Here is a 230,686-nt window from a genome sequence, read left to right on the forward strand (position 1 = left end):
ATCAGCTACCGCCTGCTGTGCGAGCTGCACGCCGCGCTGATGACTTCCGGCCGCGGCATCCAGCGCGGCCCCGGCGAGTTCCGCCGCACCCAGGTCTGGATCGGCGGCCACCGTGCCGACGAGGCGACCTTCGTGCCGCCGCCGCCCACCCACATCGCCGACTGTTTCGCCGCGCTGGAACGCTTCATCAACGATGCCGACACCACCACCGCGCCGGTCATCAAGGCAGCGCTCGCGCATGTGCAGTTCGAAACCATCCACCCGTATCTGGATGGCAACGGCCGCCTCGGCCGCCTGCTGATTCCGCTGATCCTGGTCGAAGCCGGCGTGCTGCAAGAGCCGCTGCTCTACCTCTCCGTCTTCTTCAAGCGCCACCGCCAGACCTACTACGAGCGCCTGCAACAGGTCCGCACCGTGGGCGACTGGGAAGCCTGGCTGCTGTTCTTCGTCGACGCCATCGCCGCCACCGCCAGCCAGGCCGTCAGCGCTGCGCAGCAACTCAGTGCGCTGCATGCGGCCGACAAGGCCCGCCTGCCGGCACTCGGGCGGCTCGCCGGCTCCGCCACGCAGGTGCTCGACGCCCTCGTCGCCCGCCCCATCGCCAACGTCAACGCCATCACCCAGGCCACCGGCCTCACGCCGGCCACCGTGGGCAAAGCGCTGGACGCACTCGAACACACCCTCGGCATCGTCCGCGAACTCACCGGCAACCGCCGCAACCGCGTCTTTGCCTACAGCGCCTACATCGCGCTGCTCAACCAAGAAACTGACTGAACCCTTGGTTCTCTGTCAGCAGAATCTCAGATAGCCAAACGATTCAGGCGCATTAGGGATTCTGCAAGCAGCTCAATGAGACAATTCGCACCGTGGCATCTACTCCCTACTGTCCGCCTGAGCACCAAGGCCTGTCCGTGCTTTATCTCTCGGATCAGCTGATCGTCGTCGACAAACCCAGTGGCTTGCTGAGCGTGCCGGGGCGCCAACCTGGCAAGGAAGACTGCCTGTCGCGTCGGGTACAGGCCGAGTTTCCCGACGCGATGATCGTTCATCGCCTGGACATGGGCACCTCCGGCATCGTCGTCATGGGGCGCGGCGCCAAGGCACAGCGGGAACTCAGTCGCCAGTTTCAGGAGCGCAGGGTGCGAAAGAACTATCAGGCCCTGGTCGATGGGCGCTGGGGTGGGGCCGCCACCGGTGAGATCGGATTGCCCATTGGCGTTGATCAGGAAAACGCTCCCAAGCAGAAAGTCGATCACGACGCGGGCCGGCCGTGCCTGACGCGCTATTGCGTACTTGATAGCGGTGCCGTGCCAGGGATTTCGCGCATCGCGCTGGCGCCCATCACAGGGCGCTTGCACCAACTGCGGGTTCACATGGAAGCAATGGGGCATCCCATCATTGGCGACGACTTCTACGGCACTCCGGCATCCTGTGCCAAGGCTGAGCGTCTGATGTTGCACGCCTGCCAGATCGAATTCGAGCATCCCGAAACTGGGACACTGCTGCGTATTGAATGCCCGCCGCCCTTCTGATCGTAGCGACTCGTGGCACCGTCGGCTTCCAGAACGTTGGCCTTCCTACGTAAAGAAGGACGGGACCCGACCCACAGTTGCCCGTCGACCTATTTGAGGGGCAGCGATGGGCATGTGTGCAGGAGCCGTCACTCGATGCCTGGTCGCGCTCGTCCGGGCGAGCTCCGGCAACACGCTGATCTCGACAAACCCCCACAGCGCTGACGATAGCCAAGAAGTCCGCTGGATGCTGCCAGCCCGGAGGAAAGGTGCCCGAGGAGGCATTCCCCGTTGGTTTCGGGCCGGCGAATTCTGCGGATTCAGCCGGCGCCCCCCAACCTCTGCGACGCATGTAAAGAAGAAGCGGGCACGCCGACCGACTCCGCCTTGTGGCCAGCGGGACTGTCTGCCCGTCGCCTACTTCTCCACAAACGCCCGTTCGATCACGTAGTCGCCCGGCGTGCCGATTTTCGGCGAGACCTTGAAGCCGCGCGCGATAGCTCCTTGACCATTCCCGGGCTGCCGCACAGCATCGGGCGATCGTGCGCCGGATCGATCGGCGGCAGGCCAAGGTCGACGCACAGCTTGCCGGACTCGATCAGCGTCGTCAGGCGGCCCAGGTTGCGGAAGGGCTCACCCGTCACCGTGGAGTAGTACAGCAGCTGGTCGCGAATGTAGTCGCCGAGGAACTCATGCTCCGGCAACTCGCGCTGGATCTGTTCGGCATAGGCAAGTTCGCTGACGCTGCGCACGCCGTGCGTAACCACCACCTTGTCGAAGCGCTCGTAGGTTTCCGGGTCCTTGATGATGCTGAGGAAGGGCGCGAGTCCGGTGCCGGTGCTGAGCAGGAAGAGGTTACGGCCGGACAGCAGATCGTCGATGATCAGCGTACCGGTTGGCTTGGAGGATCTCGTCGCCCGGCTTCAGGTGTTGCAGCCGCGAGGTGAGCGGGCCGTTCGGCACCTTGATGCTGAAGAACTCCAGATGCTCTTCGTGGTTGGCGCTGGCGATGCTGTAGGCGCGCAGCAGCGGGCGATTCTCGTCCTGCAGACCAATCATCACAAACTGGCCGTTGGCAAAGCGCAGGCCGGGGTCGCGCGTGGTCTTGAAGCTGAACAGCGTATCGTTCCAGTGGTGGACGTCGATCACGGTTTCGGTGGCGAGCTTGCTCAACGCGGTGGCGCGCTCCAACCAGTCTTCAGATTGACCCGCGTCGAAACGCGTTGGATCTTGATCGCAATCTGATCCTGACGGTGCAACAGGTTGGAGACGCAGGCTATGAAGGGGCTTGGCAGAAGAACCGAACCGCCTCAGCGAGATCCCTACCACTCGCAATATTGATGGGGCAATTGATGGAGCAAACAAAAAAGCGCCCCGTAAGGCGCTTGATTGTTTGTATCTTGGCGGAGGCGGTGAGATTCGAACTCACGAACGGTTGCCCGTTGCCGGTTTTCAAGACCGGTGCAATCGACCACTCTGCCACACCTCCGATGTCATCCTGCGGCACCGACAATCAGCGATCGTGCGGATTGCCCAAGCTGGCATGACCTTCACCGGGCGTTGCCCATCCGGCGAGGGACGCGAGTTTATCACGTCCAGCGATGCCGTCGATCCGAGAACCTTTAGAATGCGGCCATGTCCAACTCGCCGAGTTCAACTGAAGGAGCCAATCGATGAGCTTGAATTCTGTCCCGATGAATGGCGAAGTCATTTCGCTCACACGAAACCGGGTCCTCCGCAACACCTACCTGCTGCTCGCGATCTCGATGCTGCCGACGATCGCCGGGGCCGCGCTTGGGGTGCGCCTGGGCTTTTCTTTCTTCGCAGGTAGCCCGCTGATCGGTTTCCTGCTCTTCATGGGCATCGCATTCGGATTTTTCTTCGCGATCGAGAAGTTCAAGAACAGTTCCGTGGGTGTCGCCCTGCTGCTTGGCTTCACCTTCTTCATGGGCTTGATGCTCTCGCGCATCCTGCAGGTGATGCTGGGCTTCTCAAACGGCGCTTCCTTGATCGCCCTGGCAGCAGGGGGCACCGGAGTGATCTTCTTCGCAATGGCGAGCATCGCCACAGTCACCAAGCGCGATCTTTCGGGTATGGGTAAATTCCTGTTTGTAGGAATGATCCTCGCGCTCATCGCGGGCGTGGCGAACATCTTCCTGCAATTGCCTGTACTCTCGATCGTAATGTCGGTGGTGTTTCTAGGCATCTTCTCGGCCTATATCCTGTACGACGTGAATCGCGTCGTCAGTGGCGGAGAAACGAACTACATCAGCGCAACGCTGGCAATTTACCTCGACATCTACAACGTGTTCGTCAGCCTTCTGCAGTTGCTGGGCATCTTCGGCGGCGAGCGCGACTGACCTGCACATGTGAGTACCGAGCTTTGAATCGATTCCTGTCGATCACTCGGCGCTGATTCTGACGGATACCCTGCAGACGCCACGTCTCGGGGTACCCGTCACTCTGCATGGAGCCTGCTGGAAGAAATCGCCGCCATGAAGGTCACGGAGCGCGCCCTGCATCCGGACCGGCGAGCAGACAAAGGCCTATCTCTCGAACAGCGCGATCGACTCCACATGCGACGTGTGCGGGAACATGTTCGCGACGCCGGCACCGCGCAGTCGATAGCCCTTTTCATGCACTAGGACGGCAGCATCGCGAGCCAAGGTTCCTGGATTGCAGGAAACATAGACGATGCGCCCCGGTGCGTTGTCGCCAAGCGCCTTGACCACGGCGATGGCCCCCTCTCTCGGCGGGTCTATCAACATCTTGTCGATGCGACCCAGCCCGGCGATGCTCTTTGGCGTCGCCTCGAAAAGGTTGGCAACAAGAAACTCGCTCAATGACGACAAGCCATTGGCCGCCGCATTTGCAGCGGCGCGCGCGACCAACGCGGCGCTCCCCTCGACGCCCACTACCTGAGCGCCGCGCCTGGCTATCGGCAGACTGAAGTTCCCAAGCCCGCAGAACAAGTCCGCGATCCGTTCGCCAGGACGAGGTTCGAGCAATTGCATCGAGCGGCGGATGAGTAAGCGATTGATGTGAACATTGACCTGCGTGAAGTCCGTCGGACGAAACGCGAGGCGAAGATCGAATTCGGGAAGGGTGTAGGTCAACGCTTGGGCATCGTTCGCATCGATCGGATGCGCAGTATCCGGACCGCCCGGCTGTATCCACATGCTGAAACCATGCTTCGCACCGAAATCGCGGAGTCGCGCGAGATCCGTCGGAGAGGGTGCGAGCAGCGTCCTCAGCACCACGACGGTTCTGTCCTCACCGACGGCTATCTCAATTTGCGGCACACGATCCGGAATCGAAAGGCTGCCGACGAGCGCGCGCAAAGCGAGCAGTTGATGACCAATGCTTGAAGGCAGGATCTCGCACGAACGCATATCGGCGATATAGCTGCTTTTCTTTTCGTGAAAGCCGACCAACACCCCGCCTTTGGTCGGCACCTGCCGAACGGTCAGCCGCGCACGGTAGCGGTAACCCCAGGTCGGGCCGTAGATCGCCGGGTAGATCAGCTCCGGTTTAAGGCGCGCGATATGCCACAAGCTGTCTTCCAGCACGCGTTGCTTGGCGGCAACCTGGGCGCCTGCATCGAGGTGCTGCATGCTGCAGCCGCCACAGGTACCGAAGAACTCGCAGCGGGGCGCAACCCGTTGCGGACTCTCCGAGATCAAGCGCGTGGCAGTGGCCTGCTCGAATTTGGCCTTCTTCCGGTAGCTTGAGTACTCGACACGCTCGCCCGGCAATGCTCCTTCGATGAAGATCGCCTTGCCGTCAACACGAGCGATACCTCGCCCCTCATGATCCAGCGATTCGATGGTTGCGATCGACATTCGCGGTTGTCCTTGCTGCCATGGCCAAAAACGGGGCCGAATTGTACCAGCGGCCTTGCAATTGCTCGTCGCTATAATCGCCAGATGAAATCAACACTGCTGGGCGGCCTGAGTGCCGACGAATTCCTCGCCAAGTACTGGCAACGCAAGCCGTTGCTGGTGCGCGGCGCGATCCCGGGCTTCCAGGGCATCTTCGACCGGACACAGTTGCTCGATCTGGCAACGCGGGACGACATGGAATCCCGCAAAGTCTGGAACGAAAACGGCACTTGGCGCCTGGCACACGGGCCGTTCACAAGCCGCGACTGGCGACAGAAAGGGCCCTGGACGAGCCTGGTCTCGGGAACGAACCTTGTATCGGACGAGGCCGACGCCTTGCTCAGGGCGTTCAACTTCATCCCGTATGCGCGCCTGGATGACCTGATGGTCAGCTATGCGACCGACGGCGGCGGAGTTGGTCCGCACTTCGACAACTACGACGTTTTCCTGATCCAGGGTCTTGGACGCCGCAAGTGGCGGATAAGCGCGCAACGCGACCTCACCGTCATCGAGAACGCGCCGCTCCGGCTGCTGAAGAACTTCAAACCCTCGCGCGAGTGGATCGTCGACCCCGGCGACCTGCTCTATCTGCCGCCCCAGTACGCCCATGACGGCGTTGCCATTGGCGAATGCATGACCTATTCCGTCGGCTTTCGTACCGCAACCACGCAAGAATTGGCGGACGCCTTCCTGACCTATCTGCAAGAGCAACTCGACCTCAGCGGTCGGTATGCTGATCCGGATCTCAAGCGCCCACGAAATCCGGCCGAAATCAGCGACGAAATGGTGGACAAGGTGGCGCAAATGCTTTCGCGGATCGACTGGAACCGCAACACGGTCGCGAACTTCCTCGGCAGCTATCTGAGCGAACCCAAGGCTCATGTGTTCTTCGATCCGCCTGAAAAACCAATGAGCAAACTTCGCTTTGCCGAGACAGTTCGCAAGCGTGGCTTCCGCCTCGACCTCAGAACGCAGTTGCTGTTCCGTGGAAATCGCTTCTTTCTCAACGGGGAACCCATCGCGGCGACGTCCGAACAGCGTGCGCCGCTCAGATCGCTCGCAAAAGATCGCCGCTTGAGCGCAAATGCTGTCAACCCAGCGGTTCTTGATGCGTTTTATGATTGGTATTGCAGTGGGTTCGGGTCGCCAGCGTAGTTGCAGTGCACTATGCCGAACACTTGAGCTTTTGAAAAACATGCTAGAATCTGTGATCGGTTAGGCTCTTAGCCGAGCCGACCAAAGAATTTGGCGTTTGTCTTTATCGATAAGGGAAACCAACAATGAAGCATTCTCTCCTCGTCGCCGCCCTGCTGGCGCTGGCTGTTACCGCTTGTGGCAAGAAAGAAGAAGCACCGGTCGAGCAATCGGCTCCGGCTGCTGTTGAACAATCGGCTCCGGCCGCTGAAGCTTCGGCTCCGGCTGCTGACGCTTCGGCTCCGGCTGCTGACGCTTCGGCTCCGGCTGCGGAAGCCCCGGCTGCTGAACAGTCCGCCGCGAAGTAATTCGCGTCGTCTGTCAGAAAAGGCCGACCTTCGGGTCGGCTTTTTTTCGTCCTTCGTTTTCAGCGCTGGACCGAAAGGCGAAAAAACTAGGGCGCCTGCAATTGAAAGGCGCCCTGGCATTTCGCTAGCTAGAACTGGATTACTTCAACTGCTCAAACAGCATCTGAAGCACCTTGTTCGCTTCTTCACCCTTGTCGATCGTACCGTCCTTGTCGAGCACCCGCACCAGAGAACGCTTATCGTCGCCCTTCACGAAGACGCGATACGACGCACCGGGCTGCAACTGAACGATAGGCCCGGCTGTCGGATCGCTCTTGCGCCAGAACGCAAGCTTATCCAGCCAGCCTTCCTCCTTCTTGTCGATCTTCGCACCAGAAACGCGAACATCGAAGAGGCCAACCGTTCTGTCTCGGTCTTCAACGAGGAAGCCGCTGCGATCCAGGGCGAGGCCCACTTGCCGCCAAGCGTCGTCTATCGATCCGGCGAGAATCAACGCCGCACCGCCGTCCGCAGCCCGCTCCAGACGCGCGCGATCAGTCGGTGTCGAGGACGCAAGAAGTGCGCGCGCACTGTCTTCACTTGCCCCCAGTGACAGCATCAACTTGCGCAGCATTTCGGACTCCATGCCAGGATCCGGCTTGCGCCAGACCCAGGAAGTCGACTCCTTCTGCGTTGCAAGCACCTCTTCGATGCCGCGGTGGCTGATGAACACATCCACAGTGCCCGGCTGCGAACCCGGCTCGATTCGCGTCCGGTAGCGATCGCGCTCCGGCGAGCTATAGGCACCTTCAAAGTACTTGCCGATCGAATCGCGAATAATGTCCTGCTTGATCTTGGCGCGATTCTCAAGCCAATCCGTTTCGAGAATCCCGAGTTCCGGATTGTCGACCACCAAGGTGAAGCCGTTGTCTGCCCAGAACTTCTTGATCTTGGGATAAACCTGCGCAGGTGTCAGCGGCACGACCAGCCAGCGCTCTGAACCGGCCCTGCCGATTGACATCTTGGCGACATCAGGCAGGACTTCGGGGCCGCTCGAAGCAGGCGCTCCGATTCCGGGCTTCCGACCAGCTTGATATTCCGACAAGGTCGCCGCTGCCGCCTCACCTTCCAGCGCATACCGGTCGTCGCGACCAGGCCGCGTCAGATCGGGCGGCACATCCAGCGGCCCCGAGCGCTGTTGCGCACCCGCCTTGTAGTCCACCTTGCCAACATCCTTCGATGACCAGGTACATGCGGAAAGTGCAACCACCAGGCACACCGACGCAACGCTTTCCAGCTTCATCATGCAACGCACTCCTCAGGCCTCAATGCCGGCCTGACGCAGGGCGTCCAGCAGCTTGGATTCATTCGCGGCAGCAAGCCGCGTCAGTGGAAGACGGATTCCGGAACCGATACGGCCCATGCGCTCGAGCGCCCATTTCGCCGGAATCGGATTCGGTTCGCAGAACAAGTGCTTGTGCAGTCCGACCAAGGCAGCGTTGATTTCACGCGCACGACCGAGATCGCCCTTTGCAGCGGCGTCACACATTTCGCGCATCGCGCGCGGAGCGATGTTGGACGTCACCGAGATCACCCCATGCCCGCCCAGCAGCAGAAACGCCAGCGACGTCATGTCATCACCGCTGTACAGCGCAAAATCTGCCGGCGCTCGCAGAATCAGGTCCAGGGCACGATCAATCGCGCCCGTGGCGTCCTTGATGCCCACGATATTCGGGATTTCGGCCAGTCGAAGCGCAGTGTCATTGCTCATGTCCGCGCCGGTACGGCCCGGCACGTTGTACAGGATGACGGGGATATCTACTGCTTCGGCGATGGTTCGGAAGTGCAGGTAAAGACCTTCCTGCGTCGGCTTGTTGTAATACGGCACAACCGACAGTACGGCATCTGCGCCCGCCGACTTGGCGTAGCGCGTGAGTTCGATTCCCTCTGCGGTGGAATTCGCACCCGTACCCGCGATGACCGGGATACGACCAGCGGCGTGACCCACCGCCGTCCGGATGAGTTCACAGTGCTCTTCTACATTAACCGTCGGCGATTCGCCGGTCGTGCCGACTACCACGATACCGTCGGTGCCTTCGCTCACATGCCAGTCAATGAGGCTCTTGAGACGAGTCAGGTCTAGGCTGCCATCCTCACGCATCGGCGTGACGATGGCGACAATCGAACCCTTAATCATGCGTGTGCCGCCAACTAGACAAAACGCTGATTCTAGCGCATACGCAGACGTTCGGCTTCACAGGTCCGCAAGTACCTTTACGTGGGCCACGGCACTGCGAGCAAGCGCCGACAACGCATAGCCCCCTTCGAGCATCGACACGATTCGACCGCCGCAATGCTGCTCGGCAAACTGGCGAAGCTGCAGGGTAATCCAACTGTAATCCGCTTCGACCAGCCCGAGCGAGGCCATGTCATCTTCGTAGTGCGCGTCGAAGCCAGCGGAAATGAACAACGCCTCTGGCGCAAAATTCCGCAAGGCCGGCAGCCAAACGTCAGCAACCAGATCCTTGATCGTGTCGCCGCGCGTTCCGGCAGGGACAGGCACATTGACCATGTTGTGCGCGACCCCTTCCGCTCCGGTGTATGGATAGAACGGATGCTGGAAGAATCCGGCCATCAATACGCGTTCGTCGCCGGCGAAAATGTTCTCGGTCCCGTTGCCATGGTGGACGTCGAAGTCGATGATCGCGACCCGCTTGAGGCCATGCGCCTCCAATGCATGCGCTACCGCGACCGCAATGTTGTTGAAGAAGCAGAATCCCATTGCACGATCACGCTCGGCGTGATGCCCGGGAGGGCGGACAGCGCAGAATGCGTTATTGACTTCGCCCCGCATGACAAGATCAACCGCTAGCACGCCGGCACCAGCCGCACGCAACGCAGCGCGTATCGTATGCGGACACATCGCGGTGTCCGGATCGATATGCTTGATGCCACGCTCTGGCGCGCTACCGATCAGATCTTCCACATGGCGTACTGGATGAACTCGCGCCAGTTGTTCAATACTTGCCTGCGGCGCATCGTGGAAAGCGAGGAACGAATCGATGCCAGAAGCGATCAATCGATCCTGAATCGCCGACAAACGATCCGGGCACTCCGGGTGCATCGCACCCATGTTGTGCATCCAGCAATCAGGATGCGTGATGAACGCAGTCGCCATGTGGCCCCTTGAAGCCTTGCGCACCTAGAACAAACGGGCCGAAATAGCTGCAACGACCCTCCCCCTGCCGAATATTATCCGACCGACACCATGAGCCCACAACAAAAACTGCCAATCGCCAGCGCACGCGCCCTCGCCCAGACCATTGCCGATGCGGTAGCTGAGGCAGTGCTCGGCAAGTCAGATCAGATCCGGCTTGCCGTCGCCTGCCTTCTGGCCCGTGGCCATTTGCTCATCGAAGACGTGCCCGGTGTCGGCAAGACCACCCTCGCCCATGCACTCGCTGACGCATGCGGCCTCGCATGGCGCCGGATGCAGTTCACCAGCGATCTACTCCCTGCGGATCTGCTCGGCGTTTCCGTCTGGGAATCCGCCAACAGCCGTTTCGCGTTCCGTGCGGGCCCCATCTTTACCGAAGTGTTGCTGGCCGATGAGATCAACCGTGCGTCACCGAAGACCCAGAGCGCGTTGCTTGAAGCCATGGAAGAACGCCGGGTCTCGATCGAAGGCGAAACGCATCCGCTACCCGACCCGTTCTTCGTGATCGCGACGCAGAACCCCGCTCATCATGCCGGCACCTTCGATCTGCCTGAATCGCAATTGGACCGCTTCCTGATGCGCCTGACGCTCGGCTACCCACCTGCAGAGGCCGAACTCGCGCTGCTTTCCGGTCGTGATCGACGCACTCGCAGCACGATCAAGTGCGTGGCCGATCGCGCCACCCTCACCGCGTTGCAGGCAAGTTGCAGCGAGGTGTACGTGAGCGACGCAATCGCTCGGTATGTATTGCGCCTGCTATCGGCGACGCGCAGTCATGCCCACATCCAGCTCGGCCTGAGCCCGCGCGCAGGCTTGGCACTGCTGGCGGCTGCACGGGCCTATTCGCTGACCGAAGGACGCGACTTTGTCGCGCCGGAAGACGTACAGGCAGTATGGTCGCCAGTGGCTGCACACCGGCTGCATTCGGCGGATGGGCGAGGTGCCGCAGCAACACTCGTGGACGAAATCCTGCTGGCGACGCCGGTCGCGTGAACACATCGCTACGCCCCCGACTACGCGAGCGCATGCAGCGCTGGATGCTGCGCGGGCGCACCCCCGAGCGCCTGCCCGTCGTTCTCGGCCAGCGCCGGATCTACGTCTTGCCGACCGGACCGGGAATGAGCTTCGGCGCGCTGCTGCTGGCAATGCTTGTGGCGAGTCTCAACTACAACCTGGCCCTCGGATTCGCGCTCACATTCACCTTGGCAGGCATCGGCCATCTCTCGATGGTGCGCGCGCACCGCAACCTGCTTGGCCTGACGCTGGAAGCGGCGCGAATCGAACCCACATTTGCCGGAGAGACGCGCCGTGCGGTGCTGATCTTCGGTGAGCGCGCCAACCGCATGCGCCCGGCACTTTCCATTCAATCGATCGACGGGCCTGCTGAAGCGTTTTCCATTCCACCACGCACATCCTCAAACAGCACAATCGATCTGCCCGCCAAGCCTCGCGGCTGGCACGGTATAGGGCGTCTGCGCCTTGAAACCCGATACCCGCTCGGGTTTGTCGTGGCATGGAGTTATTTCGAGCCAGACCTCGGCGGATTCGTTTATCCGGCGCCGGAAGCAGGCCCGCCCCCGCTGCCATCGTCCGGCAGCAACGGCGAAGGGCGTCCTGCTCCGGGCCCGGACGGCAGCGTCTTCGACAGCCTGCGCCCTTACCGCGAGGGCGATGCGCCCCGACGCATTGCGTGGCGCCAACTGGCACGCGGAGGCCCTTTGGCCACCAAACACTTCGAGTCCGAAGCAGGCGGTGAGCGCTGGCTGCGATGGTCGGATTGTCCAACTTCGCTGACCACGGAAGCACGCCTCGCCCGCCTTTGCGCCTGGGCGCTGATGGCCGACAGGTCAGGCGAAACCTGGGGCGTCGAGTTACCTGGGCATCGCATCGAGCCTGGCCGGGGCGCTACGCACCTGCGCGAGACGCTCGAAGCACTTGCGCTGTTCCAACACCCACGATGAACCCGCCACGTCCGCTTGACCGACGCACCGGCATCTGGGTTTTGGCCACCGTCGCCCTGACGCAGATTCCGTTGCTGTTCCGGCTCGCTCCAGAAGTCGGACTGGTCGCCGCAATTCCCATGCTGTGGCAAGCATGGCGCCTGCGTTCAGCCGCGTTGGGGCGCCCCCCGCACTTCATCATCCTGATCTTGTTGGCTGCAATGAGCGTTGCAACCACGACTGCGCACTACGGCACGATATTCGGGCGCACTCCCGGCCTGGCGTTGATCGCAATGTTGCTTGGCCTGAAAGTGCTCGAGTCACGCAACAGGCGCGACGCTCACGTCAGCGTGCAACTGTGTTTTTTCCTGCAATTGGGCTACTTCCTCATCGAACAGAGTGCCCTTACCGCGGCGAGTGCCAGTGTGGCTTGCGCCATTGCGGTGACAACCTTGCTTCGCATCGAACAGCCGGAACTCGGAACGAAGGCGTCGGCAGCCGCCAGCCTGAAGCTCATCGGTATCGCGATACCGCTGGCGGTCGTGTTGTTCGTCCTGTTTCCACGCCTCGATTCACCGCTCTGGGGTCTTCCAACCGACGGCAGAGAGAGCACCACTGGCATGTCCGATCACATGCGCGCCGGGTCTATTGCCAATCTATCGCTGTCCGGTGAAATCGCGTTCAGGGTGGAATTCTCCGGGGCTGTGCCCGAGCCAGCCGCGCGCTACTTCCGCGGCCCCGTCATGAGTGCATTCGATGGTCAGGAATGGCGTGTCGGCCCCTCCGGACCGCCGTCTGAACCGCCACAGGGAGGCAAGCCGACCGACTACGTGATCACGATGGAGCCCAACGAAAATCGTTGGCTGTTCGCACTCGAACATGCCCTGCCCGCCGCCGGCCAAACCCTATCTAGCGCAAACGTATTGCTCGCGGCGGCGCCGATCAGGAGCCGCCTTAGGGTCAGCTTATCGAGCCGCATTGGATCCCGCATCGGACAAGACACCAGCGATGCGCTTGCGGCGTTCAATCTCACATTGCCAAAGGGCACCAACCCCCGCATGGCTGCCTTGGGCGCCGACCTGCGCAATCGTCTCCCTGACCCGGCTGCCCGAGTCGAAGAAGGCTTGCGCCTGCTGCGCGTGGGCCAGTTCGTATACACCCTGGAACCGCCGACGCTGGGCGCCGATTCCGCGGACGAGTTCTTCTTTGACTCGAAGCGCGGTTTCTGCGAGCACTTTGCCAATGCTTTCGCAGTGCTGATGCGCGCTGCGGGTGTGCCCACACGGGTCGTGGGCGGCTACCAGGGTGGCGAAATCAACCCGGTCGACGGGACTCTGATCGTCCGACAGTCCGACGCCCACGCCTGGACCGAGGTCTGGCTCGCCAATCGCGGCTGGGTTCGGGTGGACCCGACCGCAGCCGCGGCGCCGCGCCGAATCGACGGCGGCGTGACCGCATCCTTGCCCGCCAGCGAGCCAATTCCCCGCCTCGTCCGTGTCGACGCAGCCTGGTTGCGCGCACTGCGCGACCGCGCCGAAGCGCTCTCCCACGCATGGAACACCTGGTTCCTTGGCTACAACGCGCAACGCCAACGTGACTTCATCACCCAACTCGGGTTTGACCCGGACTGGCGCACGCTCACTCTGTTGCTAGCCGCGAGTGCGGCTGCATGGCAGGCGGTGGTCTGGGCTGCGATGTTCCGGCGCCGCAGCGCATTGACACCTGCCGAGCGCGAATGGACAAGACTGCTGCGAACGCTCGCGCGCAAGGGGCTTTCCCCTGCGCCGAGCGAAGGTCCGATTGCCTTCGCGGCACGAGCAGGTACCATTCATCCGGAATGGCGCGACGCGCTCGACGCCTTCGCCAAAAGTTACGCCCGCATCACCTACGGACCACCGCACGCATCGCCCGCTGTCGAGGCCCTGAGAAACGAAATCTCCGCATGGATCGCTCAAAATTCCTGAAGTCGCTCGCCCTCTTCGCCACAGCCCTTGCATGCCCAGGTTCGAATTGCCAAGCGGCCGCATCGACAACACCCGCCTATGCTGATCGGGCCGAAGGAAAGGCCTTCGCCCAAGAACTGGCGGCGCGCGAAGCACTTGACGAAGCCGAAATCCTCGCGGCGCTCAGAGACGCGAAATACCTGCCGGCAGTGATACAGGCAATACTTCCGCCCGCGACACCAGCCGCCAAATCGTGGGTTCGCTACCGTGCGCGATACCTCGACAAGACCCGCATCGCGGGCGGCGTAGCTTTCTGGCGGGCGAATGAAGCGACCTTGAAACGCGCCGAAGCGGAGTTCGGCGTTCCGGCCGATATCATCGTCGGCATCCTCGGGGTCGAAACCATCTATGGCCGCAACCTCGGCCATTTTCAGACGCTGTCAGCCCTCGCCACGCTGGCCTTTGACTACCCGCCACGCGCCGCATTGTTCCAGCGCGAACTGGGCGAACTCTTCTTGCTCGCGCGGGACCGCCGTGTTCCCGTGGGCAGCTTTCGCGGCTCCTATGCCGGTGCGATTGGCCTTCCGCAGTTCCTTCCCAGCAGTATCCGGCGCTATGCGGTCGATTACGATGGTGACGGAGTCATCTCCCTTGACACCAGTCCGGCCGACGCGATCGGCAGCGTTGCGAGCTTTCTGAGTCAGCACGGATGGGAAGCCGGGAAGCAGATTGCAATTCCGGCGCGCGTAGCGGACCCGCAACGCGCCGCCGCTCTCATCGAATCGGGCATCTCACCCAGTTTCCGGCTGGCTGATTTTGAGCGCCTCGGCGTGAGCCCGGATACCCCGGCGGCCGAAGACAACCGCGCAGCGCTGATCGATCTCGCCTCACCCGAGGCGCCAACCGAGTACTGGCTTGGGTATCAGAACTTCTACGTGATTACCCGCTATAACCGCAGCAGCTTCTATGCAATGGCCGTGTTCCATCTGGCCACTGCGATCCGCTTGGAGCGCGACCGGGCAAACAACGGCTGAGGATTGGCCTGAAGGCCTAAAGCAGAACGTCGCGCGACACGCCGCGACGTTTGAGGATACGTCGTAGCTGGGCGAGCGCTTCGAGCTGAATCTGGCGGACGCGCTCACGGGTGAGCCCCAACTGCAACGCGAGTTCTTCCAGGGTCTGGACATCGCAATCGTCCAGCCCGTAACGGCGCTGAATCACCATGCGCTGCTTCTCTGAAAGTTGACCGATCCACTGGCGCACCAAGCTCTCTATCTCGGCGTTCTGCAGCGTCGACTCGGGACCATCCGAAGCCTCATCTGCGAGCGATTCACCGATCGACAGATTGGGATCGATATCCAGAGGCGCATCCAGCGACGCCGTGTGTTCGTTCAACGCAAGAATCGCGCGGATGTCTTCAACCGGGCGATCAAGCCGCTGAGCCACATCCTCAGCGGTTGCACCGCCATGGCTCGATTCGATCGAACGCTGGGCGCGCAAGACCTGGTTAAGTTCCTTTACGACATGGACAGGCAGACGGATCGTGCGCGATTGATTCATGATCGCGCGCTCGATGTTTTGCCGGATCCACCAAGTGGCGTATGTGGAAAACCGGAATCCCCGTTCCGGATCGAATTTCTCGAGGGCATGGATCAAGCCGAGGTTGCCCTCTTCCACCAGATCCAGAAGTGGAATGCCGCGATTCAGATAGTGCTTGGCGATGTTCACAACCAGTCGAAGGTTGTGTTCGATCATCTTCTGCCGCGCGGAAAAATCACCAAGACGCACACGGCGCGCAAGGCTCACCTCTTCGTCCGCAGTCAGCAGCGGATTCGCGCCAATTTCATTGAGGTAAATCTGGGTGACGTCGTTGAGAAACTCGTTCTCGGGCGGAGCCTGAACCGGCTCAGCGCCAAACGCCTCGATCTCCGGTGGAAGATCCGGTTCCTTTTCGTCTTCGTCGTCGAAAAAGGCTGCCGGATCGTACATATCCCACCCTTAGCGTTTCGGAAGGTACTTCAGAGGATCAACAGGCTTACCCTGACGCCGGATCTCGAAATGGAGCTTCGCGCGATCCGCATCACTATCACCCAGCGCCGCGATCTCCTGCCCCTTCTTCACCGACTGCCCCTCTTTCACCAGAATTTTCTGGTTGTGGGCGTAAGCGCTCAGGAAAGTCGCGTTGTGCTTGATGATGACGAGATTTCCATAGCCGCGCAAGCCGGATCCGACATAGACGATTTTTCCCGTTGCTGCTGCCACGACTGGCTCACCGATCTGACCACCGATGTCCACGCCCTTGTTCGTGGCATCGTTGAATCCGCTGAGAATCTTGCCCGAGGCAGGCCAAGTCCAGTCGAAATCGTCGTCGCCTTTAGGCTCCGTGCTCGCGGATCTTGCGTCAGCGACGGCATCCTTCTTGGCGGTATCGGCTGGCTTTGTTTCTACAGGGGCGGCTACCGCTGCGGCGCCCACGCCCTTCGCAGCTCTCGCGGCTTCATCTGCCTTCACGGCGGCAGCCAGGGCCTGATCGGAATACGCAACCTTGCCGCCCTTGGGGTCGCGACGCAGGGTTTCGTCAGCCTTCACGGCGGAAGCGGTCGTACCCACGCCATTCTTCGCATCGATCGGTTTGACCTCAACAGCCGGGGCAGTAACACCCTTGGGGGTCAAGCCATCGACGGGCTTGACGCGAAGCTCTTGACCGACAAGGATCAGATTCGGATTCTCAATGCTGTTCCAGTTGGCAATGTCGCGCCAATCCTGGCCATGCTCGAGCGCGATGCTGATCAGCGTGTCACCACGCTTGACGATGTAATACCCTGGCTTTGCAACCGCCGGAGCAGACTCGGCTGACGGTGTTTGCGTCTGTGCGGAAGAACGCGTTGAGGGAACACGGTCTTCGACCGGCGCACGACCGGTGCTTGAGCATGCGGCGAGAAATGCAACTAGGGTCAGACTGAAAAGGGCCCCAAACCGGGGGAAATTCGGTTTCATTCGGTTCCTGGTAACAACGGCACAAAACGGACCGCATCGTATCGCGTTTCTTTGAGTCGACCATCGCTCTGACGCTCGACCATCAGCAGTACCTGATCGATGCCACCGAGGGGCAATATCAATCGCCCCAAAGGTGCAAGTTGGTCGAGTAGTGGGCGCGGCACTGCGGACGTTCCGGCTGCGACAATGATGGTGTCAAAAGGGGCCGCCTCTGGAAGGCCAATACTGCCATCGCCGTATTTCAACCGTAGATTGGGGACTCGCAGCGGCCTCAGGTTTTCTTTTGCGCGGTCGAGCAAAGTCTTGATACGTTCAATGGCGTACACGTCCTTGGCCATGCAAGCGAGCACTGCAGCCTGATACCCACAGCCAGCGCCGACTTCAAGCGTCTTGCCAAGGTCGCGCCCCTGTGCCAGCAATTCGATCATGCGGGCAACAACGTAGGGTTGGGAAATCGTTTGCTGGCAACCGAGTGGCAGCGCCGTGTCCTCATACGCCCGACTCGCCAGAGCCTCTTGCACGAAATGGTGACGCGGCACCTGATTCATCGCCGCGAGCACGCGGCTATCAGAGATCCCCTGCTCTCGCAGGCGCTCGATCATGCGCGCGCGCGCGCGCACAGCCGAAAACGACGAAGCGTGCGCTCTCTGGGTCATGAGGTGAGACGTGCCTGCCAAGCGCTCAACGACGAATACTGTGTCAGATCCACCTGAAGCGGAGTCACGGAAACGAAACCGCCCGCCACTGCGTGGAAGTCCGTGCCCTCGCCCGCGTCTTGCGCAGCACCTGCTGCGCCAACCCAGTAGATTGTTTCGCCGCGGGGATTGGACGACTGCACCACCGGCTCGGCCATATGCCGCTTCCCCAGGCGCGTGACCTTGGTGCCGCGTAGCTCGCTGGCCGGCAGATCCGGAACGTTCACATTCAGCAGAACAGGCGCCAATTCGGTTTGTTTTGCCGCGACGCGCACAATGTTCAGTGCAACGGCTGCAGCCGTCGCGAAATGGCTTGGTTGTCTGCCGGCGAGCGATACAGCAATCGACGGGATGCCCAACAAGAACCCTTCCATCGCGGCCGCCACGGTGCCCGAGTAGATCGTGTCGTCACCCATGTTGGCACCGTGATTGACTCCAGAGACCACCATGTCGGGCCTGAAACCGAGAAACCCGGTCACGGCAAGGTGTACGCAATCTGTGGGGGTACCGTTGACGAAGTGAAAACCAGACGGCGCACGACGAACCGACAGCGGACGATCAAGCGTCAACGAGTGGCTCGCACCGCTTCGATCACGTTCGGGAGCAACCACGTAGATTTCGGCGAATTCCTTAAGGGCCTCAGCCAACGCGGCGATGCCCGGGGCAAAATAGCCGTCGTCGTTACTAAGTAGAATTCGCATGGCCGAGCGCTCTTCGGAATATCAAAATACCAAGGACGCCGGGAGGGGAAGGATTTGGTCGGGGCGGCGGGATTCGAACTCGCGACCCCTTGCACCCCATGCAAGTGCGCTACCAGGCTGCGCTACGCCCCGACACGGCAAACATTGTAGCAGAGTTTTGGAGGATTGCTGCGGACCTTAGCTCCGCAACAAAGAAAGTACGTCCTGCAACTCGCCGCGAATTGCCCCGAACAGCGCTTCCTCACGATCGATGCGTTCAGACGTTTCACGATCGCGTCCAGCCTGATCATCCAAGCGGTTTCTTGCACCGCTGATCGTAAACCCGTCGCTATAGAGCAAATCCCGAATACGCCGAACGAGCAGCACTTCGTGATGCTGGTAATAACGCCGATTGCCTCGGCGTTTAACCGGCTTGAGCTGCGTGAACTCCTGCTCCCAATACCGCAGCACATGTGGTTTGACGCCACACAACTCGCTGACCTCACCGATCGTGAAGTAGCGTTTTGCTGGAATTGGCGGGAGTTCGACCGTATCAGGCGGCGCGCTGGCTTGCGACATGGGCTTCGGATTCACTCAGCAGGTCTACGGCGGCCTTGAGCTTCTGGCTGGCGTGAAATGTCACGACGCGGCGAGCGGTGATCGGGATCTCTTCTCCGGTCTTCGGATTTCTACCCGGCCGTTGCGGCTTATCACGCAATTGAAAATTGCCAAATCCCGACAACTTCACCATTTCACCGCGTTCAAGCGCATTACGGATTTCGTCAAAGAAACCGTCCACCATGTCTTTAGCTTCGCGCTTGTTAAGACCAACCTTCTCGAACAGAAGATCCGCCAACTCGGCTTTTGTTAGCGTCATCGACACCTTCAACTCCTTAATTGGGCGCCCAACCGCTCACTGGCACGACCAACCAATACCTCGATTGCGGCGTCGACTTCAGCGTCTTCAAGCGTGCGGTCAGTATGTTGGAAGCGTATCCGGAAGGCAACACTCTTGCGGTCCGGTTCTATACCTTTTCCGTGGTAAACATCAAACAGTTCAATGGCCTGCACGATCGGGAGTGCTGCCATCCGAAGCTCGTCAAGCAGCGCCCCACTCGCCACCGATGCCGGGACAACCAACGCCAGATCACGCACCATCGGGGGGAACTTCGAGGGCGCCTCAAACACGGGAACTGGACGCGAGACCGCTTCGTCGAGATCAATCTCGAAGACAACCGGAGCCGACACAAGGTCGTAGCGTTGAACCCAGTTCGGATGAATCTCCCCGATGTAGCCAATCACGCGATCATCGCATCGAACTTCGGCAGCGCGCCCAGGATGGAGCGCGGGATGTGAGATACGGGCAAACGCCAGAGCCCGCCCGTCGAACAGGGCCTCAAGATCAGCTTTGAGGTCAAAGAAATCGACTTTGCGGCTCGCCTGACCCCACTGCTCCGCGTCTGCAGGCCCCCACGCGAGCGCCGCAATGCGATGTGGCTGACGATAACCCACTACCGGTTGCGCCTCAGGGTCCTTGATGAAACAACGTCCGATCTCGAATATACGGACGCGACTGGATCGTCGGCGCTGATTCGCCGTCAGCGTACCGACCAGTCCTCCAAGCAGGCTGGAGCGCATCACCGAAAGGTGGCTGGCGATCGGGTTGGCGAGCCTTATCGGATCGGCGTTGGCGGAGAAATCGCGTTCCCAGGCTTCTTCTACGAAGGCGTAATTGATCACCTCCTGGAAATCCCGGGCGGCTAGCAAGCGCCTTAGTGCGGCCGCGCTGCGACGGGACTCCGGTAAGGGCAACATGCCAAGCATCCCTACCGGCGACTTTTCCGGTATCGCCTCGTAACCGTGCAGGCGAGCGATCTCTTCGATCAGATCCTCTTCAATTTGAAGGTCAAACCGATAGGACGGCGGCACGATTTCGACGCTCGACCCTACTGCAGTCACATCCGACGTTAGACGCCCGAGGATTTCGGCAATTTGGGCAGCGCTGAAATCGACGCCGATCACCTGCGATGCGCGTGCCACGCGCACCGAAACTGGCAGCCGTGAGGGCAGCGCATCGTCAGCGACTTGCTCAATCGTCGGCCCAGCCTCACCACCGCAGATTCCCAGGATCAACTCGGTGGCGCGTTCGATTGCTTGCCGTTGCAACGTAAAATCGACACCGCGTTCAAATCGGTGCGACGCATCGGATGTGAAGCCGTATGCGCGTGCGCGCCCCACGATGGCGTCAGGCTGGAAGAACGCGCTCTCAAGAAACACATGAGAGGTGGCATCCGTTACGCCACTGGCTTCGCCGCCCATTACACCTGCGAGCGCGAGGGGACCGTTTTCGTCAGCAATCAGGAGCGTCTTGGGATTCGGCGTAAGTTCTTGCCCATTCAGCAAAACGATTCTGTCTCCGGAATGGCTCCATCTGACATGAATATCCCCCGACAGCCTCTCGTTGTCGAAGGCGTGCAGCGGTTGGCCGAGTTCGAGCATTACATAGTTGGTGACGTCGACTACGGCGCCGATCGAACGGATCCCACAACGCTCAAGTCGCTGCTTCATCCAGTCAGGCGCCTGCTTCGTAGGATCGACGTTTCGCAACACCCGCCCGAGGTAACGAGGGCAACCGTCCGGCGCATCCAGTAAGACTTCGCGCTTTTCTGTATGGGTTGCGGAGACATCGCGCACGGCTGGCGCACTGAACGGGACACCCGTCAACGCAGCCACTTCGCGCGCGACACCCAGAAGGCTCAGACAATCGGGACGATTCGGCGTCAGTTTGATAGTGAAAACGGTGTCGTCAAGCGACAGCGCAGTACGAATATCTTGGCCCACCACGAAATCGTCAGGCAGCGCCAGCAATCCGGCGTTTTCATCTGAGATCCCAAGTTCCCGCGCGGAACAGAGCATCCCGAAAGACTCGACGCCACGCAGTTTTGCGGCCTTGATTTCGAAATCGCCGGGAAGCGTCGCCCCCACAAGGGCGCACGGCACTTTCATGCCAGCCGCGGCATTGGGCGCCCCACACACAATCTGCAAAGGCTCAGCCAAACCGGCATCGACCTTGCACACCCGGAGTCGATCCGCATTGGGATGGGGTTGCGCATCGACGATCTTGCCAACTACGACCCCGCTAAAAGCGGGCGCTACGCCTTTGGCATCTTCGACTTCCAAGCCGGCCATCGTCAGCAGATGACCCAACGCACTCGAATCGAGGGCAGGATTGACGAAGGTACGTAACCAGTGCTCTGAGAACTGCATGACTTACCTGAATTGGCTAAGGAAGCGAAGATCGTTTTCGAAGAACAGGCGCAAATCGTCAATGCCGTAGCGCAGCATGGTGAGCCGGTCGAGCCCCATGCCGAAAGCAAAGCCGGTGTATCGCTCGGGATCGACTCCACCGTTCTTCAGTACGCTCGGGTGGACGACGCCGCAGCCCGCAATCTCGAGCCACTTGCCCTTGTTCGGCCCACTCATGAACGCAAAGTCGATCTCGGCGGACGGTTCCGTAAACGGAAAGAACGACGGGCGGAAGCGGACCTGCAGCGCATCGGTCTCAAAGAAGCGTCGCAGAAACTCCGCGATGACGCCCTTCAGATCGGCGAAGCTCACCCGCTCGCCGACCCACAATCCTTCGATCTGATGGAACATCGGCGAGTGCGTCGCGTCGTAATCCACGCGATACACCCTTCCGGGTGCGATGATGCGAATCTCGGGCATCACTTCGTCATCGGCATGCCGCGCAACATGGTCCTGCATGTAGCGGACCTGTACCGGGCTGGTATGGGTTCTCAGGAGAACGCCCGGCGCATCCGCGAGATAGAAGGTATCGTGCATCGAGCGCGCCGGATGGTTCTCCGGCGTGTTCAACGCCGTGAAGTTGAACCAGTCCTCTTCGATTTCAGGCCCATCCGCCACGGCAAAACCGATGCCCGCGAAGAGTTGCTCGATGCGATCCAAGGTTCGAGTCACCGGATGCAAGCCGCCATTGCCGCGGCCACGCCCGGGCAGCGTAATGTCGAGCGCCTCTGAAGCTAGCTGTTGCGACAACGCCGCTTGGCGCAGGGCTTCCCGGCGAGCTTCCAGCGCCTGCTCGACGGTTGACTTGGCGCGATTGATTGCCGCACCCGCCTCACGCCGCGCATCCGGCTCCATCTTACCAAGCGCCTTCAGCAGCTCAGTCAGCGATCCGGTCTTGCCAAGATACTTTGCCTTTGCCGTCTCGACCGCGTTGGCGTCCGCCGCGGCCTCAAAATCGGCAAGAGCTTGAGTTACAAGGAGTTCCAGTTGATCCACGAATCCAGTTCCGGGATGTATGGGACAAAAAAAAGGAGGCCAGGCCTCCTTTTCTTCCGCTACAACAACTTACGCAGCGAGTTGGGCCTTGGCCTGGTTCGCAATCGCCGCAAAAGCCGGCTTGTCGAACACCGCCAGATCGGCCAGCACCTTGCGATCGATCTCGATCGACGCCTTCTTGAGGCCGTTCATGAACTTGGAATAGTTCAGACCAACTTCGCGCGCAGCGGCGTTGATACGAGCAATCCAGAGCGCACGAAACTGGCGCTTGCGCTGACGACGGTCACGATAGGCGTACTGACCCGCCTTCATTACCGCCTGCTTGGCGATGCGATATACGTTCTTGCGACGGCCACGGTACCCCTTGGCTTGGTCGAGAACTTTCTTATGACGGGCGCGGGCGGTTACACCACGTTTTACGCGAGGCATGACGTTTCTCCTGAATTATGCGTAGGGAAGCATCGACTTGACCTGGGCGACGTCGGAGGCGTGCACGCCTTCCATGCCGCGCAGCTGGCGCTTGGTCTTGGTCGTCTTCTTGGTCAGGATGTGGCGCTTGAACGCCTGCGAACGCTTGATGCTACCGCTCGAGCGCACCTTGAAGCGCTTTTTGGCGCCGCTCTTGGTCTTCATCTTGGGCATGAAACTTACTCCAAACTGTTAGTCGATGAAGCCGGGTGGCCTTCCGCAGAAGACACTTCAGGAACCTGACTCCACTTGTTAGCAACCCTTTCAAGGGCTGTTTCCTGAGGCTGCTCTCGCAGCCCCGGAATTCTATGTCCCGGCTGTCAGGCCGGCTGTTTCTTCTTGCTCGGCGCCAGCACCATGATCATCTGGCGCCCTTCAAGCTTCGGAAACTGCTCTACCGTACCCACCGCTTCAAGATCCGCCTTGATCCGTTCAAGCTGCCGCACACCGAATTCCTGATGCGCCATTTCACGGCCACGGAATCGGAGTGTCACTTTGACCTTATCGCCCTCCTGAAGGAAGCGGGTCATGTTGCGCAGCTTGATCTGGTAATCGTTCTCGTCCGTACCTGGACGCAGCTTTACCTCTTTGACCTGGATCTGCTTCTGCTTGAGCTTGGCCTCGTGCGCCTTCTTGGACTCTTGGTACTTGAACTTGCCAAAGTCCATCAACTTACAGACTGGCGGCTTTGCGAGCGGGGCGATTTCAACCAAGTCCAGCCCGGCCTCTTCGGCCATTTCAAGGGCTTGCCTCGTCGGAACGATGCCGAGCTGCTCACCGTCCTCACCCACCAAGCGCACTTCAGATACGTTGATTTCTCCGTTTAGGCGCTGCGGCTTTTCCTGAGCGATGGTCTAGGTCTCCAAAAATTAGAAAATCAAACCGCACTACCACGGGTTTCCACCTCGTGGCGCCAGCGATCGAGCAATTGATCGAGAGGCATCTGGCCAAGATCTTGGCCACCTCGGGCACGTACGGCCACCACGCCAGCCGCCTTTTCTTTCTCACCGACGACCAGCTGATAGGGTAGCTTTTGCAAGCTATGTTCTCGAATTTTATAGGAAATCTTCTCGTTGCGCAAATCCGTCTCCACCCTAAACCCGGCGGCAACCAACTCGCGCGCGATCCCCTCGGCATAGTCAGCCTGGTGCTCCGTGATGCTCATGACCACTGCCTGCTTTGGCGCCAGCCAGAGCGGGAAGTTGCCTGCAAAGTTCTCAATCAGGATTCCGATGAACCGCTCGAGCGACCCCAGGATCGCACGATGCAGCATGACCGGGCGTTTGCGCGTGTTGTCTTCCGCGACGTACTCCGCATCCAAGCGCTCAGGCAAGACAAAATCGAGTTGCATAGTGCCGCATTGCCAGGAGCGCCCCAGCGCGTCCTTGATGTGATACTCGATCTTCGGTCCGTAGAACGCCCCTTCGCCCGGAAGCTCGACCCAAGCGACGCCCGATGCCGTGAGCGCATCGCGCAACCCCTGCTCCGCTCTATCCCACACCTCGTCGGCACCAGCGCGCTTTTCCGGCCGAAGCGATAGCTTGACCACAACATCATTGAACCCGAAGTCGCGATAAACCGAGACGAGCAGATCGTTAAAGGCCCGGACCTCAGAAACTATCTGATCTTCGGTACAGAATATGTGGGCATCATCTTGCACAAACCCACGTACTCGCATCAAACCGTGCAGAGCGCCCGATGGTTCGTTGCGGTGACAGGAGCCAAACTCGGCAAGCCGCAAAGGCAGTTCTCGGTACGAGCGCAGCCCGTGATTGAATATCTGAACGTGACCCGGACAGTTCATCGGTTTAACTGCGTAGTCACGCTTTTCCGATTCCGTCACGAACATGTTTTCGCGGTAGTTCTCCCAATGGCCTGAGCGCTCCCACAAAACGCGATCCATGACGAGCGGTGTCTTGACCTCGCTGTAGCCGGCAGCATCCAGGCGACGACGCATGTACTGCTCGATCTGTTGCCATAAGGTCCAGCCCTTCGGGTGCCAAAACACCATTCCGGGCGCCTCATCCTGAAGGTGGAATAGATCAAGCACCTTTGCCAGTTTGCGGTGATCGCGCTTTTCGGCCTCCTCGATCATGTGGAGGTAAGCGTCCAGATCTTCCTTGCTCGCCCAAGCGGTGCCGTAAATCCGCTGCAGTTGTTCATTGCGCGAATCGCCGCGCCAGTAGGCGCCAGCAACCGACATCAGCTTGAAATACTTGAGCTTTCCCGTCGACGGAACGTGCGGACCGCGACACAGGTCAATGAAGTCACCCTCACGGTATAGCGAGATCGTTTGGTCCTGCGGAATGCTTGCGATGATTTCAGCCTTGTAGGCCTCTCCAATGGATTTGAAGAACGCAACCGCGTCGTCACGCTTCCACTCTTCGCGCACCACGGGGATGTCACGCTTTGACAGTTCAGACATCCTCGTCTCGATCCGCACCAGATCTTCAGGCGTAAATCCGCGAGGAAACGAGAAATCGTAGTAAAAGCCCTTGTCGATGACCGGGCCAATTGTGACCTGAGCCTCCGGGAAGAGTTCTTTCACTGCATACGCAAGCAGATGGGCCGTTGAGTGGCGGATCACATCCACCCCGTCCGCATCCTTGCCGGTCAGAATCGCCAACTCACAATCGTTTTCGATCCGGAAACTCGTATCGACGAGTTGCCCATCGACGCGCGCCGCCAGCGCCGCCTTTGCAAGGCCAGCGCCAATACTGGCAGCAACGTCCGCGACGCTTACCGCTTGCTCGAAGGACCGGACGGAACCGTCCGGCAGACGCACACTAGGCATGCTTTCTCCCGACAAGGCAAAAAAAAAGTGCGACCACAGGGCCGCACTTTTTCGTTCAATCGAAGCGTATGAACCGAGCGAACCCGCTTACTACGGACAAACCGTGGTGCAAGTTCGCAGAATCATCGCCGCTCCGCATGGGTGTTGGTAGGCGCGATTGGACTCGAACCAACGACCCCCACCATGTCAAGGTGGTGCTCTAACCAGCTGAGCTACGCGCCTGAAAGAAGCGAAACTATAGCTGATAAATCGCGAAAGTCAAAGCACTTCTTGTCATGGCGGAATTTGGCCTAGCTTTGACTACGTGCGTAGCAGTTGTCGTCAGGGAAGATGGTACGAACCAGATCTTCACCCGACGCAAGTGCACTTTCGGACATCAACCCACGCGCATGCTGCAAACGCAAGAACAGTGCAAACGCGCCAACGGCCCGACGTTCGTTTGTCACGCGGATCTTCGCCAAATCACCGCCAGCCCAGGCAAGCTGCAGCGCCAGATCCGGGACGACCGCGCTATCCGACGAGACCGTCAGTTTGAGCAGATGATCCAAGGTCGACCTGGAAGCGTCGTTCCCACCCGCCATCATCTGTCCGAGATCGACACATGGCAAGAGCGCCCCGGATGCGAGTTCACGCTCGGCAAAACCTACGCGCCGGGCAATCGAAGCCAGGTCATGAAACACTGGGAATCGCGCGCGCGCCAGCAACGCTCTGTAGCGCAGTACCGGCAATGCCCCCGCAAGAGCATCCCAAGCGACCAGCAACGGCTGACGCGCGTTCACCAGGTCGAAGAAACGCTGGACGAGACGCCCTTCGCTGCCATCTGCTTCCGCCAGAGAGATCAACTCGGCCGTTCCGTCGCCGAGCCATACGCATGAGATTTCTACGATCCGCCGCAGATGGGACGGCAACGTATCGTCACCAGATACCGCGCGCTGCTTCTGCTGCGCGTACTCAGCGACTTCATGATCTGTGAGCGCTGGGTCGAGTTCGTAGACATGACGAAGACCAGCAATATCCGGGACAGCAACCAGATCAAAAACCAGAATTCCAGTCATGGGGCAGCCAGGCGAATCAGCCCGGAAACACACCGGTTGTCAGGTAACGATCGCCACGGTCGCAAACGATAGCGACGATCACTGAGTCCGACAGTGACTCTGCAAGGCGCAGTGCAACTGCCATCGCGCCGCCGGACGAGATCCCAGCAAAAATACCCTCTTCACGAGCGAGCCGACGGGTCATTCCCTCAGCATCGGCTTGCGCCACGTATTCAAGCTGGTCGACGCGGCTCGCCTCATAAATGCCAGGCAGGTAGGCTTCGGGCCACTTCCGGATGCCCGGAATCTGCGCACCATCGGTCGGCTGACAACCGATGATGCGGATTTTCGGGTTCTTTTCCTTCAGATAACGGGACGTGCCCATGATCGTTCCCGTCGTGCCCATGCTGCTGACGAAATGCGTGATCTGGCCAGAGGTTTGCTCCCAGATTTCCGGACCGGTACCTTCGTAATGCGCCAGCGGGTTATCAGGGTTGCCAAACTGGTCGAGAATAATTCCCCGCCCCTCGTCACGCAGTCGCTCGGCCACATCGCGAGCCATTTCCATGCCGCCTTCGCGCGGCGTCAGGATCAGTTCAGCACCGAAGGCTCGCATGGTCTGGCGACGCTCAAGACTTTGATTCTCTGGCATGACGAGAATCATCTTGTATCCGCGCATGGCCGCCGCCATCGCTAGCGCGATGCCCGTATTTCCGCTGGTCGCTTCGACAAGCGTATCGCCGGGCTTGATGTCGCCCCGCGCTTCGGCATGCCGGATCATGGAGAGTGCCGGACGGTCCTTTACTGAACCCGCTGGATTATTGCCTTCCAGCTTGGCCAGTAAGACGTTGTTGTTGCCGGCAGAGATCCGCTTCAAGCGCACCAACGGCGTGCGGCCGACGTAGTCCTCGAGGGTCGGGAACTCAATGCGAAGCCCGGTCATGTGGCTGCGCGCCTCTGCAGTTCGGCGACGTACTTGCCGACGCCCTGAGTAACGTCGTTGAACGGCGCGGCGTAGCCCGCTTCACGCAAAAGCGAGACATTCGCTTCAGTAAAGCTCTGATACTTGCCTCGCAAAGCGTCCGGGAACGGAATGTACTCAATCAGCCCCTGCGATTGGAGTTCCGCCAGCGAAAGTGCGGCCTCGCCCTTCGCGGAACGACAGGCATTGATCGTCGCCACGGCGACGTCGTTGAAACTCTGTGCGCGCCCGGTCCCAAGGTTGTAAATGCCTGAAAGCATCGGGCTGTCCAGGAAGTAAAGGTTCACATTAACGACGTCTTCAACGAAGACGAAGTCACGCCGCTGCTCGCCGTTGGCGTAACCGTCCTGCCCTTCGAACAGCCGCACCTTGCCATTCTCCCGATATTGATTGAAGAAATGGAAGGCAACGGAAGCCATGCGGCCTTTGTGCTGCTCGTTCGGGCCATACACATTGAAATAGCGGAACCCGGCGATCTGCGAGCCGCTTTCCGCCAGTGCGCGGCGCACGATCTGGTCAAACAGATACTTCGAGTATGCGTATACGTTCAACGGGGCTTCGCACGACTTGTCTTCCTTGAAGACAGCCCCGCCCCCGTACACCGAAGCCGATGACGCATAGAGGAACTGGGCCTCCTGCTCCAGACAGAAGCGCAACAACTCCAGCGAATAGCGGTAGTTGTTCTCCATCATGTAGTGGCCGTCCTGCTCCATGGTGTCGGAGCAAGCCCCCTGATGGAGGACTGCCTCGACCGCGCCATCGAGCTCGCCGCCCTCGATCATTTCGAGGAAAACCTTCTTGTCTAGATAGTCAGCGATCTCGCAACCGACAAGATTCTTGAACTTGTCGCCGCGCGAGAGGTTGTCGACCGCGATGATGTTGTCAATCCCTTTGGCATTGAGACCGGCAACGATATTGGACCCAATGAATCCGGCAGCACCGGTGACTACGTAATAGCTCGACATGAGCCTCCCCCTCAATCTGGAATCTTGATTTCGTCGAGCGTGACGGTCGCTGTACCGAGTTTGCCGACGACAATGCCCGCTGCGTGGTTCGCCCAACGCATGGCATCTGTGATCGAAGCGCCGGCCGCAAACATGACTGCCAGCGTGGCGATGACGGTATCCCCCGCGCCTGAGACGTCATAGACCTCGCGCGCGCGAGTGCGTTCATGAACGACGCCGTCGGCCCTGAACAGGGTCATCCCCTCTTCCGAACGCGTGACGAGCAGCGCATCAAGCGCGAGTTCTTCGCGCAGCGTATGCGCTCGCCGCGCCAGATCCGCCTCATCGGACCATTTTCCAACCACTTGGCGCAGCTCGGCGCGATTGGGCGTCAATAATGTCGCGCCGCGATAACGAGAATAATCGTCACCCTTCGGGTCGACAAAGACCGGCTTTCCGGCCTCGCGCGCCAGCGAAATCATCTCGGCGACGTGCGTCAGTCCGCCCTTGCCATAATCCGACAAAACAACAACGTCACATTCGGGCAAACGCTCACGGAATTCTGCAAGGGTCGCCTGCAGCGACTCGTGGTTGGGCACGGTCTCGAAGTCAATCCGCAGCAGTTGCTGCTGACGGCCAACGACTCTCAGTTTTACCGTAGTCGCCAAAGCCGCATCGGTGTGCAAGGAAGCAAGCACGCCCTCTTGCTCCAGCATGCGCGTCAAGGCAAGGGCGGGCTCGTCCGCCCCGACCACCGACAGCAGCACCGTTTGCGCGCCAAGGGCAGCTGAATTGCGCGCAACGTTCGCTGCACCGCCGGGGCGTTCTTCCGTTCGCTCAACCTTGACGACAGGTACGGGTGCCTCAGGAGAAATCCTGCTCACATCGCCAAACCAGTAGCGATCGAGCATGACGTCGCCCACGACCATGACGCGAGCGCTCGATGTATCGGGAAGCGGCGGCAGCGCGTGCATTACGGGCGGCCGATGGGCAAATACTCGAGCCCGAAGCTGCGAGGTAGTTTCGGATCGTAAAGATTGCGACCGTCGAAAATAACCGGACTCTTGAGTACCCGCTGGATGCGCTCAAAGTCCGGACTACGGAATTCCTTCCACTCGGTCACGATCACCAGTGCATCCGCGCCTTCTATGGCGTGCATCGGATTCGTCGCGTAGGAGAGGCGCACCTCATCACCGAAGATGCGCTTCGCCTCGTCCATCGCAACAGGGTCGTATGCCGCAACGACAGCGCCGCGCTTGAACAATTCGGCGACCACCACCCGACTTGTCGCTTCACGCATGTCATCCGTGTTGGGCTTGAACGCGAGCCCCCACAGTGCGAACTTCATGCCGCTGAGGTCTTCCCCGAATCGTTTGACGATCTTGTCGACCAACACGAGTTTTTGCGTGTCGTTTGCGTCCTCGACCGCCTGCAACACTTTCAAGCCTTGGCCGGCATCTGCAGCCGTCTTGATCAGAGCCTTTACATCCTTAGGGAAGCACGAACCGCCATAGCCACAACCGGCGTAAAGAAAGTGGTAACCGATCCGCGGATCGGAACCGATGCCCTGGCGGACGAGTTCGATATCAGCGCCCAAGCGCTCGGCGAGCAGCGCGAGTTCGTTCATGAACGAAATCCGCGTCGCCAGCATTGCGTTGGCCGCGTATTTGGTCAGTTCCGCCGAGCGCACATCCATCACCACCAGCTTGTCGTGATTGCGCTGGAACGGCGCATAAAGTGCTCGCATCAGGTAGATCGCCTGGTCATCGTCAGCACCGACGACGATGCGATCAGGCTTCATGAAATCTTCGACTGCGGCACCTTCCTTGAGAAACTCGGGATTGGATACCACCGAGAAATTCACATCGACACCGCGCGCCTGCAGTTCTTCTGCAATCGCAGCGCGAACCTTGTCGGCAGTACCCACCGGCACCGTGCTCTTGTCGACGACTACCTTGTAGTCCGTCATCAAGCGGCCGATATTGCGCGCTGCCGCCAGCACGTATTTCAAATCAGCGGAACCATCCTCGTCCGGCGGCGTGCCGACCGCGATGAACTGGATCGTTCCGAAGCGCACAGCCTCTTCCACGTCGGTCGTGAAATGCAGTCGCCCCGCGGCTACGTTGCGCTCGACTACCTTGTCGAGCCCCGGCTCGTGGATCGGAATGCCTCCGTCCTTGAGGATGCGGATCTTCTGCGGATCGACATCCAGACACAGCACATCGTTGCCCATTTCGGCGAGACAAGCGCCTGACACCAAACCGACATAGCCGGTCCCAACAACGGTAACTTTCACGTCCAGAACTCCAGTCGACAACGCCCCTCAGGGCGTCAGATCAAATTCTTCGGTGCGGCGCGGCGGGTAAGTCTCCCAACCGCCGCAGGCCGGGCAACGCCAGTAGAACTGCCGCGCCTTGAAGCCGCAGGCGTCGCAGCAAAATCGCGCCACGCGGCGGGTATGGCCGTGGATCAAGCCTTTGACCAGTTCGATGTCCTGTCGCTGCTCGGGCTGGGCTGTCAGCAGTGCGGCTTCGAGCAACTTGTCGAGACCCAGCACGGTAGGGTTGCGCCGCAATTCTTCGCGCACAAGCCTGTAAGCGGCATCCGGCCCTTCTCGATCCAGTTCCCACTGAAACACGGCATCCAGCAGGTCGAGCGATGGATACCGCTCCAGATACGAGTGCAGCAACTGCATTCCGTCGCCCTGGCGCCTGAGTCTGCGATACCCATCCATGATGCGTTCAGCCACCAACGCTAGATAAACCGGGTTCTGCTGCTCTACTCGCTGCCAGGCTTCGATGGCACCGGCAACATCATCCCGCGCCAGCCTCAAGTCTCCGAGGAGCATATTGGCGCGAACGCACTGCCGATTCACTTCCAGCGCACGCTGGAGTTCTACGGCTGCAGCATCGAGTTGACCACGCGCCAGTTCATTGGCACCCAGTTCACAGTGGAAGTTGGCAATTTCTTTCAACATCAACGCTGTGTCTGCATTCGGCAATGCACGCGCAACCTCGATCGCCTTGGCCCAATCCTTCTCCTGCTGGTAGATCTCAAGCAGTTGTTTGAGCGCGAACTCACGCATCCCGGTATCGCGCAGTTTGACGAACACTGCTTCGGCGCGATCCAGCAACCCCGCTTTCAGGAAGTCTTGCCCAAGTTCAGAGAGTGCTGAGGTGCGCTGCTCTGCGCTGAGGTCATCGCGATCGACCAGCGTCTGATGCATGCGGATTGCGCGGTCCAGTTCGCCACGCCGGCGAAACAGGCTGCCCAGAGCGAAATGCAGCTCTACTGTTTGCGGATCAATCTTTACCGCTTCGAGAAACGAATCGATCGCCTTGTCCGGCTGTTCATTGAGCAGGAAATTGAGGCCACTCAGGTAGGAACGCGGCAGCGACCGGGACTCCTTGACGAGATGCTTGATGTCTATGCGCGCAGCCGACCATCCGAGAATGAAGAAGATGGGAAAGGCGAGCAGCCACCAGAGTTCGAATTCCATTGATTCAGAGAGAGCGAAGGTAATCAGGTGGAGGCGCTTCCCGCACCGAAATGGACGACACAGACGCAGATGCGCCCGAGACGTTTTCGCGCAGCCGACGGATTTCGCGACGCTGGCTCTGCAGCGTGACAACGGCCGCAGTCACCCCTAGCGCCACCCCGCCAACGAAGACAAACAGGATTACCGCGATCAGTGGCAAGCGCCACGCGGTGTCGAAGAAGAACCGCAGCGTGACAATCGCGTCATTCTTCAGCGCAAAGCCTAGAAGAATGAAGAACACCAGTCCACGCAGGAGCCAGAGCAGAAGTCGCATGGGCGGATTATCCCGCAATCCGACCCATGTCGCCAAAAAAGCAGAAGGCGGCTCGCGCCGCCTATCTACTCGTCAACTGCCAGTCGAAAACTACACCACATCGACTCGCTCACGCAGCTCCTTGCCAGCCTTGAAATGCGGCACGTACTTCTGTGGCACCTGCACCTTCTCGCCTGACTTCGGATTGCGCCCCATGCGCGGGGGACGGTAATTCAATGCAAAACTGCCGAAACCCCTGATCTCGATGCGATCGGCTCGCGACAACGCAAGCGTCATCGCATCGAGAATCACTTTCACGGCGTAGTCGGCATCCTTCGCACCAAGCTGCGGAAAACGCTCCGCCAGCCTGGCTATCAACTCCGACTTCGTCATGACGTTCAAGGCTTACTGCTGCGGATTGTTGAGCTTTGCCTTCAGCAGCGCGCCGAGGTTGGTCGTACCGCTGGCAGCGGCCGACGTATCGCCGGAGAACTTCTGCATGGCTTCGGTTTGCTCAGCCTGATCCTTGGCCTTGACCGACAGATTGATCGAACGGGTCTTGCGATCCACGTTCACGATCATCGCTTCGACCGCGTCACCCACCTTCAGCAGGTGCGACAGATCTTCAACGCGATCACGCGAGAACTCGGACGCACGGAGGTAGCCCTCGACATCGTCGTTCATTGCGATCACGGCGCCGCGCGCATCAACCGACTTCACCACACCATTCACGACGCTGTTCTTGTCATGGGTGGCGATGAAGTTGGTGAACGGATCGCCATCAAGCTGCTTGATGCCGAGCGAAATACGCTCCTTCTCGACGTCGATCGAGAGCACCACGGCTTCGACTTCGTCGCCCTTCTTGAAGTTGCGGATCGCCTCTTCACCCGGCAGCGACCACGACAGGTCGGACAGGTGCACCAGACCGTCGATTGCGCCAGTCAGACCGATGAAGACACCGAAGTCGGTGATCGACTTGATGGCGCCCTTGACGCGATCACCCTTCTTGAAGCTCTGCGCGAAGTCATCCCACGGGTTGGCCTTGCACTGCTTCATGCCCAGCGAGATACGACGACGGTCTTCGTCGATTTCGAGGATCATCACTTCGACTTCGTCGCCCAGTTGGACAACCTTGGTCGGGTGAATGTTCTTGTTGGTCCAGTCCATCTCGGACACGTGGACCAAGCCCTCGATACCCTGCTCGACTTCGACAAACGCGCCGTAGTCGGTGATGTTGGTGACCTTGCCGAACAGGCGGGTACCCGACGGATAACGGCGAGCGATGCCCACCCACGGATCTTCGCCCAGTTGCTTGAGGCCCAGCGAGACGCGGTTCTTCTCGGCGTCAAACTTGAGGACCTTCGCGGTGACTTCGTCGCCAACCTGCACAACTTCCGTCGGGTGGCGGACACGGCGCCAGGCCAGATCGGTGATGTGCAGCAGGCCGTCGATACCGCCGAGGTCAACGAACGCACCGTAGTCGGTGATGTTCTTGACGATACCCTTGACGATCGTGCCTTCCTGGAGCGACGACAGCAGCTTTTCGCGCTCTTCGCCCATGGAAGCCTCGAGCACGGCGCGGCGCGACACAACAACGTTGTTGCGCTTGCGATCGAGCTTGATGACCTTGAATTCGAATTCCTTGCCTTCAAACGGGGTCGTGTCCTTGACCGGACGCATATCGACCAGCGAACCCGGCAGGAATGCACGGATGCCATTGGTCATGACGGTCAGACCGCCCTTGACCTTGCCGGTCACGACGCCCTTGACCAGATCGCCGTCGTTCAGTGCGGCCTCAAGGTGGTTCCACGCGGCGATGCGCTTGGCCTTGTCACGCGACAGACGGGATTCACCGAAACCATCTTCAAGGGCTTCGATGGCGACCTGGACGTAGTCGCCCGCGGCCACTTCGAGCTCACCACGGTCATTGCGGAACTCGTCGAGCGGAATGTAGCTCTCGGACTTGAGGTTGGCGTTCACAACGACAAAATTGTGATCAACACGCACGACCTCAGCGGTGATGACTTCACCGGCGCGCATTTCCTGGCGATTCAGGCTCTCTTCAAAGAGGGCCTCGAAGCTTTCCGGGGCGGGAATGGAGTTAGACATGGAGAAATTGACCTGTTGCCGTCTTGCGACAGCGGAAAAAAGAAAAACAACCCGGTCCGCAGCAAAAAGCAGCGGCCGGAGCCTCAACCATCGGACTCAGTGCTTCAGCAGAGCTTGTGCGTCTGGGCTTGCTGCAGGACGAATGCGACCGCCTCGTCAATCGTAAGCGGCGTGGTGTCCAGCAGGATGGCGTCTTCACAGGGCTTCAGCGGCGCAACCGGGCGACTGGCGTCGCGTGCGTCACGCTCGCGCAACTCCTGCACAAGACTATCTAGGTTAGCAGCCAATCCCTTTTCAATCAACTGCTTATAGCGCCGTTCCGCGCGCGCCTCAGCGCTGGCGGTGAGGAAAATCTTCAGCGGCGCGTCCGGGAAAACCACTGACCCCATGTCGCGACCATCGCCGACGAGGCCGGGCGCCTGACGAAAGGCGCGCAAACGGGCCATCAGGGCGGTCCGCACACCCGGCAGCACGGCAATCTTCGACGCGGCATTGCCGGTGGTTTCGCGCCGTACATCGAGACTGGCTTCAACACCGTCAATGTAGATGGCTTCGCCGTCAAAACGCACTTCGAGCTTGGGCGCCAGCGCAGCCAGGCTTGCCTCGTCGTCGAGTGCGATACCGCGTTGCAGCCCGGCGAGGGCCAGAACGCGGTAAATCGCGCCAGAATCGAGGTAATGCCAGCCCAGGGCACTGGCCACGCGCGCGGCCACCGAGCCCTTGCCCGACGCGGTCGGGCCGTCGATTGCGATGACGGGGGTGTTCATGTTCGGTCCTTCCAGTTCCACCACTTGAGCAGTTCAGGGTCGTGTGCCGTGTGCCGCGAGAAATACACGGCACAACGGAAGGTGTAGAGCACGCAGGGGTCTTGCCGCGCACCCGAGAGACGGCACAGGCGCTCATAGAGCACCTGTGGATCCGCCTCGACGAGATCCGCTACCCGCCGGATGCCGAGCGCGTGCAGATCGCCCGCCATCGCCCGCCCGATGCCCGGGATGCGCAGCAACTCGGCCGCAACATCCCGTGGCAGCGCGGCCGGCGCGCGGGGCACTTACATGACCTCGAGTGTGGCGATGCCGAGCAAGCCGAGGCCAGTCTTGATCGTGTCGGCCGTCAGGCGGCACAGCTGCAGGCGGCTGGCCCGCTGTGCGCCTTCGCTCTTGAGCACTGGGCAGTTCTCGTAGAAACGGCTGAACACCACGGCAAGCTCGAATAGGTAGGCGCACAGTTGGTGCGGTGCCGTGTCCTTCGCAACCGCATTCAGCGCGTCAGCGAAACGTGCAAGTTGTAGCGCCAGCACTTGCTCGGCACGTTCTTCCAGAATCACCGGCGCATCCGCCACGGCCGAATCCGCCGCGTCGCGCAAAACCTTGGCGCTACGGGTGTAGGCGTACTGCAGGTAGGGCGCAGTGTTACCGTCGAAGGCCAGCATCGACGACCAGGAGAATACGTAGTCGCTCGCGCGGTTCTTTGACAGATCGGCGTACTTCACGGCGCCGACGCCCACGGCACGGGCGATCTCCCAGCGGGCCTCTTCTGCCAGATCGGGATTCTTTTCCGAGACCAGCACGAAGGCACGCTCGACAGCCTCTTCTAGCAGCTCTGCCAGCTTGACTGTACCTCCCGAGCGCGTCTTGAACGGCTTGTTGTCCTCGCCAAGCATCACGCCGAAGCCAACGTGCTCCAGCGAAACCGCCTCGCCCACATAACCCGCCTTGCGCGCCAGCGTGAAGAGTTGCTGGAAATGCAGCCCTTGGCGCTGATCGACCACGTACAGCACGCGGTTCGCCTTGAGCTCATCGACGCGATAGCGCACAGCAGCCAGGTCGGTCGTCGAGTACAGGAATCCGCCGTCCTGCTTGCGCACGATGTACGCCTGCGGCTCGCCTTCCTTGTTCTTGAACTCGTCGAGAAACACAACCTGGGCGCCCTGGCTTTCGACCGCCAAGCCCTTCGCCTGCAGGTCGGCAACGATGCCCGGCAGCGCGTCGTTGTAGGCGCTCTCCCCCCGCAAGTCGTCCCGAACAAGACCCACCCCGAGCGTCTTGTAGACCGCCTCGCAATGATGCATGGACACTTCCAGGAAGCGCCGCCACAGCATGTTGATGTGCGGATCGCCACCTTGCAGCTTGACCACGTACTCGCGCGCGGTGTCGGCAAAAGCCGGGTCTTCGTCCATCCGCTGCTTGGCGCGGCGGTAGAAGTCTTCCAGATCGGATAGCGCCATCTCGGTGTCCGTGCTGGTGCCTGAGCCCTGCTCCAACTCGACCAGGAAGGCGGTCAGCATGCCGAACTGGGTACCCCAATCGCCGATGTGGTTCTGCGCGATGACCTCATGGCCGAGGAAGCGCAGCACGCGGGCGAGTGCATCGCCGATGATGGTCGAGCGCAGGTGTCCGACGTGCATTTCCTTCGCCAGGTTGGGCGAGGAATAGTCGACCACGACGCGCTGCGGCGCCGGACGCGGCACGGCCAGATCCTCACGTCCCATCGCTGCCGAAATACGCGCTGCGAGAAAGGCCGGATCAAGCGAGATGTTGATGAAGCCCGGCCCCGCGATCTCGATCTTGCTCGCGATGCCGGCGAGATCGAGCTTCTCGACAACCTGCTGCGCAAGCTCACGCGGATTCTGTTTGCGCGCCTTGGCAGCGCCCATCACGCCGTTGGCCTGATAGTCGCCAAATTCCGGGCGGGCGGCGGGCGTGATCACGGCAGGCGCGCCTTCACAGCCTGCGGCGGCCAGCGCTGCCGAAACACGTTCGTCGAGGAGTTGATGCAGGGTCTTGTCAGTCATGGGGTCTTTACGAGCAGAACCGCGGATAACGCGGAATAACGCAAATCAGCGCGAACGACGCAGAGCGCCATGTCCGCGTGCAGCCGGGGCAGGCGTTCCTATCGCCGGCAGACCGACGCAAACGCGTCGAAATAGCCGGGGAAGGTCTTCGCGGTGCACTTCGGATCGTTGATGCGTACTGGTACGCCACCAAGGCTCACCAGCGAGAAACACATCGCCATCCTGTGATCATCATAGGTGTCGATGGCCGCGTTCGGAATCAGCGTCGTCGGGGCGGTGACTCGCAACCAGTCCGGCCCCTCCTCGACCAAGGCACCGACCTTGCGCAGCTCGGTCGCCATGGCCGCAATGCGGTCGGTCTCCTTGACACGCCAACTCGCGATGTTGGTCAGGCGGCACGGCCCATCGGCGAACAGCGCCGCCACAGCCAGCGTCATTGCAGCGTCCGGGATATGGTTGAAGTCGCGATCGAAGGCGCGCAACTTGCCGCTGGCGGGCGCGGCCGCTTCGATCCAGTTCTCGCCCATCGTGATTCGGGCGCCGATTGCCTCAAGCGCCTCGGCGAACGCCACATCCCCTTGGATGCTGGCCCGCCCGACGCCTTCGACCCGCACCGGGCCTCCACCAATTGCCCCGGCGGCAAGGAAATACGAAGCCGACGAAGCATCGCCTTCAACATGGATCACGCCCGGCGAGCGATAGGCCTGCGCCGGCACGACGAAACGCTGCCAGCCCTCGCGCTCCACGGCAACGCCAAAGCGCGCCATCAGGTTGAGCGTGATTTCGATGTAGGGCTTGGAGATCAATTCGCCGACCACTTCGATCGTGGTGGCCTGACCGGCACGCACGCAGGCGAGCGGCAGGGCCATCAAAAGTGCGGTGAGGAACTGGCTCGACACATCGCCGCGAACCTTCACAACACCACCGGTTGCGATCTGCGCCGGCAGAATCTCAAGCGGCGGATAACCCTCGTTACCAAGGTAACGAATGTCGGCGCCCAGTTGCCGCAGACCATCGACCAGATCGCCGATCGGGCGCTCATGCATGCGAGGCACACCCGACAGCTTGTAGTGGCCGCCAGCCAGCGCAAGGGCGGCCGTCAACGGGCGAAAGGCCGTTCCGGCATTACCAAGGAACAGGTCTGCCGTATCGTTCGGAAACCGGCCAGCTGCGCCGTTAACCGCCCAGTGCAACTCGCCCAGCGACTGCGGCGGCAGGCCAAGCGCGGCCAGGGCTTCGAGCATGCGTTCGGTGTCATCGGATGCGAGCAGATCACGGATCTCGGTACGACCGTCCGCGAGTGCTGCCAATAGCAGCGTGCGATTCGAAATGCTCTTCGAACCGGGCAGTCTGATGGTGCCGGCGGCACCGGCAGCGGGTGCCAGATCAAGATATTCCATAAGGGGTCTCAGCTATCGAACTTGCCGGCGAGCCACGCGTCGCGCGCATCGCGCGCCTCGCAGAACAGCTTTTCCAGCGAATCGCCGTCGCCTTGCGACAGGAGCGCGCGAATCCAAGCCAGTTCGGTCAGGTAGGTATCGAGTTCGGCCAGCAGCGCGTGGCGGTTGGCTACGCAGATATCGCGCCACATTTCCGGGTGGCTACTCGCAATCCGGGTGAAATCGCGAAAGCCGCTGGCGGCAAATCCGAACAATTGTTCGGCGTTGGCCCGCTCGGCGATCTCATGGACCAGCGCAAAAGCGAGCAGATGAGGCAAATGGCTGACCGCGCCGAAAACGCGATCATGCTCCTGCGGCGACATGTCATGCAGCTGGCCGCCGGTCGCTGCCCAGGCTTCGCGAACGCGCGCCACAGACTCGGGTCGGTTCTCGGGCAGCGGTGTCAGCACAATCTTGCGGCTGACATACAAATCGGCGCGCGCCGCTTCCGGGCCGCTCTTTTCGGCTCCGGCAATCGGATGCGCCGGCACGATCTGTTCAAGGTGTGACTTGAAGTGCGTGTAGATCGCCTCGATCACGTCGCGCTTGGTGCTGCCGGCATCTGTGACCAAAGTGTCCGGACCCAGATGCGGCGCCATGGCTTGCATGACGGCGGCCATTTGACCGACCGGCATCGCAAGCAGCACCAGTTCCGCGCCGTCCAGGGCCGTAGCCCAGTCAGTTGCGATCACGTCGATGATGCCAAGCGCCTGCGCGCGTTCGAGCGAGCTATGCGTGCGCCCGATACCGACCACTTCGCGCACCAAGCCTTTGGCCTTGAGTGCCAGTGAAAAGGAGCCGCCAATCAGGCCCGCACCGCAGATGACAATGCGTCCGAAGGGCGTCATTCGGCGCCCTTGAGCAGCGCCTTGGCGAGCGCTTCGAGGAAGCGCGCGTTCTCGTGCGGCAGTCCGATCGTGACGCGCAGCCATTCAGGCATCTGGTAGCTGGCAATCGGACGCACGATCACGCCTTGCTCCAGCAACCTCCGATTCACGTTGGCCGCATCGCCCACGCGGAACGTCATGAAGTTTCCGCTGGACGGGATGTATTCAAGGCCAAGCGCATCGAACCCGGCCATCAGTTGCGCCATTCCGTCACGATTGACGGCGTAACTGCGCGCGACGAATTCCTCATCGCCCAGCGCCGCAGCCGCGGCCGCGAGGGCCACGTTATTGACATTGAAGGGCTCACGCACCCGGTTCAGCAGATCAGCGACTTCGCGCCCGGCCAAACCGTATCCGACGCGCAGACCGCCTAGCCCGTAGATCTTCGAGAAGGTCCGCGTAATGACCAGATTCGGGTACTTCGCCAGCCATGCAACGCTGTCATAGCGCTGCTCTGGCGCGAGGTATTCGTTGTAGGCCTCGTCGAGCACAATCAGCACGTCGTCCGGCGCACCGTCGAGGAAATCCACGATCTCTTCGTCTGGCAGGAAGTTGCCGGTCGGGTTGTTAGGGTTGGCGATGAAGACGATGCGGGTGTCGGAACGGATCGCCGCCAGCATTGCCGCCAGGTCGTGTCCGTAAGCCTTAGCGGGCACCTCAATACCCTGCGCCCCGGCGCTCTTGACCGCCAGCGGATAGACCGCAAACGCATGCTGCGAATATACCGCCGAGGTCTCGCTGTTCAGGTAGGCGGCAGCGCACAGGTTCAGCAGGTCGTTCGACCCGTTGCCGAGCACGATCTGCTCCGGCGCGACACCGAACCTGGCCACCAGTGCCGCGCGCAATTCGAAGCCATTGCCGTCCGGGTAACGATGGATGTCTGCGATTGCCTTTTGTGCGGCCGCCGTGGCCTTCGGCGAGGCGCCCAACGGGTTCTCATTCGAGGCCAGCTTCACGATATCCGCCTCGTTGAGCCCCATCTCGCGCGCCAATTCGCCGATCGGTTTGCCCGGGATATAGGGGGAGATCGAGCGGATGTAGTCCGGCGCTCGCTGCACAATCTTGCTCATATCAGATCCTCAGAGCGCCGCGGCAGGATAAGAGCCGAGCACCTTCACGAAAGCGGCACGATCCTGCAGATCGACCAGTGCGTTTGCCACGCCGTCGTCGGCGCGATTGCCTTCGACATCGATGTAGAACACGTACTCCCACAAGCCCGTGCGCGACGGACGCGATTCGAGCTTGCTCATGCTGACGCCATGCTTCGCGAAGGCTTCAAGTAGATAGAAGACCGCGCCCGGACGATTCGGTGCCGAACAGACCAGCGAGGTCTTGTCACGCCCGGATGGCCCGGCGTCATGACTGCCGATTACAAGGAAACGCGTCGTGTTGTTCGGATCGTCTTCGATGTCCGAAGCCAGGAATCTCAGGTCGTATAGCTGGCCCGCCGCTTCGCCCGCGATTGCGGCCGATTCAGGATCGGTCGAAGCCATGCGCGCAGCTTCTGCGTTGCTCGCGACCGGCACACGGTCGACGCCCGCAGCGTGACGCGCAAGCCAGTCCTGGCATTGGGCCAGCGACTGCGAATGCGAGTAGATGCGCTTAACCTTGTCGATGGCGTCGGCCTGCGAGAGGAAGTGCTGGCGGATACGCAGCTTCACTTCGCCACAGATGCTGGCCGAACTGGCAAGCAGCAGATCAAGCGTGCGACCCACCGCGCCTTCGGTGGAGTTCTCGACCGGAACGATGCCGTAGGCCACGCCACCCGATTCGACCGCGTGGAACACTTCATCGATCGTGCCCTGCGGCTGGAAGTCCGGCGCACCGCCGAAATGCTTGCGCGCCGCAGACTCCGAAAATGTGCCGGCGGGGCCGAGGAAGGCCACCTTCAACGGCTGCTCCAGCGCCAGGCACCAGGACATGATCTCGCGGAACACGCGCTGCACCGCTTCACCCGACAGCGGCCCCGGATTCAGGTCGGCGATCTTGCGCAGCACTTGCGCCTCGCGTTCCGGACGATACAGGGGGCCGCGCTTGACTTCGCCGATGCGCTTGGCGCAGCTGGCACGCTGACTAAGCCGTTCAAGGATTTCGCGGTCGAGCCGATCGATGTCGGCCCGCAATCTGGACAGTTCTTCTTCGCTCACGTGCAGCTCTCTTGCAAGCCGTGACGGATCAGGCTCGGGTTCGTTCAAATTCGCGGAGGTAGTCGACGAGCGCCTGCACGCCCTCGATCGGCATCGCGTTGTAGATCGACGCCCGCATGCCGCCCACGGACTTGTGGCCCTTGAGCTGCAGAAGCCCTCGCGCCTTGGCGCCGGCGAGGAAAGCGTCGTTGAGGGCCTCGTCGGCAAGGAAGAATGGAACGTTCATCCTCGACCGTACATTGCGCTCGACGTGGTTTACGTAAAAGCTACTGGCATCCAGCGCGTCATACAACAGCGCCGCCTTGGCGATGTTGCGACGTTCGATTTCGGCCACACCGCCCTGCTGTTTCAGCCACTGGAACACCAGGCCCGCGATGTAGATCGGGTAAGTAGGCGGCGTGTTGAACATCGAACCGTTCTCGGCCACCGTTTTGTACTGGAATGCCGACGGGCACGCCGCCTGTGCCTGATCCAGCAGATCGTCGCGCACGATCACGATCGTCAGCCCCGACGGGCCGATGTTCTTCTGCGCACCGCCGAACAACAGCCCGAACTTCGACACATCCATCGGGCGCGACAGGATGTCGGACGATACATCAGCGACAATCGGCACATCTGGCGCGCCAAGCGCAGCCATGTCCGGCCAGTCGAAGTACTCGACGCCATCGATCGTCTCGTTGCTGCACAGGTGCAGATAAGCCGCGTCACTGCGCAAACGCCATTCATCGAACGACGGGATACCGGTGTATTTGCCCTGTGCGGCGTGCTCATCGAGACTGGACGCGGCAACGTTTATATCGCCGTAGCGCCGCGCCTCTTTCAGCGACTTGGTCGTCCAGGAGCCGGTCTCGACGAAATCGATCTTCGGATTCTTGCCCGCAAGGTTCAGCGGGATGATCGCGTTCTCCGCGATCGCCCCACCCTGCATGAACAGCACCTTGTAGTTTGAAGGCACAGCCATCAGTTCGCGCAGATCGGCTTCCGCCCGCTCGATGATGGTCATGAACTCCTTGCCGCGGTGGCTCATCTCCATCACCGACATACCCGACCCATGCCAGTCGAGCATTTCATCGGCGGCAGTGCGCAACACCGCTTCGGGCAGCGTCGCGGGACCCGGCCCGAAATTCCACGGTCGCGTCATTCGGGCGCTCCGTTTTCGGTGGCCTCTCCGTCGTCGCCCTCAACACCGTCCACCCCATCGACCGCGGCATCGCTCTCGATGATCTTTTCGATGCTCGCCAGCTTGGCACCGTCGTCCAGGTTGATCAGCGTCACCCCTTGCGCTGAACGCGAGGTCTCGCGAATGGTGTCGACGTGGGTGCGGATCAGTACGCCGTTGTCAGCGATCAGCATCACTTGGTCCGTCGGATCAACCAGCACCGCGCCAACCAACTTGCCGTTACGCTCAGACCCCTGGATCGCGATCATGCCCTTCGTGCCACGGCCGTGCAGCGTGTAATCGCCGATCGGCGTGCGCTTGCCATAACCGTTTTCGGTAGCGGTCAGCACATGCTGGGTTTCGCCGTTGGCGACCAGCATGCAGATCACGGACTGTCCGTCTTCCAGCATCATGCCGCGCACACCGCGCGCGGTGCGGCCCATCGGGCGCACATCGGTTTCGTCGAAACGCACCGCCTTGCCGGCATCCGAGAACAGCATGACCTGCGAGTTGCCATCGGTGATCGCAACGCCGATCAGGTAGTCACCTTCGTCAAGGCCGACTGCGATGATCCCGGCCTTGCGCGGGTTGGCGAAATCGGTCAGCGGCGTCTTCTTCACGGTACCCTGCGAGGTTGCCATGAAGATGAAGTGACCTTCGTCGAATTCCTTGACCGGCAACACAGCAGTGATCTTCTCGCCTTCGACCAGCGGGAACAGATTCACGATCGGCTTGCCGCGCGAATTGCGGTTGCCTTCCGGCACTTCGTAGACCTTCAACCAGTACAGGCGACCGCGGCTCGAGAAGCACAGGATGTGGTCGTGCGTGTTGGCCACGAATAGCTGATCGACCCAATCGTCTTCCTTCACCGACGCAGCCTGCTTGCCGCGCCCGCCACGCTTCTGCGCGCGGTAGTCAGCAAGCGGCTGACGCTTGAAGTAACCGGTGTGGGACAGGGTCACGACCATGTCCTGCGGCGCGATCAGATCCTCGATGTTGATGTCGGCTGCGTGCAGCACGATCTCCGAGCGACGCGGATCGCTGAACTGCGTGCGGATCGCAGTGAGTTCGTCGCCGATGATCTGCGTCACGCGAGCCGGCTTGGCAAGGATGTCGAGCAGATCGGCGATCAGCTCCATGACCTCGCGATACTCATTGACGATCTTGTCCTGTTCCAGCCCGGTCAGGCGCTGCAGGCGCATCTCAAGGATTGCCTGAGCCTGGGTATCCGACAGGCGATAGCCTTGCGACGAGAGGCCGAATTCCGGCAGCAGACCTTCAGGTCGATAGTTGTCGGCCGCTGCACGCGACAGCATGTCCTCGACCAACTGCGACCGCCAGGTGCGCGCCATGATCTCGACCTTCGCCACCGGCGGGGTCGGCGCAGCCTTGATCAACGCGATGATTTCGTCGACGTTCGACAGTGCGACAGCGAGACCTTCGAGGATATGGCCGCGCTCACGTGCCTTGCGCAGTTCGAAAATCGTGCGGCGGGTCACCACTTCGCGGCGATGCGACAGGAAGCAGTCGAGCATCTGCTTGAGGTTCAGCAGACGCGGCCGGCCGTCGACCAGCGCCACCATGTTCATGCCGAAGCTGTCCTGCAGCTGGGTCTGCTTGAACAGGTTGTTCAGCACGACCTCCGGCATCTCATTGCGCTTGAGTTCGATCACGATCCGCATGCCGTCCTTGTCGGACTCGTCGCGGATCTCGCTGATGCCTTCGATCTTCTTGTCGTTGACCAGCTCGGCAATCTTTTCGAGCAGCGTGCGCTTGTTAACCTGGTACGGGATTTCGTCGACGATGATCGCCTGACGATTGCCCTTTTCCATGTCTTCGAAGTGCGTGCGCGCACGCATCACGACACGGCCACGGCCGGTGCGGTAGCCCTCGTGTACGCCGTGCAGGCCATAAATCAGTGCGGCGGTCGGGAAGTCCGGCGCTGGCACCAGCTTGATCAGATCCTCGATGTCAATATCGGGGTTGGCCAGCAGCGCGTGGCAAGCCTCGATCACTTCGCCCAGGTTGTGCGGCGGAATGTTGGTCGCCATGCCCACCGCGATACCGCTGCTGCCGTTGATCAGCAGGTTCGGAATGCGGGCCGGCAGCAACAGCGGCTCTTTTTCGGAGTTGTCGTAGTTCGGCCCGAAGTCGACGGTTTCCTTGTCGATATCAGCCAGCATTTCGTGCGCGATACGCGAAAGGCGGACTTCGGTGTATCGCATCGCCGCGGCGCCGTCGCCGTCGATCGAACCAAAGTTGCCCTGACCATCCACCAGCATGTAGCGCAGCGAAAACTCCTGCGCCATGCGGACGATGGTGTCGTAGACCGACTGGTCGCCGTGCGGGTGATACTTACCGATCACGTCGCCAACGATACGGGCCGACTTCTTGTAGGCCTTGTTCCAGTCGTTGCCCAACTCGTGCATCGCATACAGCACGCGGCGATGGACCGGCTTGAGGCCATCCCGGGCATCCGGCAGGGCACGCCCCACGATCACGCTCATCGCGTAATCAAGGTAGGAGTGCCGCATCTCGTCTTCGAGGCTGATCGGTAACGTTTCTTTGGCGAAGGAATCCATGTGTCGCGCGATGAAGTGTCCGGCTTTGGGCCGAAGAGACGGCAAATTGCCAAAAGCTTACGATCTTAACACGCGCGCCTACCCGCCGATCCGTACTGCGCAGTGCCGGCCACAGGGTGAGGTCGTCTTCGCACAGGCTGCCCTGCCATCTTCCTGCTCGCCAGCTATCTGCAGCATGGCTACCATCAGGCCAAGACAAATGGAGCGTTTCGATGAACGAGACCGAAACAGTTGATCTACTCATCTCGCCGCGATGGGTGATTCCGGTGGAGCCCGCCGGGGTGACGCTGACGGACCACTCCGTCGCCGTGCGCGGCGGCCGGATCGTCGCCGTCTGCCCGACTGAAGTAGCAGAACGTCGCTTTTCGGCGCACGAACGCGTTGCACTACCCGAACACGTGCTCATTCCGGGGCTCGTGAATCTCCACACCCATGCGGCAATGACCCTGTTCAGGGGAATTGCGGACGACTTGCCCCTGATGCGCTGGTTGCAGGAAGCCATCTGGCCAGCCGAAGCCAAACACGTCGCAGCGTCATTTGTGCGCGACGGCACCCTGCTGGCCGCAGTCGAAATGCTGCGCGGTGGCATCACCTGCGCCAACGAGATGTACTTCTTCCCATCTGCCGCCGCCGAAGCATTCGCAGAAATAGGGATGCGCGCGATGATCGGCATGACGACCATCGACTTTCCCACGAACTACGCCGCCGATGCCGACGACTACCTCCGCAAGGGCCTAGAGGCTCGTGACCGCTGGATCGGAAACCCCCTGCTGAAATTCGCATTTGCGCCGCACGCGCCATACACCGTCTCAGACGCAACGCTCGAACGCATAGTGCAACTGGCCCACGAACTGGCAGCACCGGTCCACATGCATATCCACGAGACCAGCGAAGAAATCAACAACAGCGTCGCCACTTACGGCTGCCGGCCGCTCGCAAGGCTTGAAAAGCTGGGTCTCTTGGACACCGATTTGATCGCAGTCCACGCCGTGCATCTGGACATCCACGAAATTGACACACTCGCAGCCCATAATTGCAGCGTCGCTCACTGCCCCACGTCGAACATGAAACTCGCCAGCGGCATTGCCCCGGTGAAACGCATGGCAGATCGCGGTCTTCGTGTCGGACTAGGGACCGATGGCGCAGCGAGCAATAACCGGCTTGATCTGTTTCAGGAGATGCGACATGCAGCACTGCTGGCCAAGGTCGGCAGTGGCGATGCTTCTGCGTTCGATGCGCACGCCGCACTGCGTGCAGCCACACTCAGTGGCGCCGAGGCGCTGCGGATGGATCAGGAAATCGGTTCCATCACTGCGGGCAAAGCAGCTGATCTGGTCGCTGTTTCGCTCGCACCGACGGAATGCTCCCCCTGCTTCGATCCAGCGAGTCATCTCGTCTACGTTGCCGGAAGGGAGTACGTGTCCCACGTATGGATAAACGGCCAAGCCCGGATGTGGGAAAACGCGGTGTTGTGGGATGACAACAAAGAATTGCTGCCGCGAGTGCGCGTGTGGCAAACTTTCTTGAAAGAATCGGCCTTGAGCCGATGATGCTGGGCGTAGCGTTCACACAACACGCCGCGCCCGGAAGCATCGGATAACGAATCACTTGCCTTGCAACGAGGAGAATATGAAACAAGGTTCCAAGAAATTCGTGGTGGCTTTTGCTGCCGCACTGGGGATGGTTACTGCTGCAATGGCACAACAGCAGGAAATCAAGATCAACCCGGCGGTGAAGGTCGTTCCGTACGCGGTCGACGCCCGCAGCGTCGTGGTGCGCAGCGCCAACGGCCTGTGCTGGCGCACGGGTTACTGGACCAAGGAACTGGCTGCCAGCACCTTGGTCGAGGGCAACGAATTCCCGGTGGGCTGCTTCTGCGACAAGGATCTGATGCCGAAGGAAGTCTGCGAACCGCCGAAGGTTGAGCCGAAGAAGGAAGAACCGAAACCGGTCGTTCCGGCCACCAAGCCGGCCGCTGAAAAGGTCACCATCGCCGCCGACGCCCTGTTCGACTACGACAAGGCCGTTCTGCGTGACGAAGGCAAGGCCACGCTGACCGAATTCGCCGCGAAGGCCAAGGCACTGTCGATCGAAGTGATCATCGCCGTCGGCCACACAGACCGTCTCGGCAGCGACAAGTACAACCAGGCCCTGTCCGAGCGCCGTGCTGCTGCGGTCAAGGAATTCCTGGTCAGCCAGCAGATCGATCCGAACCGTGTCTACACCGAAGGCAAGGGCAAGACCCAACCGGTCACCCAGTGCAAGAACCTCGGCGCAGAAAACGGCAAGAACAAGAAACTGGTGGAGTGCCTCCAGCCGGATCGCCGCGTCGAAATCGAAGTCATCGGCACCAAGCAGCAATAAGCCGCGTCTTCCCGAAAAAGCCCTGCTCTTGCGAGCAGGGCTTTTTTTTCGTCCCCACAAACCGGACAATTGCCGGCGATATCTCTTCCGGTTTAGCCATCGATGACCACTGCAACGACCTCTACCAACGCCGACCCAGCGGAACTGCACAAATTCAGCGAGTTAGCCCATCGCTGGTGGGACCCCGAGTCCGAATTCAAGCCGCTGCATCAGATCAACCCACTTCGCCTCGAATGGATCGATAGACACGCGGCGGTCCGCGGCAAACGCACCATCGATATCGGCTGCGGTGGCGGCATCCTGTCCGAGAGCATGGCGGCAAAAGGCGCCGACGTAACGGGCATCGATCTCTCCGACAAGGCACTCGGCGTCGCACGCCTCCACCTCTACGAGAGCGGCCAGAAAGTCGACTATCGCAAGATAGCCGCGGAAGACATGGCTGCCGCAGAGCCAGAAACGTTCGACGTCGTCACATGCATGGAAATGCTCGAACACGTTCCCGACCCGGCAAGCACGGTCAAGGCGGCAGCACGACTTGCAAAACCAGGGGGCCATGTATTCTTTTCGACACTGAATCGAAACCCCAAGTCCTACCTGTTTGCGGTCATTGGCGCCGAATACATCCTCGGCCTATTGCCGCGTGGCACGCACGAATACGCCCGCTTCATCAAGCCATCCGAGCTTGCACGGTTCGCGCGAGATGCTGGCCTGATGGTCGAAGAAGTGATCGGCATGACTTACAACCCGATCACGCAGGTCTATGCCCTGGGTCGCGACACTGACGTCAACTATCTCGTCCGCTGTCGGAAGCCCGCATGACGCCGCGGGACGACCTTCGCTGCGTCCTTTTCGATCTTGACGGAACGCTTGCCGATACCGCCCCAGACCTTGGCGGGGCACTCAATCGCCTGCTTGAGGAAGAAGGGCTATCCCCGCTCCCACTTGAAGTCACTCGGCCCGTCACATCGCAGGGCGTCCGCGGCCTACTCAGGGTCGGGCTGGGACTCGAACCGACCGACGCGACGTATCACGAACGCGCGCAAAGGGTTCTCGCGCATTACGCCGCGGCCATCTGCGAAAACACACGACTGTTCGACGGCATTGACGCCGTGCTTGAGGCCTTGGAGGCAGCCGGCATCAAATGGGGCATCGTCACCAACAAACACGCACGCTTCACCGACCCACTGGTAGCCGCGCTCGGCCTCGATGTGCGGGCGGCATGCGTCGTCAGTGGTGACAGCGCACCCCACCCCAAGCCGCACCCCGCTCCACTGCTGCTCGCCTGTGACAAGGCCGGCGTGCCGGCCGAGGCTTCGGTCTACATCGGCGACGATCTGCGCGACATCCAGGCGGGACGAGCCGCCGGCATGCGCACCATCGCCGCAGCATGGGGTTACCTTGGCCACGGCAGTCCGGTCGAAGAATGGGGCGCGGACCTGATTGCCGAAAACCCGGCCGCAATATTGGGCGCGCTTTCCTGCAAACACGTACAATGATCGCTCTGCCGAGCTTGAATCCGAGTCCGGCACCCAAATATCAAGAACATGGGGGCGACCTGGTTTCGACGGGGGTCGCGAAGCAGCTTGGTGCATACCGAGGACCAGTCACCTCGTAAATCCATCTGGAAAACCACAAACGCCAACGACGAGCGTTTCGCTCTAGCCGCTTAAGGCTGGACCACTGCACTGATTGGTCTCTGGGTCAGGCGGGGCAACCCGCAGCAGTGTCATTTACAGAGAATCGTGATGCGTCGGGTTACTTGGCGCAGAACTAAATCCAAGGTGACTCGCTTCGTACCGGCCTGTCGTCCGGCTAAGTACGGGGTTAAATCAAAATAGGCCGACTAAGTATGTAGATCCAGTTGTAGAGGGCTTTCGGACGCGGGTTCGATTCCCGCCGCCTCCACCAAGTACAAAGGGCTCGGAATATTCCGAGCCCTTTTTTTATCAAACCCTCAACCGGTCGTTACGCCTTCAGTGCGTCGCTGACGATCTGCTGCGCTTCTTTCACGATCAGTTGCAGGTGTTCGGCGCTGACGAAGCTCTCGGCATAGACCTTGTAGATGTCTTCGGTGCCCGAAGGGCGCGCGGCGAACCAGCCGTTGGCGGTGGTGACCTTCAGGCCGCCGATCGACGCACCATTGCCCGGCGCCTTGGTCAGCTTCGCGGTGATTGCATCGCCCGCCAGCGTCGCAGCGGTCACGCGCTCGCCGGTGAGGCCCTTGAAGGCCGCCTTCTGGGCCGGCGTCGCGGCGGCATCAATGCGGGTGTAGAACGGCGCGCCGTACTTGGCGGCCATCTCCTGATAATGCACGCCCGGGTCCTTGCCGGTGACGGCGGTGATTTCCGCGGCGAGCAGGCCGAGGATGATGCCGTCCTTGTCGGTGGTCCACACGCTACCGTCGCGGCGCAGGAACGATGCGCCAGCGCTCTCCTCTCCACCGAAGCAGAAGCTGCCCTCGAGCAGGCCGCCCGAGAACCACTTGAAGCCGACCGGCACTTCGAGGAACTTGCGACCGAGCCCATCCATCACGCGATCGATCAGCGCACTGGAAACGAGCGTCTTGCCGACTGCCGCACTAGCCGGCCACTGCGGGCGGTGCGTCAGCAGGTAGTTGATCGCCACCGCCAGGTAGTGGTTCGGATTCATCAGGCCGACGGATGGCGTGACGATGCCGTGGCGGTCGACGTCGGCGTCGTTGCCCCAGGCGATGTCGAACTTGTCCTTCAACGCGACGAGGCTCGCCATTGCGTAGGGGCTGGAGCAGTCCATGCGGATCTTGCCGTCATGGTCCAGGGTCATGAACGAGAAGGCCGGGTCGACCGCCGGGTTCACGATCTCGATGTTCAGCCCGTAGGTGTCAGCGATCGGCTTCCAGTACGCGACGGCTGCGCCACCGAGCGGGTGCACACCAATCTTGAGGTTCGCCTTGCGGATCGCGTCGAAGTCAATGACCGCGCCCAGATCCTTCACGTAAGGCATGACGAAGTCTTCGGCCTTCGTGGTCGCGGCGGCCAGTGCCTCGGTGTAAGGCACGCGCTTCACGCCCTTGTTGCCCTCCGCCATCAGCGCATTCGCGCGCGCCTCGACCCAGCCGGTGATGTCGGTATCAGCCGGGCCGCCGTGCGGCGGGTTGTACTTGATGCCGCCGTCGACCGGCGGGTTGTGCGACGGCGTGATGACGATGCCGTCGGCACGCGGGCCGGCGTTGTCGCGGTTGTACACGAGGATCGCGCGCGAGATCACCGGCGTCGGCGTGAAGCCATCGTCGGCCTGGATGCGGGTTTCGACCCCGTTGGCGGCCAGCACTTCGAGCGCGCTGATCTGCGCGGGGCCCGACAGCGCATGCGTGTCCTTGCCCAGATAAAGCGGGCCGGTGATGCCGGCCTGCGCGCGGTATTCGCACACGGCCTGCGTAATCGCCAGGATGTGCGCTTCGTTGAAGCTGCCGGCAAACGCATTGCCGCGATGGCCGCTGGTACCGAAGGCGACGCGCTGGGTCGGGTTGTTCACGTCCGGCGTGATCGCGGTGTAGGCGGCGAGCAGCGCGGGGATGTCGGTCAGAACGTGTTGGGGCGCCGGCTGGCCGGCCAAGGGGTGAGCCATGTTCTTATCCTCGGGGAATACGGGTGAAAACCTGTGAAGTGTGCCGCAACTCGGGTGACGTCGTCTTGACCTGCGCGAACAGCAAGGGGGGCGATTCGCAAGTCTGATCAAGCATGCCCGCCTGCGGGCAACGAAGTGCTTCCTGTCAGCCTGTGGCGACGCCCTGGCCGAATGCCTCGGCCGCATGGTCAATGAAGGCACGCACCTTCGGGGTAAGGTACCGCGCACTTGGAAACAGCGCGCTCACCGGCACCGGCGAGCGTGCCCAGTCGGGCAACACCCTCAGCAAGGCGCCTTCCGCCAGTGCGTCTTGCACCACCATCAGCGGCAACTGTGCGATACCCAAGCCGGCCTTTGCCGCATCCGCCACAGAGAAGCTGTTGTCGACCCGCAAACGCGGCTCCGCGTCGATGCTCACCGCCTCGCCGCCCCGCTCCAGTCGCCAGGTCTGGCGTTGATTACCGCCGGCAAAGGCCAGCAGCGCATGGCTGGCAAGTTCCTGCGGGGTCTCCGGCATCGTGGCACGAGCGAGATAGTCCGGGCTCGCGAACAGGCCGTAGCGCAGTTCCCCCAGTCGCCGTGCCGCCAGCCGTGAATCCGGCAACTCGCCGACGCGGATGGCGAGGTCAAAACCCTCGTGCACCAGATCGACCAGCCTCCCTGTGTAATCGGCCTCGACCCGCACGTCGGGAAAGCGCTGCAGGTAGCCAATCACCCAACGGCTCACCGCGAGCATGCCGAACTCGACACCGCAGGTCAGGCGCAGGACCCCGCGCGGCTCGCCGAGCATCTGCTGCGCAACGCGTTCGGTGTCCTCGACCGCCCCCAGAATCCCGATCGCACGCTCGAAGATTTCGCGCCCCACCTCGGTCAGCGACAAGGATCGGGTCGTGCGCTCAATCAGCCGGACACCCAGCTTGCGTTCGAGCCCGGTCACCACGCGCGACAGATGCGCTTTCTGCGTACCAAGCAGCTCCGCCGCGCGGGTAAAGCTGCCAGCCTGCACCACCTTGACGAAGGCAGTCAGCTCGTTGAGTTCCATGGCGCCCCTTTGTTGCCAGATTGCGCAACAGTATTTCTCATTGCGCTGGATTTTTCACCTGCGACTTCCGGCGAATACTTCGCAGCACGCAAGATGACTGGAGCCCGATCATGAGCCTGATGAACACCAATCCGCTGAATCCCCAAACCCGCAAACGCGTCGCAATCGTCATCGCCAACCCGGCCGTCTCCACAACCACCGGCTGGCCGGTCGGCTTCTGGTGGAGCGAACTGACCCACCCCTACCTCACCTTCGTCGAGGCCGGCTATGAGGTCGAGATCTTCAGCCCGGCGGGCGGTGCCTGTGTCGCCGACGGCATGAGCGACCCGAACGACGCCAGCGGCTATTCGAAGACGGACCTGATCACGCAGGGCTTCCTGCATACACCGGAACTGCTCGCCCTGGTAGCGAACACCAAGCCGGTCAGCGAAATCGGCTTGGCGGCGTTCGATGCGATCGTCGTCGCCGGCGGCCAGGCGCCGATGTTCAACTTCGAATCCGCGAGCGCGCTGCAGGAAAAGTTCGTCGCCTTCTACACGGCAGGCAAAGTCGCGGCGGCACTGTGCCACGGCACCGCGATCCTGAAATACGCCCGACTGCCCGACGGCACCCCGCTCGTGCGCGGCAAGACCGTCACCGGCTTTGCCAATGTCGAAGAGGACTTCGCGGACAACGCGGTGTGGCAGTACGGCCTTCTGTCCCGCGGCACCCATGTGATGCCCTGGCGGATCGAGGACGCGTTGCGAGACCTCGGTGCGAACTTTGTGCAGGCGGGCCTGTGGCGCAGCTTTGCGGTGCGCGACGGCAACCTCATCACCGGCCAGCAGAACTTCTCCGGGGCCGAGACGGCGCGCCTCGTCATCGAAGCGCTCGGTCGCTAAGAGCCAGAAAGGAAATCGCCATGAAAATCGCATTCATCGGTTACGGCAATGTCGGCGCGCCGCTCGCCGACCACCTGCAGCGCCTCGGCCACGACGTCACGCTGGCCGCCAAGGACCCCGCTTCGGACAACGTGCGCAAGGCGCTCGAACGCAACCCGGCGCTGAAGGTCGCCGAGCCGGTCGCCGCGGTATCGGCAGCGGAGGTGGTGTTCCTCGCCGCGCCGTTCCAGGCAAACGAAGCCGCCCTTGCCGCCGTGGCGCCGGCGCTTGCCGGCAAGGTGCTGGTCGACTGCACCAACCCGGTCGGCCCCGGGTTGCGCCATGGCCTGGGCAGCGAGCGGTCTGGCAGCGAGATGATCCAGGCACAGGTGCCGGGCGCCCATGTCGTCAAAGCCTTCACGATCTACGGCTTCGAGAACTTCGAGAACAACGCCTACCCCGCCTACAACGTCAAACCGATGATGATGTACTGCGGGGCCGACGCGGGCGCGAAGCGCATCGTCGGCGACCTGATCGCTGCGCTGGGCTGGGATCCGCTGGACGTCGGCGGCCTGGAGCAAGCGCTGCATCTGGAGCACATGACGCTGCTGTGGGTGCGCATGGTCCGCGTTGAAGGGCATTCGCCCAACATGGTCTGGGCGCACCTCAAACGCTGACACGCTGGACATCGGCAGAGCCGGCAGCAACACTGCCGGCCTGTTCGCAAACCTCGCAACGGGCACAACGATGGGCAAGAACCGACTCGAAGCCTTCAGCGATGGCGTACTCGCCATCATCCTCACGATCATGGTGCTGGAGCTCAAGGTGCCGCATGGCGATCGGCTCGATGCCCTGCTCCCGCTGCTGCCGGCCTTCCTCAGCTATGTGCTGAGCTTCATCTACATCGGCATCTACTGGAACAACCATCACCACATGCTGCATGCGGTGAAGCGGGTTTCCGGCGGCGCCTTGTGGGCGAACCTGCACCTGCTGTTCTGGCTCTCGCTGTTGCCCTTTGTCACCGGCTGGATGGGCGAGAACCACTTCGCGCCGCTGCCGACTGCACTGTATGGCGGCGTGCTACTGATGGCTGGTACCGCCTACTGGATCCTCGCGCACTGTCTGGTTGCCGGAGACGGCCCGGATTCCTTGCTCGCGCGGGCGATCGGCAAGGATCGCAAGGGCGCACTCTCGGTCGTCATCTACGCGGTCGCCATGCCGCTGGCCTTCGTCGAGGAATGGCTCGCACAAACCTTGTATGTCGTCGTCGCCCTGATCTGGCTGGTGCCGGACTCCCGCATCGAACGACACATGACGGCTGAAGAATGACCGTCGCGATCAGCGACCGGGCAGCTTCAGCACCCCGGTGGCAAGCGCAGTACCGAGCACCACGACAGCACCGGCGCCAAGCATCGCGGCGCTGAGCTTTTCGCCAAGGAACGCACAGCCCCACAACACGCCGAAGAGCGGGATCAGGAAGGTGACCGTCACCGCCCGCGACGCGCCCACATGCGCGATGAGCCGGAAGAACAGCAGATAGGCCAGTGCGGTGCAGCCGACCCCGAGCGCAATCACCGCGACCCACGGCATCAGACCGGGCGTCTGCGCCGGCCACAACCACACCGCGAACGGCAACAGCACGATTGCGGAAATGAACTGCGACCCCGCTGCGTTGACCAGGGCCGGAACGCCAGCAAGCTGTCGCTTCGTCAGGTTGGCCGCGAACCCATAGGAAAAGGTCGCCACCAGCATCGCAACAACCGCCCAGCCCGAGCCGCCGGGTTTGAAATCCGCCTTGTCTGCTGCCAGCAACAAGACTCCGACGAAGCCCACCGCCAAACCGAGCAGACGCGACGCACCGAGCCGTTCGCCAAGCCACAGCGCGCCGATCAGCGCCGCAAAGATTGGCACCGTTGCGTTGAGGATGGATGCAAGCCCGGCGGTGATCGATAGCGTCGCCCAAGCAATCAACACAAACGGAAAGGCGGAGTTGAAGACCCCCATCACCGCAATCTGCGCCGCATGCGCCCTCAGCACCCCAAACTGGCCCCGCATTGCCAGCAGCGGCAACAGGCACAACGACGCGATCGCCACCCGCAGCCAGATCAGCGCGACGGCACCAAAGGCCGGCGCGGCAAAGCGCATGAAGAGGAACGAGCCCCCCCACAGGGCGGCGAGCAGGAAGAGATCAGTCAGGTCACGGGTCTTCATCAATGAAACGCTTTCGCGGCCACCTTGTGGGCGGCCGTTTTGGGAAAGGGGAATGGCTGAAGCGTTCAACCGGCGAACTGGAACGGCACCCTGCCCGCCTCGAAGGCGAGGAGCGCCCGTTTGCGGTTCAGGCCGCCGGCGTATCCGGTCAGCGCGCCATCTCGTGCCACCAGACGGTGACACGGGACGATGATGGTAAAGGGATTACGCCCGGTCGCAGCGCCCACCGCCCGCGCGCTGCCCGGCTTGCCCAGCGCGGCAGCCACGCCGCCGTAGTCACGGGTTTCGCCGAAACCAACCCGCGCAATCTGCTCCCACACCGCACGCTGGAAAGGCGTGCCGACTTGCGCGCGCGGCAGATCAAAGGCCTGCCGACGGCCGGCAAACCACTCATCGAGTTGGCGCACGGCTTCGCCCAGCAAGGCGTCGGCGGGATCCTCGCGCCAGTCGGCCTGCACGCCATCGAAGTGCGCCTGGCCAACGATCCAGGCGCCAATCAGCCCATCCGCGCGACGCGCCAGAATCATCGGGCCAATCGGGCTCTCGTACTGCGTCCAGCAAGTCGTCATCGGGCTTCTCCAGTCTGCGCATCCGGTTCGTTCAGGCGTCGCCACAGGTGCAGCGTCGCGTAGGCGCGCCAGGGCCGCCAGGCTTCGGCGGCCGCATCGGCCTCGCGTGCGCTGGCCACGCCAAGCGATTTGATCAGCGCCACGTCGCCGCTGGGCCAGGCGTCAGGCCAGCCGAGCGCGCGCAGCGCGATGTACTGCGCCGTCCAGCGGCCGATTCCGGGCAGCGCTTCGAGCTGGGCCACGGTGGCGTCCACATCGGCTGCCGGGCCAAGGTCGAGGCGCCCTTCAGCGACTTCCCGCGCCAGCGCCAGGATCGCGACGGTGCGCTGGCGCACGATGCCGAGCGACGCGATGTCGTCGATGCTTGCCGCAGCGACTCGTTCGGCAGACGGAAACAGACGCTCGATGTGCGGATACGGCGTTTCGATCCGCTCGCCCAAGGCTGCGGCGAAGCGCCCGGCCAGCGTGTGGGCGGCCTTGACCGTGACCTGTTGGCCGAGCACAGCCCGCACCGACATTTCGAAACCGTCAAAGGCCCCCGGTACCCGCAGACCCGGGGCGGCCGCCGCCAGCGGCCCGAGCACGGCAGCGACGGCGTCCGGTTCGCAAGCAAGGTCACACAACCGCCGTACCGCGGCCAGCACAGCCGGCAGTACCCGCACCAGACTTGGCGATACCGTCACCGCAACCGCGTCGCGCCCGCTTGCGAGCCCGAGCGCGAGCCAGCCAAGGTGTGTCACGCCACCCTGCGTGAAACGCACACTGCGGTGATAGGTATCGCCGACCACAGCCTCAACGCCAGCAATGCACCGCCCGGACAGGAAGCCAAGCAAACGGGGCCAATCGAAGGGCGGGCGGAAGCCAAGTTCGAAACGCATCCCCTGCCCCTCGCCCGACGGCGCGCTGGCCCGGCGTAGTTCAGTCGGCGTCAGACCGTAGCGGGTCTGGAACAGGGCGTTGAAACGCCTCAGGCTACCGAAGCCGGCGGCTAGCGCCACGTCGGTCACCGGCAAACCGGTATCGGCAAGCAGGCGCTTGGCCAGCAGCAAACGCTGCGTCTGGGCATATGCAACCGGTGTCACCCCGAAGGTGTCGGCAAATAACCGGCGCAGGTGCCGGTCGGTGATACCCAGCCGCGCGGCAAGCCCTTCCAGCCCAGCTTCGTCGACTTGCCCCGCTTCAATGCGTTGCGCTGCCGCCCACGCGAGCCTGCTTGCCGAGTCGATCGCCGCGAGACCAGGCGCAAGCTCGGGCCGACACCGCAGGCAGGGGCGAAAACCGGCGGCCTCTGCGGCCGCGGCGTTTTCGAAGAAATGGCAGTTTTCGGCTTTGGGCGTGCGGACCCGGCAGACCGGCCGGCAATACACCCCGGTGGACGAGACGCCAACATAGAAGCGGCCGTCGAAGCGGCTGTCGCGTGCGACAAGCGCGGCGTAACGCGCGGCGTGTTCGGTTGAATGCGGGTGTTCCATGCGGCGGATTATCCGCCCCCAGCCACCCCCTGCTCGCCGTTTTCGGACCTGATGTTTCGTCAGTCCGACATCGGCCAGCGGTTGGCCGGGTCGCGATGCATACGACGCCGCGGAGCCGCCGATCGCGTCGCGTAGGCAAGGCCGCACGGATTACTTCGTCAGATAGCGTTCGACGATGCGTTCGATTTCGCCGCTCGACCGCAGGGTCTTGATGGCTGCATTGATGCGGTTAAGTACGGCCTTGCGTTTCGCGGGTGTACCCGCCGGGCCAAGTGCGATGAAGGCATCCTCACTTGAGATTTCCACCGTATCGACCAGTTCGAGCTGTCGAGCCGCGGCGGTCGCGTCCGGGGCATTGCGCAATTCCTTGAACGCGAACTGGGTCGAAGCGCGATCGTTGATGAAGCAGTCGATGCGGTTCATCGCGATCTTGCGCAGGTTCGTCATCGTGCCGTTGGCCTCTTCGACCTGCAGCAGTTCGTCGCGGCGCGCTTTCACCACGACGTCGGCCAGCGCGTAACCGGCGTTGATGCCGATCTGGACATCGCGAAAATCGTCCGGGAACTTCTTTCGCGGGTGCTGAGCCGCAGCAGCGGTGCAGGTAACCACGACCCGCTCGCGGAAGAGCGGTTCGGAATACGCGGTGATAAAGGCCCGCTCGGCCCGCCTGTAAGGTGGAAACAGGGCGAACGCCTCACCGGCCTGAAGCATCGCCAGCCCCCGCTTCCACGGAACAGGCTGAATGTCGAGTTTGTATTCGTCGCCGATCGCACGAGCAACGGCTGCGACGATGTCGACATAGATCCCCTTGAAGGACCCGTTCTCGACCCAGCTGTATGGAGGGTTGCTGTCGTCGCCCGCAACGATGAGTCGCTCCGCAGCGGACGCCGGCTTCATCAGCAACACAAGAACCAAGGCGGTGATCAGGAATTTCATGAAGCGTGCCCCTCAAACTTCGATGCGGCTTCAGGCATGGCCCACGAGGGCATACGGCTTAACGGCCACACAGGGCAAGCACTTCGCCCAATGCAGCACGCACCAGATTCGCAGCTTGAGCCGCGCCGTCGAGTTCGCCCTGCCGCAGCGCCTTTTCCAGGCGGGCCGCTTCAGCCGCCAGCGCCATCGCGCCAACGGTACCGGCGATCCCCTTCAGGGTATGCGCGTGGCGGGTTGCAAGGGGTATGTCGCCCGCATCGATGGCGACGGTGTAGCGTTCAGAGAAATCAGCTTCGGACGAACAAAACAGCGCGAGCATCTCTTCGAACAGGGCTTCGTCGTTGCCCATCATCGCGATCGCGCGAGCACGGTCGAGCACGACCGGGGCCGGCTCGGCACCCGAAGCGGAAGCGTCGTCGGCATCGGGAGTTCTTCCCGCGGTTTCCGGCGCGATCCAGTGCACCAGCATCCGGTACAGCTCCCGGATGTCGATCGGCTTGGTCAGGTGATCGTTCATGCCCGCGTCGAGGCTGCGCTCGCGATCGCCGATCAAGGCGTTGGCGGTCATCGCGATGACCGGCACATCGAGCAACCCCAGCTCGCTGCGCAGGCGCCGCGTCGCTTCGTAGCCATCCATCACCGGCATCTGGCAGTCCATCAGCACCGCGTCGAACGATTCGGCCTGAAGCATTTCAAGCGCTTCGGCCCCGTGTTGGGCAATCTGCACGGTAATGCCGGCAGCTTCGAGGAACCGGCGTGCAACTTCCTGGTTGACCGGGTTGTCTTCGACCACAAGGATGCGGCGGCCGGCCAGTGCCGCCGGCACCACCGGCGCAACGATGTCGTGCACCATGCGCGGCACCTGCGCCGTGGCCTCTGCGTTGAGCGCCGCAGTCACCGACTGCCAAACCTCCCTCGGTACGAACGGTTTCTCCAGGTAGGCATGGAAGCCGCGCCGCATAGGGTCGGAAGCCAGTGCGCGCAACTGGGTTTGCGATGCCATCAATACCATGCGGACATGCTCGAACCCCGGCGTTGCACGCACCGCCGCCGCGACCGTTTCGCCGGATTCGTCGCCGAGGTTGGCGTCGATCAGCAACACGTCAGGCGGGGCGGCGCGGCAGTCGTGCAGCAAGCGTTCGCGACAGGTTGGCAGATCGACCGCCGCAAGCAGCGTCGCCCCTGTGTCCCCAAACGCTTCGTCGAGTGCGGCGAGCACGTCGTCGTTGTCATCCACCGCCATCAACACACGCCCTTGGAAGGGCGGCCAAGCATCTGGCGCCTGAACAGGTGCCGTGCCAAATCGGACCGAGAACCAGAATTCGCTGCCCACGCCAGGCTGACTATCCGCCCCCATGTCGCCGCCCATCAGTTGGCAAAGCCGCTTGCTTATCGCGAGGCCGAGTCCAGTTCCGCCGTATTTGCGGGTGATGCTCATGTCCGCCTGGCTGAAGGACTGAAACAGACGTGGCAACTGGTCTTCCGATATCCCGATTCCGGAATCGCGCACCACGAAGCGGCAATCGAGCTGACCGGCGTCTTCACGCGTCACACTGACACTCACCAGCACCTGCCCCGACTCGGTGAATTTCACTGCATTGCTGATCAAGTTCTGCAAGATCTGGCGCACCCGCAGCGGGTCGCCCACGACGAGCCGCGGCAGGCGCGGACTGACACGGAAGACGAGTTCGAGCCCCTTGTCGGCAAAGCTTGCGCTGAACAGATCGCGCTGCCCGGCGAGGATGTCGTCCAGTTGCATCTCGACCTGCTCGACCTGCAGCTTGCCGGCTTCGATCTTCGAGAAGTCGAGAATGTCGTTGATGATGCCGAGCAGCGATTCGGCCGAGCGCTTCGCCTTGAACACGAACTGGCGTGCATCCTCGAGGCGGGGGGTATCGAGCGCCAATTGGGTGAAGCCGATCACCGCATTCATCGGCGTGCGGATCTCGTGGCTCATGTTGGCAAGGAATTCGGTCTTGATCTGGTTCGCGCGATCGGCCTGCTCCTTCGCGTCGAGCAATTGCGCCTCGGCTTCCTTGCGCGCCGCCATGGTGTCGAGGAAGGCATTGAACCATTTGACGAGGTCCGTCATCTCGTCCAGCGATTTGGGCATCTCCAGGCGCGCGCCCGGCTCGAGCCGGTTCGCCTGGAAGTCCCTGAAACCGTCGGAGATCCGCCGGATCGGCTCAACCACCTGACGCCTGTACAAGCGGATGAAGAAGGCGATCATGATCAGGCTGACCAGCAAGGCGATGCCGCCGGTCTGGACAACACGGGTCATCGGCGCGTTTAGCGTGGTCTGCGGTATCACGCTGATGACGTACCAGTCCTTGTCCGGCACCTGCACGTAGTTCACCAGCACATCATGGCCATCAAGGTTGAGCGGCACCGAACCACGCAAGCCCTTGAGAAGATCGCTGAAGCCCGGCAGCAAGGGCTGGCCGATCAGGGACTGGTCCGGGTGAAAGAGCAAGCGCCGGCGCCCGTCGACCACCAGCAGGTAGGCACCGGCACCGAGGTTGATCCTGCTGAAGTGCTGGTGCAGGTACTCGGTTGAATAGTTGACCAGCAAGAGCCCGACCGGCGCGAGATCCAGCTTCACCGGGTCTGCACGTTTGATCACCTTGCCGGCGACGACCACGCGCCGGTGTGTCGACATGCCGTTGACGTTGTCTTCGACCCCGAACCAGACAATCGACTTGTCAGCGGCCAGCGCAGCGTTGAACATCTGCTCTCGCTGCGCGTTGCGCGCACCGGAAACATCCAGCGTGTCCCCCACATGGAATTGCACGCCTTTGCGGGTGAACAGGTCGATCGAGACGAGGCCTTTGAGACTCGCGTACCCGCTGAGGATGTAGCCGATCCGCGCCTGCGTGGCGAGGTAATCGAAAGTCTGGTCGCGATTGGCAATGTCGTCGGCAGCCGCCAGCGCCTGGTTGATTTCTTCGACGCTGCCAATATTCGAGGCGAGGTTTTCCACCTGATCCATCTGCAGATTCAGGTAGTCCGTCTGATTGGCCAGCAGTTCCATGCTGTAACGACTGGCCATCTGTTCGATGGCGCTGAGCGCGACGTTGTTTGTCGTGAACTCGAAGAAGATCAAGGGCACGACGCTGACGAGCAACAGAAAGCCCGTCAGCTTGAGCGAGATGTTGACCCGCAGCTTCATCGTGCCGGCGCCCGACAATCGTTCAGTCGGCGCTGTCCTTCGTGATGAGCCGCGCGTCGACCTTGATCTCGGTCGGAACCGCTTCGCCGCGCAGCGCCTTCAGCGCAGCCTGGACGCCCTGATAGCCTTGCTCGGCAGCCTGCTGGTCCACGGTCACCTGCATCTTGCCGTCCTTGACCGCCGCCTTCGCTTCATTCAGGGCATCAAAACCCGCCAGCAGCACATCCTTGCGACCGCTTTCCTGGATGAACTTCATGACGCCGATCGCCATCATGTCGTTGGCGCAGAACACAAGTCGAATGTCTGGATGGGCCTTGAAGATCGATTTGGATACTTCATACGCCTCGTCGATCTTCCAGTTGGCCGTCTCCTGCGCAACGAGTTTGATCTTCGCGTTCTCCTTGAAGGCGCGCTCGGCCCCGGCCCGGCGTTTCTGCGCGTTATCGGCAGTGCGAATACCCTCGAGTATCGCTGCCGACGTCGGTTTGGTGGCCTGCTCGGCAATGAAACGCGCCGACTGGTAGGCGGCGGCTTCGTTATCCACGCTGATGAACGGCACCTCGCTCATACCGCTCTTCTTCATGGCGTCCGCATCAAGCCGGTTGTCGATATTGACCACCTTGATTCCGGCATCCTGCGCCTTCTTCAAGGCTGGCACGACACGCTGCGAATCGCCCGGTGCGATCACGATCGCATCCACCTTGGCCTGAACCATTTCCTCGATGATCTGGATCTGTTGCTCGATCGAGGTTTCCTGTGTTGCGGTCTTGACCAGCAAGGTCACGCCGCCCTCCTTTTCCGCCCGGCGCGCGCCCTTCTCCATTTCCACAAAGAAGGGATTCGTCAGCGTCTTCATGACAAGCGCAACCTTGAAATCGCGTTTCGCCGGCCCGGCAGGGGTCGATTGCACCTGCGCCGATTGCGCAGTCACCCCTGATACCGACTGACTCTTGTCTCCACACGCAAGCAGCGTCAAGGCCGCAGCTGCCACCAGCAATCCACCCATGAACCGCATAGATCCCCCCTCAGGTCAGCGCAAAATCCCGCGTGCCTCCCCGCGACACGGCACGTGAGAGAGCTTACGGTCAGAGGGCGGCGAACTTGAGCAGCACATTGCAGTGCGCCGACTTGCCCGGAACATCGGGCTCGATGGGCATCGCGTTCAGCGGCAACTCGCAAGCCCGATGGCGGACGCTAAACGTGCGTTCAGCCAGCAAACGCATTGACGGAAATGGCGGGCCAGATAAGGCCGCACGATTCAAAGAGCCAGCGCAGCGAAGCGGCCGGTCAGATCAGAATGATGGTGTCGCTGTAGCGTGCCACCGTGCTGTCGTGGGTCAGCAGGCGCAATGGCTCCGTCAACGCCTGTGCGACAAGCAAGCAGTCGAAAGGGTCGGCGTAGTGGGCAGGCAGGCCTTCCACGGCGGCGGCGTGTTCTGGCTCGATGCTCAGTAACCGATAGCCAGCCTGCTGGAAGAACGCCAGTGCGTCGGCACCCGAGATCGGCATGTCGCCGCGCCGAAGACCGTGTTTGATCGCGATTACCCAGACACTGACGGCGCTGACCCAGACGGTGTTGCGCGGCGCTTCAATGTGCGCACGCGCTTCATGGGATAGCCTCGGGCTGTCCGCGATCGCCCACAGCGCAACATGGGTGTCCAGCAGGAGGTCACGAGGCTCCAACACCCAGGAACAGCGCCGCGACGGCGTCATTGTGGGTGTCGATATCATCCGGCACGACAAAACGCCCCTTGGCGACACCAATACGGGCACCCGCCGTTGGCGTATCGATCGGTCACAGCCTCGCCGCCGGCCGTCCATTCCGGGCAATCACTATCTCCCACTCCTGACCAGTTTCGAGCGATTCCACCAACCGCGACAGCGTCGTCTTGGCTTGCAACATGCTCACTGTGCTCATCACTGCACCTGCTTAGTCTTGTCTAGCTAAGTGCAATCTAGCGATCGCGGTGACAAGATGCAACGCGCGGCGATCAGCTGCCGTGTGGCGCATCGCGTTCGCGCGATCTTGAAGATGCCCAACGGCCGCTTTGGGTCGGGCTGGGCTTCGGCCAATAGCGGTCGTTGGCACCGGCACGCGCACCTGGCGATCACTCAATGGAAGCCGCCGCTCACGTCTCGCGCAGGGTCAGATGGATTGATAGGTTTAGCGTCCTGATCTTGGCACTTTGGATAGTGGCGTTTGACGAAAGACGAACTTGGCAGTCTTTCGTGCGCCAGACACGAATAAGATTTGGGGGTCGCCCCAAATTCCGCCCTTGGGCCAAGGCCACCCTCCCTTTGCCTCACGCAAACATCACCTGCAACGCATTCCCAACGATTGCGAAAGTGGGCGTCATGCCATCGACGCTGTTGCCATTGAACTGGTCCGCCGAGAAATCGGTGAGGTTCGGCGCGGTCAGCACCGTGTAAGGCCTGCCAGCGCTGACGCCGCTACTCTGGAACGATAAGGTCGTTGGGTACGGCAGTGCCAGCGCGCCGGTTAGGGTCAGGCTGGTCGGGGTGCTGCCGAGCGTCACTCGGATGATGCCGCCGCGGAGTTCGAGGTTGGCCAGCGTGACGCCGCCGGCGTGGTAGCTGAGATCGAGTTCGCCATTGTCGACGAGCGAGATGCTGGACGTACCGCCGGAGGAATTGTCGTAAAACGCGATCTTGCCTCCATAGCCGCCGTTCGTGCCGCCGTACGCAAACAGCACCGCGTTGCCCGCGGTCGAGGTGCCGGAAAACGTCGTGTAACCACCCGAGGCACCCGAAATATAGGCGCCGAGGTTGTAGAACGTTCCCTCGCCGGCGGTGGGAACGTTGCAGCTATCGCCGGCGCTGCCCGTGGAGTCGCTATTGGTATAGACCGAGAACGCAGTGAAACCTGCTGCGCCACCCGGTGCGGCGGCGGGGTGGTTGTAGAAGGTGGCACTGCCCGCCGTCGGAAAATAGCTGCTCGGCTGGTTGATCGAAAAAATCGTATGTCCGGCGGTGGCGTTGCCGGAGATCGTGCTGCCGTAGTTGTTGAAGATGCCGTTGGCCGCAGTCGGCGAACCGTGTCGGGCACTGAACTCAACATGGCCACCGCCGCCCTGTTCGCTATTGCGCGCACCGAAGTTGAAGTAGGCGCCGTTCCCCGCTGATGCGCCCCCCAGGGTTACCTCTGGCGGATTGTTGTTGAAACTCGTGACGCCGCCGTAGGCCCCGGCCGCCGGTGCGGCGTAATTGTAGAAGTGCCCGTAGCTGCCGCTGGCGGTGCCGTCGAAAGCCACGTCGCCGCCATTCGCTTTGCTGAAAGTCCCGCCCTTGTTGCAGAAGTGCGCGTCGCCTGCTGTCGAATTGTCGTAGAACTGCGTGTTGCCGCCATCGCCACCGGAAACCGTGCCGCCGATGTTGGTGAAAGTGGCGTTGGCAGCTGTCGAACTATCGTGGAACACGGCGTTGCCGAAGGTGTCGCCATCGCTGCCGAGCGAGCCGTAGATGGTGAAGCTGGCCGACGCCGCGGTCGAAGAATCGCCGAAGCTGATCTCGCCGCCCACCGTGCTGCCATACCGCGGTGGCGTGCCGGCGCCGGTCCACGCCATAAAGTTGGCCGCACCGGCGGATGAGGTGTCGGCAAAGCGAATCACGCCGCCGCCGGAATCTTGTGCCGTTGCCGGGCCGGCGCAGTAGTAATTGTTGGCGCCGCCCGCCGAAGCGGAATGGGTGAACTTGAGCTGTGGATTCTGATACCCGCTGCTGGCAGCGGCGACGATGAAACTCTGCTGACTCATCGAGTTGTTGGTCACGCCGTTGCCGGCAATGACCAGCGTTGGCGTGGTGGGCGACGGCGCGCTGAAGGTGAAGGTATAGGCCGACGCCCCTGCCGCGAATTCGATGCTGTTCACCACACTTCCCGATGCCTGCGAAAAGCTGATGCCCGTCTGCGTCGAACTGGCGAATGCCGCGGCATCGCTGGGCACCCCGGCGGGGTTCCAGTTGCTAGCCGTGTTCCAGTCGCCGCTGCCTGCTTCAAGGTTCCAGGTGGATGTGGGCATGTTTGTCTCTGTTGTTGGGTGGGATCGATTCAATACCAAAGCTAACGTTGCACGTAACGGGCACCGAAGCGCCAGCAGAGGGAGGCCAAGCTGTGTAGCAGTTTGGGGGTCCGTATGACAGACCTGTTAGGGCTTGCCGGCATAGCTCGTTGCGAGTGATTCGCCTGTAGGGGTTATCAAATCACCGAGTCTCCAGCACTGGGGAGGCGGCGCCGACTTCAGGTGCAGCACAACTTCACGGTCAGTGGTTGGAACGCCGGGCTCGATCAAGAACTGATAGTGCATGGCTACCCGTGTGACGGAATGGCTTCGTTCCTTGATCGAGTACCTTACGGGCGCGCTCACCTCGCCGTCCTGTGCGCCCAGCCACGGTTCGTAGTCAAGGTGGCACACGTACCCGTCGCCTTCGCAGCGATAGTGCGCCCGAAGGAGTTTGTAGAGTTCCGGCGTGACCATATTCTTGAGCCCCGGTGTTGGCGCGGCATAGAACAGCCGATGGGCGCGAAAGAAGCCGCGCGCAAACTCTGTGGCGCTACGCGGCCCGCACTGGGGGTGCGCATGTGCAAGCGATGCAGCGCAGAGAAGGCCAAACGCCAGAAGGCGACGCAATGGGTGAGCGCTAACGTTCGTAAGGGGATGCCCGCGGGCCAGTCCCCTTGACGGAAGGGTCAGGCCGCCGGCCGCGGAATGAGATAGACATTGCGGTGCTCACCGTCGGGAAATACTTGCCGGGCGACTTGGACTCCGCCCAGGCGGAGAATAAGGGCCTTTGCGGCTTCGTTGGCATCGGCACAGTATGTGTGAACAGCCTCCCAACCGAACTTGACGTAGGCGTGTTTGACTACAGCAAGCGACGCTTCAACTGCGTAGCCCCGACCGCGCGCTTCGGGAAGCAGCCACCAGGTGAGTTCTCTTGGCCACCCACGCCCCTGCCAGAACCCGCAAACACCGAGGACTGCCGCGTCTTCGTGGCGACGAAGAGCCCAGACACCGAACCCTTGCAGGTACCAAGCCCCGATGTCGTATGCCAAGCGAGACCATGCTGCAGCGGGCGACAGAGGACCACCGTAGGCCGCCGACGCTTCGGCGTCGGTGTAGAAGTGCTGATACGCCGAATCACAGGTGGAGTCTGGCGGAATGAGTTCAAGGCGCTCAGTTCTGAGAGTTGGAATCAGCATGGCACTCGATTGTGCGGCTAAACGTCAAGCTTCAGCCGCAGCGGCATATGCGTCGGCTGCATGTGCTTGTTGGGCGCCGCGGTTTCTCGTAGCCACCCGTTTCTATGTGTCAGCAGATTCGAACAGAACAAAGCCTGCATACCGTTTCATCTCTCGGCGACGCTCTGCCGAGGCGGCAAATGCCAGGATGCGCATCACGAGTCGTGTGATGAGAGGAAACGGCGCGGGACGTCGCAGTCGTTCCCCTTCGATTGCAAAATACCGGGTCTCCTTCGGCTTCCAGCCGATCCTCAAAAAGAAACCGAGATAATCCTTCGGCTCGAACAGGAACGGCGCGTTTTCCATCGACTTGCTCATGCCACTTCGCCGTCGGTATTCATACGACGCTGGGGAAAAATAGTCCACGACCCAATACCAGATTGACTCACGCGCCCCAAGGTCCTCCCCGAGGGAAGCAACCGCTTCTTCGGACAGATAGGGAGTAACTGCCTCTGTCAATACGAGGACTTTTCCCGATCGGGTTGCCACTTCATCGAGTAATGTCTGTCTGGCATCAACGTCGGCAAGGTCCAGTCTCACCCGCTCCAGTCGGCACCGCGGCGTCTCGCCGGCAAGACGGGATTCCTTCAGTTCGATGACGTGTGGGTAATCCACTTCGATCCAACGGAGCGAATCTGGGAGCTCCATTCGGTATGGCCTGGTGTCCAGCCCGGCGCCAAGGTTCAGAACGGTGTCAACACCCTCTGCGATCGCACCTTGAATGAAATCATCGATGATGCGAGTACGAATTACAACTGACCAGCCGCCGACGAAAGCCTGCTTCGGAAGGTTGTCGATGATCATCTTTCCATGGTCACCGGCAAGTTTCGCTGCCAGCGGATCATGAAATATCGCGTTTGGGTGATTCGTCTCCCTGGCACGGTAAGCGGCTGCCATGAAAGCCGTGTCGGAGACTTGATTGATCTGTGCTTTCATTTCTTATCCGCTCAATTCCAAAGAGTTTGATTTGTCCCGGCCCGTGAAAGCCACAGAGACACGTCTCCTGGTGCCAAACATTGAAGGTAAAGGGCGTCCCGCAAGCGAGACATCCAGCGGAGGCCGAAGGCCCTCGCCGCCTTGACCGAAATGCTAGCCCCCATGTTTAACGATATGGGTGGGTGCTCCATCAATGCTGAATTGGTTCTTTTGCGCCCAATATTCCTTGATGCCGTCATCACCTTTTTTGGCAGCCCAGTCCCTTAACAGCTCTCGATCACCCTCGTAACTGAAGTAGGGCACTGCCATGCCGCAGGAAGACTGCACCAACTCGACCTCCAGATCGAAAATTTGGCGAGCTCCGGGAAGCGAAGGCAATAGGGCTTGCAACTGCTGCCACTCGGGGCTGGTTTTGTGAATGACTTTTGCAGTGCCGTAGAGACGAAGGATGATAGGCGCCCCGTCAAACGCACAAAACATGATTGTCATGCGCGGGCTGGACTGAACATGTGCAGCCGTTTCATTGCCGCTGCCTGTGACGTTAAGCCACACGACACGTTTGCTGTTGATGACGCGTAAAGAGTCCATGCCTTTGGGGGAGATGTTGACTCGGCTATCTGCGGTCGCCGTGCCAACGAAGAACAGCTTTTGCTGAGCGATGAACTCAATATGTCGTTCAGATAATTCAGGATACTTCTGGCCCATGCTAGTGCTCCAGTGAAATTGGGCTAACTAGAAAGTCACCAGCACTGCGCGGCTTTGTCGTGCAGTGCCCGTGTGGATTGCCAAGCTAGCCCTCGGCTCAATGCTGACGTTTAAAGCGCTCAAGTTCAGCAATTTCCGTTTTGTCATGAATGACGCCAGTGTCATTGTGGATGAAATTGCTAAAGGTGATGCTAGTTTCCAGGACCAGGAAGAAGTTCATTTTCTGATTAGCGGTAGTTGCTATGTTGAATCGCCCCTGCATCCCTAAACCGTTTTCTGCCTGTTGAAATGCTGCTGTTCGAACTCGACCGGAAACATTTTCTCGGCGTGACTATGTCGACGTTTCGGGTTGATTTGAAGCCGTATTGGGCATAGAGGCCATGTGCATCTCGTGTCGCGAAAGCGAAACGGCGCAACCCTTGCAGTTGAGGATGTCCGACAATGTGTCGTAACAGAACGTTCGACAATTCCTTCCCTCTGTATGGCCCGAGGATATAGACATCTGCCAATTATCCAGAGGTGGCTCCATCTGTGACGACTCTTGCAAAACCAGATTGATTTCCATTGCAGATGACGCTCTTGGTCTTCTGACAATTCACAAGTCTGTGGAAGATTCATGACTGCCCCAAATAGGCAACGAGTGGATTTGCGCAAACCAAGTTCCAACACTGCAAGTAACCGACTCCGAAGCGCAGCGCTGGGCTGTCAGATTGATTGCACCGTCAGGCCGCCGCACTAGGGGGCCTTTAGCAAAGTGACGTCATACCCGGAACCGTCTTTGCGCTTGAACGCCAAGTGCTTTGGCTCACCGGGGCTGAAGTGCATAAGGGGCTTGAGCTTCACGCCGTCGCCACCGGGAACGCGCATGCCTTCGACGCGCACGAGTTCATCGCCAATCGCAATCCCGGCCGCTTCTGCTTGGCTTCCTGGCTCGACCTTGGCAACTTCGACCTTTTCGACTTTGGTGCTGAAAATGCCCTCCGTCGATACCCGAACTGCAAACCCAATCGGTTTGCCGCCACCCTCTGCAGCCTGCGCGTATATGGGCAATAAGATTAGGCCGCCAGCAAGCAAGATGCCGACGACGTTTCTGACGAAGCAAAGGATGCGATTTTCCATCTGCGTAATGAATAGGTAACTCAGCCGAAGAAGTGACCGACATGTCGAATGGAAAAGGGGGCAACCAAGCCAGACCCTACCCAGCAATTCAAACTTGGCCCCGTGTCGAAGGCACCAGAGAGACAAGTTCAGTCATCGAAAGGTGACGCAGCGACCAGATCAAGAAAGCCAAGTCGACGAACGAAGAGCCCAGCCCGAGAATTGGGCGCCGCTCTTGCCTCGTGGCTCATGCAGCGGCAGATGTGCCCTTTGAACCCGAGCCGCGGGTATTTCTCCAAGACCGCATCTCGGAGCGTTGGCGGCACCTCATTGAAGCGCAGACCGACAACGTCTAGGCCAGCACCCGCCTGTAACAGGTGCGCCTCTACGCCCTGCTCGATGCTCACATCAAGATTCATGTGAAGGATGATTGCTTCTTCAACGCGGCTGATTTCGTCCGCACTCGCGCATGCTTGCTTGAGAATGGATCGAGCAAGCCTTGCGCTGCGCAGCGTAAAGCACTCGGTAACAGGATGCGCGTCGTGCGATGTCAGGCCGAGATCGTGCAATTGGCAAGCAGCAAACAGCAGCCCGCGGTCGTACTGGAGGTCAGCGTTGAGGGCGAGCAGCGCGCCCCAGGCATAGGTGCGCCATCCGTGGTTGGTCAACCACTGAGGCTGAAGCCTCGCAGCCGCGCCTGACGATATCTGGGCCAGCGCGTCCCATGGCGGTGCGATGCTGTCGAGCGCTTGCGCGTCAAGCTGGTCGAGCACGCATCGTTGCTTCCTGTGGCGCGATGCGCGCAGGGTTAGCTGCTTGCGAACACCGCCCAAGGTAATCGCCCATTTTTCGCCAAGCGTTAGCGAGCCACCACGTTCGATCCATGCTTTCGATCCGATTGCCATGAATTTCCCAATCAAAGCGGGCGTCGCAAGACGACAACCCTTGGTTCAAGCGTTATGCGCCATCCGTACAGGTCCGATGGCATCGCTCACAGACTCCCGGCCCAAGCCGTCGCCTGTTGTGAAATACCCATGCCACGTAATCCGGTGGACATGACGGACTCGCACAACGCGCCAGACCTCATCGCGTGCAGGGCGGATTCGCTTTGTGTTTCGCGAATCAAGGCTCGATCCATCTTCCCGTGGGGTGAATCGACAATCTGGCGCTGCCGGTGAGCACAGTTTTGCGGCGACGTGTCGCTCACCACGGAAGATCTCTGGATGACGGCCTTGATGACGACTCTGCGTGCCATAGGCTCACCCCTGCCCTCGCGATCGCGCTTGCCGGGCGCGAGCCAGCATGACCCAGGTCACGATCAACGCTGCGGTCACGTCGAAGGTCATGCAGAACCCTGGCCAGACTCGTGGCACACCGTTGTTATGCACGAGATGGTGGTGGAAGGCGTCCATCACGCCGTGCCCGCCCAGCGCGACCACGGCGAACCACGGACTACGTTTGAAGCCAGCCACTGCCGCGACAATGAAGAGAGACGCGATGAGTACTTCGGACAACATGACTTCGTTGCGGCCATCGACGACGGCAAACGCCAGGTAGTACGACGCGACGGCGATCGTGACGGCGGGGTAGAACACGCGCTCCCGGTCCATGCACAAGCCTGCTGCGGCAGCGCAGAGAAACAGCGCAAGGGTGATTCCGACCATGTATTCCATGAGTTTCTCACCGTGCCTTACACGACGACGTGCCGGTGGCTCGTGGGTGTCGGCATCGACTTGAATGCGCTGAAACGCAAGTTCGAGCTGTTGCTGCGCGGCACCCGCAGCCACCAGATCAGAACCGACACCACGATCTGCGCCATTTGGCTAACGACGGACCTCGCGTCGCCGCGGCCACTGTCGGCCCGCTCCGCTATCCGTTTGCATGTTTCGTCCATGTTGCCCCTCCTGGTTGGCACGAACGCGAGGTGCATTCGATGAGGCGAACTATCAGTGACACCGGCTGGGCGGTGAGAGTGGAATGCGCCCAGCCGTCGAAATCAGTCCGGCAAGGGTCCGACGAGGCGCCTGAGCGGTGAAAGGATGGTGACGAACGGTGAGACGCGGGCGCCCGGCAACCCGGCTCAAGGCGATGACATGACCACTCAGTCGATCGCAGAGACAGCTCCCGCACCTGAGACGACTCTTCGTCTCATGAGGCTGGCTGCGCGCTGCCGCAGCACCGAAAGTTCAGCCATCGATGACATCCCGTCGTCGATGCAACCCAGAGGAACACCACCATGAACGCCAATCAGCAACTTCCCTGCAACTGCACCCCGTGTCCGGGCGCCGCATGCACCTGCGGCTGCCAGCAAGCCGCCGCACAAACCGGCTGCGCCTGTGGCCCGCAATGCCAATGCGGCGCGCTGTGCCAATGCGGCACCAGCGCGCAATCCTGAGCCGGATTCCAGCCGGCATGTCGCCGACGGTCGCCACACAGCCTCCGTCGGCGACCTGAAATCGCGGGTCCATCCCGCCTAGCGTCCACATAAAGGAACCTGTCTGTGAACGACTTCGTCCTGGCCTATATCGGCGGCATCGTAGGCGCCGCCCTGATGGACATTACCGAGACGCTCGCCGCCCGGGCGGGCCTGACAAGTGGCGTCAGCGTCGCCTTGGTCGGCCGCTGGGCGCTGGGCCTGCTGCGTGGGCAATGGACTCATGCCGATATCTCCCGCGCCCCGGCAGCGTCTGGCGAGGTGCCGGCAGGCTGGGCGTTTCACTTTCTTGTCGGCGGCGGCGGAGTAGCGCTGCTGTATGCGGCGATCGTCCGTACCATGGGGTTGAACGGGCCGATCCACCACCTTCTGGGTGGTGTGTGCTTCGGTGTGGCCACCTCGTTGCTGCCCTGGCTACTGCTACTGCCAGCCTTCGGTTGGGGCTGGTTCGGGCGGCGCGGGCCGCAAGGAACCAACGCCTTGTTGGCCAGCACGGTCTCGCACCTTCCCTATGGGCTCGGTGTCGGCGTTGTGATGGCGCTGGGCTCCAGTATCTAGCTTCTTGGCGCCGCCCCAGGGCGGCTCTACAGTTGCACCGGCTGGTTCATACTCGTGTAGGACTGCCACCCACCATGTACCTTGCTCCGACCCCCACCGCCGAATTGTGGCCCGATACGCTGAAAGGCGTGTTGCGGGCCGCTGCCGCCGCAGCTGTCTTCTGGGCGCTCGCTGCGACACTGCTGTACTTGCTGTCTCCAGGGCTCGATACGTGGCCCAGGCTGATGGTCTTCCACGAGTGCGTAGGCATGACGATGGTGGCCTGCGTACTGCTGCTCAGGCGTGCGCGCGCCTTCTCGCGATTCCAGCCGATGGCGCGCTGGCTGCTGACGGGCTTGGTTGCGGTACCGACCGGATTCATCGTGGGCCACCAGTTTGCCTTCCTGCTGCTGGGCGAGCCCCTGCGCATGGTTGGTTTCATGAGTGTCAGCCTGATACCAGTCCTCTTCACCCTCCTTGTAAGTGGCGTGGGGTTCCACTACTACGCCACACGCGAGCAGTTAGCGAAGGAAGCAGCCGCGCGCTCAGAGGCGCAGCGTCTGGCGCTTGACGCGCAGTTGCGCCTGCTGCGGGCGCAACTCGAGCCGCACATGCTGTTCAACACGCTGGCCAATCTGCGTTCCTTGGTGCGCGAGGATGTCGATCGGGCCGAGTCGATGATCGACCAGTTGAATGTCTACCTGCGCAGCGCACTCGCCGCGTCGCAGACCGAATCGGTCTCCCTCAGCAGCGAGTTCGCCCAGTTGCGCGCCTACCTGGACATCATGGCGCTGCGCATGGGGCCGCGGCTGAGCTATCGGCTCGAGTTGCCTGCAGCCCTGGAGCGGACCGAGGTTCCGCCAATGCTTTTGCAGCCGCTGGTGGAAAACGCAATCAAGCATGGGCTTGAGCCCAAGGTCGGCTCAGGCAGCATCGAGGTGATCGCATGTGCCACGCCTGCGGGTATCGAGATCCGCATCAACGACAGCGGACTCGGGCTGCCTGCGGACGAGCACCATGAACCGGCCCCGCGCTCGCCTGGAGCAAGCTATGGCCTGCAGCACGTGCGCGATCGGCTGCAGGTGATCTATGGCCCTGCCGCGGAGCTCAGCCTGGAGCGGCGCCAGCCCACGGGCGTCAGCGCCCGGGTGTTCATACCCAGCCGATCCGGCCTGCACGGCGCGCACCAATCACCTGAACCATCGACTCATCGAGAGGGATCAGAATGACTTCGATCACCGCCCCGACCGCTGTCATCGCCGAGGACGAACCAGTTCTCGCGCGCACGCTGACTCGCTTGCTGGAACAGGTATGGCCCGAACTGCGCATCGTCGGCGTCGCCGACGACGGTTTGCGAGCGACCGAACTCGCGCTCGAACTCGTGCCCGACGTGATGTTTCTCGACATCAAGATGCCGGGGCGCACCGGCATCGAGGTGGCCGAGGTGGTTGCAGACGACTGGCCCGCCGACAGGGCCGCGCCGCTCGTTGTATTCGTTACGGCTTACGATCACTTCGCGGTCCCGGCTTTCGAGCGCGCTGCGGTCGATTACCTGCTCAAGCCCGTCACTGCCGATCGCTTGCAGCAGAGCGTCGCAAGGCTCAAAACACGGTTGGCCGAACGTGCCGCATCACCCCAGGCAGGCGACATGGCGGCGTTGATGCAGCGCATGCAGTCGCTGGCCGCGCCGGAAGACACCCGGTCCGATGCTGCCGATCGTATCAAGGTGATCCGCGCCGGAGTGGGCAACACCGTGCGCATGATCCCGGTTGCCGACGTGATTTGCTTCGAGGCCACCGAGAAGTATGTGAACGTCGTGACCCAATCGGGCGAGGCGCTGGTGCGCATGAGCATGCGCGAACTGATTGCGCGCATCGACTCGACCGACTTCATACAGGTACATCGCAGCCTGATGGTCAACGCGACCGCCATCCTGAGCGCCACGCGCGATGAGAACGGACACTACGGCCTGGTCATGCGTGGGCTGGAGCGCCAGTTGAAGGTCAGCCGCGCCTTCAGCCACCTGTTCCGGCCGATGTAGGCGCTCCGCGCGCGATGCTCGGCGTGTGCGGCTGGAGCGTTGGCCGTCGCGGTCAGGTTCTAGCCCGCTCAAGAGAGTGCTGACGCGCCTGCAGGTCGTGTGCATCCACCGCTTGCGCGAGGTACTGCTCCTCTCTGCTGAGGGTACGCCGCCTGACGAGCAGGGCGGAAATCATGCGTAGCAAGTGTTTCATGGATGAGTTCCGTCAGGTTTTAGGGTGAGGTCCGGGAATCCGCGACGACGCGCAGTCGTCGATGACCTTCACTCTCGTCGCGCGCCTCTCCAGCGCAAAACCGTCTGAGACGAATCGTCGTGTGCCATCCGGGAACGGTCTGTGGCGCCGACCGAGCGGTAGCTGGCATCAGCGCATCTGGCTATCGCGTCGGCGCGGCCAAGCACAAGTAACGGACCTGTGAAGCGCCAGTCAGCGCTTTGGTGCGCCCCATTCGGTCGATCAGATCGACCGATTGCGGACGCCGGCGCACCACCGATCGCACGGTGCTGTCGCCCGTGGTCGCAGAGAACGAAAGTACCTTCGCCTCATCGCCAGATCGGACGGTGAGTCAGAACGCCCAACCCCCATCAGCATTGCGAGACCACACCATGAAGCGCTTCATTGCCATCGCCCTTGCGTTTGCAGCCGCCGCCTCGGCAGGCTGCGCGTCGACGCCGTCCGACCTCGACCTTTCGCTCACCCGCCCGACGGTTGACGGCAAGTTCGTCGTCACGCTGCAGCCACCGGCAACGCCCCCCGCCATCAATCAGCTGCATACATGGCAGGTCAGGCTCGCTTCGCAAGACGGAGCCCCAGTCACCCATGCGCAGATCAAAGTCGACGGTGGCATGCCACAGCATGGGCATGGTCTGCCAACGCGACCCCAGGTGACGCAAGCGTTTTCCGACGGTACCTATTTGATCGAAGGCATGAAGTTCAGCATGACCGGCTGGTGGGAGATCAAGCTGAGCATCGACAGCCCCCAAGGCAGCGACAAGGTGACCTTCAATACTGTTGTGTCCGAACGCGGCGTCGATCGCTGATGCGCCCAAAGAGCCTTCTGCTCCTGTCATTCACTCGCCCGCCGGCCGACAGCAAGTTCGTTGTCACGCTGCACCCGCCGGCGACGCCGATAGCCATCGACCAGGCGCACACCTGGCAGGTCAGGCTCGCTTCGCAAGATGGCGCACCGATCAAGCATGCACGCATCAATGTGGACGGCGGCATGCCGCAGCACGGGTATGGCCTGCTGACGCGACCCCGGGTGACACAAGGAGTGACCGACGGCACCTACGTGATCGAGGGCATGACGTTCAGCACGACGGGCTGGTTGGAGATCCAGCTGACCATCGAAAGCCCTCAGGGCAGAGAACGAGTGTTCTTCGACGTCGCGGTGTCCGAGTACGGCGCCAGTCACTGACGCACCCAAGGCCCCAATTTTCGGAGACGACCATGCGCAACGTTGTTTCGCTCGTTTGGATGCTCAGCTGCTTTGCGACCGCCTGCTCGGCGCTCGTGGTGAGCTTCGCCCATGCCGCTCCCCGATCTTCTGGCTCGGGCGCGGACGGGTGGAGCAAGGACGAGATGGCCGCCTTGGCCTCGCTCAGCCTGAAGCGTTTGCCGCCGGTACCGGTGGATCCTTCCAACGCGTTCGAGCGCCTGCCTGCAGCAGTCGATCTCGGCAGGCGCATCTTCAGCGACGCACGCTTCAGCCGCAACGGCGCCGTATCGTGCGCGAGCTGCCATGACCCACAGAAGCAGTTCCAGGACGGATTGCCGGTGGGGCGCGGTGTCGGGACAGGTTCGCGCCGCTCGATGCCGATTGTGGGCGCGGGCTACAGCACCTGGCTGTTCTGGGATGGCCGCAAGGACAGCCTTTGGTCGCAGGCGCTCGGTCCGCTCGAAGATGCTGCAGAGCACGGGGGAAACCGCACGCGACTCGCTCGGCGCTTGGCGTCGAACTACCGCAAGGAGTACGAGGCTGTCTTCGGCAAAATGCCGTCGCTGGATGGTCTGCCGGAAGACGCAGGGCCCAAAGGGGGCGCGGCAGAGAACGCCGCCTGGGCGAGGATGAGCACCCGCCAACGAGAAGACGTGTCGCGGATCTTCGCGAATGTGGGCAAGGCCATCGCGGCGTATGAGAAATCACTGAAGTACGAACCAACCCGGTTGGATCGCTACATTGATACCGTGTTGAGCGGCCAAACTGCGACGCAGGAATCGCTCCGGACCGACGAAGTGAGGGGCCTCCGCCTGTTCATCGGCAAGGCGCAGTGCGTGACCTGCCACAACGGCCCCTTGCTCACCGACCAGCAGTTCCACAATACCGGGGTGCCGCAGCGCGACGTTGCGCGGCCCGATCGCGGCCGTGCCGATGCAACCGGCAAGGTGCGGGACGACGAGTTCAATTGCCTCGGGCCGTTCAGCGATGCGCAGCCGAGCCAGTGCCAGGAGCTGCGATTCATGGTGAGTGACGACCCAGCACTGGAAGGTGCGTTCAAGACTCCAGGCCTTCGCGGCATAGCGCAGCGTGCGCCGTACATGCATGCGGGACAGTTTGCGACACTGGAGCAGGTTGTGCGTCACTACATCGCGGCCCCCCATGCCGCGGTGGGCCGCTCTGAACTGACGCACCGGCACGGCGGCAAGATTGACAGTGCCAAGCATGTCGAGCGTGCGCCGATCGAGCTCACAGACACCGAAGTGGCCGACCTCGTCGCGTTCCTCGGCACGCTGAACACCGACAGACCGCCAACGCTTCCCGCCGTGCAGTGAGTACGGGTAGTTGTCAGCGGATCCTGCTCACCTCCATGGAAGCTGATGCATCGGGAGTTAGCTGCCAGTCGCACATGCTGCGCATCGGCCTGCCGGCCGCATTGCAGATGCTAGCGATGGCGCTTGCTGAGATCGTGCTGCTAGGTCTGGTGAACCGTTACGGGTTGGCCGCTACCGCCGCCTATGGCGCGGCGACGCAGGTCCTGGGCTGGGTGCATTTCCCGGCGATGAGCCTGGGCATTGCCGCGGCGATCTTCAGCGCGCACGCAGTCGGCTCGGGACGGCGCGAGAGGCTGCCGGTGATCGTGAGTACCGGGCTGCGCTTGAACGCCCTGTTCACCGCGCTGTTCGTTGTCGCTGTGCTCTTGCTCGCGCAGTTTGCGCTGCGCGTGTTCCTGGAACCCGGATCCTTGCTGAAGCAGGCGGTCACCATCGTGCGCACCGTCGCCTGGAGCGTGGTGCTACTCGGATGGAGCAACGTGCCGGCGGGCGCGATCCGCGCGAGCGGCGCGGCGCTGGTGCCGGCGCTCCTCAGCATGGCTGCGATCGTTGGCGTCTGCCGTAGCGCTGGAAGCGCGCTTCGGCCTGGCAGGCGTGTTCTGGGCTTGTCCTGCCGTGTTCCTGGCCATGCTTGTGCTGCATGGACTCTACTACCTTCACAAGGAGAAAAATGATGGACTCTTCCGCCAACCAGATCGTGCGCTCGACGCGGCGGGTGGCCGCGCGCCAGGCGCGTGACACCTTCCCGCCCATGGGCATCTACGCCATCCGCGACCTCGCGAGCGGCCACCTGCTGCTCGGCGCGAGCAGCAACGTGCACGCGGCGCTAAATCGCGCTCGGTTTGAACTACGCATGGGCAAGCATGCAGACCGCGTGCTGCAAGCGGAGTGGAACCGCAGCAGCGTGGACGGACTCGCATTCGGAGTGCTGGAACTCGTTACGGAACGCGAGAATGCCGAGTACGACTACGCGAGCGAACTGAAAGCGCTGGAGCAGATCCACCGCGAACTGCAAGGGCTGGCGCCATGAGCGAAGAAGCCTTGCAGGCCTGCGTGGACCGGCACCTGGAGCACGCAGCCTTGGTGTTCATGCTCGACGACGAACTCGGCACCCATCACGGCCCCTCGTGGGGCGATTTCGTGCTGCTGACGGTGCTTGATGCCGCCGGCGGCGCTGCACCCGCGACGGAGCTCGCGCGCACCTTGCGCACACCGGCCTCGCACTTGCTGCTGCGGCTGCTGCCGCTGGAGAAGACCGGGCTAGTGGAGCGCGCGGCGGATGGCGAGGGCAAGCGTCGCGTCACTCTGCGCCCGCTAGGCCGGCGACTGCTGCACGAGGCGAGGGACACGGCGGCGCACGCTTGCGTGCGCTGATTTTGCCTCGGCGCCTATGTATCGTGGAGCGAGCCCGACCTGGGACATGCGGGCATATGTGCCAATGACCTTCCAACAGTTGTCAGCTTTGGGTCGATCCATGGCCACCATGGGATTTCAAAGCCGACGTTCGCGTGCCCACCGTGCGCGACTATCTGAATGTCGGTTAAGGCTGAGGACCTGTCGACGAGCGGTCGCCTGCACTGACCACTGCGCTCAGTTTCCTGACTTTGACAAAACAAAGAAGCGCTCGCCCGAATTGGATCGCGATGCGACGGTCAAGACCAGCGCCGGATGTCAGCCACGACCGGCACAGCGGTCAACCGGTACCAGCGCCAGCAGTAGCAACTTTCGGAGCAGACAGGACTGATCCCGAATTGAAGCTTTAGGGAGAAACCAACGGGGCCACGTAACGCCGAGGGCGCGACAAGTCCGCGGGCAACTTGGAGCACGCACGCAGCCAGTCAAGAGGCACGAAGTATTGCAGGGCATCAACGACGCGCTACGGCCACGGAAGCGGAAGCCGGAACTTGCGCCCTGCCCCCGGCGAAACCGCAAGCAAGCGGCAAACAGGCACAGTACAGGCACAAAACGCGCGTTCGACCACCAGAAAGCAAAAAGCCCAGTCCGAAGACTGGGCTAAGTGCTTGATTTAGGTGGCGCATCCGGCAGGATTCGAACCCACTACCCCCTGGTTCGTAGATAGGTTCAACCCAGTCTGCTGCAGTCTATCAACGTCTTCAATCTCCGCCCCATCCATTGCAAACACTGGGATTTAGCAATCCAACTGTCTGCACAAGTCCTGTAGAATCCTTCAAAAACCACGCTCAAACGGGCACCAAACGGGCACCAGGGAAAATATGGGCAAGATCACAGTTCGCGAACTCACTCAGCGTATAACCGGCTCGGACATCTGGCTGTCCGACGACGCACCCAAGGGCGCAGGGCGATTTTGCGCACGCATCACCCGGAGCGGCGAACAAATCTTCTACTTCCGATACACCAGCGAATCCGGAGAGCGCGTCCGCCTCCCGCTCGGCAGATTCGACGCTACAGGAAAGAACGGTCTGACCCTGGACGCGGCGCGCACCAAAGCCGGCGAGTTGTCAAAGCTCTACCAGTCCGGCGTCAAGAACGTCCGCGAGCATCTGGAACAGTCCGCACGATTGGAACAAGCGCGACTGGAAGCGGAGGAGGCCCGCCATGAGGCTGAGAAGGCCGCAGCGGAAGCCGAACAGCAGCGCATATCCAAACGTCGTACCGTTGAGCAGGCTGCGCGGCAGTGGTTCGCAGCACCAGGCAAACGCAGCGGCCAGCCCAAGAGCACCGAACTCATCCGCCGTTTCGAGCGTGACGTATTCCCGAAGATTGGCGCATTGGCCTTGGAAGACGTGAAGAAAGGCGATCTCCGCACGCTGCTTGAAGCGATCGAAACACGCGGCGCGCGCGTCCTAGCCCGGCACATGATTGCCGATCTGCGGCAGTTCTTCGACTATTGCGTCTCCTTCGACTGGATAGATGCATCCCCGGCAGCGTCAATCAAGCGGACGGACATCGGCGCCAAGGCCGAGGAGCGGGCACGGGTGCTTTCTGAGGCTGAAGTCCGGGCGCTTCCCCAAGCACTAAAGAGCGCCCACATGGCGAGAAGCACCGAACTGGCAATTTGGGTCATGCTTTCAACGAGCTGCCGCGTCGGCGAGTTGTCCAAGGCCAGATGGGAGGACGTCGACTTGAACGCCCGGACTTGGAAGATTCCCGAAGACATAGCAAAGAACGGCCACGAACATACCGTCTTCCTATCGCCGTTCGCTGTCCGCTGTTTCGAGGAACTGCGCCCCCTCTCCGGGATGACCGAAGACGATGCAGGGAATCTACTCCCCTGCCCGTGGGTACTGCCCGCGAAGCACCACAAGGAACACGTCTGCGAGAAGTCGATCGCGAAACAAATCGGCGACCGGCAGCGCGGCGATCGTGGCGCAATGAGCAACAGAACGGCCCACACCTCGGCGCTGATGATGCCGGGCGGAAAATGGACGCCCCACGATTTGCGGCGAACGGCAGCAACCATGATGACCGCGCTTGGCGTGCTCCCGGAGGTGGTGGAGCGCTGCTTGAATCATCTGGAACAGAATCGCATGAAGCGCATTTACCAGCGTCACGACTACGCCCCGGAGATGCGCGAGGCATGGCGACTGCTGGGCGACCGCCTGGAACTGCTGACTAGCGCCGCAGAGAACGTAGTCACCTTGAAGCCACGCACCGCAGCTTGAGCTGATGAGGTGAGACAGGCCGCCGGGGCGCCGTTTCCGTTTAAATTCCGTTCAAGCTTTGTTCAAGTTCGTCCGGAGGTGAGACACGTGTTTGGCGGCGCTTGAGAGAGAGACCGCGATAGATCAAAGGAGCTTGCGATTTTCTAGGACTTCGCGTTGGCGCCTCAAGTTTCGCCTGACTCCTCTTGTAACATCCTCGTCCGGCACAGTGCCCAAGCAACCAGATTCAAATTAGGAACGCTCATGAGAGAAATACTGCTGATGGCGCTAGCTGCTTGCTACGCCGTGAGCATTTCGGCTGCGGAACCGAAACCCAAGAAGGCATTGTCCGCTACCAAGGTCGAGCAACCAAAGGCCGTCGCTCGAACACCCACGGGACCAGTCGGCTTTGGCGCACTGAAAATCGGCATGACCAAGGATGCGGTCGAAGCGCTTAATGAAGCGGACGGCATCTACCTTGCAGGCCCGCTAGTGCCGGACGTCTCGAAGGAAGGGCTTCCCGAGAACAAGGCCAAATTTAAGACGTCCGTCGCCTCACCGTTGAACGCCAAGCCGATGGAAGCGTCGCTCACCTTTGAGAACGGCAAGCTCAGCAGACTTTCTCTTACGGTTGACGACAGGAAGGAGCGCGTCAAAGCGCTAATTAGCGAGAAATACGGGGCCGGCAAGGTGCAAGACACTCGGGAGGAAAAACAGTGCGCCTATCGAAACGGAGCTGTTCTCAAGGCAACCTCGGGTTACATCAAGACAACGTGGGTCGAACCAATTTCGGAGACGGAACAAGTTGAGGCAGGGCTAAGCGAACTAACGATGGAGACGTGCCCGGGAAGCTTGAAATATGAAATGTTCCGATTCGCCACGGCATCACTCACCATCGAACGTGTACCGATGAATGACAAGAACAATGCAGCCAACCTGTTCTAGGTCCAGATTCGCTTGAGTGCTGCGCCCCCAGTCGATGAATTCAGCAGCAAGGAGTGACGGTGGTCAGCCCTTGCTTCCGTTCTCCGTCAGCCAATGTTGTCAGCCCCTAACCCGTTGCAGAGCGCGGGCTTAAGGGGCTGACGAGTTGGGCGGTCGGCTCTGCTTAGTATCTCTCCTCCCGGAGGGATACAGCTGCCCCCCTCAGACGATCAGCGACTTGGGAAGATCGCGGCGCAGTTTCTCGATGGCGTTGTGTGCCTGCTGCCGGGTCATCGGCGCGACCATCCCGGAGTAGAAGTGCGCAGCAAGTTGGGGGCTCCAATCCGCCACGACGCAACACTTCCAGAACCGCAGGCGATCTATGCAGCTCCGAGCCCTGTTCGTCGCGTCACCTCTCGCCTGAACGACCGTCAGCGCCGCAGCAACCTTGGGCTCAAGAGCGGGGAACGACAGGCCCGCACGTGCATCAAGGTGCAGGAAGACAAGCTCGCGCCCCAGTGCAGCAGTGTTCCGCCACTCGCCTTTGCGCTGATGCGGCGTTTGCTTGGCAAAGCGGTACCACTCAGCTGCAAGCTCAGACAAGAGCTTGTTGCAGTTCGCAGCGAAGAACGGGCGGCGCCCCTGCGTTGCTGGCAACCTGAAGCGCTGGCGCTGTTGCAGCGCGCAGCGCCGCAGCCAGAGCAGATCAAGCATAAACAGCAACATTCGATCGAACATCGCACGCTTGATGGGATAAAACTTGGGTAAGCCGTAGAGCGCAGGCGGAACTCCGCGATCGACAAGCTGAGCGCCAAACAGGACAAACAGCACTCCTGCCTTGATGCGCCGATCGGCTGTCTCCTCGTCATCACAAACGAGGGCGTAAAGCTTGCCCATCGCAGACAGCGCCTGTGCGCTGGCCGGAAGGCGTCCAGACTGCTCGAATGCACGCAGCGCCTTGATGATCTCTTGCCAGAGGCTGTCACGACCTTCCGAATCGTCATTGTCGGCAGCCCCGTCGCCACCATTCATCTCATCGTCGCTTGGAGGCTCCGGGATGAACGAAAAACCCCGCTCATCGAGCGGGGCTGGCAGTTGATCGTACGAGGGCGCGTTCATGCTTCGACGAACGCCGCTGGGCGCTCATACAGCGACAGCACAAGCGTAGCGAGTTGGTTGCTCAAGTCCTGGTTGAGACCAGCGAGAATCGCATAGCGATCAACGGAATCGGCCTCTTCCCTTGCCTGCTCGACACGGACAAGAAAGAAGTCGTCCGCGACCATGCCTCCGAGTGTTTCAAGCTCGCGCATCTGCTCGCGAATGCGGGCCTCCAATGTGTCACAAGCGCCGCCGATCGCGGCGATCTTCACCGCAGGTCGGGTGCCAGAATGGTTCTCGCCTCCGGTCATTTGAAGCCATCCGTGAGTTTGTCCAGCTCAGCCCCCGTAGGGAATTCCATCAATTTGAACGCTTCCATGTCAAAACCGGACATCGGGTCAAACATTCGGCCCGCCGCCTGCAGCGCCGATTCGACCGCCGACAGGTTAGTGAAGGTGGCAGCGCCGTCTTGCAGACGTGCGCAGATCAGCCAGCGCCCCGGAAGCACCGCCGACTCGATGATGGTTATCGGGAACGGAAGCTCGACGTCGCCCGGGTTGGAGCCGAGCACGCGTGATGCCAGGACGATTTCATGCGAAACGTCGATCGGGAGTTCCAAAACCGTCGGCAGCGTCGCCGGAAGGTAAGGCTTGATCGCGGCACACACGGTTATGAAGTGCCGGAGCCCTTCGGCGGGACTGAGATGCGGCGCCGTAGTCTTTGCTACCGCCTTCCGCCCTTCGTCCTTGTAGTGGCCTGTTTGGTTGAAGCCGAGATGGGGCGCGGCGCCGTCGATCGCCGCCAACTCCTCTTCGTCGAGGCGGATGCGCTCGTCGCCAATGCGAATCTGTATCGAACTCATTGAACGCCCCCTTTCGTCGCACGGGGCAAAGCGTCGATGAAGGCAGCAATCTCGTCGGCATAGAAGCGGGTCGAGGCGCCGACCTTAACGGGCGCGGGCAGTTCGCCCTTCGCCAGCATGTCATAGACCTTCGCGCGTGAGACACCGAGGACCGCTTGAGTCCGCTTCAGGTCGATGAGATAGCGCAGCTGCGGCACGTAGCCGCCTTGCGGGAACTGCTTTGGATTGTCTTGCATGGAAACCCCTTTCTGTCTGGGCGTCTTCGGGCGTCGGTTGACACCCGTGTAACGCGGCAGAAGGAGTATCCGGCGCCCCATTCATCAAAAAAGGACAGTTGCGCACAAAAACCGCCCAGGAACCTTCCGAGGCCTCGCCTAGGGAAGCGCAGGGAGTCCGGTAAGGAAGGCTTCGAATTCCTCATCGCTCATCGTAACGAGCATGTCTTCTAGGCTCAGCCCCTCATCCGCGACAGAGACCTTGGTTGGGATGCCGGGCTTCTGGACGACTTCGCCCGTCGGTTTCAGCACGCGTCGCAACCCTGAGTGCTCGATCGCCTTGCGGACGGCATCGAGGGAGAGGGTTTCGTCGTCACGATGGCGCTGATGCCGCTGAGCGCTGACCAGGGCTTTCGGATGCCTCAGCGCCTTTAGAGCGAGCCGTTGTGCCTTGGCGCGCGCCACCGTGCGTGCGTGCGCCTCATTCAATGCTGCGTAGCCAAAGGCTGGAAACGCCAGCACCTCGTCAGTTGCGGCAATCCAGTCATAGACAAGCCGAACCGTGGAGTCACGGCGCTGCTCTTGCCAGTCCTTCGCGTTACCTGGCAGGTCGCACCAGTCCCGGAACAGGCCTACCAGGCACTGAAGATCGGACGCATCAAGGTTTGGCCTAGCCTCGTAGCAAAGCAACCACCGTTTCCGCTCGTCACTACCTCGCCAACGGCCCCACCAGTCTTCCGAGCCTGCCCGGACTGAGGCTAACAAGCTCATGCGCAGCCCTCTGGCTAAGCGCTCCGCAGCCTCAATCTGTTCGTTACGCTCGAAGTCCGACAGCTGCTGTTTGCCCATACCCCCCCAAGTACGGCCTACAGGTTTCGACAAACGGGCACCAAACGGGCACCAGAACGCCATCCAGGCCTAGAAAAGCAAAAAGCCCAGTCCGAAGACTGGGCTAAGTGCTTGATTTAGGTGGCGCATCCGGCAGGATTCGAACCCACGACCCCCTGGTTCGTAGCCAGGTACTCTATCCAACTGAGCTACGGATGCGCTGAGAAGCGGAACTATAGACTACTATTCACGTCTTCGCAAGTTTTATTACACAACCACCAACTAGTGGCGGAGAGTGAGGGATTCGAACCCTCGATACGAGTTTTAGCCCGTATGCTCCCTTAGCAGGGGAGTGCCTTCGACCTCTCGGCCAACTCTCCACTCAAGACTTGGGACTATAACTAGTTTGCCTAGACTTCGTCAATGAGCAGCGCCTTACGCGCCCTCTTGATCGAGTTCAAAGGCCTTGTGCAAGACCCTCACGGCGAGTTCAAGATACTTCTCGTCGATCACGACGGATATCTTGATCTCCGAGGTCGAGATCATCTGAATGTTGATGCCTTCCTCTGCGAGCGTGCGGAACATCTTGCTTGCGACGCCAGGATGGGAGCGCATGCCGACCCCGACCGCCGAAACCTTGCAGATACCCTTATCGCCCACAACCTCGCGCGCACCGATGTGCGCCTTCACTTCTTCGAGGACGGCACGTGCCTTTTCGAACTCGGAGCGATTGACCGTGAACGAGAAATCCGTTGTTCCATCACGACCAACGTTTTGGATGATCATATCCACGTCAAGGTTGGCATCAGCGATAGGACCAAGAATTTGGTAGGCGATGCCGGGCCTGTCAGGCACACCAAGCACGGTGAGCTTCGCCTCGTCACGGTTGAAGGCAATCCCGGAGATGATCGGCTGTTCCATGCTGCTATCTTCCTCAACAGTTATCAACGTGCCCTCGCCTTCCTCCTGGAAGCTCGACAACACGCGCAGTTTCACTTTGTACTTGCCGGCAAATTCGACCGAACGGATCTGCAACACCTTGGAGCCGAGACTCGCCATTTCGAGCATTTCCTCGAAGGTAATGCGATCGAGCTTTCTCGCCTCGGGGACAATACGCGGGTCAGTCGTGTACACCCCGTCGACATCGGTGTAGATCTGACACTCATCGGCGTGCAACGCCGCCGCCAGTGCGACCCCGGTGGTATCCGACCCCCCCCGTCCAAGCGTTGTGATGTTGCCAGCCTCGTCAACACCCTGGAAGCCGGCGACTACAACAACACGCCCCTCTTCGAGATCCGCCCGAATCGGATCTTCGTCGATCTTGAGGATGCGGGCCTTTGTGTGTGAGTTGTCGGTCAAGATACGGACCTGATGCCCGGTATAGCTTCTCGCACTCACGCCAAGATCCATAAGCGCCATCGACAACAAGCCGATAGTCACCTGCTCGCCCGTCGAAACAACCACATCCAGCTCACGCGGATCGGGCGCGGCTTGCATTTCCTTGGCCAAGGCAATCAGCCGATTGGTCTCGCCCGTCATCGCAGAAACCACAACCACGACTTGGTGGCCGTCCTTCTGGAAGCGTGCGATCCGCTTGGCCACGTTCTTGATTCGGTCCGTTGAACCAACGGAAGTGCCGCCATACTTTTGAACTATCAGTGCCATCGTCGTATCTGCATCACGTGGGATGGAAGATTTTACACGAACTCCCGGCGTCACCTCAGACCACGCGTGACAGTCTTTTACAGATCAATCCAAGCCAGACATCAGCGTTCGGGTATGGCAATCGAGTATTGATCTATAATATGGGAACTGTCGGCCGGTACGCCGGTCTGTGTAGGGGAGCGCCATCGCGCAGATGGCCGGGGTCACAGACAAGAAATCGAAACGAGGTTGCCACCATGAAAAGTAACGACAAAGTTGATGTTCGTGAGATCCGCCGGAAACTCGGCCTCAATCAGTCTCAGTTCTGGTCGAAGATCGGTGTCACGCAAAGCGGCGGGTCGCGCTACGAGAGCGGCCGCAACATCCCGCGCCCTGTTCAGGCACTTCTGCGCCTTGTACACGTTGAACAGGTGGATATTGGCAAGATCCGCAAAGACGATCTCGAAGTGATCGAGTATCTGAAGAATGCCGACCCCGATCTTCTTAAGAATCTTAAGAAAGAAGCAAAGGCAAAGAAGAAGACCGGCTGATACTGCTCTTCCAGCCGAGAACGTCCAAGCAACGGCATCCTCTGGGTGCCGTTGTTATTTTATGCAGCCCCCATCTCTTGTCCGAGAACCGTATGGCAGCAACGATGAAAATAACGCGTCGCCTCGAATTCGACGCAGGCCACCGAATCCCGAATCATGGAAGCCAGTGCCGCAACTTGCACGGCCACCGTTATGTACTCGAGGTCACCTTGGCGGGACGTCGGGTAACGATGCACCACGCAGAGGATGAAGGGATGGTCCTCGATTTCTCGGCGCTGAAAGCAATCGCAAACCGGGAACTTGTCGATCACTGGGACCATGCCTTCTTGGTCCACGCCGAGGACACCGCAGTAAGGGACTTTCTCGCCTCGCTACCAAATCACAAGACCGTTGTACTGCCCTTGGTCCCGACAGTGGAAAACCTCGCCCAACTCGCGTTTGAAACACTCGAACCACATTTTGCGCAGGCATATGGGAAGCGGCTCAGCCTACACAAGGTGCGCCTGTACGAAACGCCGAATTGCTGGGCTGACTTCGCTACTCCGCAGCGTGCAAGCCCGCTCGATGAAAGCGCTTGATCCGGGGCGCCTGATTTCGGGACCTGCAAAGAAATGGAATCGCCTTCACCAAAGCTCTTTCAGTTTCCGATCGAGGCGAGGGTTCGACCAAAACACGGCGCTCACACCCAACACACAGAGGCGAACCTGCATTGGCGAGCACTGCGAACATTTCAAACCAACGAGCACTTGCCTCGCACAACATTCAGCAGCAAGGATTTGAGCGTTGGCGAATACAAAGACGTTCGACCCCGCGTCTTTAACAGTGCTGGATCGTTTTCCGTACCCAGACCGAAGTTCGTTCAGCCAGCAAGATGAGGTTGCGCAGAACGACTCACCGCCCGAGCAAGTACCTCTAGATGCGAGATCGCCAAGCCCCGCGTTTTGAGCCTGGCGATTAGAGCAATATACCCGCGCGGCTTCGCTTTAATGAAGCAGAGTAAATGCGCAGATCTGCATAAGCGAGTTCGGAAGCAGACCTATCACAGCCAGCAAGAGCGCATTGGCCGAAAGGACCGAACGGGTTCCGATAGAAGCTTCAATCGGCGAATTATCCAGCGCATCATCAAAATACATGACTTTGACGACACGAAGATAGTAGAACGCGCCTATCGCCGACATAACAACCGCGACTCCGGCCAGCCAATAATAGATCGAGAGCCCAGAAACGTTACCTGCAGCGACGACGGCTTGGAGAACGGATAGTTTCGCAAAGAAGCCAACGAAAAACGGTATGCCTGCCATCGAGAACATCACGATCAGCATCATCCCGGCAAACCAAGGGCTGCGTTGATTCAAACCCTTGAAATCATCAACGTTCTCTGCCTCAAAGCCAGCCCTGGAAAGGAGAATCACCATTCCAAACGAGGCAAGCGTCATCAAGACGTATGCAACCGTGTAGAACATTGCGGAGCTATATGCGTTTATCGCATACGTACCGCCCTCGCCCTTTACAACACCGGCAAGCAAACCGAGCAGCATGAAACCCATATGTGAGATGCCCGAATAAGCAAGCATCCGTTTGATGTTTGTCTGGGCGACCGCCGCCAAATTACCCAAAACAATCGACGCGACCGCCAAAAGCATCAGCATCTGTTGCCATTGTTCCGCAAGATCAAACAACCCGAGAACCAAAATGCGGAAGGCCATCGCAAACGCGGCGATCTTTGGTGCGGACGAGACCAACAGCGTGACTGCAGTCGGCGCACCGTGATACACATCGGGCACCCACATGTGAAACGGAACCACCCCAAGCTTGAAGGCAACCCCTACCATCACAAAGACAAGACCAAATGCCACAACCACGTCGTTGGCTGACCGATCATAGATGCGCTGCGCGATCTCATGAAGCTCAAGCGAACCCGTAGCGCCATACAGCATCGACATCCCGTACAGCAAAAGCCCACTTGCCAATGCCCCAAGGACAAAATACTTCATCCCCGCTTCCGTCGAGCGTGGATTGTCGCGATCACTTGCCACCAACCCATAGAGCGACAAGGACATGAGCTCCAGACCCATATAGATACTGACAAAATGGCTAGCTGAAATAAGCACGAACATACCCAACGTGGCGAACAACACCATAAGGTAATACTCGGGCGTATCAATCTTCCGCGCGGCCATGTATGCACGTCCGTACTGGAGCACTATCGCAACCGCCAAGCAGACCACAAGCTTCAAAAAACTTCCAAACAGGTCAGCGATGTACATTCCACCAAAGGTCAGCGAACGTTGCACATCACCTGAACCTAAGATGAGCACGAACGCACCAAGCAAGGTGATCTCGCACAACCAAAAAGCCGCCGTCCGGGCTCCTTGTTTCTTAAAGGAAGTGACCATCAAGACAAACAGCGCCGCGCAGGCAATGAATATCTCTGGCGTTGCAAGCCGGAAGTCCGGCAACACGAATTCCATCATCAGACCCTAGGTGCTTGCTGGTTAACAATCAGAGTTTGCTGATTGCGACATGCTTGAGCAGTCCATTGACACTAGCGTGCATTACTTCGGTTATCGGTTTCGGATACAAACCCATACCCAACACGCAAACAGCCAAGACCGCTAGAAACAAGAATTCACGACGGCCAATATCGGACAACGTACGAACAGCGTCGTTTGCTGCCTCACCAAACACAACACGTTTGTACATCCACAACGTGTACGCTGCGCCAAGAATCAGCGTGGTCGCTGCCAGAAATGCGATCCAGAAGTTGAACTTGACCGCGCCAAGAACCACCATGAATTCACCGACAAAACCTGACGTAGCCGGCAACCCAGCATTGGCCATTGCAAAGAGCATGAAGAACGCAGCGAACTTCGGCATCGAGTTCACGACGCCACCGTAATCAGCAATCTGACGACTATGCATCCGGTCATAAAGCACACCGATGCAAAGGAACATGGCGCCCGAGACAAACCCGTGCGAGATCATTTGAACTAGCGCACCCTCGACGCCAACCGCGTTGAACATGAAGAAGCCCAACGTTACGAACCCCATGTGCGAGATTGACGAATAAGCGACGAGCTTCTTCATGTCCGTCTGAACAAGCGCGACAAAACCGATATAAACAACTGCAATCAAGGAAAGCGTGAGTATGAGCGGAGCAAAGTGCTGAGCTGCATCAGGGGCGATGGGGAGCGAAAACCGAAGGAATCCGTACGCACCTAGCTTTAGAGCAATCGCCGCAAGAACAACCGAGCCCCCAGTCGGAGCCTCCACGTGGGCGTCGGGCAACCAAGTGTGTACCGGCCACATCGGCACCTTTACTGCAAACGATGCCAAGAACGCGAAGAAGATCAAGGTTTGGGCCTGCATACCGATCTTGAGACCATGCCACGCCAAGACGTCGAAGCTACCCCCGGCTTCCATAAACAGCCAAAGTATTGCGACAAGCATCAATAACGAACCCAGCAGCGTGTAAAGAAAAAACTTGATCGCTGCATACACCCGGTTTGCACCACCCCATATCCCGATTATGAGATAGAGCGGTATCAGACTGGACTCGAAGAAGACGTAGAACAGAATGCCATCAAGTGACGAAAAAATACCGTTCAAAAGACCGGACATAATTAGAAAGGCCGCATTGTATTGCGCCACCTTTCGATCAATTACCTCCCAGCCTGCTACCACCACGATGACGGTAATGAAGCTGTTCAGAATCACGAACGGCATCGAAATGCCATCAACACCAAGATAGTACTCAATCGAGAACCGGGTGATCCATGGCACCCGCTGAACAAACTGCATCGCATCGGATCCAGCGTCGAAGCCAGTGTAAAGCGGTAGCGTAACGAAGAACCCGGCAAGCGACGTCACCAACGCGATGAGTCGAGCAACGGACGCATTGCGCTCAGATCCTGTAGCCAGAGCCAGCAGACCGCCGACGATGGGAATCCAGATTGCAAGGCTAAGAAGAGGCACACCCGTCATCACTAGTTATCCGATTTATACATCAATGGACGCAAAACATTGAACACAATCAATACGCTGCCGGAGGCTTTAGAAGTGCCTGCCCCACCCCATCAAAAGTATGACAACGCCAATAATGACCACGAATGCATATTGGTATAAGTGCCCCGTCTGAACCAGTCTCACCAAACGCGCGATCCCGCCCACCGTGTTCGCTGTTCCGTTGACCAAAACACCATCAATCACTGCCTGGTCGCCAACCTTCCAAAAACCAGAGCCAAGAAGTCGCGCGCCTCTTGCAAACACCAATTCATTGATTCGATCGAAGTAGTACTTCTCTTCAAGCAAACGATAGATGGGTGCAAAGGTGCGAGCAAACCAAGCGGGAATTTCCGGTTTAAACAAATAGAACACGGCAGCGACCGCAACCCCAGCCATCGCAAGTCCAAACGGCAGTGCGGTAAAACCATGGAAGGCCATCGCCGAGGCGCCATGAAACTCCTCGCCAACGCGTGCAAGTACATCATTTGCCTCGGTGACTACCACCGCGGACTCAAACCAGTTACCAAACAACATTGGCTCTATGGTAAAAAAACCGATCGCCAGCGAAGGCAGCGCCAATAGCACAAGCGGTAGCCACACCACCCAAGGCGACTCGTGCGGTACATGTAAATCATGCGCATCGCCGTGATGTTCGTGGTCGTGCGCGTCGCCATGTCCTTGGGCGCTCTGAAAACGTTCTTTTCCGTGAAAAACGAGGAAATACATCCTGAACGAATAAAACGCGGTTACGAACACGCCAAGCAGTACACAGAAATACGCATAGCTCGATCCCGCAATATGGCTCTCTGCCACGGCTTCAATGATTGCGTCCTTCGAGTAGAAGCCAGACAAGAATGGAAACCCGATAAGCGCGAGCGAGCCGACAAGCGAGGTCAGCCACGTAATCGGCATCCGCCTCCACAATCCACCCATATTGCGAATATCCTGGTCGTGGTGCATACCGATAATCACGGAACCAGCTGCGAGGAAGAGAAGCGCCTTAAAGAAAGCATGCGTCATGAGATGGAACACCGCGGCAGAATAGGCGGACACCCCAAGCGCAACCGTCATATATCCAAGCTGAGACAACGTTGAATACGCCACCACCCTTTTGATGTCGTTCTGAATAATGCCGAGAAAGCCCATAAACAGGGCAGTCGTTGCACCGACTACGAGAACAAAAGTCCGTGCGGTCTCCGACACTTCGAAGAGCGGCGACATACGCGTAACCATGAAGATCCCTGCGGTAACCATTGTTGCCGCGTGAATCAATGCCGAGATCGGGGTGGGGCCTTCCATGGAATCAGGCAGCCAGACATGTAAGGGCACCTGTGCTGACTTACCCATCGCGCCAACAAACAGACAAACACAGATCACCGTCATCAACTGCCAGGAATGCCCTTGGAACAACTCTATAGTTGCGCCAGCCAATCCCGGAATCTTTGCGAACACCTCGGCGTAGTTCAGCGATCCAGTCGCCGCTGCAATAAGGCCGATCCCAAGCAAGAAACCGAAGTCGCCTACGCGGTTTACAAGAAAAGCTTTGAGATTTGCATAAATTGCAGTCGGACGCGTATACCAGAATCCAATCAACAGATAGGAGACAAGTCCGACCGCCTCCCAGCCGAAGAACAATTGCACGAAGTTGTTGCTCATCACGAGCATCAACATTGAGAACGTGAAGAGCGAAATGTAACTAAAGAATCGCTGATAGCCTGGATCATCGTGCATGTAACCAATGGTATAGACATGCACCATCAGGGAGACGAAAGTCACGACCAACATCATCATGACTGTCAACTTATCGATCAAAAAGCCAACATTGAACGTCAGATCGCCCGCAACGGCCCACGTGTAGAGAGATCCATCAAATGTGTTGCCTGCCAGTACATCACGAAAGACGAGGCACGACGCCAAGAATGCAATGGCCACTCCCAAAATCGTTACGCAATGGGAAGCCGTTCTTCCGATGGTCCGCCCAAACAAACCCGCCAGCGCCGATCCAATCAATGGAGCCAAGGGTACAACCAAATATAGTTTCTGCATGTCCGTCATTGTCGGAGGCCTCAACCCTTCAGACTGTCTAGATCGTCGACATGGATTGTGCGCATGTTTCGGAACATTGCCACAAGAATTGCAAGACCGATCGCCGCCTCAGCAGCAGCGACTGTCAAAATAAAGAAAACGAAGAGTTGCCCAGACCGGTCACCAAGATAGGTTGAATACGCAATGAAGTTCATATTCACTGCGAGAAGCATCAACTCAATCGACATCAACAAGACAATCAGGTTCTTCCGATTAAGGAAAATCCCAACAACGCCAATTGCAAAGAGAACGGCACTTAGAATGAGAACATGTGAAAGAGGTAGCATCATTCGCTCCCGTCCGACTCAACCGGCCGACTCATCTCTGCTTTTTCAGACTGCATTCGTACAATGCGCAACCGGTCTGCTGCCTTGACGATGATTTGTCGGGCCGGATCAATTGCCTTATTGCCCGGACGGGTACGCAAAGTCAGTGAGATCGCCGCTACCATTGCAACCAGAAGGACAAACGAAGCTAGTTCGAACGGGTACGCAAAATCGGTGAACATCAGCCACGCCAGCGACTTCGTGTTGCTATACAGAGCAGTCTCGGCCGGCATCGGCATAGCCTCCAAACCAGACCACTTTCCCCATACGACCACGACCATCTCTCCAACCAGGACCGCTGCAATCAACAAACCCAAAGGCAAGTAACTCCAGAATCCCTGACGGATGCGCTCGAGGTTGATATCCAGCATCATCACCACGAATAGGAACAGCACCATCACCGCACCTACATACACGAGCACCAAGGCGATCGCCAGAAATTCGGCTCGCAGCAGCATCCAGATTCCAGCGGCATTGAAGAACGCAAGCACAAGGTAAAGCGCTGCGTTAACTGGATTGCGAGACGTAATTACGCGCAACCCTGCCACGGTCGTGATGGCAGCAAAAACATAAAAAAGGACAGTCGTAAATTCCATAGTAGCCAGCCACCGCACCCCGAGGGAGTTAACGGTATCGCGCCTCCTCCGCTCTGTCTTTTGCAATTTGCTCTTCGTTGCGGTCGCCGACTGCCAGTAGCATTTGCTTTGTGTAATAGAGATCGCCACGCTGTTCGCCGTGGTAATCAAACACTCGTGTCTCAACAATGGCATCTACCGGACATGCTTCTTCGCAAAACCCACAGAAGATGCATTTCGTCAAATCAATGTCGTAGCGAGTAGTTCTGCGACTGCCATCTTCACGTTGCTCGGATTCTATGGTGATTGCCATCGCAGGGCATACCGCTTCGCAGAGCTTGCAGGCAATACAGCGCTCCTCACCGTTCGGGTAACGCCTAAGTGCGTGCAACCCTCTAAAGCGAGAACTTTGCGGGGTACGCTCCTCCGGATACTGGACGGTAATTTTCCTTTGAAAGAAGTGCCGTCCCGTGACAGACAACCCCTTCACCAATTCCTTGAGGAAAAGACTTACAAACAACTCCCTTACAGCGCCCATCGCCAATTACCTCCAGATCGACAACGGCGACATGATCCACATTCCCAACACAATGATCCATGCCAAGGTAAGCGGGACAAATACCTTCCAGCCAAGTCGCATGATCTGGTCATAACGAAAACGCGGAAAGGTCGCACGAAACCAAAGGAAGAGAAACAGGACGAAGCCAATCTTCAGCACCAGCCATGGAAAACCGTCCGGCAGGAAACCGACGGGGGAGAGCCAGCCGCCAAGGAAGAACACAGAAGTCAGCGCTGACACGAGAATCATGTTTGCGTATTCGGCCAGGAAAAACAGCGCAAACGCCATTCCTGAGTATTCAACCATATGGCCGGCAACAATTTCAGATTCACCCTCGACGACGTCGAATGGCGCGCGATTGGTCTCCGCCACTCCTGAGATCAGATAGACAACAAAGAGAGGCATCAATGGAAGCCAATTCCAACCAAGGAAACCAAGACCGTAGGATTTGAAGAGCCCCTGCCCTTGCGCCGTCACAATGTCGGAAAGGTTCAGTGAGCCAGAGACCATCAATACGCCCACCAGTGAGAAACCCATCGCGAGTTCGTAGGAAACCATCTGAGCCGTCGCGCGGATTCCACCGAGAAACGCGTACTTGGAGTTTGAGGCCCAGCCCGCAATGATTACGCCGTACACCCCAACCGATGTCACCGACATCAGATAGAGCAGCCCAGCATCGACATTTGCCAATACAAGGCTCGCTGAAAAAGGTACGACTGCCCACGCAGCCAATGCAGGGGCCATTACCATCATCGGTCCGATAATGAAAAGGGCCTTACTCGCACTAGAAGGAACAATGATTTCCTTGAAAATAAGCTTCAGTGCGTCGGCGATCGGTTGCAGCCAGCCTTTGGGACCTACTCGATTGGGGCCAATCCGAACCTGCATGTACCCAATAACTTTGCGTTCGGCAAAAGTGAGATAGGCAACACTAAGGATCAGAGGCAGTACGATCGCAACGATCTTGACAAGAGTCCACACGAGCGGCCAGAAAGGGCCAAACAACGCAGCTACGGGTTGCAGAAGCGCTTCCATTAGGCACGCTCCACAGTCAATTCGCCAAACATCGGGCCCAAGTCGAACGTTTCCGGTCGGGACGCGGCGATACGCACACAGTCATCTGCCAATCCGGAATCCAGTTCGACGGTCAAAAGCACCGCTCCCGTTGAAGTGGAAACTTTGACGCGCTCGCCGGACCGAAGCCCAACGCGGGTCAGGGTCTTTTCGGACATCTTTGCTGTTGGCGGCGCAGCATCGCGGGTTCGCTGCAAAGACCTAGCACGGCGTACGATGGGGTCAGCGGAATAGATCGGAATGTCCGAAACCCTCTGCAGTCCGTTGCCACTCAGCCTCACAGGATCTGGAGTGCCGTCGAGTGAGTTGGAGTACGTGACAGCAGTGATTTCCTTTTGAAGCACTGCGTCTCGCACCTGCTCGCAAGTGTCCATGTCGAAACCGTCCAAACCCAAAGCCGCACCGAGCACGCGTAGTATCTTCCATCCCGGACGGATTTCATCGCGTGGCTTGATTGCGGCGTTGAAGCTTTGAGCCCTGCCCTCGCAATTGACGTAAGTGCCAGCGGTTTCAGCAAATGTCGAGAGCGGCAACATAAGATCAGCGACGTCTTCGACAGCACTCCTGAAAGCGGTCAGCGCAATAACCGATTTGGCACTCCGCATTGCCTCGATCGCTCGGGCACCATTGGCAAAATCCAGGGCGGGTTCAACGCCAACCAAGAGCAATGCCTTGAGCGAAGACGACAGCATAGTGCTCGTGTTACTGGTGCGACTCATGGCATTCGCGACGTATCCACCAACACTGTTGGCGGCCTCACCGACGAAACCGAACTTCACGCCACCGAGCCGTTCGATTTCGGAGAGGACAGCCCAGATCGCTCCAAGCTGCGGATGTTGGGTAACGGAACTACCCAAGATAATCGCGGAATTACTCCCCGATAGGAGGCTCTTTGCCAAAGGAGCAACTTCCTCGCGCACGCCAGCGCCCGCCAATGCGTTCGCGTAGGCGCTTGGGTCGACGCCCTTTTCGTGAGCAATTGACACAGCTAGCTTGGCAACCGCAGTCAGAAGGGCGTCTGGCCCAACGCGTACGGTATGCAACAGGGGCACAAGAGGCGCGTCAATAGACGAAGCCAAGATGCTTACTTGCGCACCTCGCTTGGTCACTTGGCGGATTCGCTGTGCCAGCAACGGACTTTCCTTCCTCAGAGAACCGCCGACCAAAAGAATCTGATCGAGATTCGCAATATCTCCAAGGTTCATTCCGAGCCATGGTACGCCGCGCATCATGGAATCGGCGGTGAAGTCCGATTGACGAAGGCGGAAGTCAACGTTATCCGAACCGAGGCGCCGAATGATTCGTTGTGCGAGGAACATTTCCTCAAGCGTCGAGTGCGGCGAGAGGAATGCACCTACGGATTCCGCGCCATGCTCCTTTACTACCCCGCCAAAAGCCCGCACCGCGTAGTCAATAGCGTCTTGCCATGCGATAGGGAGCCACTTCCCTCCCTGTTTGACCATTGGCTGAGTTAGTCGGTCTGGAGACGTAAGAGCCTCGTAAGAGAACCGATCCTTATCTGAGATCCAGCACTCATTGACAGCGTCATTTTCGAGAGGGAGAACTCGCTTTACCTCATCATGCTTGATTTGCACGACGAGATTTGCACCGAGGGAATCATGCGGACTGATCGACCGACGGCGAGAGAGTTCCCACGTGCGTGCCGAGAAGCGAAACGGTTTGGAGGTCAGGGCTCCAACCGGGCAAAGATCGATCACATTGCCAGAGAGTTCCGAGTCAACTGTCTGATTGACAAACGCCATGATCTCGGAACGCTCGCCGCGATTCGCGACCCCCAACTCCATGATTCCAGCAACCTCCTGACCAAAGCGGACACAACGCGTGCAATGAATGCACCGTGTCATGTCTGTTGAAATCAGAGGTCCCAAGTCCTTGTTAACGACAACACGCTTCTCTTCCTGATAGCGGGATGCGCTTTCACCGTAGCCAACCGCCAAATCCTGCAACTGGCACTCACCGCCTTGGTCACAAATCGGGCAGTCCAGTGGATGATTGATCAACAAGAACTCCATTACTGCTTTTTGGGCTTTGACGGCCTTTGTGGAGTTTGTCGTCACTTTCATACCATTTGTGACAGGAGTCGCGCATGCGGGCAACGGCTTCGGCGCCTTCTCTACTTCGACCAGACACATCCGGCAGTTCGCCGCAATCGAGAGCTTCTTGTGATAACAGAAGTGCGGAATATAGGTACCAACGCGATTCGCAGCATCCATTACGGTGCTGCCATCGGGCACTTCGACCTTCTTTCCGTCGATTTCGATCTCTAGCATATTCAGCCTACGTAGATCTTGCTGCCTTCACGCTGTTGCTCAAGCGGAACCAAGCATCGCTTGTTATCAACGTGATATTGGAATTCGCTACGGAAATGCTTGATGAAACTCTTCACAGGCATCGCTGCAGCATCACCAAGCGCGCAAATCGTCCGCCCCATGATGTTGTCCGAAACACTATCAAGAAGATCAAGGTCTTCCGGTCGGCCTAGCCCGTGCTCGATTCGGTGAATGACTCGATACAGCCACCCAGTACCCTCACGGCAAGGGGTGCATTGACCGCACGACTCTTCGTGGTAGAAATACGAGAGACGCTCAAGCGCTTTGACCATGCAGGTGCTTTCGTCCATCACAATCACCGCACCCGAACCTAACATCGAACCCGCCTTGGAAATCGAGTCGTAATCCAAGGTGCAATCCATGATCACCGCTTCAGGAAGCACTGGAGCCGAGGACCCGCCGGGAATCACCGCTTTGAGGCGGCGACCACCACGCATGCCCCCTGCCAATCCGAGCAATTCGGGAAACGGTGTCCCGAGGGCTACTTCGTAGTTACCGGGGCGGTTGACGTGACCAGAGACCGAGAACAACTTAGTTCCGCCATTGTTCGGCTTCCCCAGATTCAAGAATGCATCACCGCCGTTGTTGATGATGTACGGTATCGACGCAAACGTCTCGGTGTTATTGATCGTCGTCGGCTTGCCGTACAAGCCATAACTGGCGGGAAAGGGAGGCTTGAATCGGGGCTGCCCCTTCTTTCCTTCTATTGATTCCAGAAGTGCGGTTTCCTCACCACAGATATACGCACCGTAGCCATGATGCGCAAAGAGATCAAAGGAAAACGCAGAGCCAAGAATGTTGGCGCCAAGGTAACCGGCGGCTCTGGCCTCGGCCAAAGCCTCTTCGAAGCGTTCATAGACCTCGAAAATCTCGCCGTGAATATAGTTGTAGCCCCGCTCACACCCCATCGCATATCCGGCAATGATCATGCCCTCAATGACCAAATGGGGGTTGAAGCGCAAGAGATCGCGATCCTTGAAGGTACCGGGCTCGCCTTCGTCGGAATTACAGCAAACATACTTCGCACCAGGGAACTGGCGCGGCATGAAACTCCATTTCAACCCCGTAGGGAAGCCCGCACCGCCGCGCCCGCGCAGCGCCGACTTCTTGACTTCGGCGATGATCACCTCAGGCGCCATTTCTTCGCCGATGATCTTCCGAAGCGCCGCGTAGCCCCCACGCTTGACGTAATCGGCAAGACGCCAAGAGCGATCACCGTCAAGCCCTGAAAGCATAAAGGCTTTATCACTCATTTGCTCAGCTCGTCGATGAGTTGATCCATTTGGGACTCGGTCATTCGGCAGCACATCCGATGGTTATTGACCAGCAACACCGGTGCATCCCCGCAAGCCCCCATGCACTCACCCTCTTTAAGAGTGAACTTGCCATCAGGAGTCGTCTGATTGAACTCAATACCGAGTTTCTTTTTCAGATATTCGCCCGCGTCAGCGCCACCCGAAAGCGCGCAGGGAAGATTCGTGCACACCGTGAGCTTGTAGTCACCGACCGCATGCAAATCGTACATGTTGTAGAAGCTAGCAACCTCGTAGGCTGCCATGGCCGGCATATCCAGATACGCAGCGACAAACTCAATTACTGCCGAATCAAGCCATCGCTTTTCCTGCTGAGCAATACGGAGTGCAGCCATCACCGCCGACTGTTTCTGATCGGCAGGATACTTCTGAACTTCACGATCTATTTTTACTAATGATTCGGAGCTCAGCATGACTCGTCCATCTCTCTCACGAACACGTATTTTCGATTAGCGGTCAATTTCGCCAAAGACGATATCCATCGTTCCGATGATCGCAACAACGTCGGCGAGCATATGGCCGCGCGCAATCGCATCCATCGCAGCGAGGTGCGCAAATCCGGGTGCCCGCAGCTTGACGCGATAAGGCTTGTTAGCCCCATCCGATATCGCGTAAACCCCAAATTCGCCCTTCGGATGCTCGACTGCGGCGTAAGCTTCGCCTTCAGGAACGTGCATTCCTTCGGTAAAAAGCTTGAAGTGATGAATCAACTCCTCCATGTTCTCCTTCATCGAGACACGAGAGGGTGGAGCCACCTTGTAGTTATCACAAATCACCGGACCTGGATTCTTTCGCAACCAATCAATGCATTGCTTGATGATCCGGTTGGATTGCCGCATCTCTTCCATCCGGACAAGATAGCGATCATAGCAATCGCCATTCACACCGACAGGGATGTCGAAGTCGACACGATCGTAGACCTCGTATGGCTGCTTCTTTCGAAGATCCCACTCAACTCCAGATCCGCGAAGCATGGCCCCTGTGAAACCGTGAGCAAGCGCCTCTTCTGGCGAGACAACACCGATACCAACTGTACGCTGCTTCCAGATCCGGTTATCAGTGAGCAACGTCTCGTACTCATCTACATAGCCCGGAAAGCGGCTGACGAAATCGTCCAGAAAGTCAAGCAACGAACCCTCGCGGGCCGCATTCTGTTTCGCGACGGTCGATGCATTGCGGAACTTCGAGACTTCGTATTTCGGCATGCGATCAGGCAAATCCCGATACACGCCGCCGGGTCGGTAGTAGGCGGCATGCATACGAGCGCCGGATACCGCCTCGTACGCATCCATCAAATCCTCACGCTCCCTGAAGGTATAGAGAACCATCGTCATCGCACCAATGTCCAGTGCATGAGTTCCGATGTTGAGGAGGTGGTTCAGGATTCGAGTAATTTCGTCAAACATTACCCGGATGTATTGAGCGCGAAGCGGAACTTCTTGCCCAAGCAGGCGCTCGATGGCCATGCAGTAGGCATGCTCATTGCACATCATAGAGACGTAGTCAAGACGGTCCATGTATGGCACCGACTGAATCCAAGTGCGCGTCTCCGCCAATTTTTCGGTACCGCGATGGAGAAGACCGATGTGCGGATCAGCCCGCTCGACAACCTCCCCATCAAGCTCTAGAACAAGCCTCAAAACACCGTGGGCGGACGGATGCTGAGGACCGAAATTGATCGTGTAGTTACGAATTTCAGACATTGCCTGCCTGCCCATAGTTGCCTTCACGAACGATCCGGGGCGTCACCTCTCTCGGCTCAATCGAGACCGGTTGGTAAATAACGCGCCCCTGCTCAGAGTCGTAACGCATCTCAACGTAGCCGGAAACCGGAAAATCCTTACGGAACGGATGCCCAACAAATCCATAGTCCGTGAGAATACGTCGCAAATCCGGATGACCTTCAAACATCAGGCCATAGAGATCGAAAGCCTCGCGCTCAAACCAATTGGCGCTAGGCCAGACCGTCGACACCGAATCGACAACAGGAAAGCTATCCGATTGAGCAAACGTTCTCAGGCGCAAACGCCAGTTATGACTAACAGAAAGCAGATGGGCAACAGCAGCAAAACGAGGGACAGACCCACTGCGCGTAGCATGGGAACTGTAATCCACGCCACACAAGTCGATCAATTGTTCAAATCCGAGTTCGGCGCTATCCCTCAGTATCAGGGCGGCCGCCAAATAATCCTTGGACGCCACCTCAAGCGTTACTTCACCTCGATCGCAAACAAGCGAGTAAGTCTTATCGGCAAGGCGCGCACGCAGACTTTCCTGCAATCGTTCCAGTTTTGCACTCATGCGATTTCTCTGCGCTATCGGGCAATGGTATTGGTACGCTTGATCTTGTTTTGCAGCTGAATGATCCCGTACACCAAGGCTTCTGCTGTAGGCGGACATCCCGGCACATAAACATCGACCGGCACTATGCGATCACACCCTCGGACAACCGAGTAGGAGTAATGATAATAACCGCCGCCATTGGCGCAGGACCCCATGGAAATGACCCACCGAGGCTCAGCCATCTGATCATAGACGCGACGCAAGGCAGGCCCCATCTTATTGCAGAGAGTGCCCGCCACAATCATGAGATCTGACTGTCTCGGGCTTGGCCGGAACACCACGCCAAAGCGATCAAGGTCATAACGCGAACAGCCAGCATGAATCATCTCGACCGCACAGCACGCCAAGCCAAACGTCATAGGCCAAAGCGATCCCGTTCGAGTCCAGTTGATAACGCCATCGAGCGTTGTCGTCACGAACCCCTCGCGGAAGACACCCTCTACACTCATCACTCCCCCTCAAACCCCGACAAACCGTTGACTGACGTGCTACTCCCAGTCAAGTGCGCCGCGTTTGCGAATATAGACATACCCCACGACGAGAATGCCAAGAAAAACAAGCATCTCAAAGAAACCGAATAGCCTCAGTGACTCATTGGCAGCAATTTCTCGCAAAATTGAAGCCCAAGGAATCAGGAAGGCGACTTCTATGTCGAAAAGGATAAACAGGATTGCAATCAGGTAGTAGCGAACATCGAATTTGATGCGCGCATCTTCGAACGCCTCAAATCCGCATTCGTACGGCGACAACTTCTCCGGCTCGGGATTGTTGCGCCCAAGCACTCGCCCCGCGAGAAGCATTACGCCGCCTACCGCAATACCGACAAGAATGAAAATCAATACCGGAAAATAGTTCGCGAGCATGATCGTAAAGTCGGGAATTGCATCAGATGGAAAAACGCCCGCATACGCGGGCGTTTCGAAATTATGGTGCCGACGGTGAGACTCGAACTCACACGGCTTGCGCCACCACCCCCTCAAGATGGCGTGTCTACCAATTTCACCACGTCGGCACGCTTACAACAGGAAAGAATTATAAACAAAGTCACTCAATTTGCCAAGAGCGACTTATTTCGGAATCTCTTGGGCTGGGCCTGCCGGCTTCGCCGGCTGAGACGATGCCGGCGCCGACTGCTCAACAGTGGCAGCATCCATCACACTGCGGGAAACACCGCCACGATGGCTCGCCAGATAAGTCAGAGCGAGGCTGGTCACAAAGAATGCTGTCGCCAGCGCAGCAGTCGTGCGACTCAGGAAATTCGCCGACCCCGACGCTCCAAACAGGCTGCCTGAGGCGCCACCACCAAACGAGGCACCAAGATCCGCACCCTTACCATGCTGAACCAGCACCAAACCAATCACTGCCACACCAACCAGCACATGCACGGTCAGCACTAGGCCAAAAAATATTCCGCTCACAGGAAGCCCCGAATTTTGCCGCAAAACGTAGCAGTCTAGCGGATCTCTACTTTAACGACAAGCCAAGCAAGATCTCGACATGATGAAGGCGTAGCGCCTCAACGGCTCGCGCTGCTCAACTCATGGAACGGGACGAAATCGGGCGTTTTCACCAACACCTGCTGCTTGGCTGCATGCGCAAGGGTCAGTCACTCAAGGGCAGAGCGGACCACCGTCGCCAAACGTTGCGCGATGTTCCCGACTTTTGCTTCGTCTTGGCCCTCCACCATGACGCGCAAGAGTGGTTCGGTCCCAGAAGCCCGCAGCAATACGCGTCCTTTGTCCGCCAACTCACTTTCCGCCGAAGCGACAGCTTCTGAGATTGCACGATCGGACTGCCAGTCAAAACCTTCTTTGATTCTCACGTTTATAAGCTTTTGAGGATAGAAGGAGAGATCCTGGCACGCTTGGGCAAGCGTTTCGTTTCGAATACGGAGAGCCGCCAATACCTGCAATGCCGAGACAATTCCATCGCCCGTCGTGTGCCGGTCGAGGCAGAGTATGTGGCCTGAGTTTTCGCCCCCAAGCTTCCAGCCCCGCTCTTCCAAACGCTCGAGCACATAGCGGTCACCCACCTTGGCGCGAATGAATGGAACCCCGAGCGCCTCAATGGCTCTCTGAAAGCCGAGATTGCTCATAAGCGTTCCCACCACACCCGGAAGCCGGCTTTGTTCATTCTGCATGCGGGCGATGACGTAAATCAGCATATCGCCGTCGTAGATCGCGCCATGACGATCAACCATTACGAGACGATCACCGTCGCCATCAAGGGAAATCCCGATATCGGCGCCCTGTGCAAGCGTGAATGTCCGAATCGACTCCGGAACGGTTGCGCCGACCTGGTCATTGATATTCAGGCCATTGGGTTCCTTCCCTATTGCAACAACCTCCGCGCCAAGCTCATGAAACACGCGAGGCGCAATGTGGTATGCAGCGCCATGAGCACAATCGACAGCGATCTTCAGTCCGCGCAGATCCAGATCCGTCGGAAATGTGCTCTTGCAGAACTCAATGTAGCGCCCCGCGGCGTCATCAATTCGCCTCGCACGACCAATTGCCGCCGAATCTGCGCATCCGATTGGCTCATCAATGCGCGCCTCTATGGCCGCCTCGACCGCGTCGGGAAGCTTTGCACCGCGAGCCGAAAAGAACTTGATTCCGTTATCAAAGTAGGGATTGTGGGAAGCCGAGATGACGACCCCAGCATCAAGACGGAGCGCTCGCGTCAAGTAAGCCACACCTGGCGTAGGAATCGGCCCCGCCAGCACAACATCGACACCAGCAGCGGCAAAGCCCGCCTCAAGTGCCGCTTCAAGCATGTAACCAGACACGCGAGTGTCTTTTCCGATCAATACAGTTGGACGTTCATGTCCACGCGTTCCATGTTGCTCTGCGCACAAGGTACGCCCCGCCGCGTATCCAAGTCGCATGACGAATTCGGGAGTGATCGGCGCATCACCAACCCGACCCCGAACACCATCTGTACCAAAATACTTTCGACTCATTGTCTTCCAATACCTTTTCTCGTTTGGCGCGTGGCGCCATTGGCAGGTCAGCAGCCGCTGCGTGCGTTGATGGATCCGCCGAGTTTCTGCCAGACTTTTAGCCCCGCGACAGTCTGCGCAACATCGTGAACACGGAGGATGGTGGCACCACGCGATGCGGCCGCGACTGCAGCAACGACACTCGGAACAACTCGCTGATCGACGGGGAGCTCGGTAATCTCGCCAAGCATTGATTTCCTCGAGACCCCAACCAGCACAGGTGCAAGTTCGCCAAAGCGCTCCAGCGCACCAAATAGCGCAAGATTGTGCGCCAGAGTCTTGCCAAATCCAAAACCGGGGTCGATCAGGATGCATTCAGACTCGATACCTGCATCGAGTGCGGCCAGCTTTCGCGCGTGAAGAAATGACCAGACTTCGTCTACAGCATCGTCATAGCGCGGCGCATTTTGCATGTCACCCGGCTCACCCTTCTTGTGCATCAGGCACACGGCACAGTCGCTCGCTGCGACGGCCTCCATGGCGCCCGGCGCTTGCAATGCGTTGATGTCGTTAATGAGCGAGGCGCCGACGGCAATTGAAGCTGCCATGACTTCAGGTTTTGTCGTATCGACCGAAACCGGGACGCCAAGGCGGGCGATGGCCTCCACGACCGGCACCACCCGACGCATTTCCTCGTCTAGCGAAACGCTTGCTGCACCGGGCCGGGACGATTCACCACCCACGTCGATGATGTCCGCCCCTGCCGCGATGGCCATTTGCGCACTATTGACGGCAGCATCGATTCGATTGCCGAACCCATCCCCCGAAAACGAGTCGGGGGTGACGTTGATGATGGCCATCACGAGCGGACGGGCAACAGGCAGATCGAATCTGCCGATTTTCAAGTGCTGTGGCATCTAAAGAAGTTGGGCCGGCGAGCCGGCCCAAGTGGGTGAGTACGCGCCCCAGGTTCAGGCAGGGGCAGTTGCGCTTGGCGCGGGTCCGGCCGGCCCATCGGAGGCCGAAGGCTTCGCTTGCGACGAAGCGTGCGGTGCGCGCACCGGGCGACCGGCCATGATGTCGCCAATCTGTTCCGCGTCGATCGTTTCCCATTCGAGAAGCGCAGCGGTCATGGCTTCAACCTTGTCGCGATTCTCTTCGAGGATCTTTCTGGCCAACGCATACTGGCTATCGACGATTCTCCGGATCTCGATATCAACCTGCTGAAGGGTTGCTTCGGAAAGGTTCTTGTGAGTCGTAATCGAACGCCCAAGGAACACTTCACCGTCGTTTTCGGCATAAACCATTGGCCCCAATGCGTCCGACATCCCATAGCGAGTAACCATGTCTCGCGCGATGCTTGTCGCACGCTCGAAATCGTTTGAAGCGCCAGTGGAAACCTTGCCGACAAAGATTTCCTCGGCCACACGACCACCAAATGCCATACAAATCTGCGCCAGCATTTGATCCCGATAGAGACTGAAGCGATCCATCTCAGGCAGGGACCACGTCACCCCAAGCGCCCGCCCACGCGGAATCACGGTCACTTTGTGGACCGGATCACAACCGGGCAGCACCGAACCGATGATCGCGTGCCCCGACTCATGGTACGCAGTGGCGCGCTTTTCCTCGGGCTGGATCACCATCGACTTGCGCTCGGCGCCCATGAAGATCTTGTCCTTGGCGCGCTCAAAATCGTCCATATCAACAAGACGTTTATTCGAACGCGCTGCGAACAGCGCAGCCTCATTGACCAAGTTCGCAAGGTCGGCACCGGACATTCCAGGTGTTCCGCGAGCCAAGACATTGGCATCGACGTCGGGGCCTACCGGCACCTTGCGCATATGAACCTTGATGATCTGTTCACGTCCGCGGATATCCGGCAACGGCACCACGACCTGGCGGTCGAAACGACCAGGACGCAGCAGGGCAGGATCCAGAACATCAGGGCGGTTCGTCGCAGCGATCACGATAACGCCGGTTTGACCCTCAAAACCGTCCATCTCCACGAGCAACTGGTTCAGCGTTTGTTCGCGCTCGTCGTTGCCGCCGCCCAGTCCAGCGCCGCGCTGGCGACCAACCGCGTCGATTTCGTCAATGAACACAATGCAGGGCGCCTGCTTCTTCGCGTTCTCGAACATGTCGCGAACCCGGGCCGCTCCGACGCCAACAAACATCTCGACGAAGTCGGAACCGGAGATTGAGAAGAACGGTACCTTGGCCTCGCCTGCAATCGCTTTGGCAAGCAAGGTCTTGCCGGTGCCGGGGGATCCAACCATCAGCACGCCTTTGGGGATACGGCCGCCGAGTTTCTGGAACTTCGAAGGGTCGCGCAGAAAATCGACAAGCTCGGCAACCTCTTCCTTGGCTTCGTCGCAACCAGCAACGTCAGCGAAGGTAATGCTGTTTGTCGATTCATCGAGCATCCGCGCACGGCTCTTGCCGAACGAGAACGCGCCGCCACGGCCACCGCCCTGCATCTGTCGCATGAAGAAGACCCACACGCCGATCAGCAACAGCATCGGGAACCAAGACACGAAGATGCTCATCAACAACGACTGCTCTTCTTCAGGCTTCGCGGTGATCTTGACCCCGTAGCGCATAAGGTCGCTCACCATCCACAGATCCTGGGTACCAGGCGTGAAAACCGTGATCTGCTTGTTGTCCTGGGTCGTCGCTCGCACGGTGCGGCCTTCGATCGTCACCTTCGCGATCCGCCCCTGCTTCGCCTCCTCCATGAACTGGGAGTATTCCATCTGGCTTTGCGCCGTCTGGCGATTGTTGAACTGGTTGAAAACCGTCATCAGCACGATGCCGATCACCAGCCAGATCGCTAAATTCTTGAAAAGATTGTTCAAGTCGCTTCCTTCTCAGGCCCGGACGGGGCCGCTGCCTACCGTAGACCAAGCCATTCTATGACCGTTCAATGCGTCGAGCCAATGGCACGCGCCACCGCCGCACAAAATCACTGTCGCTTGCCAAGCCCCAGCAAATAGACCTCTGAACTCCGATCGCGCGATGCCGCCGGTTTGCGAACATGCACTTGGGAGAACACCCGCCCCATTGCCTTGCGGAATTCATCAAAGCCCGAGCCCTGGAAGACCTTGACCAGCATGTTGCCTCCCGACATCAGGTGACGCTCTGCAAAATCAAGTGCCAATTCGCACAGGTAGATCGAGCGGCCTTGATCGATCGTTGCAATACCAGAGATATTGGGGGCGATGTCCGAAAGAACAAGGTCCACCGCTCGACCGCCCAAACGTTCTTCAAGGGCAGCCAAGACCGACTCCTCTGTGAAGTCGCCCTGGATGAACTCCACCCCTTCTATCGGCGCAAACTCCAGCAGGTCGAGCGCAAAGACACGCCCCCCCGGCATGACTTTCTTGACCACCACCTGGGTCCAACTCCCCGGAGCTGCGCCCAGTTCAACGACAACTTGCCCTTTGGCCAGCAAACGGTCCTTCTGGTCGATTTCAGTCAGCTTGAACGCCGCGCGAGAACGATAGCCTTCGGCCTTGGCGCGGTGCACCCAAGGGTCGTTCACATGCTCCTGCATCCACTGTTTGCTGGTCTTGGTCCGCTTCATCGCACTAGAATGTTGGTTTGCACAGCAGATTTTCCATGAAAACACTCACTTCAACCGAGCGTCGCGAACTACGCGCACGCGCACACGCCCTTGATCCGGTCGTCAGTATTGCTGAGAAAGGGCTCGCGCCGTCGGTTCTGAAAGAAATCGACCGCTCGCTGACCGCGCACGAACTGATCAAGATCCGCGTCTTCGGCGACGACCGCGAGGCGCGTCACGCCTACATGACGACGATCTGCGACGAACTGGGGTGCGCACCGGTGCAGATCATCGGGAAGCTACTGGTGGTCTTTCGTCCGGCTCCGGAAGCCGACGCCAAGCCAGAACCCAAGCTACCTGCCCGTCCAAGAACGGCGAGCCCACGTTCCAGCGCGAAAAGCGCCGGTTCGCGCGCCGGCAGTGCCCCACGCCCGGCCACCAAACTAAGGGGAAGCGCCCTCACCGGCGGAACCGCACGTCCGCGCACAACGGCGGTGCGTTCGGGCACCCCCCGCAAACCCAAGAGCCGCTGACGGTTGCAGCGCTCTCTACAAGCCCGCGTCGTCAGCGACGCGGGCTTGTAGCTTCAAGGACCACGAGCGCTCCGCCGAGGCCGCTCTGGATTAGGTAGAGCACGCTCGAGATCCCGTGCCACGCAGCAAAACGGTCGCGCACCAGGCTCTCCATCACTTCTCGCGGAAACGCTTCGGCCTTCAATTGGGCGAGGATCGGCTGAATGCCGAACTGCGAGGCTAGCGTGAGCAGGAACATTAGCAACACGATCCAGACGGATGCGCCCCTGAAGGACTGGGAGCCGCGCTCAATGACAATGAACAGGATGAGATAGAGCGCAGCACCAACGCCGATCCACCCGACAGCCGAAAACAGGCGACCTGCAATCTGGCCAGCAAGGCTTCGGTCCGCCAGGCTCGAAAACAGCACCGGGGCGACGATGCCGCCGATGGTCCACAAGGCGCCTACCCACAACGTAAGCGCAAGCGCAAAAACGGGGCGTCCGATCTGCCGCATCGTCAGATGTACTTGACGTCCAGCACTTCGTATTCGCGCACGCCGCCAGGCGCCTGAACCGCTGCGATGTCGCCGGCGTACTTGCCGATCAGCGCACGCGAGATTGGCGAGGCCACCGAAATCTTGCCAACACGCAGATCGGCTTCGTCCTCGCCCACGATCTGGTAGGTCACCGTATCGCCGGTGCTCAGGTCTTCGAGTTCAACCGTGGCACCGAACACGCAACGACCATCGGCATCCAGCAACTTCGGATCGATGATCTGTGCGGACGAGAGCTTGGCCTCGACCTCCTTGATGCGCCCTTCGATGAAGCCCTGCCGCTCCTTCGCGGCATCGTATTCGGCGTTTTCGGACAGATCGCCGTGCGAACGCGCCTCGGCGATCGCCTCGATGACCGCCGGACGATCGACAGTCTTGAGCCGCTGCAATTCAGCGCGCAGTTTCTCGGCGCCGTTGAGGGTCAGTGGAACCTTGTTCATGTATTGCCTAGCCCGCCATCAAGCAAGTTCCGCGTGCAGAGCCTGCAGCGCATACGGTGTCATTTCGGAAAGGTGCCGGATGCCTATGCAGGCAGCACGGGCGCCTTCGATCGTCGTCTGGATTGTCACCTTCGCGGCCAGCGCACTCGTGCGGATCGAGCGCGAATCGGCAATCGCCTGTCGCTTTTCTTCGACGGTGTTGATGATCAGACTGATCTCGTTGTTCTTGATCATGTCCACGATGTGCGGACGACCTTCGGTCACTTTGTTTACCGGTGTCACCACGATGCCCGCGGCAGACAACGCGGCCGCAGTGCCGCGCGTTGCAACCAGCTTGAAGCCGAGTTCAGCCAATTCACGTGCCACTTCCACTGCTTTCGGACGATCGGCCATCTTGACGCTGATGAAGGCCGTGCCGCCGGTCGGAAGGGTTGCGCCCGCCGCCAGCTGGCTCTTGATGAACGCTTCGGCGAAGGTGCGACCGACCCCCATCACCTCTCCGGTCGACTTCATTTCCGGGCCGAGGATCGTGTCCACGCCCGGGAACTTCGCGAACGGGAAGACGGCTTCTTTCACCGAATAATACGGCGGGACCACCTCGCCCTTGACGCCCTGGTCGGCCAGCGTGATGCCCGCCATGCAGCGCGCAGCGATCTTTGCCAGCGGCAGAGAGCAGGCCTTGGAGACGAACGGCACCGTGCGCGATGCACGAGGATTGACCTCCAGTACGTAGACGACCGCATCGTCGCCCTTGCCCTGGATCGCGAACTGGACGTTCATGAGGCCGCACACATTGAGCGCGCGCGCCATCAACTCGGTCTGCCGGCGCAACTCGTCCTGGAGCGTCCTGGAGAGCGTATAGGGCGGCAGCGAACAGGCCGAGTCACCCGAATGCACGCCCGCCTGCTCAATGTGTTCCATGATGCCGCCGATGATGACCTGCTTGCCATCGGACAACGCATCGACATCCACTTCGGTCGCATCATTGAGGAAGCGATCCAGCAGCACCGGCGAGTCGTTCGACACCTTGACCGCCTCGCGCATGTAGCGCTCCAGATCCTTCTGCTCATGCACGATTTCCATCGCGCGACCGCCAAGCACATATGACGGGCGTACGACCAGCGGATAGCCGATTTCTGCAGCCAGTCGCACCGCTTCTTCCGGCGCGCGTGCGGTGCGATTGGGGGGCTGCTTCAGACCAAGGTCGTTGAGCAGCTTCTGGAAGCGTTCGCGGTCCTCTGCGGCATCGATCATGTCGGGCGACGTGCCGATGATCGGCACGCCATTGGCCTCGAGTTCACGCGCCCGCTTCAGCGGCGTCTGGCCACCGAACTGCACGATCACGCCAACCGGCTTCTCAACGGCAACGATCTCGAGAATATCTTCGAGCGTCAGCGGCTCGAAGTACAGCCGGTCGGAAGTGTCATAGTCCGTCGACACGGTTTCCGGGTTGCAGTTGACCATGATGGTCTCGAACCCGTCCTCGCGCAGCGCCAATGCAGCATGCACGCAGCAGTAGTCGAACTCGATGCCCTGGCCGATCCGGTTCGGGCCGCCGCCCAAGACCATGATCTTCTTGCGATTGGTCGGTTGCGCCTCGCACTCATCCTCGTAAGCCGAGTACAAGTAGGCCGTTTCGGTCGCAAATTCAGCCGCGCAGGTATCCACACGCTTGAATACCGGACGCACGCCGAGCGTATGCCGTTGCAGGCGGACGCTGGTTTCGTCAGTGCCCAGCAGCTTGGAGAGCCGGCGATCGGAGAAACCCTTGCGCTTCAGATCGCGCAATTCCGGCGCGAGCAAGGACTTGAGCGAACGGCCGACGAGCGACTTCTCGGTCAGCACGATGTCCTCGATTTGCGCGAGGAACCAAGGATCGATCTTCGTCAGGGCGTGAACCTGCTCCTGCGTCATCCCTTCGCGGAAGGCCTGGCCGACGTACCAGATGCGTTCAGCACCCGGATTGGCCAGTTCGCTTTCGAGTTCTTCGCGATCGCACTCGACTTCGTCCAGGCCGTAGGCGCCGGTCTCCAGACCGCGCAAGGCCTTCTGGAACGATTCCTGGAAGGTGCGGCCCATGGCCATCACCTCGCCCACCGACTTCATCTGAGTGGTCAGGCGGTCGTTCGCAGCCGGAAACTTCTCGAACGCGAAGCGCGGAATCTTGGTGACGATGTAGTCGATCGACGGTTCGAACGATGCCGGCGTGGCGCCGCCGGTGATGTCGTTCTTCAATTCATCCAGCGTGAAACCTACCGCCAGTTTCGCGGCGATCTTGGCGATCGGGAACCCGGTCGCCTTGGAGGCCAGTGCGGACGAACGCGAGACGCGCGGGTTCATCTCGATCACGATCAGGCGGCCGTCTTTCGGATTGACCGAGAACTGCACGTTCGAACCGCCGGTATCCACGCCGATTTCGCGCAGTACCGCGATCGACGCGTTCCGCATGATCTGGTACTCGCGGTCGGTCAGCGTCTGCGCAGGTGCAATGGTGATCGAATCACCCGTATGCACACCCATCGGGTCAAGGTTTTCGATCGAGCACACGATGATGCAGTTGTCGTGCTTGTCGCGCACGACCTCCATCTCGTATTCCTTCCATCCGAGCAGCGACTCTTCGATCAACAACTCGCGGGTTGGCGAAAGATCGAGCCCACGGGTGCAGATTTCGACGAATTCCTCGATGTTGTAGGCAATGCCGCCGCCCGTGCCGCCCATCGTGAAAGACGGGCGGATGATGGCCGGGAAGCCCACGGTCGCCTGAACGGCCATCGCCTCTTCCATCGAATGGGCAACGCCGGATCGGGCCGATTCCAGACCGATCTTGGTCATCGCCTGCTTGAACTTCTGACGGTCCTCGGCCTTGTCGATAGCATCGGGTTTGGCGCCGATCATCTCGACCTTGTACTTTTCGAGTACGCCGTTATGCCAGAGATCTAGCGCGCAGTTCAGCGCTGTCTGGCCGCCCATCGTCGGCAGAATCGCGTCCGGGCGTTCCTTCTCGATGATGCGTTCGAGCACCTGCCAGGTGATCGGCTCGATGTAGGTCACATCGGCCATGCCCGGGTCGGTCATGATCGTTGCCGGATTGGAGTTCACCAGGATGACGCGGTAACCCTCGTCACGCAGGGCCTTGCAGGCCTGTGCGCCGGAATAGTCGAACTCGCACGCCTGACCGATGACGATCGGGCCTGCGCCGATGATCAGGATGCTCTGGATGTCTGTACGCTTGGGCATGTCTTTTCACCACCGGGGCGAGGCGCACCACCCGAAGGTCGCGCGCCGGAGGAAATCACTTCTTGGCTTGCTCGAGGAAGCCGACGAAACGGTCAAACAGGTAGGCCACGTCGTGCGGGCCCGGGCTGGCTTCCGGGTGACCCTGGAAGCACAGTGCCGGACGATCCGTCCAGGCCAAGCCCTGCAGACTGCCGTCGAAGAGCGACACATGCGTCACCTTCACGTTGGCCGGCAGCGTGGCCGGGTCAGCGGCAAAGCCATGGTTCTGGCTGGTGATCAGCACCCGGCCCGAATCAAGATCCTTGACCGGATGGTTCGCGCCGTGGTGGCCGAACTTCATCTTCATGGTCTTTGCACCAGCCGCCAGCGCCATCAACTGATGCCCGAGGCAGATGCCGAAGGTCGGAATCTTGCGGTCGAGGAATTCGCGGATTGCGGCGATCGCGTAGTCGCAAGGCTCCGGGTCGCCCGGGCCGTTCGAGAGGAACACGCCATCGGGGTTGAGCGCCAGCACGTCGGCCGCAGGCGTCTTCGCCGGCACCACGGTGAGCTTGCATCCGCGCTCTGCCAGCATGTGCAGTATGTTGCGCTTGACGCCAAAGTCGTAGGCGACGACGTGGAAGCGGGCCGATGCCTGTTCGCGAAATCCCTCACCGAGGCGCCATTCGCCGCGCGTCCACTCGTAGCGCTCAGCGGTCGTCACGACCTGCGCAAGGTCCATTCCAGCAAGCCCGGGGAAACCGCGCGCCTCAGCGACGGCCGCGTCGGCATCAATCGACTCACCGACGTCAGCAGTGACGATACAACCGGCCTGCGCACCTTTTTCGCGCAGGATTCTCGTCAGTTTCCGCGTATCGATGCCGGCAATCGCCACAACGCCCTCGGCCTGCAGGTACGCATCGAGAGATTGTTCGGCACGGAAGCTTGACACCCGCAACGGCAGGTTCCGCACGATCAGGCCCGCGGCATAGGTGCGCGAGGCTTCGCAGTCCTCACGGTTGACGCCGGTATTCCCGATGTGGGGGTGTGTCAGCGTGACAATCTGGCGACTGTAAGAGGGGTCGGTCAGGATTTCCTGATACCCGGTAATGGCGGTATTGAAAACCACTTCACCGACGGACTTTCCGACGGCGCCGATCCCCTTGCCGTGGAACACCGTACCATCGGCGAGCGCGAGCAAGGCTGGGGGAAATGCTGTCACAGCGGACTCCCTGAAACTATCGCAATATTCCGGAATTCTGAGCGAGCGCCGGAACCGGCGCCGGACATGAAAAACGGGATTCGCCGCATGGCGCATCCCGCTCTCAATTGATCATCAAATTGTAGCAATTTCCCACGCCCCGGGCAAACACCTTCGTCGATTACGGACGGGATCAGGCGCCGTGTTCACGTCGCAAATAACTCGCCAAACGATCCAGCTCGGGGATCAGGTCGGCCAGGCGCGCCAGTGATTCCGGCCCTTTTTGCGCCCTTGCCGCAATCTCGAGTTTGAGCGCAGCATCGGCCACCGTAGCGGCACCGAAGATGCCGGCCGAGGATTTGAGCGAGTGCGCACCGCGAGAAAGCACTTCCCAGTTGGAAACTTCTGCCGCACGCAGCAGTTCCGCCCTGGAACGCCCGTAGTCCTGAAGGAACACGCCAATCAGCATCTGCACTGCGGCCTCGTCGCCTTCAAGGGTGTCCCGCGTCTGGTCAAGATCCGCCACGTCTCCGCTGCTCACGAATGGATCTCCCTCGATCTCGGTTCTGGAGCCGTCGTAATACTCTTCCGTCACGGTTTCCTTGCGCACCACCCGTTTCAAGGCCGCGAAAAGTTCGGCGGGCTTGAGTGGTTTCACCACGTAATCGTCCATGCCCGCTTCAAGGCAGCGATTGCGATCGGCAGGCATGGCGTGCGCCGTCATCGCAATGATCGGAATCGACTCAAGCAGCCCGGTGCCCGCCCAGCTTCGTCGCGCCTCGCGGGCGCGAATTGCACGGGTCGCCTCGATGCCACCCATGACCGGCATCTGCACATCCATCAGGATCACGTCGAAATTCTCGCGATCGAAGTACTCCACCGCTTCGGCGCCATTGTTGGCCAACTGCACCCGGTGCCCGGCGCGCTCCAGCACCTTCTGCGCCACTGCCTGGTTTACCGGGTTGTCTTCGACCAGCAGGATCTCAAGTGGCTCGGCGCGCGCTTCGGTAGCGGCGCTGGCGGCAGCGAGATCGAATTCCGCCAGCGAGAAACCGCTGCTGCCATCAACACCGAAGGCCAGCAGCGCGGCATCGACCAGATCGCGTCTCGAAAACGGTTTCACCAAGTGGGCACGAGACCCGAGTCGCCTGCAACGGTCAGCGTCCTCACGCTGATTGACCGTATTGAGGAGCATGACAAATCGTTCGCACGACGCCCCAAAATCGAAGAATCGGGAGGGCAGCGAGAAGCCGCCGGGGTCCGGCAAAGCCGCATCAACCAGCATCAGGTCGTAGTAGGCATTTGCGTCGACGGCAGCTTTGAGCGCCGCTTGGGCCGACTCCACCGACGAAACCCAGGTGACTGGCAATCCCGCAGCACCAAGCCAACCGTGGATGCAGCGGGCCAGGGTGCGGTTCTCGATCACAAGAAGGGCGCGGCGACCAAGGAACTCGGGGCGGGGCGCTTGCGCGGCAGGCTCCTCGACGATTTCGGCGCGCAAGGTAAAGCGGAAGCAGCTGCCCTGCCCTGGCGTGCTTTCGACCGACAAACGCCCATCCATCAGTTCGACCAGGCGGCGCGAAATGGCCAAGCCGAGACCGGTACCGCCGAACCGTCGCGTCGTGGAGGTATCGGCCTGCGAGAATTCATCGAAGATCGTCTTGTGCTTCTCCGGCGGAATCCCGATCCCGGTATCTCGCACGAGGAACTCGATGCGGGCGAATCCGCCTTCACGCTCGAGCACCCGTACGCCGACTTCGATCTCCCCCTTTTCCGTAAATTTGATCGCGTTACCCACGAGATTCAACACGACTTGCCGCAAGCGCCCCGGGTCGCCCTTGAGCCGCACCGGCACATCGTCCGCGATGTTGGCGATCAGTTCGAGCCCCTTCTGGTGGGCACGCAAGGCAAGCGCCTTGATCGAATCCGCCACTGCATTGAACAGCGCGTACTCGATTACCTCCAGATCCATCCGCCCCGCCTCGATTTTCGAGAAGTCGAGGATGTCGTTGATGATCGTGAGCAGCGCCTCGCTCGATGATTTCACGGTCTCCAGATAGCCGCGCTGCTCATCATCCAGCTCGGTATCCAGCGCGAGCTCGGTCATGCCGATGATGCCGTTCATCGGCGTTCGGATCTCGTGGCTCATGTTCGCCAGGAAATCGCTTTTCGCGCGGTTGGCGGCCTCGGCCGCCTCCTTGGCGTTGAGCAGTTCCAGCTCGAAACGCTTGCGCTCGGTGATGTCGCGGTGGGTCCCCACGACGCGCACCGCCCCACCCGCCTCATCACGCTTGACCACCTTGCCGCGGGCGAGAATCCATTTCCACTCGCCCGCTTTGGTACGCATCCGGAATTCGGACTCATACTCGGAAGCACCTTGCAGCAGGTGGGCGACCAGGCGTGCCTGCGCAGCCGGCAGATCGTCCGGGTGCACCATTGCCTTCCACGCTTCGAAGGTCGGTTCGATTTCCTCCAGGGCATATCCGAGCATCGCCGCCCAGCGCGAGCTGAAATGCGCCGCACCTGAAGCAATATCCCAATCCCAGATTCCGTCTTCCGAGCTATCGAGTGCCAGCTTCAGGCGTTCTTCGGTGACGCCCAGCAACAAGGACGCACGACGACGCTCGTTAACCAGCGCGCTGAGCGAACTCGCCAGTTCGGTGACATCAAGCCGCGCGACGGCATCTTCACCGCGGGTATCGCCGAGTCCGCTCAGAGCGTCACGCAACGCGTCGAGCACCTTCTGCTGCGCCGTGCTTTCCTCTCGCAAGCGATCGTTCGCATCGAGCAATTCGCGAGACGAGAGTTCCAGACTGCGCGTCCGCAAAACCAGATCGCGTTCGTACTGCTGGTAGGTGCTCTCGACCATCGCCATCAGATGGCCAAGCCCGCTCGCCAATTCGCCCGCGGTACGCTGCTCCTGGGCGATCACGCCCAACAGCGCCTGCGGCGAATCAACGCCAAAGGCCCGACGCAGTTGCCTTGCCAGCAAAGGGCTGGTCAGGGTCGTGCGTACAGGGTTGCGATGGTCATCGTCTGGTTGTGCAGCTTGCATTCGGTGGTATCGAGAAATGGGCTGATTTCGCCGTTGGAATAGAAGCCGCACAGGGTGCCGGCTGCGCCGAGGACATCTCCGACCGCTTCGACCTCTTCGTCGACACGGTCACCCATCACCAGTTTGCGGCCAACGCAACTGACCAGAATCGACAAGCAGGTGCGATCGGAAGCGTCGGCGCGAGACGCGGCCTCGGCCGCCGCGGCCGCGCCCTCAACCAGCGCATCGGTGCGGGCATGCATCATCTGCATGAAGCCGTGCTCGTCCACGTCGCCGGCGAGAATGAGCGCGCCCTCCCCTTCATGAACACCAAGGATCGTGCGTATCAGCCCGACCTGTGCGCGCTCGGAATTGACCATCGAAAACGGGAAAAGCAGACCCGAACCGGGGAGCTCATCGGCATAGGTGCCGAGATAGCGTTTGTAGATCGCCAGCGCCGACTCGCCGTCGAGTTCATAGAGCACGTTGCCCTCGGCGCGCGTCACCCGGCGCATCGGGCCGAAGGGTTGCCAGCCGCCAAAACTGCCGTGCCCGACTTCGAAAACCGCCCGGCTCAACCCCACCGCAACGACTTCGCGGTCGCCCTCTGCTTCGTTGCTGAGCACGAAGGTGCGGGTGAATGTGCCACGATCGCCTGCGAGGCCACCGCAAACCGGCACTTCCGGGCTCAATGCGTTCCGCACACCTCGGATAAGCGCACTGCCGTTGACGTCGACGCCGGGCGCAAACAGCAGCACAGCCGCGAACGGCTCTGCACCCAACAGTTTTCCAATGCGAGTGCCTGCCGGCTCCGAATCCTCCATGCCTTGGAGGCGGGTACGCACTGCGGTGACAGCGCCGGCACCCGTTTTGACCGCTGTGACGACGATGCTGCCATCGGAAACGCCACGCAAGGATATTTCGCCGGCGGTGGAACACCCGCACAACACGGCCGAGGGAAAAACCGACCTGAGGCGAGTGTGGAGATGGCCGTCAAAGGCATCGACGTCGGCGAACACCAGCACCCAATCGGGAGCCAGGGCTTGCAGCCCCGCCAGTGAGGTTTCGTTCCAATCGCGCGCGGACAGCACCGCTTGGGAAATCTGCATGCCTTACCCCGAGAAATTCGGAATGCGCTAACGCTTCCGGCAAGCTGGGTTAACGGCCCTCAGGCAGAAAACTTCAGGAATGCGGCTCAACGCAGCCCGAGCACGTCCTGCATGTCGTACAAGCCTGCCTTGCGGCCTTTGAGGAACTGCGCTGCACGCAAGGCGCCAAGGGCGTAGGGCATGCGACTCGATGCCTTGTGCGTGATCTCCACCCGTTCGCCGAGGCCAGCAAACAAGACGGTATGGTCACCGACTATGTCACCGCCACGCACGGTCGCAAATCCGATCTGCTGCGCCGGGCGCTCACCGGTAACACCCTCACGACCATAGACGGCACAGGTCTCGAGATCGCGATCAAGCGCGCGCGCGACCACCTCGCCCATGCGCAAGGCTGTGCCCGACGGCGCATCGACCTTGTGCCGATGATGCGCTTCGATGATTTCGATGTCGTAGCCACTGGCGAGAATGCGCGCGGCAACATCGAGCAGGCGGAACACCGCATTGACGCCGACCGCCATGTTCGGCGCGAAAACGACGGGAATCGTCTCGGCAGCGCGAGCGATTGCGTCCTTGCCAGCTGCGTCGACGCCGGTGGTACCGATAATCATCGCTTTCCCGGCGCGCTGCGCTGCGGCAAGGTGATGAAGGGTCCCTTCCGGCCGCGTGAAGTCGATGAGGCAGTCCGCCACCGCAAACGCTGCATCCACATCGCTGCTGATTGCGACGGCACTAGCCATGCCGACCAACTCGCCAGCGTCGCGCCCGATAAACGGACTTCCGGGGATGTCCACCGCCGCGGCAAGCGTGCAGGCCGGGTCCCGCAGGGTGGCTTCGAGCAGCATCCGGCCCATACGGCCCGATGCGCCAGCAATCGCAACTTTGACGGTCATGCGGAATCCTTGCAGTGGGATGCGCCGGCGGCCAGCAGCTACTTCTTCGCCGGCTCGATCTCGACCAGCCGATTGAGCCCCGCCTCGTTCACGGGCGCTGGCTGGATGTCACCTTCCCAGCGCGCGAGCGTGCCATCCTTAAAATACACGGAGAAGACCTTGCGCTCGATCTTGGAGCTGCGGCCGGCGCGAAACTCGTACGGGTAGTCCCAGCGATCGCCATGGAAGGGGTCGCTGAGGAGCGGTGTACCGAGGATAAAACGCACCTGCTCCGGTGTCATGCCAGCCTTGAGCCGGCCAACCATTTCCCCATCGATCGCCATGCCTTGACGCACATCGATGCGATAGGGGCGCAGCCAGTCGCAACCGCCCGCAAAGGGCAACAGGCACAGCGCGCACAGCAGTACGGCAGGTCGAAAACTCAAGCGCAGCATGGGTTGGGCGGAGCGGGTCGCGTTTCCAAATAGGGCTTCAGACTATATCATATGCGGCTAATCCGACCCCGCGGCCGCCATCCATGACCAACTCCCAAAGCCTCAAGAGCATGGGCCTCAAGGCCACTCTTCCCCGGCTTAAGATCCTCGAACTGTTCCAGCGCACCGACCAGCGCCACCTTACGGCCGAGGACGTCTACCGGATGTTGATGGCGGAAGACATGGACATCGGCCTGGCCACGGTGTATCGCGTGCTGACCCAGTTCGAACAAGCCGGCTTGCTTGAACGCCATCACTTCGAATCGGCCAAGGCGGTGTTCGAGCTGAACCACGGCCAGCACCACGATCACTTGGTCTGCATGCAATGCGGGCGGGTGGAAGAGTTCTACGACGCCGAAATCGAAGAGAAACAGAACCGCATCGCTCAGGAGCGCGGCTTCAAAGTGCGCGAACACGCGCTCCACCTGTATGTGGACTGCCTCAAGGAAGATTGCCCCAACAAGCGCAACGCCCCGCCGGCGTTCGGGCAGACCTGACCGCACACGGCGCGGCACGATCTTCGCGAACGAAGTAATCGGTGGATTACTCCCGCAATCCCGTCCGAGGGCGCTGACCAACATAGATCCGGTCTGGTGTGAGCAGACTGCCGCGCTGCACTCTTCTGCCCTGCACGGCTAACAAACGCTTGCCCCTGAGACCTCTAGCCCAGCATGCGCATCCTCTTCGTTCACCAGAACTTCCCCGGTCAGTTCGTGCACCTCGCGCCAGCGCTCGCCGCCGCAGGGCATGAAGTGGTCGCACTCGGCATGCGGGGCAAGCCGGTTCAGTTGCCGGGCGTGCGCGTGATCAGCCATCGCGTACCGGCCCCGCCAGAGGCGCTGTGGAAGTTGCTGTCGCGCACGGAACGGGACTGGCAAGCCAAGGTCATCCGCGGCAAGGCAACCGCCGACGTGGTCCGCCAGCTCGCGGCGCAAGGCTTCGTGCCCGACCTAGTCTTCGGCCATTCCGGCTGGGGCGAGACCCTGTTCATCAAGGACGTCCTGCCGGCGTGCAAGCTCGCGGTGTATGGCGAGTACTACTACTCAGCCTTCGGCCGCGACGCCCGCTTCGACCCGGAATTCGCCAGCAAGGACCCCGACGCCGCGCTGCGCATCCGCCTGAAGAACACCCACCTGCTGCATGCACTCGAGGCGGCCGACGCGGTGGTCTCGCCCACCGCGTTCCAGCGCGACAGCCACCCGGAGGTCTTCCGGCCGAAGATCGACGTGATCCACGACGGCATCGATACGCCCCGCTTCAGACCCGACCCGAAGGCGGTCGTACATCTGCGCGGCGCGGGCGTCAGCCTGAAGGCGGGCGACGAAGTCGTCACCTTCGTCGCGCGAAGCCTGGAGCCCTATCGTGGCTACCACGTCTTCATGCGCGCGCTGCCCCGGCTGTTGCGCGAACGTCCGCAGGCGCGCGTGGTGATCGTTGGCGCCGAAGGGGTCAGCTATGGCGCCCCCGGGCCGGACAACGGCAGCTGGAAGAACACCTTTCTCGACGAAGTGCGCAACCAGATCGATCCGTCCCGCGTCCATTTCGTCGGCCGCCTGCCGCACGAGCTGTTGACGCAGTTGATGCAGGTCTCGGCGGCACACGTGTACCTGACCTACCCGTTCGTGCTGTCGTGGTCCCTGCTCGAAGCAATGAGCGTGGGCTGCACCATCGTCGGCTCACGCACGGCCCCGGTGGAAGAGGTGATCCGGCACGGCGAGAACGGCCTGCTGGTGGACTTCTTCGACGCCGAAGCGCTGGCCGCCACCGTTGCCGATGTGCTCGCAAACCGCGCGGCCTACCGCGGCCTTGGCGCAGCCGCCCGCCAGTCGGTGGTCGAACGCTACGATCTGCGCTCGGTCTGCCTGCCTGCCCAGCTCGATTTCATCCGGCGACTGGCTGCGTGACGCGGCGGCGCAGCGGCTTCCACGTACGGAGCCGCCGCTGCGAAACCCCGATCAGGCTTAGCGCTCCCGAAGGCTCTCGCTGGTGTGCACGATCAGCGGATCGAGGAAGTACTCCATCACCGTCCGCACGCCGGTCTTGATCTCGACGCTCACCGCCATGCCGGGCGTCAGCGCGATGTCCTTGTTGCCGACGCGCATGCGGCTCTGGTCAAGTTCCACCAGCGCCTGATAGGTCAGGCCGCGCTTCTGGTCGGGAATCGCGTCGGTCGACACATGGCGCACGACGCCCTTCAAGGTGCCGTACTTGGTGTAGGGAAAGGTCTCGACCTTGACCGTCGCGGGCTGGTTGCGCTCGACGAAGCCGATGTCCTTGTTCTCGAGCGTCGCCTCGACCAGCAGGTGATCCTGGCGCGGGACGACGATCATCATCGGCTCCGCCTCCTTCAGCACGCCCCCCACCGTATGCACCGCCAGCTGCTGCACGACGCCGTCGACCGGCGCCACCACCCGCAACAGCCCGCTGCGCCGGTCGTTCTTGATGTGCTCCTGCTCCAGCTCGGCCGCGCGCTCGAGGGCCGCGGCACGATCGCTGAGCTGCGTCTTGCGGAATTCGGCCACGATCGATTCGCGCTGGCGCCCCAGCAACACCAGGCCGGCATCCAGCTCGCGCACCTTGTTCTTCTGTGCGGCGAGGTCGCGCTCCATCTCGATACGCAACTGCTCGCGGTCCAGATAGCCGTGGTAGGACATGAAGTTTTCCTCCACCAGCTTCTTGTAGTCCGAGGCGCGCTGTGCCACCAGCGGCAGGGTCTGCGAGAGCTTGACCACCAGCTCCTTCGCGGTGTCGCGCTCGGCCTCCTTCTGCGAGCGCTCGGCGTCGGCCGAGGCAAGCCGCGCCTGCAGCTCGCGCCAGAGGCCATCGGCCACCGCCTGTTCGCGCTGCACCTCGGGCTGCCAGCGCGCCGGCAGGGGCGCACCTTCCAGGCCCTTGGTCACATTCTGTGCCGCGCCACGCCGCAGCGCCTCCACCAGCGTCGCGGCCCTCGCCGCGGCAAGCCGGGCGGCCACCCAGGCCTGCATCGCACGATCGCGGTCCGATTCCGCCCCGGTGGCGTCGAGCTCCACCAGCGTCTCGCCCGCCTTCACGAACTGACCGTTCTCGACATGGATTCGCCGCACCACGGCAAGTTCGGGCGACTGGATCGTCTTGCTGTAGCCGCTCGGCACGATCTTGCCGCTCGCCACCGCAACGATGTCGACCCGGCCGAAGAATGCCCAGGCCAGCGTGAAGCCGATCAGCGCGATCAGGGTCCACATCATCCGGCGCGGCAGCGGTGACGGAGGTGTCTCCATCAGTTCCAGCGACGCGGGCAGGAACTCGCGTTCATCGCGACTGCGCTGCGGCGGGCTCAACTCCTCACGCAGGGTCCAGCTCGTCTGCAGCACAGACCGGTAGCGGTTGAGGATGTCGCACCAGGCCAGCAGCTTGAGTTTCCAGATCATGGCGCGGCCCCTCAGTTCGTCTGCAGCGCATGCAGATGCGCGTAGTAGCCGGGTCGCGCCAGCAACTCGTCATGCGTGCCGATCTCGACGATCTGGCCGCGGTCCATCGCCACGATCCGGTCCGCCCTGCGCACGGCCGACAGCCGGTGCGCGATGATCAGCACCGTGCGGCCCTGGCAGATGCGTTGCATGTTGCCGTGGATGATCCGCTCGGACTCATAGTCGAGCGCACTGGTTGCCTCGTCGAAGATCAGGATCCGCGGGTTGGTGATCAGCGCGCGGGCGATCGCGATCCGCTGGCGCTGCCCGCCCGACAGGCCCACGCCGTGCTCGCCGATCATCGTGTCGTAGCCTTCCGGCAGCTCCATGATGAATTCGTGCGCGCCAGCCAGCGTGGCGGCCGCAATCACCGCCTCCATCGGCCGGCCCGGGTCGGCCAGTGCGATGTTGTCACGCACGGTGCGGTTGAACAGCAGGTTCTCCTGCAGCACCACCCCGACCTGCCGCCGCAGCCACACCGGGTCGGCCAGTTGCAGGTCAACGCCATCGACCAGCACCCGGCCCCGTTCAGGCACGAACAGCCGCTGCAGCAGCTTGGTCAGCGTCGATTTACCGGAACCCGAACGGCCGACGATGCCGATCACCTCGCCGGGGCGGATCTGCAGCCGGATGTCGCGCAGCACCTCCTGCCCGTCGGGGCGGTAGCGGAAGCCCACGCGGTCGAACTCGATCGCACCCTGGATCGCAGGCAGCTGCGCGCGGCTCGACGCGATCTCGGTGCGGGTGTTCAAGATGTCACCCAGCCGGCTGACCGAGATGCCGGTCTGCTGGAAGTCCTGCCACAGCTGCGCGAGACGCATCACCGGCATCGCCACCCGGCCGGCGAGCATGTTGAAGGCGATCAGCTGGCCCACAGTCATCTGCCCTTCGATCACCAGCCTCGCCCCCAGCCAAAGCGTGCCGAGCGTGACCAGCTTCTGCACGAACTGCACGCCCTGGCTGCCGACGTTCGCCAGCTGCACCACGCGGAAGCCCGCCGCCACATAGGCCGCAAGCTGGTTGTCCCAGCGCCGGGTGAGCTGGGGCTCCACCGACAGCGACTTGATCGTCTCGATACCGCTGACCGCCTCCACCAGAAAGGCCTGGTTCTCCGCCCCGCGCGCGAACTTCTCGTTGAGCCGGGCGCGCAGCGAAGGTGTGATCAGCACTGAGAGCAGCACGTAGCACGGCAGCGAGGCCAGCACGATCAGCGTCAGCCAGCCGCTGTAGAACAGCATCACCGCGATGAAGACCACCGAGAAGAGCAGATCCAGCACCGAGGTCAGCGCCTGACCGGTCAGGAAGTTGCGGATGTTCTCCAGCTCGCGCACCCGCGCCACCGAGTCGCCGACGCGCCGGGCGTGGAAGTAGGCCAGCGGCAGGGCCAGCAGGTGGCGGAACAGTCGCGCACCAAGCTCGACGTCGATGCGGCTGGTCGTGTGGGCGAACAGGTAGGTGCGCAGGCCGCCGAGGAGCACTTCGAAGACGATGGCACCGAACAACCCGACGCAGATCACGTCCAGCGTCGTCAGGCCGTGGTGCACCAGCACCTTGTCCATCACCACCTGGAAGAACAGCGGTGTCGCCAGTCCGATCACCTGCAGCACCAGCGAGGCCAGCAGCACCTCGCCGAGCAGGCCGCGGTAGCGCACCAGCGCCGGCACGAACCAGGAAAAGTCGAAACGCGCGAGCTCGCCGACCAGCGAGGCCCGCGACACGAAGAGCAGCAGGCGGCCCGACCAGCGCGCCTCCCAGGCCTCGCGGCTAAGCACCTCCGGCCTGCCGACCTCGGGGTCCTGAATCAGCACCCCCTCCGGCCCCAGCTTGGCGAGCACCACATAGCGGCCGTCACGCGTCCTGGCCAGCGCCGGCAGCGGCGTGCGCTCCAGCCGTGCCCAGTTGGTATCGACCGCGCGGGCCTTCAGTTCCAGCTTGCGGGCGGCGCGCAGCAGCGCCGCCTCGTCGAAGGGCTTGCCGTGTTCGCCGAACTCGTGGATCAGCGGCGCCGGGTCGGCATTCAGGCCGTGGAAGCGCGCCAGCATCACCAGCCCGGCAAGCCCGGTGTCGATGCCCGCCGCCGCAGCGTTCGGCGCCTCGCGTGCGGGCTGGCCTTCGGCGGTCTGCGGGTCAGCGCCGGGCGCCGGGTCCTGGCCTTCGGGGGTAAGCGTCATGTCTTTTGGCAGAGCGGATCAACAGGGGGCGATTGTAGAAGCGAAACCGCCCGCTCGCCCTTCCGGACCAGCGGGCGGTGGCGGGCGGCCCTGCGGCCGCCGCCATCATTTCGCGGCACTCAGCTGTGCCAGAAGGTATTGATCGCGGCGTAGGCGTCGGCGTAGGAACCGTCGTTCGGCACACTGCTGCCGCCCGGCACCCCGTAACCCGCCATCGCGTCGACCAGTGCCTGGACGTCAGACTCGTTCAACGCCAGGCCCGCTCCGTCGAAGAAGCGATCGAGATGCGTATCGCCACCGCCGAACCAGCCTGAAACCTTCAGGGTGTCGCTCCGGTCCGCAAGGTTCGTAACGACCAGATCGTAGCCACTTCGCGCAAACCATAGCTCCGTGGCATCGACGCTCGCATCGAAATGAACGGTTGTCTGGGCGAAGGGCGTGGCGCCATATACCGTCACCGTATCGCTCGCGCCATCCGCAGCAAGGTAGATGCCAGTCTCCGAGGTCCCGTTCTCGGAGACTGTGATCACGTCAGAGCCGGCGCCATCGTAGATCAGCGTGGCTGCGCCGGCGGCGCTGACAGAGAACCGGTCGTCTCCGTCACCGCCATCGAGAGTATCCGAACCGGTGCCCGCCCAGAGGGTGTCTGCCCCAGCACCACCGACGAGCAGATCATTCCCCGAATCACCCGAAAGCTGATCATCTCCGCCATTGCCATACAGCCGATCGTCCCCGTCGTCGCCGAAAAGTTGGTCACCGTTTTTGCCCCCGCTGATCGTGTCATTGCCGCCACGTCCATGCAGTGCGCCACCGTTGTCGAGGCTAGTCAGGCTATCGGCACCATCGGTAGCCCCGGCAAGCGACAGGGTTGCATCGGCAAAGCGGATCGTTTCGACGGTTTGAGGGTAAGGCCCGGACCCCTGCATCAACTCAAATGCGCCGTAGTAAACAAAAATCTGGTCGCTCGGATCGGCAATACGCGTCAGAATCAGATCTCCCTCGCCAGTGACCAGCCAGTCGGCCCGATTCTCCGTACTCAGATCCAGCGTGTCGTTGCCAGACGCCTCAAAAATCAAATCAGTGCCATCACCCGCTTTATAGCGATAGGTGTCATCGCCGTCGCCACCGAAGAGGCGATCCCGCCCGAGTCCACCAACCAGCGTGTCATTTCCGCCCCCCCCCTGAAGTTCGTCATTCCCGGCCAACCCCTCGATCAGCTCAGCGGAGTCTAGGCCGTAAAGCCCATCGGCGTTTTGGGTGCCGAGCCAGCGCTCCGGTGCGGCGAGGACGGGTGTCTGCACGACGCCATTGAGCGCGATGGTTTCGATCTTTCCGCTGCCGAAGGCGTCCTGAATCACGATGGCGTCCTGCCCATTGATCGTGATCATCATCCCCGTGCCATTCAGGCGCTGGTAGCCGAGAGCCGCGCCCGGAGCGGTGATATCAAGCCGATCGGTGCCGCCACTGTCCTGGATCGTGTCGTACCCATCGCCGAGCGAATACCGGTACGTATCCGTGCCGGTGGATCCCCAACTCGTCAGCAGGTCATTGCCCAGTCCGCCGATCAGCGTGTTGAAGCCGTCACCCCCGTTCAGCGTGTCAGAGCCGACACCACCGATCAGCGAGTCATTGCCCAACCCTCCGATCAGCGAGTCGTCGCCTTCACCACCGTCGAGCGTGTCATTGCCTTGGCGGCCATCCAGCGTGTCATTGCCGCCCTGACCAAGGATGCGATCTCCCCCGAGGTAGCCCACCAGGCTGTCATTCCCCGACGTCGGGAACAGCACCTTGGTTCGCACGGTAGTCGCCGTCCAGATAGTGCCGTCGGCGAACTGGATGCGCTCGATCGGTGCCACCGAGCCGCTGAAGAAATTCTTCACGACCAGAACATCGTCCGCAGATCCGTTGATGGATACGCGCAGATCATCGACCGCGCGGGTAACCACAACCTGGTCGGGCCGCACCCCTGCACCGATGCTGACGGTGTCAATATCCGCACTGCGCGGCACGTCGCCGGTCGTCACGTAGTAATCAAGCGGCGTAGTGCGACCGTCCGCATCGGCGAAATAGTCCTCGCTGATGGTGTCCTGCCCCTGGCCACGGCCCCAGACATAGGTGTCGGAGCCGGCGCCGCCGGTCATCTGGTCGTTGCCAGCGCCGCCGATCAGGGTGTCCGCGCCGTCACCGGCCGCGATGTAATCGTTGCCTGCGCCGCCCAGCAGCGAATCGTTGCCGGTGCCGCCATACAGCGCATCGTTGCCGTCGCCGGCATTGAGCGTGTCGTTGCCGCCCGAGCCCATCATCCAGTCGTCGCCGCCGGCGCCGGTGAGGCTGTCGTTGGTACTGGCGTAGCCGAGCAGGAAGTCGTCGTCGGCGCCGCCAGTGAGCGCCATGGTGGCGAGCTGGGCACGGGTCCACAGCACATCGTTGGTGCTCAGCGTGTCGCCGAGCGTAAAGCGGATCTGGTCGATCGCGCCGGCGTTGTTGATGGCGTCGTTCAGGAAGAAGCCGCTGACGACGACCTGATCGATCTGACCGCCCTTGTTCACACGTACGACGAGGTCGTCAAAGGTCTGCGCACCGCGGCTGATGGTGACATCGGCCGGCGCGATCGCGTCGGCGAACTGCAACTCGTCGATGTTCGCGGCCACGGTGTCGTTCTGGTCGATGACGTCGTCGCCATCGCCCTGACGGAAGACGTACACATCGGAGCCGTCGCCGCCGTCGAGCAGGTCCATCCCGGCGCCGCCGACCAGCGTGTCGTTGCCGGCGCCGCCGGCGAGCTCATCTTCGCCGCCGAAGCCCTGCACGAGGTCATTGCCGGCACCGCCATTGAGCGAGTCGCGCCCGGCCCCACCGCTGAGCGTGTCGCTGCCGGGCGAGCCAAGGGCGTTGATCAGGTCGCCCATGAGGGTCGCACCGACCTGATCGGCGAACTTCACCGCTTCGATGTTCGAGACGGTGATGTCTTCGCCGGTGGCGAGGTTCTGGAAACGCGCGCTGCTGGCACCGGTGCGGGTGATCGTGTAGTCGGCCTGGTTGCCGAGCACGAACAACGTGTCGACCGAGGTGTCCGCCGCGCCGACCACGGTGGAGTCGTTGCCGCCGTCGATCGTGTCCAGGCCGACACCCGAGTAGAGCGAATCGCTGCCGGCGCCGCCGGCGAGGCTGTCATTGCCGTTGCCGGCATACAGCGCGTCGGCGCCAGCACCACCGATCAGCGTGTCGTTGCCGTCGCCACCGTCGAGCAGGTCATTGCCATCGCCACCGTCCAGGCTGTCGCCGCCGGCGTTGCCGCGCAGCGTGTCCGAGCCGGCGAGGCCGCTGAGCTTGTCGGCGCCGTCGGCACCGACCATGCTGTTGTCGACCAGGTTGCCGGTGCCGGTGGCCGCGGTGCTGCCGGTCGCAAAGACGAGGTTCTCGAAATTGGTCAGCAGCGTGTAGCTGGCGAGGCTGGTGATGACCGTGTCCTTGCCCGCGCCGCCGTCCTCGACGACGCTGTCGGTCGCGCTGTCGAGCACGTACACGTCGTCGCCCAAGCCACCGGTCATGGTGTCCGCGCCGGCGCGGCCGTTGAGCAGGTCATTGCCCGCGCCGCCGATCAGCACATTGCCGCCGCCAGTAACAGTGTCGTCGTTGCCGGTGAGCGACGCGGTCATGCCGCTGAAGTTGAAGGACTTGCCGCCAAAGCTGAGCGCGAAGGACGAGGTGTTGTCCACCGGGCCGACGTACACAAGGCGCTCGGCATTGGACGACAGCGCATAGCTGCGCTGCGTGCCGCCGAGGTTCACCGTGTCGGTGCCGGCTGCAGCCGCTTCGGTGACCGTCACGCCCGAATGGTTGACGTTATAGGTGTCGTTGCCCGCGAGGCCGGCAAAGGCCTGGCCATTCGCCGTGCTGGTGAAGACGTCGTCGAACGCGCTGGCCTGGTTCGTGAGCAGGTCGGCGAGCAGGAAGGTCTGCTGGTTGCCGGGGGCCGTGTTCCAGGCGTTGTTGTCGAGCGCGAAGGTGATCGACTCGACGTTCGTGAAGCTAATCGTCTTGCCGTCGGCGATATTGGTCAGCACGGTCTGCGTCGCCGACGGGCGGGCTACCGTGTAGTCGGACCTGCGGCCCGCGACGAACAGCCTGTCGCTGCCGGTACCGCCGTCAACGCTGTCATTGCCCTCGGCACCCGTATCGAGGGTGTCCTGTTTGCGGGCGATCAGCCAGTCATCGCCAGCGCCACCGAGCAGCGTATCCGCGCCGGAGCCGCCACCGATGGTGTCATTGCCGTCGCCGCCGTCGAGGCTGTCATTGCCACCGTTGCCCCAGAGCATGTCATTGCCACCAAGGCCGGTGAGCGTGTCATTGCCCGACCAGGAGCCGATCGTCTCATTGCCGCCCGCACCCTTGCCGGTGAAGGCCGCCGTGCCGTGGTAGTAGAGAGCCTCGATGCCGGCACCTGCGACAGCAAGGTCGAAACTTGCGAGGTTGGTACGTACGACGTCGGTGCCGCCGGTGTCGACGATCTTGTCGCCGATGTTGTCGATCAGGTAGGTGTCGTCGCCAAGGCCGCCGGCAAGCGTGTCCGCGCCAGCGCCACCGTCGAGCACGTCATTGCCGTTGCCACCAACGATGCTGTTGGCCAGCGCGTTGCCGGTGCCGTAGAACACGGCATTCGGCACCCAGGGGTGGTCGCCGCCATCCTGAGGGAAGGGGGTGTACCAGCCGTCTTCCAGCGAGAACGGCGCCATCAGCGTGCCGGTGCCGGCGTACTTCGCCACCATGTTCTCGACGTTGTCGCCAAGGCGGTAGCGGTTGATGTAGACCTCGGCGGTGTCAGCGCCGACGACCGTCGTGGCCCCTTCAAGGATTTTGGTGCCAGCGTGGTAGATGCGGTAGGTATCCGCCCCACCCTCACCCACTAGCACGTCGTTGAGTTGCAGGCTGGTCAGCGTGTCGTTGCCGCTAGTCCCCAGGTTGCTGACCGAGCCGTTGAGTGCGGTCGTCGCGAACCACACATCGTCATTCAGCGCACCGGTCGTGGTGTCGGCCGTGTTGAAGCCGTCGTTGTTGCCGTCGGTATAGAAGTACAGCTGCTCGACTTTGACGAGGCGGGCCTCGCCCTTGCCCGCCTTGTCGACGATGCGGATGGTGGTGGCATCGGGGCGGCTGAAAGCGTAGTCGGACACCTTGCCGTAGAGCGCGAAGGTGTCGGTGGAGGTGTCGGCGGCACCTACGACGGTGGAATCCGTACCACCGTCGATGCTGACGCTGTCGTAGGCGTTGCCCGGAATCGGATTGCCGGCGTTGTCCTGCAGGTTCGGCGCGAAGCCGACTTCCATCCAGTCGTTGCCGGCGCCGCCGAGCATCGTGTCATTGCCGTCGAGGTCGAAGATGTAGTCGTCGCCGGCGCCGCCATCGAGCTTGTCGGACCCAAGATTGCCGAAGAGCTGATCCGCCCCGTTGCCGCCGCTCAGTGTGTCGCTTCCGGCGTCGCCGCGCAGGCGATTGTTCAGGTCGTTGCCGGTGCCGGTGAAATTGCCGTTGCCGTAGTACGAGAGCTGCTCGACGTTGGCGAGCGCGGTGGTCGCAAGGCTGTAAGTCGTCAGGGAGGCATCGAGCCAGATGCGGTCGATGCCTTCGCCAGCGTTCTCGACGATGACGTCCGATGCGCTGTCGACGAAGTACCAGTCGTTGCCGGTACCGCCGACAAGCGTGTCTGCGCCGGCGCCGCCCACCAGGATGTCCCGGCCAGCGGTGCCGGTAATGCTGTTCGCGCCAGCATTGCCCGTCGCGTAGAACGAGACGGTGAGCGGATCGGTCAACTTGATCGCGTTGGTGACCGGCGGCGTCCAGTTCGTCAGGGTGACAGTCGAAGCCGGGTCGCCGATGAAACTGAGCTTTTCGACGTTGGTCGGCAGCACATACTGGTTCAGGGTGGTCCGCACTTCGTCGGCGGTGCCCTCCGTTGCACCCTCGGTAACGGTAACGTTCTGATGCCGGATCACATACGTGTCGTTGCCGCCGAGGCCCGCGAGCGTATCGTTGTCGCGCGCGCTAACGAGGAAATCCGCGCCCGAGGTGCCCACACTGGACGCCTGATAAAGGCTCGCAAGTGTCTGCGAAGCCGAAGTATTCGACCCCACCCACGGCTGCCCGTCCGGATCGAACTGGACATACTCGATGCCGGTGAGCTGCACATAGGCATAGCCACCGCCCGGGTTGTACATCAGCGTCAGGTTGGTGCCGCTCTGCGACGCAACGGAGTAGTCGCTCAACTGGCCGTACAGCACTGCGGTATCGGTACCGTTGCCGCCATCGAGCGAGTCGGTGGTATGCACCATGAAATCGCTGACCAGATAGCCACCCGGGATCAGCGTGTCATTGCCATCGCCGCCCTTGATCGAATCGGCGCCACTGCCGCCAAAGATCTGGTCGTCGCCGGCAGCACCGTCGAGCGTGTCATTGCCGCTCCGGCCGGAGAGGAAGTTGTTCGACGCGTTGCCGGTGCCTGTGAAGTTGGCCGTTCCGGCGAAGGAGAACTGGAGTTCCTCGACGTTGGGCTTGTCGGCGAGCGTGTACGTCGTCAACGTCGTGAAGATCGCGTCGTAGCCTTCGTTGGCGTTCTCGGTGACCACATCGCCGGCGTTGTCGACGAAGTAGGTGTCATCGCCCTTGCCACCAACCAGCGTGTCCGCGCCAGCGGCGCCATCGAGCACATCCGCGCCGTCGCCGCCCTTGATCTGGTTGCCCAGGGCGTTGCCCTGCCCGAAGAAGATGGCGTTGTGGCCTTGCACCCCGACGTCGTAGCCGCCCCAAAGGGTGGAATCGACCATCGTCCCGCTCGCCACCGGCGTCGCGCCGTCGCCCTTGTAGCTGAGGTTCTCGATGTTCGGCTGCAGGCGATAGACGTTGACGTAGCTCTGCACCTCGTCGGTACCCGCCCCGAGGTTCTCATTGACCTGCACGTTCTTGTGGCGGACCACATAGGTGTCGTTACCGGCCAGGCCGTTCAGCACATCATTGTCCGCGACGCTGCTGAGCGTGTCGTTGCCGGTGGTTCCAACGATGCCGCTGAGGAAACTGGCGACCGAGATCGTGGTCTGGTCGCCCGTCGTGCTCCAGATGTTGCCGTCGCCGTCGAAGGTGAGCGTTTCGACGTTGCGGAAGGTCACCTTGGTCGCGACATCCGTCGGGATCGTGTAGGCGGCGCCATCCCAGGCGAGAACGTGGAGCGTTCCGTTGAGCGTGTACGAGCCGTCGCCGTTGTCCGTGAGGCCGCTGTAGGTGCCGTCCGCCTTGCGCGTGACGCCATAGTCGGCCAGCGTGCCGGTCACGACGACCCTGTCCTGCCCTGCCCCACCGTCGACACTCTCGTTGCCGTCGTTGGTCACCATCCAGTCCGAGTTGGTGTCGCTGCGGTGCACCAGGATGAGGTCGTCGCCCGCGCCGCCGAGCAGCGTATCCGCGCCGCTACCGCCGGCCAGCAGATCGTTACCGTCGCCACCATCGAGCAGATCGTTGCCGCTGTTGCCCCAGAGCGAGTCATTGCCGAGCCCGCCATAGAGCGAGTCCGACCCGTTGGTGGAGCCGATCTCGTTGTCCAGCGCGTTACCAACTCCTACGCGACTTTCGAAATCATGGGCGTGGAAGTAGAGCACCTCGACATTTGGTGCGCTGACTGACAGGTCGTAGTTCAGCGTCTTGGTCCGTACGATGTCCCGGCCAGCATTGGCGCCTTCGAGGATGACGTCCGGCGTGGCCTCGTCGTTGATCAGGTAGGTGTCGTCGCCGGCGCCGCCAACCAGCGTGTCCAGGCCAGTGCCGCCGTTGAGCACGTCACCACCGGCGCCGCCGGTGATCACGTTGTCGAGGGCGTTGCCGGTGAGGTAAGACTCCGACGTCGGCGCCCACGGGTGCGATGACCCGTCCTGCGGGAACTGGACGTACCACCTGTCGGCGTTGTTCGTGACGCCGGCGTCGAGGTTGAAGCCAGCGCCCGTCGTCGAGTCCCAGCCAGTCAGGCCGTTGGGCAGATAAGGCGAGTTCGGACCGACGTAGGTCAGGTTCCGCATGCCGTCCTGCATGATGACGCGCTGCTGCGTGGTTTCGAGATCGGGCGCGACGAGGGATTCCGCTACGCCGTTCAGATCAACGACCTGGCGATAGATGTTGTCGCCATACCAGACGACCGAGATTGCCCCGGAACCCAGTTCAGTCAGCGCCGGGCTGTAGCTGCCTTGCGCGGTGAAACCGCGACTGAGATTGACCAGCGTCAGCGCGTTTCCGGCTGCAGTGAATCGCTCCAGCGTCAGGTCCCCAGTCGTGCTGTCGGTCCAGGCAATTGCGTAGCCACCACCTGACAGGCCCAGCACCACGGGCTTGCTGCTGTTCGAAACGTGCGTCGCCAGCGTCAGTTCGGTGTCGACGGCAGAACCATCGCTGTTGAAACGCTGGACCTTGAGTTCGACGTCGGTGGGGTTGTCGTCGCTGCCAACGTTGCTGAGCCAGGAGACGACATAGCCGGTGACGACCATGTTGCCCGACCCGTCGTCTTCCCGAAGCGCCGCCACCGACGCCTGCGACTGCAGCAGCGCGCTGGTGGTATTGACCTGGGTCTCGCTACCCTGCGGCAGGCCGGCGGCATTGAAGCGCTGCATGAAGATGCCGTAGCCGTCGCTGCCCGGCGCCGAGCCCATGCCTTCCCAGACCACGACGAAACCATCCGGAATCGCCACCAACGATGGCATGGTCTGCCCGCCCGGCGCCCTCGGCTGACCACTGCCGGCCGGTGCGTTCACATGGAATTCATTGACGATCCGGTTACCCGAAGCGTCGAGAACGGTTCCGTAGATATCGGGGTTGAAACCGCCTGCGCCAACCGGATTCGCGTTCGAGCGCCACACCACCACAACAGAGCCGTCGTCGAGCAGCGTGGCGGCGTTGAGCTTCTGCGAGTTCGCGGTGACCTGATTGACCAGCACCGGCGAACCGATTGCATTGCCGTTGCTGTCGTAGCGACGCAGGTAGACGTCGCGCGAATCGTCCGCGGTGGAAGGGTCCGCGACCGTCGCGAGTTGATCGTAGGTGACAACAAAACCACCATCGGACAGGCCGACAACCTGTGGCCAGCGCAGCGAGGAGAACTGGCCGCCACCGTCCGTGTTGGTCGCCCCGCTCGCAAGGACAACCTCGTCACTGCGCGCGGTTCCATCCGTGTTGTAGAGCTTGAAGATCAGGCGCGCCGTTCCGCTTGTGCCACCATCGTCTCGCCATACGACGACATAGCCGCGATCCGGATCACTCGCGTAGCTGTCCACAAGCGCGGTCGTGGCAGGGAAACTTTCAGACCCGGTGACCGAGGTATTGATCAAGGTCGGCATGGCGATCATCGAAATGTCGCCGTCTGCAAAGCGCAGCGTATTGATCCCGCTGAGCTGATCAACCCCATCGTAGCCTGCGACGGTGGCAGCCCGCAGATCGGTGACAGTCGTTACGCCATTGGCGCCGGTGAGTACGCGATAGTCCGACTTGTTGCCCGAGAAAACGGCGACGTCGCTCCCGACTCCGCCCAACAGCGTGTCGTTTCCACCGCCACCGATCAGCGTGTCGGCACCGCCCAGCCCGCTCAGGACGTTGTCGCCGGCATCACCTTCCAGTACATCGTTGTACTGGCTACCTTCGAGGTTCTCGAAGTTAAACAATACGTCGGAGGTGCCTGTCCCGTCATCCGCTGCGGTGCCGGTCTTGAGGCTGGCCGTCGCGCCGCTGGTCGCAAAGCCGAAGCTCGCGGTATCGCGGCCCGCGCCGCCGTCGAGCGTGTCGCTTCCGCCATTGCCGCTGATCACGTTGTCGTTGGCGTCACCGGTAATGCTGTCGCCCGCGCCTGCGAAGTTGGAACCGGTGACATTCTCGATACCGTCCAGTGTATCGGTGCCGCCAAGGCCATCGGTCGCGATGCCGGTAGCCAGATTCACCACGATCGCAGCAGGGGCGCTGAAATACGAAACGCGGTCGATGCCGGCGCCGCCGATCAGCAGGTCATTCCCAGCCCCTCCGCGCAGGTAATCGTTCCCGTCGCCACCGTCGAGCTGGTTGTCCTGGGCGTTGCCAACGATCCAGTCGTTGCGTTGTGAGCCGGTGACATCCTCGATGCCGCTGACCGTGTCCTTGTCGCCCCAGCCGTCGACGACCCAGCCCCAGGTCAGGTTCGCGTTGATGCCATGGGTAATCGCGCCGCGCGCGTCGAACGTGTCGTCGAAATAGCTGACGTTGTCCCGGCCCGCGCCGCCGATGATGCTGTCCGCACCGCTGCCGGCAAAGAAGGTCATGCCATTCGCGCCGCCGATCAGCGTGTCATTGCCCGCTCGAGCAAAGACGTAGCCGGAGTTGTCGGCGAAGGTGAGCTGGTCGGCGAAATTCGTGCCGTGCAGGTTCTCGACGTTCAGTATCGTTTCGGCGTTGCCAAAGCCGTCGTTGCTGACGACCCCCGTCGCAAGATTGATGACCGCACCCTGGTTGCCGTCCTCAAACGAAGCCGCATCATTTCCGGCGCCACCATCGATGACGTCAGATCCTTGCCCCCCAATCAGCCAGTCCGTGCCATCACCGCCGGACAAGCTGTCATTGCCTGCGCCCCCGTACAGCGAATCGTCGCCGGCGAGGCCGCTGATCGTGTCGTTGCCGTCGAGACCACTGATCTCGTCAGGGCCGGCAGTTCCGTTGATCAAGTCGGCATCATTGGTTCCAAGGATTGCCATGTGGGGCTCCATTAGGTCGTTGTTAGTTGTTCTCGACTCGCCCGTTGAGGAGGCAAATTCCGTTGTGCCGAATCCCTTCGGCGCGCAGGCAAAATCGGTCAAGAGTCTATACGGCGGCGTACTGGCAGCATTGTCACAGACTGTAAATTTCCAGTCTTGTCAGAGAGTTACCTACAACCCGCTTCGGCTCTCTTACTTGAGCGACGCGTTGGCCACGAACACCGCCGACCTCTTCCCCCGCAATGGCCACCCAACCGAATGCAGCAAAGGGCCGCAGTCCACCTCCGACGCGTATTCGACGGCGGGGCGTGGCCCAGGCAATGTGAGATCGGCAGGAGCGCGCGCTGCACCCGCCCCCCGTGATCGCACACTCCAGTCGCATTTGTGCGCAGACGCGGGGCATCCATTGCCGCCACGGTGTCAAACCCCGCCGGATCGCACCGGATCCCATCCCCATCAAGCCGCTCCACGAACGTGAGGACTCGGCAACCGGCACGGCGAGGTGCGAGCCGAAGGCATTTCAAACAGACTCGACACACGGAGTAGCGTCGGAACCCTTGACGCCGATCGACGCCAAATCCGGTAACACACCCCCCAAGCGCCACCGCAGGTCCATATGCTGAACCCGTCAGACGATTGTGGTCTCGCCAGGCTGCTGCGCTTGCGGGCGGCATGCTTGCTGAAGGACTATGGATGGGTATCCGGCGCGCAACGCGTCATCTGCGCCATGCGCGAACACCTCACCGATCAAGGGAGACGAGCCGTTATCCCGCCGCGCAGTCATCGCATCGTCCTGCGCGCTCTTGATCGCCGGCAGAACAAGACGCTATCTCGTCGAGCGCGTCCTGTGCCGCATCGAACAAATCCGGCGCGTAGCCGCGCACTGCGACAAGCTCGCCGAACGATTCTCCGCTTTCGTCACTTTGAGCCCGTCCGCCTTTCCGCTGGCTTGATTGTCGACAGACTCCGGGCGTCTGCGTCAGCTTCCGACTTGCTCGACGCCGAGCATTTCCGCAGCGTGGCTGCGGGTTGTATCGGTGATGCGTTCGCCGCCAAGCATGCGCGCGATCTCCTCGATTCGCGCGGCCGGGTCGAGTACTGCGACCCGCGACAAGGTCGCGCCGCCAACGGTTTCCTTCGATATCTGCCACTGCCAGTCTGCGCGGGCCGCCACCTGCGGCAGATGGGTCACGCACAGCACCTGACAGCGCCGCCCGAGTTCCCGTAAGCGCCGCCCGACCACTTCGGCGACACGCCCGCCGATGCCCACATCGACTTCGTCAAACACCAGGGTCGGCACCGCCTGCGCTTCACTTGCGATCACCTGGATGGCGAGCCCGATGCGCGACAGCTCACCACCGGAAGCAACCTTGGCGAGCGGTCGCGGTTCCTGGTGCGGGTTCGCCGCGACAAGGAAATCGACAACCTCCAAACCATGAATTGTCCCTGGATCTGCCGCAGACAGCCCGATCTCGAAGCGCCCGCCGGCCATCGCCAGTTCCTGCATGGCGTCCGTCACCTGCGCACCGAGGGTCCGCGCCGCGCGGCGACGCTGTTCCGAGAGGCGCGACGCCAATTCGCGGTAACGCGCGGCGACCTCGGCCTCGGCCAGTTCAAGCAATTGCAGATCAGACGCACGCTCAATGGCAGCGAGTCGCGTACGCCACGCATCCACCAACCCCAGAATCTCGTCGGGCGACACCCGGTATTTGCGCGAAAACTGGGTCACCGCTCCGATCCGGCGTTCGCACTCGGCAAGCGCTTCCGGATCCAGTTCAAGTCGGTCGCGGTAGCGACGCAGTTCCGCCACTGCCTCACCGAGCTGAATGCCCGCGCCTGCGATCAGTTCGGCAATGGGCGACAGTTGCGCATCGAATCGCGCCAATTCAGCGAGCCGCCCAGCGAGGCGCTCGACCTCGGTCGCAATGGCGGGTTCGTCCTCGTCCAGCGAGGCCAGCGCGGCGCCTGCACCGTCGATCAGCCCGGCGGCGTGCGCAAGGCGTTGATGGCTTTCGTTGGTCTGCTGCCAACCCGCCGGGTCGAATGCCAGCGCCTCCGCCTCGTTCAGTTGCCACACCAGCATTTCGCGCTCGCGTGCCGATGCTTCGCCCTGCGTGACCGCCTCTTCCCGCTCGCGTTTGGCTTGCTGCCAGGCTCGCCAGGCCTGAGCCACATCGCGCGCCAGCAGCGTTGAGCCGGCATGCGTATCGAGCAGTTCGCGCTGCGCGTCGCTGCGCAGCAGGGCCTGATGTGCGTGCTGACCGTGGATATCGGCCACCAGTTCGCCCAGTGCCTTCAATTGCGCCGCCGTGACCGGCGATCCGTTCACGTAGGCGCGCGAACGTCCGCCCGATTCCACGATGCGGCGCACCAGCAGGATTTCGTCGGGCGCGATGTCGTTGTCGGCCAACCAGGCATGAACACCGCCGCCGTCGACAAATTCAAAGGTTCCAGCAATTTCCGCCCGCTCGCAGCCGGCGCGCACCATTGCGCTGTCAGCCCGATCGCCCAACAGCAAGGACAACGCATCGAGCAGGATTGACTTGCCCGCACCGGTCTCGCCGGTGAGCGCACCGAAGCCCTCGGAGAATTCCAGGTCAAGGCGGTCCACCAGGACGAAGTCGCGGATCGTCAGACGACGCAGCACAATATTTCCTTCAGGGCAGGCGCGGCGCGGCACTCCAGTGGAGTTTCTCGCGCAGGATCGAGTAGTAGCTGTAGCCCGGCGGGTGCAGCAGGGTGACCACATGGTCGGAGCGCCAGATGCGTATGCGGTCTCCGGAGCGGGCATCAAAGCGCGACTGGCCGTCGAAGTGCACACGGGCGTCATGCGGTGGCAGCACCACGATTTCGATGCGGCAATCGTCGGATACCGTGATCGGGCGATGCGTCAGCGCATGCGGGCAAAGCGGCACAAGCGCGATCCCGGTGACGCCTGGATGCAGGATCGGCCCGTTGGCAGACATCGCATAGGCAGTCGAGCCCGTCGGCGTGCACACGATGATGCCGTCGGAACGCTGGCGATAAACGAACTCACCGTCCAGATGGAGTTCAAATTCCATCAAACGGCCGATTTCACCCTTGCTGACCACCGCGTCGTTGAGCGCCATCGTGTGGAAGACCCGCTCGCCGGCACGCACCACTTCCGCTTCGAGCAGCATCCGGGTGTCTCGCCGCGCCCGTCCATCGAGGATTGCGCCGACATGCTCAAGCATCTCCTCGCGCGGGATGTCAGTCAGGAATCCCAGTCGCCCCTGGTTCACGCCGGCCAGCGGGACACCGTGACTGGCGAGACGCCGCGCAGCGGTAAGCAAGGTGCCATCACCGCCCAGAACGATCGCGAGGTCGGCACGTGCGCCGATCTCGTCGAAGGCAGCGACCCGGAATTGGCCGCCGATGCCGGTGGCGCTGGCAGTACCCTGCTCGATCAGGACTTCGCAGCCACGCTCGCGCAAGAAGAGCGCGAGTCGCAGCACCGCATCCGAAACCTCCGGACTCAGGTACTTGCCGATCAGGGCGATGGTCTTGAAACCGTCGTTCATGGAGCCAATTTAACCACAAGGCAGGTGCCGGCAGCGTTGCAGCGCCCTGCGCTCGATTTGCCCAGCTGCGTTGCGATCGAATGAATTTTCCCTAGAATGGCCGACATGGAATCCAGCCCGGTGAATCAGTCACTCGACCAACGTGCCCAGATCCTCCTCAAGGCACTGGTGGAACGTTACATTGCAGATGGCCAGCCGGTCGGCTCGCGGGCCTTGTCCAAGTCCTCGGGACTCGAACTCTCGCCGGCGACCATACGTAATGTGATGGCCGACCTCGAAGAGTTCGGCCTGGTCGCCAGCCCGCACACTTCGGCCGGACGCGTCCCGACCGCGAAGGGGTACCGGCTGTTCGTCGATAGCCTGCTCACCGTGCAGCCCCTGCAGCACGACCAACTGCGGGAACTGGAACACCAGTTGCAGCCAGACCAGCCCCAGCGTGTCATTACGGCGGCCTCGCACCTGTTGTCGGAGCTCACCCGTTTTGCCGGCGTCGTGGTGACGGCACGCAAGACCGCCACCCGGATCCGCCAGCTTGAATTCGTAGGGCTGTCGGATCGCAGGATCCTGCTGATCATCGTGACCCAGTCGGGCGACGTGCAGAACCGCATCCTGCTGACCCAGCGCCCCTACTCCACTGACGAACTGACCCGCGCAACCAACTTCCTGAACCAGCATTTCGCCGGCCTTGAGTTCGACGAGATCCGCGACCGTATCCGTGAAGAACTGGTGCAGTTGCGCGAGGACATGTCAGACCTGATGTCCGCCGCGATATCGGCCGGGCAGGAAGCCTTCACCGAAAGCAGTGGCTCGTCGTACGTGCTAAGCGGCGAGCGCAACCTGCTCGAGGTCGAGGAACTGTCGTCAAACATGGGCCGTCTGCGCGATCTGTTCCGCCTCTTCGAACAGAAGACCGGCCTGCTCCAGTTGCTGGATGTTTCGCGTAACGCGCAGGGCATGCAGATCTTCATCGGCGGCGAATCGGGCATCGCACCGCTCGACGACTGCACGGTGGTGACCGCCCCGTTCAAGGTCGACGGTCAGGTCGTCGGTTCGCTTGGCGTGATCGGCCCGACCCGGATGGCCTACGAACGCGTCATTCCCATCGTGGATATCACCGCCCGCCTGCTTTCCAGCGCGCTGACTCCGCCCAACTGAGGCCTTCGTTCACATGTCCCGTTTTCGCCCTGAACCGGCGTTCCGCCACGGCGTAGCACCGAGAATCGGTGTGCTGCTCGTCAACCTCGGGACGCCCGACGCGCCAACGCCCAGTGCGCTGCGCCGCTACCTCAAGCAGTTTCTTTCGGACGATCGGGTGGTGGAGATCCCGAAACCACTGTGGTGGCTGATCCTCAACGGGATCATCCTGAATACTCGCCCGAAGAAATCCGCGCACAAATACGAGAGCGTGTGGGATCGCGAGGGTTCGCCACTGGCAGTGCACACAAAACGCCAGGCCAAACTGGTCCGGGGCTATCTCGGCCAGGCCGGCCACCCTGGCGTCGAGGTGTTGCATGCGATGCGTTACGGCAACCCCTCGGTAGGCACCCAACTCGATGCGCTGCGCGCTGCAGGCTGTGACCGCATCCTGATCGTGCCGCTCTATCCGCAATACGCCGGCAGTACCACCGGTTCGGTCGCCGACGCACTGGCGGACTGGATGCGCAGGTGTCGCAACTTGCCCGAGCTGCGGATGCTGCGCGCCTTTGCCGGTGACGCCGGCTACATCGATGCGATCGCAGCGAGCGTGCGTGAGCACTGGCAGCGCAATGGCCGCGCCGATCGACTGGTGATCAGCTTTCACGGGGTGCCCCGTTACACCCTCGACCGTGGCGACCCCTACCACTGCGAGTGCCACAAGACCGCGCGGCTGATCGCCGAGCGCCTCGCGCTGACGCCGGAACAATACTTCGTTACCTTTCAGTCACGTTTCGGTCGAGCCGAGTGGCTTCAGCCCTATACCGAACCGACCTTGCAGGCGCTCGCCCGCGAAGGCGTGAAGAAGGTGGACGTGATTTGCCCCGGCTTTGTCGCGGACTGCCTGGAAACACTGGAAGAAATCGCGATCGAATGCCACCAGGCTTTCATCGCTGCCGGCGGAAAGGACTTCAGCTACATCCCCTGCCTCAACGAGCGCGACGACTGGATACGCGCCCTCGTGAATCTGGTCGAACGCCAGGCGAGCGACTGGCTGGCATCGCCCGCGCCCGACGCCGCAACACTCGAACGCAGTGCCAAGCGGGCGAACGCACTCGGAGCGAAAACATGATCGTGAATCGGCTTGCCCAGTGGGCACTCAACACCGTGGCGCTGATGCTTGTGCCCGAAATCGTGAGCAGCATTTCGGTAAAGAGCTGGACTGCGGCCTTGCTGTTCGCACTGCTGCTAGGGCTGGTGAACGCATCGATCAAGCCGCTGTTGCTGCTGATCACACTGCCGATCAGCGTGCTGACGCTCGGCATCTTTGCACTCGTCATCAATGCGCTGGCGTTCTGGGCCGTGGCAGGCCTGATCGGCGGCATCGTCGTGCCGACTTTTTGGGCCGCCTTCTGGGGCGCGCTCCTCTACAGCGTGTTGTGCACGCTGGTCAGCGCGGCTTTGTCCGAGCCGCGCCGATGACAAGGGACTTTCACAAGGCGCCGGCAACGCACGGCGCCTTGTGTCGGTCGATCAGGCGGATCTACGTGCGCCTTCTGCGCTCGCAGCGCGACGACGCGCCGGCTTGCGCCTGACGGCACCAGGATCGAACTCGCCTTCAAGCTTCTTCAGCGCGTCCTTGCGTGCCTTCAAGGCCATCTTGAATGCACCGTCCTCGCCGTATTTCTTGACTGAAAACTTCACGCGCTTGCGACGGCCATCCGGCAGCGGCCACGAGGCCACCCAGAACCACCGTTGCTTTTCTTCCGGCATGTCCCGCGTTTCCGATGCGCAGTAGCGGCAGACGCCGACCACGCCCGAGCGGTTGTTCTTTTTCACGATGTTCGAGTATTCGCGCATCGAGAACGGCGGATGCTCGGCGATCACTTCGTCCCGATACGCCTTTGCGGCGTTGAAGGACTTCGTTTTCCCACCGTGCACCCCGTCACTGAAGTGCTTGCGGTAAATAACTCCCCGCCGCTGGATGGTCACCAGCCAGCCATGGGTGCGGCTGACCTCGTTGTCCACCCGGCTGATCCCATAAACGCTGCTTCGGGCCACGACATTCCTCCATTGGGTTGCTTCTACTACGGCGGCGATAAGGGGGTTTTCGGCCGCGTTTCACAAAACTTTAGCGTGTCAAGCAGATCTGCTTCTTTCCGCTCCTGACCGGGCGTCGTCCCCCCGTCTGGCCCTCAAGGCGATCCTCGATCAAGCCGCTACAACACCCAGGCGATACAGCCTGGCCGGCCTGCCCGGACCTCACGCAAGGAGCGACATATGAAGATCACTGCATCGGACGTGGCCTTGGCCTCGTCCCACGACGCTTGGCGCGCACTTGAAACGGATACGCATCTGCGGGCTTGGGTCGACGCACGCCGCAACGGCGCCACCGGCACCAGCGGTTTCAACGCCGACTTGCACGAACACGCGCGGGTAGTGCTCTCCGATTCGGCCCGCACCCAACTGCGGCTCAGCCAGCAAGACCGCGGCCAACGGCCGCCAGCGCAATTGCCGGCCGACACGACGGCCCACGGCCAGACTGACACGGCGAGCGTCAAGCCTGCCGATGACAAGTCAGACCCCGGATTGCCAAAGGAGTTGCAGATCCTCAAGGACATCATCGAGGCGATGACCGGACGGAAGGTCCAGTTCTTCACCAGTGCGGACCTCACGGGCGCGGCACCGGGCGACGCGACTTCATCCTCCGATGCCTCCACGCCCCCGGCTGCGGCGGGCAGTCAGGCTCAGGGTGCGGCGCCGCAGCGCGCTGGCTGGGGCATCGAATTCACATCAAAGCAGGTCAGCGAGGAGTACGAACGCACCAGCTTCTCGGCAAAGGGCAGCGTGTCGCTTGCAGACGGCCGCTCCGTCACGTTCGACCTGTCGCTTTCGATGGAACGGTATCAACGGCAGGAAACGAGCGTATCGATCTCGGCCGGCGACCCACCAGTGAAGGACCCGATCGTGCTACAGCTCGACCGATCGACGATTTCGGCAACTGGCGAGAGCATCCGGTTCGATCTATCCGGCACGGGCAGCACGGACAAGCTGCCGTTGCTGACCGGGGCGGCCTATCTGGCGCTGGACCGGAACGGCAACGGCAAAATCGACAACGGCACCGAACTGTTCGGCCCGCAGACCAGTGACGGTTTCGGCGAGTTGGCCAACCTCGATACGGATGGCAACGGCTGGATCGATGAAGCCGACGCTGCCTATTCAGCCCTCAGGCTGTGGCAGCCTGCATCGCAAGGACAAGGCACCCTCGAGACACTGCAGCAGGCGGGCGTGGGCGCGCTCTACCTCGGCAGTACCGCAACGCCGTTCACGTTGAAGGACGGCGCCAACAATACCCTCGGGGCCGTACGCGCCAGCGGGGTGTATCTGAAGGAAAGTGGAGAGGTGGCGGCCATCCAGCAGATCGACGTCGCGGCCTGAGGCGCGGCCTGAGTCTCAGCCTCAGGCTGCGCCCGCGATCAGTTGCCGACCAGCTGCAGTTCGAAACCTGCGGGCGCCCCGCCCGCCCCGCGGGTTGCGGCCTCACCGCTCTTGGACTGTTGCCGCATCGCAGCGGCGAGCCGCCGCATCGCGAGCGTGGTCAGCCGCGAGCGGAAGTGATCGGTACACTCTTCCGACGCCAGCACCAGCGCAGCAGGGTTGATTTCCAGGTAGGTCACCGGCGTCAGCGTTACGACGGTGGCGATCTGCTTCTTGTCGAGTTCATCGAGGAAGGCGCTTTCGCCGAACACCTCACCCGGCCCATACTCTGCAACCCTGCGGCCCTCGATCGACAGTTCGACTCGCCCCTCGATCAGCACACAGAAACGCGCATCGCCACTGCCCTCGGTGATCAAGGTGGTGAGTTGCTCGCACTGGCGCCACTTGCCGATTCGCAACGCCTCCCACACCTCGACGTCGTCGAATTCGGTAAAGAAATTCAGGCGCCGCAACTGGCCAAAGTGGGAGTTGTCTTCGACGTGCTCGTTCTCGTCGTAAATCTTGTAGCGGACGGCAGACAGATCCTTCGCCATTTCCGCGCCATTCTTGTAGCGGGAGTAAAGATCCTTCTCCAGCGCCTTGCGAATCACCGGCTCCATCGTTTCCGGCACGGCCGGATTGAGCAGCACCACCGAGGGCGGATCAGCGTTGATGATGCGGTAGACCAGTTGCGCCGGGTTCTTGGCGCGGAACGGCAAGCGCCCGGTGAGCATGTGGAATAGCACCACGCCCAGCGAGTACAGATCGGTCTTCTGGTTGAGCGGGTAGGACTTCACCTGTTCGGGCGACATGTAGGCGGGCGAGCCCACGCCCATGATGAAAGTCGAATCCTCTTCGCTCTGCTTCTTGATGTTCAGGGCCAGACCGAAGTCGGTGATCTTCACGTTGTCCTGGTCGTCCACCAGGATGTTGGCCGGCTTGATGTCGCGATGGATGATGCCGTTCTTGTAGGCGTAATCCAGCGCCATGCAGCACTTGAAGATGATGCTGACGACGCGATGCATCGGCAGCAGGTTGTCGAAGGTGCAATAGCGCTCGAGCGAATAACCCTCGAAAAACTCCATCACCACGTAAGCCTGGTCGGCTTCGATCACCGTTTCGAAGATCCGGATGATGTTCGGGTGGTTGAGTCGCTTCGATACGGCTTCTTCCGCACGCAGCAGCTTGAGCAGGCGCCGGTTCCACTTGGCCTGGTCTTTCGCCTTGTCGTTGAAGCTGATGTGCTTGAGCGCGATCGGCTCTGGATAGAAGGGGTTTTCCGCCAGATAGACGATAGCCGTGGCGCCACGCCCGATCTCGCGGATGATTCGGTACTTCCCTATCCGTTCCGGCATTGCCGCCATGAAACCCCCCGTCAACAGCGTGCATGTTAGCGGCTGTACCGATTCGCCACAAACCGCACTTGAAATCCCGCTTATACGCCCCACATGCTGGCAAAGTCGCCATCAGGGAGTTCAAAGACATGCAGGAAAATCCGTCCGCTCAGCAACCAGAGCTCGAAGAAACCCCGGTTACCGAGGTCTCGCCCGAAGCGGCAAGCGCTGAAGCCGCCGAATCAGCGCAGGTTGATACCTTGCCGAGCCTGGAAGAACAGCTGCGCCAGACCGAACTTAAGCTCGCGGAACATCATGACGCCTGGTTGCGCGCCAAGGCCGAGACTGAAAACGTGCGCCGTCGTGCAGCGGAAGACATCCAGAAGGCCTCGAAGTTCGCGATCGAGAAGTTCGCCACCGAGCTGCTGCCGGTGAAGGACAGCCTGGAGCAGACCTTGGCGGTCGCGAATCCGACTCTCGAAACGATCCGCGAAGGTGTTGAGCTGACTTTGCGTAACCTCGCTCGCGCCTTCGAGCGCGGCAACCTGACCGAACTCGACCCGGTGGGCGCGAAGTTCGATCCGCATCAGCATCAAGCCATGAGCATGGTTGAGTCCGACCAGCCGGCGAATACCGTCGTACAGGTCTTCCAGAAGGGCTACCTGATCGAAGGTCGCGTTGTACGCCCGGCGATGGTCGCTGTTTCCAAGGGTCAGGGCTGATTCGTCGCCGCGCGCACGAATCCGAACAATGAACCGCGAGTGGTTCGCAGGGCCTTGAAAGGCCGCGACAAGACCCCACTTCGATAACAGGTTTGAAGTCACACCACAGAATTCGGAAAGGACAACACGAACATGGGCAAGATCATCGGTATCGACCTGGGTACGACCAACAGCTGCGTCGCCATCATGGAAGGCGGCACGCCGAAAGTCATCGAAAACTCCGAAGGTGCACGCACGACGCCGTCGATCGTGGCCTACATGGAAGAAGGCGAGATCCTCTGCGGCGCGCCGGCCAAGCGCCAGGCTGTCACCAACGCCAAGAACACCCTCTACGCGGTGAAGCGCCTGATCGGCCGCCGCTTCGAGGAAAAGGAAGTGCAGAAGGACATCTCGCTGATGCCCTACGCCATCACCAAGGCCGACAACGGTGACGCCTGGGTGGAAGTGCGCGGCAAGAAGATGGCCCCGCCGCAGATTTCCGCCGAAGTCCTGCGCAAGATGAAGAAGACGGCCGAGGACTACCTCGGTGAAGAAGTGACCGAAGCCGTCATCACCGTGCCGGCCTACTTCAACGACAGTCAGCGCCAGGCGACCAAGGACGCCGGCCGCATCGCCGGCCTTGAGGTGAAGCGCATCATCAACGAGCCGACCGCGGCCGCCCTCGCCTTCGGCATGGACAAGGTTTCGGGCAAGGACAAGAAGATTGCCGTGTTCGACCTTGGCGGCGGCACCTTCGATATCTCGATTATCGAGATCGCAGACGTCGACGGCGACAAGCAGTTTGAAGTGCTGGCCACCAACGGCGACACCTTCCTCGGCGGCGAGGACTTCGATCAGCGCGTGATCGACTACATCGTCGAAGAGTTCAAGAAGCAGAACGGCATCGACCTGTCGAAGGATGCGATTGCGCTGCAACGCATCAAGGCTGCGGCTGAACGCGCCAAGATCGAGCTGTCGTCGGGCCAGCAGACCGAAATCAACGAGCCGTACATCACGATGGCCAACGGTGCGCCGTGCCACCTCGCGATGAAGATCACCCGCGCCAAGTTCGAATCTCTGGTCGAGGAACTGGTCGATGCGACCATTGAGCCCTGCCGCAAGGCGCTCAAGGATGCTGGCCTGAAGGTCACCGACATCGACGACGTGATCCTTGTCGGCGGCCAGACCCGCATGCCCAAGGTGCAGGAAAAGGTGCGCGAGTTCTTCGGCAAGGAACCGCGCAAGGACGTGAACCCGGACGAAGCCGTGGCTGTTGGCGCGGCGATCCAGGGTGGCGTGCTGCAAGGCGAAGTGAAGGATGTGCTGCTGCTCGACGTCTGCCCGCTCACCCTGGGTATCGAAACCCTGGGCGGCGTGATGACCCCGCTGATCAAGCGCAACACCACGATCCCGACCAAGGCGCAGCAGGTATTCTCGACCGCGGACGACAACCAGACCGCAGTGACGATCCATGTGCTGCAGGGCGAGCGCGAAATGGCCTCGGCCAACAAGAGCCTCGGCCAGTTCAACCTGTCCGACATCCCGCCGGCGCCGCGCGGCATGCCACAGATCGAAGTGACCTTCGACATCGACGCCAACGGCATCCTGCATGTGTCGGCCAAGGACAAGGCCACCAACAAGGAAGCCAAGATCACCATCAAGGCCAACTCGGGCCTGTCGGATGAAGAAGTCCAGAAGATGGTAAACGACGCCGCCGCGCACGCCGAGGATGATCGCAAGGCACGCGAATTGATCGACGCCCGCAACCAGTGCGATGCGCTGATTCACACCGCCAAGAAGGCCATCCAGGAACACGGTGACAAGGTCTCGGCCGACGAAAAGGCCAAGATCGAGACCGCGATCAAGGAAGCCGAGGAAGCGATCAAGGGCACCGACAAGGAAGACATCGAAGCCAAGGCGCAGGCCCTGGCACTCGCGAGCCAGACGCTGGGCGAGAAGATGTACTCGCAGACCGCCGACGCGGGTGCGGGTGCCGGCGCAGCAGGCGCAGGGGCGCATGCCGGCGCGGGCGCCAAGCCGGCCGACGACAATGTCGTGGATGCCGAGTTCACCGAGGTCAAAGACAAGAAGTAATCCGCAACAACGCGAAGGCGTGAAGGGCGCAAAGGATCGCATCGCGTCCTTTGCGCCTTTGCGTTAGAGGAAAAGAACAGATGGCCAAAAGGGATTATTACGACGTACTGGGGGTCAACCGCGACGCCAGCGACGAGGACATCAAGAAGTCCTATCGCAAGCTCGCGATGAAGTTCCACCCGGACCGCAACCCCGACGACAAGAGCGCCGAAGAGAAATTCAAGGAGGCCAAAGAGGCCTACGAAGTGCTCTCGGACGGCAACAAGCGCGCTGCGTATGACCGCTACGGGCATGCTGGCGTGGATCCGTCCGCTGCGGGCGGACCCGGCGGCTTCGGCGGCGGCGCAGGCTTCGAGGGCTTTTCCGATGCCTTCGGCGGCATCTTCGACGAGATCTTCGGTGGCGGCCGTGGCGGTGGCGGCGGTGGGCGTTCGAATGTCTATCGTGGCGCCGACCTGCGCTACAACCTTGAAATCTCGCTGGAAGAGGCGGCGCGCGGTGCCGAAAAGACGATCCGCATTCCGCTCATGGAAGAGTGCGAGATCTGCCACGGCTCGGGCGCCAAGCCCGGCACGCAACCCAAGACCTGCCCCACCTGCGGTGGCGCCGGTCAGGTGCGCATGCAGCAAGGCTTCTTCTCGATCCAGCAGACTTGCCCGAAGTGCCATGGCTCCGGCCGGCACATCTCTGACCCCTGCGGCAGCTGCCATGGCGCCGGCCGCGTGAAGAAGCAGAAGACACTGGAAGTGAAGATCCCGGCCGGTATCGACGACGGCATGCGCCTGCGCCATGCCGGCTACGGTGAGCCGGGCGTAAACGGGGGCCCCCCAGGCGACCTTTATGTCGAGATCCACGTCCGCGAGCACCAGGTCTTCCAGCGCGACCACGACGACCTGCATTGCGAGATGCCGATCGGTTTCGCCACCGCGGCGCTGGGCGGCGAGATTGCCATTCCGACGCTGGACGGCGCCGCCAACCTGAAGATCCCGCCAGAGACTCAAAGCGGGAAGGTGTTCCGCCTGCGCGGCAAGGGCATCCGCAACGTGCGTTCGGGCCACCCAGGCGATCTGCTCTGCCATGTCGTGGTCGAAACGCCCGTCAACCTGAACGAACGCCAGCGCGAACTGCTGCGGGAATTCGAAGAGTTGGCTCAGGTCGACGCTGCCAAGCAGACACCACGCGCCAAGGGCTGGATGGACAAGGTTCGTGAGTTCTTCAGTGACTGAATGACTTAGTCTGCAGACCGTACAAAGGGGCTTCTTCGGAAGCCCCTTTTCATTGCCCCAACAAGTCTGCAGCCGGCTGCGCTCTCTGGCATGAGATCCGTGCAATCGCACCGTTCATGACGGAACGATTGCAAAGTACCCATGGAAGATTTAGGGTTAACCCGCTTCGGGTTTTCCTGTAGCACATAACAATGCATGGCGCGAACGACAAGCGACCAGCAGATCACACACAAAAAGGAGATAACGGTGAGCGCTCACTTCCATTGGCGACCTTCGCGGGTCGCCACGCGGCTTCATCTGTTGCATTTGGCCCCCGCACGACGATAGCGCCGCGCGCCAGGCCATTCGGCCAACACGACACCCCTACTCAGCCCGGCAATCGACGACCCCGAGTGGAATCGCCGATAGCCCTGCCTTGCCTGCGGCCAAGCCGAGGCAACATAACGACTGGACTACGCACTATGAGACATGCCCGAATCACAAGCGGCGTCGCGGCGATTGCCCTGACCCTCGCGGCAGCGGCAGCGCGCGCCACCGACATCGAGGTTCTGCACTGGTGGACCTCCGGCGGCGAAGCCCGCGCCCTTGCCGAGCTGACCAAGAAGCTCGAAGCCTCCGGACATCGCTGGCGTGATTTTTCCGTCGCCGGCGGAGGCGGCGACAACGCGATGCTCTTGCTCAAGACGCGCGTCGTTTCCGGCTATCCCCCGATGGCGGCGCAGATCAAGGGTCCCGAGATCCGTGAATGGGCCGAGGAAGGCCTGCTCGCTGACATTGGCGATGTCGCCAAGGCAGGCAACTGGGACGCCACCCTCCCGACCGTCGTCGCCAACGCCATGAAGTACGAAGGTCGCTACGTCGCCGCGCCGGTGAACGTGCACCGCGTCAACTGGATGTGGATCAACCCTGAAGTACTCAAGAAGTCGGGCGTCGAACCCCCCGCCACCTGGGACGCCCTGATTTCCTCAGCCGACAGCATCCGCAAGGCAGGTTTCGTGCCGATTGCGCACGGCGGCCAGCCCTGGCAGGACTTCACGCTGTTTGAATCGGTGGCGCTTGGCGTCGGCGGTGCGGATTTCTACCGTCGCGCATTTGTCTCGCTCGAAGCTGCAACGATCCAGAGCCCAACCATGATCAAGGCGCTCGACACCTTCAAGGCGCTGCGCAAGCTCATCGACGCTGGCGCCAACAACCGCGAGTGGAGTGCCGCCACCGCCATGGTCATCAATGGCAAAGCCGCCGTGCAGTTTATGGGCGACTGGGCCAAGGGCGAGTTCGCCAAGGCCGGCAAGCAGCCCGGCCGCGATTACCTGTGCCTGCCGGCGCCAGGCACCGACAAGACGTACACCTACAACATCGACAGCTTTGCCTTCTTCCGCCAGCGTCAGGACGATGCGCGCAAGGCCCAGGCTGATCTGGCGAACGCGTTGATGGGCGCCGAGTTCCAGGAAAACTTCAATCTCGCCAAGGGTTCGATCCCGGCCCGCACCAACGCCCGCATGGACCGTTTCGACGACTGCGCCAAGCGCTCGGCAGAAGACTTCCGCGCGACCGCGCAGAGCGGTGGCCTGGTGCCCTCGGTCGCCCACCGCATGGCTGCGCCGGAGGCCGTTCAGGCTGCCATGCAGAGCGCGGTTTCGAGCTTCTTCAACGATCCGGGCATGAGCTCGCGCGACGCCCAAGCGCGCCTGCTGCAAGCCATCGCCCAACGCTGATCCGCACGCGAAAGAACACGAACATGCTCAAGAAGATATCCGTCCGCCTCGTCAAGGCGGCTACAACTCTGGCGCTCGCGGGCGCCGCATCGCTGGCCAGTGCGGACATCACCGTGCTGCAGATCGTCCCGCTCACCGGCCCCTACGGCGGCATCGGCTGGCACATGCAGGTCGGCGCGCAGGTCGCCCTCTCTGATCTGAATGCGCGTGGCGGCATCGGAGGGCAGAAGGTGCGCCTGGTGACCGCCAACCAGGAGCCCGGAGATGTGGGCAAGCAGGCCCGCGCGCTGATCGACAAGCACTCGCCGGTTGCCGTGCTCGGGGTTGTGGGCGAAGACAGCGTCCAGCAAGTCCTCGATAGTCGTGTGCTCGACGACAGCGGTCTGGCCTTGGTGGGGCCGCGCGTCGGTGCATCGAGTCTGGCCAGCGGCTCGAAGATGCTGTTTCTCACACGCCCGAGTTTCACCTTCGAAATCGCACGGGTGCTCAAGCATTACGCGACCAGCGGCATGCGCAATGTCGGTATCGTGTATGAGGACAACGGTTCCGGGCGTGAAGCCTGGGCCGCGGCATCCAGCGAAGCACCGGCGCTCGGCGTAAAGATCAGCGGCGTATCCTATCTGGCAGGTTCGGCGATGGTCGATCAGGCGGTCACCAAGATGCTCGCCGCGCAACCCCAGGCCATTGTCCTCGCCTCACAAACAGCCGGGGCCGCAGCGTTCATCCAGCGCTTTCGTGCTCAGGGCGGAACAGCCCAGCTGACCGCGCTATCCTTGGTCGAGGGTGCCCACCTCGCCCGCGTGATCGGCAAGAAGGCCGCCCACGGGGTATCGGTCATGGAAGCCGCCCCGAACACGCTCAACGAGTCCGTGCCGCTGGTGCGCGACTTCCGGGCCGGCTACCAGAAATTTGGCCCGAACGACGTCGAGCCGAGTCAGGCGATGATGGAATCCTATGTCGCCGCGCGCACGCTGATCGAGGGTCTCAAGCGCGCTAACGGCAGCAAGAGCAAGCTGCCCGCTGCGCTCAGCGCGCTCGATCACTTCGACCTTGGCGGCGTCAGCGTCACATTTGCCGGCGCCAAGCGTGCCGGTCTGGAATTTGCCGAAATGGCGGTGATCGACCGCCAGGGTCGCGTCATCCGGTAAGGCCCCACGCGACTGCACGCGCCCCGCTGGTCGGGCCGCGTGCAGTACGCGTGTGCACAAGTTGCCTGTCGCCTTCCGACAAGTCATTTGCAGGTAACCTCACCACCATACGCTTGCGTATTTTGGCGCGCGCCGATGGTCGGCCGCGTACAAGTGAATCGGGGGCGTGGCGATGGATCGACGTAGTTTTCTGCGGAACAGCGGTTTCTGGACGGCTTCAGTGGCTTTGGGCGGGCTTGCGGCCTGCGGCAGTAACGAAGACAGCCCTGCGACCCCTGCGCCCCAGCCCGCAACCGGCTCGAACTGGCAGTTCCCGCAGAGCGTCGCCTCCGGTGACCCGCGCGCTGACGGCATCCTGCTGTGGACGCGCGTCATACCTGCAAGCGCTGACGCCGTTGCGAGCGCTCCGGGCGCTGGCGATTTCTCGATCCGGCTGATCGTTACTGCGGCCGACAACGCTGCGCTGATCGGCACCACCATCGCACTCACCGGCGCCCTTGCAGTCGATAGCAACATCGCTGTCTATGCACGCTATGACCACACCCTCCGCAACAAGGTGAGCGGACTCAAGGCGAACACCGAATATTTCTACCAGTTCGTCGCCGGCGATATCCGTTCTCGCGTCGGCCGTTTCCGCACTGCGCCAGCAGCCGGTGCCGACGTAGCCGAGCTGCGCTTCGCCTTCATCACTTGTCAGGACTGGACCGTCAATCACTGGGCTGGCTTCGAATCCCTCGCGAACGAGAACATCGACTTCGTCGTTCACCTCGGCGATTACATCTATGAAACGGTAGGCGAAGCCTTCCAGAGTGGCGCCGTCGAAACCCGCCATGATGCGCTCGTACTGCCGGACGGCGCCTTCAAGTCCGGCACCAGCGGCGCGAAGTACGCTACAACGCTGGCCGACTACCGCTATCTCTACAAGAAGTACCGTACCGACCGCCGTCTGCAGGCCCTGCATGAGCGCATGCCCTTCATCGCCACGTGGGACGACCACGAGTTCTCGGACGACTGCTGGCAGGACGCCGAGACCTACGACAACGGCACCTACGATGCCGGCACCGGTACTGGCGACAACACCCACCAGACCGACCGCCGCCGCAGCGCCAACCGCGCGTGGTTCGAGTTCATGCCAGCCGACGTGGCGTACGACGAAACCACTACGTCTTTCTCGAATGTGCGCATCTATCGCGACCTGCCCTTTGGCAAGCTGGCGCACTTCGTGGTTACCGACGAGCGTCTGTACCGCGCCGATCACGTCATCCCCGAAGCAACCCCGGGCACCGGTGGCACCCCGCTCGGATCGGTGGGCGCCCGCTACTTCGTCCCGGCCGACATGATCGCTGCCGCCGAAGCCAGCAAGATGAGCAAGGTGGCCGCCGGTAGCGACTCGCTGGCACCGGTCTCAATGCTCGGCACCACCCAGCGCGATTGGTGGAAAAAGACCATGAGCGCATCGCCCGCCACCTGGAAGCTGTGGTGCAACGAAGTATCCCTGTTGCGCATGGGGCTGGATGGAACGGCCGCGGTGGCGACGCTGCTGTCGCTGTTGTCGGTCGGCACGCTCACCACCAACATCACCACCGCGGCAGGCACGCTCGGCGGTGACGTCGCCCAAGCCTCCGCTCTGGTCGCAGCGACGACCGCCGGCGCGGACAAGACGGTCGCTACGACGGCGGCGGCGGCAATTGCAGCGGCGATCGGCGCATCGGGTGATCCCGTTGCCGCCGCAACGTCCGCCGGTCTCACGACCACTCAGGCCAATCTCGCCGTCACCGCATACCGCGCCTCTGCCGCGGCAAGCGGGGCGAGTGCACAGGCAACCGCTGGCGCACAGGTGATCGCGTTCGGCTACATGAAGCCGGACATCATCGCCAAGGGCGCGGCTTCGAGCTTTGTCGGTGGCCTGGCAGGCGCACTCGCCCCCTACTTCACCCGATTCCTGCTCAACTGCGACCAGTGGGACGGCTACAACGCCGAGCGCAAGCACCTGATGGCGCACCTGAAAACCAACAGCATCCGCAATGTGGTCGGCCTTACCGGCGACCTGCATTCCTTCCATGCCGGCACGGTCAGCGACGACTTTGACGCGACTGGCGCTGGCACGCCGGTGATGGTCGATTTCGTCACCGCCGGAATGAGCTCCGACTCTTGGTTCAAGTACTTCACCGACGCGACCACCGGCTCGTTGCTGTCGACGCTGGTGTTCTCGCCGCTCTCTGTGGCCGTAAGTGGCGTAGGCACGATCGACATCAACTTCAACGTGTTCGACTACACCTTGCAACGCAGTGCGCCGACGCTCGACCAGCTTGCCGAACAGGCACGCTTGCCGATTCGCCGTGCGCTCGGCGCGAAGGGCGTCACCGAGGCCGATCTCGATGCGAAGACCAATGAGGCACTCGCAACGCTCAAGTCCACGCCGGCGTTCTCCGGCAACCTGCTCGGCCTGGCGACGCAGCTCGCCAGCCTCAACAGCAATCCGTGGATCAAGCACATGGTCAGCGACGCGCAGGGGTACTCGCTGGTCACACTCAAGCCCGACGGCATGAGCTGCGTGTTCCGCCAGCTCAATCCGCTGGTCGGCACCACCGCGCCGACAACGGCGGTCGCGTCCAGCACCAGCTTTACCGTGGCGCGCGACGTGGTGGCCGTGACACGAGTCAGCTGAGCATCGGGTGGCCAGCCGCCGGGTGGGTTGCTCCCCCGCCGGCTGCCCCGGCCGGCGGCGGCACTTCCGGCTTGCGCCCGTCAAGCGTGTCCCGGGTTCCTTGACCGGAGGGGCGGCCCATACGCCAGCGAATGTGCTACCTTCCCGCAACTTATCGGTAAAGGTAGCTTCATGACCGACGTCGTCATCCGCGCGACCGGGCTCTTCACGCCGTCGCAAACCATCAGCAACGAAGAACTCGTTGCTGCATTCAATACCTACGTTGCCCGCTACAACGCTGAACACGCGGCCAGGATCGCTGCCGGCGAGATCGCGGCGCTGGTCGAATCCAGCGCTGAGTTCATCGAAAAGGCGTCGGGCATCAAGCAACGGTATGTGCTCGACAAGGCCGGCGTGCTCGACCCGGCGCGCATGTATCCGCGATTTGCACCGCGCCCGGATGACGCGCTGTCGCTTGAAGCCGAAATCGGTGTCGCGGCCGCTCGCGAAGCCTTGGCCCGGGCGGGACGTGATGTGGCGGATGTCGACGCGGTGATCTGCGCCGCCTCGAACATGCAGCGTCCCTACCCTGCGATGGCGGTCGAGATCCAGCACGCGCTGGGCATCAAGGGTTTTGCGTTCGACATGAACGTGGCCTGCTCCTCCGCCACCTTCGGCATCGAACAGGCCGCCAATGCGGTGCGGAGCGGCAGCGCTCGCTCGGTGCTGGTTGTAAATCCGGAAATCTGCTCAGCACATCTGGAATGGCGTGATCGTGACTGCCACTTCATCTTCGGCGACGTGGCGACCGCAATTCTCGTCGAGCGCGCCGACATGGGCGATGGCGGCTGGGCAATTCTCGGCACCAAGCTGGCGACCAGCTTCTCGAACAATATCCGCAACAACGCGGGCTTCCTGAACCGCTGCGAAGACACGCCGGCCGACGCGCGCGACAAGCTCTTCCGCCAGGAGGGGCGCAAGGTGTTCAAGGAAGTCTGCCCGATGGCAGCAGAACACATCGGCACCCACCTTGCTGCACTGGGCCGCACCCCCGCTGGCGTGCGCCGCTTCTGGTTGCATCAGGCAAACCTCTCGATGAACCAGTTGATCGCGCGCCGCCTGCTCGAGCGTGACGCCACGTTCGATGAGGCGCCGGTAATTCTCGACCAGTATGCAAACACGGCATCGGCCGGCTCGATCATTGCGTTCCACCTGAATCACGAGGATCTGACGGAAGGTGATCTGGGCGTGATCTGCTCGTTCGGTGCCGGCTACTCGATTGGTAGCGTGGTGATCCAGCGGCGCTAAGCCTGCAGGCAACAAAAAAGGGGCGGCCCGGAGCCGCCCTTTTTTATTCCCGCAACCGAACTAGGCGCGGCGCCAAGTAGTGCCCTGTGCGGAATCTTCCAGCACCACGCCGGCGGCCTTGAGTTCGTCGCGAATCCGGTCAGATTCTGCGAAGTTCTTCGCCTTCTTCGCGGCAGCACGATCGGCAATCAATTGCTCAATGGCCGCGGCGCTCAGGCCATCCGACGAGGTCGCGCCCTGCAGGAAGGCGACTGGATCGCGCTGTAGAAGCCCCAACACGCCGGCCAACGCCTTGAGCAAGCCCGCAACCTTGGGGTCGCGCCCGCGCTGCGCCTCACCCGCCAGTTCGAACAGCACTGCCACGGCTTCGGAGGTGTTGAAGTCGTCATCCATCGCCGCCTTGAAGCGCGCCGCATGAGCATCATTCCAGTCGATCGTGACATCCGCTGCCGGCACGTCGCGCAGCGCGGTGTAAAGGCGCGTCAGTGCCTGCTTCGCATCTGCCAGGAGATCCGGCGAGTAGTTGATCTGGCTGCGGTAGTGCGAGCGCACCACGAGGAAACGAATCACTTCGCCGTCGTAATGCTTGAGCGCCTCGCGAATCGTGAAGAAGTTGCCGAGGGACTTGGACATCTTCTCGTTGTCCACCCGCAGCGCGCCGGCGTGCATCCAGACGTTGGCCAGCGTGCAATTGTGCGCGCCTTCGCTCTGCGCGATTTCGTTCTCGTGGTGCGGGAACGGCAGATCTGGACCGCCACCATGAATGTCCAGCGTCTTGCCAAGGATCGCGCTGCTCATTGCCGAGCACTCGATATGCCAACCCGGGCGCCCCTTGCCCCAGCGCGACGACCATTTCGTATCGGCCGGCTCGGTTTCCTTCGCTGCTTTCCACAGCACGAAATCCAGCGGATCACGCTTGGACGAATCCACCGCAACGCGCTCGCCGGCGCGCAAATCATCCAGCGACTTGCCCGAGAGCTTTCCGTAGCCCGGGAACTTGCGCACGGCAAAGTTCACGTCGCCATCGTCCGCCTGGTAGGCCAGCCCGTTCGATTCCAGCGTTTCGATGATCTCGAGCATCTGCGGCACGTACTCGGTCGCGCGCGGCTCAAGATCGGGACGCGCGATGCCGAGCGCGCCGAAGTCCGCGTTCATTTCAGCGACCATGCGCTCGGTCAGCGCGGCAATCGGTTCGCCATTTTCCTGGGCACGGCGGATGATCTTGTCGTCGATGTCGGTGATGTTGCGCACGTACGTCAATTCATACCCGGACGCCCGCAACCAGCGCTGCACGACATCGAACCCCAGAAAACAGCGCGCGTGCCCCAGGTGACAAAGGTCGTACACGGTCATGCCGCAGACGTACATGCGCACCTTGCCGGGTTCGATCGGGGTAAAGGGCTGCTTCTGGCGAGTAAGAGAGTTGTAGATCGTGAGCATCAGTCGTGTCCGTTGGAAGGCCGCCCTAAGAGGCGGTCGCCGCGGCCCCCGCGTTGCGGGGCTTGTTGATAGAATGGTGGGCTAGAACAGGCGCGTCGCGCCTTGCTCGCAGGATGTTAGCACAATGACTTTTCGCCCTTTCCGCCCCAATCTGACCGCACTTGCCGTCGCCGCACTGACGTTCTTCGCGGTTCCCGCATTGGCGGAGCCGACGCTTCCGGAAGTACAGGCACTCATGAAGCAAGGGCAATTGCCGGCCGCGCTGGAAAAGGTGGACCAGATCCTGGCCGTAAAGCCCAAGGATCCCCAGGCACGATTCACGAAGGGCATCATCCTGACCGAGATGAACCGGCTGAACGATGCGGCGGTCGTCTATCAGAAGCTTTCCGAAGACTTCCCCGAACTGCCCGAGCCCTACAACAACCTGGCGGTCATCTACGCGTCGCAACGCCAGTACGAAAAAGCCAAGGCTGCGCTCGAACTGGCGATCCGCACCCATCCCGCCTACGCGACGGCACACGAAAACCTCGGCGATGTTTACGCCAAACTCGCGAGTCAGGCTTACGACAAAGCCTTGCAACTGGATTCCGCCAACACGCAGGCGCAGACGAAGCTTGCCTTGATCCGCGATCTGATGGGTGGCGCCACCCGCAATGCGCGGACAGTGCCGGCAACAAAGCCGGTGCAGATTGCCTCGGCAACGCCGGCCGCTCCGCAACCGGCGCCACAGGTAAAACAGGCTGAGCCTGCTCCGGTTGCAAAGGCGACCCCGCCTGCGCCCACTCCCAAGACCGAGCCCGCCAAGGCCCCGCCGGAAGCCAAGCCCGAACCCGCGAAGGCGGCACCGCCGGCCAAACCGGCTCCGATCGCGAAGGCCGAAGCGCCAAGCGCCGACAAGAAACCGAAATCGGACGACAAGGCGGAAGCCGATGTACGCAAGTCGGTACAAAGCTGGGCCAGCGCCTGGTCGCGCAAGGACGTCAAGGCTTACCTCGGCCACTACGCCCGCGATTTCAAGACGCCCGGCGGCGTTCCCCGCAAGACTTGGGAAAGCGAACGCGAGGCGCGCTTGACCAAACCCGGGCCGATCAGCGTCAGCGCCGACAACATCGTGGTCAAGATCGCGAACGACGAGGCGACGGTGCGCTTCCGCCAGTCCTACGACTCGGCAAATCTGAAAACGGCCACGACCAAGACGCTCGTCATGGTGCGTCATGACGGCCGCTGGCAGATCCAGCAGGAACGGGTCGGCGGTTGATGTACGGGTTCGCACGCCGCGCCGCGCAACTTGCGCTGATCGTAGGCACGTGGTGTATCCCGCTTGCTTTTGCGCAACCGATGAAGGGTCCGATCTCGGATAGCGGGCCTGAAGCCTCGCTATCCAAGATCTTCGATGACATCGAACACCGCAAGCTCGATAGCGCCCTGGAACGCACCGAGTCCCTGCTCCGCGTCTATCCGAACTTTCGCCTGGCGCACCTCATAAGGGGCGACCTGCTGCTGGCACGCAGCCGCCCGATTTCCGGGTTTGGCAACGCCCCGTCAGCCCCGCCGGAGCGTGTCGCCGACTTGCGTGACGAGGCGATCGCCCGCCTGAAGGCCTATCGTGATCGGCCACCGTCGAACCACGTGCCGCGCTATCTGCTGCAGATGCGGCCCGACCAGAAGTACGCCATCGTGGTAGATACGGAGAAGTCCCGTCTGTATGTGTATGCCAACGATGGAGGTCGCCCCCGTTTCGTTGCCGACTACTACATCACCCACGGTAAAGAAGGCGCCCGCAAGGCACGCGAAGGTGACCGCCGCACCCCGCTCGGCGTCTATCACGTGGTATCCGAGGTCCCCAAGAAGCGTTTGACTGATTTCTACGGCTCTGGCGCGTTTCCGATCAACTACCCCAACGAATACGACAAGTTGCAGGGGCGAGCCGGTCACGGCATCTGGCTGCACGGTGTGCCGAGCGACACGCTATCGCGCCCGCCGCGCGCTTCGGATGGATGCGTGGTGCTTGCCAATGCTGACCTGCAGGCCGTGGCCTCGCGACTGCAATTGGGTCTGACGCCGGTAATCATCAGCAACGAAATTGAATGGCTGAGTCTTGACGACTGGCATCAGGAACGGGCGGCGCTGCAAAAGCAGATCGACGCATGGCGGCGCGACTGGGAGAGCGGCGATACCGATCGTTACCTGCAACACTATTCGGAAAAGTTCACGGCAGACGGCGCGACGCGCAACCAGTGGAGCGCCCGCAAACGCCTGGTCGCCAAGGAAAAGACGTGGGTCCAGGTACGGCTGAAGAACGTCAGCATGTTCAGAAGCCCCGGGCCGGAAGACCTCGTTGTGGTGACCTTTGACCAGGACTACCGCAGCAATAACCTCAAACAGCAGGACACGAAGCGGCAGTACTGGATCAAAGAGTCGGGCAAATGGAAAATCGTTTACGAGGGACAAGCGTGAAGACGCTCATCAAGGCTGTTTTCGTAAGTGCCGTATTGTTTTTTGCCGCAGGGCCAGTATCCGCTCAAGAAGGTAACCCGAAAGTACGGATCGAAACCGACATGGGCGGTTTCACGGTCGAGCTCTATCCGGCGAAAGCACCCAAATCAGTCGCGAACTTTCTGCGCTATGTAGACGCCGGGCATTACGACAACACCATCTTTCACCGGATCATCCGCGGTTTCGTCGTACAAGGCGGCGGCGTAACTGCCGACATGCGCGAAAAACCGACCAATGCGCCCATCGAGAACGAGGCAAAGAACGGCCTCAAGAATGAGACGGCGACTTTGGCGATGGCGCGCACTCAGGACCCCAATTCAGCCACCTCCCAGTTCTACATCAACCTCAAGCACAACAGCTCGCTCGACTATCCGTCCTTCGATGGCTGGGGCTACGCCGTGTTCGGCAAAGTCATCGAGGGTATGGACACCGTAAGGAAGATGGAGGCGGCGGAGACCGGTGTCGTCGCGGGGCAGCGTGACGTGCCACTCAAACCCATCACCCTAAAGTCGGCTCGCCGCGTCGCACCCGCAGCAGCCAAGCAGTAACCCGGCAATCTGGCCGGCCCAACAGGAAATCCGACATGATCAAACTGCACACCTCGCTCGGCGTCATCACGCTGGAACTCGATGCCGAGAAGGCCCCGAAGACCGTACAAAACTTCATCGACTACGTTCAGGCAGGTCACTACGACGGCACGATCTTCCATCGCGTGATCGATGGCTTCATGGTGCAGGGCGGTGGCATGACTGCAGACATGCAGCAAAAACCGACGCGTGATCCGATCGAAAACGAAGCCAACAACGGCCTGAAGAACGCACGCGGCACCGTTGCGATGGCCCGCACACAGGCGCCCCATTCGGCATCGGCACAGTTCTTCATCAATGTCGCCGACAACGAATTCCTGAACTACCGCTCTGCCGATCTGCAGGGCTGGGGTTACTGTGTATTCGGCAAAGTTGTCGACGGCATGGATGTGGTCGACAAGATCCGCGCGGTCAAGACCGGTCGCCGCGGCTTCTTCCAGGACGTGCCGAACGAAGACATCCTGATCGAGCGTGCCGAAGTCGTCTGACACCCACGCCGCCGCTCGAATGATTCACTTCATCTCCGATCTGCACCTCACGCCCAAACGGCCGGAAATCGGTGCCGCGTTCGCCCGCTACCTGAACGGGCCCGCTCGCGGCATCGATGCGCTCTATGTGCTGGGCGACCTCTTCGATGCCTGGCCGGGTGATGACGCCCTGGCCGAGCCTGCTGCACAGGCCGTCGCGAACGGCCTGGCAGCCCTGGCGGCCAGCGGCACTCGCATCTATCTGCTGCACGGAAACAGGGACTTCCTGATCGACAAGGCCTTCGCGCAGCGCGCCAGCGCGACCCTCATCGACGAGCCATACGCGATTACGCTTGGCACTGAGCCATGCACCTTGATGCACGGCGACGCCCTTTGCACCGACGATGTGGCATACCAGCGTTTCCGGACCATGGTGCGCAACCCGGATTGGCGTTCGGCGTTTCTCGCCAAACCACTGGCCGAGCGGCTGGCAATTGCCGCGGATGTGCGGATGCAGAGCGAACAGGCCAAACAAGAAAAATCGGCCGAGATCATGGATGTGAACCCGGAAGCGGTCGCAGAAAGCTTCCGCGCAAACGGGTATGCAACGCTCATTCACGGACACACACATCGCCCCGCCCGCCACACCCATTTGGTCGACGGACGTGAGTGCACGCGTTGGGTGCTGCACGACTGGCGAGAGCACGCTGAATGGCTGGAATGGTCTGATACAAGCGGGCTCGCCTTCGGTCGGTGTTGATGCAGAAAGCGCTGATCATTGACGACAGCGAGCCCAATCGGCGCCTGCCAGCGTTGATCCTGGGACAACTCGGCTGGGCCACGGCCGAAGCAGAGAATGGCTACAGCGCCCTCGAAGCCGTTCAGCGCGAGCGATTCGACTGCATCTTGCTCGACATCCTGCTCCCTGACCTGCAAGGCGACGAAGTGTGTCGACGCCTGCGGGACCACCCTCTCAACGGCAGTACCTGGATCGTCGCTTACACAGCAGAATCGCCCGAACAGTTCGCAGAGGTCACGGCACGTTGCCGATTCGATGCGCTACTGACCAAGCCAATCACCCGCAAGAGCCTTATCAACGCGCTTCCGCCGCAAGCAGAGCCCCACAAATAAAGACGCCGCCCCGAAACCGGTGCGGCGTCTTCATTCTTCGCCGTTCAAGCGACGGCGCAACGCAGGTAGCGTCAGCGATCTTCCTGGGAAACCAGATTCAGATCCATTTGACCACCGCCCTCCTCATCACTCTCGTCATCACTGTCGCCGCCGCCGGCGTTCGAAGCTGGCGCAACCACATTACGCGCATCTTCGATCTCGTTGAGGTAGGCGGCGGTAATGTCTCCGGTGATATAGCTGCCGTCGAAGCATGAAGCCTCAAACACATTGATCGCTGGATTGAGTGAGCGGACTGCAGTCTTCAAATCATCAAGCGACTGATAGATAAGGGCATCTGCCCCGATCTCGCCGCCGATTTCATCTTCCGATCGGAATGCAGCGATCAGCTCGTTGCGGCTCGGCATGTCGATGCCGTAAACGTTCGCGAATCGCACCGGTGGCGCCGCCGAGGCCATGAACACCTTGGTCGCGCCCGCCTCACGTGCCATGTTGATGATTTCCCGGCTGGTTGTGCCACGCACGATCGAGTCATCGACAAGCAAAACGTTCTTACCGGCAAACTCCTGATGGATCGCGTTCAGCTTCTGGCGTACCGACTTACGCCGGATAGCTTGCCCGGGCATGATGAAGGTTCGACCGATATATCGGTTCTTGACGAAGCCCTCGCGATACGGCACCGACAGGCGACTTGCCAGCTCCATCGCTGCCGTGCGCGCCGAATCAGGAATCGGAATCACAACGTCGATGCGCAGATCGCCGTGTTTCTGGCGAATGCGCTCTGCCAGGAACTCGCCCATCTTGACCCGGCTGTCGTAGACAGAGATGCCGTCGATCAGAGAGTCAGGGCGTGCCAGATAGACGAACTCGAACATGCAAGGGGCGTGCGGGAACCCCGAGGCGCACTGACGGCTTTCGAGCTTCCCGGTCGTGTCAATCAGTACCGCCTCACCTGGAGCGATATCCCTCAACAGCTTGAAGCCAAGCACATCGATCGCCACGCTTTCCGAAGCGACCAGGTACTCGGTACCGCCTAGCGCCTCATTGCTGCCGATCACGAGCGGCCGGATGCCGTGTGGGTCACGAAACGCCAGCAAACCGTAGCCTGCGATCATCACCACTGCGGCGTAGGCGCCTTTCACGCGGCGCATGACGCCGGCGACCGCCTTGAAGATCTGTTCGGACTCGAGGCGCGGCCCTTTGGCATGCTCCTGCAATTCGTGCGCCAGTACGTTCAGCAGTACCTCTGAGTCCGAATTGGTGTTGATGTGCCTGAGATCGGCAAGGAACATCTCACGTTTAAGCTCATCGGAGTTCGTGAGATTGCCGTTGTGCGCGAGCATCAAGCCGAACGGCGAGTTCACGTAGAAGGGCTGCGCCTCGGCAGGGTTATAGGCCGAACCAGCTGTCGGATAGCGACAGTGGCCAATCCCCCAGTTTCCGGTCAAGTTGCGCATGTTGCGCGTCCGGAAGACATCCCGGACAAGACCGGACCCCTTGTGCATGTGGAAACGCCCCGCCTGCGCGGTCGCGATTCCGGCTGCGTCCTGCCCGCGGTGCTGCAACACCTGGAGCCCGTCATACAGAAGCTGGTTGACCGGCGTAGTGGCTACTACACCCAGAATTCCGCACATCGTCGCTCACCTATCTGAATTTGATTCGTTTTGCGAGTTGCTCCGGCATCCACGGCATCGTCGTGAGGACGGCCGTTTCAAGCGGCGGCGCAAACATCGCGCTGTACCACCATGGCTGCTTCGGGAATTCTGTCAATCCCCCGAGCAGCACCAGCAGAAATACCATCAGTAGCCCGCGAACCAGGCCAAAGAGCGCCCCCAGCATGCGATCTGCAAGCCCCAGGCCGACCGCATGCAGCGCTTCCCGCAGAAGCAAACGCAGCAAGCCAAGGACAAGCAGGCTCGCGATGAAAAGCAGCGCGAAGGACCCCGCTTGGCGAATTAACGGCTCGCTGCTGACGCTACTGAAGAGGGGCTCAACGAGCCCCGAAAAGTGTTTTGCAACCAGAAACGCAATCACCCACGCGAGCAGCGCGAGCACTTCGCTCACCAATCCCCGCCACGCCCCAATGGCAAGCGAGATCAACAATATCGAAACGACGACGTAATCGAACCCCGTCATTTATCAACGCGCAGCAACCACAGCCGAAAGGCCTGCCTTGCGCAGTTTGCCTGCGGCGGCTTCAGCCGCTTCACGCGTCTGGAATGGCCCAGCACGAACACGGGTCTTGTCGGCCAGCGGTTCGGTATAGGCACTGTAGCCGAGGTCCTTGACCTTGGACTTCACACTCGCGATGTTCGCAGCATCCTTGAAAGCACCGAGCTGTACTACGAAGCCCCCCGACGACTCCACCGCAGCGGTCTTGTGACCACTGAGGATCGCCGCAGCGCGCTCCTCCTCGTCATGCCGAGCCTTTCCGGCATCAACCGTCGCAGCGCCTTTTGAGGCCGCCTTCTCCGCCTTTTCCGTGGAAGCTTCAACACCCTTGCGGGCGCCCGCCTCCTCCGATTTTGCCGCGGGCTCGGGCGCCTTCGGGGCCGGCGCCGAACTGGTCACCCCTTCACTCGGAGAAGGAAGGGCCACGACGCCAGACGGCTTCTCGTCCTCGACCGGCACCGAAGGCTTGGGTGGCGTCGGAGCTGCGCCCTGAATCACGCGTGAGGCAAAATTCGCCCCCTCTTGGCTCGGGATGCGTATCTGGATGTCCTGCCCGGTCTGCTTGGGCTCGTGCTCCATCACCAGGGGCAACACGATCGCGGCAAACAAGGCCAGCGCCGCCGCGCCAACCAGTCGGCGACGCGCACGTTTCTTCAGATCGAGTTGAGTATCGTTTTCGGCCATAGCCGATCGCACATCTCAGTGACGGTCCAGCGTCTGCATGACGTCGGACACAGTAAGGAAGGAACCGAAAACGACAATTCTATCATCCACCTGCGCTCGTTCCTGTGCCCGCTCCAGTCCGTCTGCAGGCGACCCACAGACCTCGATATCGCCTTGCACGCCCGCATCGCGGAGCCGTTGCGCGAGCGCATCGCCCGAATGTCCCCTCGGCCCCGGCAGTGAGCAGGCAAACCAGTGATCGATGCGACGGTCGATCAAGGCAATTGCTCCGGCGACATCCTTGTCAGCGAGCATCCCCAGAACGCCATAAGTTTCTGGCGCGTAACCGATGTTCGACAGGTTCTCTGCCAACACCCCGACCGACTGCGGATTGTGTGCAACATCGAGAATCACTGCCGGGCGCCCCGGTAGCACCTGGAAGCGGCCGGGTAATTCGACCTTCAGCAATCCCTCGCGCACGGCCTGCATGGATACTGGCAGCCTGTCCGCCAATGCCTCCAGAGCCGCAAGCGCCGCTGACGCGTTCAGCAACTGGTTTGCCCCACGCAGGGCCGGATACGCCAGTGCACTGCGCCGGGTTGTCCGCCCGCGGAAATTCCACTGCTGCTTGTCGCCTGAGTACGCAAAGTCGCGGCCAAGCAGCCGCAAGTCCGCTCCAACCGAATCGGCATGCGCGATCAGCGAAGCGGGTGCCTGTGGATCCGAACAGATCGCTGGCGTGCCTGAGCGGAAGATTCCCGCCTTCTCGAAGCCAATCTGTTCGCGGGTATTACCAAGAAACTCGGTGTGGTCGATCGCGATACCGGTGACGATTGCACAATCAGTATCGATGACATTCACCGCATCAAGACGACCACCAAGCCCGACCTCAAGAATGACGACATCGAGATCGGCTGCGCAAAATGCCTGCCAGGCCGCCAATGTGCCGAACTCGAAATACGTAAGCGGGATTCCGGCACGAACACGCTCAACCTCGGCAAAAGCTTCACACAGCGACGGAGGATCAATCTCCGCGCCGTTGATCCGCACGCGTTCGGTGTAACGAACGAGATGCGGCGAGGTGTACAAACCAACCCGATAGCCAGCAGCGAGCAGAATGGATTCGAGCATGGCGCAGGTAGAACCCTTGCCATTCGTGCCGCCCACGGTCAGGACCGGCTTGCTTTTCTTGAGGCCGAGCGCGTCGAAGACCTGCCGGACACGTTCTAGTCCAAGATCGATCGAGCGCACATGCTGGCGTTCGACGTAGTCGAGCCAGTCCTGCAGAGTTTTCAACTGCATCGAAAACAGCTTGCTTTGCGGATCAGTTCGGCGCGCTCTGGCGCGTCAGCAGGGACAGGAGCGCCGCGAGTTGGTCGCGCAGCTCGCGCCGGTCGACGATCATGTCGATCGCGCCTTTTTCGAGCAGGAATTCCGAGCGCTGGAAACCTTCAGGCAACTTCTCGCGTACCGTCTGTTCGATCACGCGCGGTCCAGCAAAACCAATCAGCGCGCCAGGCTCGCCGATCACAACATCACCGACGAAGGCGAAGCTGGCAGAGACCCCGCCCATTGTCGGGTCGGTGAGAACAGTAATGAAAGGCAGTCGACGCTCCGACAGGCGCGTGAGCGATGCGGTGGTCTTCGCCATTTGCATCAGGGAAAACAAGCCCTCCTGCATCCGCGCGCCACCCGAAGCGGTGAAGCAGATGAAAGGAAGCCCCTGTTCGACTGCGGCACCCACACCACGAACGAAGCGTTCGCCGACCACAGACCCCATGGATCCCCCCATGAAGTCGAACTCGAAAGCAGCGACCACGCAAGGCACAGACTTGATCGCACCCTGCATCACCACCAGCGCGTCGCCCTCGCCGGTCTCGTCATTGGCTGCCGCGAGACGATCAGGGTAACGCTTGCTGTCCTTGAACTTCAGCGGGTCGACCGGGACAACCTCGGCCCCGATCTCAAACCGCGCATCCGCATCCAGCAACAGATCAAGTCGGGCACGGGCACGCAAGCGCTTGTGATGACCACACTTTGGGCAAACGTGTTGATTGCCTTCCAGATCGGAGCGGTAGAGCACTGCCTCGCAAACTTCGCACTTGCTCCACAGCCCTTCAGGGATCGACTTGCGGCTAGGCGCATCACGCTTGATCTTCGGCGGTAGCAGTTTGTTCAGCCAGCTCATCGGGCAGCCTCCACGACGGGTTCATCCAGGGCCAGACGGATTTCCGAAAGGAAGGCCTGAACACGAGCAGGCGCCTGCCCTTCCGGCGCATTTTCAATTTCTTCGATCACGCGACTACCAATCACCACCGCATCCGCGACCGCACCGATTGCGCGCGCAGAAGCCGCATCGCGAATACCGAAACCGACGCCGACGGGCATTCCCAACCCTTTCTTGAGTTCCGGAATACGCGCAACAACGTCCCCGATATTCAGGTGGCCCGCCCCCGTCACACCTTTGAGCGACACGTAGTAGGCGTAGCCGCTGCCGATTGCCGCCACACCCGCGATCCGCGTGTCGGTGGATGTCGGTGCGAGAAGGAAGATCGGGTCCAGCCCGGCCGCCTTGATCGTTCGCGCGAAGTCGACAGCCTCCTCGGGAGGATAGTCGACGACCAGAACGCCATCGACCCCGGCGTGAGCCGCTTCTTTCGCGAAGTCTGCAAGGCCGAACGCCTCGATCGGATTTGCATACCCCATCAGTACGACAGGTGTGGCGGTATCGCGCGTCCGGAAATCCCGCACGAGTTGGATGACATCCCGCAGCGATACGCCATGCTTGAGCGCACGTTCTGCGGCACGCTGAATGGTCGGGCCATCGGCCATCGGGTCCGAAAACGGCACGCCAAGTTCGATGATGTCTGCACCACCCGCCACCAGCGCATGCATCAAGGGCAGCGTAGCCGCAGGAGACGGATCACCTGCCGCAATATAGGGGATCAGGGCGGTGCGATTCTCGGCACCCAAACGGGCGAATACGTTCTGGATTCTGGACATTCTGGTTCTGTCGGATTTGGCTTTTACTGCAGGGGAGTCAGAACTGGATGCCGGACTTCTCGGCCACGGTGTGCATATCCTTGTCGCCACGGCCCGACAGGTTCACCAGAAGCAATTTGTCCTTGGGCATCGTCGCGGCGAGTTTCATCGCATAGGCGATGGCGTGAGAGGACTCCAGCGCCGGAATGATGCCTTCCATGCGACACAGCGTGTGGAAGGCTGCGAGCGCCTCATCGTCGGTGACCCCGACGTATTCCGCGCGCCCGGAATCCTTGAGCCATGAATGTTCCGGCCCGACACCCGGGTAGTCGAGTCCCGCCGAGATCGAATGGGTTTCGATGATTTGACCGTTGGCGTCCTGCAACAGATAAGTCCGGTTGCCATGCAGAACGCCCGGCTTGCCTGCCGACAATGATGCAGCGTGGCGGCCGGTATCAAGACCGTCGCCCGCGGCCTCAACGCCGATCAATTTGACATCGTCATGCGAGATATAGGGATGAAAGATCCCCATTGCATTGGAGCCGCCGCCGACGCACGCAATCACCGCGTCTGGCTGCCGCCCGAAGCCTTCCTGCATCTGCCCAATCGCTTCTCGGCCAATGATCGACTGGAAGTCGCGCACCATCATCGGATACGGGTGCGGCCCCGCAACCGTGCCAATGATGTAAAAGGTGTCGGCGACATTCGTTACCCAGTCTCGCATCGCCTCATTCAATGCGTCCTTCAGAGTCTTGGAGCCCGACTCGACCGGCACCACCGTGGCTCCGAGCAACTTCATCCGGTACACGTTCGCGGCCTGACGTTTGACGTCTTCCGAACCCATGTAAACGACGCACTTCATGCCGTAGCGCGCCGCGACAGTAGCGCTCGCAACGCCGTGCTGACCGGCCCCCGTCTCCGCAATGACTCGCGGCTTGCCCATTCGCCGCGCCAGCAAGGCCTGACCAATGCAGTTATTGACCTTGTGGGCGCCGGTGTGATTCAGGTCCTCGCGCTTCAACAGGATCTGCGCGCCGCCACAGTGGTCCGAGAGCCTCCGAGCGTGATAGATCGGACTCGGACGCCCGACATAGTGTTTGAGTTCGTGATCGAATTCGGCAAGAAACTGCGGGTCAGTCCGCGCGAATTCATACGCTTCGAGCAACTCGGCCAAAGCGGGGATCAAGGTCTCAGAAACGAAGACCCCACCATACGGCCCGAAGTGTCCCCGGGAATCCGGCAGGTTGTATTGCATCTCAGCCATCTGCATTGCGCACTCCAGCAACGAATTCAGCGATCTTGCGAGCGTCCTTGATTCCCTTCGCCGATTCCACGCCGCTGCTCACGTCGACTGCGGCTGGCCGCACCCGGCGGATGGCCTCTTCGACGTTGCCCGCACACAGCCCGCCCGACAATACGATCGGACGAGTCAGGTCAGAAGGAATCAAGGACCAGTCGAAGGCCTGGCCGCCACCGCCAAAACCATCGACAAACGCATCCACCAGCAAGCCCTGGGCGGACGCGAACGAAGCTTCGGAGTGTATCAGATCGACCCCGGGCCTCATCCGGATCGCCTTGAGATAGGGCCGCTCGAACTGCCTGCAGAAGCCCTCTTCTTCATCGCCATGGAACTGCAGCAGATGGAGGGGCACGTGCGTTAGCGCGGCCCGAACGATGGACGGCTCGGGATTGACAAACAATCCGACGATCGTAACGAAGGGGGGGACAAGCTTGCTCAACTGCGCCGCTCGCTCCAGTTCGACGAACCGCGGGCTGGGTCGATAGAAGACAAAGCCCAAGGCGTCCACGCCGGCCGCAACGGCAGCCTCCACATCCTGCTCCCGGGTCAGTCCGCAGATTTTTATCCTTGTGCGACTCATGTCAGAAGCCCCTCAAACGTCTCGCCCCTAACCCTGCCATCACCAGGCAAACCCAGTCCGGGCGGATAGTCAATTCCACACAGGTAAAGCCCGCACGGTGAAAACGTTGGTGCGGCCAGAGCCCTGTTACGGGCTTCGAACAGTTCAGTGATCCAGTTAGGTTCGCGGGCGCCACGACCAATCTGAACAAGCGCACCCACCATGTTCCGCACCATGTGGTGCAAAAAGGCATTTGCAGAAAACTCGAACACGATGCATCCCCCTGCCCGGATGACACGTGCTTGCGTCAGTGTTCTCACCGGTGTTGCGGCTTGGCATTCGGCAGCGCGAAAACTAGAAAAGTCATGCTCCCCCACCAATAAGGCGGCCGCTGACTGCATAGCGTCAAGGTCCAAAGGCCAATGGGTCCAGCCGATACGTCCAGACGCAGCGGCTGGGCGCACGTCGCGACTCAGCAACACATAACGATAATGGCGGGCTGTGGCCGAAAAACGTGCATGGAAGTCTTCCGCAACCTCGCGCGCCCATCGCACCACGACTTGATCTGGCAAATGCGCGTTCACCCCGCGTACCCATGCCGTGATCGGTCGCTTGACGCCGCTATCGAAATGGACCACTTGCGACGATGCGTGCACGCCAGTATCTGTTCGTCCAGCGCACTGAACCCTTACCGGCGCCTGCTCAATCATCGACAACGCGCGTTCCACAACATCCTGGATCGCCCCACCGTTGGGCTGCGTCTGCCATCCGCAGAACGCGCTGCCATCGTACTCAAGCCCCAAAGCGATCCTCATTGGAGCCAACGCACAAGAAGGACCACTGCGCAGGCCAAGGCCGGCAGAATCATCGCATCCCCAAATGACCAGTTCGGCACGACAACTGAACGTAAATCGACCAGTTCCGATGGGCTTGCACCTGTGGGATCCAACCAATCGCGCCAATCCGTTTTTTTCGCACCGGCAGTCGCCAGTTCAAGCGTCATCACAAGCCTCACTACCGCACGTTCGGGCTTGAAACCAAGACGGCGAAAGGGCAGCAGGCAAGCAAGGAGCCCCGCTGCAACCCCGACGCGGTCCAGCCTTTCAAGCATCACAGCCACGAGCGCGAGCATCCCCAATAGCCGGCCAGCGTGCAAGACGGCGAGCCTGAGCCCCTCTTCTGTAGGGGAAATTTCGGGAAAGTATGGGGAAATGCGGGTGCCTGGAGTCCCAAACGTGTAGAGCAACGCAATAGCCAGAAACAGAAAACGGCTGCGGCGCATCAGCAACCGCAACCGTTTTCCAGCGAGTTCGATCCCGCAGAACAACAAGATGATACTGAGTAATGCCGCTGCAGATGGCCCCAAGCCCTGCAGTGCAAACATGCCAATCACTGAAGCAACGACCCCCCCACCCGCGCTCAGCCTCACCAAGCCACGGTGCCTTCTCAGGAAAGACGGGCTAGCATTGCCTGAGCTTCGTCCTTCTGTGCACTGGAGCCTTCGCTCAGAACCTCTTCCAGCAATTCTTTGGCACCCTCGTAGTCGCGCATTTCCTCGTACGCACGCGCCAACTCAAGCTTGGTATTGACCTCGTCACCCATCTCGAAATCATCTTCAAGCACCTGAGGTTCAGGATGGGTATCCACCTCCGACTGCCTCGGCGCTTCCGACACCGATTGTTGCGGCAGTTCAAGGTCAATGCCGGAGAGATCCAACGGCGCCGGTTCGGCTGCCGGACTCAAGGTCTGAGGAGAGCGATCCACGTCAAAATCAAAGTCAAGGAGCCCGCCCTCAAAATTGGTCTTCTCAAGATCTACCAAGGCTTCCTGTTGCGAATCCAAGGTAGAGGCAACGGCAACGTCGTCTTGTGAAGCCGGTGAGGCACCAAAGCCATCGAGATCGAGCGTGATCGGCTGATCGGACGCGCCGCCACCCAGATTGGTAGTCGTCAACTTGACTTCGGCTGCGGTGATCTCATCAGGCCCCAGATCCGGGAGCGATCCAACCTCAGGCTCCACGGCAACCTCGACCGGGGCGCTCTGCACCATATCCAGATCCAGGTTGAAGTCCAGACCCAGATCGTCGGAACTTGCGACAGCCGGCTCCGCTGCTGGGGTTTGAGCATCACCCTCCAAGGACCGAGTGATTTGGCCGATCTCCCCTGGCATGGTCCAGGTCGTCTGCATCTGCGAGGGCGATGCGGCAGCAAAAGCTGGCGTAGTCGGGGCCTGGGCCGGCGTGAATTCGAGTGCGTCCGGCAGGTCGGCAGGCGTTTCAACTTCCATCGGCTCAAAGCCGCTCTGATCCTGCTCCACTTCCGGTGCGACCGCGTTACCCGCCTCGACGAACGAGAGTTCATCAAGCATCGCCGGTTCCGACGCGACAGGCGCGGATTTGGCCGATGTCCGGTAGAGCGGATTATCAGGATCAAGCTTCGCACCAAGATCGGCAGCGCGCGCCCAATCGTTACCAATCCCCGCCGTCTGGGTATAGAGGTCGGTAGCGATGTTCTCAAACTGTTTGAGACTCTTGCGCTGAGCGTAGATCTCGAGAAGCTTGACGTGAATCGCAGTGCGGCCCGGATCCGACTTCAATGCGTCAAGGAGAATCTCCTCGGCTTGGGCGTCACGCCCATAGGCCATATAGACATCGGCCTCGGCAACCGGATCGACCCCTTCATCGGCGTCGATCGAAGTTAGACCGGACTGACTGAAATCCGTCGGTAGCACGCTGCTGCCGGTATCAACTGTCTGACCGCCCGCCGGACCGATCACCGATTCGATCCCTGTCTGCGTCGCGTTCAGCGCAGTGGTATCCGGACCGTTACTGCGCTTGGGTTTACGTGAACGCCATGCGAGGAAACCGCCCAAACCCAGCACCGCCGCGAGCCCACCGAGCAGCGCCGGATTATCCAGCAGCGACGCGAACACGCCGGGCTCTTCAACCTCGACAGGCGCAGGCGGCGGTGGAACCGGCTTTTTCGGAGCAGAGGCTTCAACAACGGGCGGCTTGACTTGTGCAGGAGGCGCACTCGCATCAACAACTGGGGCCGGGGCCTGTGCTTCAACCTTAACCGGTGCAGATTCCTCGGCCTTCGGCTTTTCGGCAACGGGTTCCGGCTTCGCTACCGGTTCCTTTTCAGGCGTTGCCGCCTTTGCCTTCGCCTCGGCTTGCTTCGCCGCGTCCGCCTTGGCAGCAGCCGCCTGTTTCTGTAGATCTGCAAGATTCTGGTTCTTCAGATCGACCAGCTTTTGCAGATCCTTGACGTTCTTCTCAAGCGCAGCAACCCGCTCAGAGGCCTCCTTGAGAGCCCGCTCCCGAGCCACAAGATCCTCTTCCAGTGCCTGAATACGCCCAGCCGACTTGGCGTCCGCCTTTTCGGGCTCCTTGGCAACCTGGCTCTTGGAAATCTTCAGCTGATCCTTCGCTGCCTGCGGCTTCGCAGCATCCTCAACCTTGGGAGTAATCTTCCCGGAAGACGACTGCTTGGGCGCCGTATCTTTGGCCGGCGCTTCGGCAACTGCCGCCGCAGCCTTCTGTCGATAGGCGCCAAAATTGGCCGAAGGGGCGGAGAGAATCTTCTTCGATTCAGTCGATGAAATCGCACGAGCGTCGCCAGCGTCCGGCACCTTCAGCACTTGGCCTGCACGCAAGCGATTGATGTCTCCGCCGGCGAATGCTGTTTCGTTAGCCGCATACAAGGCGGCAAGCATTTGCTCGAGACTGACGTCGGAAGCCTTGGTCCTGTTCGCGATCGCGGTCAGTGAATCACCTTGCTTGACCGTGTACTCGGACCCGGGAATGTCGCGCTTCGGAGCAGGTTTTGTTTCCTGCGCCTGGGACTTGGGCCGCTCGACCGATTCGGACTTCTCCTTGTGCTTTGATGCGGCAGCTTTCGGTTCAAGGGGCCGAGCGACCGGGGCTGCAGGTTCGGGCGCGACAGTCTTCGCCGTTTCGTCAATCGGATCGAGGAGGAAGGTGTATTCGCGCAGAAGACGACCACCGGTCCAATTCAATTCGAGCAACAGGTCAACAAACGGCTCATTGAAGGCGCGGTCACTGGAAACCTTGACGACCGCACCGGCCCCGCGCCGCTCAACCGAGAGTCGCAGCGAGGTCAGCTGTGGCGCGTATTCGATATTTGCACGGCGGAAAGCATCCGGAGACGCCAATCGCGCGTTGAGCGACTCAAGCTCCTCCGCACTGCCGGTAACCTCCACTTCGGCACGAAGCGGTTGCCCCAGACCGCTGAACACGTTCAGGCGACCGAGACCAGCGGCGGATGCGCCGAATGGCAACGCCGCGATTGCGGCCGCGAGGATGGAGGCACGGAGAGTCGTCTTCATGGGCATGCCGACATGGGCGCGTTTATTGTGGTTTTATCAAAATAACATCATAGGTTTAGCCTCGCAAGCTAAACCTAACTCTGAGTATTTGATGCCGTTGGCAAATTCGCCGGGCGGCGAGCCATAGGATAAGGGCGTTGCGAAGGCAACGCCCTTCATGACAAGGACTTAGAGTCCGAGCAAGATGCGGAGCATGCGGCGCAGCGGTTCCGCCGCACCCCAGAGAAGTTGATCGCCGATCACGAAGGCGGAAACATATTCCGGCCCCATATTCAACTTGCGAACACGACCTACACCAACCTCCAATCCACCGGTAATCGATGCGGGCGTGAGTTCCTTGACCGATACTTCACGGTCATTCGGCACCCACTTCACCCACTGGTTGCCCGATTTGATGATCGATTCGATCTCGGCGAGTGGCAAATCCTTCTTCAGCTTGAGCGTCAGCGCCAGACTGTGGCAACGCATCGCGCCGATACGGACGCACAGGCCGTCGACCGGAATCGTGCTCGCGGTACCGAGGATCTTGTTGACCTCAGCTTGCCCCTTCCATTCTTCCTTTGACTGGCCATTATCGACCTGCTTGTCGATCCACGGAATCAGTCCGCCAGCGAGAGGCGCTCCAAAGAATTCCGTCGGCACGTCTTCGCGAATTGCCTTGGCAACCTTGCGATCGATTTCCAGGATTGCGGACGACGGCGTCGCGAGCTCATCAGCCACTGCGCCATGCACGACGCCCATGCCCTTGAGCAGCTCTCGCATGTGATTTGCGCCGCCACCACTCGCAGCCTGATAGGTCATCGAAGAGACCCATTCCACCAAGCCATCACGGAACAAGCCACCGACGCCCATCAGCAGGATGGAATTGGTGCAATTACCGCCGATGTAATTCTTGACACCCTTGGCGAGCGCGGCGTCGATGACGTTGCGGTTGACCGGATCGAGAATGATGACCGCGTCGTCGTCCATGCGCATCGTCGACGCGGCATCAATCCAGTAGCCATCCCAGCCGGCGGCACGCAGCTTGGGGTACACGTCGGTCGTGTAGTCACCGCCCTGGCAGGTGATGATGACATCCATGCCCTTGAGCTCATCAACACTCGAAGCATCCTTGAGTGGCGGCAACTCGCGACCGACATCCGGCCCCTTGCCACCGACGTTTGAAGTCGTGAAGAAGACCGGCTCAATCAGCTCGAAGTCCTTTTCCTCACGCATACGCTGCATCAGCACGGAACCGACCATGCCGCGCCAACCGACAAATCCGACTCGCATTTGAATTTCCTCTTTTTGCCCCCTGCCCGCTTCCCTTGCCTCGACCGCGGGCAGGGAGCATGTGCGCGGAGGAGACAATGGATCAGGCCGGGATGGTTTTAATCCCGGTGGTCGTAATGATGGTGATGATGGTCGCGCGCAGCCCTGCCGTTTTCGGCAAGGGCTTGCGGAGCACGATGGCGCGCGAACAGTTCATCGGTTTTCGCTCAGAGTGCGGCCAGCACGGCGTCACCCATCTCACGGGTGCCAACGCGGCGCGTGCCCTCTTCCCAGATGTCTCCGGTACGGTAGCCTTGGGCGAGGACTTTCTTGACTGCAGTTTCGACGCGTTGCGCTGCGGCTTCATTGTTGAAGCTGTAACGCAGCATCATCGCTGCCGACAGGATGGTCGCCAGCGGATTGGCCACGCCCTTGCCCGCGATGTCGGGTGCCGAGCCGTGACTGGGCTCGTAAAGGCCCTTGTTGTTCGCATCCAACGAAGCAGACGGCAGCATGCCGATCGAGCCGGTGAGCATCGACGCTTCGTCCGACAGGATGTCGCCGAACATGTTGCCGGTGACCATCACGTCGAACTGCTTGGGCGCTTTCACCAACTGCATCGCAGCGTTATCGACCAGCATGTGCGAGAGTTCGACGTCCGGGTAATTCGCGGACAGTTCGATCATCACGTCGCGCCACAGTTGCGTCGTCTCGAGCACGTTCATCTTGTCGACGGAGCACACGCGCTTGTTGCGTTTGCGCGCCGCCTCGAAGGCGACCTTGCCGATACGGCGAATCTCAGCCTCGGAATAGATCATTGTGTTCCAGCCAACGCGCTGACCGTCGCGCACCTCGATCCCACGTGGCTCACCAAAGTAGATGTCGCCGGTGAGCTCGCGCACGATCAGGATATCGAGACCGGACACCACCTCCGGCTTCAGCGTTGAAGCGTTTGCGAGCTCCGGATAGAGGATCGCCGGGCGGAGATTGGCAAAAAGCTGAAGATCCTTGCGGATGCCCAGCAAGCCGCGTTCCGGGCGTTGCGGGCGAGGCAATGCATCCCACTGGGGCCCGCCAACGGCGCCCAGCAGCACCGCATCAGCCTCGCGCGCGAGCTTCTGGGTCGCCTCCGGATACGGCACGCCGGCCGCATCCACCGCGCAACCGCCAAGCAGAGCGGGCTCCATTTCGATCTTGAGACCATCGCTGCGCAGCGCTTCAAGCACACGCACCGCTTCGGCAACGATTTCCGGGCCGATGCCGTCACCGGCCAGAACACAGACTTTCATTGAATCTCTCAGGTAAAGAGCCAGGGCTGTTCCGCCTGACGGCGCGCCTCGAACTCACGGATCTTGTCGGCGTGACGCAAGGTCAGGCCGATATCGTCAAAACCGTTCAGCAGACAATATTTGCGGAACGGATCCACGTCGAACGGAATCACCTTGCCATCAGGCCGAGTGACCGTTTGCGCATCAAGATCGATCCGAAGCTTGTAACCCGGAGTCACGTTGACCTGATCGAACAGGGCGTCAACTTCCGCTGCCAGCAGCTTGATCGGCAGCAGGCCGTTCTTGAAGCAGTTATTGAAAAAGATGTCGGCGAAACTCGTGCCGATCAGCGCGCGAAAACCGTAGTCTTCGATCGCCCAAGGCGCATGCTCGCGCGACGAACCGCAGCCGAAGTTGTCACGCGTCAGCAGGATGCGGGCACCTTGGAAACGCTGCTGATTCAGCACGAAATTCGGATTCAGCGGGCGCTTGGCGTTATCCATGCCGGGCTCGCCATGGTCCATATAGCGCCATTCGTCGAACAGGTTCGGACCAAAGCCTGAACGCTTAATCGACTTCAGAAACTGCTTGGGGATGATCGCGTCGGTATCGACATTGGCGCGATCCATCGGCGCCACGAGACCATCAAGGACGGAGAACTTTTCCATTACTTGCTCGAACCCTTCTGAATGGCTTCGCCGGCCTTCTCGATATCTTTGCCAAAGCCATGCACGGTATTGCAGGCGGAGAGCGACGTTGCGAGCAACGCGAGAACGAAAATACTCAGAATTTTCATACCCATTCTCCTTGCCGAATCAGAGAATTTCACGGACGTCGACGAAGCGACCAGCAATTGCCGCCGCCGCGGCCATGGCCGGGCTCACCAAATGAGTACGCCCACCTGGCCCTTGACGACCTTCGAAGTTGCGATTGGACGTGGATGCGCACCGCTCACCCGGCTCCAGCCGGTCCGCGTTCATTGCGAGACACATCGAACAACCCGGCTCACGCCATTCAAAGCCGGCCGCCTTGAAGATCTTGTCGAGCCCTTCCGCTTCAGCCTGGCGCTTCACCAAACCCGAGCCCGGCACGACCAGCGCAAGCTTGACGTTGTCTGCGATACGTCTGCCGCGTGCAACCGCTGCGGCCTCACGCAGATCTTCGATACGCGAGTTCGTGCAGGACCCGATGAAAACCTTGTCGATCGCGATTGAGGTGATCGGCATGCGCGGCGTCAAACCCATGTATTGCAGCGCGCGGCCGTAACCCTCGCGGCGCACCGGATCGGTTTCCTTCTCCGGATCGGGCACCAGGCCGTCGATCGTCGTCACCATCTCGGGAGACGTGCCCCAGGTGACTTGCGGCTGAATCTGCCGCGCATCGATCTCGACGATGCGGTCGAACTGAGCGCCGTGGTCTGACACCAGTGTGCGCCAGTACGCCACGGCCTGATCCCAGTGATCCCCCTTCGGGGCGAAATCACGGCCACGCAAGTATTCAATCGTGACGTCATCAACGCCGACCAGACCGGCGCGTGCGCCCGCCTCGATCGCCATGTTGCACAGCGTCATCCGCCCTTCCATCGACAGCGCACGGATGGTCGAACCGCCGAATTCCATGGCGTAGCCGGTACCACCTGCAGTGCCAATTCGGCCGATGACGTGAAGCACGATGTCTTTGGCTGAGACGCCTTTACCCAGCGGCCCATCAACCTTGATCAGCAGGGTTTTCGATTTCTTCTGCAGCAGGCACTGCGTCGCCATCACATGCTCGACTTCAGACGTGCCGATGCCATGTGCCAGGCAAGCGAATGCACCGTGGGTCGATGTGTGGGAGTCGCCGCAAACGACCGTCATCCCGGGCAGCGTTGCGCCATTTTCTGGCCCGATCACATGCACGATGCCTTGGCGCGCATCCTTAAACGGGAAGTACGCCTTGGCGCCAACAGCCCGGATGTTCGCGTCCAGGGTTTCGACCTGCAAACGAGAGATCGGGTCCTTGATGCCGGAGGCCCAGTCTTCGGTTGGCGTGTTGTGGTCTGCGGTCGCAACGATCGACCCGACGCGCCACGGCTTGCGACCTGCCAACTTCAAGCCTTCATACGCTTGCGGACTTGTCACCTCGTGAACAAGGTGGCGATCGATATAGATCAGCGCCGTGCCGTCCTCTTCCTGGTGGACGACGTGGCTGTTCCAGAGTTTCTCGTACAGCGTATGAAGTGCCATGCCCCGAAAACCGCAACAAAAACATAATCTTTGATTATTTCACAGCAGCTTGATGCTGACCAGCCGGGATTGCGGCAGCGCAACAGAGAATCCTTGCCGCGTCAGTCGATCACGCCGCTGCTCAGTGGGCCTTGGCCTGCTCATACAAAGGCAGCACCTTTGCCGAATAGACCGCCAGATCCTTTTGCCGGGATTCCTGCGACGGGTGCGTGGACAGCCACTGCGGCGGCGCGCCGCCCGACACCTTGCCCATCTTTTCCCACAGCGAGATTGCAGCGCGTGGGTCATAGCCAGCCCTGGCGGCAAGCTCGACGCCGATGCGGTCAGCCTCGGTTTCCTGCTCACGTGAGTTCGGCAGCGCAAACATCGCCTGATACGCCATGCCGGCCATGTCCATACTCGCGCCGCTTGCGCCCAGGGCGATGCCAATCACGGTGAGTCCGAGCTGGGCATTCACCGCCTGGGAAGCACGCTCCCAGGCGTGTTCGCGCAGCGCGTGCGCAATTTCGTGCCCCATCACCGCCGCCAGCTCGTCGTCCGTGATCTTCAACTGCTCAATCAGACCCGAGTAGACCGCGATTTTCCCGCCAGGCATGCACCAGGCGTTGACCTCCTTGGATGCCAGGACATTGACCTCCCACTTCCAGCCGACGGCATCGGGGCGAAACGCCGCCACGGCTGGCGTGAGGCGTGCCGCGATGCGGCGAACGCGCTCGGTCTGATGGAGATCCACGTTCAGCGCATTCTTACGCTCAGCGTTCGTGACGACCTGCCGGTACTGCAGCGCCGCCTGCCTGTTAAGCGAATTCCGATTGACGAGCGGCGAAACGGTCTGCTTGCGCTCGACACCCACGGTGCCCGGCGCGGTGGTCTGCACCGTCGCGCACGCAACGGCCAGCACGCATACCAACCACACCGGCAGCGCGCGGGAAACGGAAAGACTCATTTCAAACCCCTGATGACTTTGATTGACGTGCCGCGGAGTAGCCCGGTTCAGGCGCAACCAAGGGCAGCGGCCACCCCGCTGGCGAAGCGATCAAGCACTCGGGCTCGGAATTTCCTGATGCCCATCCGGCGCGAGACCGGCGATCCGCGGTGTAGTCACTTGCACATCGGCGTTCTGCGCACGGTGCCGCAGCGCGTGGTCGATCAGCACGAGCGCGAGCATGGCTTCCGCAATCGGGGTGGCGCGAATGCCGACACAGGGGTCGTGGCGGCCGGTTGTCATCATGTCGGTCGGTGCGCCGGCCAGATCGATAGAGCGACGGTCCTGCGGAATCGATGAGGTCGGCTTGATTGCGATCGAAACCCGCACGTCTTGGCCGGTTGACACGCCGCCCAGCACACCACCTGCATGGTTCGAGAGAAAGCCCGCCGGCGTCAGCTCGTCGCCATGCACCGTGCCACGTTGCGCGACGACGCCGAAGCCATCGCCAATTTCGACACCCTTCACCGCATTGATGCTCATCATCGCGTAGGCGATGTCCGCATCGAGGCGGTCGTAGACGGGTTCCCCCCAGCCAACGGGAACGCCACTTGCGACAACATCGATCCGCGCGCCAATCGAATCGCGATCCGCACGGATCTCGTCCATGTAGGCTTCGAGCCGCGGCACGATCTCGTCGTTGGGTGCGAAGAACGCGTTCTCGCTGACGTGCTGCCACGCTTTGAACGGGATCTTGATCTCGCCAAGTTCGCTCATGAATCCGCGGATCACGATTCCGAAACGCTCGCGCAACCATTTCTTGGCAATCGCGCCGGCTGCAACACGCACCGCCGTCTCACGCGCCGACGAACGGCCGCCGCCGCGATAGTCGCGGACACCGTATTTGTGCCAGTAGGTGTAGTCGGCATGGCCCGGCCGAAAGGTCTGCGAGATCTTTGAATAGTCCTGGCTACGCTGGTCGGTGTTGCGGATCAGCAGACCGATCGGATGGCCGGTGGTCTTGCCCTCGAATACCCCCGAAAGGATCTCGACCGCATCGGGCTCCTTGCGTTGCGTGACGTGGCGCGAGGTGCCGGGCTTGCGGCGGTCGAGTTCCGCCTGAATGTCTGCCTCGCACAGCGCAAGCCCGGGCGGGCAGCCATCGACAACACAGCCGATCGCCGGACCATGCGATTCGCCAAAGGAAGTAACGGTGAAGAGCGTGCCTAGAGTGCTGCCGGACATGGTGTATGCGTTCTGGTTGGCTTGCGGGGAGGCGCGAGTTTACCACCTCCCCTCTGCCGCCTTGCTCCAACGGTCACCGGAAGAAAGCTTCCAGTTGTTCAAAGACCGCATGATCGGCGCCATGCCGCCGCACGCTGATCACGTCTTCAAGCTTCTCGACCTGAAGCATCATCTGCGGCAGGCGGGCATCGTCATGGACCAGCAACCAGATCCTGCTTTCGGCGCCACTCCCCACCGGCATGCAGAGAATCCCCTCCACGTTGAAAGCACGACGCGCAAACAAGCCGCAAACGTGCGTCATCACGCCAGGATGGTTGTGCACAGCCAGTTCCAGCACCGCCCGTTTCTGCGCTTGCGACAGCGCCGGGTTCGAGATTTCGCCCATGGCTCAGCCTCCGATCATTTCAGTATTGGCGGCCCCCGGCGGGACCATCGGGAAAACTTTCTGATTCACGTCGATCGAGCAATGAATCAGCGCCGGCCCCTTGGCGGCGAGCGCTTCCGCGAGCAATGCCCGCGGGTGGGCGCTGCGGTCCAGATCAACCGCTGCGAGCCCGAAGCCCTCCGCGATCCGGATGAAATCGGTCGGACGCTTGTAATCGGCTGCAAAGATCCGCTTGCCGTAGAAAAGGTCTTGCTGCTGGTGCACCAGGCCCAGTGACTGGTTGTTCATCAGGATGATCTTGACGTCGACGCCCTCGTCCGCCGCCGTTGCCATTTCCTGGATGTTCATCTGCAGGCTGCCATCGCCTGAAAAACAAACAACCTTGCGTTGCGGTTCAGCCAGCGCAGCGCCAATCGCCGCAGGCAACCCGAAGCCCATGGTCCCCAGGCCGCCGGACGTGAGCCACTGACGCGGCCGCCGGAAGGGGTAGGTCTGGGCGACCCACATCTGATGCTGACCGACATCGGTGGTGATGATCGCCTCGTCATCCAGACTCGCGGCGACCGCGCTGACGAGGCCATAGTGGCTGCGCGGATCATCAAGCCCCGGGGTCAGAAGCGGATGGGCGCTGCGCAGGCTCGAAACGCGCGACAACCACTTCTTGCGCAACTGCACCTGAACATGGGGCAACAATGCGTCGAGCGCGGTGCTGACATCGCTCTGAATACCAAGGTGAGCAGTCTTGATCTTGTGGATTTCCGAGGCGTCGATATCGATGTGGATGATCCGGGCGTTCGGACAGAAGCGTGCGGCCTTGCCGATCGCACGGTCATCAAAACGGGCACCGACACAGATCAACAGGTCGGATTCCTCGAGGATCATGTTCGTGTGGCGCGCGCCGTGCATGCCGAGCATGCCGATCGACAGCGGATGGTCCGTCGGCATGGCGCCGAGCGCCATCAAGGTCATGGTTGTCGGCAGCCCGGCCTGCTCCGCCAGCGTCACGGCAAGGTGAGAGGCGCCCGATGCGATCACCCCCCCGCCCAGATACAGCACCGGCCGCTCCGCGCGGTTGATCATGTCGGCCGCCCGACTGATCGCATCCAGATCAACTTCCGGCGCAGGAGTCGGCGCGACTGCGTCGATCACTGCCGGGGCGCGCACCTTTTGCATCTGCACGTCCTTCGGCACATCCACCCACACAGGACCGGGGCGGCCGGACTGCGCGATCCGGAACGCGTCGGAAATCACCTGAGGAAGATGCTCTGCATTGCGCACCAGGTAATTGTGTTTGGTGATGGGAATCGACAGCCCGTAGGTATCGACCTCCTGGAACGCATCGGTGCCAATCATCGCCAGTGGCACCTGCCCGGTGATGCAGACAAGAGGAATCGAGTCGAGCTTTGCATCGGCGATTGCCGTCACAAGGTTGGTTGCACCCGGTCCGCTGGACGCAATGCAGACTCCGGGTTTACCCGAGGCACGCGCCATACCCTGCGCGATGAACCCCGCCCCTTGCTCATGGCGCGCCAGAACATGGCGGACGGAATCCGCCGACGCCAAGGCGTCATACATTGGCAACGCTGCGCCACCGGGGATCCCGGCAACCGTGCTGACGCCCTGTGCTTCGAGCAACCGGACCAGCAATTGGGCTCCGGACATTTCCATAAGGCCTCTCCTGTGAGATGACCCGGCGACTGTCTGGCGGAGATTTTGGGAAGCCCAAAAGAAAAACCCCGCCAGCTGCACGCCGGCGGGGTTGAAATCCTGTTGACCTTAGGACCCCTGCTACGGCGCGCTAGCACCTACGCTTACTACGCGTACTACTACCGCTACTGCAGTAGCCGACAGGGTGTCGAAGAAGTACGGAGAAGCGAGCATGGATCTGTTAAGCCAACGGAAACGGAACGACGATTCAATTGCAGCACACAATTCCTGAAAGCTCAAGAGCCTCTTTGGCGGTTTTTTCAGGAGTCACGGCGCCCTTGTAAGAAAATTTCCTACACAAAATCAAGTCACTAAACAGGGCCTTGCAGGGAAGCGAATGCCCTTCGGCGCCCCCAGCCAAGGCAGTCCCGACCACCCGGGCTGGATCCGCCGCTGTAGGAATTTCACCCGCAGAATGCCGCGCAGATCGACTGTGAAAAAAATCCATCAGGCGGTCCGTTTCGCCTCATCCCGAAGCGCACGACGCAGAATCTTGCCGACGTTGGTCTTCGGAAGCTCACTGCGAAACTCGACCAGCTTCGGCACCTTGTAGCCTGTGAGCTTTTCCCGGCAATGGGCGATCACCGACTCTGCGGTGAGGTCGGCATCCTTCTTCACCACAAAGATCTTCACTGCCTCACCTGACTTTTCGTCGGGAACGCCGACCGCGGCGACCTCAAGCACACCGGGGTGCGACGCCACGACATCCTCGATCTCGTTCGGATACACGTTGAAGCCAGAGACAAGAATCATGTCTTTCTTGCGATCGACGATGCGCACGAAGCCTTTCTCGTCGACAACGGCCACGTCACCTGTCTTGAGGAAACCGTCGGAGGTCATCACCTTCGCGGTCTCGTCTGGCCGGTTGTAGTAACCCGCCATGACCTGCGGCCCACGCACGCAGAGTTCGCCTGACTCACCGACGCCCAATTCCTTGCCGTCCTCATCGCGAATCGAGATTTCGGTCGATGGCACAGGCAGACCGATCGCGCCATTGAACGCCGGCAGATCCAGCGGGTTGATCGTCACTGCCGGTGACGTTTCTGTCAGGCCATAGGCCTCGACCAGCGGTTTTCCGGTGAGTGCGCGCCACTTGTCTGCGACTGCCCGCTGCACCGCCATCCCCCCACCCAAGGCGCAACGCAACTGAGAGAAGTCGAGCTTGACGAAATCCGGGTTGTTGAGCAGCGCATTGAAGAGGGTGTTCACGCCGGTAATTGCAGTAAAGGGATGCTTCTGCAACTCCTTCACGAAACCGGGAATGTCGCGCGGATTGGTGATCAGGATGTTTGTCGCACCAACCTTGAAGAAAGTGAGGCAGTTCGCCGTGAGCGAGAAGATGTGATAAAGCGGCAATGCGGTGACGATGACCTCTTCCCCCTCTTTCAAGAAGGGTTTGATCCAGGCATGCGCCTGCTGGAGGTTCGCGATGATGTTGCGATGCGTCAGCACCGCGCCTTTCGAGACGCCCGTCGTGCCGCCGGTGTATTGCAGAAAGGCAATGTCATCCTGCGTCACCTTCACGGCTTGCAACTTGTGCGCTGCGCCGCGCGACATGGCGCGTCCGAAGGGTATGTGGCCGGGAATGTTCCAGGCCGGCACCATTTTCTTGATGTTCTTGACGACAAAACTGACCAACGCACCTTTGACACCACCGAGCGCATCGCCGATACGGGTGACGATGACATGCTTGACCGGCGTGTGCGCGAGTACTTCCTGCAGGGTCGATGCGAAATTCTCGAGAATGACGATGACGTCGGCGCCGGAATCCTTGAGTTGGTGTTCCAGCTCACGCGGCGTGTACAGCGGGTTGCAGTTGACGACCACGTAACCAGCACGCAAAGCACCCCAAAGACAGATCGGGTACTGCAAGAGGTTCGGCATCATCAATGCGATGCGCGCGCCTTTGGGTAGCTTGAGCTCCTGCTGGAGAAACGCGGCGAAGCTGGCGGTCTGGCGATCAAGCTCGTCATAGCTGATCGCCTTGTCCATATTGACATAGGCTGCACGGGCGCCGAACTTGCGTACGCCTTCGGCGAAAAGATCGCCAATCGCGCCGTACTCACTCAGGTTGATGTCCGCCGGCACGCCTGCCGGGTAACTCTTCAGCCAGACCTTTTCCATCTCCATCCCCCCGATTTGTCTAGTTATGGTTGGCAAGCTTCACAGGCGCGGGCCACCCCACAGGCGGCTATTCGTCGTCCGCTTCGACCGGCCAGTTCTTGATGTAGTTCTTCAGCATCTTGTTCTCGAAGCTCTGCTCTTCGAGGACTGCCTTTGCCACGTCATGAAACGAAATCACCCCCATCAAGGTCGTTCCGTCCATCACTGGCAAGTAGCGTTGATGGTTATCGATCATTTCGCGACGCAACTCATCGAGTTCCATGCCCAGGCCTGCCGATCTCGGGTCGCGCAGCATCGCCGACGCCACCGTAACCGTTCCCCAATCGGCCCCGCTCGCGCTAAGCGCCTTGAGCACCTCGCGGAACGTCAGCATCCCGACCATACGCCCCTGCTCAAACACCACCAGCGAACCGACGTCTTGTTCGCTCATGATCGCCACGGCCTCTGCGAGCAATCGCGATGGCGCCACCGTATAAAGCGCCCGCCCCTTGATCGCCAGGATCTCGCTCACCAGCATGTCTCTCTCCTCTTGGCAGCACACCGCGTCACAGCGGTTGAGCGCATGGTAGTCGATACGCCAGCGGCACAGAAGCCATACTGTACCGTATGGTCAATGGCGTTGTGAACTGGTGTTTGCACCAACGAGAAAGCAAAACGGGCGGCCCGAAGACCGCCCGCCAAAACATCGAAAACAGAACATCTCAGCGCTGCAGATCCCCGAGCTTTCCTTTGACCTTGGCCCACTCATCGGCATCAGGCAGCGGATCCTTGCGCTCGACAATGGGTTTCCAGAGTCGCGACAGCTCAGCGTTCAACGCGACGAACGACTGCTGATCGGTCGGCACATCATCTTCGGCATAGATGGCTTCGACCGGGCACTCCGCCACGCAAAGCGTGCAGTCGATGCACTCTTCCGGGTCGATCACCAGGAAGTTCGGTCCTTCCCGGAAGCAATCGACCGGGCATACATCGACGCAATCGGTGTACTTGCACTTGATACAAGCTTCGGTCACTACATAGGTCATTCTTCTCTCTCCGTCGGTGATCGGGGAGTAATCTCACCGGTAGCCATAAATATACCGGAGCCGAGCAGTACTCCAACACTCTCGATTTCACCATGCGCAAGCGTGAAATCCCTTCCGTCCCATTTTTTTAGTACGATTCAAGACCTGTCTGGGCTGTCGCCCGACCCCTGCCCCGCGATCCCGGCAACGCACCGCTGCCGACGGCCACATCGAACGGGGCTGATCCATCCAGCGAGGAATCATGAGCGAACACATCCTTCACGTCACGGACGCCTCTTTCGAGCAGGACGTCCTCCAGTCCCAGACCCCCGTGCTGGTGGACTACTGGGCTGAGTGGTGCGGACCCTGCAAGAGCATTGCCCCAATCCTTGACGACGTTGCAAAGGACTATTCGGGCAAGTTGCTCGTCGCCAAACTGAACATCGACGAGAACGCGGAGACCCCTGCAAAGTATGGTATTCGCGGCATCCCGACCCTGATGCTTTTCAAGGGCGGCAGTGTCGAGGCGACCAAAGTCGGCGCGCTTTCCAAGTCGCAACTGACCGCATTCATTGACAGCAACCTCTGATCCCGCTAGATTCCTGTCATAAAGTATTTCGGCGCGCCGCCCGGCGCGCCGCTTCAAATCCGAATCCCCACTCCCATTCCGTCGTAGCGCACGACTCTCAAGCGGCGATCGCATTCGCCGGTCAGGTACGCCCATGCATCTCTCGGAGCTCAAGTCCCTCCACGTAAGCCAGCTTCTCGAAATGGCACATGCCAACGAGATAGAAGGTGCGAACCGCCTGCGCAAACAGGAACTCGTCTTTGCCCTGCTCAGAAACAGAGCCAAGAAGGGGGAGCCGATCTTCGGCGATGGCGTTCTGGAAGTCCTTCCTGACGGATTCGGATTTCTCCGTTCGCCGGATACGTCCTACCTTGCCGGCACTGATGACATCTACGTCTCGCCCTCGCAGATCCGCCGCTTCAACCTGCATACCGGCGACACGATTGAAGGCGAGATCCGCACACCGAAAGACGGTGAGCGCTACTTCGCGCTGGTCAAGGTCGACAAGGTCAACTTCGAGTCGCCCGAGGCCTCGAAGCACAAGATTCTCTTCGAGAACCTCACGCCGTTGCACCCGAATCAGTGCCTGAAGCTCGAACGCGAGATCCGCGCCGAAGAGAACATCACCAGTCGGGTGATCGACATGATTGCGCCGATCGGCAAAGGCCAACGTGGCCTGCTTGTCGCGCCGCCGAAGTCCGGCAAGACCGTCATGCTGCAGCACATCGCGCATGCGATCACGACCAATCACCCTGACGTCGTCGTGATCGTGCTGCTGATCGATGAGCGCCCGGAAGAAGTAACCGAAATGCAGCGTTCGGTGAAGGGCGAAGTCGTCGCTTCCACTTTCGACGAACCCGCCACGCGCCACGTACAGGTCGCCGAAATGGTGATCGAGAAAGCCAAGCGGCTGATCGAACACAAGCGCGACGTCGTGATCCTGCTCGATTCGCTGACCCGCTTGGCACGCGCCTACAACACAGTTGTCCCAGCGTCCGGCAAGGTGCTGACCGGTGGCGTTGACGCCAACGCGCTGCAAAAACCGAAGCGATTCTTCGGCGCCGCCCGCAATATCGAAGAAGGCGGTTCCCTGACGATCATCGCCAGCGCCCTTATCGACACCGGATCGCGTATGGACGACGTGATCTACGAGGAGTTCAAGGGCACCGGCAACATGGAAATCCACCTTGACCGCCGAATGGCGGAAAAGCGTGTTTATCCTGCGATCAACGTCAACCGCTCAGGAACTCGGCGCGAAGAGCTTCTGATCGAACCCGCCATCCTCCAGAAGGTCTGGATCTTGCGCAAACTGCTTTACGGCATGGATGAAATCGAAGCGATGGAATTCCTGCTGGACAAAATCAAGGCGACGAAGACCAATAATGACTTCTTCGACGCCATGCGGCGCGGCTGATCCACGCACCGCATCAACGAAAAACGGCGGCCAAGGCCGCCGTTATCTGTTGACGCGAACGATTACTCGCCCTGCGGTCTGAGCTGGAACGTCTGCAAAGTACCTTCGACGGCAAACAGGCGCGCAAGGCGCTCCACCGGGGTCTTCACTTCACAGCGCAGCGCTCCGCGCAGATTCAGCGACTCATCGATCAGGACACGCCCTGAAGCAGAAAGAGCGCCAGCGCTCAGGTGCCTGATTTCGATCTTCGAGCCCTTTTCCGGCTCTTTTGAGAACGCGCCTTCCATGAGCGCAAACCGCGTCACGCCACCGGATATCGGCCCGTTACCGTTGCGACGCATCGCTTCAAGCAAGTCGATCCGGTTGATCGCACCATCTGCCACTTTGTAGTTACCGGACCAGCGCAAGACCTTCGAGAGTTCAGAGAACTTATCCGCTGAACCTGCAACCGTCATCGGCCCCGAAACCCTGCCGAGCACAAGTGTGGGCGCGCCCAGCAGCCCGGATAGCGCATCGAAGCCAACCGAATCAAGGTTCACTTGGGCCTTGACGCCAAAAGCGTCGCCAAGATTGATATCAACCGAACCTTTTACTGAACCACCGAGCCAGTTGGCGCCAAACTGCGCCCCGTCGATTCCGCTCAAACCGAGTTTCCCGGTGACGAGAAGGTTCTCCAGTTTCGTCGCACCGAACTTCGCCTCGGGAGCGATCACGCTCGCCACCACGGACCCATCCTGCGCCAGGAGTTCGTATGTCACCTCGACCTCTTGCGGTCTCAGGCGGGCGGATTCCCAGCGACCATCCCGGGCAAACATGAAGGCACCGGAGAGTGCGCCCAAAGGCACCTTTCCAACCGGGATATCAAGGGCTTCGACTTCGACTTCACGCAGACGCCACACATCACCCGAGGAGCCCAGACCCGCCAGACGCAGCAGCAGCGCGGGCTCGATGCGCGCACCCTTAATCGAAACGGCAAGTCGCTGAGGTTGCGACATCATCCAGTCAATCCAGTCAGGCCCACCCCAGGCCTTGTCGATATGCGAAGAGCCACCCTCCCCGATCTGGATGTCGTTCAACTCGAAAACCGGCCATGGATGAAACGCCACGCCGACGCGAGCTACCCGCACCGGCTCACCCAGCCACAACGCGGCATCGTGTTCAACCCGTTGGCGCAATGTACTGACCTGCCAACCGAGCGCAGCAACCGCCGCGCCGATTCCGCCAACGACCGCCAGCGCGGCCAAAATCACGAATGCACGGCGCACCTTTCGGGCCTTCTCGCCGCCACCGGCAATTGCGTTATGGCCAAGGTTTCCGAAGAAGACCCGTACGTGATCGAGCACCGAGGCATTCGAGCCAGAACTCAGCGCACGTTCCAGACGGCGCTGATCCACTTCGACCTTCTTCTGCTTCGCGGCCGCTTGAGGCTTGCTCGGCGGTGTCGCCGGCGCCGCCGGTGCGCGACCGACCTCGCTCGGCTCCTGGCGCTCGGAGAAGTTCTCCCCGCGCACCATCCTGGCCTCCTGTTCCGCCACGCGCGCCATCCGCGCATCGAGCGTCTCGATCAGACCGGCGCGTTCCAGTTCGGCCAGCGCACGCACCACCCCTTTGGCGTCCTTGAGCCGCGTACCCAATTCGCCCACTGTCGAAAAACCATCGACAGCTTCCAGGACACTTCGAGACAAACGATCCCCTGAGCCTTTCGGCTCCGCCATCATGCGGTCGCCCGCTTCCGTGCGACAGAACACCGCGAACCGGTCCAAACTTTTCTCCTCGCGGGCACATGGACCCGTGTCGGTTAATCACGTTGGAATATTACAGCAAGGCATTATCGCCTTCGACCCGAGCGACCCAAAAACCGTGTTGACAAACTGCGATTCGACGTCTATCATTGCGGTCTCTGTTCCTCGATAGCTCAGTCGGTAGAGCGCCGGACTGTTAATCCGTAGGTCCCTGGTTCGAGCCCAGGTCGAGGAGCCAGATTTCCCTAAACGCCTGCTTTTCAGCGGGCGTTTTTCATTTTCCGACTCCGCTTCAGAAAAACCAAGAAATTTGCGTTTTTCGCGGTGGAATCCGGCAAGCCGCATGACACCCTATTCGAGGTCGAGCGCGCGCAAGTGTGCAAGAAGTGGCAGCAGCATGGCCGCGCCAAGGCGCTTGCTACGCGCGCCATTCCATCCGACACGCAGATCCGGCGCCTCGTCGTTGTCCTTGAAGGGCATTTCCAGCGTCAAAGACACGCAGCCAAAACGGTGCGCGACCCATTTCGAACCAAGCGTCAGAAGTTCATGCTCGAACCTGTCGTCGCTATAGCCATGACGCAACTGAAAGTCCGGTGACGCAATCGCGAGGTTGGCGAGAAACCGGGCCTGCAAGGCGCTGTTTCGTTCACCGTAACCGGGAACCATGTGTGAGCCGTCGATGAACACGTAGGGCAAGGTCTCATCGCCATGAATGTCGAGGAACAGGCCTACACCGCTCGTCGCCATCGCAGCCTGAACGCTCAAGATCTCCGGACTACGCGATTCGCTCGGCGCATGCCATTCCCGATTCAGATTGACGCCGAGTGAATTGCTGCGCAGATTGCCGAGAAAGGCACCGTCCGGGTTGATGTTCGGAACGACACGCACGACTGCGCGGCGGCGGATTTCGCGCGCCACCGGGTCGCAATCATCGGTCAATCGCTCAAGCAGCCCCTCTGCGAACCATTCAGCCATCGTCTCGCCAGGATGCTGGCGCGCCACGATCCAGACTGGATGCGGGCCCTCGCCGACTACGACTGCGTCGATGTCGCGCTGCTGGAGACTCGCGCCGAGACGCTCCACCCGCACGCCTGCCGTTGCAGACATTCGCCCCAAGAAGTCGAGGTGGCGCTCCTGCGAGTACGGCTCGAAGTAGGCGAGCCAGATCGCATCGCGTTCTGGCGTCAGTCGCACGGAGAGTACTTCGCCGTCGAATTCGCAATCTGCAATGCGGAACCAGTCGCTGCGGTCGTACGACGCGACCGCGCGGTAATCACGCCAGCCTTCTGGATACGAACACGCACCCGCATTCTCGAAACGCAGCACCAGCGGCTGCCCCGCCGCGCCGGAGATGCGGAAATGAAACCATTGGCGGAATTCCTTGGACCCATGATCGTCGCGAATCCGCAGGCGGATATTTGCGGGATCACCGGCGTCGATCACGTCGATCGCACCGCTATCGAACTGGCTGCTGATGATCAAGGGCATGCGCACTCCTCAAGCCGCATTGCGGCGGAAATACCAGGTATCGGCGTCCGACGCCGCGGCATCGAACAGGTAGCCGTCGCGATCGAAGGTCTTGAGCACGTCCACATCGACGACGGCCTGTTCCGCAGCAAATCGCGCCATGGCGCCGCGCGCGCGCTTCGCATTGAAACTGATGATCTTGTACTGCCCGTTGCGGCGTTCCTGGAACACCGGCGTCACCACACGCGCATTCAATTTCGGCAACTGGGCAGCCTTGGCGTATTCGGTCGAAGCCAGATTCACCACCACGCGTGACGCTCCACCGGCCACCAACGCGTCAAGGCGTGCAGATATTGCGCCGCTGATCACGCCGCGCCAGTACTGGTAAAGGTCCTTGCCGCGCGGGTTCGGCAGGCGCGTCCCCATTTCCAGCCGATGCGCACGGATCAGATCGAGCGGCGCCAGCAGCCCGTACAAGCCCGAAAGTATCGCGAGATGCCGCTGCAGGTAGCCTTCCACTTTGCTGGCCGGCAGCGTCGCCGCAGAGAGGCCATCATAGACATCGCCATCGAATGCAAAGATGGCCTGTTTGGCGACCGGCGCGCAGTGCTCTCGCGACCATTCCTCATAGCGCGCAACATTCAATGCGGCGAGCTTGTCGGACAGATCCATCAACGACGCAACGTCAGCGAGTGATTTCTTGCGCAGCAGCGCAATCAGCACTTCCGAATGATCGAGGAAGCTCGGCAGGGTGGCCGACGACAATGGCGAAGGAGAATCAAAGTCCAGGGATTTCGCGGGGGACAGAAGAATCAGCATCGAAGCATCGGGAACCAGTCAGTACCCGCCGATGATAACGTGCAGCCGCGCAAACAAGCGTCTGTCCGCACCGGCCAATTTGACACCCGGCTGCACGTACGGAAACATGCAAGACCGTCCCTGTTGTTCCGATGCGGCCCCGCCGCGACCAAGCCGATGCCCAGCACCAATCTCCTGCAGCGATCGCTCGAAGCCGTCTGGCATCCGTGCACCCAGATGAAGCAGCACGAACGCTTTCCGCTGGTGCCGCTCGAGCGTGGCACCGGCCTCTGGCTCTACGACACCAACGGCCGGCGTTATTTCGACGCGGTCAGCTCATGGTGGGTGAATCTTTTCGGACACTGCAACCCGCGCATCAACGCGGCGTTGCAGCGACAACTCGGCACCCTCGAGCACGCGATGCTCGCCGGCTTTACGCACCGACCGGTCGTGGAGTTATCCGAACGCCTTGGCGCCCTCAGCGCATCCCTCGGCGGCGAACGGTTGGGGCACGCCTTCTACGCATCAGACGGCGCATCCGCCACCGAGATCGCGTTGAAGATGAGTGCGCACTACTGGCGCAACAACGGTCAGCCGGCGAAGAACCGTTTCGTCTGCCTCGCCGGCAGCTATCACGGCGAGACGGCAGGCGCGCTGTCGGTCACGGACATCTCCCTCTTCCGCGACGCCTACGCGCCCTTGGTGCGCCAGTCGGAGACGGTTCCCAGCCCCGCATGCGGCGCAGCAGATCAACGGACCGAATCGGCGCGTCGTGCCGCTGATGCCCTCGATGCATGGCTCACGCAACACGCCGACACCACCGCCGCGTTGATCGTCGAACCGCTGGTGCAGTGCGCGACCGGCATGGCGATGTACGACCCCGAATACCTGCGTCGCGCCCGCGCCGCCTGCGATCGCCACAAGGTCCATCTGATCGCGGACGAAATCGCTGTCGGCTGCGGCCGCACCGGCACCTTCTTCGCCTGCGAACAGGCCAGCATCCGACCCGATTTTCTGTGCCTGTCGAAGGGCATCTCCGGTGGTTACCTGCCGCTGTCGATCGTGCTGACGAGCGACGCGGTCTACCGGGCCTTCTATGACGACGCCACCGCCCGCGGCTTCCTGCACTCGCACTCCTACACCGGCAATCCGCTCGCCTGCACCGCGGCACTTGCGACGCTCGACATTTTTGAGAGCGACAAGGTCCTCGAGACCAACCGCCAGCGTGCCGACGCGCTGACGCGCATCGCCGCGCCGATTGCGCATGATGGCCGGGTCCGCGATTTCCGCCGTACCGGCATGATCTGGGCGTTCGAGGTCGACACCGCCGATCCGCATTTCGCCCGCAAGGTATTTGCCGCCGGTCTGGAGGCCGAAGTCCTGCTACGACCGATTGGGAATACGGTGTACTGGATGCCGCCATACATCTTCGATGACGCCGACGCAGCCTTCCTGGTCGAGCGCACCGGCAACGCCATCGACACCGCACTGGCGAGCTGAGCGATGCCGGTCTGGGACGCGCTGGACGCCGAATTCACCAGCCTCGACGCAGCCGGTCTGCGCCGGCGCCGGCGCACGATTGGCGAACGCCACGGCGTCAACATGGTCGTCGATGGCCACAGCGCGATCAACTTCTGCGCCAACGACTATCTCGGCCTCGCCGACCACCCGACGCTGGTCGAGGCGGCCATTGCCGGCGCGCGGCGCTGGGGTGTCGGTTCCGGCGCCTCGCATCTGGTAAGCGGGCATTTCGGCGCGCACCATGAAGCGGAAGCCCGGCTGGCGGCCTACGTCGGCGCCGAAACCGCGCTGCTTTTCTCCACCGGCTACATGGTCAACGCCGGCGTCATGGCCGCGCTGGTCGGACGCGGCGATGCGGTGTTTGCCGACCGCCTCAACCACGCCTCGCTGGTCGATGGCGCCCTGCTCAGCCGTGCCGAACTGCACCGGTATCCGCACGGCGACGTCGACGCTCTCGATCGGCATCTGCGCGAGAGCAACGCGCGCCGCAAGCTGATCGTCACCGACAGCGTGTTCAGCATGGACGGCGACATCGCACCACTTGGCGCGCTGTTCGATCTGGCCGAGCGCCACGATGCCTGGCTGATGATCGACGACGCGCATGGCCTTGGCGTCATCGGGCCGCAAGGTCGCGGCGCGCTGCGTGCCTTCGGCCTCGCGTCACCCCGCGTGCTGTACGTCGGCACGCTCGGCAAGGCCGCTGGCGTGTCCGGCGCGTTCGTCGCCGGCGCTGCGCCGGTGGTCGAATGGCTACTACAGAAAACGCGCACCTACATCTTCACCACGGGCATGCCACCCTTGCTGGCAGACACCATCAGCGCCGCAGTCGGGCTGCTGGAAGCCGCCGACGAGCGCCGCATGCATGTGGCCGAGCTGATCTCACAACTGCGCCGCGGATTGAGGCAGCCGGAGCGGCTGATCCCGTCGACCACGCCGATCCAGGCCTACGTTGTCGGCGAGAACCAGGCTGCGCTCGATCTTGCTGGCGCGCTGTTTGCGGAGGGACTCTGGGTGCCCGCAATCCGTCCGCCGACGGTGCCTCAGGGCACCGCAAGGCTGCGGATTTCGCTCTCGGCCGCGCATACCGCATCGCAGGTCGCCACACTGGTCGACGCGATCAATCGTCATACCCCATGAGTCACGAGATCCTTGCGTGGCACGGCTGGGGCTTCGGCCCCGCAGCTTTCGCTCCCCTCTGCGAAGCGCTCCCACCGACGCTGAGGCTCGCAGCGCCCGAACTCGCCGCGCCGGCGAGCGGGTCGTTCGATGAATGGGTTTCTGCGTTGACCGCCACGGTACATCCGCATCAGATCCTGCTCGGTTGGTCGCTCGGCGCGCAACTCGCACTCGCTGCGGTTGCCGCCGGCGCGAGGCCGCGCGCACTGGTGCTGATCGCCGCCACGCCTCGCTTCGTCGCTTCGCCGGACTGGCCCCACGCACTCGATCACAAGACCGTCGAGTCCTTCCGGAACGGATTCGCCACCCAGCCCGAGCAGACGCTGCAGCGCTTTCTCGCCTTGCAGGCACTCGGTGACCGGCAACGGCGCGCGGTGACGGCTACCCTCGCCGCGGCCCGCACGCCCTCCATCATGGCGCTCGCACCAGCGCTCGACGCCCTGATCGGATGCGACCTGCGCGACCGGGTCGGCGAGGTCAGCGTTCCGACACTGCTGCTGCACGGCGGGCACGACGCGCTGATGCCGCGCTCGGCAGCGATCTGGCTGGCGGACCGCATGCCTGGCGCGAGGCTCGAGACCTTTGCCGACTGCGGCCACGCGCCGCATGTTTCCGAACCGGCAGCGGTAAGCCGCGCGCTGAATGACTTCATCGGGCCACTCGCCGATGCATGATCCCGCTTCTTTCGCCGGCGCATCGTCGCCCACGGCGCTGCGTGAACAGCGCAAGCAGATCCGTGCGGCGTTCGGCGCTGCAGCGTCCGCATACGACCTTCATGCCGAGGTGCAGCGCGCCATCGTTGCGGATCTGGCCGCCTGGAGCAGCGACGCCGCCCTGCCCGCGGGGCCGATTCTCGACGCGGGTTGCGGCACCGGATTCGCGAGCACGCTGCTGCGTGGCCACGGTCGACCAATCATCGGTCTCGACATTGCGGCAGAGATGGCCGCCCGCGCTTGCGGCCGCGGCGAATCCGGAATCGTGGCGGATATCGAGCAACTCCCCTTGCGCGCTGGCAGCGTCGCGGGCTACTGGTCCAGCCTTGCCTGGCAGTGGTGCGCTGCTGACCGTGCCGCACGTGAAGCCGCACGCGTCCTGTGCAAGGGCGGCCGCCTGCAGCTTGCAACGCTGGGCCCGGAGACGCTGGCAGAACTGCGCGACAGCTTTGCCGTGATTGACGCGGCCGAACATGTGCGCGCCTTCGAAGCCCCTGATGCGGTCATCGCCGCACTGAAGCAGGCAGGTTTTTCCGCGATCCGCAGCGAACGGCACAGCCGTGCCGGCCACGCACCCGACCTTGCGCACCTGCTGCGCGACATCCGCGGCGTTGGCGCACACACGCTCGGCGGCGGCAGGCGGCGCGGCATGCTCGGCAAGCACGCGTGGCTAAGGCTGTGCGAACGCTACGAGACCTACCGCGAGCCGCAAGGGCTACCGGCGCGTTACGATGTTCTGATGTTCGAGGCGACCCGCTGATGCACTACTACTTTGTTACCGGTACCGATACCGAAATCGGCAAGACCTTCACCACCTGCGCCCTGCTTCATGCCGCGCGCGCGGCGGGTCTGGAATCCGTCGGCTACAAGCCGATCGCCGCTGGCGCGGAAGAATTCGATGGCGTGTGGTCGAACGAGGATGCGCGCCGACTGCGGGCCGCATCAACGCCCGGTTACACGCTCGGCCAGATCAACCCGGTGTGCCTGCGCGAGGCGGTTGCGCCGCACATCGCCGCCGCGGCCGAAGGTGTCGCGCTCGATGTGCCGCCGCTCGTCGCGGGCTTCGAAGCACTTGCTGCGCGCGCCGACTGCGTACTGGTCGAAGGCGTCGGCGGCTTCCGCGTACCGCTCGACGAGCGGCTCGACACGAGCGATCTGGCGCTGGCCTTGCACCTGCCGGTGATCCTCGTGGTCGGCATGCGGCTCGGTTGCATCAACCACGCCCTGCTCACCGCCGAAGCCATCACGGCGCGCGGTCTGCCGCTCGCCGGCTGGGTCGCCAACACGCTGTCGCCGACGATGAGCCGCTTCGACGAGAACCTCGCCGCGCTCGAATCGCGCCTTGCGGCGCCCCTGCTCGGCGTGTTGCCCTACTGCGAGGCCGGGCCGGCCGCACTTGCCGACCGGGTGCGGCTGCCCGGCACGGTATAATCCGGCCTCAATCCGCTGGAATCTCCACATGAAACGCTCCCGCTTCGGCCGCCGCAGCGGCCTGTCCCGCGATGCTGAGAACCTCACCTGGCTCGCTGTGGGCCTTGCTGAATCCGGCAGTCGCGCCGAAGACTGCTTCTGGGAGAGCCGCCTGGCCGACCAGGTCGAGAAACTGCTCGACGAGGGTGACGAAGACACGCTCAACAGCGCGCTTGACCACCTCTATGCCACGCAGGCGAATGCCTACGACGAACTGGCGGACTTGATCGAATCGCGCGCCGAGTCCGGCACACCCGACAGCGGCGAGTTCGACGTGCTGCTGCTTGCTGCGCCAGTGATGGCGTGGTCGCGTTTCGCCATCGCCGCAGCCCCGGTTCCGCCCGCGCAACTGGCCAACCTGCGGGTACACCTGCAGGCGCACGTGCTGGCGGATGGCGTCAAGCTTGGCATGGCCGACTTCCTGTTTTCGCCGGACCAATTGCCGCAAGGCTATTGCGAAACGCGCCGCTTTGCCGTGGCGCTGGGCGAAGCTGCTGCCGTCGGGCAAAACCTGCACATCGCGACAGAGGCGCTGCCCGAAACGGCGAAGTTCCTCTCCGATGTCCGCTACATCCTCGCCGCCGCGGTCGTGCCGCGCGGCGCCCCCTTGTTCCGCTGGCAGGAACGCGACGGCAATCGCGAGCACGCACTGTCGCAGTGGCGCACGCAGGGCGGCGCCGTAATCGCGACGATGATGCCCGGCTGCGCACTCGAAGTGGTGCTGCCCGATGCCTACTTCGCCGCCAGCCGTCAGGCCGACCGCGACTCGCGCCCCTACTCACTGCGCGCGTCGGTGGCCTTCCTCACCACCACGCTCGAAACGCCGCCCGACACACTGCGCGCGATCATTGCGCCCTTCCACGACCGGCAACTCGAGGAATACCGCATCGGATTCACCCGCAAGGGGTCGGATGACGTGATCCACGGTGTCGTGTGGCCGCTGCTCGGCCCGGAAGACGAGAACAGCGAGATTCCGCAGCAGATCGAGGCGGCCCTGCGTGCCTGCGGCATGACCGACATCCTGCAACTCGATACGCGATTTCCGCTTGAGTATTGCGACGATTGCGGCGCACCGATGTATCCGTCGCCGGACGGCGAAGCCGTCCATGCGGAACTGCCGGAAGACAGCGCTGAAGCGGTGCCGCGGCATCTGCACTGAACCGTAACCGCTTTTCGCGGTCGACCCGCGGACAAGGGCAATTCGACTCGGCAGGGGGATACGGATGACACGCAAATTTCAACGGCCGGACGCGGAATGGCGGAAACAGCTCGACGCCGAGCAGTTTCATGTAACGCGGGAAAAAGGTACCGAGCGGGCGTTCACCGGTGCCTACTGGAACGTCTGGGACAAGGGCGAGTACCGCTGTGTGTGCTGTGGCAGCGCGCTGTTCCGCTCCGAAGACAAGTTCGACGCAGGCTGCGGCTGGCCCAGCTTTTCAACCGCTGCGGTCGCCGAGAACGTTGAAACCGCGGCCGACCACAGCTACGGCATGCGCCGCACCGAAGTGCTCTGCACCCAGTGCGGTGCGCATCTTGGTCATGTGTTCGAAGACGGCCCGCAACCGACCGGCTTGCGCTACTGCATCAATTCGGCCTCGCTCCAGCTCAAGAAGGACAGCGAGGGCGGCTGAGCCGCGCCGTTATTCGCGCAGCGCCGCAGCGGTGCGACTGACGAAGTCGCGCCGCGCCAACACGATCAGCACGACGGTGCTCATGCCGATGAAGACCCAGCCGTTGATGCACCAGCTCACCACCGCCAGACCGAAGTAGTAAGCACGTATTCCGGAATTGAAGGCATCTCCGGCGCTGGTGTTCACCTCCGCCTGCTTGCGCGCTGCACGCTCCTTGATCTCGTCGCTCGCGCCTGGCGCCGGCGCCGCGCCGATCACGATGGAAAGCACATTGAACTGGCGCAGCGACCAGGTGAAATTGAAGTAGGCGACGACAAAGATCACCAGCAGCATCAAGAGCTTGAATTCGAGCAACTCGCGACTGGTGTGCGCCGCGAAGGGCAGATCGGCGGTTGCGTTGAGCACACGGTCAAGGCCGCCGACCAGTGCCATCAGACCGGCCAGGATGTAGACCGAGGTGTTGGCGTAGAACGAGACGCTGCCCATCAGGTGCCCGACCAGCGAGACATCGGCCACCCGGTTTTCGCGCTCCATCATCTGCCGTGCCCAGGTCAGGCGCTCGCGGTGGGTGCCGCCCAGCAGGTTGTGCGCACCGTCGTTGCCGCGTTCGACGATGACACCGTAGCCGACCCAGCAGACCAGGAACCAGGCGAGCCCGATCCAGTCGAGCGGACCGAGCAGGTGAAGGAGTCCCGAAAACATCATTGCTCCAGAAGGAAGTCGCGGACCGGCGCGATCTGCGCCGGGTCCATCAGCATCGGCGCGTGCCCCACGCCGGGTATTTCAAGTATCCGCGCCTGCGGGCCGCGGCGCCCCATCTCCTGATGCGTCGCGGCGGTAAGCAAGTCGGATTCCGCGCCGCGCAGTACCAGGGTCGGGCAGCGAATGCCGTCGTACAGCGGCCACAGATCGACATCATTGAGTACCGGGGCTGCGCGGAAGACTTCGCCAATGCCGGGGTCGTAGATCATCTCGAAACCGCCCTCTGCACGACTGCGCAGCGAGGTCAGCGTGAGGTGGCGCCATTGATCGTCGCTGAGCGGGCCAAACGGGGCACTCACCGCGCGGATGTAGGCCTCGGCGGCAGCGTAGTCGGGGAAGACCGGCGCACGGCCGACGTACTCGCCGATCCGGCGCAGCGATGCGCCGGTGACCAGGGGGCCGACATCGTTGAGCACCAATCGCGCGATCGGTTGGTCCGGCTGCGCCGCGATCGCCATGCCGATCAGGCCCCCCATCGAGGTACCGACCCAGTGCACCTGCTCGGCGCCAGACCGCGCGATCAGCACCATCATGTCCGAGACGTATTGCGGCAGGCCGTAATTGGCTTTGTTCGGCAGCCAGTCGCTGCGGCCGCGCCCGACAACATCCGGGCAGATCACCCGGTAATGGGACGACAGCGTGTGCGCGAGCGTGTCGAAGTCGCGACCGTTACGGGTCAGCCCGTGCACGCAGATGAGTACCCGATCGTTGTGCGGGTCGCCCCACTCGATGTAGTGCATCCGGTGCAGGCGCTGGGGATTGGCGCATCGCACCCAACCCTCGCGCGGCGACGCAGACGGCCGCCCACCGAACAATGCCCTGATGCCCGCAAGCATGTGGCCTCCAATGCACTCCGACTCCGATGCGGCGAGTCTATCACCGCGTCGCCGCGAATCCGGTATGCCAGTAACGCTGCGCCGTTTCGCGCCAACGCTCGACAGCGATACCTTCCGCATCGACATGCAGGCGGATCGCGCCGTCGCGGTCGGTGCGCAGATCGGTCGCGCCGGCTTCGCGATAACGTGCGGCGACCTCGTCATGCGGATGGCCAAAGCGGCTGCGATAGCCGACCGAGTACATCACCCAGGCCGGCGCAAGTGCCGCGATGAATGGCGCACCGGAGGAACTGCGGCTGCCATGATGCGGCGCCACCACGACGTCGGTGGGCGCGAGCGCCCCGGCCGCGGCGAGTTCGTCTTCGGAGGCCAGTTCGATATCGGCCGCCAGCAGCACCGCATGGGCGCCGGCACTGACCCGCAGCACGCAACTGTTGCGATTGCCGCCAAGGGCGTGGTCCGGCGACGGATGCAGCACATCGAAATGCACGCCATCCCACTCCCAGTGCTCGCCGCGCACGCAGGGGCGCAGTGCCGGCAGCGTGCCACGCAGCGGATGCGGTTCCGGCAACGACGCCATCGTCTGCGCGACCGCTATTGCATCGATGATCGCCAGTGCGCCGCCAGAGTGGTCGCTGTCGTCGTGACTGACCACCAGCCCGTCGAGGCGCGCAACACCTTCGCCTCGCAGGTAAGGCACGACAATGCGCTGCCCGGCGTCACTGCTGATGCCGTAACGCGGCCCGGTATCGAACAACAGATCGTGACTGGCGGTGCGCACATGCGTTGCGAGCCCCTGCCCGACGTCCAGCATCACCAGATCGAAACTGCCTTGCGGTGGGCGTGGCGGCTGCCAGCACAGCAGCGCGATGAATACTGCAGCCGCCGCGCCACGACCGGGCACCCCCCGCGGTGCCAGCAACCACAGCGCCGCCGCGCTTGCCGCGAGGACCAGCACGCCCGGCGCTGCCGCCTGCTGCCAGATGGCCCATGCCGGCGCTGCGAGCCAGTCGAGTCCGCGCGCCAGCCAGTCGAACAGCCACGCCGCGACATCGAGTGAGGGCGCCCAGTCGCACACCACGAACAACAACTCCAGCGGCAAGAGCACAAAGGTCACCAAGGGCACCGCAACCAGATTAGCGAGCGGCGCTACCAACGAGACCTGGCCTGTCAGTGCCAGCAAGGCGGGCGCCAGACCGAGCCCGATCGCCCACTGCGCCGCCAACCAGCTGCGCACCGCAGAACTGCCCTGCGTCTGCCCTGCCCCCCATAGCAGCAAGGCCACGGCAACGAACGACAGCCAGGTCCCCTTGCTCAACACACACCACGGGTCCCACAACAGCACCGCCACCAGCGCCGAGGCCAGCGCCAGCGCAGGGCGCACGGTGCGCCCGCCATGCGTCGCCAGCGCAACCATGCCGAGCATCACCAATGAGCGCTGCGCCGGCACCGCGGCACCCGCGAGCGCCACATAGCCGGTCGCGGCCAGCAAGCCGAACAATGCCCCCGCTGCCTGCGCAGGAAGCCGCAACGCCAGCCACGGCACGCGGCGCCAGAATCCGGCCAGCGCTGCTCCGGCCACCAGCGCCCACACCGTGACATGCACGCCGGAGATTGATATCAGGTGCGTAATACCGCTGCGCGCGAACAGGCGCCATTGCTCGGCGCTGACAGCGTCCTGGTCACCGATCGCCAGCGCCACCAGCACGCCGCGCCAAGGGGACTGCGGCAGCGCGCGTTCGAATCGATCGCGTATCGACTGGCGCAGGCGTTCGACCGCGATCATCGGAGCGCTCACCTCATCCGCAATCATGTGGGCGGTGGCAACCTCGCGGACATAGCCCGTCGCGCCAACGCCCTCTGCAAGCAACATCGCCTCGCGATCGCTGCCATGCGGGTTCAGTGTGCCGTGCGGGCGTTTGAGCCGTACCGTCAGACGCCATACCTGCCCTGCCCGCAGGTCGGGAATCCCGGCGCTCGCCGAGCGATACCAGCTGATCTGCAGGTGCGAGGGGATGCCACGCGGCGCGTCCAGCGTCTCGAAGACGAATCCGCTGCCGTGATCCACCTTGCGCGGCATCTCGGCAATGCGGCCGGTGACAGCGACATCGATGCCTTCCAGCCCCGCGGCGAGACGATCCGATAGTCGCGATTCGGCGCGCAGGCTCGTGGCGCCAAACCCCACCGCCGAGGCGGCTACAAACACAAGGACGAAGGCGGTGCGCCTGCCGCAGCGAGGCGCGCAAGGGATCAACAGCCCGACCCCGCCAGCCACCGCGAGGCATAGCGCCAGGCCATGTGTCGGCAGCACGGCTTGCGACTGCAGCATCACCGTGCCCAACAACAAACCCGCCGCCAATGGAAAGATCAGTGCCACACGCCCGACGCAATGCCATATGCATGAAGCTGAGTATTGTCGCCGCCACCGCCGTAAGCGCGCGTGGAGCGCTTCACATGCGCGCCCGGGCGCCAGAGTGGCCCGATGATCTCGCGCAAGAATCCATGCACTACCGCTCAAGACCGGGATGCGGCCGCCGATATGCGTCGAATCGACTTGCGCGATCAAGGTTGTCACGACAGAGGCTGGCAGCGAGAATTTGCCAGCCAGCGCCTGGAAACCGGTAACGAACGTCGTTACGCCGCGCGGCGCAAGAGAAAGGACCGCATTGGATACCGGCTTCGCCAGCACCGCTGAGCGCGACGCGGCGCTCGCCGCCTTGAATGCCCTCACGGCGCGCATCGAGTACGAACCGCGTACGGTCGTGGAATTGGCGAACGCGCTGTACGCCGAGGCGGATGAGGCCCTGATCCGCGGCGCAGCATTGGTGCAGCGCGGTGCGGCCCAGCGCATTCTCGGTCAGCACGGCGAAGCGCTTGCGTCGCTCCAGGCAGCCCTGTACGAACTTGCAGACACCGACGACCTTGACTGGCAGGGCGAGGCGCACCTTCAACTCGTAGCCCTCTACGGCCTGGGGCAATCCTTTGAGCTGGCCGAGCACCATCAGGCGCTGGCGCAAGCCGCATTCAAACGCTCCGGAAACCCTCACGGCATCCTTCGGGCGCGGGTGTTTTCCGCGATCAGCCTGGGCATCGCCGACCGCGATGAGGAGGCCCTGGCGCTGTTGAGCGACACATGCAGCGAGTACGCTCGGCTTACCGAGCCCGATCCCGTCGGTCACGCCATGTGCCTTGCCAATCTCGCCGCGGCCCTCACCTATCTGGGCCGCCCGGAGCAAGCGCAGCAGTGTCTCGACGAGGCCCTGCCGCTTGCGCTCAGTGCAAAGAGCCTGCGCGCCGAAGCGATGATCTGCACGCGCGCTGCCAATCTGGCGAAACAGCGCAGCGATGTCGGCACGGCTCGCGCGCTGGCGACGCGCGCCAACGACATCGCCACCAGGGTCGGTTTTGTGCAGCTCATTGCCCTGGCCACGCAAGTACTGGCCGAAATCGCAGAAGCGGATGGCGACATGAAACTCGCCGTATCGCTGACGGACAATGCCCTGCAAGCGGCAGTCAGCGCCGGCGACAGGTCTTGCGCAATAGGGGTTCTGCGCGAGGCGGCCTTGCGGGCCGAACGCATGGGCGATGTCGTGCGCGCGCTCGCCGACTGGAAAGCCCATTTCGACGAACGCCTGAAGTTCCTCGACGAACGCTACCGCAGCAGCGTGCACTTTCAGCAGACCGAACACACGATTGCGCTTGCGCGAAAGCACGGAGCGGAACTGGAATCGGAAGTCCGGCATCAGACCGAAGCCATGGAAGCCACGCTGGCCAAGCTGCGCGCCGAAGCCGACCGGCGACGGCAAGCCGAGGCGGAGTTGCGCCAGCTGGCGGATTACGACCCCCTTACCGCTTGCGCAAGCTGGCATCGCTTTCCGTCTATCGTCAATGAGGTCGTGAACACCTCGCCCCAGGGCGCCGCGATACTGCTGGTCGATCTGCGCGGACTGAAGGCCATCAACGACGAGTGGGGCCACCTGGTCGGTGACCAGTTGGTACGTGAGGCCGCTGCGCGCCTGCGTTCGAGCGTGGCCCCCGACGCCGTGGTGCGCCTTGGGGGCGACGAATTCGTGGTCGTGCTGGCGGGTACGCTACGCGCCCTGACTGCCGGCGAGATCGCTGCGCGGGTCGTGGAACGGATCTCGGCACCGTTCAGTATCAACGGCGAGATGCTGCAGATTTCCACCTCGATCGGTGTGGCCCGTTATCCGGATCACGGCTGCGACGCCGAATCCTTGCTTCAGTCGGCAGACCTCGCGCTCTCGGCCGCAAAACTCGACCATCGTCGCCAGGTCGTGTTTTACGACGCAATCTACGGCCAGCGCCTCAAACGCAGCAACCAGATGCGGCGCCTGTTGCGCACCGCGTTGGCGCGTCGCGAATTCACGCTCTGCTACCAACCCCAGATCCGCCTCTCGGATCGCGTGTTGATTGGCTTCGAGGCGCTGATCGGCTGGCAATCACCAGAACTGGGTGCCGTCTCGCCGGCCGAGTTCATTCCGCTGGCCGAGACCGGCGGCGAGATTCTGAGTTTGGGGCGGTGGGTCTTCGAGTCGGCATTCGCGCAAGCCAAGGTCTGGACCACGCAAACCGGCAGGCCGCTGCGGATGTCGGTCAACCTCTCGATGCGCCAGTTTCGCGACCCGCTGCTCGGCAAACAGATTCGTGAAGCGCTGGATGCCTCTGGCCTTGCGCCCGATCAGGTCGAACTGGAAGTCACCGAAAGCTGTGCCATGGAAGACCCCGAGCAGACGCTGGAGACACTTGGCGCCCTGCGTGACTTGGGCGTACGTGTCGCGCTCGACGATTTCGGCACCGGCTATTCAAACATCGCACAGCTGGTGCGCATGCCGATCAGTTCGCTGAAACTCGACCGCAGCCTGATCAACGGCGTCGGGCGCGAAAGCCGTCGCAACACCATCGTGCTCACCGTCATTCGCGTGGCCCATACGCTCAACATCGAGACCGTCGCCGAAGGCATCGAAGACGAGGCGACCCTTGATGCGGTGAAAGCCCTGGGCGCCACCCACGGACAGGGCTACCACTTCGGCCAGGCGCTTGCACCGGATGATCCGACCCTGCTTCGATGGATTGCCCAGGCATGACTACTCGCCCACATTACCCGCCACGGCCGGTGCCAGTGCTGAACAAAAACGCCAGCAAACCTCATCGGGCGGGGCTCTCGTGAGCATCACCCGACGCGATTTCCTCAACGGCGTGCTGCGCGCGAGTGGCGCTGCAATGGCGGGTGCCGCCGGTCTGCCAAGCACGGCAGCCGAGGCATCGCTGGCGTATCCACCTGCAGCAACAGGCCTGCAGGGTCAGACCGACGCCGCCCGCGCGCCGCTGCATGCCCTGCGCGACGGCCAACACGGCGCGCCAGGAACACCGCGCGAGCATTACGACCTCGTCGTCGTAGGCGCCGGCATCAGCGGCCTGGCGGCCGCCTTCCTGTACCGGCAGCAGGCGGGCCGGCGCGTACGCATGCTGATCGTCGACCCGCTCGACGACTTCGGCGGCCACGCCAAACGCAATGAATTCACCACGCCGGACGGGCGATTGCTGATCGGCTATGGCGGCTCGCAATCGCTCGACAGCCCGAGCCAATGGTCGCCCGCTGCACATCAGCTCCTGAAGGATGTGGGCGTCGATCTGGCGCAGTTCGAGCATTGGTACGACAAGGACTGGGCTGCGCGACGCGGGCTGACTGGTCACGCGATCCTGTTCAACGCCGCACACTGGGGTCGCGAGCAACTGCTGGTGCGCCACGAGGGCAGCAAGGCGGCTGACTGGGTCGACGCCACACCACTGCCAGCCAAGGCCCGCGAAGACCTGCGCGAACTCATCGACGCGCCGCGCGACTACCTTGCCGGACTGAGTCGCGAAGAAAAGCGCGCGCGGCTCGCACGCACCAGCTACGACGATTTCCTGGCCGCGATCTGCGGCTACGACCGGGCGCTCACACGCTACTTCGCCAACCGCACCCGCGGCTACTTTGGTGTCGGCACCGACGCCACCACCGCGCTCGACGCTTGGGCCGGCGGGCTGCCGGGCTTTGGCGGGATGGATCTGGGTGATGAGATGCCGCCCGAACTGAGTCCGAGCGGGCGGCAGGCTTTCAAGGGCAGCGATCCGTACATCTATCACTTTCCGGATGGCAACGCCGGCGTCGCGCGCGCCCTTGTCCGCGCGCTTGTTCCGTCGGCCCTACCCGGTCACGGCATGGAATCGCTTGTGGGCGCCCGCTGCGACTACGCGCGCCTGGATCGCGTGGGCGCTGACGTTCGACTGCGCTTGCGCACGTCGGCGGTAAGCGTCAGGCATATCGGCGACCCGGCGGCGGCGAAGGCCGTGGCCGTGACATGTCGCAGCCGCGAGGGCGACGAATACACCGTCAGTGCGGGGCAAGTCGTGCTGGCCTGTTGGAGCCGCGTGATCCCGCATCTGACCGATGAACTGCCCGCAGCGCAGGTGAGCGCGCTGCGCGACCAGGTCAAGGTGCCGTTGCTGTACGCCAATGTGCTGCTGCGCAACTGGGAGGCCTTCGCGCGCGGCGGGTTTTCGGCGATCAGCAACCCGGGCGGCTTCTGGGACGAGGCGAGTCTGGACTTCCCGGTGAGCACCGATCGCTACCGCTTCGCCAGCCTGCCGTCGGACCCGGTGCTGGTGCATCTCGCGCGGGTGATGGTCGAAGGCGGCGGCGCGAGCGAACGCGCGCAATGCGAGGCGGGTCGGGCCCGGCTGGAGCGACTTGGATTCAACGAGATCGAGCACGAGATCCGTGCCCTGCTGCAGGGTGCGCTGGGCCCATTCGGATTCGAGCACGAGCGGGATATCCACGGCATCACCGTGAACCGCTGGGCGCACGGCTATGCCTATGAATACATGCGACCCTGGGATGCCTACTGGCCGGATGGTCCCCTGCCGATCCATACCGCCCGCATGGGCTGGGGGCGCATCGCGATTGCCAATTCGGATGCCGGCGCTTTCGCCTACGTGCATTCGGCAATCGATCAGGCGACCCGCGCAGTCAGCGAACTGCTGCCGCAGGCACGGCTGGCGCGCTGGAATACCTCCCCGGGCCCATCCTAGAGCCAGCTCAGACCGGCGCGACCACCATCGCCTGCGCGACCACCGTCTCCACCGCCAGTTCGGTGTGATCGCACAGGATCATCGTCAGCGGGCGCTGCTGCAGCACCTTGAGCTGCTGTCCGATGGCAATGCCGTAGGCGAGAAACTGATCCTGCAGCATCGTTTCGAGCGTTGCATCGAATCCGCGGAAACGGACGGTGTCGCCGGGCACTGCATCGGCAAGGCGCATTTCGTTCGGGCTCATCGGCTTACCAGATCAGTTTGAGGATGAAGTGGAAAAGGCCGCCGACCAGGAAGGCCGTCGGCATGATCAGACCCAGCATTGCCGAGGCAACCTTGGCGCCCTGCTCCTTGATCACGATCATCACGCTGGCGATGCAGGGCACGAACAGGGTGATCGTGATCATGCCGACCACTGTCTGCATCGGCGAGAGCTGGCTGCCGAGCGCGAAGAGGCCAGTGGCACCGAAATCGCGGCGCAGGAAGCCCATCACGAACGCCGCGCTCGCCTCTTTCGGCAGACCCAGCCAGCCGGTGACCAGCGGCTCGCCCTTGGCGATGATCCATGGCAGCACGCCGAGCTGATCGAGCACGAACATCAGCAGCGTGCCAAAGAGAAACAGCGGGATCACTTCGACCAGATACCACTTGAGGCGGCCGGCGGTCTTCTTGACCACGTTGCCCATCACCGGCAGGCGCATCGGCGGCATCTCGGTCACCAGCGGTATGCGGCGCCCCGGAATCAGCTTGGCGGCGAGCCAGCCGGAGACCATCAGGATCAGAAGGACGGAGCTGAGCCAGATCAGCGTGGCGGAAAACGAGATCCGCGAGAGCATGCCCATCACCACGCCCAACTGCGCCGAGCAGGGAATCGCAAGCGCCAGCAGGAAGGTCGAAATGACCCTTTCGCGGCGCGTGTGAAGGATGCGGGTGGTGAGCGTCGCCATCGTCACGCAACCGAGGCCCAGCACCATCGGCAACACCGCGCGACCGTTCAGGCCGATCAGCGAGAAGGCGCGATTCGCCAGCACCGACAGGCGCGAGAAGTAGCCAGAGTCTTCAAGAATGCCGAAGGCGATGAAGAAGGTGGTGACGATAGGCAGGATCAGCGCAAGCGCATAGGTCATCCCCATCGTCCACAAACCGTATTGACCCACGAACAGATCGGCCAGCCATGTGACTGGCAGATGGCCGCGTACGAAGCCCTCGACCGCCGGGTTGAGGATGTCGCCGAAGAGATCCTTCTCGGTCAATCCGACCAGGTAACCCGCCCCGAAGACGCCGACGAATTCATACACGACGAAAAGCACCGCCAGCAGGATCGGAAGTCCCCAGATGCGGTGCACCGCGAGCCGCCCGATGCGGGTCGAGAGCAGTTTGGCCTTCGGCACTTCCTTGCGCAGGTAGGCGCTGGCGAGGCGGTCGGCGCCGGCGGCGCGCGCTTGCGCGAGGCCGGTCGACAAGGGTTCGGCGCTCGCGGCCTCGGCGGCTTCGCGGATCGCGACGAGCTGATTGGCGTCGGCCCCGAGACGGGCGGAAAGCCAGCGTTCGACTTCGGCGTCGCGGCCCAGGAACAGCACGGCGAGCCCGCGCGGCGCAAGCGAGGTATTGGGCAAGCGGGCTGCGATCCAGTCCACCGTGTCGCGCACCACCGCTTCAATCGCATCGGGATAGTGAAAGCGCTGTTCGCCGCCATGCTCCTTGTGCGCATGCTTGATCGCTTCGGGGATACGCTGCAGGCCTTCACCGCTGGTCGCGACCGTCTCGATCACCGGTGCGCCGATCGCCTTCGCAAGCCCCGGCAGGTCGATGCCAACGCCGTGCGCGCGCGCTTCGTCGGCCATGTTCAGCGCCAACACCCAGGGAATGCCCAGGTCGGCAAATACCAGCGAGAGCGCGAGTGTGCGTCGCAGATTCTTCGCATCGCCCACCTGCACCAGCGCGCGCAGGTTTTCGTGCAACAGCGCGCGCATCGTGGCGTGTTCGTCGTCCGAACGGGAAGGCAGCGCCAGTACGCCAGGCGTATCCAGCACTTCGGCGCCGCGCTCGAAACGGGCTGCCGCGCGCGACACATCTACCGTGGTGCCGGGGTAATTCGAGACGTTCACATAGGTGCCGGTGAGGCGATGGAACACCACCGACTTGCCGACGTTCGGATTCCCGACCAGTGCGAATACCCCGGGCGCCTTGCCGTCGGCGGCAAGCGCCTGCCTGGCATCGAGAGCGGCTGTGTTGCTGTGGCTGTGTGTCATGTAGGCTACCCGCGGTCGTTGATCCGAAACGTTCCCGGCGGCACCGAAATCCGGTAACGCCAACGCGAATCGTTATCAATTATATATCGCGCTTTTCCCCTGCGCGATTGTTTTGCGTCAATCCCTTACGTCAGCTGGACAAATCGATGCCCGCCACCCGAACCGCAGTGATCGCAGGCAGCACCGGCCTGGTCGGCCGCCACTTGCTCGATGCACTGCTTGCATGCAATGACTATGCCCGCGTGATCGCGCTGGTGCGCCGCGCCTCGGGACTGTCACATCCCAAGCTGGAAGAGCGCGTCGTCGATTTCGCGCGGCTCGACGAGACAGCACTGGCGCTGCCGATCGACGACGTGTACTGCTGTCTTGGCACGACGATCCGCGTCGCGGGGTCGCAAGCCGCTTTCCGCATCGTCGACCATGACTACCCGGTGGCGCTGGCGCGCCTGGCGGTCGCCCGCGGCGCAAAGCGCTTCCTGCTGATTTCCGCGCTTGGCGCCCACCCGGCGGCGTCGGTCTTCTACAACCGGGTCAAGGGTGAGACCGAACATGACATCGCCAAACTAGGGCTGGCGGAGCTTTGGTGCTTCCGCCCTTCCCTGCTCGACGGTGAGAGAGCCGAATCGCGGCCGGGCGAACGCCTTGGCCTCGCACTCGGGCGGTTCGTGTCACCGCTGATGTGGGGTAGCCTGCGGCGTTATCGGCCGATACGTGCAGAAACCGTCGCCCGCGCGATGCTGCGTTGCGCGCTGGGCACAGGCGCGGTGCCGGGCCCGGTCGAATCCGAGGCAATCGCGCAAATCGGCGCCTGATCCGGCGTTTGGCCGAGGCCGGGCGCAATCAGTCGAGCATCAGTTCTGCACCGGCGACCGGCGTTTCGGCAGTCAGCCCGAATCGCGCATGAAGCGCCGAAGCCAGCGCGGCACGTGCGACGTCCTCACCATGGGTAAGCACCACCCGCGGTTTGGCCGGCGCAAGTGGCGCCAGCCAGTCGAGCAGGCCTTCGCGATCGGCATGGGCGGAGAAGCCTTCGAGCTGTACCACCTCGGCGCGCACCGCGATCGTCTCGCCGAAAATCTCGACCTCGCGCGCGCCTTCGGCGAGTTGCCGCCCCAAGGTGCCGGGCGCCATGTAGCCGGGCAGGATCACCAGCACGTCCTTGCGCCAGAGGTTGTGACGCAGGTGATGCAACACCCGCCCGCCTTCGCACATACCGGCTGCGCTCATGATCATGCAGAACGCATCCGAATCGTTGAGCAAGCGCGACTCGGCTGCGCTTTCCACGATGCGCAGGGTGTCTGGTACCTGCCCGCCGTGTCCAAGGCGGCGCGCTTCGGCGTCCTGCAATTCGCGGTGCCGCGCGTAAATGGCGCTGGCGCGAGACGCCATCGGACTATCGAGAAAAACCGGGAACGGTGCGACGATGCCCTCGCGGAAGGCATGCGCCAGCTCATACAGCAGGACCTGCGAGCGCCCCACGGCGAAGGCCGGCACAATCATCCGGCGGTGTTCCGATACCGCACGGCGCAGCAAGGCATGGAAGGCCGCCAACGCGTCCGCCCGCGGTGGACGACTACGGTCGCCGTAAGTCGATTCGAGGAAGACCACGTCCGCCTGGGGTGGCGTCTGTGGATCGCACAGGATAGGTGCGTCACGCGCCCCGAGGTCGCCGGAGAACACCACCCCGAGCGGTTCGGCGTCGGTACGCTGGATACGCATTTCGACGCTCGACGAACCAAGAATGTGCCCTGCGTCGTGCAGACGCACTGCCACACCGGGCGCAATGTCGCGCCATTCGCCATAAGGCAGCGGCACAAAGCGGCGCACCAGTGCTTCGACATCGTCGACGGTGTAGAGCGGGCTCAGATCACGGCGTCCGGCACGGCGCAGGCGGCGATTGGTGCGCGCGGTGTCCTCTTCGGCAATGCGGGCGGAATCGAGCAGCAAGACTTCGGCCAGTTCCAGCGTCGCCGGGGTCGCAAAGATCGGGGCCCGCGCGCCGTGCGCCGCAAGCAGCGGCAGGCGGCCGGAATGGTCGATGTGGGCATGGGTCAGCACGGTGCCGACCAGCCGTCGGGGTTCGACCGGTTCGATCACCCGGTTGCGGCCCTCGCTGTCCCGTCCCCCCTGGAACATGCCGAAGTCCACAAGCACCCTGGCCTCGCCGGTATCGACCCAGTAGCCCGAGCCGGTCACCTCGCCCACCGCGCCACAGAATCGCACGCTGATCATTGCCGCCCCCCGCCTGGTCGCACAGGCAATGAGCCCTGCGTTCCACAAACCATTGTCCGCCCGCCGGCCGCATCGCTCAAGCGGGACGCGCGCGACGACGGCCCGCTCAGCGGTGGTGGTGAGGGTGCCTTGGTGAGCGAGCATGGCGCGCCGACGCTTCCGGCTGCGGCGGCGCAAGCGCACGGCCCGGCGCTTCGCGCGCCAGGCGCACGCAGGTCTCGATGACCGCGACCAGGGTTTGCGGGATGCTCGACGGTCCGCGATCCTGCACCGATGCGATGATTGAAAACGCCAGCCCCGGTTTGGATCGGCGCCCGATCGCACGATCGATCACCCGATGGGGCGTGCCCGGGCTGCTCGTGACCAGGCCCGCGGCCTCGCGATAAACCGACTCGAATCCGTGCGCCCAGAAGCAATGCTCGATGTCCTTTTCGCGCAGCAGGCTCAGGCGTTCGGCGATCGGCTCGGCGACCGCGTGTCGACGCGCGGTCTCGGCGTAGGCCTGGCCGGCGCGATCGCCGTCGGCCAGCACATGCCACTGGATCTTCAAGGCCTGCGCCATCTTGATCAGCGGCCCGAGCCCGCATTGCGCAAACTCGACACAGGTCACCCCCTCCTGCGCAAAGTCATACCCCAGCACCCGCGCCAGTTCTGACAGCACCCAGAACTCGGTCTCGCCTTCCACCAGCAACCAGCAGCGCGCAAAGCTGGCAACCCCGTTGCGGATGCGCAGGTGGTAGGCAAACTTGCGCAATTCCTCGGGCTTGAATTTCTGCGTATCGACCTGGAACGCGCCCACCGCGCCACCATGTCGAACCAGGCGTCGCAGGGCCGCCAGCGGCGCGGCCGCGAGCAGATCACCCGACTGCGTGGTCACGAGTTTCTGCAGGTTGATCGGTTCGAGCAGGCTCCACAACGCCGACAGCGTCATCGGGTGCAGATGGGCCTCCGGGTCTTCGATGAGCAGCAGCGGGCGCGATTCCGGCGCGAAGGTGCCGCTGCCGTCGCGCACCAGCGCCGCCGCGATCAGCAGCATCGCGATCTTGCGCGAGGCGGTGCCGGACAACGGCAGTGCATGGCTCGGGCCAGGCGTTGCGGGCAGATCGCCCAGCACCTCGGCGAGGTGCTCGCGCGACGGCCCCTGCTCCACACCAAGGCCCGGAATGCTGCGCCTGAGCAGTTCGCGCGCAGCCAGGTAGCCAGCGTTCAAGTCATGCTCTGCGCTGCCGGAAACGCCGGCGTCGAGCGACTCCCAGTAGCGCGCCACGGCCTGCGACAGACGATCGAGTTCGCTTGCGCCGTTTTCGCGGACCGCCAAAGCGGCACCGACGCCAAGCATGCGACTGCTGCGCGCCTGGATCAGCGGGCAAAAGCGGCGCACCACGGCAATCAGTTCGGGGGCTGCCGGGTGTTCGGCACCTTGCGGCGTGCGCGTGATCCAGCGCGACCGCAGATTTGTAGCGTTCACCCGCAGGCCCAGCGTGAAACCGCGCCGCCCACGGGCAACCCAACCCGCTGCTGCACGCGGCAATTCGAAGGATGCTTGATCCCATTCGCAGGCTTCGCGCTCGGTGAAGTGCAGATCGATCGCAATGCCGAGCGCCCGCGCGCCCGTGTGCGGGGCCGGCTGATGCACATCCGACGCTGAAAACTCCGGAGCCCCGGATGGCCACGGCCCGAGCACCGCGGCAAGCGCGTCGAGCACGGCAGTCTTGCCGACGTCGTTTTCGCCGATCAGCACCGTCGTCGCATCAAGGCCTATCTGCACCCGTTCGATGACGCGAAAGTTCTCGATCCGGATCTCGCTCAGCCACATGGGCCCGCACTCCCTGAGCCGCGCAACGGCGGCGCCCGGCCTTCAGGTCAGACGACGGCCGGCATCACCCGCGGAAACTCGATTTCAAAACGAACGCCTTCGCCGGGCCTTGATTCGAGACTGATTTCGCCACCCAGCTTGCCGACCACCAGATTGTGCACGATGTTGAGCCCGAGACCGGTGCCACCATCGTTACGGCGCGTGGTGAAGAAAGGTTCGAAGACCCGCGTCTGCAGTTCCGGCGCGATGCCATGTCCGTTGTCGGCGTATTCAAGCCGCACGCGGTCGCCGTCGCCCGTCACCACAATCTGGATCGACGGCTCGGCATGGGCCGCAAAGGCATGGCGGCAACTATTGACGATCAGGTTGGCGACGATCTGGGCGATCACGCCCGCGTATCCGTCGATGACCAGCGACGCGTCGCACTCGACACGCGGCGTCACCGGTACGCGCTTGGTTTCGGGCCGCAGGCTGGTCACAAGGGATTCGAGCACTTCGGCGAGAACGAAACGATCGCGAACGCCGGCGACCTGATCCACCGCAGTACGCTTGAAATCGCGGATCAGTCGGTTGGCCCGATCGAGGTTGGATGCCAGCAAGGTGAGCGCATCCTCTGCCTGTTCGGAAAAGGCTGCAAAGCTGGCGCGGGTGAGGCGACCATTGGCGAAGTCGGTGCGCATTTCCGCAAGCCGTTCGCGCAGCGTCGAGCTGGCGGTGACCGCCACGCCAAGCGGTGTATTGACCTCATGCGCGATGCCAGCCACCAGCCCGCCAAGCGCAGCCAGCTTTTCCCGTTCCAGCAAGGTATCGCGGGTATGCGTCAGCAGATCCATCGCTTCGTGCAGCTCGCGCGTGCGGTCGGCGACACGCCGTTCGAGCGATTGATTGAGCTCGCGCAGGGCGCGCTCCGATCGCTGCAGGGCGTGCGCCGTCATCGCGCGGCCGATCACGTCGGCCAGCGCAGCAACGAGGCGCCCTTCATCCGGCTGCCATGCTCGCATCGCGCCGACGTGTTCACAGCACACGATGCCGACCATCTCGCCACGATGGCGGATCGGTACATCCAGCATCGAGCGGATGCCCTTGGGGTCAAGGTAAGCGTCGCGGAACTCCGCGGTCCGCGGATCGCCGCGCGCATCGTCCGCGAGCAAGGCGCGCTCGCTGTCGAGGGCCGCGAAGTACTGCGGGTAGGTCTCGCGCGTCAGCGTCACCGGTTCGTGCAGGATCGAACCGGCGGTGCGATCGAGCAGCGCCATGCAGCAGATTTCGGCGCGCCGCTCCCCGAGCATCCAGATGCTCACCCGCTGCACGGCAAGGCCCTCGGACGCCGCCTCAAGCACCAGGTCATAGACCTCGTCAAGCCGCCCGCCGTCAATCGCGGCAGAGCGCGAGACGCGCAGCAACAATGCGTCGAGCCGATCGGGATCGGCGCTCATGCGTCGGGGAAACGTTCGCGAATCGCCACGAAGCGCCCGAAGTCACCCAGCAGCGCAGCGACCAGTCGCGGATCGAAACGCTTGCCCGATTGCGCTTCAAGGTAGCTGCGGATTTCTTCGTCCGGCCAGCGCGTGCGGTAGGGCCTGGCAGTACTCAGCGAATCGAAGGCATCCGCGAGGGCGACGATGCGCCCGACCAGCGGGATCGCCTCGCCGGCGAGGCCGGCCGGGTAGCCCGAACCATCCCAATGCTCGTGGTGCGAGCGCGCGATCTGCGCGGCGATCTGCATCACTTCGCGATCGGAGCGTGCGAGCAGTTCGGCGCCCACCACGGCATGGGTCTTCATCGCCGCCCATTCCTCAGGATCCAGCGTCCCGGGCTTGAGCAGGATTGCATCGTCGATCGCGATCTTGCCCACGTCGTGCAGCGGGGCCGCATGCAGGATCATGCGAGCGGCACGCTCGTCCAGCCCGATGCTGAGCGCCAGGGCGTGGCTGATCCGCGCCACCCGCTCGACATGCGCAGCCGACGGCGCTCGGCGCTGTTCGACGGCATCGCCGAGCAGGCTGACCACCTCGCCCTGCGCCGCTTGCAGTTCTTCGAGTACCGTCAGGTTTTCGAAGGTCAGCGAGACGTTGATGGCGTAAAGCTCGAGCAGTTCACGCTCGTGAACGCCGATTTCGGTCTTCAACTCGACATACAGCAGGTTTTCCTGCCCGCTGTGGTTGCGGTGGTAGAGCACGTAGTCGTGCTCGCCGTGCAGGCTCTCGCGCCGCTGCAGAGCCTCCTTGAAACGTGCCGAAATCGCCGGCGGGAGGCTTTCCAGATCGCCCTGATCGGCAAACTCCACCAGGGATCCGCTGGCCGCCAGCGTACGTGCGGCGCGCGGCGACTTGTCGCTGGCCGGCAATACCAAGCAATAGATGGCGGAATCGTTGAGCCCGAGCAGGTCGGTCAGTTGGCCCAGCACGGCCGAGGCGAACTCGCGCAGCGAGCCGGTGCGCAGGATGTCGGAGGTCGCGAGGATCACCCTGCGCATACCGTCGCGCTGACGGGATATGGTGGTGATGTCGCGGTACGCCCGCAGCCCCGAGTAGAGCAGCGTTCGCAGTTTCTGCGCGGTGAGCTCGGTCTTTTCCTTGTAGTCGTCGATGTCGTATTCACGGATCACCCGATCGACCGGGGCGTGCCCGGGCTGGCCGGTGCGCAGATAGACCCGCGTCGTATGGTTGGCGCACTGCACCCGGATGTACTCGACCAGCTTCAGGCCAGCATCCTCGGACTCCATCACCACGTCGATCAGCGCGACCGCAATCTCTGGCTCGCGATTGAAGATCTCGCGCCCCTCGATGCCGCTGTGCGCCGACAGGATCTCGACCTTGCGGCCAAGAAACTCGAATCCGCTGAGCGCAAGACGGGTGACTGCGACCACCTCGGGGTCGTCATCCACCACCAGCATCTTCCAGGTGGGCGCGTTGCGGCTCGCCGCAGCTTTGTCCGGCATCACCGGATCATCATCGGCAAACAGGAATTCCATCGTCCGTGCTCCAGTCGCGCCGGCTTTCCCCTTCCCGGGTAGCCGGCTCCCTGCTATTACGGCACGGACTCAGCTGTCTGAAGCGCTATCGGCAACAACCAGCACACCTGCCCGCAGCCCCGGCTTCACGCCGGGGTTGGGAAAGACAATCCGCTCGCCGGCACCGGCCATCCAGCGGGCATCGCCATCCTCGGCGATGAGCGCACCGGGCGCGAATCCGGTGAAGTTCGGGGCGTCCGGCGGCAGGTTCAGCCGGAACGCATCGCTGGCCTTGATGATTTCGCGGCTGACCCGGAACGTGATCGGCGTCGCGCGAGCCGGCGGCAGCGGCGCCGCGCTGACCAGCGCACGCAAGCACGCAGCGGTGGCTTCGAATTCCGTGGCTGCGCCCTCGCCCAGCTTGCGCACCCGACCAAGCTCGAAGGTGAATGCCTCCCCCCCGTGCGCGCGCACGCTCAGCGCGCTGAAGGTTGGCGCGGCATCGCCCGCCAGCATCACCGCCTCGATACCGCAGGCGGCAAGCAGGGCATGCAGCTCGGGGGTCAGACAAGCGCCGCGGCTGGGCGCCACCGCGAAGCACTCGTAGATCGAAGCCCGGATCGCGCTGTGCAGGTCGAGATGCAGGGCCGCCCCAAAGCGATCCGCGAAAGCCGCGCGGGCGGCGAGCAATGCCTGTGCGCGCGGTCGTTCGCGCGAACCGGGCGCGCCCGTGGCACCCGCAAACAGCCGGTTGAGGTCGTCGTCGAGATAGCGGCGCCCGGCGCGCAGCGCTGCGAGATTGCCGAACGCCAGCAGCAGCGGCACCCGCACGCACAGTTCGCCGCGCACCAATGCATCCGCCAGTTCGCACAGCACCTCGACCGGCGCGGTCTCGTCACCGTGAATGCCGGCCGAAATCACCAACGGCCGCCCGCCCAACTGCGCCGGCGCGATCATCCAGACGCCCGCAGCCAGCTTCTCTACCGTTGCGCCGCAGGGCAGCGACGGCGGCAGGTCGGCTTCGTCGCCGGCCAGCAGGGCGCTGAGTAGACCCATGTCAGACCAGCTGGAAGGGGTAGACCGACCCAATGCCGAGGATCTGCGTCAGCTCGTCGAGCGCCGTGCGGCATTCGTCGAGCAGGCGCACGTCCGCAAGATCGGCCACGCTAAGCCGGTCGCGGTAATGCCTGCCGACCCAGTCGGTCAGGCGTGCGTACAAGGCGTCGTTCATCCACACGCCCGGCGTAACCGCCGCCGCCTCGGCCTCATTGAGCACAACACGCAATCGCAGGCAGGCAGGTCCGCCGCCGTTCTTCATCGACTGCTTGAGATCGAACACGGCGACTTCCGCGATCGGGCCACCGCTGGCCAGCAGGGCTTCGAGGTAGGCCCACACGCGCGGGTTGCGGCGGCACTCTTCCGGCACCACCAGCAGCATCCGGCCATCCGCACGCGCCAGCAGCTGACTGTTGAACAGGTAGGTCGATACCGCGTCGGCGACGCTGACTTCGGCGGCCGGGACTTCGACCGCGCGCAGCGCGGTGTCGCCAAGTCCGCGCTGCACGTCGGCGAGCAGGCGCGCCTTGTCGTGGAAGGCAAGCTCATGGAAGAACAGCACGTCGCGGTTGCCTACGGCGATGACGTCGTTGTGGAACACGCCGGCGTCAATCACCTCGGGATTCTGCAGCGCGATCACCGTGCGCTCTGGCGCAAGTCCGTGCAGGTGCGCGATGGCCTCGCAAGCCTCACGGGTCTGCCGCGCCGGATAGCGTTTCGGCGCCGGTTCGCTGGCAAAGGCAGCGCGGCCATAGACGAACAATTCAACGCCTGGCGCACCGTAATCGCCACACAGGCGGGTGTGGTTGGCCGCGCCCTCGTCACCGAACTGCGCACAGTCCGGCAGTGCCGGATGGTGCGCGAAATGCGCGGGGTCCGAGAAGATTGCGCCAAGGATGCGCCCGGTGGTCGGATGCTCGATCGAACGATGGAACTTGTTGTTCAGATTGGCCGGCGTGAAGTGTGTGCGGCCATCGGCGGTATCGGCCGACGGGCTCACGGTCGCCGCATTGGCGGTCCACATGCACGACGCCGAGCTGACCTGCGGCAGCAGCGCGGGTGTCGTATCCGCAACCATTCTCAGCACCTGCGCGTCACTGCCGGTATAGCCGAGGCGCCGCAGCATGGCGATGTCGGGGCGCTCGTGCGGCGGCAACACGCCTTGCCGGAAGCCGCGATCGGCCAGCGCCTTCATCTTGGCCAGCCCTTGCAGGGCCGCCTCGCGCGGGTTCGACAGGTCGCCGATGTTGTTCTGCGAGGCGACATTGCCAAAGGACAGGCCGCCGTAGTTGTGGGTCGGCCCGACGAGGCCATCGAAGTTCGCTTCGAATGCAGTCATAGCGGATGCTCGGGTGAGTTGCAGCGTCGCCGCAGCTGCGGCGCGCAGACGAGAAATATCTTGCGGTTGCACTGCAGCCAGACGGCCGCCGGCGCCCTTGCGCCGGTCAGCGCAACGTCAGGCTCAGGCGTGCAGGTCCAGCCCCGGCGGCAGTTGCGCCGGCAGTTCGGGGTGCGCGGCTTCCATGCCGGCCACCGGGTAGGCGCAGTAATCCGCGGCGTAGTAGGCGCTCGGCCTGTGATTGCCGGAATGCCCGACACCACCGAAGGGCGCAGCGCTCGACGCGCCGGTCAGCGGCTTGTTCCAGTTCACGATGCCGGCGCGCGCATCGCGCCAGAAACGCTCGAACAAGGCCGCGTCATCCGACAGCAGCCCGGCCGCGAGACCGAAGCGGGTCGCATTGGCAAGGCGCATCGCCTCGTCGAAACCCTGGTAGCGCTGCACCATCAGCAAGGGGCCGAAGTGCTCTTCGTCGGGCAAGTCCGGCACCGGGGTGACATCGAGGATGCCGGCAGACAAGAGCCCGCTTCCGCTCTGCAGGCTGCGCATTTCGAGCAGCGGCACCGCGCCCTTGCCGATCAGGGCAGATTGCGCGGCGAGCAGGCGCTCGGCGGCCGCCGGTGAAATTACCGCGCCCATGAACGGGGCCGGCGACTCATCCCATGCGCCCACGCGCAGCGCCGCCGCCACACGCACCAGCCGCGCCAGCAGCGCATCGCCCCACTCGCCCGCGGGCACCAGCAGGCGGCGCGCACAGGTGCAGCGCTGGCCGGCCGAAATGAAAGCCGACTGCACGATCGTGAAAATGGCAGCGTCGATGTCGGCAACATCCTGCACGACGAGCGGGTTGTTGCCACCCATCTCCAGCGCGAGGATCTTTTCCGGCTGGCCGGCAAACTGGCGGTGAAGCAACTCGCCGGTCGCGTGGCTGCCGGTGAAGAACAGGCCGTCGAGCTGCGGGTGCGCCGCCAGCGCGACGCCGGTTTCGCGCCCGCCTTGCAGCAGGTTGAGCACCCCAGCAGGCAGTCCCGCGGATTCCCACAGCTCGACCGTACGCTCAGCCACCGCCGGCGCGAGTTCCGAGGGCTTGAAGACGACCGTGTTGCCGGCAATCAGCGCCGGCACGATGTGGCCGTTGGGCAGATGGCCAGGGAAGTTGTAGGGGCCGAACACCGCCACCACACCGTGCGGGCGGTGACGCAACACCGCACGCGTGCCAGCGGTTTCGCTTTCGCGGCTGCCGGTGCGTTCCTGGTAAGCGCGCAGCGAAATCTCGATCTTGCCGACCATGGTCTGCACTTCGGTCGCCGCTTCCCAGCGCGGCTTGCCGGTTTCGCGACCGATCAGGTCAGCCAGTTCCGCCGCGTTGGCGGTGAGCGCTTCACCGAAACGACGCACGATGGCGATGCGCGCATCGACGCCAAGGTCGCGCCACGCAGCGAATGCCGTGCGCGCCGCTGCGATTGCGGCATCCACCTGGGAAGCGTCGGCGGCGCGGCCGCGCCACACGATCTCGCGCGTGACCGGGTTGCGGCTTTCAAGCGGCGCGCCCGCGCCGGTCGCCCATTGATCGCCGATCAGATGATCCGCCATGCGGTGTCTCCGTCCTGTCTCAGCGTGCCGGTTGAAGCGGCACGATGCGGATGCTCTCGCCCGCATCCAGTTCAAGCGCGGCGAGGCTTTCGTCGTCCAGCGCGAAACGGCCGCTGTCGTCGAGCGCACCCCGCGCCAGCACTACGCGGAACTCCTGCTCGCGCCGGTTCGAAACGAGGTGCAATGCGCCACCGGTCGACGCGCCGGAGGCGGCTTCGCAGACCACGCTGTCGCGCACGGCACGGATGCCGGCGACAGAGGACTCCACTGCGGGCCCGGCATCGAAAATATCGACGTAACCCTGGTAGGCAAAACCTTCGGCTTCCAGCATCGCCCGTGCCGGCCGGGTGGACTCATGCACCTCGCCGATCACCTTGCGTGCTTGTTCGGACAGGAACGCGGTGTAGACCGGGTGCTGCGGCATCAGCTCGGCGATGAAACTCTTGTTGCCGATGCCCGAGAGGTAGTCCGCCTGCGAAAAATCCATGCGGAAGAAGTGGCGGCCCAGGCTATCCCAGAAGGGAGAGCGCCCCTGCTCGTCCGACACGCCACGCAGCTCGGCAATGACCTTCGCCGCGAAACGCTCGGGGAACTCAGCGAGGTACAGGAAGCGCGCTTTCGACAACAGGCCACCGTTGCCGCCGCGCCGGTGTTCCGGGTGCAGGAAGAGCGAGCACAGCTCGGACGCGCCGGTCAGGTCGTTGGTCAGAAAGAGCGTCTGCAACTGGCGATAGACGCCGATTTCACGCGAGCAATAGACCGCTGTGCCCACCCGGTAGTTGTACCAGGGTTCGTCCAGCCCGACGGCCGCCGCGACGCCGCTGGTGCCGACGAGGTGGCCGGAGCGGGTGTCTTCCAGCACGAACAGGTAGTTGGCCTGGGCCTTTTCAAGGCGGGCGCTGAACGAGTCGACCGAGATCTCGATGCGGCGGCCGAGACGTTCCTCGTTCGGCTGCAGCGTGGTAACGCCGATGCCCGCGCCGCGCGCCAGATCGATCAGCGCAGCGTGGTCACCATAGGCTATGGGGCGGAGTCGCATGGTAGGTGTTCTTCTCAGAGCGGCGCCAGGATCACGCTGTCGCCGGCGCCAACGCGCAGCGACTGCATGTCGGGTTCCGACAGCCAGACCTCGCCACGTTCGGAGTCGAAAGCCGCTTCCGTCAGGATGGCGCGGAAGCCGGGCAGGTCGAGGTTGCCCACGAGGTACTGACCGCCGTCGGCCCCCGGCGGATGCGCAACCACGGTGGCACGCGAATGCGTCGCGATGGTACGGATTTCCTCGGTACGCGCCTGCACCACGGCACCCGCATCGAAGATATCGACGTAGCGCTCGGTCTCGAAACCCTCGCGCAGCAGGATCTCGCACGGCAGGCGCGAGAACGGATGAATCTGGCCGATTGCCTCTTGCGCTTCGCGGGGCAGCAGCGGCACATAGATCGGGTGCTGCGGCAGCAGTTCGGCGATAAAGGAGCGCCCCTTCACACCGCAGTAGAACTCCGCGAGCGGATAGTCGATGCCGAAGAAGTGGCGCCCGACCGAATCCCAGAACGGCGCGTGGCCATCGTCTTCGCAAAGCCCGAGCATTTCGGACACGACATGATCGGCAAAACGCTGGCGGTGCGCCGCGATGAAAAGCATGCGCGCGCGAGACAGCAGATCCGGGGTGTCGCCCTGCTTGTAGGCCGGATCGAGCACAAACGAAGTCAGCAGCGTCGCGCCAGTGAGGTCGTGACACAGCGTCAGCACATGCACCCGGTGGTGGATGCCCAGTTCGCGACTGGCGTGCGTCAGGGTTTCGTTGCGGTAGTTGTAGAAAGGTTCCGAGAACCCGGCCGACGCGACGATGGCCGAGGTACCCACAACTTCGCGGTCCTGTTCGCGTTCGAGCACGAAGAAGTAGCTCTCCTCGCCGCAACCCGACACGTCTGCGGCCAGCGAGGCCTGCGACGAGGCGATCTTGTCGAACAGCTTGTCGCGGCTGCGCGGCAGCGATGTCACACCGACCGGGCTGGCGCCGGCGATGCGCTCCACTGCGGGCAGATCGGAATACGCGGCAGGCCGCAGAACGAGTCGGTCCATGCGGGCCTCAGTTGGCGAACGCGGCATTCACCGCGCGTTCAAGGCGCGCCAGGCCCTCGTCGATCTCGGCGTCGGAAATGACCAGCGACGGCGCCATGCGCACGATGTCCGGACCCGCCATGAGGACCATGACGCCCTCGCGGGTCGCCGCGGCCAGCACGTCTTTCGCACGGCCGGCGTACTCCGGCTTCAGTTGCCAGCCGAACCACAGGCCGCGGTAGCGCACTTCAGCAAACGCACCACAACGCTCGCCGATGGCTTCGAGCCGCTTGGCGATGCGATCCGCCTTTGCAGTAACACCGTCGAGCACTTCCGGCGTATCAACCAGTTCCAGCACCGCGTCGGCCACGGCACAGGCGAGCGGATTTCCACCGTACGTGGTGCCATGCGTGCCGACCTGGAAATGCTTCGCCCACGCATCCTTGGTGAGCATCGCGCCGATCGGGAAGCCGCCGCCGATACCCTTCGCGGTGGTCAGGATGTCCGGTTCAATGCCATACAGTTCGTAGGCATACAGCTTGCCCGTGCGGCCCACACCGGACTGCACTTCGTCGAAGATCAGCAGTGCGTCGTTCTCGCGCGTGAGTTCGCGCAGGCCCTGCAGGAACTCCGGCGTCGCCGGAATGATGCCGCCCTCGCCGATGATCGGCTCGACGATCACCGCGCAGGTGTTCTTCGAGATGACGCGGCGCACCGCCTCAAGATCATTGAAATCGACGTGGATGATGCCAGCCGGATTCGGCCCGAAGCCCGACGAATACTTCGCCTGCCCGCCACACGACACGGTGAAGAAGGTGCGGCCGTGGAAGGAACCGTTGAAGGCGATGATGTCGATCTTCTCCGGTCCGAAACGATCGATCGCTACCTTGCGCGCAAGCTTGAGTGCGGCCTCGTTCGCCTCGGCGCCCGAATTGGCGAAAAACACACGATCGGCAAAGGTGCGGCGCACGAGGCGGTCGCCGAGACGCAGCGCCGGTTCGTTGGTGTAAACATTGGACAGGTGCCACAGCTTGCCGGCCTGCTCGGTCAGCGCCGCCACCAGGCGCGGGTGGCAGTGGCCGAGGCTGGTCACGGCGATGCCGCCGCCGAAATCGATGTAGTCACGGCCATCCTGATCCCACACGCGGGAGCCTTCACCACGCACCGGCACGAAGGCCTGCGGCGCATAGTTGGGCACCATCACACGGTCGAAATCAGCACGCGAAAACGAGGCACTCATCATCTGTCCTTGCACATGAATCGTTGGGGGGATTGTAGGAAGCGCCGCAACAGGCGCCTTACAAGAACGCGACAGCGTTTTGTTTGGCCCGAGGGCGCAATCAGCGTGGGCGCCGCTACCGCCAGCGACTACTCGTCACCACGCTCAGCGACACCTGTCTGGGCAGCATCGGTATCGCCCTTGAGGCGATCTTCCCGCGGGGTCATGCCGAAGCGGTTGCGGTAGGCGCTGGAAAAGTGCGGGCCGGAGGCAAAACCGCAGGCGAGTCCGATCTGCACGATCGACTGCTTGGTGGCACGCAACAACTGGCGCGCCCGCTGCAGCCGCAGTTCAAGGTAGTACTGCGACGGAACCGCCTCCAGGTAGCGCTTGAAGAGTCGTTCAAGTTGCCGGCGCGAGACGCCGATGCGTTCCGCAATCTGGTCGGTGGTGAGCGGCTCTTCGAGGTTTGCCTCCATCAGCGCCACGGTGCGCGCCACCTTCGGGTCGACCGCCGGCCCCGCGCCCGCGCCCAGCGGCACCGGCTGGCGCTCTTCGCTGGCGCGGCCGCGCGGCAGCATCCAGCGTGCCGCAAGGGCATTCGCCGCCTCGGTGCCGTTGCGCACCGCCAGCCACGCCAGCAGCGCATCGACGACGGCGACCCCGCCGGAAACGCTCCACCACTTGCCGGTGCGCACGAAGATGCGGTCGGTGTAGCGGTGGTCGGGGTTCTGCGCGAGGTAACGTTGCGCCGCATGCCAGGGCAGTGCGAGCGTGAGACCGCCGAGCAGACCATGACGGGCGAGTCCGTAATGCGCGCCGCCGACCACCATGACCTCGGCGGCCGCCGTCAGCGCCTGCACCAGCGGCCCGCGCGGGCCGTCGCCGGTGCGTCCGGTTGCCTCGCCGCCGAACACGATGAGCAGATCAAAGGGCGGGGCGTCGCCAAGCGACAGATCGCCGCGCACCAGGTCCCCCCCCTCGCGGGGCAGCACCGCATCGCCCAGACACAGCGTCACCGGCGCCACAGGCGCGGCCCCTGCCTGATCACAGTCGGCAAGAAGGCTTCTCGCCAGCGCAGGCTCGGCGACGGCAAAACCCGGCAGGAGAAGAAGTCCGACACGCAACATGAACACTCTGGGTAGTCAGCCATGCCGGCTGGAAGCGCGCGAGTTTAGACGATTACACCGAACAGGCGCCTGTTCGTGTGGCCCGTCACCGCCAGCTCGCGCAATCAGCCGGAGCGGGAAAGCAATGATTCGCCTGCCACCGGGGCATCGGCCGCCGCTTCGCCGACCTGCCCCGCTGCGTTGCGCGGCAACAGCATTTCGAACACTGCGCCGCCATGAAGGCGGTTGTAGGCCCGGATGCAACCGCGATGGGCGACGACGATCTCGCGACAGATCGCCAGCCCGAGTCCGGTGCCGCCTGCGCCGGTCCGGGTTGTGCTGCTCTGCACGAATTTCTCGAACACCGCATCAAGTTCTTGCTCCGGAATTCCGACGCCTTCATCCTCGACTCGCACTTCGACCGCCGGAACACCCAATTCGTTTCGCGCGCCGTCCTCTGCCTCGATCACCACCGTCACCTTGCGCCCGGCCGGGGTGAACTTGATCGCATTGGCCAGCAGGTTGCGCAAGACTTGCGTGATACGCAGCGCATCGACCTCGGCCACAAGGTCGCCCGCGCCCGCGCGCAACTCCACACCAAGCTGCTTTGCCTGCGACAGCGGCTCCAGATCGTGGATCACCTCGCGCGCGACCCCCGCCAGATCGACGAACATGCAGTCGAGCGTCATGCGCCCGGCTTCGAGCTTGGAGAGGTCGAGCAGATCATTGATCAGCAGCATCAAACGGTCGCCGGAGGTCGAGATCCGCTCGAAATAGTTCTTCAGCTTTTCCGTGTCGGCGGTCTTCACCCGGTCCCGGCCAAGGCGGGCGAACGAGAGGATCGCGTGCATCGGTGTTCGCAGTTCGTGCGAGATGTTGGCCAGGAATTCCGACTTGGCCGCGCTGGCCTGTTCGGCCGCCAGCTTGGCCTGCGTGAGGTCTGCGGTCTGCTCGGCGACCAGGTCGCGCAGATGGTCGCGGTGCCTGCGCAGCTCTTCTTCCTGCTGGCGACGCTCGGTAATGTCGAGATAGAAGGTGACGAATCCGCCGGATGGCAGCGGCGTGCCGGAAATCTCCAGCACGGTGCCGTCCGGCCGCACCCGCTCGAAGCGGTGCGGCAGCATCTTGCGGGTCAGCGCGAGGCGATCGCTGACCAGGGCATCGACGTCGCCGGGCCCGTAGTCGCCGCGCAGGGCATTGAAGCGGAAGATCTGCTCCAGCGTCGGCATGCTGTGTTCGAACAGCGTCTCGGGCAGCGCCAGCACGCGTTTGAACAAGCTATTACAGGCGACCAGATCGAGGTTCGAGTCGATCAACGACACCCCGCCCGGCACGTTCTCGATGATCGCGCTGAGCATGGCCTGGCGATCACGCAGCGCAATCTGCGAGCGCATCTCGCCATCGATATCCTGCAACACGCCACGCAGCCGCGTCACCTTGCCGCCTTCGAATACCGGTTCGCCGCGCGCCCGCACCCAGCGCTCGCTCCCGTCGCCACGGATCAGGATGACTTCCAGTTCCCAAGGCTCGCCGTGCGAGACGGCGCGCTCGATGGCCGCGACCACCTTTGCCCGATCACCATCGTGATACATCTGCAAGGCGCGATCGAGCGGGATTTCGGTGCCCGCTTGCATGCCGAAGATCTCGTAGGTGATGTCCGAATACGCGCCCTGTCCGCTCGCCAGCTCGATTTCCCAGGAGCCCAATCGTGCGATGCGGCCCGCAGAAGCCATGAGCGCGTTGGCACGACGAATCGCCGCTTCGGCTTCGCGACGCTGGGTCATGTCCAGCGCCACGCCAAGCCATCCGGTAATCGCACCGCCGCGGCTGCGCAGCGCGCTGACCCCGAGCAGCACCGGCACCTGGCTGCCATCGCGGCGTACATAGGTCCATTCCGATTCTTCGCGCAGGCCGCGACGCGCCCGCGCCACGAAGGTCTCGAAGCCCGGTTCCACCGTTTCGCCCAGGCTCGCCGACAAGCTCGCAGCGCGCGCAGCCACTTCCTCTGGCAAGTGCCAGATCGCCGGTGTCGCGCGTGCAACCACCTCTTCCGCGGCATACCCCAGCAGGCGTTCGGCCGCCGGGTTGAAGTGGGTCACCAGGCCATCGGCGTCGGTTGCGATGATGGCCATCGCCGCGTTGTCGAGAATCGCACGCTGCAGCGCACTGGTACTGCGCAGCGCTTCCTCGACCTGCTTGTGCAGCGTCACCTCGATACGGATCGCCATGTAGCTGACCGGGCGCCCGTCGGGCCCGCAGCGTGGCGTGATCGTCGAGTCGACCCAATAGAAAGCGCCGTTCTTCGCCTTGTTGCGGATCGTCCCGCGCCAGACCCGCCCGGACGAAATCGTCGCCCACATCGCCGCGAAGAACTCCGGCGCGTGGTAACCGGAATTGAGGATGCGGTGATCGGCGCCGATCAATTCATCGCGCCCATAGCCGCTGATCTGCACGAAACGCTCGTTCACATCGGTGATGCGCCCCGCCGCATCGGTGATCGCGACAATCGCCGCCTGATCGAGCGCGAACTGACGGAATTCCAGTTCTGCACGCACCCGGCGCTGATCCTCGATACCCGCCTCAAGTTCGAGGTTCGCCGCCGCCAACGCCCGATTCTTGTTCTGCACCGTCAGCATCAGGCTGCACAGCGCGATTAACAGGCCCAAGACGATGAGGCCACCAGCCGCCACCAGGGAACGCGTCACCACCAGCGCGGCTGCACCGTAGCCCGGGCGGGCCTGTGCTTCGACCTGCCAGTCGCCGCCAGCGAAGTGAATCGGCGCGCGTGAACGTGCCGCGACCTGTGAAAACGGCAGATGCTGCCCGACACTCGCGATCGGCCGGCCCGCTTCGCTCAGTTCCAGACCCAGCTCTTCACGCGCCGACTTGGGGAAGAGCATCGGCGCAAACGCTTCGATGCGGAAGACGGTCACCAGCGTGCCGTCGGGCCGGCCATTGCGCTGCACCGGAACGAAGACCAGAAAACCCCGCCCGCCCTGGGCCAGATCGAAGACCGGTGTCGCGGTCGGGCGGCCGGTACGTTGTGCGGCATCGAGCCGCTGGCGCCGCACCCCGTTGCGATTGAGGTTTAGGCCCAGGACCTTTTCATTGCCCGCCAGGGGCTCGATCCAGCGAATGAAGCCCTCGGCGTCGGCCCATTCCACCGCAGTCGTGCCCGGCAGGTCGGCGACGAAGCTGCGCGCGTCGCGCCGCCACAAGGGTTCTGGCGTGCCACCCCCGGCTTCCCAGCGGATGCCCATGCGCCCGAGCGAGCGCATGCGCTCTTCCATCACCGTCTCGGCGGCGCGGGCAAGGCTGCTCACTTCGGAGTCCAGTGCACGCTGGGTCTGTAGTTCCTGCTGGTGGGTCAACGCAGACCAGAGCATTGCCAGTGCCAGCAACCCGATCAGTGCAAGCAGAACAGGCAGCGCGCGTTGCCCCGCTTTGCTCATCACCCCTCCTCTCCCCCGCGCCCGGTGCGCATTCCTGCATTAACGGTCGCGCCGGCGCCCGCTTGAGCAAGGCGCCCGACTGTGTGCCGCCGGTTGCACAGGGCCTTGGCGTGCGGCTTATGCGGCGTCCGCCTGGCGCTCGGGCGCGGCGGCGACGAAGGCATCCAGCGCGAGGCACGCTGCCTCGATGCGGCAGAGCGTCGGGTACGGCGCCAGATCGACCTCGAAGCGCCGTGCGTTGAAGAGTTGTGGCACCAGCAGGCAGTCGGCCAGCGTGGGGGCCTCGCCATGGCAATAACGCCCGGTGGCCGGGTCAGTTGCCAGTCGGGCTTCAAGGGCAGCAAAGCCGGTCTGCACCCAGTGGCGACACCAGGCGTGCTTCTGCGCATCGGTCACGCCCAGCGTGCCGGTGAGGTAGCCGAGCACCCGCAGGTTGTTGAGCGGGTGGATTTCGCAGGCGATGCTCTGCGCGATCGCGCGCACCCGCGCACGCCCCGCCGGATCGCCCGGCAGCAAGGGCGGCACGGGGTGGGTTTCATCGAGGTACTCGATGATCGCGAGCGACTGGGTCAGGACATGGCCTTCGTCCTCCAGCGCAGGCACCAGCCCCTGCGGGTTCAGCGCAAGGAAAGCCGGCTGCCGCTGCTCGCCGCCGCCGCGCACCAGATGCACCGGCACCATCTCGGGCGTGAGGCCCTTGAGGTTCAGCGCAATGCGGACGCGATAGGCGGCCGACGAACGAAAGTAGGTGTAGAGCTTCAGATGCGCGCCTTTCGCCATCAGACCCGGTAACGGGAAACGGTCTGCTGCATGTCGCGGGCAATCCTGTCGAGTTCGCGTGCGGTATCGGCGCTGCCTGCCGCCGCCGCCGCACTCTCGTCGGCCATCTGGGCTACCCGTTCGACCGACTGCGCAATGCTGGTGCTGGCGGTGCTTTGCTCGCGGATCGCGCTCGAGATTTCCTGCACCATTGCCACCGCCTGCCCGCTGGAGGCGCCAATCTGCTGGATCGCGTTACTGGCATCGCGCGCGCGCTCGACGCTGGCATTCACTGTTTCCACCGCCCCGCCCATGCTGCCCGAGGCCTCGCGCGCGCTTTGCCGCATCGCGTCGATGGTGCGGGTGATTACCTGCGTCGACGTTGCGGTGCGTTCGGCCAGCTTGCGCACTTCGTCGGCCACCACCGCGAAACCACGGCCCTGCTCGCCGGCCCGCGCCGCCTCGATCGCTGCGTTCAGCGCGAGCAGGTTGGTCTGGTCGGCCACTTCCTTGATCACCTGAACCACCTTGGAAATATCCTGGCTCTGCGATTCCAGCGTGGTGATGCGGTCCGACGCCTCGCCCACCCGCCGCGCGATCT

199 protein-coding genes, 7 tRNA genes, 1 other RNA gene and 3 pseudogenes (2 of these 210 only partly in view) are annotated in these 230,686 nt (G+C 61.9%); 64 read left to right on the forward strand and 146 right to left on the reverse strand.

Annotated features, from left to right (window positions below):
• Both GGR36_RS06365 and GGR36_RS06370 read left to right on the forward strand, forming a co-directional pair.
• A protein-coding gene (locus GGR36_RS06365; protein WP_183633206.1) for a Fic family protein crosses the window boundary here: on the forward strand, positions 1-774 show its 3' portion. Its footprint begins 387 nt before the window's first position; the window shows 774 of its 1,161 coding nt (coding positions 388-1,161); its start codon lies beyond the left edge, outside the window; its stop codon occupies positions 772-774.
• Positions 775-866: 92 nt separating this feature from the next.
• Positions 867-1,532, forward strand: coding sequence for a pseudouridine synthase (locus GGR36_RS06370; RefSeq protein ID WP_183633208.1), 666 nt, complete (start codon positions 867-869; stop codon positions 1,530-1,532).
• A gap of 396 nt (positions 1,533-1,928) precedes the next feature.
• Here GGR36_RS06370 and GGR36_RS06375 read toward each other — a convergent pair.
• Positions 1,929-2,684 (reverse strand): annotated as a pseudogene (locus GGR36_RS06375) (ferredoxin--NADP reductase).
• Between the two features lie 228 nt (positions 2,685-2,912).
• A tRNA-Ser gene (locus GGR36_RS06380) sits at positions 2,913-3,000 on the reverse strand.
• 184 nt (positions 3,001-3,184) lie between these two features.
• On the opposite strand from GGR36_RS06380, the gene GGR36_RS06385 reads away from it, so the two are divergent.
• Positions 3,185-3,871 (forward strand): Bax inhibitor-1/YccA family protein, encoded by a 687-nt coding sequence (locus GGR36_RS06385; RefSeq protein ID WP_183633210.1) that lies wholly within the window; start codon positions 3,185-3,187, stop codon positions 3,869-3,871.
• A 186-nt stretch (positions 3,872-4,057) separates the two neighbouring features.
• On the opposite strand, the gene rlmD is transcribed toward GGR36_RS06385, so the two are convergent.
• On the reverse strand, positions 4,058-5,353 hold the full coding sequence (gene rlmD / locus GGR36_RS06390) for a 23S rRNA (uracil(1939)-C(5))-methyltransferase RlmD (RefSeq protein ID WP_183633218.1): 1,296 nt from the start codon (positions 5,351-5,353) through the stop codon (positions 4,058-4,060).
• On the opposite strand from rlmD, the gene GGR36_RS06395 reads away from it, so the two are divergent.
• Positions 5,321-6,547 (forward strand): cupin domain-containing protein, encoded by a 1,227-nt coding sequence (locus tag GGR36_RS06395; RefSeq protein WP_242533082.1) that lies wholly within the window; start codon positions 5,321-5,323, stop codon positions 6,545-6,547. The two genes, rlmD and GGR36_RS06395, sit on opposite strands and share 33 nt — an antisense overlap.
• Before the next feature lie 486 nt (positions 6,548-7,033).
• Here the strand turns inward: GGR36_RS06395 and bamC are convergent, their stop codons facing one another.
• Genes bamC through GGR36_RS06410 form a run of 3 tightly spaced genes read right to left on the reverse strand, consistent with a single transcriptional unit; the run spans position 7,034 to position 10,051 of the window.
• Positions 7,034-8,179: an outer membrane protein assembly factor BamC gene (gene bamC, locus GGR36_RS06400; protein WP_183633220.1), complete on the reverse strand. Its 1,146-nt coding sequence runs from the start codon at positions 8,177-8,179 to the stop codon at positions 7,034-7,036.
• Between the two features lie 12 nt (positions 8,180-8,191).
• Complete coding sequence (gene dapA, locus GGR36_RS06405; RefSeq protein ID WP_183633222.1) at positions 8,192-9,070, reverse strand: 4-hydroxy-tetrahydrodipicolinate synthase; 879 nt, start codon at positions 9,068-9,070, stop codon at positions 8,192-8,194.
• Between the two features lie 57 nt (positions 9,071-9,127).
• The gene (locus tag GGR36_RS06410) at positions 9,128-10,051 is read right to left on the reverse strand and encodes a histone deacetylase family protein (RefSeq protein WP_242533081.1); all 924 of its coding nucleotides are present in this window, start codon (positions 10,049-10,051) and stop codon (positions 9,128-9,130) included.
• A gap of 90 nt (positions 10,052-10,141) precedes the next feature.
• On the opposite strand from GGR36_RS06410, the gene GGR36_RS06415 reads away from it, so the two are divergent.
• The 4 genes from GGR36_RS06415 to mltB are packed head-to-tail and all read left to right on the forward strand — an operon-like array spanning position 10,142 to position 15,007.
• Positions 10,142-11,083 carry an AAA family ATPase gene (locus GGR36_RS06415; protein WP_183633224.1) on the forward strand — a complete coding sequence of 314 codons (942 nt, stop codon included), beginning with the start codon at positions 10,142-10,144 and terminating at the stop codon, positions 11,081-11,083.
• Positions 11,080-12,051 carry a DUF58 domain-containing protein gene (locus GGR36_RS22240; RefSeq protein ID WP_183633226.1) on the forward strand — a complete coding sequence of 324 codons (972 nt, stop codon included), beginning with the start codon at positions 11,080-11,082 and terminating at the stop codon, positions 12,049-12,051. The genes GGR36_RS06415 and GGR36_RS22240 overlap by 4 nt, the downstream gene beginning before the upstream one ends.
• Positions 12,048-13,994, forward strand: a complete 1,947-nt coding sequence (locus GGR36_RS06425) for a transglutaminase TgpA family protein (RefSeq protein ID WP_183633228.1) — start codon at positions 12,048-12,050, stop codon at positions 13,992-13,994. The genes GGR36_RS22240 and GGR36_RS06425 overlap by 4 nt, the downstream gene beginning before the upstream one ends.
• Complete coding sequence (gene mltB, locus GGR36_RS06430) at positions 13,973-15,007, forward strand: lytic murein transglycosylase B (protein ID WP_183634920.1); 1,035 nt, start codon at positions 13,973-13,975, stop codon at positions 15,005-15,007. Before GGR36_RS06425 ends, mltB begins: the two co-directional genes overlap by 22 nt.
• A gap of 16 nt (positions 15,008-15,023) precedes the next feature.
• Here the strand turns inward: mltB and rpoS are convergent, their stop codons facing one another.
• From rpoS to gyrA, 32 genes and pseudogenes are all read right to left on the reverse strand, one after another.
• The gene (rpoS, locus tag GGR36_RS06435) at positions 15,024-15,962 is read right to left on the reverse strand and encodes an RNA polymerase sigma factor RpoS (protein ID WP_183633230.1); all 939 of its coding nucleotides are present in this window, start codon (positions 15,960-15,962) and stop codon (positions 15,024-15,026) included.
• Positions 15,963-15,971: 9 nt separating this feature from the next.
• Positions 15,972-16,970, reverse strand: a complete 999-nt coding sequence (locus GGR36_RS06440; protein ID WP_183633233.1) for a peptidoglycan DD-metalloendopeptidase family protein — start codon at positions 16,968-16,970, stop codon at positions 15,972-15,974.
• Complete coding sequence (locus tag GGR36_RS06445) at positions 16,967-17,626, reverse strand: protein-L-isoaspartate(D-aspartate) O-methyltransferase (RefSeq protein WP_183634921.1); 660 nt, start codon at positions 17,624-17,626, stop codon at positions 16,967-16,969. The genes GGR36_RS06440 and GGR36_RS06445 overlap by 4 nt, the downstream gene beginning before the upstream one ends.
• Positions 17,623-18,366 (reverse strand): 5'/3'-nucleotidase SurE, encoded by a 744-nt coding sequence (gene surE / locus GGR36_RS06450; RefSeq protein ID WP_183633234.1) that lies wholly within the window; start codon positions 18,364-18,366, stop codon positions 17,623-17,625. Before surE ends, GGR36_RS06445 begins: the two co-directional genes overlap by 4 nt.
• Before the next feature lie 55 nt (positions 18,367-18,421).
• A tRNA-Pro gene (locus tag GGR36_RS06455) sits at positions 18,422-18,498 on the reverse strand.
• 45 nt (positions 18,499-18,543) lie between these two features.
• A complete protein-coding gene (locus tag GGR36_RS06460) occupies positions 18,544-18,924 on the reverse strand; it encodes a MerR family transcriptional regulator (protein ID WP_183633236.1) in 381 nt (126 codons plus the stop codon).
• Positions 18,899-19,228: an integration host factor subunit alpha gene (locus GGR36_RS06465; RefSeq protein WP_183633238.1), complete on the reverse strand. Its 330-nt coding sequence runs from the start codon at positions 19,226-19,228 to the stop codon at positions 18,899-18,901. Before GGR36_RS06465 ends, GGR36_RS06460 begins: the two co-directional genes overlap by 26 nt.
• 2 nt (positions 19,229-19,230) lie before the next feature.
• Positions 19,231-21,612: a phenylalanine--tRNA ligase subunit beta gene (gene pheT, locus GGR36_RS06470; protein ID WP_183633240.1), complete on the reverse strand. Its 2,382-nt coding sequence runs from the start codon at positions 21,610-21,612 to the stop codon at positions 19,231-19,233.
• Positions 21,613-21,615: 3 nt separating this feature from the next.
• Positions 21,616-22,647: a phenylalanine--tRNA ligase subunit alpha gene (pheS, locus tag GGR36_RS06475; protein WP_183633242.1), complete on the reverse strand. Its 1,032-nt coding sequence runs from the start codon at positions 22,645-22,647 to the stop codon at positions 21,616-21,618.
• Between the two features lie 69 nt (positions 22,648-22,716).
• On the reverse strand, positions 22,717-23,076 hold the full coding sequence (rplT, locus tag GGR36_RS06480; RefSeq protein WP_183633244.1) for a 50S ribosomal protein L20: 360 nt from the start codon (positions 23,074-23,076) through the stop codon (positions 22,717-22,719).
• Between the two features lie 15 nt (positions 23,077-23,091).
• Positions 23,092-23,289: a 50S ribosomal protein L35 gene (rpmI, locus tag GGR36_RS06485; RefSeq protein ID WP_172204368.1), complete on the reverse strand. Its 198-nt coding sequence runs from the start codon at positions 23,287-23,289 to the stop codon at positions 23,092-23,094.
• Between the two features lie 146 nt (positions 23,290-23,435).
• Positions 23,436-23,966, reverse strand: a complete 531-nt coding sequence (gene infC, locus GGR36_RS06490) for a translation initiation factor IF-3 (RefSeq protein ID WP_183634922.1) — start codon at positions 23,964-23,966, stop codon at positions 23,436-23,438.
• Between the two features lie 26 nt (positions 23,967-23,992).
• Entirely contained in the window at positions 23,993-25,909 is a 1,917-nt protein-coding gene (gene thrS / locus GGR36_RS06495; protein ID WP_183633246.1) for a threonine--tRNA ligase, read from the reverse strand.
• A 145-nt stretch (positions 25,910-26,054) separates the two neighbouring features.
• Positions 26,055-26,131 (reverse strand) — tRNA-Val (locus GGR36_RS06500).
• A 68-nt stretch (positions 26,132-26,199) separates the two neighbouring features.
• On the reverse strand, positions 26,200-26,964 hold the full coding sequence (locus GGR36_RS06505) for a 3'-5' exonuclease family protein (protein ID WP_183633248.1): 765 nt from the start codon (positions 26,962-26,964) through the stop codon (positions 26,200-26,202).
• Between the two features lie 16 nt (positions 26,965-26,980).
• On the reverse strand, positions 26,981-27,871 hold the full coding sequence (gene cysM / locus GGR36_RS06510; protein ID WP_183634923.1) for a cysteine synthase CysM: 891 nt from the start codon (positions 27,869-27,871) through the stop codon (positions 26,981-26,983).
• 11 nt (positions 27,872-27,882) lie between these two features.
• Positions 27,883-28,890, reverse strand: coding sequence for an ADP-glyceromanno-heptose 6-epimerase (gene rfaD, locus GGR36_RS06515; RefSeq protein WP_183633249.1), 1,008 nt, complete (start codon positions 28,888-28,890; stop codon positions 27,883-27,885).
• 11 nt (positions 28,891-28,901) lie between these two features.
• Positions 28,902-29,843, reverse strand: coding sequence for a D-glycero-beta-D-manno-heptose-7-phosphate kinase (rfaE1, locus tag GGR36_RS06520; protein ID WP_183633257.1), 942 nt, complete (start codon positions 29,841-29,843; stop codon positions 28,902-28,904).
• The gene (locus tag GGR36_RS06525; protein WP_183633259.1) at positions 29,843-31,165 is read right to left on the reverse strand and encodes a nucleotide sugar dehydrogenase; all 1,323 of its coding nucleotides are present in this window, start codon (positions 31,163-31,165) and stop codon (positions 29,843-29,845) included. The genes rfaE1 and GGR36_RS06525 overlap by 1 nt, the downstream gene beginning before the upstream one ends.
• 27 nt (positions 31,166-31,192) lie before the next feature.
• A complete protein-coding gene (gene lapB, locus GGR36_RS06530; RefSeq protein ID WP_183634924.1) occupies positions 31,193-32,368 on the reverse strand; it encodes a lipopolysaccharide assembly protein LapB in 1,176 nt (391 codons plus the stop codon).
• 4 nt (positions 32,369-32,372) lie between these two features.
• Positions 32,373-32,681 (reverse strand): LapA family protein, encoded by a 309-nt coding sequence (locus GGR36_RS06535; protein WP_183633261.1) that lies wholly within the window; start codon positions 32,679-32,681, stop codon positions 32,373-32,375.
• A 90-nt stretch (positions 32,682-32,771) separates the two neighbouring features.
• Positions 32,772-33,053 (reverse strand): integration host factor subunit beta, encoded by a 282-nt coding sequence (locus GGR36_RS06540; protein WP_183633263.1) that lies wholly within the window; start codon positions 33,051-33,053, stop codon positions 32,772-32,774.
• Positions 33,054-33,065: 12 nt separating this feature from the next.
• Complete coding sequence (gene rpsA, locus GGR36_RS06545; protein WP_276509962.1) at positions 33,066-34,856, reverse strand: 30S ribosomal protein S1; 1,791 nt, start codon at positions 34,854-34,856, stop codon at positions 33,066-33,068.
• Between the two features lie 17 nt (positions 34,857-34,873).
• Positions 34,874-35,527 (reverse strand): annotated as a pseudogene (gene cmk, locus GGR36_RS06550) ((d)CMP kinase); the annotation flags it as partial.
• A gap of 5 nt (positions 35,528-35,532) precedes the next feature.
• Positions 35,533-35,820 carry a DUF4332 domain-containing protein gene (locus GGR36_RS06555; RefSeq protein WP_207064295.1) on the reverse strand — a complete coding sequence of 96 codons (288 nt, stop codon included), beginning with the start codon at positions 35,818-35,820 and terminating at the stop codon, positions 35,533-35,535.
• Positions 35,821-37,563: an arginine--tRNA ligase gene (gene argS / locus GGR36_RS06560; protein WP_183633269.1), complete on the reverse strand. Its 1,743-nt coding sequence runs from the start codon at positions 37,561-37,563 to the stop codon at positions 35,821-35,823.
• Between the two features lie 104 nt (positions 37,564-37,667).
• A pseudogene (aroA, locus tag GGR36_RS06565) lies at positions 37,668-38,963 on the reverse strand (3-phosphoshikimate 1-carboxyvinyltransferase); the annotation flags it as partial.
• A gap of 8 nt (positions 38,964-38,971) precedes the next feature.
• Positions 38,972-39,850 (reverse strand): prephenate dehydrogenase, encoded by an 879-nt coding sequence (locus GGR36_RS06570; RefSeq protein ID WP_183633273.1) that lies wholly within the window; start codon positions 39,848-39,850, stop codon positions 38,972-38,974.
• On the reverse strand, positions 39,847-40,959 hold the full coding sequence (gene hisC, locus GGR36_RS06575; protein ID WP_183633275.1) for a histidinol-phosphate transaminase: 1,113 nt from the start codon (positions 40,957-40,959) through the stop codon (positions 39,847-39,849). Before hisC ends, GGR36_RS06570 begins: the two co-directional genes overlap by 4 nt.
• Before the next feature lie 9 nt (positions 40,960-40,968).
• On the reverse strand, positions 40,969-42,036 hold the full coding sequence (pheA, locus tag GGR36_RS06580) for a prephenate dehydratase (protein WP_183633278.1): 1,068 nt from the start codon (positions 42,034-42,036) through the stop codon (positions 40,969-40,971).
• 28 nt (positions 42,037-42,064) lie between these two features.
• On the reverse strand, positions 42,065-43,177 hold the full coding sequence (gene serC / locus GGR36_RS06585; protein WP_183633280.1) for a 3-phosphoserine/phosphohydroxythreonine transaminase: 1,113 nt from the start codon (positions 43,175-43,177) through the stop codon (positions 42,065-42,067).
• Positions 43,174-45,777: a DNA gyrase subunit A gene (gene gyrA / locus GGR36_RS06590; protein ID WP_183633282.1), complete on the reverse strand. Its 2,604-nt coding sequence runs from the start codon at positions 45,775-45,777 to the stop codon at positions 43,174-43,176. Before gyrA ends, serC begins: the two co-directional genes overlap by 4 nt.
• A gap of 212 nt (positions 45,778-45,989) precedes the next feature.
• On the opposite strand from gyrA, the gene GGR36_RS06595 reads away from it, so the two are divergent.
• The 5 genes from GGR36_RS06595 to ssrA all read left to right on the forward strand — a co-directional run bounded on the left by GGR36_RS06595 (position 45,990) and on the right by ssrA (position 50,049).
• On the forward strand, positions 45,990-47,327 hold the full coding sequence (locus GGR36_RS06595; protein ID WP_183633284.1) for a TRZ/ATZ family hydrolase: 1,338 nt from the start codon (positions 45,990-45,992) through the stop codon (positions 47,325-47,327).
• Positions 47,328-47,406: 79 nt separating this feature from the next.
• Positions 47,407-48,141 carry an OmpA family protein gene (locus GGR36_RS06600; RefSeq protein WP_183633286.1) on the forward strand — a complete coding sequence of 245 codons (735 nt, stop codon included), beginning with the start codon at positions 47,407-47,409 and terminating at the stop codon, positions 48,139-48,141.
• Positions 48,142-48,243: 102 nt separating this feature from the next.
• Positions 48,244-48,960 carry a bifunctional 2-polyprenyl-6-hydroxyphenol methylase/3-demethylubiquinol 3-O-methyltransferase UbiG gene (ubiG, locus tag GGR36_RS06605; protein WP_183633288.1) on the forward strand — a complete coding sequence of 239 codons (717 nt, stop codon included), beginning with the start codon at positions 48,244-48,246 and terminating at the stop codon, positions 48,958-48,960.
• The gene (locus GGR36_RS06610) at positions 48,957-49,637 is read left to right on the forward strand and encodes an HAD family hydrolase (protein WP_183633290.1); all 681 of its coding nucleotides are present in this window, start codon (positions 48,957-48,959) and stop codon (positions 49,635-49,637) included. The genes ubiG and GGR36_RS06610 overlap by 4 nt, the downstream gene beginning before the upstream one ends.
• Positions 49,638-49,687: 50 nt before the next feature.
• Positions 49,688-50,049: a transfer-messenger RNA gene (gene ssrA / locus GGR36_RS06615) on the forward strand.
• A 57-nt stretch (positions 50,050-50,106) separates the two neighbouring features.
• Here ssrA and pgm read toward each other — a convergent pair.
• Together pgm and GGR36_RS06625 are read right to left on the reverse strand one after the other, a co-directional pair.
• Complete coding sequence (gene pgm, locus GGR36_RS06620; RefSeq protein ID WP_183633292.1) at positions 50,107-51,747, reverse strand: phosphoglucomutase (alpha-D-glucose-1,6-bisphosphate-dependent); 1,641 nt, start codon at positions 51,745-51,747, stop codon at positions 50,107-50,109.
• A gap of 145 nt (positions 51,748-51,892) precedes the next feature.
• The gene (locus GGR36_RS06625; protein WP_183633294.1) at positions 51,893-52,789 is read right to left on the reverse strand and encodes a LysR family transcriptional regulator; all 897 of its coding nucleotides are present in this window, start codon (positions 52,787-52,789) and stop codon (positions 51,893-51,895) included.
• 110 nt (positions 52,790-52,899) lie between these two features.
• Here GGR36_RS06625 and GGR36_RS06630 point away from each other — a divergent pair, with 110 nt between their 5' ends.
• The 3 genes from GGR36_RS06630 (at position 52,900) to GGR36_RS06640 (ending at position 54,978) form a co-directional block, all read left to right on the forward strand.
• Complete coding sequence (locus GGR36_RS06630) at positions 52,900-53,670, forward strand: type 1 glutamine amidotransferase domain-containing protein (protein WP_183633296.1); 771 nt, start codon at positions 52,900-52,902, stop codon at positions 53,668-53,670.
• A gap of 20 nt (positions 53,671-53,690) precedes the next feature.
• The gene (locus GGR36_RS06635) at positions 53,691-54,326 is read left to right on the forward strand and encodes an NADPH-dependent F420 reductase (protein WP_183633298.1); all 636 of its coding nucleotides are present in this window, start codon (positions 53,691-53,693) and stop codon (positions 54,324-54,326) included.
• 70 nt (positions 54,327-54,396) lie between these two features.
• Positions 54,397-54,978: a TMEM175 family protein gene (locus GGR36_RS06640; RefSeq protein WP_183633300.1), complete on the forward strand. Its 582-nt coding sequence runs from the start codon at positions 54,397-54,399 to the stop codon at positions 54,976-54,978.
• 9 nt (positions 54,979-54,987) lie between these two features.
• Here GGR36_RS06640 and GGR36_RS06645 read toward each other — a convergent pair whose 3' ends face one another.
• The 12 genes from GGR36_RS06645 to GGR36_RS06700 form a co-directional block, all read right to left on the reverse strand.
• Positions 54,988-55,860, reverse strand: a complete 873-nt coding sequence (locus GGR36_RS06645) for a DMT family transporter (RefSeq protein ID WP_183633302.1) — start codon at positions 55,858-55,860, stop codon at positions 54,988-54,990.
• Positions 55,861-55,925: 65 nt separating this feature from the next.
• Positions 55,926-56,429 (reverse strand): methylated-DNA--[protein]-cysteine S-methyltransferase, encoded by a 504-nt coding sequence (locus GGR36_RS06650; RefSeq protein WP_183633304.1) that lies wholly within the window; start codon positions 56,427-56,429, stop codon positions 55,926-55,928.
• A complete protein-coding gene (locus GGR36_RS06655; protein WP_183633306.1) occupies positions 56,426-57,901 on the reverse strand; it encodes an AlkA N-terminal domain-containing protein in 1,476 nt (491 codons plus the stop codon). Before GGR36_RS06655 ends, GGR36_RS06650 begins: the two co-directional genes overlap by 4 nt.
• Before the next feature lie 150 nt (positions 57,902-58,051).
• Complete coding sequence (locus tag GGR36_RS06660; protein WP_183633308.1) at positions 58,052-58,837, reverse strand: substrate-binding periplasmic protein; 786 nt, start codon at positions 58,835-58,837, stop codon at positions 58,052-58,054.
• Positions 58,838-58,895: 58 nt separating this feature from the next.
• Positions 58,896-62,006: a response regulator gene (locus tag GGR36_RS06665; protein ID WP_183633310.1), complete on the reverse strand. Its 3,111-nt coding sequence runs from the start codon at positions 62,004-62,006 to the stop codon at positions 58,896-58,898.
• A gap of 22 nt (positions 62,007-62,028) precedes the next feature.
• On the reverse strand, positions 62,029-63,021 hold the full coding sequence (locus GGR36_RS06670; protein WP_183633312.1) for a substrate-binding domain-containing protein: 993 nt from the start codon (positions 63,019-63,021) through the stop codon (positions 62,029-62,031).
• Positions 63,022-63,091: 70 nt separating this feature from the next.
• Positions 63,092-63,229, reverse strand: a complete 138-nt coding sequence (locus tag GGR36_RS21615) for a hypothetical protein (RefSeq protein WP_221229495.1) — start codon at positions 63,227-63,229, stop codon at positions 63,092-63,094.
• A 64-nt stretch (positions 63,230-63,293) separates the two neighbouring features.
• Positions 63,294-63,692 (reverse strand): type II toxin-antitoxin system VapC family toxin, encoded by a 399-nt coding sequence (locus GGR36_RS06675; RefSeq protein ID WP_338086635.1) that lies wholly within the window; start codon positions 63,690-63,692, stop codon positions 63,294-63,296.
• A gap of 617 nt (positions 63,693-64,309) precedes the next feature.
• Positions 64,310-66,043, reverse strand: coding sequence for a hypothetical protein (locus tag GGR36_RS06685; protein WP_183633316.1), 1,734 nt, complete (start codon positions 66,041-66,043; stop codon positions 64,310-64,312).
• A gap of 668 nt (positions 66,044-66,711) precedes the next feature.
• Complete coding sequence (locus GGR36_RS06690) at positions 66,712-67,221, reverse strand: GNAT family N-acetyltransferase (RefSeq protein ID WP_207064294.1); 510 nt, start codon at positions 67,219-67,221, stop codon at positions 66,712-66,714.
• A 102-nt stretch (positions 67,222-67,323) separates the two neighbouring features.
• Positions 67,324-68,196, reverse strand: coding sequence for a class I SAM-dependent methyltransferase (locus GGR36_RS06695; protein WP_183633318.1), 873 nt, complete (start codon positions 68,194-68,196; stop codon positions 67,324-67,326).
• A gap of 153 nt (positions 68,197-68,349) precedes the next feature.
• Positions 68,350-68,901 carry a pyridoxamine 5'-phosphate oxidase family protein gene (locus GGR36_RS06700; RefSeq protein ID WP_183633320.1) on the reverse strand — a complete coding sequence of 184 codons (552 nt, stop codon included), beginning with the start codon at positions 68,899-68,901 and terminating at the stop codon, positions 68,350-68,352.
• 64 nt (positions 68,902-68,965) lie between these two features.
• On the opposite strand from GGR36_RS06700, the gene GGR36_RS06705 reads away from it, so the two are divergent.
• On the forward strand, positions 68,966-69,169 hold the full coding sequence (locus GGR36_RS06705) for a hypothetical protein (protein WP_221229496.1): 204 nt from the start codon (positions 68,966-68,968) through the stop codon (positions 69,167-69,169).
• 467 nt (positions 69,170-69,636) lie between these two features.
• Here GGR36_RS06705 and GGR36_RS06710 read toward each other — a convergent pair whose 3' ends face one another.
• The 4 genes from GGR36_RS06710 to GGR36_RS06720 form a co-directional block, all read right to left on the reverse strand.
• Positions 69,637-70,020 carry a PDZ domain-containing protein gene (locus GGR36_RS06710; protein WP_183633340.1) on the reverse strand — a complete coding sequence of 128 codons (384 nt, stop codon included), beginning with the start codon at positions 70,018-70,020 and terminating at the stop codon, positions 69,637-69,639.
• A gap of 128 nt (positions 70,021-70,148) precedes the next feature.
• Positions 70,149-70,904, reverse strand: coding sequence for an HD domain-containing protein (locus GGR36_RS06715; protein ID WP_183633342.1), 756 nt, complete (start codon positions 70,902-70,904; stop codon positions 70,149-70,151).
• Positions 70,905-70,990: 86 nt separating this feature from the next.
• A complete protein-coding gene (locus GGR36_RS21620) occupies positions 70,991-71,254 on the reverse strand; it encodes a hypothetical protein (RefSeq protein ID WP_221229497.1) in 264 nt (87 codons plus the stop codon).
• Positions 71,255-71,258: 4 nt separating this feature from the next.
• A complete protein-coding gene (locus tag GGR36_RS06720) occupies positions 71,259-71,786 on the reverse strand; it encodes a hypothetical protein (RefSeq protein WP_221229498.1) in 528 nt (175 codons plus the stop codon).
• 713 nt (positions 71,787-72,499) lie between these two features.
• On the opposite strand from GGR36_RS06720, the gene GGR36_RS06730 reads away from it, so the two are divergent.
• The 11 genes from GGR36_RS06730 (at position 72,500) to GGR36_RS06780 (ending at position 82,349) form a co-directional block, all read left to right on the forward strand.
• Positions 72,500-72,991, forward strand: a complete 492-nt coding sequence (locus GGR36_RS06730) for a DUF2938 family protein (RefSeq protein WP_183633348.1) — start codon at positions 72,500-72,502, stop codon at positions 72,989-72,991.
• Positions 72,992-73,023: 32 nt separating this feature from the next.
• Positions 73,024-74,199, forward strand: a complete 1,176-nt coding sequence (locus tag GGR36_RS06735; RefSeq protein ID WP_183633350.1) for a sensor histidine kinase — start codon at positions 73,024-73,026, stop codon at positions 74,197-74,199.
• Entirely contained in the window at positions 74,196-75,011 is an 816-nt protein-coding gene (locus GGR36_RS06740; protein ID WP_183633352.1) for a LytR/AlgR family response regulator transcription factor, read from the forward strand. The genes GGR36_RS06735 and GGR36_RS06740 overlap by 4 nt, the downstream gene beginning before the upstream one ends.
• A 603-nt stretch (positions 75,012-75,614) precedes the next feature.
• On the forward strand, positions 75,615-76,049 hold the full coding sequence (locus tag GGR36_RS06745; protein WP_183633354.1) for a FixH family protein: 435 nt from the start codon (positions 75,615-75,617) through the stop codon (positions 76,047-76,049).
• Positions 76,049-76,426, forward strand: a complete 378-nt coding sequence (locus GGR36_RS06750; RefSeq protein ID WP_183633356.1) for a FixH family protein — start codon at positions 76,049-76,051, stop codon at positions 76,424-76,426. Before GGR36_RS06745 ends, GGR36_RS06750 begins: the two co-directional genes overlap by 1 nt.
• A gap of 32 nt (positions 76,427-76,458) precedes the next feature.
• On the forward strand, positions 76,459-77,781 hold the full coding sequence (locus tag GGR36_RS06755; RefSeq protein ID WP_207064293.1) for a cytochrome c peroxidase: 1,323 nt from the start codon (positions 76,459-76,461) through the stop codon (positions 77,779-77,781).
• Positions 77,782-77,855: 74 nt separating this feature from the next.
• Positions 77,856-78,455 carry an MATE family efflux transporter gene (locus GGR36_RS06760; RefSeq protein WP_183633358.1) on the forward strand — a complete coding sequence of 200 codons (600 nt, stop codon included), beginning with the start codon at positions 77,856-77,858 and terminating at the stop codon, positions 78,453-78,455.
• Positions 78,455-78,811 (forward strand): GIY-YIG nuclease family protein, encoded by a 357-nt coding sequence (locus GGR36_RS06765; protein ID WP_183633360.1) that lies wholly within the window; start codon positions 78,455-78,457, stop codon positions 78,809-78,811. The genes GGR36_RS06760 and GGR36_RS06765 overlap by 1 nt, the downstream gene beginning before the upstream one ends.
• Complete coding sequence (locus GGR36_RS06770; RefSeq protein ID WP_183633362.1) at positions 78,808-79,155, forward strand: helix-turn-helix domain-containing protein; 348 nt, start codon at positions 78,808-78,810, stop codon at positions 79,153-79,155. Before GGR36_RS06765 ends, GGR36_RS06770 begins: the two co-directional genes overlap by 4 nt.
• 860 nt (positions 79,156-80,015) lie before the next feature.
• Entirely contained in the window at positions 80,016-81,425 is a 1,410-nt protein-coding gene (locus GGR36_RS06775; RefSeq protein ID WP_183633364.1) for a site-specific integrase, read from the forward strand.
• A 243-nt stretch (positions 81,426-81,668) separates the two neighbouring features.
• Positions 81,669-82,349 (forward strand): hypothetical protein, encoded by a 681-nt coding sequence (locus tag GGR36_RS06780; RefSeq protein WP_183633366.1) that lies wholly within the window; start codon positions 81,669-81,671, stop codon positions 82,347-82,349.
• 201 nt (positions 82,350-82,550) lie between these two features.
• Here the strand turns inward: GGR36_RS06780 and GGR36_RS06785 are convergent, their stop codons facing one another.
• The 8 genes from GGR36_RS06785 to GGR36_RS06820 form a co-directional block, all read right to left on the reverse strand.
• Positions 82,551-83,447 (reverse strand): hypothetical protein, encoded by an 897-nt coding sequence (locus GGR36_RS06785; protein ID WP_183633368.1) that lies wholly within the window; start codon positions 83,445-83,447, stop codon positions 82,551-82,553.
• A complete protein-coding gene (locus tag GGR36_RS06790) occupies positions 83,444-83,698 on the reverse strand; it encodes a hypothetical protein (RefSeq protein WP_183633370.1) in 255 nt (84 codons plus the stop codon). The genes GGR36_RS06785 and GGR36_RS06790 overlap by 4 nt, the downstream gene beginning before the upstream one ends.
• A 35-nt stretch (positions 83,699-83,733) precedes the next feature.
• The gene (locus tag GGR36_RS06795; protein ID WP_183633372.1) at positions 83,734-84,288 is read right to left on the reverse strand and encodes a hypothetical protein; all 555 of its coding nucleotides are present in this window, start codon (positions 84,286-84,288) and stop codon (positions 83,734-83,736) included.
• Positions 84,285-84,524 carry a helix-turn-helix transcriptional regulator gene (locus GGR36_RS06800; protein WP_183633373.1) on the reverse strand — a complete coding sequence of 80 codons (240 nt, stop codon included), beginning with the start codon at positions 84,522-84,524 and terminating at the stop codon, positions 84,285-84,287. The genes GGR36_RS06795 and GGR36_RS06800 overlap by 4 nt, the downstream gene beginning before the upstream one ends.
• Positions 84,525-84,662: 138 nt before the next feature.
• A complete protein-coding gene (locus tag GGR36_RS06805; protein WP_183633374.1) occupies positions 84,663-85,352 on the reverse strand; it encodes a hypothetical protein in 690 nt (229 codons plus the stop codon).
• Between the two features lie 121 nt (positions 85,353-85,473).
• A tRNA-Arg gene (locus tag GGR36_RS06810) sits at positions 85,474-85,550 on the reverse strand.
• Between the two features lie 67 nt (positions 85,551-85,617).
• A tRNA-Ser gene (locus GGR36_RS06815) sits at positions 85,618-85,711 on the reverse strand.
• Positions 85,712-85,766: 55 nt separating this feature from the next.
• Positions 85,767-86,996: an aspartate kinase gene (locus GGR36_RS06820; protein ID WP_183633376.1), complete on the reverse strand. Its 1,230-nt coding sequence runs from the start codon at positions 86,994-86,996 to the stop codon at positions 85,767-85,769.
• A 236-nt stretch (positions 86,997-87,232) separates the two neighbouring features.
• Between GGR36_RS06820 and GGR36_RS06825 the strand changes: the two genes are divergently transcribed.
• On the forward strand, positions 87,233-87,526 hold the full coding sequence (locus tag GGR36_RS06825) for a helix-turn-helix domain-containing protein (RefSeq protein WP_183633378.1): 294 nt from the start codon (positions 87,233-87,235) through the stop codon (positions 87,524-87,526).
• A gap of 104 nt (positions 87,527-87,630) precedes the next feature.
• Positions 87,631-88,104 (forward strand): 6-carboxytetrahydropterin synthase QueD, encoded by a 474-nt coding sequence (gene queD / locus GGR36_RS06830; RefSeq protein WP_183633380.1) that lies wholly within the window; start codon positions 87,631-87,633, stop codon positions 88,102-88,104.
• Between the two features lie 405 nt (positions 88,105-88,509).
• Here the strand turns inward: queD and nuoN are convergent, their stop codons facing one another.
• From nuoN to GGR36_RS06930, 20 genes are all read right to left on the reverse strand, one after another.
• Positions 88,510-89,997, reverse strand: coding sequence for an NADH-quinone oxidoreductase subunit NuoN (nuoN, locus tag GGR36_RS06835; RefSeq protein ID WP_183634928.1), 1,488 nt, complete (start codon positions 89,995-89,997; stop codon positions 88,510-88,512).
• A gap of 31 nt (positions 89,998-90,028) precedes the next feature.
• Positions 90,029-91,510: an NADH-quinone oxidoreductase subunit M gene (locus GGR36_RS06840; protein ID WP_183633382.1), complete on the reverse strand. Its 1,482-nt coding sequence runs from the start codon at positions 91,508-91,510 to the stop codon at positions 90,029-90,031.
• 69 nt (positions 91,511-91,579) lie between these two features.
• Positions 91,580-93,586 carry an NADH-quinone oxidoreductase subunit L gene (gene nuoL / locus GGR36_RS06845; protein WP_183633384.1) on the reverse strand — a complete coding sequence of 669 codons (2,007 nt, stop codon included), beginning with the start codon at positions 93,584-93,586 and terminating at the stop codon, positions 91,580-91,582.
• Between the two features lie 11 nt (positions 93,587-93,597).
• The gene (nuoK, locus tag GGR36_RS06850) at positions 93,598-93,903 is read right to left on the reverse strand and encodes an NADH-quinone oxidoreductase subunit NuoK (protein ID WP_183634929.1); all 306 of its coding nucleotides are present in this window, start codon (positions 93,901-93,903) and stop codon (positions 93,598-93,600) included.
• Complete coding sequence (locus GGR36_RS06855) at positions 93,903-94,538, reverse strand: NADH-quinone oxidoreductase subunit J (RefSeq protein ID WP_183633386.1); 636 nt, start codon at positions 94,536-94,538, stop codon at positions 93,903-93,905. Before GGR36_RS06855 ends, nuoK begins: the two co-directional genes overlap by 1 nt.
• Positions 94,539-94,566: 28 nt before the next feature.
• Positions 94,567-95,055: an NADH-quinone oxidoreductase subunit NuoI gene (gene nuoI / locus GGR36_RS06860; protein ID WP_183633388.1), complete on the reverse strand. Its 489-nt coding sequence runs from the start codon at positions 95,053-95,055 to the stop codon at positions 94,567-94,569.
• A 6-nt stretch (positions 95,056-95,061) separates the two neighbouring features.
• Positions 95,062-96,111: an NADH-quinone oxidoreductase subunit NuoH gene (gene nuoH / locus GGR36_RS06865; RefSeq protein ID WP_183633390.1), complete on the reverse strand. Its 1,050-nt coding sequence runs from the start codon at positions 96,109-96,111 to the stop codon at positions 95,062-95,064.
• Positions 96,111-98,441 (reverse strand): NADH-quinone oxidoreductase subunit NuoG, encoded by a 2,331-nt coding sequence (gene nuoG / locus GGR36_RS06870; protein ID WP_183633392.1) that lies wholly within the window; start codon positions 98,439-98,441, stop codon positions 96,111-96,113. The genes nuoH and nuoG overlap by 1 nt, the downstream gene beginning before the upstream one ends.
• Positions 98,442-98,443: 2 nt before the next feature.
• A complete protein-coding gene (gene nuoF, locus GGR36_RS06875) occupies positions 98,444-99,754 on the reverse strand; it encodes an NADH-quinone oxidoreductase subunit NuoF (RefSeq protein WP_183633394.1) in 1,311 nt (436 codons plus the stop codon).
• Positions 99,751-100,227 carry an NADH-quinone oxidoreductase subunit NuoE gene (gene nuoE, locus GGR36_RS06880; protein WP_183633396.1) on the reverse strand — a complete coding sequence of 159 codons (477 nt, stop codon included), beginning with the start codon at positions 100,225-100,227 and terminating at the stop codon, positions 99,751-99,753. The genes nuoF and nuoE overlap by 4 nt, the downstream gene beginning before the upstream one ends.
• A 36-nt stretch (positions 100,228-100,263) precedes the next feature.
• Positions 100,264-101,517 carry an NADH-quinone oxidoreductase subunit D gene (locus GGR36_RS06885; RefSeq protein ID WP_183633398.1) on the reverse strand — a complete coding sequence of 418 codons (1,254 nt, stop codon included), beginning with the start codon at positions 101,515-101,517 and terminating at the stop codon, positions 100,264-100,266.
• A complete protein-coding gene (locus GGR36_RS06890) occupies positions 101,510-102,115 on the reverse strand; it encodes an NADH-quinone oxidoreductase subunit C (protein ID WP_183633400.1) in 606 nt (201 codons plus the stop codon). Before GGR36_RS06890 ends, GGR36_RS06885 begins: the two co-directional genes overlap by 8 nt.
• A 14-nt stretch (positions 102,116-102,129) precedes the next feature.
• Positions 102,130-102,606 (reverse strand): NuoB/complex I 20 kDa subunit family protein, encoded by a 477-nt coding sequence (locus tag GGR36_RS06895; protein ID WP_183633402.1) that lies wholly within the window; start codon positions 102,604-102,606, stop codon positions 102,130-102,132.
• A 39-nt stretch (positions 102,607-102,645) separates the two neighbouring features.
• Positions 102,646-103,020, reverse strand: coding sequence for an NADH-quinone oxidoreductase subunit A (locus GGR36_RS06900; RefSeq protein ID WP_183633404.1), 375 nt, complete (start codon positions 103,018-103,020; stop codon positions 102,646-102,648).
• A gap of 64 nt (positions 103,021-103,084) precedes the next feature.
• Positions 103,085-103,169 (reverse strand) — tRNA-Leu (locus GGR36_RS06905).
• 55 nt (positions 103,170-103,224) lie between these two features.
• Complete coding sequence (secG, locus tag GGR36_RS06910) at positions 103,225-103,575, reverse strand: preprotein translocase subunit SecG (RefSeq protein WP_183633406.1); 351 nt, start codon at positions 103,573-103,575, stop codon at positions 103,225-103,227.
• 188 nt (positions 103,576-103,763) lie between these two features.
• Entirely contained in the window at positions 103,764-105,119 is a 1,356-nt protein-coding gene (gene glmM, locus GGR36_RS06915) for a phosphoglucosamine mutase (RefSeq protein ID WP_183633470.1), read from the reverse strand.
• 47 nt (positions 105,120-105,166) lie between these two features.
• Positions 105,167-106,015, reverse strand: a complete 849-nt coding sequence (gene folP, locus GGR36_RS06920; RefSeq protein ID WP_183633472.1) for a dihydropteroate synthase — start codon at positions 106,013-106,015, stop codon at positions 105,167-105,169.
• Between the two features lie 54 nt (positions 106,016-106,069).
• On the reverse strand, positions 106,070-107,956 hold the full coding sequence (gene ftsH, locus GGR36_RS06925) for an ATP-dependent zinc metalloprotease FtsH (RefSeq protein ID WP_183633475.1): 1,887 nt from the start codon (positions 107,954-107,956) through the stop codon (positions 106,070-106,072).
• Between the two features lie 107 nt (positions 107,957-108,063).
• Positions 108,064-108,684, reverse strand: coding sequence for an RlmE family RNA methyltransferase (locus GGR36_RS06930; RefSeq protein ID WP_183633476.1), 621 nt, complete (start codon positions 108,682-108,684; stop codon positions 108,064-108,066).
• A 35-nt stretch (positions 108,685-108,719) separates the two neighbouring features.
• On the opposite strand from GGR36_RS06930, the gene GGR36_RS06935 reads away from it, so the two are divergent.
• A complete protein-coding gene (locus GGR36_RS06935) occupies positions 108,720-109,196 on the forward strand; it encodes a YhbY family RNA-binding protein (RefSeq protein ID WP_183633478.1) in 477 nt (158 codons plus the stop codon).
• Between the two features lie 31 nt (positions 109,197-109,227).
• Here GGR36_RS06935 and GGR36_RS06940 read toward each other — a convergent pair whose 3' ends face one another.
• From GGR36_RS06940 to GGR36_RS06975, 8 genes are all read right to left on the reverse strand, one after another.
• Positions 109,228-109,692 carry a DUF4149 domain-containing protein gene (locus GGR36_RS06940; protein ID WP_183633480.1) on the reverse strand — a complete coding sequence of 155 codons (465 nt, stop codon included), beginning with the start codon at positions 109,690-109,692 and terminating at the stop codon, positions 109,228-109,230.
• Between the two features lie 2 nt (positions 109,693-109,694).
• Positions 109,695-110,171, reverse strand: a complete 477-nt coding sequence (greA, locus tag GGR36_RS06945) for a transcription elongation factor GreA (RefSeq protein WP_183633482.1) — start codon at positions 110,169-110,171, stop codon at positions 109,695-109,697.
• Positions 110,172-110,189: 18 nt separating this feature from the next.
• Complete coding sequence (carB, locus tag GGR36_RS06950) at positions 110,190-113,408, reverse strand: carbamoyl-phosphate synthase large subunit (protein WP_183633484.1); 3,219 nt, start codon at positions 113,406-113,408, stop codon at positions 110,190-110,192.
• Between the two features lie 55 nt (positions 113,409-113,463).
• Positions 113,464-114,609, reverse strand: a complete 1,146-nt coding sequence (gene carA, locus GGR36_RS06955; RefSeq protein WP_183633486.1) for a glutamine-hydrolyzing carbamoyl-phosphate synthase small subunit — start codon at positions 114,607-114,609, stop codon at positions 113,464-113,466.
• Between the two features lie 172 nt (positions 114,610-114,781).
• The gene (locus GGR36_RS06960; protein WP_183633488.1) at positions 114,782-117,643 is read right to left on the reverse strand and encodes a hybrid sensor histidine kinase/response regulator; all 2,862 of its coding nucleotides are present in this window, start codon (positions 117,641-117,643) and stop codon (positions 114,782-114,784) included.
• Entirely contained in the window at positions 117,589-118,731 is a 1,143-nt protein-coding gene (locus GGR36_RS06965; RefSeq protein ID WP_183633490.1) for an FIST signal transduction protein, read from the reverse strand. Before GGR36_RS06965 ends, GGR36_RS06960 begins: the two co-directional genes overlap by 55 nt.
• A gap of 86 nt (positions 118,732-118,817) precedes the next feature.
• The gene (gene dapB, locus GGR36_RS06970; protein ID WP_183633492.1) at positions 118,818-119,621 is read right to left on the reverse strand and encodes a 4-hydroxy-tetrahydrodipicolinate reductase; all 804 of its coding nucleotides are present in this window, start codon (positions 119,619-119,621) and stop codon (positions 118,818-118,820) included.
• A gap of 38 nt (positions 119,622-119,659) precedes the next feature.
• Entirely contained in the window at positions 119,660-120,055 is a 396-nt protein-coding gene (locus GGR36_RS06975) for an outer membrane protein assembly factor BamE (protein WP_183633495.1), read from the reverse strand.
• Between the two features lie 83 nt (positions 120,056-120,138).
• Here GGR36_RS06975 and fur point away from each other — a divergent pair, with 83 nt between their 5' ends.
• Positions 120,139-120,591: a ferric iron uptake transcriptional regulator gene (gene fur, locus GGR36_RS06980; protein WP_183633497.1), complete on the forward strand. Its 453-nt coding sequence runs from the start codon at positions 120,139-120,141 to the stop codon at positions 120,589-120,591.
• A gap of 174 nt (positions 120,592-120,765) precedes the next feature.
• On the forward strand, positions 120,766-121,998 hold the full coding sequence (locus tag GGR36_RS06985) for a glycosyltransferase family 4 protein (RefSeq protein ID WP_183633499.1): 1,233 nt from the start codon (positions 120,766-120,768) through the stop codon (positions 121,996-121,998).
• 57 nt (positions 121,999-122,055) lie between these two features.
• On the opposite strand, the gene GGR36_RS06990 is transcribed toward GGR36_RS06985, so the two are convergent.
• The 5 genes from GGR36_RS06990 to GGR36_RS07090 all read right to left on the reverse strand — a co-directional run bounded on the left by GGR36_RS06990 (position 122,056) and on the right by GGR36_RS07090 (position 139,998).
• Complete coding sequence (locus GGR36_RS06990) at positions 122,056-123,501, reverse strand: HlyD family type I secretion periplasmic adaptor subunit (RefSeq protein ID WP_183633501.1); 1,446 nt, start codon at positions 123,499-123,501, stop codon at positions 122,056-122,058.
• 11 nt (positions 123,502-123,512) lie between these two features.
• On the reverse strand, positions 123,513-125,711 hold the full coding sequence (locus GGR36_RS06995; protein ID WP_183633503.1) for a type I secretion system permease/ATPase: 2,199 nt from the start codon (positions 125,709-125,711) through the stop codon (positions 123,513-123,515).
• A 119-nt stretch (positions 125,712-125,830) separates the two neighbouring features.
• Positions 125,831-136,456 (reverse strand): calcium-binding protein, encoded by a 10,626-nt coding sequence (locus GGR36_RS21850; RefSeq protein ID WP_242533076.1) that lies wholly within the window; start codon positions 136,454-136,456, stop codon positions 125,831-125,833.
• A 979-nt stretch (positions 136,457-137,435) separates the two neighbouring features.
• The gene (recN, locus tag GGR36_RS07085; RefSeq protein WP_183633507.1) at positions 137,436-139,103 is read right to left on the reverse strand and encodes a DNA repair protein RecN; all 1,668 of its coding nucleotides are present in this window, start codon (positions 139,101-139,103) and stop codon (positions 137,436-137,438) included.
• Positions 139,104-139,113: 10 nt separating this feature from the next.
• On the reverse strand, positions 139,114-139,998 hold the full coding sequence (locus tag GGR36_RS07090) for an NAD kinase (RefSeq protein ID WP_183633509.1): 885 nt from the start codon (positions 139,996-139,998) through the stop codon (positions 139,114-139,116).
• Positions 139,999-140,103: 105 nt separating this feature from the next.
• On the opposite strand from GGR36_RS07090, the gene hrcA reads away from it, so the two are divergent.
• From hrcA to GGR36_RS07105, 3 genes are read left to right on the forward strand one after another with little or no spacing between them, the layout of a single operon-like run.
• Positions 140,104-141,153 carry a heat-inducible transcriptional repressor HrcA gene (gene hrcA, locus GGR36_RS07095; RefSeq protein WP_183633511.1) on the forward strand — a complete coding sequence of 350 codons (1,050 nt, stop codon included), beginning with the start codon at positions 140,104-140,106 and terminating at the stop codon, positions 141,151-141,153.
• 13 nt (positions 141,154-141,166) lie between these two features.
• Positions 141,167-142,264, forward strand: a complete 1,098-nt coding sequence (gene hemH / locus GGR36_RS07100) for a ferrochelatase (protein WP_183633513.1) — start codon at positions 141,167-141,169, stop codon at positions 142,262-142,264.
• Positions 142,261-142,614 carry a phage holin family protein gene (locus tag GGR36_RS07105; protein ID WP_183633515.1) on the forward strand — a complete coding sequence of 118 codons (354 nt, stop codon included), beginning with the start codon at positions 142,261-142,263 and terminating at the stop codon, positions 142,612-142,614. Before hemH ends, GGR36_RS07105 begins: the two co-directional genes overlap by 4 nt.
• 51 nt (positions 142,615-142,665) lie before the next feature.
• Here GGR36_RS07105 and GGR36_RS22245 read toward each other — a convergent pair whose 3' ends face one another.
• Positions 142,666-143,193, reverse strand: a complete 528-nt coding sequence (locus GGR36_RS22245; protein WP_183633517.1) for an AP2 domain-containing protein — start codon at positions 143,191-143,193, stop codon at positions 142,666-142,668.
• Between the two features lie 357 nt (positions 143,194-143,550).
• On the opposite strand from GGR36_RS22245, the gene GGR36_RS07115 reads away from it, so the two are divergent.
• Positions 143,551-144,570, forward strand: coding sequence for a hypothetical protein (locus tag GGR36_RS07115; RefSeq protein ID WP_221229502.1), 1,020 nt, complete (start codon positions 143,551-143,553; stop codon positions 144,568-144,570).
• 38 nt (positions 144,571-144,608) lie between these two features.
• Here GGR36_RS07115 and GGR36_RS07120 read toward each other — a convergent pair whose 3' ends face one another.
• Entirely contained in the window at positions 144,609-145,973 is a 1,365-nt protein-coding gene (locus GGR36_RS07120; protein ID WP_183633521.1) for a protein kinase domain-containing protein, read from the reverse strand.
• Between the two features lie 119 nt (positions 145,974-146,092).
• On the opposite strand from GGR36_RS07120, the gene grpE reads away from it, so the two are divergent.
• From grpE to GGR36_RS07155, 7 genes are all read left to right on the forward strand, one after another.
• A complete protein-coding gene (grpE, locus tag GGR36_RS07125; protein ID WP_183633523.1) occupies positions 146,093-146,665 on the forward strand; it encodes a nucleotide exchange factor GrpE in 573 nt (190 codons plus the stop codon).
• A 132-nt stretch (positions 146,666-146,797) separates the two neighbouring features.
• Positions 146,798-148,738, forward strand: a complete 1,941-nt coding sequence (gene dnaK / locus GGR36_RS07130; protein WP_183633525.1) for a molecular chaperone DnaK — start codon at positions 146,798-146,800, stop codon at positions 148,736-148,738.
• An 80-nt stretch (positions 148,739-148,818) separates the two neighbouring features.
• The gene (gene dnaJ, locus GGR36_RS07135; RefSeq protein ID WP_183633527.1) at positions 148,819-149,964 is read left to right on the forward strand and encodes a molecular chaperone DnaJ; all 1,146 of its coding nucleotides are present in this window, start codon (positions 148,819-148,821) and stop codon (positions 149,962-149,964) included.
• 461 nt (positions 149,965-150,425) lie between these two features.
• Positions 150,426-151,679 (forward strand): ABC transporter substrate-binding protein, encoded by a 1,254-nt coding sequence (locus GGR36_RS07140; RefSeq protein ID WP_183633529.1) that lies wholly within the window; start codon positions 150,426-150,428, stop codon positions 151,677-151,679.
• A 23-nt stretch (positions 151,680-151,702) separates the two neighbouring features.
• The gene (locus GGR36_RS07145; protein WP_183633531.1) at positions 151,703-152,827 is read left to right on the forward strand and encodes an ABC transporter substrate-binding protein; all 1,125 of its coding nucleotides are present in this window, start codon (positions 151,703-151,705) and stop codon (positions 152,825-152,827) included.
• A gap of 172 nt (positions 152,828-152,999) precedes the next feature.
• Positions 153,000-155,495 carry an alkaline phosphatase D family protein gene (locus tag GGR36_RS07150; protein WP_183633533.1) on the forward strand — a complete coding sequence of 832 codons (2,496 nt, stop codon included), beginning with the start codon at positions 153,000-153,002 and terminating at the stop codon, positions 155,493-155,495.
• A gap of 171 nt (positions 155,496-155,666) precedes the next feature.
• On the forward strand, positions 155,667-156,782 hold the full coding sequence (locus tag GGR36_RS07155) for a beta-ketoacyl-ACP synthase III (protein ID WP_183633535.1): 1,116 nt from the start codon (positions 155,667-155,669) through the stop codon (positions 156,780-156,782).
• Between the two features lie 60 nt (positions 156,783-156,842).
• Here GGR36_RS07155 and cysS read toward each other — a convergent pair whose 3' ends face one another.
• Positions 156,843-158,222 carry a cysteine--tRNA ligase gene (gene cysS / locus GGR36_RS07160; protein WP_183633537.1) on the reverse strand — a complete coding sequence of 460 codons (1,380 nt, stop codon included), beginning with the start codon at positions 158,220-158,222 and terminating at the stop codon, positions 156,843-156,845.
• A 124-nt stretch (positions 158,223-158,346) separates the two neighbouring features.
• On the opposite strand from cysS, the gene GGR36_RS07165 reads away from it, so the two are divergent.
• From GGR36_RS07165 to GGR36_RS07190, 6 genes are all read left to right on the forward strand, one after another.
• A complete protein-coding gene (locus tag GGR36_RS07165; protein ID WP_183633538.1) occupies positions 158,347-159,480 on the forward strand; it encodes a nuclear transport factor 2 family protein in 1,134 nt (377 codons plus the stop codon).
• Positions 159,481-159,560: 80 nt separating this feature from the next.
• Positions 159,561-160,679 carry a L,D-transpeptidase family protein gene (locus GGR36_RS07170; RefSeq protein ID WP_242533075.1) on the forward strand — a complete coding sequence of 373 codons (1,119 nt, stop codon included), beginning with the start codon at positions 159,561-159,563 and terminating at the stop codon, positions 160,677-160,679.
• Positions 160,676-161,266, forward strand: coding sequence for a peptidylprolyl isomerase (locus GGR36_RS07175; RefSeq protein WP_338086637.1), 591 nt, complete (start codon positions 160,676-160,678; stop codon positions 161,264-161,266). The genes GGR36_RS07170 and GGR36_RS07175 overlap by 4 nt, the downstream gene beginning before the upstream one ends.
• A gap of 35 nt (positions 161,267-161,301) precedes the next feature.
• The gene (locus GGR36_RS07180) at positions 161,302-161,793 is read left to right on the forward strand and encodes a peptidylprolyl isomerase (protein ID WP_183633544.1); all 492 of its coding nucleotides are present in this window, start codon (positions 161,302-161,304) and stop codon (positions 161,791-161,793) included.
• A 19-nt stretch (positions 161,794-161,812) separates the two neighbouring features.
• A complete protein-coding gene (locus GGR36_RS07185; protein WP_183633546.1) occupies positions 161,813-162,532 on the forward strand; it encodes a UDP-2,3-diacylglucosamine diphosphatase in 720 nt (239 codons plus the stop codon).
• The gene (locus GGR36_RS07190; RefSeq protein ID WP_183633548.1) at positions 162,532-162,903 is read left to right on the forward strand and encodes a response regulator; all 372 of its coding nucleotides are present in this window, start codon (positions 162,532-162,534) and stop codon (positions 162,901-162,903) included. The genes GGR36_RS07185 and GGR36_RS07190 overlap by 1 nt, the downstream gene beginning before the upstream one ends.
• 71 nt (positions 162,904-162,974) lie before the next feature.
• Here the strand turns inward: GGR36_RS07190 and purF are convergent, their stop codons facing one another.
• From purF to fdxA, 24 genes are all read right to left on the reverse strand, one after another.
• Entirely contained in the window at positions 162,975-164,534 is a 1,560-nt protein-coding gene (gene purF / locus GGR36_RS07195; RefSeq protein ID WP_183633550.1) for an amidophosphoribosyltransferase, read from the reverse strand.
• Between the two features lie 10 nt (positions 164,535-164,544).
• Entirely contained in the window at positions 164,545-165,036 is a 492-nt protein-coding gene (locus GGR36_RS07200) for a CvpA family protein (RefSeq protein WP_183633552.1), read from the reverse strand.
• A 3-nt stretch (positions 165,037-165,039) separates the two neighbouring features.
• Complete coding sequence (locus tag GGR36_RS07205; RefSeq protein ID WP_183633554.1) at positions 165,040-165,681, reverse strand: SPOR domain-containing protein; 642 nt, start codon at positions 165,679-165,681, stop codon at positions 165,040-165,042.
• A 90-nt stretch (positions 165,682-165,771) separates the two neighbouring features.
• Positions 165,772-167,037, reverse strand: coding sequence for a bifunctional tetrahydrofolate synthase/dihydrofolate synthase (folC, locus tag GGR36_RS07210; RefSeq protein ID WP_183633556.1), 1,266 nt, complete (start codon positions 167,035-167,037; stop codon positions 165,772-165,774).
• A gap of 22 nt (positions 167,038-167,059) precedes the next feature.
• Positions 167,060-167,923 (reverse strand): acetyl-CoA carboxylase, carboxyltransferase subunit beta, encoded by an 864-nt coding sequence (accD, locus tag GGR36_RS07215; protein ID WP_183633558.1) that lies wholly within the window; start codon positions 167,921-167,923, stop codon positions 167,060-167,062.
• On the reverse strand, positions 167,920-168,738 hold the full coding sequence (gene trpA / locus GGR36_RS07220; protein WP_183634931.1) for a tryptophan synthase subunit alpha: 819 nt from the start codon (positions 168,736-168,738) through the stop codon (positions 167,920-167,922). Before trpA ends, accD begins: the two co-directional genes overlap by 4 nt.
• 37 nt (positions 168,739-168,775) lie before the next feature.
• Positions 168,776-169,987, reverse strand: a complete 1,212-nt coding sequence (gene trpB / locus GGR36_RS07225; RefSeq protein WP_183633560.1) for a tryptophan synthase subunit beta — start codon at positions 169,985-169,987, stop codon at positions 168,776-168,778.
• Entirely contained in the window at positions 169,974-170,597 is a 624-nt protein-coding gene (locus tag GGR36_RS07230; protein ID WP_183633562.1) for a phosphoribosylanthranilate isomerase, read from the reverse strand. The genes trpB and GGR36_RS07230 overlap by 14 nt, the downstream gene beginning before the upstream one ends.
• Entirely contained in the window at positions 170,594-171,391 is a 798-nt protein-coding gene (truA, locus tag GGR36_RS07235) for a tRNA pseudouridine(38-40) synthase TruA (RefSeq protein WP_183633564.1), read from the reverse strand. The genes GGR36_RS07230 and truA overlap by 4 nt, the downstream gene beginning before the upstream one ends.
• Complete coding sequence (locus GGR36_RS07240) at positions 171,388-171,960, reverse strand: CbiQ family ECF transporter T component (protein ID WP_183633566.1); 573 nt, start codon at positions 171,958-171,960, stop codon at positions 171,388-171,390. The genes truA and GGR36_RS07240 overlap by 4 nt, the downstream gene beginning before the upstream one ends.
• A 62-nt stretch (positions 171,961-172,022) precedes the next feature.
• On the reverse strand, positions 172,023-174,923 hold the full coding sequence (locus tag GGR36_RS07245; protein ID WP_183633568.1) for a motility hub landmark protein FimV: 2,901 nt from the start codon (positions 174,921-174,923) through the stop codon (positions 172,023-172,025).
• Between the two features lie 168 nt (positions 174,924-175,091).
• Positions 175,092-176,195 carry an aspartate-semialdehyde dehydrogenase gene (gene asd / locus GGR36_RS07250; protein WP_183633570.1) on the reverse strand — a complete coding sequence of 368 codons (1,104 nt, stop codon included), beginning with the start codon at positions 176,193-176,195 and terminating at the stop codon, positions 175,092-175,094.
• Positions 176,196-176,401: 206 nt separating this feature from the next.
• On the reverse strand, positions 176,402-177,463 hold the full coding sequence (gene leuB, locus GGR36_RS07255) for a 3-isopropylmalate dehydrogenase (RefSeq protein WP_183633572.1): 1,062 nt from the start codon (positions 177,461-177,463) through the stop codon (positions 176,402-176,404).
• A gap of 8 nt (positions 177,464-177,471) precedes the next feature.
• Positions 177,472-178,110 carry a 3-isopropylmalate dehydratase small subunit gene (gene leuD, locus GGR36_RS07260; RefSeq protein WP_183633574.1) on the reverse strand — a complete coding sequence of 213 codons (639 nt, stop codon included), beginning with the start codon at positions 178,108-178,110 and terminating at the stop codon, positions 177,472-177,474.
• Positions 178,110-178,238 carry an entericidin A/B family lipoprotein gene (locus GGR36_RS07265; RefSeq protein WP_183633576.1) on the reverse strand — a complete coding sequence of 43 codons (129 nt, stop codon included), beginning with the start codon at positions 178,236-178,238 and terminating at the stop codon, positions 178,110-178,112. The genes leuD and GGR36_RS07265 overlap by 1 nt, the downstream gene beginning before the upstream one ends.
• Before the next feature lie 19 nt (positions 178,239-178,257).
• Positions 178,258-179,667, reverse strand: coding sequence for a 3-isopropylmalate dehydratase large subunit (gene leuC / locus GGR36_RS07270; RefSeq protein WP_183633578.1), 1,410 nt, complete (start codon positions 179,665-179,667; stop codon positions 178,258-178,260).
• A 121-nt stretch (positions 179,668-179,788) separates the two neighbouring features.
• Entirely contained in the window at positions 179,789-180,613 is an 825-nt protein-coding gene (locus GGR36_RS07275; protein WP_183633580.1) for a M48 family metallopeptidase, read from the reverse strand.
• A gap of 90 nt (positions 180,614-180,703) precedes the next feature.
• Positions 180,704-181,837 (reverse strand): chorismate synthase, encoded by a 1,134-nt coding sequence (aroC, locus tag GGR36_RS07280; protein ID WP_183633582.1) that lies wholly within the window; start codon positions 181,835-181,837, stop codon positions 180,704-180,706.
• 73 nt (positions 181,838-181,910) lie between these two features.
• A complete protein-coding gene (gene ilvN, locus GGR36_RS07285) occupies positions 181,911-182,222 on the reverse strand; it encodes an acetolactate synthase small subunit (RefSeq protein WP_183633588.1) in 312 nt (103 codons plus the stop codon).
• 3 nt (positions 182,223-182,225) lie between these two features.
• Positions 182,226-183,890, reverse strand: a complete 1,665-nt coding sequence (gene ilvB / locus GGR36_RS07290) for an acetolactate synthase large subunit (protein WP_183634932.1) — start codon at positions 183,888-183,890, stop codon at positions 182,226-182,228.
• Between the two features lie 247 nt (positions 183,891-184,137).
• Entirely contained in the window at positions 184,138-184,377 is a 240-nt protein-coding gene (locus GGR36_RS07295) for a hypothetical protein (RefSeq protein WP_183633590.1), read from the reverse strand.
• A complete protein-coding gene (gene fadD / locus GGR36_RS07300; protein ID WP_183633592.1) occupies positions 184,377-186,053 on the reverse strand; it encodes a long-chain-fatty-acid--CoA ligase FadD in 1,677 nt (558 codons plus the stop codon). Before fadD ends, GGR36_RS07295 begins: the two co-directional genes overlap by 1 nt.
• Before the next feature lie 67 nt (positions 186,054-186,120).
• On the reverse strand, positions 186,121-186,570 hold the full coding sequence (locus GGR36_RS07305) for a CBS domain-containing protein (RefSeq protein WP_183633600.1): 450 nt from the start codon (positions 186,568-186,570) through the stop codon (positions 186,121-186,123).
• Between the two features lie 184 nt (positions 186,571-186,754).
• Positions 186,755-187,078 carry a ferredoxin FdxA gene (gene fdxA / locus GGR36_RS07310; protein WP_183633602.1) on the reverse strand — a complete coding sequence of 108 codons (324 nt, stop codon included), beginning with the start codon at positions 187,076-187,078 and terminating at the stop codon, positions 186,755-186,757.
• A 241-nt stretch (positions 187,079-187,319) separates the two neighbouring features.
• On the opposite strand from fdxA, the gene trxA reads away from it, so the two are divergent.
• Both trxA and rho read left to right on the forward strand, forming a co-directional pair.
• Positions 187,320-187,646: a thioredoxin TrxA gene (trxA, locus tag GGR36_RS07315; RefSeq protein WP_183633604.1), complete on the forward strand. Its 327-nt coding sequence runs from the start codon at positions 187,320-187,322 to the stop codon at positions 187,644-187,646.
• A gap of 133 nt (positions 187,647-187,779) precedes the next feature.
• Positions 187,780-189,039: a transcription termination factor Rho gene (gene rho / locus GGR36_RS07320; protein WP_183633606.1), complete on the forward strand. Its 1,260-nt coding sequence runs from the start codon at positions 187,780-187,782 to the stop codon at positions 189,037-189,039.
• A 62-nt stretch (positions 189,040-189,101) separates the two neighbouring features.
• Here the strand turns inward: rho and GGR36_RS07325 are convergent, their stop codons facing one another.
• On the reverse strand, positions 189,102-190,802 hold the full coding sequence (locus GGR36_RS07325; RefSeq protein WP_221229503.1) for an AsmA family protein: 1,701 nt from the start codon (positions 190,800-190,802) through the stop codon (positions 189,102-189,104).
• A 141-nt stretch (positions 190,803-190,943) separates the two neighbouring features.
• Here GGR36_RS07325 and GGR36_RS07330 point away from each other — a divergent pair.
• Positions 190,944-191,019: transfer RNA gene (locus tag GGR36_RS07330), tRNA-Asn, on the forward strand.
• Between the two features lie 113 nt (positions 191,020-191,132).
• On the opposite strand, the gene GGR36_RS07335 is transcribed toward GGR36_RS07330, so the two are convergent.
• Both GGR36_RS07335 and yaaA read right to left on the reverse strand, forming a co-directional pair.
• Complete coding sequence (locus tag GGR36_RS07335) at positions 191,133-192,269, reverse strand: M14 family metallopeptidase (RefSeq protein ID WP_420847482.1); 1,137 nt, start codon at positions 192,267-192,269, stop codon at positions 191,133-191,135.
• 9 nt (positions 192,270-192,278) lie between these two features.
• Positions 192,279-193,067 carry a peroxide stress protein YaaA gene (gene yaaA / locus GGR36_RS07340; RefSeq protein WP_183633625.1) on the reverse strand — a complete coding sequence of 263 codons (789 nt, stop codon included), beginning with the start codon at positions 193,065-193,067 and terminating at the stop codon, positions 192,279-192,281.
• A gap of 156 nt (positions 193,068-193,223) precedes the next feature.
• Here yaaA and bioA point away from each other — a divergent pair, with 156 nt between their 5' ends.
• The 7 genes from bioA (at position 193,224) to msrB (ending at position 199,557) form a co-directional block, all read left to right on the forward strand.
• Positions 193,224-194,546 (forward strand): adenosylmethionine--8-amino-7-oxononanoate transaminase, encoded by a 1,323-nt coding sequence (gene bioA / locus GGR36_RS07345; RefSeq protein WP_183633627.1) that lies wholly within the window; start codon positions 193,224-193,226, stop codon positions 194,544-194,546.
• A gap of 3 nt (positions 194,547-194,549) precedes the next feature.
• Positions 194,550-195,704 (forward strand): 8-amino-7-oxononanoate synthase, encoded by a 1,155-nt coding sequence (gene bioF / locus GGR36_RS07350; RefSeq protein WP_183633629.1) that lies wholly within the window; start codon positions 194,550-194,552, stop codon positions 195,702-195,704.
• Complete coding sequence (locus GGR36_RS07355) at positions 195,701-196,417, forward strand: alpha/beta fold hydrolase (RefSeq protein ID WP_183633644.1); 717 nt, start codon at positions 195,701-195,703, stop codon at positions 196,415-196,417. The genes bioF and GGR36_RS07355 overlap by 4 nt, the downstream gene beginning before the upstream one ends.
• Entirely contained in the window at positions 196,410-197,216 is an 807-nt protein-coding gene (locus tag GGR36_RS07360; RefSeq protein ID WP_207064290.1) for a methyltransferase domain-containing protein, read from the forward strand. Before GGR36_RS07355 ends, GGR36_RS07360 begins: the two co-directional genes overlap by 8 nt.
• On the forward strand, positions 197,216-197,887 hold the full coding sequence (bioD, locus tag GGR36_RS07365; RefSeq protein ID WP_183633648.1) for a dethiobiotin synthase: 672 nt from the start codon (positions 197,216-197,218) through the stop codon (positions 197,885-197,887). The genes GGR36_RS07360 and bioD overlap by 1 nt, the downstream gene beginning before the upstream one ends.
• A 28-nt stretch (positions 197,888-197,915) precedes the next feature.
• Positions 197,916-199,085: a DUF2863 family protein gene (locus GGR36_RS07370; protein ID WP_183633650.1), complete on the forward strand. Its 1,170-nt coding sequence runs from the start codon at positions 197,916-197,918 to the stop codon at positions 199,083-199,085.
• A gap of 64 nt (positions 199,086-199,149) precedes the next feature.
• Positions 199,150-199,557, forward strand: coding sequence for a peptide-methionine (R)-S-oxide reductase MsrB (msrB, locus tag GGR36_RS07375; protein ID WP_183633652.1), 408 nt, complete (start codon positions 199,150-199,152; stop codon positions 199,555-199,557).
• A gap of 9 nt (positions 199,558-199,566) precedes the next feature.
• On the opposite strand, the gene GGR36_RS07380 is transcribed toward msrB, so the two are convergent.
• The 3 genes from GGR36_RS07380 to GGR36_RS07390 are packed head-to-tail and all read right to left on the reverse strand — an operon-like array spanning position 199,567 to position 203,532.
• Positions 199,567-200,259, reverse strand: coding sequence for a DUF599 domain-containing protein (locus GGR36_RS07380; protein ID WP_183633654.1), 693 nt, complete (start codon positions 200,257-200,259; stop codon positions 199,567-199,569).
• The gene (locus tag GGR36_RS07385; RefSeq protein ID WP_183633656.1) at positions 200,259-201,155 is read right to left on the reverse strand and encodes an alpha/beta fold hydrolase; all 897 of its coding nucleotides are present in this window, start codon (positions 201,153-201,155) and stop codon (positions 200,259-200,261) included. Before GGR36_RS07385 ends, GGR36_RS07380 begins: the two co-directional genes overlap by 1 nt.
• A 40-nt stretch (positions 201,156-201,195) precedes the next feature.
• Complete coding sequence (locus GGR36_RS07390) at positions 201,196-203,532, reverse strand: DNA internalization-related competence protein ComEC/Rec2 (RefSeq protein WP_183633658.1); 2,337 nt, start codon at positions 203,530-203,532, stop codon at positions 201,196-201,198.
• A gap of 105 nt (positions 203,533-203,637) precedes the next feature.
• Here GGR36_RS07390 and GGR36_RS07395 point away from each other — a divergent pair, with 105 nt between their 5' ends.
• The 3 genes from GGR36_RS07395 (at position 203,638) to GGR36_RS07405 (ending at position 208,247) form a co-directional block, all read left to right on the forward strand.
• Complete coding sequence (locus tag GGR36_RS07395; protein ID WP_183633660.1) at positions 203,638-203,850, forward strand: hypothetical protein; 213 nt, start codon at positions 203,638-203,640, stop codon at positions 203,848-203,850.
• A complete protein-coding gene (locus GGR36_RS07400; protein WP_183633662.1) occupies positions 203,822-206,260 on the forward strand; it encodes an EAL domain-containing protein in 2,439 nt (812 codons plus the stop codon). Before GGR36_RS07395 ends, GGR36_RS07400 begins: the two co-directional genes overlap by 29 nt.
• 79 nt (positions 206,261-206,339) lie before the next feature.
• A complete protein-coding gene (locus GGR36_RS07405) occupies positions 206,340-208,247 on the forward strand; it encodes an NAD(P)-binding protein (protein ID WP_207064289.1) in 1,908 nt (635 codons plus the stop codon).
• A gap of 7 nt (positions 208,248-208,254) precedes the next feature.
• Here GGR36_RS07405 and GGR36_RS07410 read toward each other — a convergent pair whose 3' ends face one another.
• Both GGR36_RS07410 and feoB read right to left on the reverse strand, forming a co-directional pair.
• On the reverse strand, positions 208,255-208,491 hold the full coding sequence (locus GGR36_RS07410) for a FeoA family protein (RefSeq protein WP_183633666.1): 237 nt from the start codon (positions 208,489-208,491) through the stop codon (positions 208,255-208,257).
• A gap of 4 nt (positions 208,492-208,495) precedes the next feature.
• Positions 208,496-210,499 (reverse strand): ferrous iron transport protein B, encoded by a 2,004-nt coding sequence (gene feoB, locus GGR36_RS07415; protein WP_183633668.1) that lies wholly within the window; start codon positions 210,497-210,499, stop codon positions 208,496-208,498.
• A gap of 146 nt (positions 210,500-210,645) precedes the next feature.
• On the opposite strand from feoB, the gene GGR36_RS07420 reads away from it, so the two are divergent.
• Positions 210,646-211,311, forward strand: coding sequence for an oxidoreductase (locus GGR36_RS07420; RefSeq protein WP_183633670.1), 666 nt, complete (start codon positions 210,646-210,648; stop codon positions 211,309-211,311).
• A gap of 28 nt (positions 211,312-211,339) precedes the next feature.
• Here GGR36_RS07420 and GGR36_RS07425 read toward each other — a convergent pair whose 3' ends face one another.
• The 14 genes from GGR36_RS07425 to GGR36_RS07490 form a co-directional block, all read right to left on the reverse strand.
• A complete protein-coding gene (locus tag GGR36_RS07425; RefSeq protein ID WP_183633672.1) occupies positions 211,340-212,731 on the reverse strand; it encodes an MBL fold metallo-hydrolase RNA specificity domain-containing protein in 1,392 nt (463 codons plus the stop codon).
• Between the two features lie 106 nt (positions 212,732-212,837).
• Positions 212,838-214,547, reverse strand: a complete 1,710-nt coding sequence (locus GGR36_RS07430) for an ATP-dependent nuclease (RefSeq protein ID WP_183633674.1) — start codon at positions 214,545-214,547, stop codon at positions 212,838-212,840.
• A gap of 47 nt (positions 214,548-214,594) precedes the next feature.
• Entirely contained in the window at positions 214,595-215,983 is a 1,389-nt protein-coding gene (locus GGR36_RS07435; protein ID WP_183633675.1) for a sensor histidine kinase, read from the reverse strand.
• Positions 215,980-217,521 carry a DUF3369 domain-containing protein gene (locus tag GGR36_RS21860; RefSeq protein ID WP_183633677.1) on the reverse strand — a complete coding sequence of 514 codons (1,542 nt, stop codon included), beginning with the start codon at positions 217,519-217,521 and terminating at the stop codon, positions 215,980-215,982. The genes GGR36_RS07435 and GGR36_RS21860 overlap by 4 nt, the downstream gene beginning before the upstream one ends.
• Before the next feature lie 69 nt (positions 217,522-217,590).
• Positions 217,591-218,556 (reverse strand): succinylglutamate desuccinylase, encoded by a 966-nt coding sequence (locus GGR36_RS07445; protein WP_183633679.1) that lies wholly within the window; start codon positions 218,554-218,556, stop codon positions 217,591-217,593.
• Position 218,557: 1 nt separating this feature from the next.
• Entirely contained in the window at positions 218,558-219,895 is a 1,338-nt protein-coding gene (astB, locus tag GGR36_RS07450) for an N-succinylarginine dihydrolase (RefSeq protein WP_183633681.1), read from the reverse strand.
• Between the two features lie 123 nt (positions 219,896-220,018).
• Positions 220,019-221,488: a succinylglutamate-semialdehyde dehydrogenase gene (gene astD, locus GGR36_RS07455; protein ID WP_183633683.1), complete on the reverse strand. Its 1,470-nt coding sequence runs from the start codon at positions 221,486-221,488 to the stop codon at positions 220,019-220,021.
• A 19-nt stretch (positions 221,489-221,507) separates the two neighbouring features.
• On the reverse strand, positions 221,508-222,527 hold the full coding sequence (gene astA / locus GGR36_RS07460; protein WP_183633685.1) for an arginine N-succinyltransferase: 1,020 nt from the start codon (positions 222,525-222,527) through the stop codon (positions 221,508-221,510).
• A gap of 14 nt (positions 222,528-222,541) precedes the next feature.
• On the reverse strand, positions 222,542-223,567 hold the full coding sequence (locus GGR36_RS07465; protein ID WP_183633687.1) for an arginine N-succinyltransferase: 1,026 nt from the start codon (positions 223,565-223,567) through the stop codon (positions 222,542-222,544).
• A gap of 7 nt (positions 223,568-223,574) precedes the next feature.
• Positions 223,575-224,786: an aspartate aminotransferase family protein gene (locus GGR36_RS07470; RefSeq protein ID WP_183633690.1), complete on the reverse strand. Its 1,212-nt coding sequence runs from the start codon at positions 224,784-224,786 to the stop codon at positions 223,575-223,577.
• Positions 224,787-224,914: 128 nt separating this feature from the next.
• A complete protein-coding gene (locus GGR36_RS22090; RefSeq protein WP_183633692.1) occupies positions 224,915-225,895 on the reverse strand; it encodes a GlxA family transcriptional regulator in 981 nt (326 codons plus the stop codon).
• Positions 225,896-225,999: 104 nt separating this feature from the next.
• Positions 226,000-229,326: a PAS domain S-box protein gene (locus tag GGR36_RS07480; protein ID WP_183633694.1), complete on the reverse strand. Its 3,327-nt coding sequence runs from the start codon at positions 229,324-229,326 to the stop codon at positions 226,000-226,002.
• A gap of 117 nt (positions 229,327-229,443) precedes the next feature.
• Positions 229,444-230,088 carry a maleylacetoacetate isomerase gene (maiA, locus tag GGR36_RS07485; RefSeq protein WP_183634934.1) on the reverse strand — a complete coding sequence of 215 codons (645 nt, stop codon included), beginning with the start codon at positions 230,086-230,088 and terminating at the stop codon, positions 229,444-229,446.
• Positions 230,089-230,105: 17 nt separating this feature from the next.
• On the reverse strand, positions 230,106-230,686 hold the final stretch of the coding sequence (locus tag GGR36_RS07490) for a methyl-accepting chemotaxis protein (protein WP_183633696.1). 1,039 nt of this gene lie beyond the right edge of the window; 581 of the gene's 1,620 nt are visible here — the last part of the coding sequence; its start codon lies off the right edge, out of view; the stop codon is at positions 230,106-230,108.

The organism is Niveibacterium umoris, from assembly GCF_014197015.1.
GTDB classification, from domain to species: domain Bacteria; phylum Pseudomonadota; class Gammaproteobacteria; order Burkholderiales; family Rhodocyclaceae; genus Niveibacterium; species Niveibacterium umoris.

Bases quoted from the DNA above. Each gene is read 5' to 3' on its own strand.
- GGR36_RS06535 (WP_183633261.1), bottom strand. From the start codon at position 32,681: ATGCGACTTCTGCTCTGGCTCCTGCGTGGACTGGTGTTCTTCATTCTT.
- rfaD (WP_183633249.1), bottom strand. From the start codon at position 28,890: ATGTCGAGCTATTACGTAGTCACCGGTGCTGCCGGATTCATTGGGTCC.
- GGR36_RS06940 (WP_183633480.1), bottom strand. From the start codon at position 109,692: ATGCGGCAGATCGGACGCCCCGTTTTTGCGCTTGCGCTTACGTTGTGG.
- GGR36_RS06825 (WP_183633378.1), top strand. From the start codon at position 87,233: ATGAAAAGTAACGACAAAGTTGATGTTCGTGAGATCCGCCGGAAACTC.
- GGR36_RS07120 (WP_183633521.1), bottom strand. From the start codon at position 145,973: ATGGCGGCAATGCCGGAACGGATAGGGAAGTACCGAATCATCCGCGAG.
- GGR36_RS07370 (WP_183633650.1), top strand. From the start codon at position 197,916: ATGAAACGCTCCCGCTTCGGCCGCCGCAGCGGCCTGTCCCGCGATGCT.
- GGR36_RS07265 (WP_183633576.1), bottom strand. From the start codon at position 178,238: ATGAAAATTCTGAGTATTTTCGTTCTCGCGTTGCTCGCAACGTCGCTC.
- astA (WP_183633685.1), bottom strand. From the start codon at position 222,527: ATGCGACTCCGCCCCATAGCCTATGGTGACCACGCTGCGCTGATCGAT.
- asd (WP_183633570.1), bottom strand. From the start codon at position 176,195: ATGCGAGTCGGATTTGTCGGTTGGCGCGGCATGGTCGGTTCCGTGCTG.
- bioA (WP_183633627.1), top strand. From the start codon at position 193,224: ATGCCCAGCACCAATCTCCTGCAGCGATCGCTCGAAGCCGTCTGGCAT.
- GGR36_RS06690 (WP_207064294.1), bottom strand. From the start codon at position 67,221: ATGCTGATTCCAACTCTCAGAACTGAGCGCCTTGAACTCATTCCGCCA.
- GGR36_RS06960 (WP_183633488.1), bottom strand. From the start codon at position 117,643: ATGCAAGCTGCACAACCAGACGATGACCATCGCAACCCTGTACGCACG.
- GGR36_RS07230 (WP_183633562.1), bottom strand. From the start codon at position 170,597: ATGAGTCGCACAAGGATAAAAATCTGCGGACTGACCCGGGAGCAGGAT.
- hisC (WP_183633275.1), bottom strand. From the start codon at position 40,959: ATGAGCAAGATTGTGCAGCGAGCGCCGGACTACATCCGCTCGATCTCC.
- GGR36_RS06440 (WP_183633233.1), bottom strand. From the start codon at position 16,970: ATGAAACCGAATTTCCCCCGGTTTGGGGCCCTTTTCAGTCTGACCCTA.
- trpA (WP_183634931.1), bottom strand. From the start codon at position 168,738: ATGTCCAGAATCCAGAACGTATTCGCCCGTTTGGGTGCCGAGAATCGC.
- GGR36_RS07200 (WP_183633552.1), bottom strand. From the start codon at position 165,036: ATGACGGGGTTCGATTACGTCGTCGTTTCGATATTGTTGATCTCGCTT.
- purF (WP_183633550.1), bottom strand. From the start codon at position 164,534: ATGTGCGGAATTCTGGGTGTAGTAGCCACTACGCCGGTCAACCAGCTT.
- nuoK (WP_183634929.1), bottom strand. From the start codon at position 93,903: ATGCTACCTCTTTCACATGTTCTCATTCTAAGTGCCGTTCTCTTTGCA.
- argS (WP_183633269.1), bottom strand. From the start codon at position 37,563: ATGACTGACAAGACCCTGCATCAACTCCTCGACGAACGTGTTTCGGCA.
- GGR36_RS07240 (WP_183633566.1), bottom strand. From the start codon at position 171,960: ATGTTTGCACTGCAGGGCTTGGGGCCATCTGCAGCGGCATTACTCAGT.
- GGR36_RS07180 (WP_183633544.1), top strand. From the start codon at position 161,302: ATGATCAAACTGCACACCTCGCTCGGCGTCATCACGCTGGAACTCGAT.
- GGR36_RS06655 (WP_183633306.1), bottom strand. From the start codon at position 57,901: ATGGAACACCCGCATTCAACCGAACACGCCGCGCGTTACGCCGCGCTT.
- rfaE1 (WP_183633257.1), bottom strand. From the start codon at position 29,843: ATGCACGCGCTGCCGCCGCTTCCCGATACATCGAGCGCTCGCGTCATG.
- msrB (WP_183633652.1), top strand. From the start codon at position 199,150: ATGACACGCAAATTTCAACGGCCGGACGCGGAATGGCGGAAACAGCTC.
- GGR36_RS06415 (WP_183633224.1), top strand. From the start codon at position 10,142: ATGAGCCCACAACAAAAACTGCCAATCGCCAGCGCACGCGCCCTCGCC.
- trpB (WP_183633560.1), bottom strand. From the start codon at position 169,987: ATGCAGATGGCTGAGATGCAATACAACCTGCCGGATTCCCGGGGACAC.
- GGR36_RS07305 (WP_183633600.1), bottom strand. From the start codon at position 186,570: ATGCTGGTGAGCGAGATCCTGGCGATCAAGGGGCGGGCGCTTTATACG.
- dnaK (WP_183633525.1), top strand. From the start codon at position 146,798: ATGGGCAAGATCATCGGTATCGACCTGGGTACGACCAACAGCTGCGTC.
- GGR36_RS06840 (WP_183633382.1), bottom strand. From the start codon at position 91,510: ATGACGGGTGTGCCTCTTCTTAGCCTTGCAATCTGGATTCCCATCGTC.
- accD (WP_183633558.1), bottom strand. From the start codon at position 167,923: ATGAGCTGGCTGAACAAACTGCTACCGCCGAAGATCAAGCGTGATGCG.
- GGR36_RS07165 (WP_183633538.1), top strand. From the start codon at position 158,347: ATGACTTTTCGCCCTTTCCGCCCCAATCTGACCGCACTTGCCGTCGCC.
- GGR36_RS06965 (WP_183633490.1), bottom strand. From the start codon at position 118,731: ATGCAGATTTCCCAAGCGGTGCTGTCCGCGCGCGATTGGAACGAAACC.
- GGR36_RS06750 (WP_183633356.1), top strand. From the start codon at position 76,049: ATGCGCCCAAAGAGCCTTCTGCTCCTGTCATTCACTCGCCCGCCGGCC.
- GGR36_RS06765 (WP_183633360.1), top strand. From the start codon at position 78,455: ATGGACTCTTCCGCCAACCAGATCGTGCGCTCGACGCGGCGGGTGGCC.
- queD (WP_183633380.1), top strand. From the start codon at position 87,631: ATGAAAATAACGCGTCGCCTCGAATTCGACGCAGGCCACCGAATCCCG.
- GGR36_RS07245 (WP_183633568.1), bottom strand. From the start codon at position 174,923: ATGAAGACGACTCTCCGTGCCTCCATCCTCGCGGCCGCAATCGCGGCG.
- GGR36_RS07380 (WP_183633654.1), bottom strand. From the start codon at position 200,259: ATGTTTTCGGGACTCCTTCACCTGCTCGGTCCGCTCGACTGGATCGGG.
- dapB (WP_183633492.1), bottom strand. From the start codon at position 119,621: ATGACCGTCAAAGTTGCGATTGCTGGCGCATCGGGCCGTATGGGCCGG.
- GGR36_RS07150 (WP_183633533.1), top strand. From the start codon at position 153,000: ATGGATCGACGTAGTTTTCTGCGGAACAGCGGTTTCTGGACGGCTTCA.
- ilvN (WP_183633588.1), bottom strand. From the start codon at position 182,222: ATGGGCGAAATCTCGAACCCGGCGCTGTCGCAAGCGCAGAAACGGGCG.
- GGR36_RS07190 (WP_183633548.1), top strand. From the start codon at position 162,532: ATGCAGAAAGCGCTGATCATTGACGACAGCGAGCCCAATCGGCGCCTG.
- pgm (WP_183633292.1), bottom strand. From the start codon at position 51,747: ATGGCTCACCCCTTGGCCGGCCAGCCGGCGCCCCAACACGTTCTGACC.
- GGR36_RS07335 (WP_420847482.1), bottom strand. From the start codon at position 192,269: ATGCCCTTGATCATCAGCAGCCAGTTCGATAGCGGTGCGATCGACGTG.
- GGR36_RS06710 (WP_183633340.1), bottom strand. From the start codon at position 70,020: ATGGAAAATCGCATCCTTTGCTTCGTCAGAAACGTCGTCGGCATCTTG.
- GGR36_RS06425 (WP_183633228.1), top strand. From the start codon at position 12,048: ATGAACCCGCCACGTCCGCTTGACCGACGCACCGGCATCTGGGTTTTG.
- GGR36_RS07385 (WP_183633656.1), bottom strand. From the start codon at position 201,155: ATGCTTGCGGGCATCAGGGCATTGTTCGGTGGGCGGCCGTCTGCGTCG.
- GGR36_RS07090 (WP_183633509.1), bottom strand. From the start codon at position 139,998: ATGAACGACGGTTTCAAGACCATCGCCCTGATCGGCAAGTACCTGAGT.
- GGR36_RS06660 (WP_183633308.1), bottom strand. From the start codon at position 58,837: ATGAAATTCCTGATCACCGCCTTGGTTCTTGTGTTGCTGATGAAGCCG.
- bioD (WP_183633648.1), top strand. From the start codon at position 197,216: ATGCACTACTACTTTGTTACCGGTACCGATACCGAAATCGGCAAGACC.
- GGR36_RS06635 (WP_183633298.1), top strand. From the start codon at position 53,691: ATGAAAATCGCATTCATCGGTTACGGCAATGTCGGCGCGCCGCTCGCC.
- trxA (WP_183633604.1), top strand. From the start codon at position 187,320: ATGAGCGAACACATCCTTCACGTCACGGACGCCTCTTTCGAGCAGGAC.
- GGR36_RS07105 (WP_183633515.1), top strand. From the start codon at position 142,261: ATGATCGTGAATCGGCTTGCCCAGTGGGCACTCAACACCGTGGCGCTG.
- surE (WP_183633234.1), bottom strand. From the start codon at position 18,366: ATGCGAATTCTACTTAGTAACGACGACGGCTATTTTGCCCCGGGCATC.
- GGR36_RS06785 (WP_183633368.1), bottom strand. From the start codon at position 83,447: ATGAACGCGCCCTCGTACGATCAACTGCCAGCCCCGCTCGATGAGCGG.
- nuoN (WP_183634928.1), bottom strand. From the start codon at position 89,997: ATGGAATTCGTGTTGCCGGACTTCCGGCTTGCAACGCCAGAGATATTC.
- ubiG (WP_183633288.1), top strand. From the start codon at position 48,244: ATGACCACTGCAACGACCTCTACCAACGCCGACCCAGCGGAACTGCAC.
- GGR36_RS21850 (WP_242533076.1), bottom strand. From the start codon at position 136,456: ATGGCAATCCTTGGAACCAATGATGCCGACTTGATCAACGGAACTGCC.
- grpE (WP_183633523.1), top strand. From the start codon at position 146,093: ATGCAGGAAAATCCGTCCGCTCAGCAACCAGAGCTCGAAGAAACCCCG.
- leuC (WP_183633578.1), bottom strand. From the start codon at position 179,667: ATGGCACTTCATACGCTGTACGAGAAACTCTGGAACAGCCACGTCGTC.
- thrS (WP_183633246.1), bottom strand. From the start codon at position 25,909: ATGCCTAGTGTGCGTCTGCCGGACGGTTCCGTCCGGTCCTTCGAGCAA.
- fadD (WP_183633592.1), bottom strand. From the start codon at position 186,053: ATGGAAAAGGTCTGGCTGAAGAGTTACCCGGCAGGCGTGCCGGCGGAC.
- GGR36_RS06855 (WP_183633386.1), bottom strand. From the start codon at position 94,538: ATGGAATTTACGACTGTCCTTTTTTATGTTTTTGCTGCCATCACGACC.
- GGR36_RS06890 (WP_183633400.1), bottom strand. From the start codon at position 102,115: ATGAGTGCAAAACTGGAACGATTGCAGGAAAGTCTGCGTGCGCGCCTT.
- GGR36_RS06385 (WP_183633210.1), top strand. From the start codon at position 3,185: ATGAGCTTGAATTCTGTCCCGATGAATGGCGAAGTCATTTCGCTCACA.
- leuD (WP_183633574.1), bottom strand. From the start codon at position 178,110: ATGGAAAAGTTCTCCGTCCTTGATGGTCTCGTGGCGCCGATGGATCGC.
- GGR36_RS07155 (WP_183633535.1), top strand. From the start codon at position 155,667: ATGACCGACGTCGTCATCCGCGCGACCGGGCTCTTCACGCCGTCGCAA.
- GGR36_RS07145 (WP_183633531.1), top strand. From the start codon at position 151,703: ATGCTCAAGAAGATATCCGTCCGCCTCGTCAAGGCGGCTACAACTCTG.
- GGR36_RS07185 (WP_183633546.1), top strand. From the start codon at position 161,813: ATGATTCACTTCATCTCCGATCTGCACCTCACGCCCAAACGGCCGGAA.
- GGR36_RS06930 (WP_183633476.1), bottom strand. From the start codon at position 108,684: ATGAAGCGGACCAAGACCAGCAAACAGTGGATGCAGGAGCATGTGAAC.
- GGR36_RS06695 (WP_183633318.1), bottom strand. From the start codon at position 68,196: ATGAAAGCACAGATCAATCAAGTCTCCGACACGGCTTTCATGGCAGCC.
- GGR36_RS07360 (WP_207064290.1), top strand. From the start codon at position 196,410: ATGCATGATCCCGCTTCTTTCGCCGGCGCATCGTCGCCCACGGCGCTG.
- GGR36_RS06995 (WP_183633503.1), bottom strand. From the start codon at position 125,711: ATGACGCTTACCCCCGAAGGCCAGGACCCGGCGCCCGGCGCTGACCCG.
- rlmD (WP_183633218.1), bottom strand. From the start codon at position 5,353: ATGTCGATCGCAACCATCGAATCGCTGGATCATGAGGGGCGAGGTATC.
- astD (WP_183633683.1), bottom strand. From the start codon at position 221,488: ATGGCGGATCATCTGATCGGCGATCAATGGGCGACCGGCGCGGGCGCG.
- GGR36_RS06630 (WP_183633296.1), top strand. From the start codon at position 52,900: ATGAGCCTGATGAACACCAATCCGCTGAATCCCCAAACCCGCAAACGC.
- hrcA (WP_183633511.1), top strand. From the start codon at position 140,104: ATGGAATCCAGCCCGGTGAATCAGTCACTCGACCAACGTGCCCAGATC.
- astB (WP_183633681.1), bottom strand. From the start codon at position 219,895: ATGACTGCATTCGAAGCGAACTTCGATGGCCTCGTCGGGCCGACCCAC.
- greA (WP_183633482.1), bottom strand. From the start codon at position 110,171: ATGAACAAGGTTCCACTGACCCTCAACGGCGCCGAGAAACTGCGCGCT.
- pheT (WP_183633240.1), bottom strand. From the start codon at position 21,612: ATGCAGTTCTCAGAGCACTGGTTACGTACCTTCGTCAATCCTGCCCTC.
- GGR36_RS07355 (WP_183633644.1), top strand. From the start codon at position 195,701: ATGAGTCACGAGATCCTTGCGTGGCACGGCTGGGGCTTCGGCCCCGCA.
- bamC (WP_183633220.1), bottom strand. From the start codon at position 8,179: ATGATGAAGCTGGAAAGCGTTGCGTCGGTGTGCCTGGTGGTTGCACTT.
- GGR36_RS06895 (WP_183633402.1), bottom strand. From the start codon at position 102,606: ATGAGTGTAGAGGGTGTCTTCCGCGAGGGGTTCGTGACGACAACGCTC.
- GGR36_RS06650 (WP_183633304.1), bottom strand. From the start codon at position 56,429: ATGACGACTTGCTGGACGCAGTACGAGAGCCCGATTGGCCCGATGATT.
- GGR36_RS06935 (WP_183633478.1), top strand. From the start codon at position 108,720: ATGAAAACACTCACTTCAACCGAGCGTCGCGAACTACGCGCACGCGCA.
- lapB (WP_183634924.1), bottom strand. From the start codon at position 32,368: ATGGAATTCGAACTCTGGTGGCTGCTCGCCTTTCCCATCTTCTTCATT.
- GGR36_RS06395 (WP_242533082.1), top strand. From the start codon at position 5,321: ATGATCCAGCGATTCGATGGTTGCGATCGACATTCGCGGTTGTCCTTG.
- GGR36_RS06445 (WP_183634921.1), bottom strand. From the start codon at position 17,626: ATGACCCAGAGAGCGCACGCTTCGTCGTTTTCGGCTGTGCGCGCGCGC.
- GGR36_RS06595 (WP_183633284.1), top strand. From the start codon at position 45,990: ATGAACGAGACCGAAACAGTTGATCTACTCATCTCGCCGCGATGGGTG.
- nuoI (WP_183633388.1), bottom strand. From the start codon at position 95,055: ATGGGCGCTGTAAGGGAGTTGTTTGTAAGTCTTTTCCTCAAGGAATTG.
- rho (WP_183633606.1), top strand. From the start codon at position 187,780: ATGCATCTCTCGGAGCTCAAGTCCCTCCACGTAAGCCAGCTTCTCGAA.
- dapA (WP_183633222.1), bottom strand. From the start codon at position 9,070: ATGATTAAGGGTTCGATTGTCGCCATCGTCACGCCGATGCGTGAGGAT.
- carB (WP_183633484.1), bottom strand. From the start codon at position 113,408: ATGCCCAAGCGTACAGACATCCAGAGCATCCTGATCATCGGCGCAGGC.
- GGR36_RS06460 (WP_183633236.1), bottom strand. From the start codon at position 18,924: ATGTCGCAAGCCAGCGCGCCGCCTGATACGGTCGAACTCCCGCCAATT.
- GGR36_RS06640 (WP_183633300.1), top strand. From the start codon at position 54,397: ATGGGCAAGAACCGACTCGAAGCCTTCAGCGATGGCGTACTCGCCATC.
- nuoG (WP_183633392.1), bottom strand. From the start codon at position 98,441: ATGCTAGAGATCGAAATCGACGGAAAGAAGGTCGAAGTGCCCGATGGC.
- glmM (WP_183633470.1), bottom strand. From the start codon at position 105,119: ATGAGTCGAAAGTATTTTGGTACAGATGGTGTTCGGGGTCGGGTTGGT.
- GGR36_RS06755 (WP_207064293.1), top strand. From the start codon at position 76,459: ATGCGCAACGTTGTTTCGCTCGTTTGGATGCTCAGCTGCTTTGCGACC.
- GGR36_RS07435 (WP_183633675.1), bottom strand. From the start codon at position 215,983: ATGAGCGCCGATCCCGATCGGCTCGACGCATTGTTGCTGCGCGTCTCG.
- leuB (WP_183633572.1), bottom strand. From the start codon at position 177,463: ATGAAAGTCTGTGTTCTGGCCGGTGACGGCATCGGCCCGGAAATCGTT.
- fdxA (WP_183633602.1), bottom strand. From the start codon at position 187,078: ATGACCTATGTAGTGACCGAAGCTTGTATCAAGTGCAAGTACACCGAT.
- nuoE (WP_183633396.1), bottom strand. From the start codon at position 100,227: ATGCTGAGCTCCGAATCATTAGTAAAAATAGATCGTGAAGTTCAGAAG.
- GGR36_RS06800 (WP_183633373.1), bottom strand. From the start codon at position 84,524: ATGCAAGACAATCCAAAGCAGTTCCCGCAAGGCGGCTACGTGCCGCAG.
- fur (WP_183633497.1), top strand. From the start codon at position 120,139: ATGACCAACTCCCAAAGCCTCAAGAGCATGGGCCTCAAGGCCACTCTT.
- bioF (WP_183633629.1), top strand. From the start codon at position 194,550: ATGCCGGTCTGGGACGCGCTGGACGCCGAATTCACCAGCCTCGACGCA.
- GGR36_RS06685 (WP_183633316.1), bottom strand. From the start codon at position 66,043: ATGCCCACATCCACCTGGAACCTTGAAGCAGGCAGCGGCGACTGGAAC.
- GGR36_RS07395 (WP_183633660.1), top strand. From the start codon at position 203,638: ATGATCTCGCGCAAGAATCCATGCACTACCGCTCAAGACCGGGATGCG.
- GGR36_RS06900 (WP_183633404.1), bottom strand. From the start codon at position 103,020: ATGCTCGCGAACTATTTTCCGGTATTGATTTTCATTCTTGTCGGTATT.
- GGR36_RS07465 (WP_183633687.1), bottom strand. From the start codon at position 223,567: ATGGACCGACTCGTTCTGCGGCCTGCCGCGTATTCCGATCTGCCCGCA.
- GGR36_RS06745 (WP_183633354.1), top strand. From the start codon at position 75,615: ATGAAGCGCTTCATTGCCATCGCCCTTGCGTTTGCAGCCGCCGCCTCG.
- nuoL (WP_183633384.1), bottom strand. From the start codon at position 93,586: ATGACGGACATGCAGAAACTATATTTGGTTGTACCCTTGGCTCCATTG.
- GGR36_RS07170 (WP_242533075.1), top strand. From the start codon at position 159,561: ATGAAGGGTCCGATCTCGGATAGCGGGCCTGAAGCCTCGCTATCCAAG.
- rplT (WP_183633244.1), bottom strand. From the start codon at position 23,076: ATGCCTCGCGTAAAACGTGGTGTAACCGCCCGCGCCCGTCATAAGAAA.
- GGR36_RS07420 (WP_183633670.1), top strand. From the start codon at position 210,646: ATGCCCGCCACCCGAACCGCAGTGATCGCAGGCAGCACCGGCCTGGTC.
- GGR36_RS06795 (WP_183633372.1), bottom strand. From the start codon at position 84,288: ATGAGTTCGATACAGATTCGCATTGGCGACGAGCGCATCCGCCTCGAC.
- rpmI (WP_172204368.1), bottom strand. From the start codon at position 23,289: ATGCCCAAGATGAAGACCAAGAGCGGCGCCAAAAAGCGCTTCAAGGTG.
- GGR36_RS06990 (WP_183633501.1), bottom strand. From the start codon at position 123,501: ATGATCTGGAAACTCAAGCTGCTGGCCTGGTGCGACATCCTCAACCGC.
- GGR36_RS07445 (WP_183633679.1), bottom strand. From the start codon at position 218,556: ATGGGTCTACTCAGCGCCCTGCTGGCCGGCGACGAAGCCGACCTGCCG.
- mltB (WP_183634920.1), top strand. From the start codon at position 13,973: ATGGATCGCTCAAAATTCCTGAAGTCGCTCGCCCTCTTCGCCACAGCC.
- GGR36_RS22090 (WP_183633692.1), bottom strand. From the start codon at position 225,895: ATGTTGCGTGTCGGACTTCTTCTCCTGCCGGGTTTTGCCGTCGCCGAG.
- GGR36_RS06805 (WP_183633374.1), bottom strand. From the start codon at position 85,352: ATGGGCAAACAGCAGCTGTCGGACTTCGAGCGTAACGAACAGATTGAG.
- serC (WP_183633280.1), bottom strand. From the start codon at position 43,177: ATGACGCGACCGTGGAATTTCGGGCCGGGTCCCGCGACGCTGCCCGAA.
- GGR36_RS06780 (WP_183633366.1), top strand. From the start codon at position 81,669: ATGAGAGAAATACTGCTGATGGCGCTAGCTGCTTGCTACGCCGTGAGC.
- GGR36_RS07410 (WP_183633666.1), bottom strand. From the start codon at position 208,491: ATGAGCCCGAACGAAATGCGCCTTGCCGATGCAGTGCCCGGCGACACC.
- GGR36_RS06625 (WP_183633294.1), bottom strand. From the start codon at position 52,789: ATGGAACTCAACGAGCTGACTGCCTTCGTCAAGGTGGTGCAGGCTGGC.
- GGR36_RS07425 (WP_183633672.1), bottom strand. From the start codon at position 212,731: ATGATCAGCGTGCGATTCTGTGGCGCGGTGGGCGAGGTGACCGGCTCG.
- folP (WP_183633472.1), bottom strand. From the start codon at position 106,015: ATGCCACAGCACTTGAAAATCGGCAGATTCGATCTGCCTGTTGCCCGT.
- GGR36_RS06665 (WP_183633310.1), bottom strand. From the start codon at position 62,006: ATGAAGCTGCGGGTCAACATCTCGCTCAAGCTGACGGGCTTTCTGTTG.
- truA (WP_183633564.1), bottom strand. From the start codon at position 171,391: ATGAGGATCGCTTTGGGGCTTGAGTACGATGGCAGCGCGTTCTGCGGA.
- GGR36_RS07140 (WP_183633529.1), top strand. From the start codon at position 150,426: ATGAGACATGCCCGAATCACAAGCGGCGTCGCGGCGATTGCCCTGACC.
- GGR36_RS07275 (WP_183633580.1), bottom strand. From the start codon at position 180,613: ATGAGTCTTTCCGTTTCCCGCGCGCTGCCGGTGTGGTTGGTATGCGTG.
- GGR36_RS06670 (WP_183633312.1), bottom strand. From the start codon at position 63,021: ATGCGGTTCATGGGTGGATTGCTGGTGGCAGCTGCGGCCTTGACGCTG.
- rpoS (WP_183633230.1), bottom strand. From the start codon at position 15,962: ATGTACGATCCGGCAGCCTTTTTCGACGACGAAGACGAAAAGGAACCG.
- GGR36_RS07470 (WP_183633690.1), bottom strand. From the start codon at position 224,786: ATGAGTGCCTCGTTTTCGCGTGCTGATTTCGACCGTGTGATGGTGCCC.
- yaaA (WP_183633625.1), bottom strand. From the start codon at position 193,067: ATGCTGATTCTTCTGTCCCCCGCGAAATCCCTGGACTTTGATTCTCCT.
- dnaJ (WP_183633527.1), top strand. From the start codon at position 148,819: ATGGCCAAAAGGGATTATTACGACGTACTGGGGGTCAACCGCGACGCC.
- GGR36_RS06740 (WP_183633352.1), top strand. From the start codon at position 74,196: ATGACTTCGATCACCGCCCCGACCGCTGTCATCGCCGAGGACGAACCA.
- GGR36_RS06975 (WP_183633495.1), bottom strand. From the start codon at position 120,055: ATGCTGCGCTTGAGTTTTCGACCTGCCGTACTGCTGTGCGCGCTGTGC.
- GGR36_RS07480 (WP_183633694.1), bottom strand. From the start codon at position 229,326: ATGAGCAAAGCGGGGCAACGCGCGCTGCCTGTTCTGCTTGCACTGATC.
- GGR36_RS21620 (WP_221229497.1), bottom strand. From the start codon at position 71,254: ATGGCACGCAGAGTCGTCATCAAGGCCGTCATCCAGAGATCTTCCGTG.
- GGR36_RS06410 (WP_242533081.1), bottom strand. From the start codon at position 10,051: ATGGCGACTGCGTTCATCACGCATCCTGATTGCTGGATGCACAACATG.
- GGR36_RS06770 (WP_183633362.1), top strand. From the start codon at position 78,808: ATGAGCGAAGAAGCCTTGCAGGCCTGCGTGGACCGGCACCTGGAGCAC.
- GGR36_RS21615 (WP_221229495.1), bottom strand. From the start codon at position 63,229: ATGCGTTTGCTGGCTGAACGCACGTTTAGCGTCCGCCATCGGGCTTGC.
- GGR36_RS07430 (WP_183633674.1), bottom strand. From the start codon at position 214,547: ATGTGGCTGAGCGAGATCCGGATCGAGAACTTTCGCGTCATCGAACGG.
- gyrA (WP_183633282.1), bottom strand. From the start codon at position 45,777: ATGGATTCCTTCGCCAAAGAAACGTTACCGATCAGCCTCGAAGACGAG.
- GGR36_RS07295 (WP_183633590.1), bottom strand. From the start codon at position 184,377: ATGGATTTTTTTCACAGTCGATCTGCGCGGCATTCTGCGGGTGAAATT.
- GGR36_RS06540 (WP_183633263.1), bottom strand. From the start codon at position 33,053: ATGACGAAGTCGGAGTTGATAGCCAGGCTGGCGGAGCGTTTTCCGCAG.
- GGR36_RS06610 (WP_183633290.1), top strand. From the start codon at position 48,957: ATGACGCCGCGGGACGACCTTCGCTGCGTCCTTTTCGATCTTGACGGA.
- GGR36_RS06715 (WP_183633342.1), bottom strand. From the start codon at position 70,904: ATGGCAATCGGATCGAAAGCATGGATCGAACGTGGTGGCTCGCTAACG.
- GGR36_RS06775 (WP_183633364.1), top strand. From the start codon at position 80,016: ATGGGCAAGATCACAGTTCGCGAACTCACTCAGCGTATAACCGGCTCG.
- GGR36_RS06645 (WP_183633302.1), bottom strand. From the start codon at position 55,860: ATGAAGACCCGTGACCTGACTGATCTCTTCCTGCTCGCCGCCCTGTGG.
- GGR36_RS06985 (WP_183633499.1), top strand. From the start codon at position 120,766: ATGCGCATCCTCTTCGTTCACCAGAACTTCCCCGGTCAGTTCGTGCAC.
- GGR36_RS06700 (WP_183633320.1), bottom strand. From the start codon at position 68,901: ATGGGCCAGAAGTATCCTGAATTATCTGAACGACATATTGAGTTCATC.
- aroC (WP_183633582.1), bottom strand. From the start codon at position 181,837: ATGTCCGGCAGCACTCTAGGCACGCTCTTCACCGTTACTTCCTTTGGC.
- folC (WP_183633556.1), bottom strand. From the start codon at position 167,037: ATGCAGTTGAAAACTCTGCAGGACTGGCTCGACTACGTCGAACGCCAG.
- feoB (WP_183633668.1), bottom strand. From the start codon at position 210,499: ATGACACACAGCCACAGCAACACAGCCGCTCTCGATGCCAGGCAGGCG.
- GGR36_RS06600 (WP_183633286.1), top strand. From the start codon at position 47,407: ATGAAACAAGGTTCCAAGAAATTCGTGGTGGCTTTTGCTGCCGCACTG.
- GGR36_RS21860 (WP_183633677.1), bottom strand. From the start codon at position 217,521: ATGGAATTCCTGTTTGCCGATGATGATCCGGTGATGCCGGACAAAGCT.
- GGR36_RS06505 (WP_183633248.1), bottom strand. From the start codon at position 26,964: ATGACTGGAATTCTGGTTTTTGATCTGGTTGCTGTCCCGGATATTGCT.
- cysS (WP_183633537.1), bottom strand. From the start codon at position 158,222: ATGCTCACGATCTACAACTCTCTTACTCGCCAGAAGCAGCCCTTTACC.
- GGR36_RS06760 (WP_183633358.1), top strand. From the start codon at position 77,856: ATGCTGCGCATCGGCCTGCCGGCCGCATTGCAGATGCTAGCGATGGCG.
- GGR36_RS06885 (WP_183633398.1), bottom strand. From the start codon at position 101,517: ATGTCTGAAATTCGTAACTACACGATCAATTTCGGTCCTCAGCATCCG.
- hemH (WP_183633513.1), top strand. From the start codon at position 141,167: ATGTCCCGTTTTCGCCCTGAACCGGCGTTCCGCCACGGCGTAGCACCG.
- ilvB (WP_183634932.1), bottom strand. From the start codon at position 183,890: ATGGAAATGTCCGGAGCCCAATTGCTGGTCCGGTTGCTCGAAGCACAG.
- nuoH (WP_183633390.1), bottom strand. From the start codon at position 96,111: ATGGAAGCGCTTCTGCAACCCGTAGCTGCGTTGTTTGGCCCTTTCTGG.
- nuoF (WP_183633394.1), bottom strand. From the start codon at position 99,754: ATGAGTGATAAAGCCTTTATGCTTTCAGGGCTTGACGGTGATCGCTCT.
- GGR36_RS06820 (WP_183633376.1), bottom strand. From the start codon at position 86,996: ATGGCACTGATAGTTCAAAAGTATGGCGGCACTTCCGTTGGTTCAACG.
- GGR36_RS06570 (WP_183633273.1), bottom strand. From the start codon at position 39,850: ATGACGCCCTTCGGACGCATTGTCATCTGCGGTGCGGGCCTGATTGGC.